This is a genomic window from Mesorhizobium sp. 113-3-9 (assembly GCF_016756515.1).
Lineage (GTDB): Bacteria > Pseudomonadota > Alphaproteobacteria > Rhizobiales > Rhizobiaceae > Mesorhizobium.
In genome coordinates, this window is record NZ_AP023246.1 from 5,153,012 (window position 1) to 5,380,193 (window position 227,182).

At 63.1% G+C, this 227,182-nt stretch carries 217 protein-coding genes, 1 tRNA gene, 1 pseudogene and 1 riboswitch (2 of these 220 cut by a window edge); of the genes and pseudogenes, 94 read left to right on the plus strand and 125 right to left on the minus strand.

Annotation, left to right across the window (positions count from 1 at the left end; all coding sequences use genetic code 11):
- On the minus strand, positions 1-286 hold the 5' portion of the coding sequence (locus tag MesoLj_RS25315; RefSeq protein WP_202322956.1) for a hypothetical protein. It extends 134 nt beyond the left edge of the window; only the first 286 of its 420 coding nucleotides appear in the window; its start codon is at positions 284-286; its stop codon lies beyond the left edge, outside the window.
- 61 nt (positions 287-347) lie between these two features.
- Between MesoLj_RS25315 and MesoLj_RS25320 the strand changes: the two genes are divergently transcribed.
- Positions 348-1,349, plus strand: coding sequence for an ATP-grasp fold amidoligase family protein (locus tag MesoLj_RS25320; protein WP_202322957.1), 1,002 nt, complete (start codon positions 348-350; stop codon positions 1,347-1,349).
- An 89-nt stretch (positions 1,350-1,438) separates the two neighbouring features.
- Here MesoLj_RS25320 and MesoLj_RS25325 read toward each other — a convergent pair whose 3' ends face one another.
- The 7 genes from MesoLj_RS25325 to MesoLj_RS25355 all read right to left on the minus strand — a co-directional run bounded on the left by MesoLj_RS25325 (position 1,439) and on the right by MesoLj_RS25355 (position 6,279).
- The gene (locus tag MesoLj_RS25325) at positions 1,439-1,741 is read right to left on the minus strand and encodes a hypothetical protein (protein WP_202322958.1); all 303 of its coding nucleotides are present in this window, start codon (positions 1,739-1,741) and stop codon (positions 1,439-1,441) included.
- 102 nt (positions 1,742-1,843) lie between these two features.
- On the minus strand, positions 1,844-2,383 hold the full coding sequence (locus MesoLj_RS25330; RefSeq protein ID WP_027042329.1) for a MerR family transcriptional regulator: 540 nt from the start codon (positions 2,381-2,383) through the stop codon (positions 1,844-1,846).
- Between the two features lie 212 nt (positions 2,384-2,595).
- Positions 2,596-2,919, minus strand: a complete 324-nt coding sequence (locus MesoLj_RS25335) for an integration host factor subunit alpha (RefSeq protein ID WP_010915609.1) — start codon at positions 2,917-2,919, stop codon at positions 2,596-2,598.
- A 101-nt stretch (positions 2,920-3,020) separates the two neighbouring features.
- Positions 3,021-3,992 carry a beta-ketoacyl-ACP synthase III gene (locus MesoLj_RS25340; protein WP_202322959.1) on the minus strand — a complete coding sequence of 324 codons (972 nt, stop codon included), beginning with the start codon at positions 3,990-3,992 and terminating at the stop codon, positions 3,021-3,023.
- Between the two features lie 9 nt (positions 3,993-4,001).
- Entirely contained in the window at positions 4,002-5,072 is a 1,071-nt protein-coding gene (gene plsX / locus MesoLj_RS25345; protein ID WP_202322960.1) for a phosphate acyltransferase PlsX, read from the minus strand.
- A 113-nt stretch (positions 5,073-5,185) separates the two neighbouring features.
- Entirely contained in the window at positions 5,186-5,734 is a 549-nt protein-coding gene (locus MesoLj_RS25350; RefSeq protein ID WP_202322961.1) for a YceD family protein, read from the minus strand.
- Positions 5,734-6,279, minus strand: a complete 546-nt coding sequence (locus MesoLj_RS25355; protein ID WP_140767912.1) for a ubiquinol-cytochrome C chaperone family protein — start codon at positions 6,277-6,279, stop codon at positions 5,734-5,736. Before MesoLj_RS25355 ends, MesoLj_RS25350 begins: the two co-directional genes overlap by 1 nt.
- Positions 6,280-6,393: 114 nt before the next feature.
- Here MesoLj_RS25355 and MesoLj_RS25360 point away from each other — a divergent pair, with 114 nt between their 5' ends.
- From MesoLj_RS25360 to MesoLj_RS25370, 3 genes are all read left to right on the plus strand, one after another.
- Entirely contained in the window at positions 6,394-6,909 is a 516-nt protein-coding gene (locus MesoLj_RS25360; RefSeq protein ID WP_140767913.1) for an outer membrane protein assembly factor BamE, read from the plus strand.
- Positions 6,910-7,068: 159 nt separating this feature from the next.
- Positions 7,069-7,614, plus strand: coding sequence for a dTDP-4-dehydrorhamnose 3,5-epimerase family protein (locus MesoLj_RS25365; protein ID WP_202322962.1), 546 nt, complete (start codon positions 7,069-7,071; stop codon positions 7,612-7,614).
- On the plus strand, positions 7,550-8,614 hold the full coding sequence (locus MesoLj_RS25370; RefSeq protein WP_244735159.1) for a glycosyltransferase family 2 protein: 1,065 nt from the start codon (positions 7,550-7,552) through the stop codon (positions 8,612-8,614). The genes MesoLj_RS25365 and MesoLj_RS25370 overlap by 65 nt, the downstream gene beginning before the upstream one ends.
- An 83-nt stretch (positions 8,615-8,697) precedes the next feature.
- Here MesoLj_RS25370 and MesoLj_RS25375 read toward each other — a convergent pair whose 3' ends face one another.
- The 16 genes from MesoLj_RS25375 to MesoLj_RS25450 all read right to left on the minus strand — a co-directional run bounded on the left by MesoLj_RS25375 (position 8,698) and on the right by MesoLj_RS25450 (position 24,245).
- A complete protein-coding gene (locus tag MesoLj_RS25375) occupies positions 8,698-10,839 on the minus strand; it encodes a sodium-translocating pyrophosphatase (RefSeq protein ID WP_056562478.1) in 2,142 nt (713 codons plus the stop codon).
- A 263-nt stretch (positions 10,840-11,102) separates the two neighbouring features.
- Positions 11,103-11,852, minus strand: a complete 750-nt coding sequence (locus tag MesoLj_RS25380) for an ABC transporter permease (RefSeq protein ID WP_202322963.1) — start codon at positions 11,850-11,852, stop codon at positions 11,103-11,105.
- Positions 11,849-12,787, minus strand: coding sequence for an ABC transporter ATP-binding protein (locus tag MesoLj_RS25385; protein ID WP_140767916.1), 939 nt, complete (start codon positions 12,785-12,787; stop codon positions 11,849-11,851). The genes MesoLj_RS25380 and MesoLj_RS25385 overlap by 4 nt, the downstream gene beginning before the upstream one ends.
- Positions 12,784-13,947: an ABC transporter permease gene (locus MesoLj_RS25390; RefSeq protein WP_202322964.1), complete on the minus strand. Its 1,164-nt coding sequence runs from the start codon at positions 13,945-13,947 to the stop codon at positions 12,784-12,786. The genes MesoLj_RS25385 and MesoLj_RS25390 overlap by 4 nt, the downstream gene beginning before the upstream one ends.
- 55 nt (positions 13,948-14,002) lie before the next feature.
- A complete protein-coding gene (gene osmF, locus MesoLj_RS25395) occupies positions 14,003-14,914 on the minus strand; it encodes a glycine betaine ABC transporter substrate-binding protein OsmF (protein ID WP_140767918.1) in 912 nt (303 codons plus the stop codon).
- 174 nt (positions 14,915-15,088) lie between these two features.
- Complete coding sequence (locus tag MesoLj_RS25400) at positions 15,089-16,306, minus strand: MFS transporter (RefSeq protein WP_202322965.1); 1,218 nt, start codon at positions 16,304-16,306, stop codon at positions 15,089-15,091.
- A complete protein-coding gene (gene nusB, locus MesoLj_RS25405) occupies positions 16,303-16,803 on the minus strand; it encodes a transcription antitermination factor NusB (RefSeq protein ID WP_056562492.1) in 501 nt (166 codons plus the stop codon). Before nusB ends, MesoLj_RS25400 begins: the two co-directional genes overlap by 4 nt.
- Positions 16,800-17,294, minus strand: coding sequence for a 6,7-dimethyl-8-ribityllumazine synthase (gene ribH, locus MesoLj_RS25410; protein ID WP_202322966.1), 495 nt, complete (start codon positions 17,292-17,294; stop codon positions 16,800-16,802). Before ribH ends, nusB begins: the two co-directional genes overlap by 4 nt.
- A gap of 81 nt (positions 17,295-17,375) precedes the next feature.
- A complete protein-coding gene (locus MesoLj_RS25415) occupies positions 17,376-17,651 on the minus strand; it encodes a type II toxin-antitoxin system RelE/ParE family toxin (RefSeq protein ID WP_140767920.1) in 276 nt (91 codons plus the stop codon).
- Positions 17,651-17,911, minus strand: coding sequence for a CopG family ribbon-helix-helix protein (locus MesoLj_RS25420; protein ID WP_140767921.1), 261 nt, complete (start codon positions 17,909-17,911; stop codon positions 17,651-17,653). The genes MesoLj_RS25415 and MesoLj_RS25420 overlap by 1 nt, the downstream gene beginning before the upstream one ends.
- Before the next feature lie 75 nt (positions 17,912-17,986).
- Complete coding sequence (locus MesoLj_RS25425; RefSeq protein ID WP_140767922.1) at positions 17,987-18,604, minus strand: riboflavin synthase; 618 nt, start codon at positions 18,602-18,604, stop codon at positions 17,987-17,989.
- A gap of 10 nt (positions 18,605-18,614) precedes the next feature.
- On the minus strand, positions 18,615-19,745 hold the full coding sequence (ribD, locus tag MesoLj_RS25430; RefSeq protein ID WP_202322967.1) for a bifunctional diaminohydroxyphosphoribosylaminopyrimidine deaminase/5-amino-6-(5-phosphoribosylamino)uracil reductase RibD: 1,131 nt from the start codon (positions 19,743-19,745) through the stop codon (positions 18,615-18,617).
- Positions 19,746-19,747: 2 nt separating this feature from the next.
- Positions 19,748-20,227, minus strand: a complete 480-nt coding sequence (gene nrdR, locus MesoLj_RS25435; RefSeq protein ID WP_056562515.1) for a transcriptional regulator NrdR — start codon at positions 20,225-20,227, stop codon at positions 19,748-19,750.
- Positions 20,228-20,416: 189 nt separating this feature from the next.
- A complete protein-coding gene (locus tag MesoLj_RS25440; protein ID WP_202327451.1) occupies positions 20,417-20,995 on the minus strand; it encodes a hypothetical protein in 579 nt (192 codons plus the stop codon).
- A 99-nt stretch (positions 20,996-21,094) separates the two neighbouring features.
- Positions 21,095-22,408 (minus strand): serine hydroxymethyltransferase, encoded by a 1,314-nt coding sequence (gene glyA, locus MesoLj_RS25445; protein WP_015318249.1) that lies wholly within the window; start codon positions 22,406-22,408, stop codon positions 21,095-21,097.
- A 193-nt stretch (positions 22,409-22,601) separates the two neighbouring features.
- Positions 22,602-24,245, minus strand: a complete 1,644-nt coding sequence (locus MesoLj_RS25450) for a Na+/H+ antiporter (protein ID WP_202322968.1) — start codon at positions 24,243-24,245, stop codon at positions 22,602-22,604.
- Between the two features lie 434 nt (positions 24,246-24,679).
- Here MesoLj_RS25450 and MesoLj_RS36665 point away from each other — a divergent pair, with 434 nt between their 5' ends.
- The gene (locus MesoLj_RS36665) at positions 24,680-25,405 is read left to right on the plus strand and encodes a helix-turn-helix transcriptional regulator (RefSeq protein WP_274609134.1); all 726 of its coding nucleotides are present in this window, start codon (positions 24,680-24,682) and stop codon (positions 25,403-25,405) included.
- 62 nt (positions 25,406-25,467) lie between these two features.
- Here MesoLj_RS36665 and MesoLj_RS25460 read toward each other — a convergent pair whose 3' ends face one another.
- From MesoLj_RS25460 to MesoLj_RS25475, 4 genes are all read right to left on the minus strand, one after another.
- The gene (locus MesoLj_RS25460) at positions 25,468-26,721 is read right to left on the minus strand and encodes a L,D-transpeptidase family protein (protein WP_140767927.1); all 1,254 of its coding nucleotides are present in this window, start codon (positions 26,719-26,721) and stop codon (positions 25,468-25,470) included.
- A gap of 350 nt (positions 26,722-27,071) precedes the next feature.
- Positions 27,072-27,587: a transcriptional regulator LdtR gene (gene ldtR / locus MesoLj_RS25465; RefSeq protein ID WP_013896002.1), complete on the minus strand. Its 516-nt coding sequence runs from the start codon at positions 27,585-27,587 to the stop codon at positions 27,072-27,074.
- Positions 27,588-27,825: 238 nt separating this feature from the next.
- Positions 27,826-28,248 (minus strand): DUF6163 family protein, encoded by a 423-nt coding sequence (locus MesoLj_RS25470; protein ID WP_056562528.1) that lies wholly within the window; start codon positions 28,246-28,248, stop codon positions 27,826-27,828.
- Positions 28,245-29,288 carry an enoyl-CoA hydratase/isomerase family protein gene (locus tag MesoLj_RS25475; protein ID WP_202322969.1) on the minus strand — a complete coding sequence of 348 codons (1,044 nt, stop codon included), beginning with the start codon at positions 29,286-29,288 and terminating at the stop codon, positions 28,245-28,247. The genes MesoLj_RS25470 and MesoLj_RS25475 overlap by 4 nt, the downstream gene beginning before the upstream one ends.
- 184 nt (positions 29,289-29,472) lie before the next feature.
- On the opposite strand from MesoLj_RS25475, the gene MesoLj_RS25480 reads away from it, so the two are divergent.
- The 4 genes from MesoLj_RS25480 (at position 29,473) to MesoLj_RS25495 (ending at position 33,201) form a co-directional block, all read left to right on the plus strand.
- Positions 29,473-30,294: a DUF2066 domain-containing protein gene (locus MesoLj_RS25480; protein ID WP_202322970.1), complete on the plus strand. Its 822-nt coding sequence runs from the start codon at positions 29,473-29,475 to the stop codon at positions 30,292-30,294.
- A gap of 110 nt (positions 30,295-30,404) precedes the next feature.
- Complete coding sequence (gene hemB / locus MesoLj_RS25485) at positions 30,405-31,436, plus strand: porphobilinogen synthase (RefSeq protein WP_202322971.1); 1,032 nt, start codon at positions 30,405-30,407, stop codon at positions 31,434-31,436.
- Between the two features lie 6 nt (positions 31,437-31,442).
- Positions 31,443-32,390 (plus strand): cobaltochelatase CobT-related protein, encoded by a 948-nt coding sequence (locus MesoLj_RS25490; protein WP_202322972.1) that lies wholly within the window; start codon positions 31,443-31,445, stop codon positions 32,388-32,390.
- A gap of 163 nt (positions 32,391-32,553) precedes the next feature.
- On the plus strand, positions 32,554-33,201 hold the full coding sequence (locus tag MesoLj_RS25495; protein ID WP_202322973.1) for a dihydrofolate reductase family protein: 648 nt from the start codon (positions 32,554-32,556) through the stop codon (positions 33,199-33,201).
- Between the two features lie 191 nt (positions 33,202-33,392).
- Here MesoLj_RS25495 and ppk2 read toward each other — a convergent pair whose 3' ends face one another.
- A complete protein-coding gene (gene ppk2 / locus MesoLj_RS25500) occupies positions 33,393-34,313 on the minus strand; it encodes a polyphosphate kinase 2 (RefSeq protein WP_140767937.1) in 921 nt (306 codons plus the stop codon).
- Between the two features lie 281 nt (positions 34,314-34,594).
- Here ppk2 and MesoLj_RS25505 point away from each other — a divergent pair, with 281 nt between their 5' ends.
- The gene (locus tag MesoLj_RS25505; protein WP_202322974.1) at positions 34,595-35,638 is read left to right on the plus strand and encodes an aldo/keto reductase; all 1,044 of its coding nucleotides are present in this window, start codon (positions 34,595-34,597) and stop codon (positions 35,636-35,638) included.
- A gap of 93 nt (positions 35,639-35,731) precedes the next feature.
- On the opposite strand, the gene MesoLj_RS25510 is transcribed toward MesoLj_RS25505, so the two are convergent.
- Together MesoLj_RS25510 and MesoLj_RS25515 are read right to left on the minus strand one after the other, a co-directional pair.
- Positions 35,732-35,899 (minus strand): hypothetical protein, encoded by a 168-nt coding sequence (locus MesoLj_RS25510; RefSeq protein WP_446720259.1) that lies wholly within the window; start codon positions 35,897-35,899, stop codon positions 35,732-35,734.
- A gap of 60 nt (positions 35,900-35,959) precedes the next feature.
- Positions 35,960-36,931: a glycosyl transferase family 90 gene (locus tag MesoLj_RS25515; protein ID WP_202322975.1), complete on the minus strand. Its 972-nt coding sequence runs from the start codon at positions 36,929-36,931 to the stop codon at positions 35,960-35,962.
- A gap of 199 nt (positions 36,932-37,130) precedes the next feature.
- Between MesoLj_RS25515 and MesoLj_RS25520 the strand changes: the two genes are divergently transcribed.
- Positions 37,131-37,277 carry a hypothetical protein gene (locus tag MesoLj_RS25520; protein WP_081294707.1) on the plus strand — a complete coding sequence of 49 codons (147 nt, stop codon included), beginning with the start codon at positions 37,131-37,133 and terminating at the stop codon, positions 37,275-37,277.
- Between the two features lie 54 nt (positions 37,278-37,331).
- On the opposite strand, the gene MesoLj_RS25525 is transcribed toward MesoLj_RS25520, so the two are convergent.
- Both MesoLj_RS25525 and MesoLj_RS25530 read right to left on the minus strand, forming a co-directional pair.
- Positions 37,332-37,592: a DUF982 domain-containing protein gene (locus MesoLj_RS25525; RefSeq protein ID WP_056562552.1), complete on the minus strand. Its 261-nt coding sequence runs from the start codon at positions 37,590-37,592 to the stop codon at positions 37,332-37,334.
- 193 nt (positions 37,593-37,785) lie between these two features.
- A complete protein-coding gene (locus tag MesoLj_RS25530) occupies positions 37,786-38,451 on the minus strand; it encodes a GntR family transcriptional regulator (protein WP_202322976.1) in 666 nt (221 codons plus the stop codon).
- A 116-nt stretch (positions 38,452-38,567) separates the two neighbouring features.
- Between MesoLj_RS25530 and MesoLj_RS25535 the strand changes: the two genes are divergently transcribed.
- Positions 38,568-39,815, plus strand: a complete 1,248-nt coding sequence (locus tag MesoLj_RS25535; protein WP_202322977.1) for a multidrug efflux MFS transporter — start codon at positions 38,568-38,570, stop codon at positions 39,813-39,815.
- Between the two features lie 34 nt (positions 39,816-39,849).
- A complete protein-coding gene (locus MesoLj_RS25540; protein WP_202322978.1) occupies positions 39,850-40,215 on the plus strand; it encodes a DUF423 domain-containing protein in 366 nt (121 codons plus the stop codon).
- A 17-nt stretch (positions 40,216-40,232) separates the two neighbouring features.
- Here MesoLj_RS25540 and MesoLj_RS25545 read toward each other — a convergent pair whose 3' ends face one another.
- On the minus strand, positions 40,233-40,382 hold the full coding sequence (locus tag MesoLj_RS25545) for a hypothetical protein (RefSeq protein ID WP_202322979.1): 150 nt from the start codon (positions 40,380-40,382) through the stop codon (positions 40,233-40,235).
- A gap of 362 nt (positions 40,383-40,744) precedes the next feature.
- Here MesoLj_RS25545 and MesoLj_RS25550 point away from each other — a divergent pair, with 362 nt between their 5' ends.
- Positions 40,745-41,821: a LacI family DNA-binding transcriptional regulator gene (locus MesoLj_RS25550; protein WP_202322980.1), complete on the plus strand. Its 1,077-nt coding sequence runs from the start codon at positions 40,745-40,747 to the stop codon at positions 41,819-41,821.
- A gap of 12 nt (positions 41,822-41,833) precedes the next feature.
- Here the strand turns inward: MesoLj_RS25550 and MesoLj_RS25555 are convergent, their stop codons facing one another.
- Positions 41,834-43,033, minus strand: a complete 1,200-nt coding sequence (locus MesoLj_RS25555; RefSeq protein ID WP_202322981.1) for an OpgC family protein — start codon at positions 43,031-43,033, stop codon at positions 41,834-41,836.
- A 201-nt stretch (positions 43,034-43,234) separates the two neighbouring features.
- Between MesoLj_RS25555 and MesoLj_RS25560 the strand changes: the two genes are divergently transcribed.
- The 5 genes from MesoLj_RS25560 (at position 43,235) to MesoLj_RS25580 (ending at position 48,459) form a co-directional block, all read left to right on the plus strand.
- Positions 43,235-43,894: an alpha/beta hydrolase gene (locus MesoLj_RS25560; protein ID WP_202322982.1), complete on the plus strand. Its 660-nt coding sequence runs from the start codon at positions 43,235-43,237 to the stop codon at positions 43,892-43,894.
- 164 nt (positions 43,895-44,058) lie between these two features.
- On the plus strand, positions 44,059-45,138 hold the full coding sequence (locus MesoLj_RS25565) for a toxic anion resistance protein (RefSeq protein WP_202322983.1): 1,080 nt from the start codon (positions 44,059-44,061) through the stop codon (positions 45,136-45,138).
- An 11-nt stretch (positions 45,139-45,149) separates the two neighbouring features.
- Positions 45,150-46,721, plus strand: a complete 1,572-nt coding sequence (locus MesoLj_RS25570) for a substrate-binding domain-containing protein (protein WP_202322984.1) — start codon at positions 45,150-45,152, stop codon at positions 46,719-46,721.
- A 14-nt stretch (positions 46,722-46,735) separates the two neighbouring features.
- The gene (locus MesoLj_RS25575) at positions 46,736-47,353 is read left to right on the plus strand and encodes a 5-bromo-4-chloroindolyl phosphate hydrolysis family protein (protein WP_202322985.1); all 618 of its coding nucleotides are present in this window, start codon (positions 46,736-46,738) and stop codon (positions 47,351-47,353) included.
- Positions 47,353-48,459 carry a substrate-binding domain-containing protein gene (locus MesoLj_RS25580; RefSeq protein ID WP_202322986.1) on the plus strand — a complete coding sequence of 369 codons (1,107 nt, stop codon included), beginning with the start codon at positions 47,353-47,355 and terminating at the stop codon, positions 48,457-48,459. The genes MesoLj_RS25575 and MesoLj_RS25580 overlap by 1 nt, the downstream gene beginning before the upstream one ends.
- Positions 48,460-48,462: 3 nt before the next feature.
- Here the strand turns inward: MesoLj_RS25580 and sthA are convergent, their stop codons facing one another.
- Entirely contained in the window at positions 48,463-49,851 is a 1,389-nt protein-coding gene (gene sthA / locus MesoLj_RS25585; protein WP_202322987.1) for a Si-specific NAD(P)(+) transhydrogenase, read from the minus strand.
- A gap of 215 nt (positions 49,852-50,066) precedes the next feature.
- Here sthA and MesoLj_RS25590 point away from each other — a divergent pair, with 215 nt between their 5' ends.
- From MesoLj_RS25590 to MesoLj_RS25600, 3 genes are all read left to right on the plus strand, one after another.
- Complete coding sequence (locus tag MesoLj_RS25590) at positions 50,067-50,537, plus strand: RDD family protein (protein ID WP_056562574.1); 471 nt, start codon at positions 50,067-50,069, stop codon at positions 50,535-50,537.
- Positions 50,538-50,676: 139 nt separating this feature from the next.
- Positions 50,677-51,441, plus strand: a complete 765-nt coding sequence (locus MesoLj_RS25595) for an arginyltransferase (RefSeq protein WP_010915563.1) — start codon at positions 50,677-50,679, stop codon at positions 51,439-51,441.
- A 128-nt stretch (positions 51,442-51,569) separates the two neighbouring features.
- On the plus strand, positions 51,570-52,466 hold the full coding sequence (locus MesoLj_RS25600; protein ID WP_140767965.1) for a DMT family transporter: 897 nt from the start codon (positions 51,570-51,572) through the stop codon (positions 52,464-52,466).
- Between the two features lie 39 nt (positions 52,467-52,505).
- Here MesoLj_RS25600 and MesoLj_RS25605 read toward each other — a convergent pair whose 3' ends face one another.
- The gene (locus MesoLj_RS25605) at positions 52,506-53,720 is read right to left on the minus strand and encodes an AI-2E family transporter (RefSeq protein WP_140767967.1); all 1,215 of its coding nucleotides are present in this window, start codon (positions 53,718-53,720) and stop codon (positions 52,506-52,508) included.
- A 252-nt stretch (positions 53,721-53,972) separates the two neighbouring features.
- Positions 53,973-56,225: a DNA topoisomerase IV subunit A gene (gene parC / locus MesoLj_RS25610; RefSeq protein WP_140767969.1), complete on the minus strand. Its 2,253-nt coding sequence runs from the start codon at positions 56,223-56,225 to the stop codon at positions 53,973-53,975.
- A 338-nt stretch (positions 56,226-56,563) separates the two neighbouring features.
- Between parC and MesoLj_RS25615 the strand changes: the two genes are divergently transcribed.
- Positions 56,564-57,754 carry a hypothetical protein gene (locus tag MesoLj_RS25615; protein WP_202322988.1) on the plus strand — a complete coding sequence of 397 codons (1,191 nt, stop codon included), beginning with the start codon at positions 56,564-56,566 and terminating at the stop codon, positions 57,752-57,754.
- Between the two features lie 117 nt (positions 57,755-57,871).
- Here MesoLj_RS25615 and aspS read toward each other — a convergent pair whose 3' ends face one another.
- The gene (gene aspS / locus MesoLj_RS25620; protein WP_244735567.1) at positions 57,872-59,773 is read right to left on the minus strand and encodes an aspartate--tRNA ligase; all 1,902 of its coding nucleotides are present in this window, start codon (positions 59,771-59,773) and stop codon (positions 57,872-57,874) included.
- A gap of 198 nt (positions 59,774-59,971) precedes the next feature.
- On the minus strand, positions 59,972-60,625 hold the full coding sequence (locus tag MesoLj_RS25625; protein ID WP_140767976.1) for an invasion associated locus B family protein: 654 nt from the start codon (positions 60,623-60,625) through the stop codon (positions 59,972-59,974).
- A gap of 185 nt (positions 60,626-60,810) precedes the next feature.
- Here MesoLj_RS25625 and MesoLj_RS25630 point away from each other — a divergent pair, with 185 nt between their 5' ends.
- The 6 genes from MesoLj_RS25630 (at position 60,811) to MesoLj_RS25655 (ending at position 68,737) form a co-directional block, all read left to right on the plus strand.
- Entirely contained in the window at positions 60,811-61,173 is a 363-nt protein-coding gene (locus MesoLj_RS25630; RefSeq protein WP_202322990.1) for a hypothetical protein, read from the plus strand.
- Between the two features lie 220 nt (positions 61,174-61,393).
- Positions 61,394-62,248, plus strand: coding sequence for a CsgG/HfaB family protein (locus MesoLj_RS25635; protein ID WP_140767980.1), 855 nt, complete (start codon positions 61,394-61,396; stop codon positions 62,246-62,248).
- A gap of 303 nt (positions 62,249-62,551) precedes the next feature.
- Entirely contained in the window at positions 62,552-67,321 is a 4,770-nt protein-coding gene (locus tag MesoLj_RS25640; protein WP_202322991.1) for a beta strand repeat-containing protein, read from the plus strand.
- 65 nt (positions 67,322-67,386) lie between these two features.
- Positions 67,387-67,779 carry a hypothetical protein gene (locus MesoLj_RS25645; protein WP_202322992.1) on the plus strand — a complete coding sequence of 131 codons (393 nt, stop codon included), beginning with the start codon at positions 67,387-67,389 and terminating at the stop codon, positions 67,777-67,779.
- A gap of 44 nt (positions 67,780-67,823) precedes the next feature.
- Positions 67,824-68,429, plus strand: coding sequence for a hypothetical protein (locus tag MesoLj_RS25650; protein ID WP_202322993.1), 606 nt, complete (start codon positions 67,824-67,826; stop codon positions 68,427-68,429).
- A 44-nt stretch (positions 68,430-68,473) separates the two neighbouring features.
- Positions 68,474-68,737 carry a curli assembly protein CsgF gene (locus tag MesoLj_RS25655; protein WP_202322994.1) on the plus strand — a complete coding sequence of 88 codons (264 nt, stop codon included), beginning with the start codon at positions 68,474-68,476 and terminating at the stop codon, positions 68,735-68,737.
- A 59-nt stretch (positions 68,738-68,796) separates the two neighbouring features.
- On the opposite strand, the gene MesoLj_RS25660 is transcribed toward MesoLj_RS25655, so the two are convergent.
- Positions 68,797-69,198, minus strand: a complete 402-nt coding sequence (locus MesoLj_RS25660; RefSeq protein ID WP_202322995.1) for a hypothetical protein — start codon at positions 69,196-69,198, stop codon at positions 68,797-68,799.
- A 449-nt stretch (positions 69,199-69,647) separates the two neighbouring features.
- Here MesoLj_RS25660 and MesoLj_RS25665 point away from each other — a divergent pair, with 449 nt between their 5' ends.
- The 3 genes from MesoLj_RS25665 (at position 69,648) to MesoLj_RS25675 (ending at position 73,168) form a co-directional block, all read left to right on the plus strand.
- Positions 69,648-70,892, plus strand: a complete 1,245-nt coding sequence (locus tag MesoLj_RS25665; protein WP_140767991.1) for an MFS transporter — start codon at positions 69,648-69,650, stop codon at positions 70,890-70,892.
- 75 nt (positions 70,893-70,967) lie between these two features.
- Entirely contained in the window at positions 70,968-72,119 is a 1,152-nt protein-coding gene (gene rnd / locus MesoLj_RS25670; protein ID WP_202322996.1) for a ribonuclease D, read from the plus strand.
- Between the two features lie 14 nt (positions 72,120-72,133).
- On the plus strand, positions 72,134-73,168 hold the full coding sequence (locus MesoLj_RS25675) for an acyltransferase family protein (protein ID WP_202322997.1): 1,035 nt from the start codon (positions 72,134-72,136) through the stop codon (positions 73,166-73,168).
- Positions 73,169-73,175: 7 nt separating this feature from the next.
- Here MesoLj_RS25675 and MesoLj_RS25680 read toward each other — a convergent pair whose 3' ends face one another.
- From MesoLj_RS25680 to guaB, 3 genes are read right to left on the minus strand one after another with little or no spacing between them, the layout of a single operon-like run.
- Complete coding sequence (locus tag MesoLj_RS25680; protein ID WP_140767997.1) at positions 73,176-73,595, minus strand: MAPEG family protein; 420 nt, start codon at positions 73,593-73,595, stop codon at positions 73,176-73,178.
- A gap of 25 nt (positions 73,596-73,620) precedes the next feature.
- Entirely contained in the window at positions 73,621-74,244 is a 624-nt protein-coding gene (locus MesoLj_RS25685; protein WP_244735160.1) for a hypothetical protein, read from the minus strand.
- Entirely contained in the window at positions 74,195-75,697 is a 1,503-nt protein-coding gene (gene guaB / locus MesoLj_RS25690) for an IMP dehydrogenase (protein WP_202322998.1), read from the minus strand. Before guaB ends, MesoLj_RS25685 begins: the two co-directional genes overlap by 50 nt.
- 300 nt (positions 75,698-75,997) lie before the next feature.
- Here guaB and MesoLj_RS25695 point away from each other — a divergent pair, with 300 nt between their 5' ends.
- Positions 75,998-77,419: an MFS transporter gene (locus tag MesoLj_RS25695; protein ID WP_202322999.1), complete on the plus strand. Its 1,422-nt coding sequence runs from the start codon at positions 75,998-76,000 to the stop codon at positions 77,417-77,419.
- 176 nt (positions 77,420-77,595) lie between these two features.
- On the opposite strand, the gene MesoLj_RS25700 is transcribed toward MesoLj_RS25695, so the two are convergent.
- Together MesoLj_RS25700 and MesoLj_RS25705 are read right to left on the minus strand one after the other, a co-directional pair.
- Positions 77,596-78,309, minus strand: coding sequence for an RlmE family RNA methyltransferase (locus MesoLj_RS25700; RefSeq protein WP_202323000.1), 714 nt, complete (start codon positions 78,307-78,309; stop codon positions 77,596-77,598).
- The gene (locus MesoLj_RS25705) at positions 78,306-79,727 is read right to left on the minus strand and encodes a Ppx/GppA phosphatase family protein (protein WP_446720260.1); all 1,422 of its coding nucleotides are present in this window, start codon (positions 79,725-79,727) and stop codon (positions 78,306-78,308) included. Before MesoLj_RS25705 ends, MesoLj_RS25700 begins: the two co-directional genes overlap by 4 nt.
- 360 nt (positions 79,728-80,087) lie before the next feature.
- Between MesoLj_RS25705 and MesoLj_RS25710 the strand changes: the two genes are divergently transcribed.
- Entirely contained in the window at positions 80,088-81,020 is a 933-nt protein-coding gene (locus MesoLj_RS25710; RefSeq protein ID WP_202323001.1) for a lysylphosphatidylglycerol synthase domain-containing protein, read from the plus strand.
- Between the two features lie 242 nt (positions 81,021-81,262).
- Positions 81,263-81,336 (plus strand) — tRNA-Gln (locus tag MesoLj_RS25715).
- A gap of 903 nt (positions 81,337-82,239) precedes the next feature.
- Here the strand turns inward: MesoLj_RS25715 and MesoLj_RS25720 are convergent.
- Positions 82,240-82,662: a hypothetical protein gene (locus MesoLj_RS25720; protein WP_244735161.1), complete on the minus strand. Its 423-nt coding sequence runs from the start codon at positions 82,660-82,662 to the stop codon at positions 82,240-82,242.
- A gap of 247 nt (positions 82,663-82,909) precedes the next feature.
- Between MesoLj_RS25720 and MesoLj_RS25725 the strand changes: the two genes are divergently transcribed.
- Complete coding sequence (locus tag MesoLj_RS25725) at positions 82,910-83,530, plus strand: hypothetical protein (protein WP_202323002.1); 621 nt, start codon at positions 82,910-82,912, stop codon at positions 83,528-83,530.
- A 118-nt stretch (positions 83,531-83,648) separates the two neighbouring features.
- Entirely contained in the window at positions 83,649-85,334 is a 1,686-nt protein-coding gene (locus tag MesoLj_RS25730) for a hypothetical protein (RefSeq protein WP_202327460.1), read from the plus strand.
- Positions 85,335-85,997: 663 nt separating this feature from the next.
- Here the strand turns inward: MesoLj_RS25730 and MesoLj_RS25735 are convergent.
- Positions 85,998-86,684 carry a D-lyxose/D-mannose family sugar isomerase gene (locus MesoLj_RS25735; protein WP_202323003.1) on the minus strand — a complete coding sequence of 229 codons (687 nt, stop codon included), beginning with the start codon at positions 86,682-86,684 and terminating at the stop codon, positions 85,998-86,000.
- Positions 86,685-86,929: 245 nt separating this feature from the next.
- Here MesoLj_RS25735 and MesoLj_RS25740 point away from each other — a divergent pair, with 245 nt between their 5' ends.
- On the plus strand, positions 86,930-87,988 hold the full coding sequence (locus MesoLj_RS25740) for a D-TA family PLP-dependent enzyme (RefSeq protein WP_202323004.1): 1,059 nt from the start codon (positions 86,930-86,932) through the stop codon (positions 87,986-87,988).
- Positions 87,989-88,013: 25 nt separating this feature from the next.
- Here the strand turns inward: MesoLj_RS25740 and MesoLj_RS25745 are convergent, their stop codons facing one another.
- The 8 genes from MesoLj_RS25745 to hutI all read right to left on the minus strand — a co-directional run bounded on the left by MesoLj_RS25745 (position 88,014) and on the right by hutI (position 105,904).
- A complete protein-coding gene (locus MesoLj_RS25745) occupies positions 88,014-88,778 on the minus strand; it encodes a heme ABC transporter permease (RefSeq protein ID WP_202323005.1) in 765 nt (254 codons plus the stop codon).
- 236 nt (positions 88,779-89,014) lie between these two features.
- A complete protein-coding gene (locus MesoLj_RS25750) occupies positions 89,015-90,787 on the minus strand; it encodes a glucan ABC transporter ATP-binding protein/ permease (protein WP_140768018.1) in 1,773 nt (590 codons plus the stop codon).
- Positions 90,788-91,159: 372 nt separating this feature from the next.
- Positions 91,160-99,742, minus strand: coding sequence for a GH36-type glycosyl hydrolase domain-containing protein (locus MesoLj_RS25755; RefSeq protein WP_202323006.1), 8,583 nt, complete (start codon positions 99,740-99,742; stop codon positions 91,160-91,162).
- A 287-nt stretch (positions 99,743-100,029) separates the two neighbouring features.
- Positions 100,030-100,608: a HutD/Ves family protein gene (locus MesoLj_RS25760; RefSeq protein ID WP_202323007.1), complete on the minus strand. Its 579-nt coding sequence runs from the start codon at positions 100,606-100,608 to the stop codon at positions 100,030-100,032.
- A gap of 4 nt (positions 100,609-100,612) precedes the next feature.
- Positions 100,613-102,283, minus strand: coding sequence for a urocanate hydratase (gene hutU / locus MesoLj_RS25765; RefSeq protein WP_202327462.1), 1,671 nt, complete (start codon positions 102,281-102,283; stop codon positions 100,613-100,615).
- 32 nt (positions 102,284-102,315) lie between these two features.
- The gene (gene hutG, locus MesoLj_RS25770) at positions 102,316-103,134 is read right to left on the minus strand and encodes an N-formylglutamate deformylase (protein WP_202323008.1); all 819 of its coding nucleotides are present in this window, start codon (positions 103,132-103,134) and stop codon (positions 102,316-102,318) included.
- A complete protein-coding gene (gene hutH, locus MesoLj_RS25775) occupies positions 103,134-104,675 on the minus strand; it encodes a histidine ammonia-lyase (RefSeq protein ID WP_202323009.1) in 1,542 nt (513 codons plus the stop codon). Before hutH ends, hutG begins: the two co-directional genes overlap by 1 nt.
- Entirely contained in the window at positions 104,672-105,904 is a 1,233-nt protein-coding gene (hutI, locus tag MesoLj_RS25780) for an imidazolonepropionase (RefSeq protein WP_202323010.1), read from the minus strand. The genes hutH and hutI overlap by 4 nt, the downstream gene beginning before the upstream one ends.
- Positions 105,905-106,002: 98 nt before the next feature.
- Here hutI and MesoLj_RS25785 point away from each other — a divergent pair, with 98 nt between their 5' ends.
- Entirely contained in the window at positions 106,003-107,358 is a 1,356-nt protein-coding gene (locus MesoLj_RS25785; protein ID WP_202323011.1) for a formimidoylglutamate deiminase, read from the plus strand.
- 6 nt (positions 107,359-107,364) lie between these two features.
- On the plus strand, positions 107,365-108,111 hold the full coding sequence (gene hutC, locus MesoLj_RS25790; protein ID WP_202323012.1) for a histidine utilization repressor: 747 nt from the start codon (positions 107,365-107,367) through the stop codon (positions 108,109-108,111).
- Positions 108,112-108,238: 127 nt separating this feature from the next.
- Here the strand turns inward: hutC and MesoLj_RS25795 are convergent, their stop codons facing one another.
- A complete protein-coding gene (locus MesoLj_RS25795; protein ID WP_202323013.1) occupies positions 108,239-108,583 on the minus strand; it encodes a RidA family protein in 345 nt (114 codons plus the stop codon).
- Positions 108,584-108,800: 217 nt separating this feature from the next.
- On the opposite strand from MesoLj_RS25795, the gene aztA reads away from it, so the two are divergent.
- The 6 genes from aztA (at position 108,801) to MesoLj_RS25825 (ending at position 113,549) form a co-directional block, all read left to right on the plus strand.
- On the plus strand, positions 108,801-109,622 hold the full coding sequence (aztA, locus tag MesoLj_RS25800; protein ID WP_140768034.1) for a zinc ABC transporter ATP-binding protein AztA: 822 nt from the start codon (positions 108,801-108,803) through the stop codon (positions 109,620-109,622).
- Positions 109,622-110,497, plus strand: a complete 876-nt coding sequence (gene aztB, locus MesoLj_RS25805; RefSeq protein WP_202323014.1) for a zinc ABC transporter permease AztB — start codon at positions 109,622-109,624, stop codon at positions 110,495-110,497. The genes aztA and aztB overlap by 1 nt, the downstream gene beginning before the upstream one ends.
- A gap of 28 nt (positions 110,498-110,525) precedes the next feature.
- Positions 110,526-111,467: a zinc ABC transporter substrate-binding protein AztC gene (gene aztC, locus MesoLj_RS25810; RefSeq protein WP_202323015.1), complete on the plus strand. Its 942-nt coding sequence runs from the start codon at positions 110,526-110,528 to the stop codon at positions 111,465-111,467.
- A 102-nt stretch (positions 111,468-111,569) separates the two neighbouring features.
- Complete coding sequence (zigA, locus tag MesoLj_RS25815; protein ID WP_244735162.1) at positions 111,570-112,778, plus strand: zinc metallochaperone GTPase ZigA; 1,209 nt, start codon at positions 111,570-111,572, stop codon at positions 112,776-112,778.
- A 117-nt stretch (positions 112,779-112,895) separates the two neighbouring features.
- Positions 112,896-113,234, plus strand: a complete 339-nt coding sequence (locus MesoLj_RS25820) for a TIGR01244 family sulfur transferase (RefSeq protein ID WP_056562770.1) — start codon at positions 112,896-112,898, stop codon at positions 113,232-113,234.
- Between the two features lie 21 nt (positions 113,235-113,255).
- Positions 113,256-113,549, plus strand: a complete 294-nt coding sequence (locus MesoLj_RS25825; protein WP_202323016.1) for a hypothetical protein — start codon at positions 113,256-113,258, stop codon at positions 113,547-113,549.
- Between the two features lie 34 nt (positions 113,550-113,583).
- Here MesoLj_RS25825 and MesoLj_RS25830 read toward each other — a convergent pair whose 3' ends face one another.
- On the minus strand, positions 113,584-114,051 hold the full coding sequence (locus MesoLj_RS25830; protein ID WP_202323017.1) for an Lrp/AsnC family transcriptional regulator: 468 nt from the start codon (positions 114,049-114,051) through the stop codon (positions 113,584-113,586).
- A 138-nt stretch (positions 114,052-114,189) separates the two neighbouring features.
- Here MesoLj_RS25830 and hppD point away from each other — a divergent pair, with 138 nt between their 5' ends.
- The 3 genes from hppD to MesoLj_RS25845 all read left to right on the plus strand — a co-directional run bounded on the left by hppD (position 114,190) and on the right by MesoLj_RS25845 (position 115,974).
- A complete protein-coding gene (gene hppD / locus MesoLj_RS25835; RefSeq protein WP_202323018.1) occupies positions 114,190-115,305 on the plus strand; it encodes a 4-hydroxyphenylpyruvate dioxygenase in 1,116 nt (371 codons plus the stop codon).
- A gap of 70 nt (positions 115,306-115,375) precedes the next feature.
- Positions 115,376-115,600 carry a type II toxin-antitoxin system Phd/YefM family antitoxin gene (locus MesoLj_RS25840; protein ID WP_202323019.1) on the plus strand — a complete coding sequence of 75 codons (225 nt, stop codon included), beginning with the start codon at positions 115,376-115,378 and terminating at the stop codon, positions 115,598-115,600.
- On the plus strand, positions 115,597-115,974 hold the full coding sequence (locus MesoLj_RS25845) for a type II toxin-antitoxin system VapC family toxin (RefSeq protein WP_202323020.1): 378 nt from the start codon (positions 115,597-115,599) through the stop codon (positions 115,972-115,974). The genes MesoLj_RS25840 and MesoLj_RS25845 overlap by 4 nt, the downstream gene beginning before the upstream one ends.
- Before the next feature lie 17 nt (positions 115,975-115,991).
- Here the strand turns inward: MesoLj_RS25845 and MesoLj_RS25850 are convergent, their stop codons facing one another.
- From MesoLj_RS25850 to hmgA, 5 genes are read right to left on the minus strand one after another with little or no spacing between them, the layout of a single operon-like run.
- The gene (locus tag MesoLj_RS25850) at positions 115,992-116,528 is read right to left on the minus strand and encodes a DinB family protein (RefSeq protein ID WP_202323021.1); all 537 of its coding nucleotides are present in this window, start codon (positions 116,526-116,528) and stop codon (positions 115,992-115,994) included.
- Between the two features lie 4 nt (positions 116,529-116,532).
- Entirely contained in the window at positions 116,533-116,826 is a 294-nt protein-coding gene (locus MesoLj_RS25855) for a hypothetical protein (protein WP_202323022.1), read from the minus strand.
- Positions 116,827-116,837: 11 nt separating this feature from the next.
- Positions 116,838-117,851, minus strand: coding sequence for a fumarylacetoacetate hydrolase family protein (locus tag MesoLj_RS25860; protein WP_202323023.1), 1,014 nt, complete (start codon positions 117,849-117,851; stop codon positions 116,838-116,840).
- Positions 117,848-118,735 carry an MBL fold metallo-hydrolase gene (locus MesoLj_RS25865; RefSeq protein WP_202327467.1) on the minus strand — a complete coding sequence of 296 codons (888 nt, stop codon included), beginning with the start codon at positions 118,733-118,735 and terminating at the stop codon, positions 117,848-117,850. Before MesoLj_RS25865 ends, MesoLj_RS25860 begins: the two co-directional genes overlap by 4 nt.
- Positions 118,736-118,746: 11 nt before the next feature.
- On the minus strand, positions 118,747-120,060 hold the full coding sequence (gene hmgA / locus MesoLj_RS25870) for a homogentisate 1,2-dioxygenase (protein ID WP_202323024.1): 1,314 nt from the start codon (positions 120,058-120,060) through the stop codon (positions 118,747-118,749).
- A 115-nt stretch (positions 120,061-120,175) separates the two neighbouring features.
- On the opposite strand from hmgA, the gene MesoLj_RS25875 reads away from it, so the two are divergent.
- The 4 genes from MesoLj_RS25875 (at position 120,176) to MesoLj_RS25890 (ending at position 123,023) form a co-directional block, all read left to right on the plus strand.
- On the plus strand, positions 120,176-120,619 hold the full coding sequence (locus MesoLj_RS25875; protein WP_140768058.1) for a MarR family winged helix-turn-helix transcriptional regulator: 444 nt from the start codon (positions 120,176-120,178) through the stop codon (positions 120,617-120,619).
- A gap of 151 nt (positions 120,620-120,770) precedes the next feature.
- On the plus strand, positions 120,771-121,424 hold the full coding sequence (locus MesoLj_RS25880) for a lysophospholipid acyltransferase family protein (RefSeq protein WP_202323025.1): 654 nt from the start codon (positions 120,771-120,773) through the stop codon (positions 121,422-121,424).
- On the plus strand, positions 121,421-122,371 hold the full coding sequence (locus MesoLj_RS25885; RefSeq protein ID WP_202323026.1) for a phosphatidate cytidylyltransferase: 951 nt from the start codon (positions 121,421-121,423) through the stop codon (positions 122,369-122,371). The genes MesoLj_RS25880 and MesoLj_RS25885 overlap by 4 nt, the downstream gene beginning before the upstream one ends.
- A 7-nt stretch (positions 122,372-122,378) precedes the next feature.
- The gene (locus MesoLj_RS25890) at positions 122,379-123,023 is read left to right on the plus strand and encodes a CDP-alcohol phosphatidyltransferase family protein (RefSeq protein ID WP_202323027.1); all 645 of its coding nucleotides are present in this window, start codon (positions 122,379-122,381) and stop codon (positions 123,021-123,023) included.
- Between the two features lie 32 nt (positions 123,024-123,055).
- Here MesoLj_RS25890 and tdh read toward each other — a convergent pair whose 3' ends face one another.
- Both tdh and MesoLj_RS25900 read right to left on the minus strand, forming a co-directional pair.
- Positions 123,056-124,090 (minus strand): L-threonine 3-dehydrogenase, encoded by a 1,035-nt coding sequence (gene tdh, locus MesoLj_RS25895; RefSeq protein WP_140768066.1) that lies wholly within the window; start codon positions 124,088-124,090, stop codon positions 123,056-123,058.
- A gap of 52 nt (positions 124,091-124,142) precedes the next feature.
- Entirely contained in the window at positions 124,143-125,330 is a 1,188-nt protein-coding gene (locus MesoLj_RS25900) for a glycine C-acetyltransferase (protein ID WP_202323028.1), read from the minus strand.
- 308 nt (positions 125,331-125,638) lie between these two features.
- Between MesoLj_RS25900 and MesoLj_RS25905 the strand changes: the two genes are divergently transcribed.
- A complete protein-coding gene (locus MesoLj_RS25905) occupies positions 125,639-127,708 on the plus strand; it encodes a putative bifunctional diguanylate cyclase/phosphodiesterase (protein WP_202323029.1) in 2,070 nt (689 codons plus the stop codon).
- A 75-nt stretch (positions 127,709-127,783) separates the two neighbouring features.
- Positions 127,784-128,521, plus strand: a complete 738-nt coding sequence (locus MesoLj_RS25910) for a polysaccharide deacetylase family protein (RefSeq protein WP_140768072.1) — start codon at positions 127,784-127,786, stop codon at positions 128,519-128,521.
- Between the two features lie 8 nt (positions 128,522-128,529).
- On the opposite strand, the gene MesoLj_RS25915 is transcribed toward MesoLj_RS25910, so the two are convergent.
- Positions 128,530-129,018, minus strand: a complete 489-nt coding sequence (locus tag MesoLj_RS25915) for a MarR family winged helix-turn-helix transcriptional regulator (protein ID WP_244735164.1) — start codon at positions 129,016-129,018, stop codon at positions 128,530-128,532.
- A 202-nt stretch (positions 129,019-129,220) separates the two neighbouring features.
- Here MesoLj_RS25915 and MesoLj_RS25920 point away from each other — a divergent pair, with 202 nt between their 5' ends.
- On the plus strand, positions 129,221-129,628 hold the full coding sequence (locus MesoLj_RS25920; RefSeq protein ID WP_140768076.1) for a hypothetical protein: 408 nt from the start codon (positions 129,221-129,223) through the stop codon (positions 129,626-129,628).
- A gap of 148 nt (positions 129,629-129,776) precedes the next feature.
- On the opposite strand, the gene MesoLj_RS25925 is transcribed toward MesoLj_RS25920, so the two are convergent.
- On the minus strand, positions 129,777-130,970 hold the full coding sequence (locus MesoLj_RS25925) for a phytanoyl-CoA dioxygenase family protein (RefSeq protein WP_202323031.1): 1,194 nt from the start codon (positions 130,968-130,970) through the stop codon (positions 129,777-129,779).
- 113 nt (positions 130,971-131,083) lie between these two features.
- Here MesoLj_RS25925 and MesoLj_RS25930 point away from each other — a divergent pair, with 113 nt between their 5' ends.
- Positions 131,084-132,103, plus strand: a complete 1,020-nt coding sequence (locus MesoLj_RS25930; protein ID WP_202323032.1) for a LacI family DNA-binding transcriptional regulator — start codon at positions 131,084-131,086, stop codon at positions 132,101-132,103.
- A gap of 12 nt (positions 132,104-132,115) precedes the next feature.
- Here MesoLj_RS25930 and MesoLj_RS25935 read toward each other — a convergent pair whose 3' ends face one another.
- Positions 132,116-134,158, minus strand: a complete 2,043-nt coding sequence (locus MesoLj_RS25935) for an oxidoreductase (RefSeq protein WP_202323033.1) — start codon at positions 134,156-134,158, stop codon at positions 132,116-132,118.
- A 140-nt stretch (positions 134,159-134,298) separates the two neighbouring features.
- Between MesoLj_RS25935 and queF the strand changes: the two genes are divergently transcribed.
- Entirely contained in the window at positions 134,299-134,760 is a 462-nt protein-coding gene (queF, locus tag MesoLj_RS25940) for a preQ(1) synthase (RefSeq protein ID WP_140768082.1), read from the plus strand.
- An 8-nt stretch (positions 134,761-134,768) separates the two neighbouring features.
- On the opposite strand, the gene MesoLj_RS25945 is transcribed toward queF, so the two are convergent.
- The 4 genes from MesoLj_RS25945 to MesoLj_RS25960 form a co-directional block, all read right to left on the minus strand.
- Positions 134,769-135,377 (minus strand): hypothetical protein, encoded by a 609-nt coding sequence (locus MesoLj_RS25945; RefSeq protein ID WP_202323034.1) that lies wholly within the window; start codon positions 135,375-135,377, stop codon positions 134,769-134,771.
- Between the two features lie 4 nt (positions 135,378-135,381).
- The gene (locus MesoLj_RS25950; protein ID WP_202323035.1) at positions 135,382-135,861 is read right to left on the minus strand and encodes a DUF3828 domain-containing protein; all 480 of its coding nucleotides are present in this window, start codon (positions 135,859-135,861) and stop codon (positions 135,382-135,384) included.
- Between the two features lie 97 nt (positions 135,862-135,958).
- Positions 135,959-137,608, minus strand: coding sequence for an ABC transporter substrate-binding protein (locus MesoLj_RS25955; protein ID WP_202323036.1), 1,650 nt, complete (start codon positions 137,606-137,608; stop codon positions 135,959-135,961).
- 43 nt (positions 137,609-137,651) lie between these two features.
- Complete coding sequence (locus MesoLj_RS25960; protein WP_202323037.1) at positions 137,652-139,202, minus strand: trimethylamine methyltransferase family protein; 1,551 nt, start codon at positions 139,200-139,202, stop codon at positions 137,652-137,654.
- Positions 139,203-139,291: 89 nt separating this feature from the next.
- Here MesoLj_RS25960 and MesoLj_RS25965 point away from each other — a divergent pair, with 89 nt between their 5' ends.
- Positions 139,292-140,194 carry a LysR substrate-binding domain-containing protein gene (locus MesoLj_RS25965; protein ID WP_140768092.1) on the plus strand — a complete coding sequence of 301 codons (903 nt, stop codon included), beginning with the start codon at positions 139,292-139,294 and terminating at the stop codon, positions 140,192-140,194.
- 50 nt (positions 140,195-140,244) lie between these two features.
- On the opposite strand, the gene MesoLj_RS25970 is transcribed toward MesoLj_RS25965, so the two are convergent.
- A complete protein-coding gene (locus tag MesoLj_RS25970; RefSeq protein ID WP_202323038.1) occupies positions 140,245-140,553 on the minus strand; it encodes a putative quinol monooxygenase in 309 nt (102 codons plus the stop codon).
- A gap of 164 nt (positions 140,554-140,717) precedes the next feature.
- Between MesoLj_RS25970 and MesoLj_RS36405 the strand changes: the two are divergent.
- From MesoLj_RS36405 to mutL, 3 genes and pseudogenes are all read left to right on the plus strand, one after another.
- A pseudogene (locus MesoLj_RS36405) lies at positions 140,718-141,149 on the plus strand (AraC family transcriptional regulator); the annotation flags it as partial.
- Positions 141,150-141,432: 283 nt separating this feature from the next.
- On the plus strand, positions 141,433-141,624 hold the full coding sequence (locus tag MesoLj_RS36410) for a helix-turn-helix domain-containing protein (protein WP_244735165.1): 192 nt from the start codon (positions 141,433-141,435) through the stop codon (positions 141,622-141,624).
- A 58-nt stretch (positions 141,625-141,682) separates the two neighbouring features.
- Positions 141,683-143,572 (plus strand): DNA mismatch repair endonuclease MutL, encoded by a 1,890-nt coding sequence (gene mutL, locus MesoLj_RS25980; RefSeq protein WP_202323039.1) that lies wholly within the window; start codon positions 141,683-141,685, stop codon positions 143,570-143,572.
- A 45-nt stretch (positions 143,573-143,617) separates the two neighbouring features.
- On the opposite strand, the gene MesoLj_RS25985 is transcribed toward mutL, so the two are convergent.
- Positions 143,618-144,370 carry a hypothetical protein gene (locus tag MesoLj_RS25985; RefSeq protein ID WP_202323040.1) on the minus strand — a complete coding sequence of 251 codons (753 nt, stop codon included), beginning with the start codon at positions 144,368-144,370 and terminating at the stop codon, positions 143,618-143,620.
- Between the two features lie 110 nt (positions 144,371-144,480).
- The gene (locus MesoLj_RS25990; RefSeq protein ID WP_202323041.1) at positions 144,481-145,374 is read right to left on the minus strand and encodes a DMT family transporter; all 894 of its coding nucleotides are present in this window, start codon (positions 145,372-145,374) and stop codon (positions 144,481-144,483) included.
- 90 nt (positions 145,375-145,464) lie between these two features.
- Here MesoLj_RS25990 and MesoLj_RS25995 point away from each other — a divergent pair, with 90 nt between their 5' ends.
- Entirely contained in the window at positions 145,465-146,391 is a 927-nt protein-coding gene (locus MesoLj_RS25995; protein WP_202323042.1) for a LysR substrate-binding domain-containing protein, read from the plus strand.
- A 36-nt stretch (positions 146,392-146,427) separates the two neighbouring features.
- On the opposite strand, the gene MesoLj_RS26000 is transcribed toward MesoLj_RS25995, so the two are convergent.
- Entirely contained in the window at positions 146,428-147,063 is a 636-nt protein-coding gene (locus tag MesoLj_RS26000) for a hypothetical protein (protein ID WP_244735166.1), read from the minus strand.
- Positions 147,064-147,140: 77 nt separating this feature from the next.
- On the opposite strand from MesoLj_RS26000, the gene MesoLj_RS26005 reads away from it, so the two are divergent.
- Positions 147,141-147,374 (plus strand): DUF2093 domain-containing protein, encoded by a 234-nt coding sequence (locus tag MesoLj_RS26005; RefSeq protein ID WP_140768105.1) that lies wholly within the window; start codon positions 147,141-147,143, stop codon positions 147,372-147,374.
- Positions 147,375-147,422: 48 nt separating this feature from the next.
- Here the strand turns inward: MesoLj_RS26005 and lpxK are convergent, their stop codons facing one another.
- The 7 genes from lpxK to epmA all read right to left on the minus strand — a co-directional run bounded on the left by lpxK (position 147,423) and on the right by epmA (position 154,237).
- Complete coding sequence (lpxK, locus tag MesoLj_RS26010; RefSeq protein ID WP_202323043.1) at positions 147,423-148,448, minus strand: tetraacyldisaccharide 4'-kinase; 1,026 nt, start codon at positions 148,446-148,448, stop codon at positions 147,423-147,425.
- A 1-nt stretch (position 148,449) separates the two neighbouring features.
- Positions 148,450-149,766: a lipid IV(A) 3-deoxy-D-manno-octulosonic acid transferase gene (waaA, locus tag MesoLj_RS26015; RefSeq protein WP_140768109.1), complete on the minus strand. Its 1,317-nt coding sequence runs from the start codon at positions 149,764-149,766 to the stop codon at positions 148,450-148,452.
- Positions 149,763-150,554, minus strand: a complete 792-nt coding sequence (locus tag MesoLj_RS26020) for a lysophospholipid acyltransferase family protein (protein WP_140768111.1) — start codon at positions 150,552-150,554, stop codon at positions 149,763-149,765. Before MesoLj_RS26020 ends, waaA begins: the two co-directional genes overlap by 4 nt.
- 5 nt (positions 150,555-150,559) lie before the next feature.
- Positions 150,560-150,805: a DUF4170 domain-containing protein gene (locus tag MesoLj_RS26025; protein WP_056562882.1), complete on the minus strand. Its 246-nt coding sequence runs from the start codon at positions 150,803-150,805 to the stop codon at positions 150,560-150,562.
- A 76-nt stretch (positions 150,806-150,881) separates the two neighbouring features.
- Positions 150,882-151,697 carry a 3'(2'),5'-bisphosphate nucleotidase CysQ gene (locus MesoLj_RS26030; RefSeq protein WP_202323044.1) on the minus strand — a complete coding sequence of 272 codons (816 nt, stop codon included), beginning with the start codon at positions 151,695-151,697 and terminating at the stop codon, positions 150,882-150,884.
- Positions 151,684-153,027 carry a TldD/PmbA family protein gene (locus tag MesoLj_RS26035; protein WP_202323045.1) on the minus strand — a complete coding sequence of 448 codons (1,344 nt, stop codon included), beginning with the start codon at positions 153,025-153,027 and terminating at the stop codon, positions 151,684-151,686. The genes MesoLj_RS26030 and MesoLj_RS26035 overlap by 14 nt, the downstream gene beginning before the upstream one ends.
- Before the next feature lie 163 nt (positions 153,028-153,190).
- Complete coding sequence (gene epmA, locus MesoLj_RS26040; protein ID WP_202323046.1) at positions 153,191-154,237, minus strand: EF-P lysine aminoacylase EpmA; 1,047 nt, start codon at positions 154,235-154,237, stop codon at positions 153,191-153,193.
- A 129-nt stretch (positions 154,238-154,366) separates the two neighbouring features.
- Here epmA and efp point away from each other — a divergent pair, with 129 nt between their 5' ends.
- From efp to MesoLj_RS26085, 9 genes are all read left to right on the plus strand, one after another.
- Positions 154,367-154,936: an elongation factor P gene (gene efp, locus MesoLj_RS26045; protein WP_140768118.1), complete on the plus strand. Its 570-nt coding sequence runs from the start codon at positions 154,367-154,369 to the stop codon at positions 154,934-154,936.
- A gap of 309 nt (positions 154,937-155,245) precedes the next feature.
- A complete protein-coding gene (locus MesoLj_RS26050) occupies positions 155,246-156,451 on the plus strand; it encodes an MHYT domain-containing protein (protein ID WP_202327471.1) in 1,206 nt (401 codons plus the stop codon).
- Positions 156,452-156,646: 195 nt separating this feature from the next.
- Positions 156,647-157,510 (plus strand): FAD binding domain-containing protein, encoded by an 864-nt coding sequence (locus MesoLj_RS26055; protein WP_140768120.1) that lies wholly within the window; start codon positions 156,647-156,649, stop codon positions 157,508-157,510.
- A 14-nt stretch (positions 157,511-157,524) separates the two neighbouring features.
- Positions 157,525-158,037 carry a (2Fe-2S)-binding protein gene (locus MesoLj_RS26060; RefSeq protein WP_202323047.1) on the plus strand — a complete coding sequence of 171 codons (513 nt, stop codon included), beginning with the start codon at positions 157,525-157,527 and terminating at the stop codon, positions 158,035-158,037.
- A complete protein-coding gene (locus MesoLj_RS26065; RefSeq protein WP_202323048.1) occupies positions 158,034-160,454 on the plus strand; it encodes an aerobic carbon-monoxide dehydrogenase large subunit in 2,421 nt (806 codons plus the stop codon). Before MesoLj_RS26060 ends, MesoLj_RS26065 begins: the two co-directional genes overlap by 4 nt.
- A gap of 8 nt (positions 160,455-160,462) precedes the next feature.
- Entirely contained in the window at positions 160,463-161,347 is an 885-nt protein-coding gene (locus MesoLj_RS26070; RefSeq protein WP_140768126.1) for an AAA family ATPase, read from the plus strand.
- Entirely contained in the window at positions 161,344-162,552 is a 1,209-nt protein-coding gene (locus tag MesoLj_RS26075; protein WP_202323049.1) for a vWA domain-containing protein, read from the plus strand. The genes MesoLj_RS26070 and MesoLj_RS26075 overlap by 4 nt, the downstream gene beginning before the upstream one ends.
- 20 nt (positions 162,553-162,572) lie before the next feature.
- The gene (locus MesoLj_RS26080; protein WP_202323050.1) at positions 162,573-163,421 is read left to right on the plus strand and encodes an XdhC family protein; all 849 of its coding nucleotides are present in this window, start codon (positions 162,573-162,575) and stop codon (positions 163,419-163,421) included.
- A 3-nt stretch (positions 163,422-163,424) separates the two neighbouring features.
- Positions 163,425-163,883 carry an SRPBCC family protein gene (locus MesoLj_RS26085; protein ID WP_202323051.1) on the plus strand — a complete coding sequence of 153 codons (459 nt, stop codon included), beginning with the start codon at positions 163,425-163,427 and terminating at the stop codon, positions 163,881-163,883.
- Between the two features lie 53 nt (positions 163,884-163,936).
- Here MesoLj_RS26085 and MesoLj_RS26090 read toward each other — a convergent pair whose 3' ends face one another.
- The 5 genes from MesoLj_RS26090 to MesoLj_RS26110 form a co-directional block, all read right to left on the minus strand.
- A complete protein-coding gene (locus MesoLj_RS26090) occupies positions 163,937-164,821 on the minus strand; it encodes a patatin-like phospholipase family protein (RefSeq protein WP_202323052.1) in 885 nt (294 codons plus the stop codon).
- Positions 164,818-166,140: a M16 family metallopeptidase gene (locus MesoLj_RS26095; protein ID WP_202323053.1), complete on the minus strand. Its 1,323-nt coding sequence runs from the start codon at positions 166,138-166,140 to the stop codon at positions 164,818-164,820. Before MesoLj_RS26095 ends, MesoLj_RS26090 begins: the two co-directional genes overlap by 4 nt.
- A gap of 200 nt (positions 166,141-166,340) precedes the next feature.
- The gene (locus MesoLj_RS26100) at positions 166,341-167,693 is read right to left on the minus strand and encodes a M16 family metallopeptidase (protein ID WP_202323054.1); all 1,353 of its coding nucleotides are present in this window, start codon (positions 167,691-167,693) and stop codon (positions 166,341-166,343) included.
- A 129-nt stretch (positions 167,694-167,822) separates the two neighbouring features.
- A complete protein-coding gene (rsmD, locus tag MesoLj_RS26105) occupies positions 167,823-168,377 on the minus strand; it encodes a 16S rRNA (guanine(966)-N(2))-methyltransferase RsmD (RefSeq protein WP_202323055.1) in 555 nt (184 codons plus the stop codon).
- A complete protein-coding gene (locus MesoLj_RS26110) occupies positions 168,374-170,434 on the minus strand; it encodes a pseudouridine synthase (protein WP_202323056.1) in 2,061 nt (686 codons plus the stop codon). Before MesoLj_RS26110 ends, rsmD begins: the two co-directional genes overlap by 4 nt.
- 241 nt (positions 170,435-170,675) lie before the next feature.
- On the opposite strand from MesoLj_RS26110, the gene MesoLj_RS26115 reads away from it, so the two are divergent.
- Positions 170,676-171,125, plus strand: coding sequence for a nucleoside deaminase (locus tag MesoLj_RS26115; protein WP_202323057.1), 450 nt, complete (start codon positions 170,676-170,678; stop codon positions 171,123-171,125).
- 164 nt (positions 171,126-171,289) lie between these two features.
- On the opposite strand, the gene MesoLj_RS26120 is transcribed toward MesoLj_RS26115, so the two are convergent.
- From MesoLj_RS26120 to MesoLj_RS26130, 3 genes are all read right to left on the minus strand, one after another.
- Positions 171,290-171,964 carry a hypothetical protein gene (locus MesoLj_RS26120; protein WP_140769676.1) on the minus strand — a complete coding sequence of 225 codons (675 nt, stop codon included), beginning with the start codon at positions 171,962-171,964 and terminating at the stop codon, positions 171,290-171,292.
- A gap of 283 nt (positions 171,965-172,247) precedes the next feature.
- Complete coding sequence (gene ileS, locus MesoLj_RS26125; RefSeq protein ID WP_202323058.1) at positions 172,248-175,244, minus strand: isoleucine--tRNA ligase; 2,997 nt, start codon at positions 175,242-175,244, stop codon at positions 172,248-172,250.
- Positions 175,245-175,533: 289 nt separating this feature from the next.
- Positions 175,534-176,346, minus strand: coding sequence for a MipA/OmpV family protein (locus tag MesoLj_RS26130; RefSeq protein WP_172351041.1), 813 nt, complete (start codon positions 176,344-176,346; stop codon positions 175,534-175,536).
- A gap of 188 nt (positions 176,347-176,534) precedes the next feature.
- Between MesoLj_RS26130 and MesoLj_RS26135 the strand changes: the two genes are divergently transcribed.
- Entirely contained in the window at positions 176,535-177,089 is a 555-nt protein-coding gene (locus MesoLj_RS26135; protein WP_140768150.1) for an HdeD family acid-resistance protein, read from the plus strand.
- 75 nt (positions 177,090-177,164) lie between these two features.
- On the opposite strand, the gene MesoLj_RS26140 is transcribed toward MesoLj_RS26135, so the two are convergent.
- Complete coding sequence (locus tag MesoLj_RS26140; RefSeq protein WP_202323059.1) at positions 177,165-178,145, minus strand: bifunctional riboflavin kinase/FAD synthetase; 981 nt, start codon at positions 178,143-178,145, stop codon at positions 177,165-177,167.
- A 6-nt stretch (positions 178,146-178,151) separates the two neighbouring features.
- The gene (locus MesoLj_RS26145; protein ID WP_202323060.1) at positions 178,152-179,012 is read right to left on the minus strand and encodes a TIGR01459 family HAD-type hydrolase; all 861 of its coding nucleotides are present in this window, start codon (positions 179,010-179,012) and stop codon (positions 178,152-178,154) included.
- Positions 179,013-179,376: 364 nt separating this feature from the next.
- Here MesoLj_RS26145 and MesoLj_RS26150 point away from each other — a divergent pair, with 364 nt between their 5' ends.
- Complete coding sequence (locus tag MesoLj_RS26150; RefSeq protein ID WP_202323061.1) at positions 179,377-181,362, plus strand: TadE/TadG family type IV pilus assembly protein; 1,986 nt, start codon at positions 179,377-179,379, stop codon at positions 181,360-181,362.
- Between the two features lie 141 nt (positions 181,363-181,503).
- Complete coding sequence (locus MesoLj_RS26155) at positions 181,504-182,136, plus strand: LysE family translocator (RefSeq protein WP_140768156.1); 633 nt, start codon at positions 181,504-181,506, stop codon at positions 182,134-182,136.
- A gap of 114 nt (positions 182,137-182,250) precedes the next feature.
- Here the strand turns inward: MesoLj_RS26155 and MesoLj_RS26160 are convergent, their stop codons facing one another.
- Both MesoLj_RS26160 and MesoLj_RS26165 read right to left on the minus strand, forming a co-directional pair.
- Positions 182,251-183,075, minus strand: a complete 825-nt coding sequence (locus tag MesoLj_RS26160; RefSeq protein WP_140768158.1) for a DUF2189 domain-containing protein — start codon at positions 183,073-183,075, stop codon at positions 182,251-182,253.
- A gap of 178 nt (positions 183,076-183,253) precedes the next feature.
- Positions 183,254-183,649, minus strand: a complete 396-nt coding sequence (locus MesoLj_RS26165; protein WP_140768160.1) for a VOC family protein — start codon at positions 183,647-183,649, stop codon at positions 183,254-183,256.
- Between the two features lie 97 nt (positions 183,650-183,746).
- Here MesoLj_RS26165 and MesoLj_RS26170 point away from each other — a divergent pair, with 97 nt between their 5' ends.
- Entirely contained in the window at positions 183,747-184,259 is a 513-nt protein-coding gene (locus tag MesoLj_RS26170; protein ID WP_140768162.1) for a CAP domain-containing protein, read from the plus strand.
- A gap of 16 nt (positions 184,260-184,275) precedes the next feature.
- Here MesoLj_RS26170 and MesoLj_RS26175 read toward each other — a convergent pair whose 3' ends face one another.
- The 8 genes from MesoLj_RS26175 to MesoLj_RS26210 form a co-directional block, all read right to left on the minus strand.
- Entirely contained in the window at positions 184,276-185,259 is a 984-nt protein-coding gene (locus tag MesoLj_RS26175) for an isopenicillin N synthase family dioxygenase (protein ID WP_202323062.1), read from the minus strand.
- Positions 185,260-185,419: 160 nt separating this feature from the next.
- Positions 185,420-186,955, minus strand: a complete 1,536-nt coding sequence (locus MesoLj_RS26180; RefSeq protein WP_202323063.1) for a DHA2 family efflux MFS transporter permease subunit — start codon at positions 186,953-186,955, stop codon at positions 185,420-185,422.
- Positions 186,956-187,261: 306 nt separating this feature from the next.
- Positions 187,262-188,443 carry an HlyD family secretion protein gene (locus tag MesoLj_RS26185; RefSeq protein WP_202323064.1) on the minus strand — a complete coding sequence of 394 codons (1,182 nt, stop codon included), beginning with the start codon at positions 188,441-188,443 and terminating at the stop codon, positions 187,262-187,264.
- Positions 188,440-188,919, minus strand: coding sequence for a MarR family winged helix-turn-helix transcriptional regulator (locus MesoLj_RS26190; protein ID WP_140768170.1), 480 nt, complete (start codon positions 188,917-188,919; stop codon positions 188,440-188,442). The genes MesoLj_RS26185 and MesoLj_RS26190 overlap by 4 nt, the downstream gene beginning before the upstream one ends.
- Positions 188,920-189,066: 147 nt before the next feature.
- Positions 189,067-190,116 (minus strand): FecCD family ABC transporter permease, encoded by a 1,050-nt coding sequence (locus tag MesoLj_RS26195; RefSeq protein WP_202323065.1) that lies wholly within the window; start codon positions 190,114-190,116, stop codon positions 189,067-189,069.
- Complete coding sequence (locus tag MesoLj_RS26200) at positions 190,116-191,063, minus strand: ABC transporter substrate-binding protein (protein WP_202323066.1); 948 nt, start codon at positions 191,061-191,063, stop codon at positions 190,116-190,118. Before MesoLj_RS26200 ends, MesoLj_RS26195 begins: the two co-directional genes overlap by 1 nt.
- A 45-nt stretch (positions 191,064-191,108) precedes the next feature.
- Positions 191,109-191,897, minus strand: coding sequence for an ABC transporter ATP-binding protein (locus MesoLj_RS26205; protein ID WP_202323067.1), 789 nt, complete (start codon positions 191,895-191,897; stop codon positions 191,109-191,111).
- On the minus strand, positions 191,894-192,292 hold the full coding sequence (locus MesoLj_RS26210; RefSeq protein WP_202323068.1) for a DUF1636 family protein: 399 nt from the start codon (positions 192,290-192,292) through the stop codon (positions 191,894-191,896). The genes MesoLj_RS26205 and MesoLj_RS26210 overlap by 4 nt, the downstream gene beginning before the upstream one ends.
- Before the next feature lie 90 nt (positions 192,293-192,382).
- A riboswitch (cobalamin riboswitch) is annotated at positions 192,383-192,587 on the minus strand.
- Between the two features lie 278 nt (positions 192,588-192,865).
- Here MesoLj_RS26210 and MesoLj_RS26215 point away from each other — a divergent pair.
- A complete protein-coding gene (locus MesoLj_RS26215) occupies positions 192,866-193,699 on the plus strand; it encodes an AraC family transcriptional regulator (protein WP_202323069.1) in 834 nt (277 codons plus the stop codon).
- A 6-nt stretch (positions 193,700-193,705) separates the two neighbouring features.
- On the opposite strand, the gene MesoLj_RS26220 is transcribed toward MesoLj_RS26215, so the two are convergent.
- From MesoLj_RS26220 to MesoLj_RS26235, 4 genes are all read right to left on the minus strand, one after another.
- Positions 193,706-194,656, minus strand: coding sequence for a bifunctional helix-turn-helix transcriptional regulator/GNAT family N-acetyltransferase (locus MesoLj_RS26220; RefSeq protein ID WP_202323070.1), 951 nt, complete (start codon positions 194,654-194,656; stop codon positions 193,706-193,708).
- 333 nt (positions 194,657-194,989) lie between these two features.
- Positions 194,990-196,123 (minus strand): alanine racemase, encoded by a 1,134-nt coding sequence (locus MesoLj_RS26225; RefSeq protein ID WP_202323071.1) that lies wholly within the window; start codon positions 196,121-196,123, stop codon positions 194,990-194,992.
- Entirely contained in the window at positions 196,120-197,397 is a 1,278-nt protein-coding gene (locus tag MesoLj_RS26230; RefSeq protein ID WP_202323072.1) for a D-arabinono-1,4-lactone oxidase, read from the minus strand. Before MesoLj_RS26230 ends, MesoLj_RS26225 begins: the two co-directional genes overlap by 4 nt.
- 12 nt (positions 197,398-197,409) lie before the next feature.
- A complete protein-coding gene (locus tag MesoLj_RS26235; RefSeq protein ID WP_202323073.1) occupies positions 197,410-198,594 on the minus strand; it encodes an MFS transporter in 1,185 nt (394 codons plus the stop codon).
- Positions 198,595-198,719: 125 nt separating this feature from the next.
- Between MesoLj_RS26235 and MesoLj_RS26240 the strand changes: the two genes are divergently transcribed.
- Positions 198,720-199,346, plus strand: coding sequence for a TetR/AcrR family transcriptional regulator (locus tag MesoLj_RS26240; RefSeq protein WP_202323074.1), 627 nt, complete (start codon positions 198,720-198,722; stop codon positions 199,344-199,346).
- Between the two features lie 30 nt (positions 199,347-199,376).
- On the opposite strand, the gene MesoLj_RS26245 is transcribed toward MesoLj_RS26240, so the two are convergent.
- Positions 199,377-200,228: a hypothetical protein gene (locus tag MesoLj_RS26245; RefSeq protein WP_202323075.1), complete on the minus strand. Its 852-nt coding sequence runs from the start codon at positions 200,226-200,228 to the stop codon at positions 199,377-199,379.
- Between the two features lie 87 nt (positions 200,229-200,315).
- Between MesoLj_RS26245 and MesoLj_RS26250 the strand changes: the two genes are divergently transcribed.
- The 3 genes from MesoLj_RS26250 to groL all read left to right on the plus strand — a co-directional run bounded on the left by MesoLj_RS26250 (position 200,316) and on the right by groL (position 203,430).
- Positions 200,316-201,140, plus strand: coding sequence for a class I SAM-dependent methyltransferase (locus MesoLj_RS26250; protein ID WP_202323076.1), 825 nt, complete (start codon positions 200,316-200,318; stop codon positions 201,138-201,140).
- 275 nt (positions 201,141-201,415) lie between these two features.
- Complete coding sequence (gene groES / locus MesoLj_RS26255; RefSeq protein ID WP_202323077.1) at positions 201,416-201,712, plus strand: co-chaperone GroES; 297 nt, start codon at positions 201,416-201,418, stop codon at positions 201,710-201,712.
- 62 nt (positions 201,713-201,774) lie between these two features.
- A complete protein-coding gene (gene groL, locus MesoLj_RS26260) occupies positions 201,775-203,430 on the plus strand; it encodes a chaperonin GroEL (RefSeq protein ID WP_065004977.1) in 1,656 nt (551 codons plus the stop codon).
- A 165-nt stretch (positions 203,431-203,595) separates the two neighbouring features.
- On the opposite strand, the gene MesoLj_RS26265 is transcribed toward groL, so the two are convergent.
- On the minus strand, positions 203,596-204,204 hold the full coding sequence (locus MesoLj_RS26265) for a TetR/AcrR family transcriptional regulator (RefSeq protein WP_202323078.1): 609 nt from the start codon (positions 204,202-204,204) through the stop codon (positions 203,596-203,598).
- Positions 204,205-204,303: 99 nt separating this feature from the next.
- Between MesoLj_RS26265 and MesoLj_RS26270 the strand changes: the two genes are divergently transcribed.
- The 6 genes from MesoLj_RS26270 (at position 204,304) to MesoLj_RS26295 (ending at position 209,665) form a co-directional block, all read left to right on the plus strand.
- Positions 204,304-205,314 carry a zinc-dependent alcohol dehydrogenase family protein gene (locus MesoLj_RS26270; protein WP_202323079.1) on the plus strand — a complete coding sequence of 337 codons (1,011 nt, stop codon included), beginning with the start codon at positions 204,304-204,306 and terminating at the stop codon, positions 205,312-205,314.
- A 36-nt stretch (positions 205,315-205,350) separates the two neighbouring features.
- On the plus strand, positions 205,351-205,818 hold the full coding sequence (locus tag MesoLj_RS26275) for an OsmC family protein (RefSeq protein ID WP_140768200.1): 468 nt from the start codon (positions 205,351-205,353) through the stop codon (positions 205,816-205,818).
- Positions 205,815-206,201 carry a nuclear transport factor 2 family protein gene (locus MesoLj_RS26280; RefSeq protein ID WP_202323080.1) on the plus strand — a complete coding sequence of 129 codons (387 nt, stop codon included), beginning with the start codon at positions 205,815-205,817 and terminating at the stop codon, positions 206,199-206,201. The genes MesoLj_RS26275 and MesoLj_RS26280 overlap by 4 nt, the downstream gene beginning before the upstream one ends.
- A gap of 352 nt (positions 206,202-206,553) precedes the next feature.
- Complete coding sequence (locus tag MesoLj_RS26285; RefSeq protein WP_244735168.1) at positions 206,554-208,626, plus strand: TadE/TadG family type IV pilus assembly protein; 2,073 nt, start codon at positions 206,554-206,556, stop codon at positions 208,624-208,626.
- Entirely contained in the window at positions 208,623-209,228 is a 606-nt protein-coding gene (locus tag MesoLj_RS26290) for a TadE/TadG family type IV pilus assembly protein (protein ID WP_202323081.1), read from the plus strand. The genes MesoLj_RS26285 and MesoLj_RS26290 overlap by 4 nt, the downstream gene beginning before the upstream one ends.
- On the plus strand, positions 209,225-209,665 hold the full coding sequence (locus MesoLj_RS26295) for a TadE/TadG family type IV pilus assembly protein (protein ID WP_140768207.1): 441 nt from the start codon (positions 209,225-209,227) through the stop codon (positions 209,663-209,665). Before MesoLj_RS26290 ends, MesoLj_RS26295 begins: the two co-directional genes overlap by 4 nt.
- Positions 209,666-209,730: 65 nt before the next feature.
- On the opposite strand, the gene MesoLj_RS26300 is transcribed toward MesoLj_RS26295, so the two are convergent.
- The 9 genes from MesoLj_RS26300 to MesoLj_RS26340 all read right to left on the minus strand — a co-directional run bounded on the left by MesoLj_RS26300 (position 209,731) and on the right by MesoLj_RS26340 (position 215,358).
- Entirely contained in the window at positions 209,731-210,342 is a 612-nt protein-coding gene (locus MesoLj_RS26300) for a LysE family translocator (RefSeq protein ID WP_023766446.1), read from the minus strand.
- A gap of 211 nt (positions 210,343-210,553) precedes the next feature.
- A complete protein-coding gene (locus MesoLj_RS26305) occupies positions 210,554-210,949 on the minus strand; it encodes a YkgJ family cysteine cluster protein (protein WP_244735169.1) in 396 nt (131 codons plus the stop codon).
- 4 nt (positions 210,950-210,953) lie between these two features.
- On the minus strand, positions 210,954-211,118 hold the full coding sequence (locus MesoLj_RS26310; RefSeq protein WP_202323082.1) for a hypothetical protein: 165 nt from the start codon (positions 211,116-211,118) through the stop codon (positions 210,954-210,956).
- Position 211,119: 1 nt separating this feature from the next.
- Positions 211,120-211,527, minus strand: coding sequence for a hypothetical protein (locus MesoLj_RS26315; protein WP_140768211.1), 408 nt, complete (start codon positions 211,525-211,527; stop codon positions 211,120-211,122).
- A complete protein-coding gene (locus MesoLj_RS26320; protein WP_140768213.1) occupies positions 211,527-211,751 on the minus strand; it encodes a hypothetical protein in 225 nt (74 codons plus the stop codon). Before MesoLj_RS26320 ends, MesoLj_RS26315 begins: the two co-directional genes overlap by 1 nt.
- Before the next feature lie 359 nt (positions 211,752-212,110).
- Positions 212,111-212,320 (minus strand): cold-shock protein, encoded by a 210-nt coding sequence (locus MesoLj_RS26325; RefSeq protein ID WP_010915421.1) that lies wholly within the window; start codon positions 212,318-212,320, stop codon positions 212,111-212,113.
- 326 nt (positions 212,321-212,646) lie between these two features.
- Positions 212,647-212,970, minus strand: a complete 324-nt coding sequence (locus MesoLj_RS26330; RefSeq protein WP_202323083.1) for a YciI family protein — start codon at positions 212,968-212,970, stop codon at positions 212,647-212,649.
- 54 nt (positions 212,971-213,024) lie between these two features.
- Complete coding sequence (locus MesoLj_RS26335) at positions 213,025-213,693, minus strand: glutathione S-transferase family protein (protein ID WP_202323084.1); 669 nt, start codon at positions 213,691-213,693, stop codon at positions 213,025-213,027.
- Between the two features lie 219 nt (positions 213,694-213,912).
- Positions 213,913-215,358 carry a patatin-like phospholipase family protein gene (locus MesoLj_RS26340; RefSeq protein WP_202323085.1) on the minus strand — a complete coding sequence of 482 codons (1,446 nt, stop codon included), beginning with the start codon at positions 215,356-215,358 and terminating at the stop codon, positions 213,913-213,915.
- Between the two features lie 166 nt (positions 215,359-215,524).
- Here MesoLj_RS26340 and MesoLj_RS26345 point away from each other — a divergent pair, with 166 nt between their 5' ends.
- Positions 215,525-215,704: a CsbD family protein gene (locus tag MesoLj_RS26345; RefSeq protein WP_140768220.1), complete on the plus strand. Its 180-nt coding sequence runs from the start codon at positions 215,525-215,527 to the stop codon at positions 215,702-215,704.
- Between the two features lie 48 nt (positions 215,705-215,752).
- Here the strand turns inward: MesoLj_RS26345 and MesoLj_RS26350 are convergent, their stop codons facing one another.
- The 4 genes from MesoLj_RS26350 to MesoLj_RS26365 form a co-directional block, all read right to left on the minus strand.
- Positions 215,753-216,886: a metallophosphoesterase gene (locus tag MesoLj_RS26350; RefSeq protein ID WP_202323086.1), complete on the minus strand. Its 1,134-nt coding sequence runs from the start codon at positions 216,884-216,886 to the stop codon at positions 215,753-215,755.
- Between the two features lie 126 nt (positions 216,887-217,012).
- A complete protein-coding gene (locus tag MesoLj_RS26355; RefSeq protein ID WP_202323087.1) occupies positions 217,013-218,134 on the minus strand; it encodes an NAD(P)/FAD-dependent oxidoreductase in 1,122 nt (373 codons plus the stop codon).
- A 63-nt stretch (positions 218,135-218,197) separates the two neighbouring features.
- Positions 218,198-219,739, minus strand: a complete 1,542-nt coding sequence (locus MesoLj_RS36670) for an amino acid ABC transporter permease/ATP-binding protein (protein WP_140768226.1) — start codon at positions 219,737-219,739, stop codon at positions 218,198-218,200.
- Between the two features lie 96 nt (positions 219,740-219,835).
- Positions 219,836-220,678 (minus strand): ABC transporter substrate-binding protein, encoded by an 843-nt coding sequence (locus MesoLj_RS26365; RefSeq protein WP_140768228.1) that lies wholly within the window; start codon positions 220,676-220,678, stop codon positions 219,836-219,838.
- Between the two features lie 224 nt (positions 220,679-220,902).
- Between MesoLj_RS26365 and MesoLj_RS26370 the strand changes: the two genes are divergently transcribed.
- Positions 220,903-221,997 carry a LacI family DNA-binding transcriptional regulator gene (locus MesoLj_RS26370; protein ID WP_202327478.1) on the plus strand — a complete coding sequence of 365 codons (1,095 nt, stop codon included), beginning with the start codon at positions 220,903-220,905 and terminating at the stop codon, positions 221,995-221,997.
- Here the strand turns inward: MesoLj_RS26370 and MesoLj_RS26375 are convergent.
- Together MesoLj_RS26375 and choX are read right to left on the minus strand one after the other, a co-directional pair.
- Positions 221,994-222,824, minus strand: coding sequence for an alpha/beta fold hydrolase (locus MesoLj_RS26375; RefSeq protein ID WP_202323088.1), 831 nt, complete (start codon positions 222,822-222,824; stop codon positions 221,994-221,996). The genes MesoLj_RS26370 and MesoLj_RS26375 overlap by 4 nt on opposite strands.
- Positions 222,821-223,759, minus strand: coding sequence for a choline ABC transporter substrate-binding protein (choX, locus tag MesoLj_RS26380; protein ID WP_202323089.1), 939 nt, complete (start codon positions 223,757-223,759; stop codon positions 222,821-222,823). The genes MesoLj_RS26375 and choX overlap by 4 nt, the downstream gene beginning before the upstream one ends.
- 81 nt (positions 223,760-223,840) lie before the next feature.
- Here choX and betI point away from each other — a divergent pair, with 81 nt between their 5' ends.
- The gene (betI, locus tag MesoLj_RS26385) at positions 223,841-224,479 is read left to right on the plus strand and encodes a choline-binding transcriptional repressor BetI (RefSeq protein WP_202323090.1); all 639 of its coding nucleotides are present in this window, start codon (positions 223,841-223,843) and stop codon (positions 224,477-224,479) included.
- A 54-nt stretch (positions 224,480-224,533) separates the two neighbouring features.
- On the opposite strand, the gene MesoLj_RS26390 is transcribed toward betI, so the two are convergent.
- The gene (locus MesoLj_RS26390) at positions 224,534-225,541 is read right to left on the minus strand and encodes a glycosyl transferase family 90 (protein WP_202323091.1); all 1,008 of its coding nucleotides are present in this window, start codon (positions 225,539-225,541) and stop codon (positions 224,534-224,536) included.
- 150 nt (positions 225,542-225,691) lie between these two features.
- Between MesoLj_RS26390 and MesoLj_RS26395 the strand changes: the two genes are divergently transcribed.
- Positions 225,692-226,465 carry an SDR family NAD(P)-dependent oxidoreductase gene (locus MesoLj_RS26395; protein WP_202323092.1) on the plus strand — a complete coding sequence of 258 codons (774 nt, stop codon included), beginning with the start codon at positions 225,692-225,694 and terminating at the stop codon, positions 226,463-226,465.
- Positions 226,466-226,583: 118 nt separating this feature from the next.
- Positions 226,584-227,182: the 5' portion of a glycosyltransferase family 10 domain-containing protein gene (locus MesoLj_RS26400; RefSeq protein ID WP_202323093.1), read on the plus strand. Its footprint extends 388 nt past the window's final position; only the first 599 of its 987 coding nucleotides appear in the window; it begins with the start codon at positions 226,584-226,586; its stop codon lies off the right edge, out of view.

A 227,182-nucleotide genomic window follows, 5' to 3' on the forward strand; every position in this document is an offset into this window, starting at 1 on the left:
GCATCATCGTCATCATCACCACCATCGTCATCATCACCGCCATCACCACCACCATCATCACCACCACCACATGAAGACGATGAAGAAGGCCTGACACCACACTGCCAACGAGAAGACCGGCCTTGGCTTCTTGTTCAAGGCTGGTCTTCTTGGTTGCGCCGCCAGACCCGACATGAACCGGGCCTATCGAATTTCGCCTGACGACACTGCTGGCCAGGATTTCGGCGCCAATTCCAATACTTCGAGAAGCGAGACTTTCACGCCGCGCCAAATCGCGATACGGCAAGGGATGCTTCTGACCGGCAACTGTACCGGATCAGGCTTTCGCGAACAGGCCAGGTATCCCGATGACGGCCAAGGCCGACCTCTCCCGGACAGACCGCCTTGTCCTGTCGGTTGCCCGATTGTGGCTCACACTTCGCCACCCTGCCCTTGTCGTGCGGTTCTTCATGAAACTGGGCTATCTGCCCAATCCGGCGGCGCCCGTGCGCTACCATGAATTGTTGCTTTGGCGAAAGATTCTCGATCGCAACCCGCTGTTCGTGACGCTGACCGACAAGCTGGCGGCCAAGGCTCATATCCGTGAAGTGTGCCCCGGGATCCCCATACCGAAGACGCTCTGGCGCGGGCGCGACGCCATCGACATCCCGCCGGGTCTGCTGGCCGGCGCCGTGGTGGTCAAGACAAACCATGGCTGCGCGATGAACATATTCGTCGCCGATGGCGACCCCAGTCGCGGCCTCATCATCGCCAAGACGAGGCACTGGCTGAGAAAACGCTATGGCCGCCGCAATGGCGAATGGGCTTATTGGCCGATCGTTCCCACCGTTTTCGTGGAAGAGCGGCTGGCGCTCTCCGGGGCAAGGGTCGCAACCGACATCAAGGTGCATGTCTGCGGCAGCGTGGTAACGCATGCCTGGGTCGAGGATAAGGCCGCCGGCCGTTCGCTGCTTTTTGACCGGGACGCCAATCCATTGCCCGGGCGCGATCCAGACTATCCCCGCGAGGATCAGGCGGTGCCCGTCAATACGCAGCTTCTCGACTATGTCCGTCAGGCGGTATCCATCGCCCCCGCCATCGCCGGCAACCTCGACTACATCCGCGTCGACTTCCTTGTCACCGACCTTTGTCTCTATGCCGGCGAGATCGTCGTCTATCCCGGTGCTGGCTATGGCACCACCACCAATCCGGCGTTCGCCAGCGAAATCGAGCGGCTCTGGCGGCTCGACCAATCAGCCTTCCTGCGCCGGCCTCACAAGGGGGCTGTGCGCCTCTATGCCGACGCGCTTCGCGCCAGATGCCGGAGCAACATTGCGAATGGCCAGGCCGACGCCGCGCAGCACTCCTGATGAAGCCGCCGGGATCAATGGCGGCTCGCCCTTCGGGGTCGGCCGCCATTTTCTTGGCTGAATCCCTTGTCTTATGACCAGAGTACTCCTCAGCGTCGGCTGAAAAGCAGGCTGGCGACCAGGCCGAGTACCACAAGGCCGACCGCGGCGGCGGCCGCCGGATGGTCGCGGGCCGATTTCTCGATCACCCTGCCCTGTTTGCGGATTGCCGGCATGGCATCCCGCAGACGTCCGGCAAGATCCGAATATGTATCAAGAGCGGCATCGCGGCCGTCTTCATAGTAAGCCCCGCCCCGTTTTGACATTGCCTTGCGCAACGCCGCGAGTTCCCTCGAGAGGGCCGCGACCTGCTTTTCGAGGTCGATGTCCGAAAGGGTCGAAAATGATGCCATCATGCGTTTCCTTGTCTTGCTGAGCGTCTTGCAGAAGGAAACGTAACGCCTCACCCGAAGGCGAGTTCCGGCCCAAAGGCTTCAAAACGCGTCGTGCGGCGGTCAGCGCACCTGGTCAAGCAGACGCTTGCATTCGAGCAGGTCGAACAGCGCCTCCTGCAGCAGCGCGCGGTTGTCGCGCGAGAGTTTCGACGCATCCGGCTGAACCGGACCTTCCTCGTCGCTCTTGCCCAGGCCAAAAAAGCGGCGGCTGGGCTTGACCCTTGGCTGGCCAACCAGCTCATCATCTCCGCCACGCGGCTGCGCCGCCGGTGTCAGCGGCACCTGATCGGCCTGCTTCCGTTGCGAGATCGCCTCGACTGCAGCCATGTCACCATTGCCGATGGCGACGAGGAAGTGATTGCCGTTTTCGCGCAGAAGCTTCTGAACGCCCTTGATCGTGTAGCCCTGGTCGTAGAGCATGTGGCGAATGCCCTTGATCAGTTCGACGTCCTGCGGCCGGTAGTAGCGACGGCCGCCGCCGCGCTTCATCGGCTTGATCTGGTTGAAGCGCGTCTCCCAGAAGCGCAGAACATGCTGGGGCAGGTCGAGATCTTCAGCGACCTCGCTGATGGTGCGGAAGGCGTCAGGGCTCTTGTCCATGGGCGAAATCCTCACGCTGGAGCGTGATCCGGAACGGTATTCAGCGAGATCACGCTCACCAAAGAGAAAAGCTCATTCCAGTTGCGCGGAATGGACCATACGCGGAACACCAATCCGGCCATGCTGCCGAATCGGACCTTATTTCAGCGGTTTGTGAAGCAATATTCAAGCCCGGCGTCATGGCGGCGCCGTTTTTCAACCGCCAATGGAGGCTATTTGCCGCCCTTGGCCTTGCTGTTCTGATGCGAGCGCAGGATGCGGTTCTTCAGCACGTTGGACGATTTGAAGGTCATCACCCGACGCGGCAGGATCGGCACCTCTTCACCGGTCTTGGGATTGCGCCCGATGCGCTCGTTCTTGGAGCGGACGTGAAACGTCGCGAAGGACGACAGCTTGACCGTCTCGCCACGCACGATGGCTTCGCAGATTTCGTCCAGCACAGCTTCGACGAGTTCGGCGGATTCAGTGCGCGACAAGCCGACCTTTCGATAGACGGCCTCCGCAAGGTCGGCACGCGTAAGTGTCTTTCCCCCCATGCGACCGTCCCATCAGCTCAAACATAAAATCGGCACAACAACGGCTGAGCCTAAGTAATTGATCCGGCAAGGTCAAGGACCGAAACCGACCCGTTCGGCACTTACCAGCGAACCAGAACAGCACCCCAGGTGAAGCCGCCGCCCATCGCTTCCAGGAGGACGAGGTCTCCCTTCTTGATGCGACCATCGGCAACGGCCACCGACAGTGCCAGCGGCACGGAAGCAGCCGAGGTGTTACCGTGCAAATCGACCGTAACCACCACCTTTTGCTCGGCTATCCCGAGCTTCTTGGCGGAAGCGTCAATAATTCGTTTATTGGCCTGGTGCGGCACGAACCAGTCGAGATCGTCAGCGGTGATGCCCGCGGCCGCGAAGGTCGCCTCGATAACGTCGGTGATCATGCCGACCGCGTGCTTGAAGACCTCGCGGCCTTCCATCCTGAGGTGCCCGACCGTTCCCGTTGTCGACGGTCCGCCGTCGACGAAAAGCTTGTCCTTGTGCGCGCCGTCAGAGCGCAGGCTGGCCGCCAGAACGCCATGGTCGGCAATCGTGCCGGCCCCCTCGCCCGCTTCCAGGACCAGCGCGCCGGCGCCGTCGCCGAACAAGACGCAGGTCGAGCGGTCATTCCAGTCGAGGATGCGCGAGAATGTTTCCGAGCCGATGACCAGTACGCGCTTGGCGAGGCCGCCACGGATATAGAGATCGGCTGTCGTCACCGCATAGACGAAGCCGGAGCACACTGCCTGCATGTCGAAGGCAAAGCCGTGATGCATGCCGAGCCTGTTCTGGATCTCGACCGCGGTGGCCGGGAATGTGTTGTTGGGCGTCGACGTCGCCAGCACGATCAGGTCGATGTCGTCCGGCATCAGCCCGGCATTTGCAAGGGCGGCACGGGCCGCGGCCTCGCCCAGGGAAGCCGTCGTCTCGTCGTCGGCCGCGATATGACGCTGGCGGATTCCGGTGCGCTGGGCGATCCACTCGTCCGAGGTTTCGACCATGCCCTCGAAATCGGCATTCTTCATGATGCGGCGGGGCAGCGCGGCGCCCGTGCCGCGCACGACTGATCTGATCAAAGTTCTTTCCTATTCCTTCGCGTCGGTAACGACGTCGGATTTCCGAGATGACAGGGCACGCGGGTTGCGCGCATGAAACAGGTCCAGGTCGGCCTCGATCCGGTCAAGCAGATTGTTGCGAACCATGTCGTAGCCGAGTTCGATCGCGGCGGCGAACCCGTCCGAATCGGCACCACCATGGCTTTTGACGACGATGCCGCTCAGCCCCAGGAACACGCCGCCATTGGAGCGGCCGACATCCATCTTTTCGCGCAGGCGATCGAAGGCGCCCTTGGCGAAGACATAGCCTATCTTGGCCATCAGGGTGCGGCTCATGGCGGCGCGCAGATAACCTGCGATCTGGCGCGCGGTGCCTTCCGCCGTCTTCAGCGCGATATTGCCGGCGAAGCCTTCCGTCACCACCACGTCGACCGTGCCCTTGCCGATATCGTCGCCTTCGACAAAGCCATGATAGTTCATCGAGGCCATGTTGGCCTCGCGCAGCATGCGTCCTGCTTCCTTGACCTCTTCCTGGCCCTTGATCTCTTCCACGCCGACATTGAGCAGGCCAACCGTCGGTCGGGCGATGCCGAACACGGAGCGCGCCATGCCGGTGCCGAGAATGGCAAAATCGATGAGCTGTTGGGCATCGGCGCCGATGGTGGCGCCGACGTCCAGAACCACGCTTTCGCCGCGCAATGTAGGCCACAATGCCGCGATCGCCGGGCGATCGATCGTGGCCATGGTGCGCAGGCAGAATTTCGACATCGCCATCAACGCGCCTGTGTTGCCGGCGGAGATGCAGGCGTCCGCGGCACCCGACTTGACCGCTTCGACCGCCTTCCACATCGACGACTTCCAACGGCCATGGCGCAGCGCCTGGCTGGGCTTGTCGTCCATCCTTACCGCGATCTCGCAGTGGAAGAACTCGCTCACCTCGGCCAATTTGGGGAACTTGGCCAGTTCGGGGCGCACCAGTTCCTCACGCCCATAGATGACGAAGCGGATGTCGGGACGGCGGGTCGCGACCGTCATGAGCGCCGGAATGACCACGGCTGGTCCGTGATCGCCGCCCATGGCATCGATGGAAATCCTGATCACGCGGTATTTATCTCACGGTTATGCGGCAGGTCGCTTTAGTGATCGCGAAGGTTCGGCGAAAATAGCGGTTTTGGGTTTTCACACAACCGACTTTTCCATCGCGGGCGAGGTTTTCAGGATTTTCCCAGTAAGGATCGCAGTTTTTGCTGAAATTCATTCTCAGCCGCTTCGGTCCTGCCGCCGGCGTCCAGCGAGGCGCCTGGCTTGCGCGGATAAGGGTCGATCGCCAATCCGAAGAACTGTTCGGCGAGTGCCCCGACATCGATGGTGTCGCCGGAAAATGTTTCGGGACTGTCGGGCCCGTCCGCATCGAGAAGTATCTCGCCGCCGCCTTCGAATCCCTGCCGTCCAAGCTTGGAGTCCTCGGGCAACAGCAGCGCCTCGACCGGCTCGTCGATATGCGCCTGGACCGGATCGAGCGTGACGATGCAGGCCTGGGTGATGTCGGCCTCGACACGGCCGCTGACCTTCACGCCATTGCGCTTCCAGGACACCACCAGGAGCTCCGCACGATAGGCTTCCACCGAAAGCAGCCCATGCTCCCCGGCGAGCGCCGCGCGCTGGGCGGCATCGGCCTCGATCACCACGGGCAGGCCCTTCTGCGGCAGGCGGGCGACATTGGCGAAAAACGATACCGGGCTTCGCGTATCAGCGTGTTTCATCAAGCACCTCCCTTGGCGAGCGGAAACGTCGCCGTACCGGAAACGATTGATTCGGACGGCTGAGCGGCCAGTTGCCGGCAAGCGTCGGCGACATAGTCGGCCAATTGCGATGCCTCCGGCCACGCGCCGGTGTCGGGCCGGACATTGCGGGCAAGTGCCGCGGTCAGCCCGTCCTGGTCGTTTCTTTCCAGCGCATCATCATAGGCGGCGGTACGGCCATAAAACATCTTCGCCAGCTTCTTCATGCGTTTGGGCACGCCCACATCGCCAATGCCCAACTCCCGCAGCGAATGATCGACGTCGAGGAAGAACTCGTCGATCAGCACCTGGGCGATCTCCTGCGCCACGCCGTCTTCACCGCGCAAGCGATGCTGGAACAGGAACATATGCAGAGAAAGCATCTCAAAACGGCCGAGCGGCGTGTCCGGTACATTCCAATGGGAATAAAATACAGTCTGCCGCGCCGCTGCCACGATTTGTGCGTAGAGCGCGTCGGTGATGGCGCGGTTGGCGTGGCGTTCGCGACCAAAAAGGCGCTGGAACATGGGGATGGTCTCCGGGGACCGTTTGTTGAATTGGCCTTGTTGCATCGGCAGGCAAGCTGGTTTACCGGTTTTGCGGCCCAGCGCAAGTTGCGGCGATATAATGGAGAATTGTTGTTGCGCGCGCTGAATTTCAAGTCGACCTTCTCGTCCAGGCCTGCTGGCGCGATCTCACTGCTGCTCGTCGTATCGGCGCTCTCGGCGTGCCACACCAACAAGATGATCGGCGACCTCAATCCAAGCGAGACGTTTACGCAAGGGTATGTCTACGATCAGCAGGCCGTCGATTCGGTGCCTGTCGGCTCCAGCCGCGAGCAGGTGCTTCTGGCGCTTGGCACGCCATCGACGACGGCGACGTTCGACAACGAGGCGTTTTATTACATTTCGCAAACCCGCAAACGCTATGTCGCCTTCGACAAGCCCAGGCTCGTCGACCAGAAAGTGCTCGCGGTCTATTTCGGGGCCGACGGCCGCGTCAGCCAGATCGCCAATTACGGCTTGAAGGACGGCAAGATTTTCGACTTCATTTCGCGCACCACGCCGACTGGCGGCAAGGACCAGAACTTCCTCAGCCAGATCATCAACGGCGCCAGCAAGCTGGCGCCCAGCATTCCCGGCGGCGGAACTCCGTGATCATCAGAACCCTGCTTCCTTTCGGAAAGCAGCAACATCTCAGGCGACCGAAAACCCGTGGGAGCGATCTCACGGGTTTTTGTTTGGCCAAGGCAAGGCCAGCTTGCCAGCAATGGGGCAAGCCCGTATCAAATCCCCCGGGCTTTGGGGTTTTTGAAAATGAGCACTGGCGAACGCGTAGCGCCGGACGGCTGGATGGCCACCGGCACGTCTGACAGGCAAACCGTCACCTCCGACTGGCTTGCCATCGATCCTCCGGCAATCGACGGCGTCAGGGTCAAGGAAATCAGGCCTGTCGCGACGTCCAACGGCTATCTCACCGAGGTATTCCGGGACGAGTGGAATCTCGATCAGTCGCCGGTCGGCCAGGTCTTCCAGCGCACGATGTATCCAGGTGCGGTAACCGGCTGGCATGCGCATGAGGCGACGCTGGATCGGCTCTTCTGCTGTGTCGGGAGCGTGCGCATATCGCTCTATGACGGCCGAAAGGCCTCGCCCAGCTTCGGCACTGTCTGGCACAAGATCGTCGGCGCGTTGCGACCGGCGATCGTCATCATCCCGCCCGGCGTGTGGCACGGTGTGACGGCGCTCGGGCCGGAGATCGCCCTGCTGCTCAATCTCGTCGACAAGGCCTATGCGTATGACGCGCCTGACCATTGGCGCCTGCCGCCGGACACCGATCACATCCCCTATAAGCTGGTGTAGCGTGGTGCGCCCCGGCCAGTCCGATGCAGCCGGGCAGAAGTCGCCGCTCGTCTCGGTGGTGATCGCAACCCACGACCGCCCGGCCGCCTTGCGGCAAGCATTGCGCAGCGTCCTGGGCCAGACCCTGCAGGACTTTGAAATTCTGGTGATTGGCGACGCCTGCCGCCCCGACACGGCGGGGGTCATCGCCGAATTCGCCGATCCGCGCATCGTCTATATCAACCTCCCGGTCAATTTCGGCGAGCAGTCCGGCCCCAACAATATCGGCTTTGCCAGGGCACGCGGCCGGTTCGTCGCCTTGCTCAACCATGACGACCTCTGGTTTCCGGACCATCTCGCGGCGACCACGGGATGGATCGATGCGACCGGCGCCGACGTGGTGATCGCAAGGGGCGTCGTTGTCGAGCCACCGCTGGTCGATGGCAAGCCTGTCAAGAACTCGATATTCGGGATCGGCAAGGGCGGCTTCTACGATCCCGCGTCAACGACCGGGTTCGGATCGGCCCAGATTGTGCGGCGGACGGCGTTGGACTGGTTGGGGGCCTGGCGTCCGGCCAGTCAGTGCTTCTGCGAGTCATCGCAGGACTGGTTGTTCCGAGCCTGGCGAAAGGGTGCGGTCATCGCGACGATGCCGCATCTGACCGTGCTCAAGCTGCATTCCGGCAACCGCCGGGGCAGCTATGTCGAAGACCTGGCGACGGAACAGGAAGAGCTCGTCGCGGCAATGGAGACGCCCAACACCTTGCGTGTCAGAGTTCTTGCCGGTGCCGACGGACCGCCTCGCTCGACAAGAGCCACCTATCTCAGGCGCAGATTGCTCGCGGCTTGCGGCATCCACCCCAGGGCGCGGTCCTTCCGTCATCGACACAAACGTGGCGCATTCGTCGCTCTGCTGCGCGAGATTCGCGGCCTCCCGCCAATGCCCGAGCGCGAGCCGGGTGTGCGGGAACTGTCGGAGATCTACGGCAGCCGCCCGGATACGGACGCCAGCGGCGGTTGAGATCACGTCGAAGCCGACGCATTAAATGAAAAGCCCGCGGGGATCGCTCCCCGCGGGCTTTTTCGGACCACCGGCCCGGCCGGTTAGCCGTGCGCGAGCACGGCCAGCAGCAGGAGGGCCACGATGTTGGTGATCTTGATCGCCGGGTTGACCGCCGGGCCCGCGGTGTCCTTGTAGGGATCGCCGACCGTATCGCCGGTCACCGAAGCCTTGTGCGCCTCGGAGCCCTTGAGGTGCTTGACGCCGTCCTTGTCGGTGAACCCATCCTCGAACGATTTCTTCGCATTGTCCCAGGCGCCACCGCCCGAGGTCATCGAGATGGCGACGAACAGTCCGTTGACGATAACGCCGAGCAGCGAAGCTCCGAGGGCCGCGAAGGCCGATGCTTTCGAACCGGAGATCAGCAGCACACCGAAATAGACGACGAGCGGCGCCAGCACCGGCAGCAGCGACGGGATAATCATCTCCCGGATCGCCGCCTTGGTCAGAAGATCGACCGCACGCGCATAGTTCGGCTTGGACGTGCCTGCCATGATGCCCGGATCTTCGCGGAACTGCTTGCGAACCTCCTCGACGATAGCGCCCGCCGCGCGGCCAACGGCCGTCATGGCGATGCCACCGAACAGATACGGGATCAGGCCGCCGAAGATCAGGCCGGCGACGACGTAAGGGTTGGAGAGATCGAAGGAGATTTCACCCATGCCCTGGAAGTAGGGGTATTTGTCGCCATTGGCGGCAAAGAACTTCAGGTCGTTCGAATAGGCGGCAAACAGCACCAATGCGCCGAGGCCGGCCGAGCCGATGGCATAACCCTTGGTCACGGCCTTGGTGGTGTTGCCGACCGCGTCGAGCGCGTCAGTGGAGTGGCGCACTTCCTTGGGCAGGCCCGCCATTTCGGCGATGCCGCCGGCATTGTCGGTGACCGGGCCGAAGGCGTCGAGCGCCACGATCATGCCGGCAAGGCCGAGCATGGTGGTGACCGCGATCGCCGTGCCGTAGAGGCCGGCGAGCTGGTAGGTCGAGATGATGCCGCCGACGATGACGATGGCCGGCAACGCCGTCGATTCCAGCGAAACCGCGAGGCCCTGGATGACGTTGGTGCCGTGGCCGGTGACCGAAGCCTGGGCGATCGAGTTGACCGGGCGCTTGTTGGTGCCGGTGTAGTACTCGGTGATCACCACGATCAAACCCGTCACCACGAGGCCGATAAGGCCGCAGATGAACAGGTTCTTGCCGGTGATGACGATGCCGGCGACAGTGCCGACCTCGCCCCAGCCGAGCGTTGCCGAAGTGGCGATGGCGAGGCCGACGATCGACAGCAGGCCGGTGACAATGAGCCCCTTGTAGAGGGCGCCCATGATCGAGCCGTTGGAGCCGAGCTTGACGAAGAAGGTGCCGACGATCGAGGTCAGAATGCAGGCGCCGCAGATGGCGAGCGGATAGAGCATCGCAGTCTGGAGAACGGCGGTACCGCCAAAGAAGATGGCGCCGAGAACCATGGTGGCGACGACCGTCACCGCATAGGTCTCGAACAGGTCGGCGGCCATGCCGGCGCAGTCGCCGACATTGTCACCGACATTGTCGGCGATGGTGGCCGGGTTACGCGGATCGTCTTCCGGGATGCCGGCTTCGACCTTGCCGACCAGATCGCCGCCCACGTCGGCGCCCTTGGTGAAGATGCCGCCGCCGAGACGGGCGAAGATCGAGATCAGCGAGGCGCCGAAGCCGAGCGAGACCAGCGAGTCGATGACGATACGGTCATTGGGCTGCAGGCCCATGGGACCGGTCAGGATCAGGTAGTAGATCGAGACGCCAAGCAATGCCAGGCCCGCCACCAGCATGCCGGTGATGGCGCCCGACTTGAAGGCGATGTCGAGACCAGCGGCGAGGCTGTTGGAGGCCGCCTGCGCGGTGCGCACATTGGCACGCACCGAAACATGCATGCCGATGAAGCCGGCGGCGCCCGACAGGACGGCGCCGATCAGGAAGCCGATCGCGGCGGTGATAGAAAGCAGCCACCAGGCGAGCAAAAGCACGACCACGCCGACGATGGCGATGGTGGTGTACTGGCGCGCCAGATAGGCTTGCGCGCCTTCGCGGATGGCGGCGGAGATTTCCTGCATGCGTGCATTGCCCTGATCGGACGCGAGAACCGATCGTGTCGCCCAGATAGCGTAAAGGACAGAAAGCAGACCGCAGGCGATGACGGCGTAAAGTATGGTCATTGCCAAATTTTCCTCGATTGTTGGCCCAAATGAACCCCTCCCTGGGCCGTTGAGACAAAGACCGGAATCCGCGCACGGAATCCACCTCTTCGCATCGGTGTATGCGAAACAGGGCTCGGAACGTCAAGATATTGTTCAGTTTTTGCCCGGCTTTCGCCCAAAAGACAAAGCCGCGACCACAATGCCCGCATGGGCCTTTCATTTAGATCGATTGAAATGACGCTAAGGAATCATTGCGACAGGACCGCCGGCTCCCCTAAGGACTATTCCGCCTCGCGGCCCATCCGGCGTGCGGTGTAGCGTTCGACCGCCGACAGACCGTCATAGATCAGCACGGCAAGGGCCGCCACGATCAGGCCACCCTGCAGGATGAAGGCGAGGTTGTTGGACAACAACCCGGCGATGATCACCTCGCCCAGCGTCTTGGCGGCCACGGTCGAGCCGATGGTGGCCGTGGCCAGGCTGATCACCACCGACAGCCTGATGCCGCCCAGGATGATCGGCGCGCTCAGCGGCAGTTCGACCTTGGTGAGCCTTTGCCAGCCGGTCATGCCGGCACCACGCGCCGCCTCCATGACATTGGCCGGCAGCGTCGTCAGTCCGGTCAGGGCATTCTCGAAGATCGGCAGCAGACCATAGAGAAACAGCGCGATCAGCGTCGGCTTCTCGCCAAAACCGACAGCCGGCACGGCGAGCGCCAGCACCGCCACCGGCGGAAAGGTCTGGCCGATGTTGACCAGGCTGCGCGACAGCGGCAGGAATTCGACGCCGGCTGGCCGGGTGACGAGGATGGCCAGAGCCACGGCAACGATGGTCGCGGCGACGGTGGCGATCAGCACGGTGCGCAAATGCAGCAGCGTCAGCGTCAGCAGGCTGCCTTGATTGTAGATCGCGGGAGCGTTGTTTTCGGTCAGCGGCTTGAGCAGTGGCTCGAACCAGCCTGGACTGGTGACAAAGGCCACGAGCAACACCACTAGGGCAAGCCTCAGCAGCAGAGGCAGCCAGGCTTTCATGCCGGCCTCGCCGCGCGCTTGACCAGCCCGTCCACCGTGACGCGGCCGAGCGGTTTGCCGTCGGCGCCTTTTACCGGCAGCGCCGGCCGGCCCGACCACAGGAGTTCGGCCAGCGCATCGCGCTGGCTGGCATCACCGGGGATCGCCTCGCCATCGGCGGTGCCCTTTTCCACCGCGTCGCGCACCCGTCCGAGCGAGAGCAGCCTGAATGGCCTCTCGCTGGCGCCGACCAGGGTCTCGACAAAGCTGCTGGCCGGGTTTGCCAGGATCTCGGCGGGCTTGGCGTATTGCACGAGCTTGCCGGCATCCATGACAGCGATCTTGTCTCCCAGATGCACGGCCTCTTCCATGTCGTGGGTGACGAGAATGATGGTGGTGCCGAAACGCTTCTGGATCGCCAGCAGATCTTCCTGCGCCTTGGTGCGGATGATCGGGTCGAGTGCGCCGAACGGTTCGTCCATCAGGAGCACGTTGGGCTCGGCGGCGAGCGCCCGGGCGACACCGACACGCTGCTGCTGGCCGCCCGACAATTCATGCGGATAGCGCGGCCCGAACGCCTCGGGATCAAGCTGGTAGAGCGTCATCAGTTCATCGACGCGGGCCTTGATACGGGCCTTGTCCCAGCCGAGCAGCACCGGCACGGTGGCGATGTTCTGGGCCACGGTGCGATGCGGAAACAGGCCATGGCCCTGGATGGCATAGCCGATGCTGCGGCGCAGTTCGTAGCCGGGCACCGAGCGATTGTCGGCGCCGTCGAGCTTGATGATGCCGGCGGTTGGCTCGACCAACCGGTTGATCATGCGCAGCAACGTCGTCTTGCCGGAGCCGGAGGTGCCGACGATGACGCAAACCGTGCGTGGCTCGATGACCATCGACACGTCGTCGACAACGGTGGTCGCATCATAGCGCTTGGTAATGCCTTCGATCTCGATCATGCCGTTTCAACCCTGCGCCTGGTGGCGGTCATTTCGATCACCGCATCGAGGATGATGGCGGCGGCGAAGGCGAGCGCGACCGTCGGCACCGCGCCAAGCAGCACCAGGTCCATCGCCGTCTGGCCAACGCCCTGGAAGACGAACACGCCAAAGCCGCCGCCACCGATAAGCGCGGCGATGGTGGCAAGGCCGATATTCTGCACCAGCACGATGCGGATGCCGGTGAGGATCACCGGAAAGGCCAGCGGAAATTCGACATCGAACAGGCGCTGGCGGTCCGTCATGCCCATGCCGCGCGCGGCGTCGTTGGCGGCACGCGGCACGCCGGCGAGACCGACAACCGTGTTGGCCACCACCGGGAGCAGCGAATAGAGGAACAGGGCGACGAAGGCAGGTGCGGTGCCGATGCCGCGGATGCCGAGCGCGGCCGCTCCCGGCACATGTATGGCGACCCAGCCGAGCGGCGCGATCAGCAGGCCAAACAGCGCGATCGAAGGAATGGTCTGGATGATGTTGAGCACGTTGAGCACGCCGGCGCGCAGCTTTTCGACGCGGTGGCAGAGGATGCCGAGCGGCAGCCCGACGATCACTGCCGCGGCCAGCGAGCCAAGCGCCAGCGTCACGTGCTTGGAGCCTTCGGCCCAGAAACTGTCGGCACGGTTGGCGTATTCCTTGAGGATGGAAAGGTCGTTCCAGGCCCCCGACACCAGAAGCAGGCCGATCGCCACCACGGCTGCGACCAGCACGCCGACGCGCGCCGACGGCGACAAATTCAGGCGCGTCAGCACGTCGGCCAGCAAGAGCGTGAAGGCAAAGACGAGAATCCAGAAACCGGAGGCCGGAGACACCCTGGCGAAAGTGTTGCCGGCCGGCGTCAAGAACGTGCCGGCGACGCCAACGAGCAGCGCCAGCGCGGCAAGCGCGACCACACCGGCGGCAAGGCGTAGCACAAGCGGTGTCCTGAAAAGTGCTATGAGCGCGGCGACGACCACGATAGCCAAAAGCAATGGCCCGGCGGTTGCCGGCAGCGCCTCGAGAATCGAACGCGCCTGGCCCGGAACGATCCGGTTGGCGCGAAAGGTGGCGAAGGGGGCGAGGAACGCCGCATAGGCGGCGATCGCGGCGATGACCACGCCGAGCTTGTCGAAACGGATATTCACGCCCTCCCCCGCCGGTCGTTCCGGCGCGCCACGGATGCAGCGCGCCGGAATCGCCCTACTTCAGAAAGCCGTTCTTCTTCAGGAAGTCCTCGGCGACGCCCTTGACCGGCTCACCGCCGACCTGCACGCGGCCGTTCAGCTCCTGCAGCGTGACGAGATCGAGCTTGGCGAAGACCGGCTTCAGCAGCGTCTCGATCTCGGGATGTTCCTTGAGCACGGATTCGCGGATGATCGGGGCCGGTTGGTAGACCGGCTGCACGCCTTTGTCGTCCTCGAGCACAACCAGGCCGGACGGCGCGATGCCGCCGTCGGTGCCATAGACCATGGCAGCGTTGGCACCGCTGGTCTGGTTGGCCGCCGCGGCGATGGTCGCCGCCGTGTCGCCGCCCGAGAGCGTGATCAGCTGGTCCGGCTTCAGCGTGAAGCCGTAGGTGGTCTGGAAGGCCGGAAGGGCCGCCGCCGAATTGACGAACTCGGAGGAAGCCGCCAGCACCACCTTGCCGCCGCCGGCGACGTATTTGCCGAAGTCCGACAGGGTGACGAGCTTGTTCTCGTCCGTCACTTCCTTGCGCAGCGCGATCGCCCAGGTGTTGTTGGCCGGCGCCGGCGATAGCCAGACGATCTTGTTGGCGTCATAGTCTAGCTTCTTGGCCGTCTCATAGGCCTTGGCGGCATCCTTCCAGACCGGATCATCGGCCTTTTCGAAGAAGAAGGCGGCGTTTCCGGTGTATTCGGGATAGATGTCGATCTCGCCGGCTGTGATCGCCTTGCGCACCACCGGCGTGCCGCCGAGCTGGATGCGGTCCGTGGTCTTGATGTTGTTGGCGTTGAGAACGAGCTGGATGATGTTGCCGAGCACGCCGCCCTCGGTATCGATCTTCGAGGAGACGACCACCTGGGCACTGGCGGAAGCCGCCGTGATGCCGAGCGCGAGCGCCGCGCCAGCCAGAGCCTTGATTGAAAACATTGTGAAAATCCCTTGCTATGAACCGAAATACGGTGGCCGCATATGAGCATGGCCCAAACGCGGCGTCGGGGCATACGGTTTCATAAGAGTGGGTATCAGCGCAATAATTTTGTTCTGAAGCGGCGACTTCGACCGAAGCTATCCTGACAGCATCATGTCACGTCAGGGCGAGGCTCAGGCGTCGGATTTGCGCGGGCCCGTCAGCTTCAACGTACCAAGTGCCAAAAAGCACAGAACGGCGACCGGAAAGATCATCCAGTTCAGCATCTCCCAGCCCCAGGCGTTGTAGACCATGCCCGAAAGCAGCGACGCGCAGGCGACGGAGCCGAACAGGGCGAAGTCGTGAAAACCCTGCACCTTGCCCTTTTCCGACGGCCGGTAGCTGGCAGCGACCATGGCGGTGGCGCCTATGAAGCCGAAATTCCAGCCGAGACCGAGCAGGATAAGCGACGTCCAGAATTGCCACAGCGCCAGGCCCGACAAGGCTACCGCAGCGCAACCGATCAGCAGCAGCAAGCCAGTGGCGACGATGCGCTCGGCGCCAAACCGATGGATCAGCGAGCCGGTGAAGAAGCTCGGCGCGAACATCGCCATGACGTGCCAGGAAATGCCCAGCGTCGCATCATTCTCCGACAGGCCGCACCCGACCATGGCCAGCGGCGCGCCGGTCATGACGAAGCTCATCAGCGCATAGCAGCCGACGGCGCAGAACAGTGCGGCGACGAAGCGCGGCCTGGTGACGATTTCGGCCAGGGGCCTGGCATCGCCGCCGGCAACATCAACCTTGCTGGCGGCCTTTGCCGGAAGGCGCAGAAACGACAGGATAACGGCTCCGACCGCGGCAAGCGGCAAGATAGCGGCGAATGACCCGGCAAACATCACCGGCGCGAACAGTTCACGGGTGAAGATGACGATCTGCGGCCCAAGGATGGCGGTGACGATGCCGCCGGCCAGCACGAAGGAGATGGCGCGCGCCTTGAATTCCGGCGGCGCGTTGTCGGCGGCGGCGAAGCGGAACTGCTGGACGAAGGCACCGCCGACGCCGATCACGAGCAGCGCGAACGCGAACAGCCAGAAACTGCCGTGGAAAAGCGCCAGAGTGGCGATCAGGCCGCCAAGCGCGGTGACGACGGTTCCGGTCATGAAGCCGCCGCGCTGGCCCAGCCGGCGGATGATGGCCGCGGCAGGCAAAGCGCCGAGCGCCACGCCAAGGTTGAAGCCGGTGACCGGTGCCGTCGCCAACGATTTGTCGGCGCCGAGCAGATATTGCCCGGCCAGTGCGCCCATGGAGATGGCTATCGGTGCCGCCGAGCCGATAATCGCCTGCGAGGCAGCGAGGATCAAAGCGGTGTGCCGCGCGTCCTTGCCCACCTCGACGGTGATGGCTGTCACGATGCGTCCTTGCCGCGCCCCTCGCCGCGCACCCGGCGTGACACGCGGTCGAGCACGGCATTGACCAGCTTCGGCTCGTCTTCCTCGTAAAAGGCCTTGGCGATGTCGACATATTCCGAGACGATGACCGCCACAGGCACGTCTTCGCGCTTCATCAATTCATAGACGCCGGCGCGCATAATCGCGCGCAGCGTCGAATCGAGCCGAGACAGCGGCCAATCATCGGTCAGCGCCTGGCGGATGATTGGATCGATGGTCTTCTGGTTCTCGACGACGCCGGTCAGGATGGCGCGGAACCATTGCGCATCCGCCTCGCGGTAGAGCGCGCCGTCAACTTCCTTGCCAAGCCGGAACGCCTCGTACTCGGCGGTGATCTCGAAGACACCGCTGCCGGCGACATCCATCTGGTAGAGCGCCTGCACGGCGGCCAGACGGGCGGCACCGCGCTTGTTGGCGTGGCGTATCGCGGGCTGTCCGGGCGAAGCGGGTTCGCTCACGATCGCGCTCCCAATTGTTCCTTCAGCGCGATCATGGTCAGCGCCGCACGCGCGGCAAAGCCGCCCTTGTCGCCCTCCGAGCGCTTGGCCCGCGTCCATGCCTGTGCATCGTTCTCGGTGGTCAGGATGCCATTGCCGATGCAGACCGAGTCCTGCACGGACAGATCCATCAGCGCGCGGCTGGATTCATTGGCGACGATGTCGAAATGATAGGTGTCGCCGCGAATGACGGTGCCGAGCGCAACGAAGCCGTCGTAATTCGTGCCGCCTTCCGCCGCGCCATCCAGCGCGAAGGTGATGACCGCGGGAATCTCGAGCGAACCTGGAACAGTGATGACGTCATAGGTCGCGCCCGCTTCATCGAGCGCGCCTGTCGCGCCTTCGAGCAGCGCGTCGGCAAGGTCGTCGTGGAAGCGCGCTTCGACAATCAGCAGATGCGCCTTCGCCTTCGGACGAATGAAGGCTTTGCCGTGTTGGGATGTGCCTGCCATAAAAATCTCCGGGGGGTTGCCGGTGACTTAGGCCGAAGCCGGATTGATCGCAAGCGGAAGATTGTGGGATGGACGTCGGTCCTATCGATCCTCTCGCGTATGCCACAGGCGCAACACAGAAATTGTCGTGTCCTGTATTTCGTAGCGAATTTCGTAGCTGCCTACCAAAATGCGTCGCACCTCTCGTGGCTCGAACTCTTCCAGTTTCTCGCCGATACGCGGATACTCGAGCAACCGTGTCGGTGCCGCAGCAAGCGCCTGCACGGCGCGAGCGGCTGCCGGGCCATTTGCCGGCGCGAGAAAATCATAGAGCCGGACCAAGTCGGACAAAGCCTTGTTGGTCCATTTCAACTCCATCAACGAGGCACCGGCAGCGGCTTGTCGGTGCCAAGACTCTCAGCCCACGCCTGAACGGCCTGGTGGTCAATAACCCGTCCTGCATCCACATCGGCCAATGCTTCAAGCGTGAGCCGCCGGCGCTCCTCCTCCAAATCCACCCACGCGGAAAGAGCCTGTTTGACGATCCAACCGCGCGGGCGCTCGAGGCGAGCAGCTAGCTGATCTACCTTTTCGGCTAGCGGCAGCGGAACGTGAGCGGTGATTACTTTTGTATCCATCTGAGCCTCACAATCAGATTTAATCATAGCGATTAAAACTGATTAAGTCGAGGTCGAGGCTGAGGCCGGTAGCACTCAAAGCCCCTCTTTCGCCGCCTCCGCCAGCCGCGCGGCGTAGCGGGCCATGGTGTCGATCTCGAGATTGACGCGGTCGCCGGCCTTGCGCTCACCCCAGGTGGTCACGGTCAGCGAGTGGTGGATCAACAACACGTCGAAGCGGGTGCCCTCGACCTTGTTGACGGTGAGCGAGGTGCCGTCGAGCGCGACGGAGCCTTTTGGGGCGATGAATTTCGCCAGATGGCGCGGTGCCTCCAGCGTGAAGCGCACCGCGTCGCCCTCGTCCTTGCGTTCGACAATCTCGGCAGTCCCGTCGACATGGCCCGACACGATGTGGCCGCCGAGTTCGTCGCCGATCTTCAGCGCCCGCTCGAGATTGACCTTGGTGCCGGATTTCCAGCCCGAGGCCGTGGTCAGCCGCAAGGCCTCTTCCCAGGCTTCGACCTCGAACCAGCGCGCGTTCGAGCCATGTTCGGGCAAAGCCGTGACCGTCAGGCAGACGCCGCCGCAGGAGATCGAGGCGCCTATGGCGATGGTCTCGGGATCATAGGCGGTATCGATGCGCAGGCCGACGCCTTCGCTGAGCGGCTTGACGGCCGCAACGGTGCCGATATCGGTGACAATTCCGGTAAACATCGATTGATCCCTAAATGTCTCTTACCCATTCGGCGTAGCTGTCTTCGCCGAAGCGCATCTCGCGCAGCTTGCGAAAGCCAGCCGGGATATGGTCGGCATCGACCGGCGATGCAATGCCATCCTCGCCAATCGCCTCCGGTCCCTGGAACAACACGATGCGGTCGACCAGGCCCTCGTCCAGGAATGCCTTGGCGACCTGAGCGCCGCCTTCGACCAGCACGCTTGCCATGCCGAGCGCCGCCAGGTCTTCGAGCAGTTCCGGCAAGGCGACGACGCCGTCATGGGTTTCAGTGCCGATGAAGCGTACGCCCGCGCGTTCGAGCGCGGCGCGAAGATGCGGATCCGCCTCAAGGCAGGCAGCGACATAAAGCGGCACGCGGTCGACACCGGAAACCAGCTTCGAGGCTTCCGGGAGCCGGATCTGACGATCGAGGATGATGCGCGCCGGCGAACGGTTTTCCAAACCCGGCAGACGCACGGTCAGAGCCGGATCGTCTTCCAGCGCCGTGCCGATGCCGATCAGGATGGCGTCCGACTCCGCGCGCATCAGATAGACGTCGCGACGCGCGATCTCGCCGGTGATCGCAACCTGGCCAGCGCCTTTCCTGCCGATCTTGCCGTCGCTCGAAAGCGCAAGCTTCAGCGTCACTTCCGGGCGTTTTCGCAGAGATCGAATCAAATAGCCCGCCATCTGCTCGGCGGCTTCCGCGGCCAGCACCTTCTCCACCACCTCGATGCCGGCGGCGCGCAAAATGGCATAGCCCTTGCCGGAGACGCGCGTGTCCGGATCGCTGGCGGCACCCACGACGCGCGCAATGCCGGCATTGACCAGCGCATTGGCGCAAGGCGGTGTGCGGCCGTGGTGGGCGCAGGGCTCCAAAGTGACGTAAGCCGTGGCACCCCGCGCGAGCTCGCCGGCCTCGGCCAGCGCCTCGGTCTCGGCATGCGGACGGCCACCGACCGCGGTGACGCCGGTGCCGACAATCATCGGCCCCGCGCCATCGTCACGCACGATGATCGTGCCGACCGACGGATTGGTCGAAGTCCTGCCCGCATTCCTGCGCGAAAGCCGCAGGGCCGCGGCCATGAAACGGCGATCAAGGGCCGCTTGTCCGGCCTCGCTCAGTTGCGGTGCTGCCATGCTCAGCCGGCGTCCTCTTCAGTCTTGTCTTCGTCGCCCTTCAGTTCGCCCAGCAACTCGTGAAAGTCCTTGGCCTCGCGGAAATTGCGGTAGACCGAGGCAAAGCGCACATAGGCGACGTCATCGAGCGATTTCAACGCCTCCATGACCAGCCGGCCGACCTCGCCGGACGCCACTTCCGTCTCGCCGGAACTTTCGAGCTGGCGCACGATGCCGGTCACCGCGCGGTCGATGCGTTCGGGATCGACATTGCGTTTGCGTACCGCGATCTCGACCGAGCGCAGCAGCTTGTCGCGGTCGAACGGCACTTTCCGGCCCGACTTCTTGACCACGACCAGATCGCGCAACTGCACGCGCTCGAAAGTGGTGAAGCGGCCGCCGCAATCGGGGCAGACACGCCGCCTGCGGATCGCCGCGCCATCCTCGGCGGGGCGCGAATCCTTCACCTGCGTATCTTCGGACTGGCAATAGGGACAGCGCATGAAAAGCCTTGGGTTCGCGAATCTGGTGAGGCGAAAGGCTTAGAGCCTTTCCGACCGGGATTGAAGCAGTTCCGTTTCTTCAGAGATAGCGAGGCGCGAGGAAGATTGCCAGCGCGGCAACCAGCCGGACGGCGATGCCGCCGGCGACGGCCAGGCGACAATCGACCTATTGCGGATCCGGCCGTCCGGTCACGGCGCGACGTCCTTGGTCGGAAAGCCGCAGGACGTGCCCAGGTTGCGGTAGGCCTTGGTGAAGCCGTCCATCGGGATACTGGCGAAAGCCTGCTTGCCGAAAGTCACGTCGAGCGAGACAACCTGGCGCATGGCACGCAGCAGCGCGAGACTGGTCTTGGCCTGGTTGTCGACCGTCCAGCTCGGGCGGCCGATGACGGCATCGTTGGAATAGACCGTAGCCGAAACCTTGACGCCGGGATCGCCAAACGTCGCCGCGATCTTCTTGCCGGTCGGCAACTCCTTGTTGTCGACAGTGAGCATGATGGCTGGATAGGCATCGGGCGGCAGCGCATCGCCGGTCGAGATCGACAAGGTCAGCGTGCCCGAATTGCCGTTCGCATCGAAGAACGCCGTCGAAGCCGCACAGGTCTTGCTCGCATCCTGGCCGGTGTCGAGCACATCGACGATGGTCGTCCATTTGCCGAAGGTGTTGGTAACCGGCGTCTCCGGAGCGGGCTGTGTCTGCGCGAAGGCGGACCCGCCAACGGCCAGCCAGCCGACAACGCCGAGCGGGGCGAGACGAAAATTGGGCATCATCAGGTCTCCAATTCCATGCGTCACCCGATCAGGGGTGACGCACCGCCGGCGAATAAGAGATGACGCTTCGCGCCCGGTCAATCGAGATAAGGATGATCAACCGAGATAAGGATAGAGCGGAAAACGATCGGTCAGCGCCACGACCTTGGCCTTGACCGCCGCCTCGACCGCGGCATTGCCCTCGTCGGAATTGGCGACCTTGAGACCATCCAGCACTTCGGCGATCAGCTTGCCGATCTCGCGGAATTCGGCCTGGCCAAAGCCGCGCGTTGTGCCGGCAGGGGTGCCGAGGCGCACGCCCGAGGTGACGAAGGGCTTTTCCGGATCGAAGGGAATGCCGTTCTTGTTGCAGGTGATGTTGGCGCGGCCAAGGGCTGCCTCGGCGCGCTTGCCGGTGGCGTTCTTGGGACGCAAATCGACCAGCATCAGATGGTTATCGGTGCCGCCTGAGACGATGTCGAGCCCGGTCTCCTTGAGGCTCGAAGCCAGCGCCTTGGCATTGGCGGCCACGCTCTCGGCATAGACCTTGAAGCTCGGCTTCAGCGCCTCGCCAAAGGCCACCGCCTTGGCGGCGATGACATGCATCAGCGGGCCGCCCTGCAGGCCGGGGAACACCGCCGAGTTCATCTTCTTGGCAATGTCCTCGTCGTTGCACAGGATCATGCCGCCGCGCGGGCCGCGCAGCGACTTGTGCGTGGTGGTCGTCACCACATGCGCGTGCGGCAGCGGCGACGGATGCACGCCGCCGGCGACGAGACCGGCAATGTGCGCCATGTCGACCATCAGATAGGCGCCGACCGCGTCAGCGATCTCGCGGAAACGCTTCCAGTCCCAGATGCGCGAATAGGCGGTGCCGCCGGCCAGGATCAGCTTCGGCTTGGTCTCATGCGCGGTCTTCTCGATCGCGTCCATGTCGAGCAGATGGTCGTCCTTGCGCACGCCATAGGAGACGACCTTGAACCATTTGCCGCTCATGTTCACAGGCGAGCCATGGGTAAGATGGCCACCGGAATTGAGATCGAGGCCCATAAAAGTGTCGCCGGGCTGCAGCAGCGCCAGGAACACCGCCTGGTTCATCTGGCTGCCGGAATTCGGCTGGACGTTGGCGAAATTGCATCCGAACAGCTTCTTCGCCCGCTCGATGGCCAGTTCCTCGGCCACGTCGACGAACTGGCAGCCGCCGTAATAGCGCTTGCCCGGATAGCCTTCGGCATATTTGTTGGTCATGATCGACCCTTGCGCCTCAAGCACCGCGCGCGAGACGATGTTTTCCGAAGCGATCAGTTCGATCTCGTGGCGCTGGCGACCGAGCTCGTTGCGGATGGCGCCGAAAATCTCCGGATCGGCGTCTTCCAGCGTGGTTTCGAAGAAGGATTCGAATTTATTCGACGCTGCCGCTGCTGTTGCCATGGCCTGAAATCCTCGGTTCGGGGGCAATTTGTTTATGCCTGCCGTTGCCCCAAAACCGCTGCGCACTTTTGGGCGACACGCATTGCCGCGCCATTAACACAGTTGTTTTCGACCCGCCACGTTTGCGGCGCGAAATTTGCTGGCCGGTTTGCGGCAGAGGTTGCAAATCCATGCGCCTTGGGCATCGCAGGCCCTATTTTCGTGCCTGCCTGCCGTCCAGAAGAGCCTCGGTAAGCGTGATCTCGGTGAACAACGCCCGCGCGGTGTGATCGTTGATCTCGCCACGGCGAAGCATGGCGCGCAAGGCGTCGCGCTCGGCGGCGATGCCGGCGAGCCTCAGATCGATCTCCAGCCTCCCCGCCTCGCGCATCTCGGCGCGCGCTTCATCGGCCTCGTCGGCCGCCGCGATGCGCCGCCGGTAGGCAGCGACAATCCCGTTGGCGGCGGCGAGCCTGACGCCGGGCACATCGCCCTCCTCCTCATCGGTCTGTGCGATGCTTTCAAGGTGGGCGATCGCGGCCTTCGCCGCGCCGACACGCGCCATGCGTTCCTCGGCGGCGCCTGCGTCTTCACCTGGCTCGACCAGGCCGCGCGCGATGACGGGCAAGGCCAGGCTTGCGATCGCCAGGGAGCAGATGATGACGCCGGCAGCGAGAAAGATGACAAGGTCCCGCGCGGGAAACGGCGAACCGTCCTGCAGGATTAGCGGCAGCGACAATATGCCGGCCAGCGTGATGGCGCCACGCACGCCGGCCACCGATCCGGCGAGCCGCACGCGCAGGCCGAATGGCTCGGCCTTGCGTTTGCCAAGCCGAGCCGCAAGCCCCGCCATGATGTCGCCAATCCAGATCCAGACGAAACGGAGCGCGATCAGGCACAAGGTCAGCGCCATAACGGTCAGCACCGGCTGAATGAGTGGATAGTTGCCGGTGAGCTCCGGTGGCACCTTGCGGATGATTTCGGGAAGCTGCAGGCCGAGCACGATGAACAGCGCGCCGTTGAAGACGAAGGAAAACGTCGTCCAGAGCGAGATCGTCTGCATGCGGGCCGAAACACCAAGGAAGCGGAATATGCCGGTGCTCCCGGTCAACAGACCGGCGGTGACCGCGGCCAGGATGCCCGAAGCCTCGAAGTGCTCGGCGCCGAGATAGGCGACGAAGGGAAGCAGGATGGTGATCAGCACCTGCGCCTCGGCCGGCACGCCGCCGATGCGGCTCAGGAGTTGCAGCGCCTTGGCGGCGACGAACAATGCCGCCACCCCGGCCAGGATGCCGACCGCCACGGCGTAGAGGAAACTCAGCGAGGCCTCGGCGAAGGAAAAGCTGCCGGTCAATGCCGCCGCGACGGCAAAGCGGAACATGACCAGCCCCGACGCATCGTTGAGCAGCGACTCGCCTTCCAGAATGTGCATCAGCCGCGCCGGGACCACGCTCTTGTCGACGATCGAGGAGACGGCCACCGCATCGGTCGGCGACAGCACCGCCGCGAGCGCGAAGGCAACGACCAGCGGAATGCTCGGCACCAGCCAGTGCAAGGCATAGCCGAAGCCGACAATGGTGAAGAAGACGAGGCCGATGGCAAGGTCGAGGATGGGTCTGCGCAATGCCATCAGCTCGCGCTTGGGCGCGCCAAAGGCATCACTGAACAGCAGCGGTGGAATGAACACCAGCAGGAACAGCTCCGGATCGATCTCGATATGGATGCCGCGCACCGGCCATGCGAGCGCGGCGCCCATCGCAATCTGCAGGATCGGCAGCGGCACCCGCACCAGCCGCACCAGCGCGCCGGAAACGGCGACGAAAACGAGCACGGCGAGGACAAAGATGGCGGCTTGCATGGAGCGATTCCGGCTGTTTCGCGAACCATGCGCAATCGTCGACCTCGCGTCCAGACAGCGCCGGCGCGACGACGGCCGAAGGCCGGGCCGGGTTCCGGGCATGAACGAACCGACCGCATGGCAAAGCATGCCGTTAATGTCAGAAAGAGAGCCGGCACCTGGCGTCAACGCGAGGCTGCCTAGGGGCACCAGGTGGCCGGCCGCACGCCAGCCCCCCGCGGTCGACGTGCGTATGCTGGGGCGCGCCGATGTCCAGACATTCAGACGTGGATGCCGAAAGCGAGCGCCGCTCCCTTCCTGGATACGCTGGTATATTCCCGCATCAACCTCCCGATAGCGCGAGGTTGACAGGTGGCTTTCGCCAGGTAGCAGCCTTGCGGGTCATATGCGGTTGTGCCACCGTGCACCACGGCTGGCGAGCGGGGGTTCGATCTATGCTGTCGCGGATCATGGCACATGCCGAACCGGCCCTGGCGTCGGAAACGGCCGAGGATGCAAGCATTGCTTATTTCGCGGCGATGGAAACCTTTGGCGCTTCCTATCTGCAGACCCGCCTCTATCGAAGGCCGGCGGCGACGCTGACGTCCGCCAGCCATTGGGCGGCCGGCGGCTTCATCACCCGGCTGGCACCGGCGGACTGGCCAGGCAGCCCTGCGTTCGACTATGTGTGCTTCGAGTGCAACCCGCTGCTGGGCGCGATCCGCGAAAGCCGCACGCGCTACCGGTTCTCCGACTTTGCTCCGCGCGACCGCCCTCAGTTCGGCGTCTATTGGGAAGCGCTCGGCGAGGCTGGGATCAATGATGCGCTGTGTTCCACCTCTTACGGCGCCGATGGCGCCATAGCCTCGCTGCATCTCGGCTTCCACGAGCGTGAATTCACGGCAGAAGAGAGTTTTGCCATTCAGATGGCCGGTCTCGTGCTGACGGAACGGCTGATGAACCTGACGATGCCACCACCCGCCGCCATCGTTCGGCTGACGGTGCGCGAGCGTGATGCCCTGGCGCTTGTCGCCGAAGGCAAGACGGATTGGGAAATCTCGGTCATTCTCGGCATTGCCGAAGCGACCGTGCGCTTCCATGTCGACAATGCCAGGCGCAAGCTCGGCGCCGTCAATCGCGCGCAAGCGGTGGCGCGGCTGGTGAACCAGCGCTTGATTTAACGACGCTCCCGCCAAACAAAAAAGCCGCCTCACGGCGGCCTTTCGTTATGAATGTCAAAGCCTTACAGCGAAGATGTAATCTGCAGCTCGCTGGCGCCGTCCAGCGCGTAGACGTCGTCGCGGAACTGGACCACGCCAGGTCCCGTCGACCAGGCCGAGAGATAGAGAAAGTGCACCGGCACCGGGTTGGTGACCTGGATCGGCGTGTTCTGGCCGGTCTTGATCGCCGCCTCGAAATGCTGACGGTCCCAGCCGGGGGTGTCGCGCAAGATCCAGGTTACGAGATCGCGGACGTTCTGGACGCGCACGCAGCCCGAGGAGTCGAAGCGCATCATCTTGCCGAACAGGCTCTGCTGGGGCGTGTCGTGCATGTAGACGCCGTCCGGGCTCGGGAAGTTGATCTTGACCGAGGCCATGGCGTTTTCCGAACCGGGATCCTGGCGGAACCGGTATTTGGCGGCATCATCGGTCGACCAGTCGACGTTCATCGGATCGACTTCGCTGCCGTCCGGCGCGAACAGGCGGATATGGCTGTTCTTCAAATAGTCGGGATCCTTCCGCATCAGCGGAATGATGTCCTTGCGCACGATCGAGACCGGCGCGTTCCAGTACGGGTTGACGATGATCTCGTTGATCTTGGAATTGACGATCGGCGTCTGGCGATCGATCTTGCCGACGATTGCTGTGTGGCGAAGCACGACGCGGTCGTTCTCGACCGCTTCGACCTGCGCCGCCGGAATGTCGACCAGCACATAGCGGCTGCCCAGCGTGCCGGCCTTCTCCTTCAGCCGCTGCAGATTGGTTTGCAGCTGGCCAAGCCGGACCTGCGCCGAAACGTTCATCGCCGCATAGGTGTATTTGCCCATCGAGCCGTCGGCGGGCAGGCCATGACGCAGCTGGAAGCGCTTGACCGCCGAGTCGACATAGGAATCGAAGGCCGTCGAAATGCCGGCGCTCTGCGAAAGGTCGCCAGCGACCATGAGCCGCTTGCGCAGCGGCACGACATCGGGATCATCGACGCCGAGTTGCAGCTTCTTGGTCGCGGGGACTTCCACCCAGCCGCCCTGCCCGACAATATTCTGATATTGCGCGACCGCCTGCTCCGTGAACGCAACGGTCTGCGGGCTGAAGATCGGCAGCGTCGAAGCCACTTTGCCACCTTCGCTGGCGCGAGCGTCGAACTGGTCGTCCCAATTGCCGCGTGCGGAGGATTTCAGGATATCCCCGATCACATCCTGCGCGCTCGCACGGCCGGCCACCATGGCGGCGGCGAGCAACGAGGCTCCGGAAAGGAAAAAGCGGCGGCTGGTTTTCATGGACGTTCCAGACATAGGTAGCGGTTCGATCACTTGCTGCGTCGATCATCGGGCGATCTCGCCCGCACTCTAAAATTGGCAATCTTAACAATTAGCCAACCATGGCCCGTATCACGTTGGCGAGAAACGCCCGAGGCGCGATACGGTTGCGGGTGGACGCATGGTCTTCACGACAGCATCACTGCCACCCTCGGTTCCACTGGAATATGGCGGCAACGTGGCTTTGTGCCTAAATCGGCCGGGCCGGTGCTCCGAAAAGAAAGGGACCGATGCTTTTCGGCACCGGCCCTGACTGAAGGTCGCTATTTCGGCCGCGCTTCTGTGGCGCGGGCCAGATCTGATGCGGCGCCTTACATCCGGTAGGCGATGGTGTCGTTCCAGAAGCGGTCGAGCCGCTGCAACGCGCGGTTCATCTGCTTGAACTCGTCGGTGTTGATGCCGCCGACCTGCTCGATCGAGCCGACATGGCGCTCATAGAGACCGGCGACGACGTCCGCCACCTCGTTGCCCTTCGGGGTCAGCGAGACGCGGACCGAACGGCGGTCGATGCGCGAACGCTGGTGGTTGATGAAGCCGAGATCGACCAGCTTCTTCAGATTGTAGGACACGTTCGAGCCGAGATAGTAGCCACGCGAGCGAAGCTCGCCGGCGGTTAGCTCGGAATTGCCGATATTGAACAGCAGCAGCGCCTGGATGGCATTGATGTCGGACCGGCCGTTGCGGTCGAATTCGTCCTTGATCACGTCAAGCAGACGGCGGTGCAGCCGCTCGACGAGCTGCAGCGATTCCATGTAAAGCGAACGGATAGCCTCGCGGCGATCGTCGGAAACGTTGGCGGTCTTCGCCGCCGGACGCGAATTGATCATTGTCTTTGCCTCTCGTTTGTCGCCCTGGTGATTTTTTGTTTTTCACCTTGATCGCGACACTATCGAATACTCATAAAATTCGACTTAAACGCTAGGGCTAACAAGAGCTTACCGGTAACAGGTTTCGAAAGAGGCTTAACGAACGGTCACCCGAGCAAGGATAATTAACCTAAAGGCTTAGGCAATGATCGGGAGGCCGGATCGAGGTGGCCGCGAAGTCGTCAATGGCGGCAAGAGCTTAGTGCCGCGCGGGGCGTTTCTGCAGGTAGATGACGACGCGAAAGACGATGTAGAGCAGCGCCACCGCCGCATGCGAGACGACGATCAGCAGCCGATGGCCGAAAAGCTCGGGAAAGCCGGCGTACATGACGGTTTCGGTGACCGCGCAGATGAACCAGATCACCGGGCCCCAGGAGGCCAGCATCCAAAGCCCCGCCGCGGCGAAGGGGAAGAACACGGCGAGCATCACCGCCGCCACCTGCCAGTGCACCGGCATCAGGTCGAAGCGCCAGAGCGATCCAGGGTAAAAGCCGATCAGCTTGATCCAGTACAGGATGCCGAACAGCAGGCAGTAGCCGGCGATGACGCGCTGGAACCAGGCGAAGATGACCTCGACCGTCGACGGCTGGAGTACGACGCGTCGCGACGTCACCTCGCTCATAGCGGGAGTTCCCGTTCACCGAGCGGGGCGAAATAGGCCTCGACATCCGCTTCGCCGACCGCATCGAGGCTTGCTGGCCGCCATTGCGGCTTCGACCCCTTGTCGATGATGGCGGCGCGGATGCCTTCGTAGAAATCGTGGCCGGCAAGCATGCGGTTGAGGATGCGGAATTCCATCTTCATGCACTCGTCCATCGACAAGGTCTGCCCGGCGCTGATCTGCCGCCAGGCGACGCGAAGGCTGGTCGGAGAGCGCATGCGGATCGTCGCCAGCGTCTTGGCCGCGAATTCATCGGCGCCCGACGCGCGGTCCAGGCTGTTGAGAACATCCTGCAGCGACGGTTGGTTGAAATGGCGCGATATCGCTTCGAGCGTCGGCCTGTCGGTCTCCCGCTTTGCCTGGACAAAGAAACCGCGCAGCACCGATTCCGGATCGCCGGTCAGCACCAGCCGATCAAGGAAGCTGGCCTGGTCTTCGGCCTTGATCGCGTGGGTGGCGAGCCCCGACCACAGCGCGTCGCCATAGCGGATGCGGTTGCCGGTTAGGGCCAGATACATGCCGAAGGAGCCGCCAAGGTCGGGCAGCAGATGGCTGGCGCCGACATCGGGGAAGAAGCCGATACCGACCTCCGGCATGGCGAACTGGGCATTCTCGGTCATCACCCGGTGCGAACCGTGAAAGGAAATGCCGACACCGCCGCCCATGACGATGCCGTCGATGAGGGCGACATAGGGTTTCTTGAAGCTGTTGATGCGGGCGTTCAGCCGATACTCATCGGCAAAGAACTCGACCGGCGGCTTTCCGGCCCGGCCGGCCTCGTAGATATGCAGGATGTCGCCACCGGCAGAAAACGCCCTGCCCTCGGCCTTGACAAGGACGACGTCCACGCCGTCATCGCGCTCCCAGGCATGCAAGGCCTTGCCCAGCGCCTTGACCATGCGATGGGTGACGGCATTGAGCGCCTGCGGCCGGGTCAGCGTCACGAGACCGGCCCTGCCCAACCGTTCGAAGCGAATTTCGTCGCCCCCACCAAAATCCATCGCCAGAGAATCCTTCCCCCGCGCCTGCGGGACTGAAGTGCTAAAGGCGGCGAATGGGTGCGTCAATGGCGGCAGCCTCTCCACCACAGCCTTGGCGGCCAGCGGTGAGCAATGCTACGAAGATCGCTGCCGTTGCAAGCGACGCGCCGATACTGCGCGCAGGCGGATTTGGGGACAGTTGGCCATGTCCGGATTTCTTCGTCCCGCACTGTTGACGATCGGGCTCATGATCGCAGGCCTTGCACCGCGCGCCGCGTTCGCCGTCACGACCGACGATCTCTACCAGTCGCGGACCATCGTCACCGGCCAGGGCGAAGAGAACCGCCAGATAGGCTTCAGGGATTGCCTGGACCGGGTCCTGGTCAGGGTTTCAGGCGATCAGCGGCTGCCGAAAAAGCCGGAAATGCTGGCACTACGCGACAAGGCCGGCGATTTCATCGACAGCTTCCGCTACCATGACCGGCTGGAAGGCATTCCGATCCATGACGAGCAAGGCACGCATGACCGGCCGCACGATCTGATTTGTCTCTACAAGCCGGCCACGGTCAACAAGCTGCTGGCACAGCTCGGCAGCAGGCCTTGGCTTGGCGAGCGACCGACGCTTACCGTCTTTCTCACCGCCGAACAGGGCGCTCGGTATTTCATGCTCAGTGCCGAAGAGAAGCGTGGCGAGACGATGCGCGAGTCTTTCGCCAATGCCGCCGATCCGCTGTTGATGCATGTCGCGTTTCCGAAGGCGGCGCAGTTGGCAGAGCTCGGCAAAAAAGGGCTAAGCACCGACGACATGGCAAGGCTGGATCCGCTGGCCAAACAGACCGGTGGCGCGCAAGCGCTCTCCGGCAGCATCGTATGGAGCGACAAGGAGCTCGGCTGGATCGCCGATTGGCGACTGGCCGATCACGGCAAGACCTATCGCTGGCAGATCCGCGGCGTCAGCTTCGACGAGGCGTTCCGTGTGGCAATCGGGGGTGCCGCACAGATTCTCTCCGGCAATGGGCAGCCCTGACCGGATAGGCATGGCGGGACGGTGTCCCTTCCGCCGGCTTGGCACAATCGTGTCGCATTGGTCAGCGACAAGGGCTCGTGGTAAAAGCCGCCGAAAAGAGAGTTTTGGCCATGAACAAATTCACCCCGACAAAGCCAGCCGGCGCGCGCAGCGTCGACGACATCACCGGCAGCCGCCGCCTGCGCCGCATGCGCAAGGCCGACTGGTCGCGCCGCCTGGTGCAGGAGAACCGGCTTACGGTCGACGATCTGATCTGGCCGATCTTCGTCGTCGAGGGCAGGGATGTGCGCGAGCCGATCGCGGCCATGCCCGGCGTCTTCCGCCTGTCGGTCGACCTTGCCGTCAAGGAGGCCGAACGGGCGGCAAAGCTCGGCATTCCGGCTCTCGCCACCTTCCCCAATGTCGACCTGGCCTTACGCGACCAGACCGGCTCGCACATCCTCGACCCGGAAAACATCATCAATCGCGCCAGCCGCGCGATAAAGGACGCGGTGCCCGGAATCGGCATCATCACCGACGCCGCGCTCGACCCGTTCACCAGCCATGGGCATGACGGCATCCTGCGCGACGGCATCATCGTCAACGACGAGACGGTCGAGCAGGTCGCGGCTGCGGCCGTCATCCAGGCGGCGGCCGGCGCCGACATCATCGCGCCTTCCGACATGATGGACGGCCGGATCGGTGCCATCCGCGACGCGCTCGACGCCAACGGTTTTCAGGACGTGGCGATCATGTCTTACGCGACGAAGTTCGCCTCGGCCTTCTATGGCCCCTATCGCGAGGCGGTCGGCACCGCCGGACTGCTCAAGGGCGACAAGAAGACCTATTACATCGACCACGCCAATTCCGACGAGGCGGTGCGCGAAGCCGAGCAGGACATCGCCGAAGGCGCCGACATGCTGATGGTCAAACCAGGCCTGCCCTATCTCGACATCATCCGCCGGCTGAAGGACGAATTCCAGATGCCGACCTTCGCCTACCAGGTGTCGGGCGAATATTCGATGATCAAGGCCGCGGGCGCCAATGGCTGGATCGACGGCGAAAAGGCGATGCTGGAGAGCTTGCTCGCCTTCAAGCGCGCCGGCTGTGATGGGATCCTGACCTATTTCGCGCCTGAGGTGGCGGAGATGCTGAAGGGATAACCGAAAGTGCTGCGGGGGCTGAGCAAGCGTTTCACGTCATTGTTTGTCTCCGCTCCGCGCGGCGACGCTACAACGCCTGGCTATCATGCCTACGTCACGATCCATGACAGGACTGTGCCGAGTTCAAGGCTGTCCAGCGCCATCGGGCGGCTCTCGGAAAAACATGAATCCGCGCTCGATGCGGCATGGGCCGAGTTGGAAAGCGGTTTGGTTGCCTGGAGGACAAAACACCTGATTCTGGCGGCCGAAGCCGCGTCGGAAATCCGCGCCGGCCTATCGGCGGCCGACCTCACCAACACGGTGGTCTCCATTCTCGTTGACCAGTCCGGATCGATGCGCGGTCAAAAAATGCTCTATGCGACCGCTTCCATCGACATTGCCCAGGAGTTCTTGAGAGCGCTCGGCACAAAGGTCGAAGTGCTGGGCTTCACCACACGCGCCTGGCGCGGTGGGGAATCGCGGCGTATCTGGGACGCAGATGACCGGCCCAAAAATCCCGGTAGACTGAACGACTTGCTGCATATCATCTACCGGGAGGCCGGCGACATGCGTCAAAGCAGTCTTGGCCATGCGCTCAAGCCGATGCTGCGGCCGGACCTGCCCAAGGAGAATATCGATGGCGAAGCCATCGAATGGGCCGCCGGGCGGCTGCAGCACAGTGCCGAAGCTCGCAAAATTCTGCTTGTCGTGTCGGACGGGGCGCCGGTCGACGACTCGACGCTTGCGGCCAATGGCCCAAATTACCTCCACGACCATCTGGTGCACGTGGTTCAGCAAATGGAAATGGCCAAGGACGTCGAGCTGTTGGCAATCGGATTGGGCTTTGACGTCGATAACTATTACCGAGTTTGGGCAAAGTCCGAGACGATCGATGAGCTCGGCAAAGTCATGCTGACAACGTTGCAGCGCCAGCTCGTCAACGGCAGAGGCGCATCTGACGCCGACGTTCATTGATCGGCGGACCATCGTCGCCAACGTCCTCTTTTGTGATCCCATCGAGCTGGGTGTCAGGAGCTTTCCGTAGCCCGCTGCGCGCCCAAGAAAACCAATTGCTTTTTGCAAGCAGTTAAGTTAAACGGCCACTGGTTGCAAATTACATGCGGTTCAGGAGGCAATGGTGTCAAAACTTCGTGTCAATGCATTCACCCTCTCGCTCGACGGTTACGGCGCCGGTCCGGATCAGACTCTTGAACATCCTCTCGGCGTCGGCGGCGAAAATCTGCACAAATGGATGATCGGCACCAGCACGTTCCGCCAGATGGTGCTCGGCAAGAACGACGGGACCACCGACACCGATGACAGCTTCGCGGCACGCAGTTTCGAGAATGTCGGCGCCTGGATCCTCGGCCGCAACATGTTCGGGCCGATCCGAGGCGATTGGCCTGACGACAGCTGGAAAGGCTGGTGGGGCCCCAGCCCGCCCTATCACGTGCCGACTTTCGTGCTGACGCGCTACAAACGCGATCCGATCGTCATGGAAGGCGGCACGACCTTCTACTTCGTCACCGACGGCATCCATTCCGCGCTCGAGCAGGCAAAGGTCGCGGCTGGCGGCAAGGATGTGCGGGTTGGTGGCGGCGTTTCGACAATCCGGCAATACCTTCAGGAGAAGCTCATCGACGAGATGCACCTGGCGATCTCGCCGATCCTGCTTGGCACAGGTGAGAATCTGTTCGGCGGCCTCGACATGCTGAAGCTCGGCTACCAGTGCACCGAGCAGGTTGCGACGGCGCTTGCCACGCATGTGATGATCGGGCGGGCGTGACTACAGCTCTTTCTCCCCGTCACTATACGGGGAGAAATGCCCGGCAGGGCAATGAGGGGCGGCGCGGCCTTTGGAGACTAGCGGCAAGCTACCAATAGCAGCGAATTGGGGCTCAATCGCCAACGCTGGCGCCGCCCCTCATCCGCCCTTCGGGCACCTTCTCCCCGTGAACGGGGAGAAGGACAAGGTGCTCAATACTTCTCCGGCACGTAGAGTTCGCGCGGCAATGTCTGGCGCTCGTATTCGGGATTGAAGACGCGCTCGGGTAGCGTGATCTCCTCGTGCGGCACCTCTTCGTAAGGCATCTGCTTGAGCAGATGGTCGATGCAGTTCAGCCGCGCGCGCTTCTTGTCGTTGCCCTCGACGATGAACCAGGGCGCCTCCGGAATGTTGGTGCGGGCGAAGGTTTCTTCCTTGGCCTTGGTGTACTGCTCCCAGCGCACGCGCGATTGCAGATCCATCGGCGACAGCTTCCACTGCTTCATCGGATCATGGATGCGCATCAGGAAGCGCATCTGCTGTTCCTCATCGGTGATCGAGAACCAGTATTTGACCACGGTGATACCCGAGCGCACCAGCATGCGCTCGAACTCCGGCACGTCGTGGAAGAACTCCTCGACCTGGTCGTGCGAGGCAAAGCCCATCACCCGTTCGACGCCGGAGCGATTGTACCAGGAGCGGTCGAACAGCACGATCTCGCCGCCAGCCGGCAGATGCGGGACATAGCGCTGGAAATACCATTGCGACTTCTCGCGTTCGGTCGGCGCCGGAAGTGCCACGACGCGGCAGATGCGCGGATTGAGCCGCTGCGTGATGCGCTTGATGACGCCGCCCTTGCCGGCAGAGTCACGGCCCTCGAAAACCACCACCAGCTTCTTCTTGTGATAGGCGACCCAGGACTGCAGCTTGATCAATTCGGACTGCAAGGTGATAAGGTCGCGAAAATATTGCATGCGATCGATCGAAGGCGGATGCGAGTTCTTGTAGATCTTGGCGATCTCCATCGACAGCGCCGGCTCCGACATTTCGAGCTCATAGTCTTCGTCGAGCGTGTCGGCGAGCTCGGCTTCAAGCCAATCCTTGGCGGGAGAATTCTGTCTTAGCTCGGTCATATCAGTCGCTCCGCTTGCAAGCCCTGTCGGTTCATGTCCGGCACCCCAAACTGCAGGCCCGTGGCCTGGAATGGAAACACCTTAGCCGAATTCAATATAGGCCGGCGGTGACGGTTTTATTGCAGTCCGGAACGCGACCGCGGCCTTTAAAAGCTCCGCCATGCGTGATCGATCCATCATCATTGCATGGCGACAAGCCGGGCAAATTGTCCTACAAATCCCCGGTCGCATTCCGGGCTGCCCTTCGCGGCACCCAATTCAACACAATCGCGAGGACTGACATGGAATACCGCACCCTTGGCCGTTCCGGCCTGAAGGTTTCGACACTGACTTTGGGCACCATGACGTTCGGCGGCACCGGGCCCTTCGCCGCGGTGGGCAACAGCGATCTTACCGAAGCGAAGCGGATGATCGACATGTGCATCGACGCCGGCATCAACCTCATCGACACCGCCAATGTCTATTCGAACGGCCTGTCGGAAGAGATCATCGGCGAGGCACTCGGCGGCAAGCGCAAGAACGACGTGCTGATCGCGTCCAAGGCGCGCATGCGGATCGGCAGCGGGCCGAACGACGAAGGCCTGTCGCGCCACCATCTGATCCGTGAATGCGAAAAGAGCCTGAAGCGGCTGAAGACCGACGTCATCGACATCTATTTCGTCCACCAGTGGGACGGTCTTACCCCGGTCGAGGAAACGGTGGCCGCGCTCGACACTTTGGTCGGCCAGGGCAAGGTGCGCTATATCGGCTGCTCCAACTGGTCCGGCTGGCAGGTGATGAAGGCGCTCTCCATCAGCGACAGCCGTCACCAGCAACGCTTCGTCACCCAGCAGATCCACTATACGCTGGAGGCACGCGAGGCCGAATATGAACTGCTGCCGATCTCGGTCGACCAGGGGCTGGGCGTGCTGGTCTGGAGTCCGCTCGCCGGCGGCTTGCTGTCCGGCAAATACCGCCGCGACAGCCCGACCGCGCGCCAGCTCGCGGGCTGGTCCGAGCCGCCGATCCGGGACGAGGATCGACTGTGGCGGATCGTGGACGTGCTGGTGGAGATCGGCAAGGCCCGCAGCGTCTCGGCGGCGCAGGTGGCACTTGCCTGGCTGCTCGGACGCCCCGCCGTCTCCTCGCTGGTGATCGGCGCCCGCAACGATGCCCAGCTCAAGGACAATCTCGCCGCGGCGGCCCTGGAGCTCAACCCTGAAGAACGCCAGCGCCTCGACGCCGTCAGCCGCCCGCCTCTGCTCTACCCCTACTGGCACCAGCAATTGACGGCAAAGGATCGCTTCGGCCCCGCCGACATGGTTCTCGACCGCAGCGTCATCTGACCGTTAGAGCGGCTCCCTGAGGGAAAGCGCTACGCGCTTTTCCCGGGAAAACCGTTTCACACTTTTCCTGGAATTGCTCTAGGCCGAGCCGCGCTAGCCCTCGATGAAGTGCCAGAGTTGGCGATCGGGTTCGAGCTGGCCGCTGAGCACGAAATATTTATAGAGCACGGGCAGGGAGACAGCCTGCTCGTCCCGCTCATTGGAGAATGTCCGGCAATAGGCATTGGCCGCGTCACGCTTACGCGTCGTTGTGCCAGGCATTTACCGAGGGCGGCGGTCGTCCAGCGCGTGCCGACCGGCTTCGACGAGAGACCCTGGGCACTAGCCCGTTATGCAGCGCCAGACCTCGGTATCCGGCTTGATCTGGCCGCTGAGCACGAAATATTTGTAGAGCACCAGCAGGGAGATCGCCTGTTCGGTCTGTTCGTGCCCAAAGGTCCGGCAATAGGCGTTCGCTGCCGCGGTGATACGCTCCGCCTTCTCCGGGTTCCGTTCGAAATAGGCCACATGCTCGGCAAGGTCCGAGAAATCAGCTTCGAGCGGCACATAGTGGACATTGGCCTCGAGCTGCCGCTCGGCGAACCATGTCTCGTATGTCGGCGGCGGCATCAGGCAGAGCGACTTCGAGCTCAATATCCATTTGAGGTTGGTCGCCACGTCGTTGCCCTCGAGCGAGACGATGTAGCGATAGCGCTGGTGCTGGCTGATGCTGAGAAACGGCTTGGCGTATTCGGCCGGAGCGTTCGGCTTGTGCGAGCCGGCATCGCAGAACGGCAGGTCGCGCACCGCCTTCAGAAATCTCGTCCTGATCGGATTGTTGAGATCGCCGCGCCAGACCACGGCAGGCAGCTTGTCGGCGAACGAGATGGCATCAGCCGGCATCTGGAAGTGACGAAACTTGTCGAGCTTCATGATGACCGCGTTCTGGTCGTCATCACGGATCGGCCGGTCCTTCACGATCGTCGGCACCTTCGGCAGCCTCCTGACGTCGCCGAATTCGAGGTCGATGAGCAATCCGGGGTCGAAGTAGCGGGCGAATTCCTTCAGGTCGTAATAGTACATGGTCGGCGTGAAGGGCAGCTTGCTGATGCGCATGGCATTGGCGCTGGGGGCGAAGCCATCCTGCAGCTTGTTGTAGTAATTCACCCGCCGGCGCGCCGCCTCATCGGAAAGCCTGGCCTTTTCGAGGCGAGCGGCCAGTCTGTGGCGAAACAAGGCTTGCGGAATGACATCGCGCGCGACGTTTCGCGCATAGTAGAAAACCTTTGCCGACGTCCGCGCAATTGTGGCCATGGTCCACTTGATCAAAACAAACGGGCAGCTCTCAATACGCTGGCGCCCCGCGTTTTCTACATCATTATGGCGCCCGTCTGGCAAGCCCCCCTGCGGATCCGCGACGCCGCGCCCGTGCAGAACCGCTTCAGCTGTTGTGTTTGACGGCTAATGCTCCTAGGCAGGGTCAGAGCCGCAAGGCAGGTCAAAAGGAACCGATATGGCGCGAGCACCCAACTACGATCAGGAACGCAAGGAACGTGACCGGCAGAAGGCGGCGAAGAAGGCCGAAAAGCTGGCGGCCAAGGTTGCCGCGCGGGAACGTTCAAAGCCCGAGACCGAGATCGAAAACGAAACAGCGGAATGACGGCAAAAGGCCCGCAAATGCGGGCCTTGCCTCAATCCAGTTCGTCGCCCTGCGTCAGGCGGGCGCCTTGTCGCTGATAAAGACGTCCACTTCCCGCGCCGCGGCGATAAAGGCGCGCCTGGCATTCATGGCCGGCTTGTCGCCGGCCAGCGCATCGTGGCAGGCCTGCAGCGCCGCGCGATGCTTGGGACTGCGCTTGCCGGGCCAGCTGTTGAGGAGGTAATCGGAAGCCTCGCGGGCCGTGCGCAAGAGCTGAGTGCTTCCCGCCGTGACGGACTTGACGGTCACGGGTGTTTCAAATCGGTTGTTTTCCATCGCCGCTCTTACGCCATCGGCGCCCGTGAAGCGAGGCCGAAAGTGTGCTTCGCCTGCGGACGTCGCTTTTGCCCGGCAGCGCCCTGCCCGTACAGAACGGTTCGCGACTTCACGGAAACGCCGAACCGCCTTTGTCTCTCTATGCTGACGCAATTCCGGACGGGAACCGCTTCACTCTTTTCTCGGAATTGCTTCAAGCGGCAACGACGGCAAATCCCCTGGCGCGAAGACCGCGTCGATCGTTGGCGAGCGACGTTACCAGCCGGTCGCGGCTGCCGACGATATGGGCCGAAAGCAGGCGGGCCGCTTCATCGGCCTCGCCAAGGCGGGCCGCCGCCAGAATGGCACGGTGTTCGGCCCAGGCGCGACCCAGAGCCGCCTCGTCACGCACCTCCAGCCAGCGGGCCCGCGACAGGCGCGTCATGGCATCGCGCACAGCCCGGAACAGGAATTCGTTGCCTGACAGGCGCGCCAGCTCGATGTGAAAATCCATGCCGACACGATGCCATTCCTCGCGCGGCGTGTTTTCGTCGCATGAATCGAGCATCGCCTCGATGATATCGATGGCGCTGCTTTCGGCGTGGATGCATGTCAGCCTCACGGCCGCGACCTCGACGGCTTCGCGATAGACGGCGATCTGCTCGAGCTCGGCGAGGTTGATCGGCGACACAGTCCAGCCGCGGCCATCCCTGCCAACCAGCCCCTCGGTCTCCAGCCGCAGAAGTGCCGCCCTTACCGGTGTGCGCGAGGCGCCGAAGCGGCCTTCGATCCAACGCTCGGTCAATTTCTCGCCTGGACCGATTTCGAGCCCCAGGATCATCTCCCGCAACTGTCGTTCGACATTCTGCATCTGTGACATCGCGCTGGCCTCTTCGAAGCCGCATTGACAGCAGCCGGGTTGAAGTTCATGACGTATACCGGTTTGGTATCCCAAAATGGTATCCGCAACAAGCGTTGATATCGAGCAGGCAGGACATGGCACAGGAAGATACGCAACAAGGCGGCTACAACATTCACTGGCGCCGCAATCTCGCCGTCTGTTTCGCGGGCTCGTTCAGCACGCTCATCGCCATGACGCTGCTGCTGCCTTTCCTGCCGCTCTATGTCGAACAGCTTGGCGCGCAAGGCCATGCGGCGATCGTGCAGTGGTCCGGCATCGCCTACGGTGCCACCTTCTTCGCCGCGGCCCTGGTCGCGCCGTTGTGGGGACGGCTGGGCGACCGCTACGGCCGCAAGGTGATGCTGGTGCGCGCCTCCTTCGGCATGGCGATCTGCATGTCGCTGACGGGTATGGTCGAGACGGTCTGGCAACTGGTGCTGCTGCGCCTGCTGATCGGGTTTGCCGGCGGCTATTCCTCGGGTTCGACCATATTGGTGGCCATGCAGACGCCCAAGGACCGCTCCGGCTGGGCGCTCGGCGTCCTGTCGGCAGGCATCACGGCGGGTTCGCTTGTCGGCCCCCTGCTCGGCGGAGCGCTGCCGCCAGTCATCGGCATTCGCGCCACGTTCCTGTTGTCCGGCGGCGTCATCTTCCTTGCCTTCCTGGCAACGACGTTCCTCATCAAGGAGACCCAGCGCCCGAAGCCGGCAGCGTCGGCGGCAAAGCCGAAAAGCGGCTGGTCGCAGATCCCGGACAAGCGCCCCGTCGTGGCCATGCTGACAACCGGCATGCTGCTCGCCTTCGCCACAATGTCGATCGAGCCGATCATCACCGTCTACGTACAGCAGCTCATAGAGGACCAGAGGCGGGTGACGATGATCGCCGGCGTGGTGATGTCGGCGACGGCGCTGGGCACCATCCTGTCGGCATCATGGCTCGGCAAGCTTGCGGATCGTGCCGGCCACTGGAATGTCGTCGTCGGAGCGCTGGCCGTATCGGCCCTGCTGCTTATCCCGCAGGCCTTCGTCAGCAATGGCTGGCAACTGATCGGCCTGCGCTTTCTGATGGGACTGGCGCTGGGTGGCCTGCTGCCCTGCATCACCAGCGTCATCCGCCACAATATCCCCGACGGCGTCGGCGGCAATGTGCTTGGGCTGGCCATCTCGGCGCAGTATGTCGGGCAGGTTGCGGGACCCTTATCGGGTGGCTTCGTCGGTGGTCACTTCGGCATGCGCTCGGTGTTTCTCGCCACATCGGTGCTGATGGCCGGCGGTGCCGTCTACAACTGGATTGTCCAGTCGCGGCGCACACGGCATATGGCGTTGGAAGCGAGCGAGTCCTGAGGGCTCAGGTCGTAAAAACAGGGAACCAGCCGACATGAACTCCTCCGAACCAACCGCCAGCCCTACCCTCGTGTTCGCCGGCGGTCTCGTCGGCGCGGCAGGCGTGGCGCTGTCAGCCGCCGCCGCGCATCTCGGCGGCGCCTTCACCGGCACGGCCGCGTCGTTCCTCTTGATGCACGCGCCTGTCTTGCTCGCCGTCGGCCTCACCGGCGCGAATCGCTTTCTGCGGATCGCCAGCATCGCCTTGCTTGCCGGGCTGCTGCTTTTCGCGGGCGATCTTCTTGCCCGCGATTTCCTGGGATCGAGACTGTTCCCGATGTCGGCGCCGATCGGGGGCACCTTGCTCATCGCCGGCTGGCTGGGGATAGCGATCTCTGCCCTGGTAAGTCGGCGTTCCTAAGGCCGAATCGGTCGCGATCAATCCCCGGGACGTCCGGTGCGGACCCACAGATCGCGGTTGCGCGAGGCCCGCTTCGCCAGGCGTCGCGCTTCCGGTCGCTCGGCGGCCGGAGCGATGCCCCAGTAGTTGCGGTAAATGTCTTCAAACAGATGCTTGATGGGATGCATGATTTTTCTCCCTTCGGGTTGAATCGATCCAATGCATAGGCAAAAAAGCGTGCCGATCAGCTTCGCGTACGCCCCACCAGGAAGCGAAGGTCGCGAATCCACGGGCTTGCCTTGCCCCGACGCCTGAAACTGTTGGCAGCCGACCCAATACTCCAGTCGTTGCGATAGATGTCTTCAAACAGGTAATTGACGGGATGCATGGCGCACCTCCCTGGAAACACAGGCGGGCCAAACCCACCAACTTGGATCGATTCAATAATAGGCCTCCGACTGTTCTCGGTCAAGCAAGATTTGAATCGATCCAACGAAAGTGCTAGATGCAAATCCGGAACATGCTAAATGCATGTCAGGAGGCACGCACAATGGGGTCACTCACCGCAGGCAATCGAAGACCCGTCCGGCTGGCCGATATCGCCAAGGCCGCCGGTGTTTCGCACGGCACCGCATCCAATGTCTTCAGCCGCCCCGAGATCGTGCGCGAGGAAGTCCGCCAGCGGGTCAAGGCGGCGGCCGAGGCGATGGGTTATGGCGGGCCGGATCCCAAGGGCCGCCTGTTGCGGGCAGGCAAGGTCAACGCCATCGGCGTCGCCACCGCCGAACCCCTCTCCTACTTCTTCGACGATCCCTTTGCGCGGGTCATGATGGCGAGCATCTCGCAGGCCTGCGATGCAACAGGAGCCGGCATTTCCCTGGTATCGGCAGCCAACAACGAACAACTGGCCTGGAACATCCAGAGTGCGCTGGTCGACGGCTTCATCGTGTTCTGCATCGAAGGCGGTTCGCGGCTGGTGGAACTGGCACGCGAGCGCAAACTGCCCTTCGTGGCGCTCGACCTGGACTCCGAGGATGGGGCGGTCGCGGCGATCGGCGTCGACAACATAGCCGGCGCCAGCCTGGCGGCGCGCCATCTCACGGATCTCGGACATCGCCGCTTTGCCGTTCTGGCGCTGCCTTTCGTCGACGGCAGGACGGGTCTCGTTTCACCCGAGCAGGTTCGCTCAGCGACCTATGCCGGCACGCGCGACCGGCTCACCGGCTATCTCCAGGAGCTTTCGCGGGTTGGCGTCGACACATCCACGGTGCCCGTCTACGAAACCGCCAACGACGCGACCAGCACGAGAGCGGCGCTCGAAACCATCTTCGCGGCCAAGGAGCCACCCACGGCCATCCTGGCGATGTCGGACAAAATAGCCCTGGTGACGCTTGAATGGCTGAGCGCGCGCAAGCTCAGCGTCCCCGACGATGTTTCCGTCATCGGGTTCGACGGTGTTCCGGAGTCTGCCGTGTCCGAGCCGCCCTTGACCACGATCGCCCAGCCGATAGCCGAAATGGGCCGCCTTGCCGTCAAGGCGATCCTGGAGAGCGACGGCAAGGTCAGCCGGCAGCTGCTGCCGGTCAAACTGGTTGTGCGGGCCTCGTCGGCTCCGCCGCGCGGCTGAACGGCGCGCCGCTCAGCGATTGGCTCTTGCCATGGCGGAGATGCCGAAAGACGCACGCGCCGGCGTGACATCCTTTTGCGTCGTACCGACCTTGCCCGAAGCGCTGATGGTCGACAGCCATTCGAGATAGAAGGCGAGCGCGAACTGCATGGCGATGCCGGCCGACAGCAGCAGGCTGTCATAGGCAAGCCCGCCCGGATTGATCAGTTTCATCACCTGCGCGACCATGGCGATCACCGTGCCGGCGATGAAGACCGGCAGCGAGCGCTTGCCGAGTATCGCCAGCGGATGGTCAGGACTGGTGCGGAACAGGTTCGACAGCGCCGGCAAGGCGACGATCAGATAGCTTACAGCCAGGATATGCAGCAGCCTTGGCAGCGACAGGAAGGTCTTGTCAAAACCGCCGATGACCACCGGCAGCTTGAACCACGTTATCTGGCCCCAGAGCGGACTGTGCACCCATATCAGCGCCGTCAGCACATAGGCCGCGGCCGCGCCAACCAGCCAGCGGTTGATCGGAATGACACCGCCGCGCCTGACATGCAGCATGGCGGCGAGGCCGATGTTGAACAGGAACTGCCAGGAGAGAGGGTTCAGGAACCAGAAGCCGGGCTCAGGGTAATTTGGCGGGGCGATCTGCCAGATGCCGGCGACCAGCCACAGCGCGCCGGACACGACAAGCGCCGCGACAGGCCTGTAGCTGATGAACAAGACGAAGGCCGGCGCCATCAGAAGCAGCGCGGCATAGACCGGCAGGATATTGTTGTAGCCAAGCTGATGGCCGAGCGTGACGATGCCGACCAGCACTTCCGGCGTGTTCTTCATCAAGGGCTCGATGTTGATCAGTTTCAGCAATTCCGGCCGCCTTGTGAACACGGCCACGGTACAGAACAAGGCGATCACAACCATGGTCGTGACGATATGGGCGACATAGAGCATGCCTGCCCGCCGCCACATCTTCAATGTGGCCAGAAGCCGGCCACCCGAGCGGAACTTCGTGCCGTAGGCCAGCGCCACCGAGATGCCGGAAATCAGCACGAACGCCTCTGCCGCGTCCGAGAAACCGAAATTCTTGTAGGTCATGACCTCGAAGGCCGTGCCCGGCACATGGTCGATGAAAATGGTAAGCAGCGCCAATGCGCGCAGCACATCGATGCGCGTATCGCGTTCGGGGATACGCAAATTGCGATCCGGCAAGACAGGGGCAGTCATCGACAAAAGGCCTCAAAGCTGGTTGTTCATGTCCAGCAATGCGACCCCCGGCGCACCGCTTCGATTCCTCCCACGCGGAGTATATCGGCGCATAAACGGGCTGGAATGAGCCTGGTTCAATCAACTTTCGCGGAGCATGAAAATATTGCGTTTTGAAGCCGGCAAATTGAGCGAAGCCTCATATAATCAAGAGGATGCGGGATGACCGGCGACAGCACCGAAAACAGCCCGCTGCTCACGGATCTGGCCTTTCCCTATCGGCTCCTGGGCGCCGGTGGAAACAGCCGCGAATGCCTTTTCCTGCTGCATGGATCGGGTGTCGACGAGACCACCCTGGTGCCGCTGGCAAGACGCATCGCTCCCGACGCCATGCTGATCGCGGCGCGGGGCCGTATCCCCCAGGAGGACGGTTTTCGCTGGTTCGAGCGTATAACCCCGACGCGCTTCGAACAGAAAAACATCCTGGCCGAAACGGCCGCCTTCGCGGCATTCGCAAACGAGGCCGCGACGCGCCATGGGCTTGATCTCGGTCACGCGACATTCCTCGGCTATTCGAACGGAGCCAATCTGGTTTCCAGCCTGATGCTGCTCCATCCGGGCATCGTCCGCAGGGCGGTGCTGCTGAGGCCAATGCCTGTACTCGACCACGTACCGGCGACGGACCTCGCGGGAATACGGACGCTGATCATCGCCGGCGCCGCCGACGAGACCTACGGGCCCTTCGCGCCGGCACTGGTGACGCTGCTCAGCCAGCACGGCTCCGCGATCGACGCCCGCATCATTCCCTCGGGCCATGAAATCGGTGATCCGGACGCAGCGATCATCAAGGATTGGTTGGCGAGATCGGCTGCCATTGGGTAGGTGGAGCCGCGTGTAAGCGCCGGGCAGCCCGTTTCGCAGCAGAATAAGTGCGAAAAAACAACTATTCGCCATCGAAACGGCCCGTCGCTCCCATTATCCACAGCGGCGACATATGTCTGTTACATCCGGTCTATCGAGATACTGTTCACTGATGGGAGGTCTGTATGGCCGACAAGAACAGCGTCACTCTGCTCGACGACACTTCGCAATTGCCTGTCATCGCGGCCAATCCCGCTGAAATTGCCAAGATTGAAAACAGCATCGACGTGCGCGACCGCGCTGCGATTTCGGTCTTTGGCGACCGCGCCCAGCAAGCCGTCAGCGATTATGCGGACAGGATCCTGTCCCAGTTGCGCAACCGTGATCTTGGCGACACCGGAGAGCTCCTGACCGATATCATCATGAAGGCCAAGAACCTCGATCCAGCCTCGCTCAAGGACCAGGGTTTTTTGAGCAATCTGTTTTCCTCGTTCAAGGCCCGGCTGGAACGCTTCAAGGAAAAATACGAGGACGTGGCGGGGCAGATCGACCGCATCGGCCTGGAACTCGACCGTCACAAGGATACGCTGCGGCGCGACATCGCCGTGCTCGACGACCTGCATGAGCAGACCAAGGACTCCATCCTCAAGCTCGATGCCTATGTGCAGGCCGGCAAGAAATTCGTCGACGATTATCGCACCAACGAATTGCCGAAACTGAAGGCCGCGGCGGATTCGACCGGCGGCGATGTCGGCGGCACGCTGGAAGCACAGACCTATCAGGACGCGGTGCAGGCACTGGATCGTCTGGAAAAGCGCGTCTTCTACCTGGTGCAGGCGCGCCAGCTCGGTATCCAGCAATTGCCGCAGATCCGCATCGTCCAGTCCGGCGACGAGACGCTGATCGAGAATCTGCAAGCGACATCGGCGCTGACCGTGCCGGCCTGGAAGCAGAAAATGGTCATCCTGCTTGGCCTGACCAACCAGAAATCGGCGCTCGAACTGCAAAAGACGGTGACCGACGCCACCAACGAGATGATCCGCCAGACCTCCAAGATGATGAAGGACCAGGCTATCTCGATCGAGGAGCAGGCGCAGCGCGGCATCGTCGATGTCGAGACGCTGGCGCAGGCCAACCGCGACCTCATCGACACGGTGCAAGGCGTGCTGAAGGTCCAACAGGAGGGCCGCCAGAAGCGGGCCGACGCCGAAAAGCAGATGGACCAGATGACGCTCGATCTGAAGAAAGCGCTGACTCAAGGCTGATCGGAACCGCCATGCCGAAGACGCTGACGTCCGTTCTGCTGCTGGCCTTCGCCGTGCTGTTGGCGGCCTGCAATTCGAACAACGTCAAATTCTCGATCGTCTCCGGGTCCGAAAACACGGTGCTGGAGCCGATCGTGCAGGAATTCTGCGCCAAGCAAGGCGCCACCTGCACCTTCGCTTATGAAGGCTCGCTCGACATCGGCCTTGGCCTGCAACGGCCCGCCGGCCTCGACCAGGACGCCGTCTGGCCGGCCTCCAGTGTATGGGTGGATCTGTTCGATTCCGGCCGCAAGGTTCGCAACCTGACCTCGATCGCGCAGATGCCCGTCATTCTGGGCGTGCGCAAATCGAAGGCCGCGGAACTGGGCTGGGTCGGCAAGCCGGTCTTCATGAAAGACATCCTGGCCGCTGTGAAGGACGGCAAGCTCAAATTCCTGATGACGTCGGCAACGCAGTCCAATTCGGGCGCCAGCGCCTATCTCGCCATGCTGTCCAGCGCGCTCGGCAGCAAGGAGGTCATCGAGCCCGGCGATCTCGACAATCCCAACGTGCGCGACACGGTGAGCGCCCTGCTGCAAGGCGTCGAGCGCTCTTCCGGTTCGTCGGGCTGGCTCGCCGATCTCTATGTCGACAGTGCCGGCAAGGGCACCGTCTACGACGCGATGTGGAACTACGAGGCGACGCTGAAGGAGACCAACGACAAACTCAAGCAGATGGGCAAGGAGCCGCTCTATGCCGTCTATCCGGCTGACGGCGTCGCGGTCGGCGATTCCCCACTCGGCTTCATCGACCACGGCCGCGGCGCCGACGTCGAAAAATTCTTCACCGACCTGCTCGCCTACCTGCAGTCGGACGCGGTGCGCAAACGCATCGCCGATACCGGCCGGCGGCTGCCGCTTGGCGGCTCGGCGATCCAGGCCGCGGCCGAGCCCGACTGGAATTTCGACCCGAGCAAATTGGTGACGTCGATCCGCATGCCGGAGCCGATGGTGATCCGCAAGGCGCTCGACCTCTATCAGGAGGCGCTGCGCAAGCCGTCGCTGACGGCGCTGTGCTTCGACTTCTCCGGCTCGATGGAAGACCAGGGCGAAAAGCAGTTGCAGGCCGCGACGCAATTCCTGTTCACACCGGAAAAGGCCAGTGAGGTGCTGGTGCAGTGGACACCATCCGACCATATCTTCGTGCTGCCGTTCGACAGCGTCGTGCGCGCCAGTTTCGATGCGACCGGCGATGCGGCAGGGCAAGCCCAGTTGCTCTCTGCCGTCGCCGACCAGCACGCCGGCGGCGGCACGGACATGTATGCCTGCGCCCAGCAGGCGCTGCAAAAAATCACCGCGACACCGGATCTGTCGAAATACCTGCCCGCCATCATCATCATGACGGATGGCAGGACGGATGGCAGCGCCGATCTCTTCCTCCAGCAGTGGCGCGACGCGCCGGTGCGCGTGCCGGTGTTCGGCATCACCTTCGGCGATGCCGACAAGAGCCAGCTCGACAGCCTTGCCAAGGCGACTTCGGCACGCGTATTCGATGGCAGCGGCGATCTGGCGGGCGCCTTCCGCGCTGCCCGCGGCTACAATTGAGATGCGCGGCTAGGATGCGTGGCTTGTTCGGCAACGACTGGAACTGGATCGTGGCGGGCCTCGTCTCGGCGGCGTTGCTGATCGGGCTGAGCCTGCTTACCCATTTTCCGTTCCTGGTGTCGGCAATCGTCGCAGCACTTGTCTTTGCCGGACTGGTGTTCGTGCTGGCACCGCGCCAGTTGTTCGAAGGCCTCGATCTGAATTCGTTCTCCGGCAGCCGGGTGGCGTTCGCCCGCGAGCTTCTGGCACAGGCGCAGCCGGCCGCGGATCGGCTTGCCGCGGCGGCAGGCACGATCACCGACAAGGAGATGAAGGCGAAGGTGAAGAACCTCTCCGACATCGCCGCCGATGTGATTTCCAGGGTCGAGGCCAAGCCCGACAGCGCGCCTTCGGTGCGGCGGTTCCTCACCTATTACGTGCCGCAGGCGGCAGAGGTGGCGGAGGGCTATGCGACGCTGGCAAATCGACGCGCGCCCAGTCAGGCACGACTGGCGAATGTCGGCGCGGTGATCACCAAGCTTCAGGACGGGTTCGTGCACTATGCCGACAGCCTGGCCGACTCCGAACTCGGCACGCTCGACGTGGACCTGCGACTCATTCAGGAGTCGCTGAAAGAGGATATTGGTCGCTGATGGCCATTTCGCGCCGCGCTTTCGGACTGGGTCTGCTAGGTGCCGCCGCCGCCGGCACCGGCGGTTACCTGACGCTCAAGGATCGCCCCGAATTCCGTGGCTATCTCGGCAACAAGGCGCATCTGTTCGGCTTTATCGGTGGTGAAAAGCAGGCGTTCCTGGCCGATCCGGATGTCGTCCATGCACTCGCCGGCTATGGGCTGGAGCTCGACGCGCGTGTCGCGGGTTCTGTCGAGATGGTGCGGGAAGCAGCACTTTTGTCGCAGAAACCGCAATTCCTGTGGCCATCCTCCTCGATCATGGTCGATCTCGCCCGCAAGAGCGGCGTGGCGATCCGCAACGACCAGGTGGTGCTGAACTCGCCGATCGTCGTCTACACCTGGGGGCCGGTGGTCGAAGGGCTGAAGAAGAGTGGGCTGGTCACGGTCGCCGCCAAGGGCGGCTATAATCAGCTCGATCTCAAGGCCCTGCTCGACGCCATTCTTGCCGGCAAGAACTGGTCGGATCTCGGCATCGGCGAGCTTTATGGTCGGGCGCGCATCGTCTCCACGGATCCCAACCGCTCCAATTCCGGCTTCATGTTCGCCGGACTGGTGCTGAGTCTGATGAGCGGTGACGTGGCGACGCAGGAGCTGCTTGCCCAGCACGGCGACCAGGCCAAGGCGATCTTCCGCAGCATGGGCCTGAAGTCGTCGTCCTCGGGAAAACTGTTCGACCAGTACATCGCCGGCGGCCTTGGCGCCGAGCCGATGGTGATCGGCTACGAAAACCAGCTGGTCGAATGGGCGCTCGCCGATCCGGCGCGCTGGCAAAGGGTGCAGGCCGGGACCGGCGCCAAACCGGAAATCCTCTACCCCAGACCAACCGTCTACTCGGCGCATCCGCTGATCGTCGTCGATCCCGCGGTCGACCGCCTGCTGGAGGCGCTGACCAGCCCGAAGCTGCAGCAACTCGCCTGGTCCAAGCACGGGTTCCGCGGGCCGCTGGGCACCGTAGCAGGTGATGCCGACGCCATAGCCGGCGTGAGGCCGGCGGAAATCGAGGCGGTGCTGCCGATGCCATCAGCCGACGTGATGCTCGCGCTGCTTGACCAGATGGACGGTTAAAATTCAGCCTCGCCCCATCCTGTTCCAGGCATCGAGCCCGGCGATCTTGTAGGCTTCGGCAAGCGTCGGATAGTTGAAAGTGTTGTTGACGAAGAAGTCGACCGTACCGCCCAGATTGATGACCGCCTGACCGATATGGATGAGTTCGGTGGCGCCCTCGCCGACGATATGCGCGCCGAGCAGGCGCCGCGTCTCGATCGAGAACAGCAGTTTCAGGAAGCCGGTGTCGACCCCCATGATGTGGCCGCGCGAGGTCTCGCGGAAGCGGGCGACACCGACCTCATAGGCGCCGCCGCTCTGACGCACCTGTTCCTCGGACTGGCCAACCGTCGAGATCTCCGGCACCGCATAGATGCCGTACGGGAATGTTTCCGGCGGCGGCGGCAACGTCACGCCGAAGGCGTGGCAGGCGGCCACCCTGCCCTGCTCCATCGAGGTCGAGGCAAGGCTCGGAAAGCCGATGACATCGCCGGCGGCGTAGATGTTGGGCACGCTGGTCTGGAACGTCTGCGGATCGACCTTGATGCGGCCTCGGGAGTCGGCCTCGATGCCGACCAGGTCGAGGCCCAGGCTGCCGACATTGCCGGTGCGGCCGGCGGCATAAAGCACGACCTCGGAGCGGATGGTGCGGCCATCGGCCAGCTCCACCTCGGCGGTCTCGGGCTTGGAGCGGATTTCCTTCACCGCGCTGCCCAGCCTTATCGTCATGCCGCGATCGCGCATCTGGTGGATGAAATCATCAACGATCTCGCGGTCGACGAAATCGAGGATGGAATTGCGCGGCTCGACCAGTGTCACCGGCACATCGAGCGCCGAAAAGATCGTGGCGTATTCGACGCCGATGACGCCGCCACCGATCACCGTCAGCGTGCGCGGCAGGCGGTCGAGCTCGAGCATCTCGTCGCTGTCGAAGACACGGGTCTTGTCGAAAGGCACGTCGCGCGGCCGGTGCGGCCTGGTGCCGACCGCGATCAGCGCGTTGGCGAAGCCGACCTCGCTGTAATCGCCATTGTCCGATGTCAGGCTGACCTTGTTGGGGCCGAGGAATTTCACCGCAGCGCGGGCGCTTTTGACGGTGTTGCGCATGAACTGGTGCTGCAGCACCTCGACCTCGTGATCGAGCGTCTTGTGCAGGCGCTCGATCAGGTCGCCGACGGAAATGTCCTGCTTGACCCTGTAGCCGCGTCCATAAAAGCCGCGCTCGCGCCAACCCGAGAGATTTAGCACCGTTTCGCGCAGCGTTTTCGAGGGAATGGTGCCGGTGTGCACCGAGACGCCGCCGAGACGCCGGCCGCGATCGACCACCAGCACCGATTTGCCGAGTTTGGCCGACTGCACCGCGGCGCGGCGTCCGGAGGGGCCGCTGCCGATGACCAACATGTCGTAGTCCATAGTGCCCGTCCCCTCACTTCTGCCCCAGCACGCTTTGTTGCGCCGCAACAAGCTAATGCCATCCACGCGGCAAATTCAACCGATTCAGATCGTGGAGCACGGCTTTCAGACTTCGCGTTCCTCGAAGCGCTCGACCTTGATTCCGCCGCAAGCCTTCACCATTTCATCATCGAGCGGTCCGCACCCTATGTCGGGCCTTGTTACGAGGAAATGACATGAACGCGCGCGTTCTCGATGGCGAAATCATCAACACCCGGCTTGACGACGTCAGGGCCTATGAGGGCGTGCGCACAAGGCGCATCCTGGCCTTCGTGCTCGACTACATCATCGTCGCCCTACTCACCATTCCCTTCGCCATTCTGGTGTTTTTCCTCGGGCTTCTGACGCTTGGCGTTGGCTGGATGCTGTTCGGCGTCCTGGTGCCGGCCGTCGCCATCCTCTACATCTGGAACACGCTGGGCAGCGCCGACCAGGCGACCACCGGCATGAAGATGATGGGCATCCGCCTCGACCGTCTCGACGGCCGGCCGATCGACGGCCTGACCGCGGTCGTCCACTCAGTGCTGTTCTGGGCTGGCAACGTCATCCTGTCACCGCTGGTCCTGCTGGTGACCTTGTTTTCCGACCGCAAGCGCACGCTGCACGACCTTCTGCTCGGCACGGTGGTCAGCCGTACCGGCCGTTGAGGCGTTTTCCGGAAGCGTTCCCCGCCTTGTCGGCGCAAATGTGAAGGCATCAGCTTGCACGTGCCTTCACAATCCTGTTGAATTTTTCGCTTTCCGCGCCAAAGGTAGAGCGACTCGAAGGAGCGTTTCCAAGACTTAGATGACGCAGCATCCGACCCAGTCGCCACAGTTCTTCCTGACCGCGCCGTCGCCGTGCCCCTATCTCGACGGCCAGTTCGAGCGCAAGGTGTTCACGCATCTGGTCGGGGACAAGGCGTCGGAGATGAACGACCTCCTCACGCAAGGCGGCTTCAGGCGTTCGCAGAACATTGCCTACAGGCCGGCCTGCGAGACCTGCCGCGCCTGTGTTTCCGTGCGCATCCTCGCCCAGGAATTCACCGCCAGCCGCAACATGAAGCGCGTGCTGCAGCACAATTCCGACCTTGTCGGCGCCATGCACAATGCCGAGCCCTCGACCGAACAATATTCGCTGTTCCGCAGCTATCTCGATGCCCGCCACCGCCGCGGCGGCATGTCGGACATGACGGTGCTTGACTACGCAATGATGGTCGAGGACACCCATGTCGACACCAAGGTGATCGAATACCGGCGGCGCGGACCCGACACCTTCATCACCGGCAAGGGCCAGGGCGAGCTCATCGCGGTGGCGCTCACCGACAAGATGGCCGACGGCCTGTCCATGGTCTATTCCTACTTCAATCCCGAATTCGAAGAGCGTTCGCTCGGCACGTTCATGATCCTCGACCACATCGCCCGCGCCAGGGCGATGGGCCTGCCCCATGTCTACCTCGGCTACTGGGTCAACGGCTCGCGCAAGATGAATTATAAGATGCGCTTCATGCCGCAGGAGCATCTCGGCCCCAAGGGCTGGGAGCGCTACACCAACGAAGCGGTTTCACGCTGAGTCTTTCCACGATCCGCGCTTAAACAGTTTCAAGGCAGGGGATGCTGGTCTTTCAGCCGGTTGGCTGGAGAGAGTGCGCTACTGCACCGGTCAGCCGCCAGCCTGCATTTCATTGCGAAAGTTCCTGCATGCCTTCCCACCATGACCACCAGAAGGGTCTTTTGATCACCGCCATCGGCGGACTGACGCTGACTGTCGACATACCGTTGATCCGTCTCGCCGACGGCGGCGCATGGACGATCATGCTGCTGCGCACTGGCACCACATTCGTCGCCGCCATGGTCATCTGGTCGGTCTGGCGGGCTTTGAGCCGTAACGCCCCGCCGCTCATTCCCGGCTGGTCCGGCCTGATCGTTGCGATATGCTACGGGTTGACAGGGATCACCTTCGTCACCGCCGTCTATCACACCTCGACCGCCGATCTCGTCTTCATCCTGGCCTTCAACACCGTGTTCTCAGGGCTATTGTCCTGGATATTCCTGCGGGAAAGGCCACGGCTGGTGACCATCGTGGCGATGCTGGTCATGATCCTCGGCGTGCTGGTCATCGTCGGTGGGTCGGTCGGCACCGGCAAGCTGTTCGGCGATTTCATGGCGCTGTGCTCGGCTTTCTTCATCGCGGTGGCCATCACCATCTCACGTGCCAGCGGCAAGGACATGGGCTTCACCTCACTTGTCGGCGTGCTTCTGCCGATGGCGCTGGCAGCCTTCATGGTATCGGGCGAAGGCTTCCACGTGAACGCGCCGTGGTGGATCATCTTCAACGGCGCCGTCATCATGCCGATCTCGTTCTTCTGTCTTGCCGCCGGGCCGAAATACATTTCTGGGCCGGAAGTGGCGATGTTCTACGTTCTCGAAACGGTGCTGGCGCCCGTCTGGGTGTGGATGATCTTTGCCGAGGCACCGACCCGCAACAGCCTGATCGGCGGCGCGATCCTGATCGTCACGCTGGTCGCCCATTCGCTCTGGCAATTGCATGATGGTCGTAGGCAACGGGGTGACCTTGCGGTGCACCATCCAGCCTAAATTGTAATTGATGGGCCTGGCGCAAGTCGCGTTTCGGGATCAGGCGCTGGCCTTCTTTGCCGCGCCAGGTTCCGGCAGGACCTCGATCTGTGGGCTGGCCTCGATCTCGGTCGCCGAGCCGGCGGCCAACTCGTCGACCAGTTCCACCTCGCGCAGCCACTCGCGCCAGATGGCGACCAGCAGCGCCATCAGCACCGGACCGATGAACAGGCCGAGGAAGCCCATGGTCTTGACGCCGCCGATCAGGCCGAAAAAGGTCGGCAGGAAAGGCAGTTTTATCGGTCCGCCGACAAGCTTCGGGCGCAGCGTCTTGTCGACGATGAACAGTTCGACCGCACCCCATAGGAACAGCGCCAGACCGGCCATGGGCGAGCCGCTGGCCGCGAGGTAGATCGAGACAAGGGTGAAGGACAAAGGTGCGCCGCCGGGGATGAGCGCCATGACGCCGGTCAGGGCACCGAGCGTCACCGGCGACGGCACGCCGGCCAGCCAGTAGGCAATGCCCAGCACCAGCCCCTCGCCGATGGCGATGACGGTCATGCCGGTCACGGTCGAGGAGATCGTCGCCGGCACGACGCGCGAAATCCGCTCCCATCTGGTCGGCAGGATGCGCTCGCCAAGGCGGTCGACCTGGCCGGCAAAATGCTCGCCATCGCGGTAGGCGAAGAACAGGGCGATCATCATGAACAGCAACGTCAGGAGCAGACCAAAGGCACTGCCGCCGGCGGCGAGCGCGCCACGATAGATGCTGCCGATATTGGCGCCGCTGACCAGCTGGATCAGTTCACCAATGCCGCCGGGATGCCCGAAATTGGTCGTCCATTGCTCGTTCAGCCAGTCGCCGATGACAGGCATGGTCGCGATCCAGTGTGGCGTGGTCGCACCATGCCGGTTGGTCTCGATCGCCCAGGCCACCCACTCGCGCACCTCGTTGATCGCATAGGTGCCGGCAAGCGCGATCGGTATCACCAGGAAGGCAAGGATGAACAGGATGGCAAAGGTGGCGGCGACGGTGCGGTTACCGCCAACGCCGGCAAGCAGCCGCTGGTAGAGCGGCCAGCTGGCGAAAGCGATGACAAGCGCGGCCAGCACCGGGAACAGGAAGCCGTGGAAGAAGTAGACGCCCGCGGCGACGATCAGCACCAGCAGCCAGCGCGCCGCCGACAGCGGCGGAATGACAGCCGACCGCAACGGCGTCGACAGGCCGAACAGGCGCTGCTGCCGTTCCGGTTTCTGGATCCTGGATTCCTTCAAACGCCCGTGTCTCCCAAACACCCTTCTCCGTTATGCACTGATATAGTGCAGCAATCGTGACGATAGTCCAAATGATTGGGTGGCGTCTCTTCCTCCTCCCCTTGTGGGAGAAGGTGGATCGGCGCGTAGCGCCGAGACGGTTGAGGGGTGTTCCAGCGGAGTGAGACGTTGGTGCCAAGCTGGAGCACCCCTCATCCGACCTCGCTTCGCGAGGCCACCTTCTCCCACAGGGGGAGAAGGAAGAAGGCTCAGCTACCCAAACTTGCCTGTCCTCGGGAAACCCTTTGGCACCATACGCCCTGCCGATGCCCGGGCGCCGATCCATTCGGCCAGTTCCTCGCGCGACCTTGTGAAGGTGCGGTCGGCCGAATCCTGCCAGGACAAGCCCGTCTCCAATGTGAACGGCTTGAGATCAAGCAGGCCGCCATCCTTGTATTTCTGCAGCCGCACGCCCTTGCCGCGGCCCATTTCCGGAATTTCGGAGAGCGCGAACACCAGCATCTTGCGGTTCTCGCCGACGATGGCGAGATGATCGCCGGTGACCGGCACGCAGCGCTTGGCTTCGTCCGGCGCCTTGACGTTCATCACCTGCTTGCCCTTGCGGGTGTTGGCGACCACTTCCTCCTCCGGCACGATGAAGCCGTTGGCGTCATGCGAGGCCAGCAAGAGCTTGCGCTTGGGATCGTGGACGAAGGCGGTGACGATGTCCTGGTCATTGTCCATGTCGACGATGATGCGGATCGGCTCGCCATGGCCGCGTCCGCCTGGCAGCCGATCGGCGCCGATGGTGTAGAACTTGCCGCCAGTGGTGAAGACCAGCACCTTGTCGGTGGTCTGGGCATGGAAGGCGAGCTTCAGGCTGTCACCTTCCTTGAAGGTGAGTGTCGAAAGGTCGGCCAGATGACCCTTCATGGCCCTGAGCCAGCCCTTCTCCGAAACCACCACGGTGACCGGCTCGCGCTCGATCATGGCATGGGCGATATCGGTCAGGTCGTGCTCGGGCGCATCGGCGAACTGGGTGCGGCGCTTGCCGATTTCCGTCTCCGGGCCGAACTTTTCACGCAGATTGGCGACTTCCCACTTGATCGTCGACCATTGCTTGGCATCGGACGCCAGCAGCGCCTCGATCTGCTTCTTCTCCGCGCTCAGGCCATCGAATTCCTTGCGGATCTCGAATTCTTCCAGCTTGCGCAATGCCCGCAGGCGCATGTTGAGGATGGCTTCAGCCTGGGTGTCGGTGAGCGACCAGCGGGCCATCATCACCTGCTTGGGCTCGTCCTCCTCGCGGATGATCTTGATCACCTCGTCGATGTTGAGATAGGCGATCAGGTAGCCGGCAAGGATTTCCAGCCGCCGTTCGATCTCGCCGAGGCGATGTTTCGAGCGGCGGATCAGAACGTCGCGGCGGTGGTCGAGCCATTCCTGCAGCACGCCCTTGAGGGACAGGACATTGGGCACCTTGCCGCGCGACAGCACATTCATGTTGAGCGGGAAGCGGCTTTCAAGCTCGGTCAGCTTGAACAGCGATTCCATCAGGATGCCCGGATCGACAGAACGGCTCTTGGGGACCAGCACGACGCGGATATCCTCCGCGCTTTCGTCCCTGACGTCCTCGAGCAGCGGCAGTTTGCGCGCCATCAGAAGCTCGGCGATCTTTTCGATCAGCCGCGCCTTCTGCACGCCATAAGGGATTTCGGTGACGACGATGCTCCAGGTGCCCCTGCCCTGGTCCTCCTGGCTCCATTTCGAACGCACGCGAAAACCACCACGGCCGGTCTCGTAGGCTTCGAGTATGGAGGCACGGCTGTCGACGATGATGCCGCCGGTCGGGAAATCCGGGCCCTGGACGAAATCCATCAACTTCGCCACCGACGCATCCCGATGCTCGATCAGATGCAATGCCGCGTCGCAGAGCTCGGCCGCATTGTGCGGCGGGATCGATGTCGCCATGCCGACCGCGATGCCGGATGAGCCATTGGCCAGGAGGTTCGGGAAGGCGCCGGGGAGCACCACCGGCTCCTCGTCCTCTTCATTGTAGGTCGGCCGGTAGTCGACGGCGTCCTCGGTGATGCCGGCGAGCAATTCGGTCGCCACGTCGGTCATGCGCGCTTCGGTGTAGCGCATGGCGGCGGCGTTATCGCCGTCGATGTTGCCGAAATTGCCCTGACCGTCGACCAGGGGGTAGCGCATCGAAAAATCCTGCGCCAACCGCACCAGCGCGTCATAGATCGACTGGTCGCCATGCGGGTGGAACTTGCCCATCACCTCGCCGACGATACGCGCGCATTTGGCGAAGCCCTGGTCGGGGTTGAGACGCAGCAGGCGCATGGCGTGCATGATGCGGCGGTGGACCGGCTTCAGTCCGTCGCGAACGTCGGGCAGCGCCCGGTGCATGATGGTCGACAGCGCATAGGCAAGATAGCGCTCTTCCAGCGCCTTCTTCAGATCGACCGGTTCGATGTGATCGCCACCGCCATCTTGAGGCGGCAAAAGCCTTTTTCCCATGGGCTGGGACTAGCCGAGCGGGTGATTCGCGGCAAGAGGCGCGCGCCCGGCCGGTCGACTTGCGTGCCTTTCTGCAACAGGAAACCGCAAGGTCGCACTTGCCGGCCAACATCAATCTGTTACACGCCGCATCTATTGCGAAGCACGATAACGCTCGACGGCCCGACCTTCATGCCAAATTCACCGCATTCTCAAATGGCGTTCGGATCGGGTTTGCCTTTCACCGCGATTTTTGACCATTGTGCCGGGACATGCCTTTTTCCCGTCCAGTTCGTCACGGAATGGTGATGGCGCGAAGAATTGAAAAACAATTTCAGGACACTCTCAGGGACCTTGCGATGACAATCAAACGCTCAACTCTCCGGAAATTCGCTCTTTCGACCTTCCTGTTCACACTGCCGCTGAATGCGGCCCTTGCCCAGGACGCGGCCGTTGCCGATCGGCTGAAGGCGGCGCTGGCGGCCCAGGGCGTGAACATTTCCTGGACCGGCGTGACCGGCGACAACACCAGCATGGTGCTGCAGGGCGTGTCCATCAAACCGGCGGCGGAAAAGGAAGCCCTGCCGATCGGCGACGTCAAGCTCGAGGGCGTGACCGAGGCCAATGGCGGCTACGACATCGGCACCGTCTCGACCTCCCCCTTCGAACACAGCAAGGATGGCGTCACCCTCAACCTGAGCCCCTTCGTCATCCACGACATGACGGTTCCGGCCGAAGGCGCCACCGGCCCGCTGGGCTCGCTGCTGATGTACAAGTCGGCCGAACTCTCCAACATGACGGTCAAGGTTGCCGACAAGACCGCCTTCTCGATGGACGGGCTTGCCATCCAGATCACACCGCCCGCGGACGGCAAGGAGATGGAATTCACCGGCAATACGGAAAAGTTCACGGCCGATCTCTCGCTGGTCGAGGATCCCAAGTCCAAGGAAGTCATCGACGCGCTCGGCTACCAGAACATCTCCGGCAATCTCGCAATGGCCGGCACCTGGCAGCCCTCGGACGGCAAGATGGAACTGTCGAAATATGACATCTCCGTCGAAAATGCGGGCACGCTCGGCATGACCTTCGATCTCGGCGGCTATACGTTGGACTTCGTCAAGTCGCTGCAGGAGATGCAGAAGAAGATGGCGGCGCAGCCCGAAGGCGCCGACAATTCGGCGCAAGGCATGGCCATGCTCGGCCTGTTGCAGCAGCTTTCCTTCAACAGCGCCTCGATCCGCTTCGACGACGATTCGCTGACCGGCAAGGTGCTGGAATATGTCGGCAAGCAGCAAGGCATGTCGGCCAAGGACATCGCCAACCAGGCCAAGGCGATCGTGCCGTTCGGCATGGCGCAGCTCAACAATCCCGAGCTGACGGCGCAGGTGACGGCAGCGGTCAGCAAATATCTGGACGACCCGAAGAGTCTCGAAATCTCGGCCGAGCCGCCGGCATCGGTGCCGTTCGCGCTGATCATGGCGGGCGCCATGTCCAACCCGCTCGATCTGCCGAAGACGCTCGGCGTGGCCGTAAAGGCCAACGAAGACTGATCGAACGGCCTCAAGATACGAAAATAGCCCGGCAGCGATGCCGGGCTATTTTTTTGGATTAGTGAATCGAAAGAATCGGTTCGGACGGTTCTTTAAAGTGCCGTCCGAAGCTTGCGATCAGGCGTCCTTCTTGGTCGGCGCGACACGCAGGGCCAGTTCGCGAAGCTGCTGCGGCGAGGCTTCCGACGGTGCATTCATCAACAGATCATAGGCCTGCTGGTTCATCGGGAACATGGTGATCTCGCGCAGGTTCTTGGCGCCAACCAGCAACATGACGACGCGGTCGACACCCGCCGCCATGCCGCCATGCGGCGGCGCGCCGTACTGGAAGGCACGGTAGAGGCCGCCGAAACGCTCCTCCACCGTGGCGCGGTCCAGCCCGACCGTCTCGAACGCCTTGACCATGGTTTCGGGCAGATGGTTGCGGATGCCACCGCTGGCGATCTCGAAGCCATTGCAGACCATGTCGTACTGGAACGCCTTGATGCCGAGCAGATCCTCGCCGTTCAGCGCGTCGATGCCGCCCTGCGGCATCGAGAACGGGTTGTGGGCGAAGTCGATCTTCTTCTCCTCCTCGTTCCATTCGAAGAACGGGAAGTCGACGATCCAGCACAATTCGAAGCGCTCGCGGTCGACGAGGTTCAGTTCCTCGCCGGCGCGCGTGCGCGCCGCTCCCGCGAAGGAGACGAACTTCTTCGGGTCGCCGGCGACGAAGAAGGCGGCGTCCCCAGCTCCAAGGCCAAGCTGCTTACGGATTGCTTCTGTACGCTCCTGGCCAATATTTTTGGCTAGCGGGCCTGCGCCTTCATATCCAGACGGATTATCTTTACGCCATTGTTCAATTTTCGCCGTAGCTTGAGCAAACTTAGCATTCTCAACCGCGTCTCCCCGATCATCAAACTGCTCGTATCCAAGGTCTTCGAGTGTCGGTTGACCGCGCCAGAAGATGTAACCCAACCCCGGCTGGCCCTCGCCTTGTGCCCAGGAGTTCATGCGGTCGCAGAAGGCGCGGCTGCCGCCGGTCTTGGCGGGAATGCCCCACACCTCGGCCTTCGGGTCGTTGGCCAGGATGTTGGCGAACACCTTGAAGCCGGAATCGCGGAAATGATCGGAGACGGCCTGCATCTCGATCGGGTTGCGCAGGTCCGGCTTGTCGGAGCCGTATTTGCGCATGGCGACATCATAGGGAATGCGCTGGAACTTCTGCGTCACCGGCTTGCCGTTGGCGAAGGTCTCGAAGACCGCGCGGAGGACGGGCTCCATCGTATTGAGCACGTCGTCCTGCTCGACGAAACTCATTTCGAGGTCGAGCTGGTAGAATTCGCCGGGCAGACGGTCGGCGCGCGGATCCTCGTCGCGGAAACAGGGCGCGATCTGGAAATAGCGGTCGAAGCCCGACACCATGATCAGCTGCTTGTACTGCTGCGGCGCCTGCGGCAGCGCGTAGAAGGTGCCGGGATGGATGCGCGACGGGACGAGGAAGTCGCGCGCGCCTTCCGGCGACGAGGCAGTCAGGATCGGCGTCGAGAATTCGGTGAAGCCGACATCGTTCATGCGCTTGCGCATCTCGGCGATGATTTTCGTGCGCGCCACGATGTTCCTGTGCAGCGTGTCGCGGCGCAGGTCGAGGAAGCGGTACTTCAGCCTGATGTCCTCGGGATAATCCGGCTCGCCGAACACCGGCAGCGGCAATTCCTTGGCCGCCGACAGCACCTCGATCTCGCGGGCGAAAATCTCGATCTCGCCGGTTGGCAGGTTGGCGTTGACCGTCTCCGGCAGGCGCGCCTTGACCTCGCCGTCGACGCGGATGACCCATTCGCCGCGCACGGTCTCGGCGACCTTGAAAGCAGGCGAATCGGGATCGGCGACGATCTGGGTCAGGCCGTAGTGGTCACGCAGGTCGATGAAGAGCAGGCCGCCATGGTCGCGCACGCGATGCACCCAGCCCGACAGACGAACGGATGAGCCGACATCGCTCTTTCTCAACTGGGCACAGGTATGGCTGCGGTAACGGTGCATGGTCATTGGTAAAGTCCGGGGTGCTGGGTGGCAGGCCGAAGCATCAAAGCCCGGCCCAAAATTTGCGCGAAAAGCGCATGGGAGGCCGGATTTGTCAAGGCGAGCACCCGCGCGCGCCCTCACCCACCCGAGCCTCTGGCATCATGGAGCCAAGGCGGGTTCGTCAGTCACGCAACGTTATGCGCCACCACCGTCCGATCAGTTGGTGGTGCTGATCGATGCGTAGGCTTCGGCAAAGGATTTTGCCGGCAATGGCAGCTTGATAGCCTGGCCATCCGACGAATAGATGAGTGCGGCGCCATCGGTGCCTTTCTGCAAGGCCTCTATGAGCGGTTGCGGCACCTCCCCCTCGACAAGACATCCTTGCGCCGTGCAGCGGCTGATCGGGAAGGCGTTGCTATAAGCGCCGACCTTGATCGTCACGCCCTTCTCGATGGCGAGACCGAGCGGCACGGCCATTTGCATCCGGGCGCCGCCTTTCGCCGGCCTGGCAATCCCCAACACCAGCGCGATCTGATCGCCGACGGCGGAACGCACGATGACCTGGCAATTCGGCTTGGCCGCTTTTTCTAAGCATTCTGTCTTCCATGTCCCAAAAACCGACGCGGCCTTGGCCGGCTGAGCCTCGCGAGCGGCAGGAGCTTCGGCTTTTCGCGCGCGCGGTGCGGCCAAGGGAGCATTCAAAACGGGCTGTTGATCGGATGGTGCCTTGTCGGGCAGGCCAATTTGCCGTTCCGGTACGATCGGCTCGACGATCGTGTCCAGGCCCTGGCGGCCTTGGGATTGTGCAAAGGCCGGAACGGACATCGCGGTAAGGAAAAGAGCGGACAAGACATAAATCGGGCGCATCATCGTCAGATCCTGCTTTAGTATGAGTGAGTTGTTTAGGCCACTCTAATGCCAAACAAGCAGAACAGCCAGCCGCTTCGACAGCCAGCTTGACAGGGTGTCATCGAGGGACGACTTTCTGGGCAGGACAATAGAATTTCGTCCAGCTACAACACTTGTAGAGCAAGAACCGAGGGGAGAGTTTCAGCTTGGATCGATTTTTCGGGAAGGCGTTCATGCTCGCCATGTCAAGTATCATGGCCGTATCCGCAGCTTCGGCCGATGCCTATGTCAACCAGCTTGACCAGAGCACAGGCGGCCAGGGGCTACAACAAATGAGCACGGGCACCGGGCCGGCCTATATCCGGCAACTGCCCGCGGATTCGCGCCCCGCGGTCGTTCGCTCGCAGAAAAACCGACCGAACGCAGCCGCCCAAAGCCGGGCGCACGAACTGGCGGCCAGGAAACGGTTTGCCTATCCCAATGTCGGCCCTGGTGTTTCGTTGGCACTGGCGGCCGCAAACGCCGACAAGCAGATGCCGACAGTCGGTCGTGGTGTCGTGAAGCGTTGATCAAATAAAAGGTGAATTACAGCTAATTTAATTGTTGCTAATATATGTTTTATAGCCTCGAAAACCGCCAATTTCAAAAAAAGTCAGCCACAAATTAACGTTAAATCGCGCTAAAGTAGCAAATACTCTTGTAACCCCCCAGGCGAAACGCTAATGCTTAATAGGGCGTTAACGCAGGAGTGGCCGGATTTAGTCGGTCACGTGCGTGGGGGGAATATAAATGCATTCATTCAAGGTTGCGGGCCTTTTGGCCCTCACTGGCCTTGTGTTGTCAGGTTGCCAAACCGGCCAACAACTGCCGACACCTCCCGCTCATCTCGAATCCCTGACCAAGACAACCCATAGATTGTCCGATGTTCCCGCACCGGCCGTGCCTGTGGATGTTGCCGTCTACGATTTCCCGGACTTGACCGGGCAAGCAAAGCCTAACGAGAACTTCGCAGAGTACAGTCGCGCGGTGACGCAAGGCGGCGCCAACATCCTCATCGATGTGTTGAAATCCGCTGGTCGCGGTAACTGGTTCCGGGTGGTCGAGCGCGGCGGGTTGAAGAACCTGGTCCAGGAACGGACCCTGATTGAGAACACACAGCGTGCTTACGGGAAGGGACTGCCCAACCTTCCCCCTGTTCGCTTTGCCGGCCTGATCCTGGAAGGTGGCATTGTCGGCTATGACTCGAACGAGCAAACCGGAGGTGCGGGAGCGCGCTATCTCGGTATTGGTGGCGATGTAACCTACCGGTCCGACCTGGTGACCATATCACTGCGGGCCGTGAGCGTGCAGACCGGCGAAATACTTGTCTCCACGACAACGTCCAAGCAGATCTATTCCTTCGAGGTTCGCGGTGGCGCCTATACATTTGCCGCGCCGACGGAGTTGCTCGAGGCCGAGATCGGAACGTCCTACAACGACCCGGGCCACCTGGCGGTGCGTGAAGGAATGGAACTCGCTGTCTATTCCCTCATCGTACAGGGAGTGAAGCAAGGCCTCTGGAAACTGAGTGACCAAAGCCGAGCCCCAGCACTCATCGGCGAATTCGCAAAGACCTATGCGAAAACAGAGCGACCCGGATCCTGAGGTCGTCACCACTCGGATCCCACACAATCTCTTCAAATTGACAATCGCAAGTACAGACAAATCAGAAGTATTGTTAAAATTTTAAATTCTAATTCCGGCGAGATACCTGGATTAAATCCACGATTCGCGCGGTTGATTCGCCAATTCCTCTTCCTGCCATTTACCTATTAACGAATTTTTAACAAATTAGACTTGCGCTTCTCTGAAAATGCGTATTAGCTGACGCTTGGGAACCTGACCGTTCGGACGGTCAGGTTGGGTCTATGGTTTGCTTCTAGAGCTCCATCAAAGGGGGATTATCGAATGACACGTTCCAAACTTTTCCGCGCCGGTCTCTTGGCCAGTGCCGCGATCATGCCGATGGCGGGAGCCGCCATGGCCGGCAACACCGCCTTCATCGGCCAGCTCAACAACAGCAATTTCGCCTACCTGTCGCAGGAAGGCTTGCCCTCTCAGGAAGGCGCAAATCAAGGCTTCATCTACCAGCATGGCACGGGCAACTTCTTCCTGCCGCTCGATGGTTCCAACAACCCGACGGTAGCTCAGACCGGCACGAACAGCCTCGGCGTGGAGCAGCTCGGCAATGCCAATTTCATTGGCGGCGTGTTCCATCAGACCGGCAACAACGTCGCCGGCCTCGCCCAGTTCGGCGAGCACAACCTGGTCAACCGGTTCCTGCAGACCGGCGACAACCGCGGCGCCATCTTCCAGGGCGGATATTCGAACCTGGCCCAGAACGAACAGCAGGGCAGCAACAACGACACCGGCATCATCCAGCTCAATCTGGATTCGAGCAAGGTCGGCAACTATGCCTTCAGCACGCAGCTGTCGGGGCCGAACGTCACCGCCTCCGATTCTTTCTCCGGCATTCTGCAGGGCGGTTCCAACAACGTTGCGTCGAACGCGCAGAGCCAACAGAAAGGCTCCACCGCGACCATCGCGCAGGGTGGCGAGAACAACCAGGCCTACAACAGCCAGTTCATCGACGCCTACAACACTGGTCCGTTGATCACTCAATATGATATCGGCCATGGCAACGAGGCCGGCATCGTGCAGGTCGGCAAAGACAATCTCGGCATCAACAGCCAGGATTCGAGCACCAGTGGGCTGGTCGCCATTGTCCAGGGCGGCGAAGGCAACAAGGGCTACAACCTGCACACCGGCGGCACCGACAACGACGCGGCCATCGCCCAGTTCGGCGACAACAACACGGCGACGAACCTTAGCCGTGACGGCGGCCACCTCGGCACCGGCAACAAGGCCGGCATCCTGCAGGTCGGCAACAGCAACAACGCGGTGAACAATTCGAAGAACGGCTTCGGTGACGTCGCCGGCATCGTCCAGGATGGCGATGGCAACACCGCCTTCAACAGCCAGGTCGGCGCAGCGAACGACGTTTCGACGAGCGGCGGCACCACTGGCGCGACCGCGCTGATCCTGCAGAACGGCAATGGCAACGGCGCCACCAACCTGCAGACGGCGCAGATCGAGGGCGGCAACAACAAGGCCGGCATCATTCAGAATGGTGGCGGCAACGCGGCCCTCAATTCCCAGGACGCGGGCAAGAGCAATGTCGCCGGCATCCTGCAGCAAGGCGATAGCAACCAGGCCACCAACCTGCAGGACGGCGGGTCTGTCGCGGCTTCGGCAGGCGTGGTTCAGATCGGCAGTGGCAATGTGGCCCTCAACGATCAGACGAATGTCGATCCGACCTCGGCCTTCATCATCCAGGGCGGCACCGGCAATACCGGCGCGAACGTCCAGACCAACGTCGTCGATTCGGATGCGCTGATCGCCCAATATGGCAGCAATCCGAACGCCAACCTCGCCGGGAACTCACAGACCGGCGTGAAGAACAATTCGGCGAACATCCTTCAGGTCGGCACAGGTCCCGGCCTCAACACGGCAACAAACGCCCAGAGCGGCAACTCGGCCAATTTCGGCATCGACAACGTCGCCGGTATTGCGCAATTCGGCACCGGCAACACGGCCGGAAACGTGCAGATCGACCCGAACTACAGCAATGCGGCAATCCTGCAGGTCGGCAGCGGAAACACCGGGCTCAATGTCCAGAACAACCCGTCCACGGCGTCCGCGGCCATCGTCCAGGGTGGTACGGGCAACAGTGCCGGGAATGCCCAGACCTACGGCACTGGCAACGCTGCCGGCATCGTACAGGGCGGCTCGACCAACGTCGCGGGCAACACCCAGTTGCACGGCTGGTACAATGACTCGCTGATCATCCAGGGCGGCACCGGCAATGGCGCCGTCAATTCGCAGACCGGCGGCAACGAGAACCAGGCCGGCATCGCACAGTTCGGCGATGGCAATCAGGCTATCAACACGCAGAACGACACCGTCGGCGACACCAGCGGTGGGGTCGACGTGGCGGGCATCCTCCAGGTCGGCAATGGCAATGGTGGCGTCAATCTGCAGACAGGCGGCCAGGGTAACACAGCCGGCATCGTTCAAGTCGGCGCCACCAACTCGGCCGCGAACACGCAGACCGGGGGCTCTGATGCGACGGCTCTGATCGTGCAGGGCGGCACAGGCAATGTGGCGGCCAACGTGCAGACCAACGTCGATCCGACGTCCGCCGCGATCATCCAGGCCGGCGTCGGCAACGGCGCGGTCAACACGCAGGATACCGTCAACAACTCGAACGCCCTGATCGCTCAGGCCGGTGACGGCAATTATGCCAGCAATACGCAGTCGGTCTACACGGATGGCGGCGCATTCATTCCGGGTAAGACACTGAATGCCGCAACGATCCAGGCCGGCGATGGCAATATCGCCATCAACTTCCAGCAAGGCGGCAACAACAATGCCGGCATTGCACAGGGCGGCACAACCAACGTTGCATCCAACGTACAGGTCGGAGGTGACTTGAATGCCGGGATCGTGCAGGTCGGTACCTCGAACATAGCGACGAACACGCAGAACCTCACAGGTAAAGACAACGCGGCTATCGCCCAATTCGGCACGTCGAATGCTGCCGCCAATCTGCAGACCGGAGCATCGCCGGTGGCCGGCACATTCGCCAACGCTGCCATCGTGCAGGGCGGCGACCACAACACGGCTTCAAACACCCAGGTGAATGGCGGCCTCGTATCGGCGGGCTTGCCTAACCAGGCGGGTATCGCACAGTTCGGCTCGACCAACACTGCCGCCAACTACCAGAAGGACGGGTACAACAACCAGGCCGGCATCATCCAGGTCGGCTCCAACAACATCGCCGGCAATGTGCAGACGGGCCTGACCACCGAGCATGCCGACGACACCGGCAACACGGCTGTCGTTGCCCAGTTCGGCGACGGCAACACCGGGTCGAACATCCAGGCCGCCGATGCGACCCACGCCGGCCTGTCGGCAGGCATCCTCCAGGCCGGAAACGGCAATGAGGGCTACAACGTCCAGACCGGTGGCCAGGACAATTCGGCTGGCATCGTGCAGGCCGGCAACAACAACAAGGGCACCAACCTGCAGTATGGCGGTTCGACGGAAGCATCCGCGGCCATCGTCCAGCTCGGCAGCGGCAACGTCGCGCTCAACGACCAGAACGGTGTCGATCCGACCTCGGCCCTGATCGTCCAGGGCGGCACCGGCAACGTTGGTGCGAACACCCAGACCGGCGTTACCAACTCCAGCGCTGCCATCGTGCAGTTCGGCACGTCGGCCGGCGCCAACCTTGCCGCCAACACCCAGACCAACGTCGACGGCAGCTCCGCGCTTATCCTGCAGGGCAGTGACGGGGGCGCCACCAATCTCGCCTTCAACGTCCAGAATGGCGTTCAGGACTCGAGTGCCTTCATCGCGCAGTACGGTCACGGCAATGGCGCCGTCAACACCCAGCAGAACGGCAGCTCGAGCGTCACTGCGGCAGTCGTTCAGGTCGGTAACAACAACCAGGCGTTCAACACCCAGGGTAATTCTCAGACGGTCACCCTGGGCCTGCCAGATGGCAAGCAGAAGCTTGGAGAGTTCAAACAGTTTGTGTTCTTTGGAGATACTTATGAGTACGGATTGCAGTGGTCGAATGCCGGCCTGACCGGAACCGACGATGCACCTGCTCAAGATTCGGTTGCAGCGGTCATCCAGAACGGCAACGGCAACTTTGGCTCCAACAGTCAGGTCGGCAAGGTCATTATTCCGGAAAACGTGACGGCTCATGCAACTGTGTCGGTCTGGGCCTGGAAGAAGTCCAACCACGCTCCAGCAAGCCCAGATCTTCTGCACGCCGCCAACGCGCTAGTCGGCCCCTCGCTCTCCGCGGCTGCGGTGGCTGGGCTGCAATCGGTTGGCAACGCGCTTCCCGAGGTCGTCGTCCCGACCATCGCGTCGGCAGCGGCCATCGTCCAGGACGGTAACGGCAACTTCGCGACCAACTCTCAGGTTGGCGCGGCGGCTTCGCTGGCGGCCAGCATTCAGGTTGGCGACGGCAATGCTTCCATCAACTCGCAGGAGCTGACGGCGGGCGTGCTTGCCGGCACCTTCCAGCAGGGCAATGGCAACCTGGCGGTGACCACCCAGCAAGCCGCATTGGCTTCTGCGGCCGGCACGATCCAGAGTGGCAACCACAATCAGGCCTTCACCACCCAGTCCGGCGATCTCGATCTGACAAATATCGACTCGCTTGACGACGTGGCGAACCTGCAGGTGGCCTCGACCGACTTGTCGCTGACCACCCAGATCGGTGACAGCAACCTCGCCATCACCTCGCAAAAGGGGTCGAACAACCAGTCGGCGACAATCCAGCACGGTAGCCAGGATTGGGCGGTCACCGCCCAGTCGGGAACCGGCAGTTCGTCGCTGATCGTGCAGGATGCGAACAACTCCGGTGCCTCGGTGCTGCAGTCGGGCTCCTCGCAGACCTCGCTGGTCGCTCAGGCTGGTGATTACAGCTTCGCCTACATCATCCAGGACGGCAGCTCGAACAGTTCGACAGTGCTGCAGAACGGCATCGGTGGCGGGTCGAACCCGAACATCGCCTCCGTCACCCAGCACAACAGCGGCAACAACTCGCTGGTCTTCCAGTCCGGTCGCGGCAACGTCGCCGCGGTCGTACAGAACTAGGCTTGCAACGATGTGGGGCGCTTCGGGCGCCCCACATCCCTTTCAACCCGACAGGGAGGCTGCGGATGGCTTGGAAAACCGGCTTTCTGGCAAGTGCCCTTGTTCTCGGCGGCAACACCGGTGCTTTTTCCATGGATAGCCAGACCCTTGACGCCAGGATCCTCGACAGTCGCGTCGTGAAGTGCGGCGTCACGATCGAAAGCGGCGCCATGACCAGGATCAGGCCGTTTATCGAAACGAGCGAGAGCCTCGCCGGCAAGTTCGCCATCACGGTGCATGGCCGATCGGGGACGAACACGAATTTCACCAGCCAGACCGTCAGTTTCCCGGGCAACAACCTGATCGCCATCGGACAGCCGAGCAGCATCAGCATCGAGATGGTCGCCACATCCGGGGGCACGGAACTATGCCGGCTCTCGGAAAATATCGACTTCGACGCGCCGGGCATCCGGACCTGACAAGCTTGCAACCGCGCGCCTTCCGGCAGCGCAAGGAGAGACAGATGGGTAGACTGGGCAGATGGAGCAAGGCGCTTGGGCGCGCCGCGGCCGTTTCGGTCCTTGCGCTGGTTGCAGCGTCTGCGTCAGCCGAGGACCTGCTGGTTGAGAATTCGCCGGACGCCAAGGCCACGCTCAATGTGCTGATGCAGCCAATCGGCCCGTTCATCCTGGGCCAGGCGCAGACCACGACATCGATCGCGCAGATCGGCGATACCAACCACGCCATGTCTTCAATCGACGGCGCCAGCAACCTGTCCTCGATCAATCAGGCCGGCAGCAACAACCGCGCGGTCCAGTCGATCCAGGGCAGCAATTCCGCGCTTCTGCTGGTGCAGGGCGGCACCAACAACAATGTGCTGCAGGCCAGCCAGGGCGACCGGAACTTCCAGCTTGTCGGCGTGTCTGGCAACAATAACAGCGTTGCGTACCTGCAGAAGGGAAACGACCTCGCAGGCGCTCTCGATGTGACCAATGCCAGCAATTCTACCGTCCTGGCAATTCAGACGCCACAATCCGGAAACTACCTGATGCCCACCGGCCTTCGCGGCTTGCAAAATGCGGTCGTCGTCATCGTTCCGGGCCGCATGTATGTCATTCCCAAGAAGTGATGCGGTTGGCTGCTGATTGATCCTAGTGAAGAAGGAGATTGACTATGTTACGCACCATCGTGCTCGCCGCTGGCATCGCGGCAATCGCCGCGATCGGAACCTCCACGGCGTCGGAACTCGTCTACAAGCCGGTCAATCCGACCTTCGGCGGCGATCCGCTAAACGGTAACTGGCTGCTTTCGCAGGCGACGGCGCAGACCGCGGGTGGCGGGTCTCCGGGATTCTCCATCGATTTCCCCGATTTCGGCGGCATCCCGCAGCCCGATCCGGATCCGACGGATCTGCCTCCTGTCAACACGAACCCGTGACGCTGCACTGGAATCGAAAAGGCCGGGAAGACCCGGCCTTTTGCTTCAAGTTGGCGAATTCAGCGCTGGTGGATGATCGCCACGTTGCCGCGGCCCTGCTGGAAAATCAGCGCCTGATGGCCTGAGCCGCTCTGCGTGATGGAGGCGGTGTTTTCCAAGCCGATCTGGCGGATGAGCCCGACATTGCCGACGCCATCCTGGGCGATCGAGGCATTGTTGGTATCGCCATCCTGCCATACCAATCCGAGATTGCCTTGGCTCGGCCGCAAGGCAGACATCGCCGTAGCCACCTGGAACATCGGCTTCACGATGTCTTCCGTGCTCATTGTTGCGAATGAGCGCGAATACGAACCGGATCCGATCTGATTTACGTAAGCCGGAGAATAAAAGTCCGACGCCTGTACATTTCCAGACAGCAATGCTGCCATGGCAACCGCATATATTGTTGTTTTTATTTTCATGTCCCTGCCCTCTGTTATGAAGCAGACGATACATGACATGCGATAATTTAGCGTTTAGCGCCATGATGTGTAATTCGTTAAAATTTCGAGGTGAATTTTATGTAGTGTCCAGCGATAGCGATGTCGGCTTGAGCCACGCAGTTCGGTCCGCCCAAGGCTTTCGAGCGAGGTGCCGTTGAAGATCGCATGCCTATCCTCAGCGACGTTTAGCAGGATGTTGTGGATACGGTTGCCATACGGCGGCTGAAGACCGTCGACACCCCCGGGCGCAGAACGTTCATTCCCCGCAGGCACTGTCCGGGAGCGGACTGAATGGAAAGGCATCTGTCAAATCGCATCCGGCGATTCTCTAAATCCGTGGGCTCGCATCCTGAACAGCGCGGGAATTGCCGCTGGCATTGATGGAGGCAATGGTTCAAGAAGGGATCACTGATACGTGATCGCCTTTCATGTCCTCCATCCGCCCGCTGATCCCGCTTCTTCTCGCCGCAGGCATCCTGCTCGGCGGCAATGGGCTGCAGAGCACGCTGATCGCGCTGCGCGGCGCGCAGGAGGGGTTTTCCGCTTCCGACATTGGCCTGATGGGCACTTTCTATTTCGCCGGCTTCCTGCTCGGCTGCCTGGCCATCACCCGCATCATGAAGGCGGTCGGCCATATCAGGGCGTTTTCGGCGCTGGCCGCGATCGCCTCGGCCGGCACCCTGCTGCTGGTGCTGGTTCTCGATCCGGTGATGTGGTGCGCGGTGCGCTTTGCCGGCGGCTTCTGTTTCGCCGGTTTGTTCACCATCGTTGAAAGCTGGCTGAATTCCGGCGTCAGCAATCACGACCGCGCACGCGTGCTGGCGATCTACCGGATGGTCGACACCGGTTCCGTAACCGGCGCTCAGTTCCTGATTCCGATCTTCGGCGCCGGCGGCTTCACCATCTTCGCCATCATGTCGATCATGATCACGCTGTCGCTGGTGCCGGTGTCACTCGGCGACCGCTCCAACCCGACACCGCCGGAGGAGGTCAAGCTCGACCTGGCGCGCGTCTGGCGCATTTCGCCGCTGGGTTGCTTCGGCTGCATTGCCGTCGGCGTCACCAACAGCGCCTTTCGCACCCTGTCACCGGTCTATGCCGAGCAGATCGGCATGTCGGTCGCCGATGTCGTTACTTTCGTCAGCGTCGGCATCTTCGGCGGCGCCATCATCCAGTATCCGCTGGGCTATCTGTCCGACCGCTGGGACCGACGCCGGGTGCTGTTGATAACGACCTGCTGCGCGATGCTTTCGGCATTGGCGCTGGTGTTCATCGCCGGCAGCAATCCGCTGCTCAACTTCGTCATCATCTTCATCTTCGGCTGTTTCGCCATGCCGCTCTATTCGCTGTCGGCCGCGCATTCCAACGACCGCGCCGACACAGGCGAGTTCGTGCTGATCAATGCGGCGCTGATGCTGTTCTACTCCTTCGGCGCCATTGGCGGTCCGTTCGCGGCCTCCACGGCGATGCAGTATTTCGGGCCGAGCGCGCTGTTCGTGTTCAGCGCCATCGTCTATGCGATCTTCATCGCCGTCATCCTCTATCGCATGCAGGCCCGGTCCGGCGTGCCCCTTGGCAAACGCAGCCGCTTCACCGCTCTGTTGCGCACCTCCACCATTTTCGCGCGGCTGGCCAGACGGAATGGTGATTCAGACGACCCGGGAAGCCCATGATGGAGGCGCCAAAGCTTGACGAAAGCCTTTCCGGCTGAAATCTAGGAAGACCTTACTCCTGCCAAAAGCGATTTGATGCACGTCATCACCACCCAGAAAGAACTCGAGACTGTTCTCGCCGCTTTCGAAAAGTCGGATTTCGTCACCGTCGACACCGAATTCATCCGCGAAACGACGTTCTGGCCCATCCTGTGCCTGATCCAGATGGCGGCCCCAGGCGTGACGGCGCTGATCGATCCGCTGTCGCCTGACATCGACCTGGCGCCCTTCTTCAGGCTGATGGCCAACGAGGCGGTGGTGAAGGTCTTCCATGCCGCCCGGCAGGACATCGAAATCATCGTCCATCTCGGCGATCTGGTGCCGCATCCGGTGTTCGATACACAGGTCGCCGCGATGGTCTGCGGCTTTGGCGACAGCGTTTCCTACGACCAGCTCGTGCAGCGCATCACCGGTGCGCGGCTCGACAAATCTTCGCGCTTCACCGACTGGCGCCACCGGCCGCTGTCCGACAAGCAGCTCGATTACGCGCTGGCCGACGTCACCCATCTGATCGAGGTCTATCAGCACCTGAGCGCCGAATTGACCCGGGAAAACCGCGCTCACTGGCTGAACGAAGAGATGGATGTACTGACCTCGCGCGAGACCTACGATCCGCATCCCGAGGACGCCTGGAAGCGGCTGAAGATGCGGCTGCGCAAGCCCCAGGAACTGGCGATCGTGCAGGCCGTGGCGGCATGGCGCGAGCGCGAGGCCAGGGAACGCGACGTACCGCGCGGCCGCGTGCTCAAGGACGACGCGATCTACGAGGTGGCGCAGCAGGCGCCGCGTGACGCGGCGGCGCTTGCCAAGCTGCGCACCACGCCCAAGGGCTGGGAGCGCTCCTCGACGGCGACAGCCCTGCTTGGGGCAGTCAATGCCGCACTGGCCTTGCCCAAGGAGCAGATGCCGAAACTGCCGAAGAACTTTCAGCCGCCGGAAGGCTCAAATGCCGCGGCGGAACTGTTGAAAGTGCTGCTCAAGATCATTGCCGAGAAGCAGGGCGTGGCCTCGAAAGTATTGGCATCCAGCGACGACATCGATCACATCGCGGCCGAGGGCGAGGACGCCGATGTGCCGGCGCTGCAAGGATGGCGGCGTGCCGTGTTCGGCGAACAGGCGCTGAAGCTGGTGCGCGGCGAGATCGGCATCAAGTTCGACAAACGCAAGATCGCGGTGTTCGACCTTTAGAGGCTTTCCGGCCGATGGGTTCGGATCAGGATGAGAACCGACGATACGAGGTGATCGACGCATTGCGCGCAATCGCCGTGATGCTGGTTTTGATCTTCCACTACACGTCCCGCTTCCCCGCCGACTACATCCGGTTCGATCACCAGATGGAACTGCCGTGGCAAGGGGTGGTTGGTGTCTACCTCTTTTTCATCATCAGCGGCTACTGCATCGCGATGACAGCCGAGCGGGCTGGAACCGTGTGGATGTTCTGGCTGCAGAGATTTACGCGGCTGGAGCCCGCGCTCATCGCCTGCATCGCGGTTACGCTGGTCGTGGTTGCGGCTTTGGGGCTTCCGGGCAGAGACGTTTCAGCGCTCGACGGCCTGGAAAACGCAAGTTGGGTACCCTTGTTTGTTCCAACGCCGCTTGTCGACGGCGCCTATTGGTCGCTGCTTGAGGAAGCAAAATTCTACTTTGTGTTCGGCCTGATCTTCCATCTCTGGCCAGATCGTGTTCTCGCACTCTTCACCGGCTTTACCGTTCTGGGTGCGATTGCACAGTTTTCAGGGTTGTGGAGTGACCATCAGGCCTTGATCTATCCCTTCAAGGGCATCGCCACGTCATATTTTTTCTTCCCCTACAGCCTCTTCTTTTTGATGGGCATCGCGGCGAGGCGATCGACCCGGGCTGTCCAGACGGTCGTGACGGCCGGGTGCCTGGTGGTCGTCATCAAGCTGTGGGGCGGCTCATCATTCAGTGCCTGGGTCATCGCGCTTTCAATTCTTGGTGTCATCGGGGTTCAGTTGCGCGATATCAAGATCTGGCGAGGCGTGAGCTACATCGGGTTGATCAGCTATCCCCTGTATCTTCTGCACCAGAATGTCGGTGTCGCAATCATACGATGGCTGGCTCCGTGGATCGGCTCCCCGTATGTCCGGATAGGCATAGCGTTCTGCACCGTGGTGGCCATTGCCGCGTTCATCGCATGGGCGGTCGAGCATAGATTTCGACGGAGGATCGAAATCCATGCGGCACGCTTGATGTCGAGGACCGCGACCTCGGCGTGACTCTATCTCAGGCCACACCCAGCAGATGCAGGGCGAACCAGATCCAGCCCAACAAGATGATCACTGCTCCAAAAGAGAAAGAGCGGCTGCGCAGCAGCAGATTGTTGCTGGTCAGATGAACCCAGGCGTGGAAGCATCGCGAGGCGACAAAAATCCACATCAGTGCCAGGGTCAGATAGTTGACGCCGTTGGTGACATGCAGCGTCAGGCACAACACATAGAAAAGCACCGGCAGTTCGAACTGGTTGCTGAGATTGGCGGCAACGGTGACGCTGGAAGCCGGCTCGGTCGAGCGGACCTTGTATTGACCAACCTTGGCCTCGCCTGACTTGACTGCGCCATATCTGCGACGACCCAACACGCCGTAGACGATGTAGATCAGCAGCACATGCGCCAGAACCGGCCAGAAGATCGCGGTCTGGTTCATGACGTTTCCCCTGCCCTGTCCAGCATCAAGCCTGGGGTCTCTGGCCCATAAGCCAGAAAGCGGCGATGACGACCACCGGTATGGCAAGAAGCGCGAATTTGGTGACGATCAGCGACGAGGCGAAAGACAGCGAATCCGGGTTGGCCGACAGGAAATCGGACAGAAGGCGCGCCACGGCGATATTCTGGGCATAGTCGGCAAGCGTATAGGGCAGCACCAGCACCAGCGCGAAGATCGACTGCACCTGCGGCGGCAGCACGCGGAAATTCTTCAGGCGCCGGCCGGAGGCCAGGATCAGGCTCACCAAGGTCAGCGACAGCAGCGCCGGGAACAAGAGATCGAAGGTAAGGTAGTGCCAGACGAGAATGATCTCGCCGCCGCGCCGGCCGAGCGCCGTCAGCCAGGCCATGCCTTCGTCGGGCGTGAAGCCAAAATAACGCATGTCTAGCGACGGCAGCCCGCCGCTCAACTGACGGAAATAGAAGAATTCCATCAGCGTCATGGTGATGAAAACCGACGCCGACAGGAAACAAAGCGCTGCCGCGTGACGAGACAGCCGCAGGACCGTCGCGGTCAGGCTTCGCCCGAGCCCGTATTGCTCAGGCTCCGCCGGGATAGTTCGGGCTTTCGCGGGTAATCGTGACGTCATGGGCGTGGCTTTCACGAAGTCCGGCGTTGGATATGCGCACAAAGGTGGCGCGCTCGCGGAAATCGGCAAGGTCGCGGCCACCAACATAACCCATAGCGGCTTTTAGCCCGCCTGCAAGCTGGTGCAGCACGCCAGACACAGGTCCTTTGTAAGGGACCTGGCCTTCAATGCCTTCCGGCACCAGTTTCAGCGTGTCGCGGACCTCGGCCTGGAAGTAGCGATCGGCCGAGCCGCGCGCCATGGCGCCGACCGAACCCATGCCGCGATAGGCCTTGAAGGAGCGGCCCTGGTGCAGATAGACCTCGCCCGGGCTTTCGTCGGTACCGGCCAGCAGCGAACCGATCATGGCGGCGCTGGCGCCCGCGGCGAGCGCCTTGGCAAGGTCGCCGGAATATTTGATGCCGCCATCGGCAATCACCGACACACCTGATTTGTGCGCCGTCTCGACGGCCGACATGATGGCTGAAAGTTGCGGCACGCCGACGCCGGCAACGATGCGGGTGGTGCAGATGGAGCCGGGGCCGATGCCAACCTTGACGGCGTCGGCGCCGGCATCGATCAGCGCCTGCGTGCCTTCGGCGGTGGCGACGTTGCCGGCCAGGATGCGAACCGAGTTGGAAAGCTTCTTGGCACGCGTCACCGCGTCCAGCACGCGCTGCGAGTGGCCGTGCGCGGTGTCGATGACCAGAAGGTCGACACCGGCGTCGATCAGGCGCTCGGCGCGCTCGAAGCCATCGTCGCCGACACTGGTGGCAGCCGCCGCGCGCAGGCGTCCCTGCGCATCCTTTGTGGCGTGCGGGTTGAGCTGCGACTTCTCGATGTCCTTGACGGTGATCAGGCCAACGCAGTTGCCTTTCTTGTCGACGACGACGAGCTTTTCGATGCGGTGCTGATGCAGGAGCCGCTTGGCCTCGTCCTGGTCGACATTCTCCTTGACCGTGATCAGGTTCTCACGGGTCATCAATTCGTAGACCTTCTGCGCCGGATCGGAGGCGAAGCGCACGTCGCGATTGGTCAGGATGCCGACCAGCCGGCCGGTCTTGTGGCCGCCGGTGCCGCCGTTCTCGACCACCGGAATGCCCGAGATCGAATAGGTGCGCATCAGAGACAGCGCGTCGGCCAGCGTGGCGTCGGGGCCGATGGTGACCGGGTTGACCACCATGCCGGATTCGAATTTCTTCACCTGCCGCACCTGTTCGGCCTGTTCGGCCGGCGAGAAATTGCGGTGGATGACGCCGATGCCGCCGGCCTGGGCCATGGCGATGGCAAGACGCGCCTCGGTGACGGTATCCATCGCGGCGGACAGGATCGGCACGTTGAGGTCGATGTCGCCGGCAATGCGGGTGCGGACATCGGTTTCGCCGGGCATCACCTCGGAATGACCCGGCTGCAAAAGCACGTCGTCAAAAGTCAGCGCCAGTGCGCCGGTGGACGTTTCGATGATTTTTGCCATGGCCAGCCCTTTAGAATGCGGAAAAAGCGCTGGACCGGGATGGACAGCGCCGACTCGTTCTTCCCTTTCAGGATTGGCGCTGGCTGGTAACACGTCGCGCCGCGGATGAAAAGCCGATCGTTGCATCGCACAACAGCGTTATCGCGTGATCCGGCGCCACCACTGGTTGCAGTCGCACAAAAGTGACAGCAAATTAACACGACATTGGTGTCCAGCCGTGATAACCGCGCCCCTGTATCGGCTCCCTCCCTTTCTTGAACGAGAATTGGGCCGGAAACAGAATTTGAAACGGTCACGCTCGTGAATCGCACCATTCCGCTCATCCTGGCGGTCGCACTTTTCATGGAGAACATGGATTCGACCGTCATCGCGACATCGTTGCCGGCGATCGCCGTCGACATCCATACCAGCCCTATCGCGCTCAAGCTGGCGTTGACGGCCTATCTGGTGTCGCTGGCGATCTTCATTCCGATCAGCGGCTGGATGGCCGACCGTTTCGGCGCCAAGAATATTTTTCGCGCCGCGATCGCGGTGTTTATCGTCGGTTCGGTCGCCTGCGCCTTGTCAGGTTCGCTGCCGGCCTTCGTGGTGTCGCGCTTCCTGCAAGGCATCGGCGGCGCCATGATGACGCCGGTCGGGCGCCTGGTGCTGGTGCGGGCCACGCCCAAGAGCGACCTGGTCGCCGCCATGTCCTGGCTGACCGTTCCCGCCCTGGTCGGACCGCTGGTCGGCCCGCCGATCGGCGGCTTCATCACCACCTACTTCACCTGGCACTGGATATTCCTGATCAATGTGCCGATCGGCCTGATCGGTATCTGGCTGGCCACGCGCTTCCTGCCGGAGACCGAATCGATGGAGACGCCGCCGCTCGATTTCGTCGGCTTCGTGCTGAGCGGGGTGGCGGCCTCCGGTGTGGTGTTCGGCCTGTCGGTGGTCAGCCTGCCCTATCTGCCGCCGGCGACCGGCTTCATCACCGTGGCCGTCGGGCTGCTGTCGGGCGCGCTTTACCTGATGCACGCGCGCCACGCCAGGAATCCACTGCTGGCACTCGAACTGTTCCGCAACCAGGTGTTCCGCTCGTCGGTGCTTGGCGGCTCGCTGTTCCGCATCGGCATCGGGGCGGTGCCGTTCCTGCTGCCGCTGATGTTCCAGATCGGCTTCGGGCTGACGCCGTTCCAGTCCGGCATGATCACCTTCGTCTCGGCGATCGGCGCCATCGGCATGAAATTCGTCACCGCGCTGATTTTTCGCGTTGCCGGTTTCCGCCGCGTGCTCATCGTCGGCTCGCTGGTCGCCGCCGCATCGATCGCCATCTACGGCCTCTTCACCCCCGAAACACCTTACGTGCTGATGCTGGCCATATTGCTGGTCGGCGGCTTCATCCGCTCGATGTTCTTCACCGGCGTCAACGCGCTCTCCTATGCCGAGGTGTCGGCCGAAGACACCAGCAAGGCAACGCCGATCACGGCGGTGTTCCAGCAGCTGTCGATCGCGCTCGGCGTGGCGCTCGCCGGCGGCATTCTGGAGGTCTCGACCTCGATCCATGGCGGCCCGCTGACGCTGGGCGATTTCCATATCGCCTTCTTCATCGTGGCGGCGGTGTCCGCGGCGGCATCGCTGTCGTTCATGCGGCTGGCGCCCGATGCGGGCAACGCCGTCTCCGGCCATGGCCGGCTGACAACGCCCAAGACGCTGGAACCGGTGAGATCACCTGGGGAATGAGGCTCCTTCCCTTCTCCCCTTGTGGGAGACGGTGGATCGGCGCGCAGCGCCGAGACTGTTGAGGGGTGCGTGACGGATTGAGGCGCTGATCGCAAGCGTATTGCCAAGCTGGAACACCCCTCATCCGACCTCGCTTCGCGAGGCCACCTTCTCCCACAAGGGGAGAAGGGAAGGCGCTACTCGCCGGCTGTTTCTCGCCCTTTAAAGTCTTTCGCTAACAAATACAGCTCCACCGATTCATCGCGCGAGGCCGGCGGCTTGACGTGATGCACAGAGCGGAAATTCTTCTTCAGCATCGAAAGCAGCTCGTTTTCGGCGCCGCCCTGGAAGGTCTTGGCCAGGAAATGCCCGCCCGGCTTCAGCACGGACAGCGCAAAATCGGCGGCCACCTCGCAAAGATGCATGGTGCGGATGTGGTCGGTCCGCTTGTGGCCGGTGGTGGGTGCGGCCATATCGGACAGCACGACATCGGGATCGCCGCCCAGCGCCTCGGACAGCTTGCGCGGTGCATCCGGATCGAGAAAATCCATCAACAGCACCGGGGCGCCGGGCACGGCATCCATCTCCAGGTAGTCGATGCCGACGACATGCGGATTTTCCGCCGTCGATTTCGTGCGCGTGGCCGCGACCTGGCACCAGCCGCCGGGGGCAGCGCCCAGATCGATCACCTTCATGCCGGGTTTCAGGAGATGGTGCTTGTCGTCGATTTCGATCAGCTTGTAGGCGGCGCGCGAGCGGTAGCCGTCGGCCTTCGACCGCTGGACATAGGGATCGTTGATGTGGCGCTGCAGCCAGCGGCGCGACGATTCCTTCAGGCCGCTCTTTTTCTTGATCCGCGTCTTCAGCACACGAATGCCGGCGGACCCTGGGTTTTCCGGTTTCTTGGTCATTGCCGGCCACCACGCCCATCGTTGCGCCAGACGCCGTCATCGGCCATCAGCTCGCTCAATATACCTTCGCGCAGGCCACGGTCGGCGACGCGCAGCCGTTCCGACGGCCAGACGGCGCGTATCGCCTCCAGGATAGCACAGCCGGCCAGCACCAGATCGGCGCGGTCCGCACCGATGCAAGGGTTGGCGCAGCGTTGCTGGAAATCCCAGCCCACCAGTCTCTCCACCATGCGGTCGACGCTGTCGCGGTCCATCCACAATCCGTCGACCCGACGCCGGTCGTAACGCTCGAGATCGAGGTGAACACCGGCCAGCGTCGTGACCGTGCCGGAGGTGCCGAGCAGGTGGAAGTTGGGGCTGGCCTTGAGATGGCTCAGCCGGTCGCGGCCATCGAAAGTGGCCAGCCGGCCGGCGACGTCGTCGACCATGGCGGTGAAGATTTCGCGCGTCACGGTGCGGCCGCCAAAGCGCTCCGCCAGGGAGACGACGCCGACCGGCAGCGACGTCCACGAGACGATGTGGTTGGCCAGACGTGGGGAACGGCGGCCGGTGAGATCGATCAGCGCGATTTCGGAAGAGCCGCCGCCGATGTCGAACAGGACGACGCCCTGCGTGTCACGCTCGACCAGCGAGCCGCAGCCGGAAACCGCCAACCGCGCTTCGGTCTGGCGGTCGATGATCTCGAGCTTCAACCCGGCCTCGCGCTCGACGCGTTCAAGAAACTCGACGCCGTTCTCGGCCGAGCGGCAGGCTTCCGTGGCGATCAGCCTGGCCTTCCTGATCTTGCGGCTGCGCAATTTGTCGCCGCAGACCTTCAGCGCCTCGACGGCGCGGTCCATCGCCGGCTTGCCGAGCCGGCCATTGGCGGTGAGCCCCTCACCCAGCCTGACGATGCGCGAAAAGGCATCGATGACGCGGAACTGGCCGTGCCGCGTGGGAACAGCGACCAGCAGCCGGCAATTGTTGGTGCCGAGGTCGAGGGCGGCGAATACGGGAAGCTCATGCAGCGGCGGCCGGCGGGTGCCCTGCTCGTGGCGCGGCGCTTGGAGAACGGGCGAGATCGCTGGGCCGGCCAGCTGCTGCTTCGGCTCCACGGCCGAAGCGGCAGCCTTGCCTGGCACCGGCGATCGATTGTCCTGCGCTTCGTCGCGCGCGAAAACCTTGCGCCCGCGCCTTCGCTTGCGCCGCTTCTTGGGTTTGCCCTTCTGGTGATGGGTCGCGTCGCCCGCCTGCCCGTCGGCGGAGCGCGGCTCCGTCGGGCGGCGTTGCTGCCAACCGGCTGTCCCCGAGCCCGATGGCCCTGGGGAAGCGCTGGACGCGCCCACCTCCGACGCGCCTGCGCCGGTGTCGCGGTCTTCCACTGTCGTTCCTTCCGGCGCCGCGCGAACCGGTGACGGACGCAGCAGGCGCTTTGGCATGTTTCAAGTTGCCGCCAGACTAACAGTGCCGTGCCCGATCACCAAGAGCCGCACGCCGAATTTTGCCGGCTGGACGCGAACCGCCTTTCGCTCCGCCGCCAAATGTGCCCGCGAGGCTGCGGTTGGCACGCGATGCCGGCGAAGACAATCTCCTGTCAAAGCCGATGTTGTCACCGCATGCCGGCGCCTTCGCGCCATCTTCGCTGCGGGCGAATCTTTGCCGGCTGCGGCGCGACAAGTGTTCGCGGTTGAATAGCCGGCTTCAATGAGGCATTTCTGAAATGTACGGAAGTCGCGGGCAACCGGCCTTCCACCACCAGGCGAAAAGGAAGCGGACACGCAGCGCATGGCAGTCAGGCAATGAACTGGAGACGTTATTTCTGGCCGGTCGTCGGCATCGCCGCGGTGATCTTCTCGCTGCTGCTGCTCTGGCACGAACTGCGCGGCATTTCGCTCGACGATGTCTGGGACGGGCTCGCCGCCATTCCAACCCGCGGCTGGATCCTGGCAGCGCTGAGTTCGGTCATCGCCTATGCCGCGCTTGCCGGCTACGACCACATCGCACTGCTCCATATCGGCAAGCGTGTGTCTTGGCTGTTCGTGACGCTATGCTCCTTCACTACCTACGCGCTGTCGCACAATATCGGCGGCTCGGTGTTCTCCGGCGCCGTCATCCGCTACCGCGCCTATGGCACAAGGGGCCTGACCGGCCAGGATGTCGGCGTGCTGGTGGCGATCTGCTGGATCACCTTCGTGCTGTCGACGATTCTGGCCTCCGGCCTCGTGCTGGTGTTCGAACCTCAGATCATCGACCGCTTTTCGGGCATCGCCCATCACGGCCTGTCGGAAGCGGCTGGCATCGCCATGCTGCTTCTGGTCGCCGCCTACATATTCGGCAGTTGGCTGCACCTGCGCCCACTGAAGATCGCCAGCTTCCAGTTGCACTACCCAGCGCTGCCGATCGTCGCCAGGCAATTGCTGATCGGCCCGGTCGAATTGCTTGCCGCGGCCGCCATCATCTTCTTCGCCCTGCCCGAGGCCCACAATCCCGGCTATTTCGTCGTGCTCGGCGTCTTCCTCGTCTCCTTCTCCGTCGCCCAGATCTCGCACGCGCCGGGCGGGCTGGGCGTGTTCGAGGTGGTGTTCCTAGCCGGGCTTTCGGACATGGACCCGGTCGGCGTGCTGGCGGCGCTGCTGGTGTTCCGGCTGTTTTATCTCATCATCCCGCTGTTTCTGGGCCTGGGCATTGTGCTGTTCTTCGAGCGCTCGCAGTTCAGCCGGACGGAGAGTTGACGCACGGCCAGAAGACGTAGCCCCGTTCACGGGGAGTTGAGACGTGGTCGGCACAGCGGACGGAAAGCCAACTGCTAGGCTTTCGAACGACGAACGCCGGCAGGCTGATGAGGGGCAGCGCAAACTTGTGCCAATGCCGAAATTGAAGCGCAAAGCAGGCTTGACTATTTTCCGCTGGCGGCTACAAGGCAGCGCTCAAGCGGCTCAGCCGTTCGGCCCGCGCGGTTCATGACCACGCCTGCTGGGGAATAGGTTAACGGTAGACCCACGGACTCTGACTCCGTTAGTCCTGGTTCGAATCCAGGTTCCCCAGCCAAACAATTTCAAGTACTTAGCGTATATCGAATAGACCTACCGACCCTCCATGTCGCGTTTATGTCGCGTTCAGCTTCCGAGCAGCGGACTGGCTTGACCACTATCGAGCCGCCAAGGGCTCTGAATACCGTTCCTAACCAAGGTTTGGCCCGCTGCTTCGGTGGCGGGCCTTTCTTATTTGGCAGTCGACTGAACGAGCACTGTGACTTGCTTTCGTGCATCGACCCTCACGAGACAATGCTCGGGGATTTCCGGCCAAGTTGCCTTGGAGCATTCCTCATCAGTGGCGACTGGGGCAACGGGTGTCACTACCAGTTGTTGCGGGCTTGCTGCCTGGGTGGGCGAGGAAGCAAAAAGCAGCGTCTGAGTAATGAGACCCGACACTAGGGCGATTTGGACGAGGAAGGCAGCAAAGGCTATGTTCTTGACCATGTCCGACAACGCAGCGATCTGCAGCGGGTTCCTGGTGCCCTAAAATTTCGCGGTGGCAGCCCGCTGCCTCACGGTGGCGGGCCTTTTGCATTACTCGTCGACCTCTGGCGCATAGTCGTCAGGCCGCATCAACTTCGGCGAGGAAAACCACAGATCCTTGAAAGCGAGCATCGGCGGCGTCCAGTGGTTATCCCACTTATTAGTCCTGGTTCGAATCCAGGTTCCCCAGCCACTCTTTGTTTTTCGTGTGAAATCAGCCATTTACGCAAGATTCAATGTCCTGATTCAGACCATCCCGGGCCACCCGTTTGGAACGCCGAGCAATACGCCAAGCCGGTGTAGGCAGGCTGCAGACCTGCCGGCTAGAAGCTTCGCTTCGGGCGGCGAGGCTGCTGCCGCGACATGAATATACAGTCCACAACCGCCGCGCACATCAGCGCGATGACATTGTTGCGGTTGCGTGCCGGTCGCCTCATCCCTTCCACATCGTCGATCGAAGAACGGCCTGCATATGCTCCGGGAGGTCGAGTTCGCCGCGCGCCTCGATATCCAAAAGATACCGGGCCTTGGCCAGGCGATCGCCTTCCTCGACCGCAGCATAGCCACAGATGGCGAGCAGCGCCCTCTCCTCTTCCCGGCTGGCTCTGTCGGAGTCGCCGCCTATGCCGTGCAGCGCCTTGCCGAACGCCGCATATGCCGTCCTGTGCGCCTCAATCAGTTCTCGCAGTCTATCGGACGGTTCCTGGTCTCGGCCCGGCGCCCCTGTGCCCCGTGCTGTTGCCGCAACCGTCGAGGCGACGGCTGCGCTGCCGGAATGGAAAAGCAAGGCGCGGCGGTTGATCCCGGACGTGGCGAACTCTCCCATTTGATTCGATGGCCATCCGATCGATGACATGACACCATCGGACGGTAACACGACGGTTTGCACATTCGTGTCAGGATGGAAGGCCTGAGGCAGCCGACAGCAAGCGCGGCTGGGTGATGCGCTGCACCTGAATCAAGCTTCCCGCCCCCCGAGAAGAGGCACGGTGTGTCATTTTGAGCGGCTTGAGGCAGTGAGATTTGCAAGGCAAAAAGATCGGTGGCCGCTGGCGCGCTCCAATGGCTAAGTTGCGTAGAAATCTTGTGCAAGAGGCGGCGTATTGCCCACTGACAGCCAGTTCATTCTTGAAAACATCCGCCAAGGCTGCGTGATGCTTCCCGATGGCGAATTCGTCATCGACAGGCTGGTGAAGTATGTCGGCAACGGAAGGATCCGTTGGCATGTCGAGTTTCGTGGGCATCGCGTCGAGTTCACAACCGGCCAGTTGAAGAAGCAGCCTACCTTCCGAAGGAAGATACTCGAACAGGCCGGTGTGCTGCCGCCGCAGCGTGCCGGTGCCGACTACAGGCGATGGGCTCTTGATCTGAGAAAGAACGCCATCGAGCTTCCCTGGCGGGATAGACCGGTCGATGCCGGTTTTACCATCGACAGCCTGGTCAGTCTTGGAGGCGACCGCTGGACGGTTGACTATCAAGGCAAGGTCATCAAGTTCACGACGACCAAACTCCGCCGGCAGACCAGCTTCCGCAAGCGGATGCTGCTGAAGGCCAAGGTGCTGCCGCCCCAACTGGATGCGGTTGCCTATCGGAAGTGGATGGACTGGCTCATTCAAAACGCCACGGAGGCTGCACCACAGGCCAGCGATGCCTTGATGAGTGAGAAAAGTTGGCTTGACGACCTGCCCGACCTGGCCGGCTGGCAAAACGAAGGAACCAATTAAGGCGGCTGGTGTGCCGGCGGTGCGGCTCATGGCGTTTGCCATGGCTGGAGATTTCGGCACACATTGATGGCTCTGGCCACGGCCTGGCTCGCAGCCGACAAGACTTTGAATGGAACACATGGACCGCTTCGACCTCGGCACCTATCGCCGTCCCATCTCCACCCGCTCCACCGAGACCCAGCGCTGGTTCGATATCGGGCTCAACTGGTGCTACGGCTTCAACCATGAGGAAGGCATCAAGTGCTTCGAGAAGGCGCTGGAGACGGATCCCGGCTGCGCCTTCGTGCATTGGGGCATCGCCTATGCGGCCGGGCCTTTCTATAACCTGACCTGGAAGGAGCATGGCGAGGCCGAGGCCGACAGCGCGACGAAGCGGTGCTTCGAGCATGTCCAGCTGGCGCGCGCCAATGCGGCTGGTGCCAGCGAGGTCGAAAGGCGGTTGATCGAGGCGCTTGCCAGCCGCTTTCAGAAGCCGCACCGGGTGAGTTCTCAGGAATTCGAACAGTGGGATGACGCCTACGCCGCCGCGATGCGGCGGGTCTATGAAAAGTTTCCCGACGACCATGATGTGATGGCGCTGCTGGTCGAGGCGCTGATGATGCGCACGGTGCGGCGGCTTTGGAACCTCAAGACCGGTGAACCGGCGCCGAATTCCGATGTCGTCGAGGCGCTTGAGGTTTGCGAGCGGTCAATCCGGCTCGCCGACGAGGCCGGCGCGGCACAGCATCCGGCGATCCTGCACCTGCATATCCATCTCCTGGAAATGTCCACCATGCCGGAACGCGGCATTAGCTCGGCCGACCGGCTCGGCGAGATGTGCCCCGATGCCGGGCACATGAACCACATGCCGGGACATATCTATGTGTTGTGCGGCGACTATGAGAAGGCGAGGATCGCCAGCGAAAAGGCGGTCCGCGCCAACGACCTCTATCTCGCCTATGCCGACGAGCCGACCTATTATCTGCTCGGCTGCTGCCACGACCTGCATCTGATGATGTTCACCTGCATGTTCCTCGGCCAGTACCGGCCGGCCCTGTGGGCCGCCGACAAGGTGCGCAGCCTGGTGACGCGAGACGTGGTCGCCATCCAGGACCGGCCCAAGCTCACGCAAACGGTGGAAGGCTATCATGCGATGAAATCGCATGTGCAGGTGCGCTTCGGTCGCTGGCAGGAGATCATCGACGAACCGGTGGTTGAAGAGCCCGGCCTCTATGTACTGACGGCGGCCATGCAGCACTACGCCAAGGGTGTCGCGCATGCGACGCTCAGGCAATTCATGGAGGCCGAGCGCGAGCGTGAGCGGTTCCACCGGCATGTGGAGAACATACCGGCCGAGCGGCGTTTCCTCAGCAACCCGACCCGCGCCTCGCTGGCCGTCGGTGCCGCCTTGCTGGATGGCGAGCTCGCCTACCATCAGGGCCGGCACGAGGAGGCCTATGCCCAGTTGCGGCAGGCGGTCGAGCTGGACGACAACCTTTCCTACACCGAGCCATGGGCGTGGATGCACCCGCCGCGCCATGCGCTGGCGGCGCTGCTGCTCGACCAGGGCCATGCGCAGGAGGCCGAGCAGGTCTATCGCGACGATCTCGGCCTGAGCGCCAAGGTGCAGCGCTGCGCCCAGCATCCGGACAATGTCTGGGCGCTGCACGGGCTGGTGGAATGCTTGAGGCGCCGCGGCGAAAGCGAAGAACTGCCGGCCCTGCAGGCAAGGCTCGCCAAGGCGATGGCCAAGGCGGATGTGGCGATCAGCTCGTCATGCCTGTGCCGGACGAGCGTGCAATCGGCGGCAAGCTGCTGTCATTGAGGCTACGGCAGGCGTACCCCCCTCGCCTCGCCACGTCTCATGGCCGACCACCGGTAGGTGTACCGAAGCGACTCCGTCGTCGACATTGGAAAAACGGCCCATCGGCTCGCGAAACGCGCTGTCGTTGATCAGGCCAGACCTGACCGGTTTTCCTCAATTAGCACAGAGCAGTCTATCTCATCATGAAGTTGAGCGTGTGGGTCAGGCGCCAGCCAGGAAGCGTAAGAGCGAAGCCGCTTGAGCCTGGCTGTTTTCTCGAGCCGCGCCTGACGCTCATCTTCTGGCTGAGCACGAGGCAGCCTTTTGTTCCACTCGCCAGGATACTGCATTCTCTGCTCTCCTCGGCCGGAGCGCGCAAAGAGGCCCACTCAATGAGGGAGTTGGCCCCTTACCGGAGGACCACCTGTCGCTCCGGGTCTCCGCTCTCCACCTGGGCTGGATGCCACCACAGGCGCCGACGAGAGTCGCCATCCATTTTGATGAGGCTGCCGCAATTACCCTCGGGCCTCGGCAAAGTTATCCTTCACACCTCAAGCCTCGGCTTCATCGAGCGCCGTGGCTCAAACTGGCGACCAGCCTTGGTCATACCTGTGCCGGACGAGCGCGCTGCCGGCGCCAGGCTGCCATTAAAGCTGCCGATAGGCGACCGCCGCCGCCCTGCCCTCAGCCCAGCCATTTCTCATAGTCGGCCACCAGCAGATGCACTGGAGCAACATCCTCGTCGATGTTGGAGAAGCGGCCGATCGGCTCGCGGAACACGTTGTCGGTCAGATCGTCGTTGACGGTCGACACCTCACCGATCAGCACGTCCTTGCCCTCGGCCCAGAAGGCGTGCCAGACGCCGGGCAGCAAAGTGACGCTCTGACCCGGGTCGAGCTTCAGGAGGCCGCCCGCCGGCAGCCTGTGGATGGTTCCGTCGACCGGCACCGACACCTCCGCCTTGGGGTCGATACCGCCGTCGCGATCGTGCATGAACAGTTCCAGCACCAGCTTGCCGCCGCCGCGGTTGATGATGTCCTCGGCCTTGATGTTGTGGCGGTGCATGGGCGATAGCTGGTCCTTGCGCGAGATCATGATCTTCTCGGCATAGAGCATGCCCATGCCCTTCTTCATGTCCTCGTAGCGGCCATTGCGCACGGTGAACAGGAACAGGCCGAGTTCCTTGAATTTCTCCTGGCCGTAATCGGTGATGTCCCAGCCGAGCCGCGAGGTATAGATGGCCGAAGAATCGACCTGGCGCGTCTTCATCTCCTCGGGCGACCAATAGGCGAAGGGCGGCATGATGTAGCCGAACGAGCGGATGAAAGCGTCGGCTTCGCGGATGATGTCATTGATGGCGGAGCGTTTCATGATCGTAACCCTTCGTGTCGACACGCTTTAGGTTGTTGCATGTCGTCATCCCAAAACCGCTGGGCACCTTTGGGCGACATGCATTGCAAATCGCATAGCCGAACGCCGATGCGGTGTCGATCCATCTCGCGCGTGCCCGGCGCTGCGCCAGGCGCGTATGGCCCACCGATCCGGTTCGCTGGCCGCGTGACATCACCCGCTTTCAGGCTCATAACCCCTCGCGAATTCTCACAGAGTGATAGACTATGCCGACCGTTCACGACCTCGATACGCCGTCGATCCTGATCGACGCGGCGCGCGCCGAAGCCAACATTGCCCGCGCACAGGCCCATGCCGACAGAAACGGGCTGAAGCTCAGGCCGCATATCAAGACGCACAAGCTTCCTTACTGGGCGAAAAAGCAGGTGGCGGCGGGTGCTGTCGGCATCACCTGCCAGAAGATCGGCGAGGCCGAGGTCATGGCCGATGCCGGGCTGTCCGACATTTTTCTTCCCTACAACATCCTCGGACGCGCCAAGCTGGAGCGGCTGAAGGCGCTGCACGGTCGCGTCACCCTGTCGGTCACGGCGGACAGCATGGAAACGCTGGAAGGACTGGCCGCCACTTTCACCGATGCCGGCCATCGTCTCGCGGTGCTGGTCGAATGCGACACCGGTATGGGCCGCTGCGGCGTGCAGACGGCTGATGAGGCGGTTGCGCTGGCACGTGTGATCGACAAGGCCGGCGGCCTCACCTTTGGCGGGCTGATGACCTATCCGGCGGCTGGCCGCGCGGCGGAGGCCGAAGCGTGGCTCGCCGACGCCAGGCAGGCGCTGACCGCTTCGGGTCTCGCCTGCGAACGCATCTCCAGCGGCGGCACGCCGGACATGTGGCGCTCCGGCGATACATCTGTCGTCACCGAATATCGCCCCGGCACTTACATCTATCTCGACCGCTATCAGGTCGCCAAAGGTGTCGGTACCTTGGACAATTGCGCGCTGACGGTGCTGTCGACGGTGGTCAGCCACCCGACGCCGACGCGTGCCATACTCGATGCGGGCAGCAAGGCGCTGTCCAGCGACACGCTCGGGCTAAAGGATTTTGGCGAGTTGCTTGGTGCTGCCGACGCAAGGGTGACCGGGCTTAGCGAAGAGCATGGCACCGTCACGCTTTCCGGTGGCGCGAAACTGCGCATCGGCGCTCGCGTGCGCGTGGTGCCCGATCATTGCTGTGTCGTCACCAATCTGTTCAACCAGGTCAACCTGATCGACGGCGAGAATGTGCTGGAAACGCTGCCGGTGGCGGCACGCGGGCTGATGGGGTGAGGTCTTTCGGCGGGCAACGGGTAAACTAGCCCGGTTGCCTCTCGGCCTGCCGTGCGGCGACCCTGCGCATGGCGATGACCCTGCGGCGGCGTATTTCCGTACGCATTGCCATCAAGTGCAGCGCGAAGAACAGCACCGTGAAGCCGATAGCCATGACCAGCAGCGGCCAGAGCAGGCTGGGATCGATGGTCGGGCCATCCATCCGGAACACCGAGGCCGGCTGGTGCAGCGTATTCCACCAGTCGACCGAGAACTTGATGATCGGGATGTTGATGAAGCCGACCAGCGTGATGATGGCGGCGGCCCAGGCTGCGCGGCTGGCATCGTCGAGCGCGCGGGTCAGCGCGATGATGCCGAGATACATCAGGAACAGCACGAAGACCGAGGTCAGGCGGGCATCCCACACCCACCAGGTGCCCCACATCGGCTTGCCCCAGATCGAACCGGTGATCAGCGCAAGTGCCGTGAAGACCGCGCCGATGGGTGCCGCCGATTTAAGCGCGACATCGGCCAGCGGATGGCGCCAGACCAGCGTGCCGAGGGCGGAAACCGCCATCAGCGTGTAGCACATCATGGCGAGCCAGGCGAAAGGCACGTGGATGTACATGATGCGGACGGTGATGCCTTGCTGGAAATCCTCGGGCGCGGTGAAGCTCATGTAGACGCCGACGGCAAGGATGAGTGCGGCGATCGCCGCCAGCCACGGCACGACCCTGTCCACCAGCGCGACGAAGCGCGTCGGGTTGGCAAGGTCCATCCAGCCGCTCAGGCGTGAAGTCGTGTCGCTCATGTGACTTTACATAGACCGCCGCCGCGATTGGGGCAATCGAGCGGTGGTGTCGCAGGCGTGGAAGCGCCTTCCCTTCTCCCCTTGCGGGAGAAGGTGGATCGGCGCGTCAGCGCCGAGACGGTTGAGGGGTGATCCAGCGGAGTGAGAGGTTGGCGTTCCCTGGAACACCCCTCATCCGACCTCGCTTCGCGAGGCCACCTTCTCCCACAAGGGGAGAAGGAAGAAGCGTCATCCGCTCAGGCGGCCTCGCCCTGCACGGAGCGGCTGAGGCGGCGGACTTCTTCGTCGTTGAGCAGGCCGCCGGCGCGCAGCAGGCTGGCGAAGCGGCCGTTGCGCAGCGACAGTTCGGCGAAGCCGCCCATTTCGACCACCCTGCCCTTGTCCATGAACACGACCAGATCGGCGTCGCGAACGGTGGTCAGGCGGTGCGCGATGATGAAGGTGGTGCGGTCGCGCCGCAGTTCGTCGATCGCTTCCTTGACGCGGTCCTCGGTCTCGACGTCGAGCGCGCTGGTCGCCTCGTCGAGCACCAGGATCGGAGCATCCTTCAGCACGGCACGGGCAATGGCGATGCGCTGGCGCTCGCCACCCGACAGCTGGCCGCCACGCTCGCCGACCACCGTGTCGTAGCCATTGCTCTTGGCCAGGATGAAGTCCTGCGCGGCAGCCGCGACGGCGGCTGCATGGATCTCGTCATTGCTCGCATCGGCGCGGCCGACACGGATATTGTCCTCGATCGAGCGGTTGAGAAGCCCGGCGTCCTGGAACACGGTGGCGATGGAATGGCGCAGCGACTTGCGGGTCACCGTGCGGGTATCGATGCCATCGATCAGGATACGGCCGCTGGACGGCGAGAAGACGCGCTGCAGCAGATTGATCAGCGTGGTCTTGCCGGCACCCGTCGGTCCGACGATGGCGACCGTCTGGCCGGCCTGGACCTCGAAGGACACGTCGCTGACGCCTTGCCCCGAATTGGCGAATTCGAAGCTGACATCCTCGAAACGGACATGGCCGGTGACGTTGGTGAGATCGCGCAGGCCATCGGGCTCCGCGGCATCGGCGGCCGAATCCTCGAGTTTGTAGAAGTCCTCAAGCTTGGCGCGGGCCTCGGAGATCTGGTTGGCGAAAGCCGACATCTGGTCGAGCCGCGAGATCAGCAGCGTGGCGAAGCCGGTGAAGGCGATCACGTCGCCGACGCGCAACTGGCCATGCGTGACCAGATAGGCGCCGATCAGAAGCACCACCATCATCGAGATCGTCGACGACAGGCGATTGAGCGCATTGGCGATGGCCCACCAGTCGAGCACTGGGTTTTGCGCGTCGAGCAGGTTCTTGACGTAGCGGCGCAGCGTCTCGGCCTCATGGCCCAGACGGTTGTAGCTCTGCAGAACGGCGACATTGCTCACCGAGTCTGTCACATGCGCGAACACCTTGTGGTAGTGACGCTCGACGGCGGCCTGGCCTGCCTTGGTGCGCTTCATGACCAGCCGGCCGATGCAGACATAGAGCACGCCGAGCCCGAGCAGCACCATCGACATGCGCACATCCATGCTGAGCGCCGTGGGCACCAGCAGCACGAGTGCAACGGCGGTGGACAGATGCTGGCGCATGAATTCGAGCCACAGGCTGAACAGCGTCTCGACGGCGCGCAATAACGTGTGCAGCGCGTTGGAAGTGCCACGCTGATGATGCCAGGCGAGCGGCATGGTGATGACGCGTTCGAAGGACTGGCACAGCACTTCGCTACGCCGGGCGTGGGCAAAGCGGTCGGCGCCGCGCGCCACCAGGACGAAAGCGATGACATTGAAGGCGCCCAGGCCGGCCCATACTGCAAGCGTGGAGAATACCGAGCCGTGCTCGGAAATCGCATCGATGACGCGGCCAAACATGATCGGCTCGAGAATGGCGATGGCGGCAAGGGCGACGTTGGCCGAACAGATCAGCGCCACACGCTTCTTGTCGGCGGCCAGATAGCCCAGCGCTCTCCAATAGATCTGCAGAAGTGACACTTCAGCTACTCCGCCAACTCTCTATTGTGCCCAATACCAGTATTGTGCACTGCACCATTCCCTGACACGTAACGGTTGATGCGTCGCAAAACAATGCCCGTCTATCGCTTCCGTTCCCATTTAGCGAACAAAAGATGACGACGATACGAAATCTGACGTGATCACCTAACGGTTTGAGATAAAAGGTGAAATGCCAGCCTTGCGGCAAAATCATGGCAGCGGCGGAGCACTGCCACATTTTTAATCACAACAGGCTCGCATGGCCTGGTTCGGGAGCGTCTGGCGGACGCCTTCACGGGTCGTGTGCAAGTAACGAGGGACCGCGTCGCGCGTCCCGAAGGACGCGCGATCTGTCGATTTAAGCTACTGATTTTACGCCGGTATCTTGACCACGACCTCGGTCCGAGTGCCGGCTTTGGGCTCGAACGAAGCGGACTTTGTTTTCGAACCATCGACTTCAAGCGAGATCGTCTTGGTCTTTTTGTCGCGAATGACATCAACCTTGATCTCGGCGCCAAGCATCTTGAGCGTGGCCTGATAGCCATCCCAATGGCTGGGCAGTTTCGGCCGGAACGTGATCTGCTTCCCGCGCCGTTCGATGCCGAGGATGCCCTCAACCGCCGCCCGGTAGAGCCAGCCCGCCGAGCCGGTGTACCAGGTCCAGCCGCCGCGGCCGCCCTTGTCCTCTCCGGCATAGATATCGGCCGCGACCACATAGGGTTCGACGCGATAGTGTTCGGTCGAGGCCTCGTCGATTGCGTGGTTGACAGGGTTCAGCATCGAGAAGCAGCGATAGGCTTCGTCGGTCTGTCCCATCTCGGCGAGCGCGATGACGAACCACGTCGCAGCGTGGGTGTACTGGCCGCCATTCTCGCGCACACCCGGCGGATAGCTCTTGATGTAGCCGGGGTCTTTCTGTGTCTTCGAGAAGGGCGGCGTGAACAGTTTGACGATCTTGAGCTTGTCGTCCACGAGCAGGCTGGTTGCCTGCTGCATTGCCGTCGTCGACCGCGCCGGGTCGCCCTCACCCGAAAGCACACTCCAGGACTGGGCGATGGAGTCGATCCTGCACTCTTCGGACGTGCGTGAGCCCAAGGGCGTGCCGTCATCGAAGCTGCCGCGCCGGTACCATTCGCCGTCCCATGCCGTGCTTTCAAGCGCCCGCTTCAGCGCATCGGCATGCTTTGCCCAGGCCTGCGCGCGCTTGCTGTCGCCCTCGGCCTTGGCGACGGTGGCGAAGTCGCCCAGCGTCTTCAGCAGGAACCAGCCCAGCCACACGCTCTCGCCCTTGCCGTGTTCACCGACACGGTTCATGCCGTCGTTCCAGTCGCCGCCAAGGATCAGCGGCAGGCCGGCAGGACTGCTGCGCTTGATGGCAAGGTCGAGCGCCCGCGCGCAATGGTCGTAGAGCGACACCGTCTTTTTCGAGATTTCCGGGGTGAAGAAGGCATCGTGCTCGCCCTCGCCCAGCGCCTGCCCATCGATGAATGGCAGCTGCTCCTTCAGGATCGCGGCGTCGCCGGTTACCGTCAGGTAGCGCGCCGTCGCATGGGCCAGCCACACCACGTCGTCGGAGATCATCGTGCGCACACCGGCTCCGGTGCGGGGCAGCCACCAATGCTGCACATCGCCCTCCGGGAACTGACGCCTCGCGGCGTTGAGGATCTGGTCGCGCGCCAGCGTCGGATCATGCGCCAGCAGCGCCAGCGTGTCCTGCAGCTGGTCGCGGAACCCGAAGGCGCCACTTGCCTGATAGAAGGCCGAGCGGGCGCGGATGCGGCAGGCAAGGCTCTGATAGGGCAGCCAGTGATTGACCATGGCGTCGAGCCCCTTGTCCGGCGTCTCGACCTGGATGGTGTCGAGGAAGCCGCGCCACTCGCGCTCGTTGTCGGCCAAGCGCTGGTCGAAATCCTTGTCCCGATGCCTTTGCACCAGCGCGCTCGCCTGCGCCGCGGAATCGGCATCGCCGAGCAGCCAGAGCAGCGTGACGTCGCCGCCGGCCGGGATCTCGATGTCGCGGGCGATCGCCGCGCAGGGATCGTCTCCGGCCTCGACGCGACCCGACAGCGCCGCGCCGCTCAGCACCGCCTGCGGCAGCTCGCTGGACCCGTGCCGGCCGAGGAACTCGGAACGATCCGCCGTCACCGAATGAACAGCGGCATCAGCGGCGAGGAAGGCCACGCGCTCGCTGAAATCGAGCCCGTAGGGGTTTTGCGCCAGCAACGCGCCGGTCGCGCTGTCACGGGAGGGAACGATGGTCGCCGCGGTGCGTGACCGGTGCCCGCCAAGCACCCATTCGGCATAGGCATAGACGCGCAGCCGCGCCGGTACCGAGCCGGAATTCTGGATGCGCAGCCGCGTGATCTTCACCGGATCAATGGGGTCCACGACATGGGTCAGGTCCATCGACAACGGCCCGCGCTTCGAGCGGAACGTCGAGAAGCCCTGCCCGTGCCAGGCCTCGTAGGTCATCGAGGGATCGCGCACCATGGCGGCGAGCGGCGAGAACGCCCTGCCGCTGGCCTGATCGTAGATATAAATGCCCTCGCCCGGTCGGTTCGAGACCGGATCATTCGACCACGGCGTCAACTGGTAGTCGCGGCTGTTGCGGCTCCAGCTGAAGGCGGCACCCTCGGCTGAGGTGTGGAAGCCGAACGAGGCGTTGGAGACGACGTTGATCCAAGGCTGCGGCGTGCTGCGCCGGCCAGCCAGGCGCACCACATAGTGCCGTCCGTCGCCGTCGAAGCCGCCAAAGCCGTTCCATTGATTGAGGCCAGTGCCATCGGCGCTGACATCCGCCACGGCCTGCGAGGCGAATGCATGCGCCGCTGGCGCCGGAATCTCGCGCAGCGTCGGCAACCCGGCCGGCACAAGCGCGTCGCGCGCCTGCAAGGCGGCCGCCTCGGCCCGCTCTATTTGATCGAAGATGGTGCCGTTGCGCGTATGCAGCACCACCCGGGCGACGGCGAGCAGCGTCTTGTAGGTGGTCTCTTCCATCAGGTCGCGGCGCACCGCGAAAATGTGCTGGCGGGGGCCTAGTTCCTTGCCGCGCAGACGGCTGTTTTCGCACAGCGTCTCGACTGCCCGCTGCAGGTCCTGGACATAGGACGAGGCCTGCTCGTTGACGACGACGAAGTCGATCATCATGCCGCGGGTGCGCATATATTCCTGGAAGCGCAGCGCCTGGGCTACGATTTCCAGGTCGGCTACGTCGCCGATCCTGACCAGGAAGATCGGAAAATCGCCCGAAATGCTGGTCGGCCACAGGCTCGACTGCTTGCCCAGGCCCGAAGCGATGGATTCGGCCGGCAGTCGCAGGAACGCATCGGGATAGATCAGATAGCGTGCCAGTTTCTGCACATTGGCGGCATCAGTCAGGCTGAGGCCCATATGGCGGGTCTGCACCTGGCTGCGGGTCCAGGCAAGCATCGCCTGGCGGGCAAAGCTCTCCTGATGGTCGAGCCGATTGATGGCCTCGTCCAGCTCGGCGCGATTGGCCCCGACCACGGTCCAGAAGGTCAGCGATATCTTCTTGTTGGCGGGCACGCGCACCTGGCGGCGGAGCGAGGCGATGGGATCGAGTGTGAAACCGGAATGGCCGCCAAGTCTTGCGCCTGGATCGAAAGCGGCGGCATCGACGATGGAGCGGCCACGGCCGATGAAGGCGCGTCTGTCGGTCTCGGCCTCCGCATCGCGCGCCGGTCCGGACGGATCGGTGACGAAATGCGCCAGGGTGATATCAGGCTCGCTGGTTTCGCGCTTGCGGCGCGTGGCGAAGATCGCGCCGTTGTTGGCCGCGATTTCGGTCTCCACGAACATCTTCGAGAAGGCCGGATGGGCGTTGTCGGAAGCCTCCGAACCCAGGACCAATTCGGCGAAGGACGTCACCTCGATGTGACGATCGGATGTGCTTTCATTGTAGAGCGTTATGCGACGGCCTTCGCCATTGCCTTCGGAAACGACGATGCATTCGACTTCGGAGCGCAACGTGCCGACCGATTTGACGAAGCTCGCCTTGTCGTCGGAGAACAGGGTCTGCACCTTCTCCTCGGCCGCGCGCTTGGGCTCCGCCGTTGCCGACCACCAGTCTCCAGTGCTGACGTCACGCAGGAAGATGTAGGAGCCCAGACGGTCCTCGACCGGATCCGGCTGCCAGCGGGTCACGGACAGATCGCCCCAGCGGCTGTAGCCGGAACCGGTCGCCGTCACCATCACCGAATAACGGCCGTTCGACATAACATTGGTCGATCGCAGCGCCCGCAAGGGATCGAGCACGATGCGGGTGTCGGGGCTCTCGGTCTCGGTCTCGTCCTTGGCTCGCTCGTCCGCTTCGGTCCTGACGGTGGCGGTCGGGATGTCGCGCGGCGCCCTTTCCTGCAGCAGCAATTCAGCCGATTCAATAACCGGATCGCTGTGGAAACGGTCGCGCAGGCGACCCTCGAAGATCGCGTCGGCGACCGCCGCGATCGACATGCCCGAATGGTGCGCATAGTAATTCAGCACGACCGCGTGGTTGGTACCTTCAGGCACGCGCTGCGGCGTGAAATCGACCGCATCGTAATAGCCATGAGGGCCAAGCGCACCGATCTCGCGCAGCCGGGACAGGTTCTGCACGGCTTCGCGCGGGTTGAACTGCGCCGCCAGGATGGTGGCGTAGGGCGCGATCACCGTGTTCTGGCCAAGTCCGCGCTTCAGCCCAAGCCCGGGCACGCCGAAATTGGTGTACTGATAGGTCAGTTCCCGGTCACGGGCATTGTAGGCAGCTTCCGAAATGCCCCACGGCACGTTCTTCTGGCGGCCGTACTGCATCTGGCGCTTGATGATCAGCTTGCTGGTCTGGTTGAGGATCGAGCCTTGCGGCTCCTTCATCACCAGCGGCGGCATCAGATACTCGAACATCGAGCCCGACCAGGACATCAGCGCGCCCTGGAAGCCGATCTCGACGATTGGGCGGCCGAGCCGGAACCAATGCTCGGTAGGCAGGTCGCCCTTCGCGATGGCGAACAGGCTGGTCAGCCGCGCCTCGGAGGCGAGAAGGTCGTAGCAGCTTTCGTCGAGCTGGTGCTCCTCGACCCGGTAGCCGATCGACAGCAGCTTGCGTTCCGGCCGCATCAGGAAGGCGAATTCCATCTCGAAGGCGAAGCGACGCGTACGCTCGCGTAAGGTCAGGAGCTTGGCGCGCAGCGCTTCGACGGCGTTGTCGTCGCTGTGGGCGTCGTGGACGTGCGCCTCGCAGGTCGCTTCCAGCCTTGCCGCCCAATCGACGATGACGTCGCTCTGTGCCGACACTGCCTCGGTGTGGATGGCGGTGGCCAGCTTGCGGATCTCGCCCGCCAGCACGGCAAGGTTGATGGTGCGGATCGAGGCCATTTCCGGCTGCGCCTTGATCGTCTCCACGGCACGCCGCATGCCGTCCAGGCGGTCAACGAGGCGCTGTCGCAAGGGCCGCAACTGGCGGCGATCGTCAGGCAACTCATCGAGGCTTTCGCTCAGAATGGTCACCGTGTCGAGAATGCCTTCGAAATCGCCCTGGAGGTGAACGGAAGGGGCTTCCGCCCACTCGGCACAGGCGGCTGCCACCGCCACCAGGTGGCCGGCGAGATTGCCGCTGTCGACAGCCGAGATATAAAGCGGGTAGAGCGGCTTCAGCGTCGTGGTGTCGTACCAGTTGAAGAGATGGCCACGGTGGCGCGGCATGCTCTCGATGGTCGTCATCGTGGCGTCGATGCGGGTGATGGCATCGGACAGGCTGATCCAGCCGAAATCGCGCGCCGAGACGACCGACAGCAGGTAGACACCGACATTGGTGGGCGAAGTGCGCGGTGCCACGACCGGTGCCGGGCTTTCCTGGAAATTGTCCGGCGGCAGATTGTGATGCTCCGCCGTGACGAAGCTTTCGAAATAATGCCAGGTGCGCCGCGCCACGGTGCGCAGCGCATGGATGTCGGCCTGCGATATGCGCAGGCGATCCTCGGTTTCGGCCGAGCGGCTGATCCAGCTGGCGATCGCCGGCGAACCAATCCAGAACAGGGCGAAGAAGAAGGCGACGAAGGCGCCGGTGGAATCGGCCAGCACCGGAATGGCTAGGCCGACGAAGCCGATGATCACGGCGCCGTACATCATGCCGTAGTAGGAGCCGACATCATTGTCGCCGGCCTTGTGCGCCTGCGAGGCGGTGCGCCATTCCAGAAGGTTCTGGCGGCTGACGAACAGCCGGTAGAGCGTACGCACGATGGCATCGCCCATCATCCAGGCATTGTGCGCCATCAGCACGATCTTCAGCGCCACCATGGCGGTGCCGAAGGCGACGTCGCGCGCCAGCGCCGAGAAATGGCCGCGCGGCGTCTGGTCGCCGCTCTTGGGCAGGATGGCGTTGACGACGTCGAAGGTCGGCGCCATGAACAGGCTGAGGATCAGCAGCGCCTGCCACTGCGCGGCCTGCGTGAAGGGCAGCAGGGTCCAGCCGGCGATCGCAGCCATCACCCAGAAGATCGGCGTCAGCGAGCGGCGCAGGTTGTCGACCATCTTCCAGCGCGACAGGGCCGGAACGCCGGAGCGCGGATCGAGGATATAGCCCAGAAGCTGCCAGTCGCCGCGTGCCCAGCGATGATGGCGCGAGGCGTCGACCGAGTAGCGGGTCGGATAATCCTCGACCAGTTCGACGTCCGTGACGAGCGCCGCGCGCGCCAGCGCGCCTTCGAGCAGATCGTGGCTGAGGATGGTGTTTTCCTCGATGCGGCCCTGCAGGGCGGCCTCGAAGGCATCGACGTGATAGAGGCCCTTGCCGGTGAAGGAGCCGTCACTGAACACGTCTTGATAAAGATCCGAGACGGCGAAGACATAGGGGTCAAGGCCGCGATTGGCCGAGAACACGCGCTGGAAGAACGAGGCCTCGTCGCCTGACGTCAGCGAAGCGGTGATGCGCGGCTGCAGGATCGTGTAGCCGGCGGTGACGACGCGCCTGGTGGCGTCGAAATGTGGGCGGTTGAGCGGATGACAGAGCTTGCCGACGAGGCTCGCCACCGCATCGCGGGTCGTGCGCGTGTCGGCGTCGAGCGTCATCACATGGACGACTTTCTCCGGCAGCGGAACATCCAGCGGCAGGAAGGTCGTGTCGCTGTCACCACGCAGCAAGAGGTCGAGCTCATGCAGCTTGCCTCGCTTGCGCTCCCAGCCCATCCAGGACCCTTGAGCCGCGTTGAAGAGCCGGCGGCGGTGCAGGATGTAGAAACGCGGCGCGCCTTCCGAGGGATAGCGGGCGTTGAGACGGGCGATCTCGGCACGGGCGTATTCGAGGATCTCGGTGTCGGCCGCATCGATCTCGATCTTGCTGTCGGGCCAGTCCGACAGCAGCGCGAAATGGATCTCGTCCACCAGATTGGCCAGGTAATGCACTTCGATGTTGCGGATGTTCTCCTCGACATCGTCACGCGAGCCGATCAGCGAGGGGACGACCACAAGGGTGCGCGCCTCGGGCGGCACGCCGTGCCTGTAGTCATAGCCGATCAGGCGTGTCGGCTTGAGGAACAGCGAGACCACGGTGTTGAAGAAGGCGAGCGCGCCCTCGCTCGCCGGCACGGCAAACAGCGCCAGCATCAGGACGATCGAGGTTACCGAGAGGCCGAGATTGGCCAAGGCATTGCCGGTGAGGACAAGAAGCAGGGCGGTCAGCGCGAAGACCGGCAGGACGATACCAAGCCATCCGGTCTTGGCGAAGGCCCGCTTGACTGTCTGGCTGATCGTCGGCCGATAGCCGATCGCCTTTTCCAACTCCAGACGGCGCGGACCGACGAGATAGAAACCGACATCGGTGTGAGTGGATGCCGGCGGCGTATCACCCTCTTCAATGCTGCCCGATCCTGTCTCACCGGTGGCGTGGCCGGCCAGTTCGATCGCCTTTTCGGCGACGCGGTATTCCGACAGGTTGGAGCGGCGCGCCAGTTCCTCGATCGCGGTCCGGTATTGGTCGCGGGAGAAGAAGTCGAGCGCGGCGAAATCGGTGCGTTCGCGCAACACGGTATCGATGCGGCTGACGCCCTCGAACCATACCGTCCAGTCGACGTCGTTGATGAGGCGCAGGCCGCGGATGATGTTGCCGGTCGTCACATTGCCGCTGGACAGCGTGTGATGCTCGGAGATGATGATCTCCTCGGCATCTGAGCCGGTCTTTTCAAGCTCGCCTTCCAGCCATTCCAGGGCCTTGCCGGCATTCTGCGACCCATCGCGCAGGCGATAGAGAAGCTGGGTGGCAAAGGTGGTGTCCTGCGCGTGGGCACTGAAATTGGCCAGGATCGCCTGCCGGTCGGCGCTGTCGTCGGTCGCCAGCACTTTGTCGGCCACATCGTTGGCGATCTGGCGCATCTGGCGGGTGCGATTGACCCTGACCGCCAGCCGGCGGAGATTCTCGATCAGCACGAAGCGCAGAAGCGACGGCAGCGCCCAGAGTTCGCCGATCTTCAGCGGCTCGACCGACTGAAAGCCTTGGACGATGGACTTGAACATGGTCGCGGAGACGGAACTGTCCGAATGCGCGACATAGGTCCAGGCCAGCGCCAGCGCACGCGGCACGGTGCCGCCGTCAGGTAGTTTCAGAGTCGGCAATTGCCGGTAGAAGCGGCGCGGCAGGTCGCGCTTGACCTGGAAAATGGTTTCTTCGACGAGGTAATTGTTGTCGAGCAGCCATTGCGCGGCCGGGGTGATCGTTTCGCCCTTGGCCTGCGCCGCATTGGTCGAGCGATAGACTTCGAGGATCTTCTTGGCGCTGTCGCGGATACGCGCCTGGAAGTCGAACGGAATAAGCCCGAACAGGTCGGTGAGATCGCCTTTTGCCAGGCTTTCGCCGAGCAGCCGGAGCCGCTCCTCCGGCAGGAATGTCGACCTTATCGGCTCTTCCGTAATGGCCGGGAAGCTGGCGCTGGTCTTCTCGATCTGGGCTGGGTTCGTCTGAATATTCATTGAAAATTCCGTAAGCGGGCACTCAGCGGCGTCACCGCCACGGCAATGGCCCTAAAACCGGTTCAAATGCAATTGGTTGCATAATCCCACTTGCCGAAAGTTTGTTTCCGCACCGCGACAGGGCGTCATCTCTCGGCAAAATTCCAAGACGAGCGCCCCTCTTCCCGTCGAGTTCGATCGGCGGAGAGGATTCGGGCTTTTTCGTGATGCCGGCAAGAGCTTACGCTATATTTCGCCGGCAGCACGATCATGTTTGGAAACAGGCGGTAACCGTTGGCGCGAAGGCGTCAGGCAGCGATGGTTATACGGATCACGAACAGCGTCGTATCCCGAGCAGCCTCAATCCGCAGCGCGGGGGCATCCGGCCCGAGCAGCAGCGTGTCGAGCGGCCCGAGGCGAATTGACCCAGCCCCGGCGAAAGCGGCTTCGCCCTTGTGACAAAGGATGAGAGTCGAAGCGGCTTGGGTCGCGATTTCCGCAGGCCGCGAAATCACCAGACGCTCAACCGAATGCAGCGTGCGGCCACGGCGGGTCATGACGTTGAGATCGGTGATCGGGCCGGCGATCAGGGCGGCGCTGGTCGGCTGGTCGGCTGGAAAGGAAAAAGGCCGGGAAGCCGGTGTCAGCCGCGCCGCCGGCAGGCCGGCGATATCAAGCACGATGCCCTCGCCCTCCAGCACCGACAGTGTGCGGTCGATGCCGGCAAAGGTGGAGAATGGCCCGCTGCCCTCGACACGGGCCATCGAGACGCGCCAGTCGAAGTCATCGAGGCCCGCCCCGTCGGGTGAAACGGCGATCTCGGTCGTCGTGCCGCCGCCGTTCTTCCACGGCATGACGCGGTAGTCGGCGGCACGAAGAATGCGCATGATCTCAGCCGAGAATGCCGGGCAAATTGAGCTGATGCTCCTTGGCGCACTCAATGGCGATGTCGTAGCCGGCATCGGCATGACGCATGACGCCGGTCGCCGGGTCGTTCCACAGTACGCGCTCCAGGCGCCTGGCGGCGTCGGGCGTGCCGTCGGCGACGATGACCATGCCGGCATGCTGCGAAAAACCCATGCCGACGCCGCCGCCATGGTGCAGCGACACCCAGGTAGCGCCGGACGCGGTGTTGAGCAGTGCGTTGAGCAGCGGCCAGTCGGACACGGCATCGGTGCCGTCCTTCATCGCTTCGGTCTCGCGGTTCGGCGAAGCGACCGAGCCGGAATCGAGGTGATCGCGGCCGATGACGACCGGCGCCTTGAGTTCGCCCTTGGCGACCATCTCGTTGAAGGCGAGGCCGAGCCGGTGGCGGTCACCCAGGCCAACCCAGCAGATGCGGGCCGGCAGGCCCTGGAAGGAAATGCGCTCGCGCGCCATGTCCAGCCAGTTGTGCAGATGGGTGTTGCCAGGCGTCAGTTCGCGCACCTTGGCGTCGGTCTTGTAGATATCTTCCGGATCGCCGGAGAGTGCCGCCCAACGGAACGGGCCGATGCCACGACAGAAGAGAGGGCGGATATAGGCCGGCACGAAGCCAGGAAAGGCGAAAGCGTTCTCGAACCCTTCGTCCTTGGCGACCTGCCGGATGTTGTTGCCGTAGTCCAGCGTCGGCACGCCGGCGTTCCAGAACGCCACCATCGCCTCGACATGCTCGCGCATGGAAGCGCGCGCCGCCTTCTCGACCGCCTTCGGGTCGCTGACGCGCTTCTCGCGCCACTCGGCCATGGTCCAGCCCTTCGGCAGATAGCCGTTGATCGGGTCGTGGGCCGAGGTCTGGTCGGTGACCATATCGGGGCGGATGCCGCGCCTGAACATTTCCGGCACGATCTCGGCGGCATTGCCGAGCAGCCCAACCGACTTCGCCTCGCCGGCCTTGGTCCAGCGCTCGATCATCTCCATCGCTTCATCGAGCGTCTCGGCCTTCTCGTCGACATAGCGGGTGCGCAGGCGGAAATCGATCGAGTCCGGATTGCATTCGATCGCCAGGCAGCAGGCGCCGGCCATGACGGCGGCGAGCGGCTGGGCGCCACCCATGCCACCAAGGCCGCCGGTCAGGATCCATCTGCCCTTGAGATTGCCGCCATAATGCTGGCGGCCGGCTTCCACGAAGGTCTCGTAGGTGCCCTGCACAATGCCCTGCGTGCCGATGTAGATCCAGGAGCCGGCCGTCATCTGGCCGTACATCATCAGACCTTTCTTATCGAGCTCGTTGAATTTCTCCCAGGTCGCCCAGTGCGGCACGAGGTTCGAGTTGGCGATCAGCACGCGGGGCGCATCGGCATGGGTGCGGAACACGCCGACCGGCTTGCCGGATTGCACCAAAAGTGTCTCGTCTTCACCAAGCGTCTTCAGCGAGGCAACGATGCGGTCGAAATCATTCCAGGTGCGCGCCGCCCGGCCGATGCCGCCATAGACGACCAGCTCGTTAGGATTTTCGGCGACGTCGGGGTCGAGATTGTTCATCAGCATGCGCAGCGGCGCTTCGGTCGTCCAATACCTGGCGTTGAGCTTGTCGCCGCGCGGCGCACGGACTTCACGGATGTTGTGGCGGGGATTGTTCATCATTGTCCCTTTCAAGCAAGACGGGCGGCGCGTCAGCGCCTTGCCCAGTCGATCGCGGTTTCGAGGATGGTCTTCAGCGTCGCGCGGATCGGCGCCGCATAGGTGGCGTCGTAAGGGACCGGCCAGTTCTCCGGCGACCCCTTCTCCGACGGCTCGCGCATATAGCCACGGTTGGAGAGCTCCATCTGCAGTGCATGAACACCGTTATGCGGCTGGCCGAAGCCGCGGGTGATAGAGCCGCCCTTGAAGCGACCGTTGACCACCCAGGTATCGCCGGTCGCAGCGAGGATGGCGGCGACCTTATCCTGAAGAATGGGGTCGGTGCTCTTGCCGTCATTGGTGCCGAGATTGAAGACCGGCAGCGTGCCTTCGAACAGTCGCGGCAGCACCGAGCGGATCGAATGGCAGTCGTAGAGTACGATCTTTTCATGCATGCCGCGCAGCCGGCCGATCTCGGCCTGCAACGCGGCATGATAGGGCTTGAAATAGGTTTCGCGGCGCTGATCAATCTCGGACGGGGTCGGCTCCTCGCCCATGCGATAGAGAGGATCGCCGTCAAATGTGTCGGTCGGGCAAAGTGTGGTGGTGGTCTGTCCGGGATAAAGCGAAACGCCTGAGGGGTCGCGGTTGACGTCGATCACGGTGCGCGAAATGGCGGTGTGCACAACGGTTGCACCGAGGTCGTTGGCGAAGTCATAGAGCTTGTCGATCCACCAATCGCAGTCGCGGCGGCCGAGCCAGGGCGACACCAGCCGGCTTTCGATGCCGGCAAGGTCGATGCCGGTGTGCGGGATCGACACCAGCAGCGGCGCGGTGCCTTGGCTGACTGTTAGCCAGGGTGTGGCGGCCATCATGCAGCTCCCGCAATCGACGGCAGCGCCACCGCGCCGGCGGCCTTCACGGTCGCGCCAGTGCGCACCATGGCGATTGCCTTCTCCATGTCAGGGTGGAAATGCCGGTCATTGTCGAGATGCGGCACTTCGGCCCGGACCAGTTTGCGCACCGCTTCGAGCGCGGCGCTCGACGCCAGGGGCGCATGGAAATCGCAGCCTTGCGCGGCGGCCAGCAACTCGATGCCGATCACCGCCGTGGCATTCTCGACCATCCCGATCAGACGGCGCGCGCCGTGCGCGGCCATCGAGACATGGTCTTCCTGGTTGGCCGAGGTGGGGATGGAATCGACTGATGCCGGATAGGCCTTCTGCTTGTTTTCCGAAACAAGCGCGGCCGCCGTCACCTGCGGGATCATGAAACCGGAGTTCAGGCCGGGCTTCGGTGTCAGGAAGGCCGGCATGCCGGACAGTGCCGGGTCGACCAGCATGGCGATACGGCGTTCCGACAGCGAGCCGATCTCGCAAACGGCAAGCGCGATCATGTCGGCGGCAAAGGCCACCGGCTCGGCGTGGAAATTGCCGCCGGAGAGCGCGGTGTCGTCCTCGGCGAAGATCAGCGGGTTGTCGGTGACGCCGTTGGCCTCGGTTTCGAGCGTATCGGCGGCCTTGCGCAGCACGTCGAGCGCGGCGCCCATCACCTGCGGCTGGCAGCGCAGGCAATAGGGATCCTGCACACGCTCGTCGCCGACGCGGTGCGACTCGCGGATGGCACTGCCGGCCATCAGATTGCGCAGCGCGTCCGCCGTCTCGATCTGGCCACGGTGCTTTCTCAAGAGATGAATGCGCGGATCGAACGGCGCGTCGGACCCCTTGGCGGCATCGGTCGACAGCGCGCCGGCGACCAGCGCCGATTGGTAGAGAACCTCAGCGTCGAACAGAGCGGCCAGCGCATAGGCGGTCGAGAACTGCGTGCCGTTGAGCAGCGCCAGACCTTCCTTGGCGCCAAGCGTCACCGGCTCGAGGCCGTGCGAGACAAAGGCGACCTTGGCAGGGAAGCGGCCATGCGGGGTAAAGCACTCCCCGACGCCGATCATCACCGCCGTCATATGCGACAGCGGCGCGAGGTCGCCGGACGCGCCGACGGAGCCTTGCGCCGGCACCACGGGGATGACGTCGTTGGCGAGCATCGCTTCCAGCAACTCGATGGTTTCGGGGCGAACGCCAGAGGCGCCCTGCGCCAGGCTGGCAAGTTTCAGCGCCATCATCAGCCGGGCAACGGCAACCGGCATCGGTTCGCCGACGCCGGCGGCATGCGACAGAACGATGTTGCGCTGCAAGGTCTCGAGATCGCCGGCGGGGATACGCACGCTGGCCAATTTGCCGAAGCCGGTGTTGATGCCATAGACCGGCTCGCCCTTGGCGACGATCCTGGCGACAGCCTCAGCGCTCGCCTTGATCTTCGGGCGGCACGCATCGTCCAGCCTCAATGCGGCGCCACGGTAGATGGCTCGCCAGTCGGCCAGCGTCGCATTGCCGGGCTTCAAGGTCAGTTCGGTCATTGTCCTCTCCAGATGCGGGCATGAAGCGGGTTGAAGCCCATGCGGTAAACGAGTTCGGCTGGGCGCTCGATGTCCCAGATCGCCAGGTCGGCGGATTTTCCCGCTTCCAGCGTGCCGGTTTCTCCCAACAGGCCCAGCGCGCGGGCGGCCTCGCGGGTAACGCCCGCCAGACATTCATCGACGGTCAATGCAAACAAGGTCGCAGCCATGTTCATGGTCAGAAGCAGCGAGGTCAGCGGCGAGGTGCCGGGATTATTGTCGGTGGCGACAGCCATCCTGACACCATGCTGGCGGAACAGGCCGATCGGCGGCTTCTTCGTCTCGCGAATGAAGTAATAGGCGCCCGGCAGGATCGTCGCCACGGTCCCTGATCTGGCCATCGCCATGGCACCGGCCTCATCGGTGTATTCGAGATGATCGGCCGACAGCGCGCCATAGCGCGCGGCGAGTTCAGCGCCATGCAGGTTGGACAATTGGTCGGCGTGGAGTTTTACGGGAAGACCGGCTGCCTTTGCCGCATCGAACACCCGTGCCATCTGTTCCGGCGAGAACGCTATGCCTTCACAAAAACCGTCAACCGCGTCCGCCAGACCTTCGGCGGCAACCGCCGGTACGATGGTTCCGGCAACAAGGTCGATGAAGGCGTCCTTGTCGCCCTTGGCTTCGGGCGGCAGCGCATGGGCGGCCAGACAGGTCGTGCGGATCGTCACCGCCCGTTCGCCGCCCAGCCGGCGGGCGGCGCGCAGCGACTTCTTCTCATTGTCGACATCGAGCCCGTAGCCCGATTTGACCTCGACCGATGTGACCCCCTCGGCGATCAGCGCATCGAGGCGGGGCAGCGTCTGGGCGACCAGTTCGTCCTCGGTGGCGGCGCGCAAGGACTTGACCGAGGACACGATGCCGCCGCCGGCCCTGGCGACTTCCTCATAGGTGGCGCCAGCCAGCCGCATCTCGAACTCGTTGGCACGATTGCCGGCATGGACCAGATGGGTGTGGCAGTCGATCAGGCCGGGCGTGATCCAGCGGCCCTCGCAATCGACCCTGTCGCCCCGGGCAAGCGCCGAGGGCATCTCGGATTCCGGCCCGGCGTAGACAATGCGGCCATCCCGCGCGGCGACGACGCCATGCTCGACAATACCGAGACCGGCGGAACTTTCGGCCAAGGTCGCCAGGCGCGCATTGCGCCAAACACGAAGATCCCCTGCCCGGCTTTTGCTCTCTGCAGCCATCATCTTTTCCGTTTCAATCGGTGGCGATTATGTATATACATATTGAAACGCACTGCAAGTGCCATCATCGCATGAGAGACGGGAAAGCGGAGAGAAAAGTGACTGACATCTTTGCGGAACAGGCGCTTCTTCCCAATGGCTGGCACAACAATGTGCGGATCACCTGCGCCAACGGACGCATCACGGCCGTTGCGTCCGGGGCCACCGCGTCAGCCGGAGACGAGCGCCATTCCGTCCTGTTGCCCGGCATGCCCAATCTGCACAGCCACGCATTCCAGCGCGGCATGGCTGGTCTTGCCGAGCTTCGCGGCCCCTCCGCCGACAGTTTCTGGAGCTGGCGCGAGGTGATGTACCGTTTCGCACTGTCAATGACGCCGGACCAGGTCGAGGCGGTTGCGGCCCAGCTTTATGTCGAGATGCTGGAAGCCGGTTTTTCACGCGTCGGCGAATTCCACTACCTGCACCACGACCGCGACGGAAACCCGTATGCCAATCTCGCCGAGATGGCCGAGCGCATCGCGGCCGCGGCTGGCGAAACCGGCATCGGCCTGACGCTGCTGCCGGTGTTTTACGCGCACTCCTCCTTCGGCGGCGCAGCGCCAAATGAAGGCCAGCGCCGATTCATCAACGATGTGAATCGGTTCTCCCGGCTTGTTGAGAAGGCTGGCGAGTCGGTTCGCGCGTTGAATCAAGCCGTCGTCGGTGTCGCGCCGCACAGCCTGCGCGCCGCGACGCCGGAAGAACTGGCCCAGGTTGCTGCCTTGGCTCCAAATGGACCGATCCACATTCATGTCGCCGAACAGGTCAAGGAAGTGGAGGACTGCTTGGCCTGGTCCGGTGCGCGGCCAGTCGAATTCCTGCTTGGCCATGCCGATGTCGACCAGCGCTGGTGCCTGATCCATGCCACCCACATGACCGACACCGAAACCACAGGCATGGCCAGGAGCGGCGCCATCGCCGGTCTTTGCCCGATCACCGAGGCCAATCTCGGCGACGGGACGTTCGCGGCGCCGCTGTTCAGGGAGCATGGCGGCCGCTTCGGTGTCGGCTCCGATTCCAACGTGCTGATCGGCCTGCCCGACGAATTGCGGCAGCTCGAATATTCACAGCGCCTGGCGCACCGCGCCCGCAACGTGCTGGCGGTGGCCGGCGGTTCGACCGGACGGGCGCTGTTCGACGCGGCGCTTGAGGGCGGCGGCGTCGCGCTCGGTGCTGGTGCCTCGCGGATCGCCGTCGGCGCGGCCGCCGATCTCGTCTCGCTCGATGCCAAGACCCCCTCGCTGGCCGGCAAGTCCGGCGACGCCATCCTCGACGCCTGGATCTTCGCCAATGGCAGCAAGGTCGACTGCGTCTGGGTGCATGGGCAGAAACAGGTCAGCGGCGGCAGGCACCTGAAGCGAGACGCGGTAGGCGAGCGATTCCGGAAAGTGATGACGGCGCTGTCCGAAGGCTGATCCCAGATGAGCATGGCCGAAACGACCGAGATCGAGGACAGCGAGACCGTCTCGCTGCACCAGCGCATCCTCTCCGATATCCGCGAAAAAATCCTGTCCGGGGCCTGGGCGCCCGGTCACCGCATCCCGTTCGAGCACGAGCTGACCGCCGAATACAAATGCTCGCGCATGACGGTGAACAAGGCGCTGTCGCAACTGGCGAAGGCCGGCTTGATCGAGCGCCGTCGCCGTTCCGGCAGTTTTGTACGCCAGCCGCAGTCGCAGGCGGCGGTGCTGGAACTTCACGACATCAGGATCGAGGTCGAAGCGCTCGGCCTGCCCTATCGCTACGAACGGCTGGAGCGCCTGAAGCGGCGCGGCAGCGCGGAGGACAGAGCGCTGCTGGGGCTGTCCGCGGCAGGGCCATTGCTGTGGGTCGAAGGCCTGCATTTTGCCGGCGAGCGGCCGTTCGCACTCGAGCAGCGCCTGATCAATCTTTCGGCTGTTCCGGAAGCGGGGGACGAAGAGTTCCTGGACATCGCCGCCGGGCCTTGGCTGATCGGCCGCGTGCCCTGGAGCGAGGCCGAGCACCGCATCCGCGCCATGGCCGCGGATGAGACCGTTGCCGACGCGCTCGACATCGATCCCGGCGCGCCCTGCCTTGTGGTCGAGCGCCGCACCTGGAGCGCGGAACATCCAGTCACCCATGTCCGGTTTGTCTATCCCGCGGAGAGCCACACACTGGTGGCGAGGTTTACGCCGTCGCAGGGGTAGCGCCTCTTCACCCTCCCCCTCGTGGGGAGGGTCGCTGCGAAGCAGCGGGGTGGGGGCGGCGCCAGCCCCCCCACCCGGACCTGCGGTCCGACCTCCCCACAAGGGGGAGGTAGAAGGCGGCCGTGCCTTAAATCGCCGCCGTAATAATGATCTCGACCAGATATTCCGGGCCTGCGAGCTTGGCTTCGCCGGTGGCGCGGGCGGGAGTGTGGCCCTGCGGCACCCACTTGTCCCATTCCGAATTCATCTCGGCGAAGGTGCCCATGTCGGCCAGCCAGATGATCGCCTGAACGATCTTGGTCTTGTCGGTGCCGGCCTTGGCCAGCAATTCGTCGATGGCCGCCAGAATGTCACGGGTCTGCGAGGCGACGTTGCCGCCGGGCTCGCCGACCTGGCCGGCCAGATAGACCGTGTTGCCGTGAATGACGATCTGGCTCATGCGCGGGCCAACATCGATGCGACGAATGCTCATGGGAGGTTCCTTCCTGTTATGGGTGGCGACTGTTTAGAGTTGCGGTTCGCTTCGGGCAAGGCCGCCGGGGCCAAATCCCCTTGGACCAGCAAGAGTGAGATTCACGGCAAGTTGAGCCGCCGTTCGCAATTCCGCCCGATTGGCTTGTTGACTAATGTAATAACATCACATATCCAAACCGCCACCCCTGCCGGACATGGCATCGCCACGGAACGACATGACCCAGACCTGCCTGACATTCCGTGATCTGACGCTGGGCTACAACAGTCACCCGGCGATCCATCACCTCGACGGCGCGATCCGCAAGGGCTCGCTGACGGCCGTGGTCGGCGCCAACGGGTCCGGCAAATCGACGCTGATGAAAGGTATTGTCGGCGTGCTGAAGCCGATGGCCGGCGAGGTTGTTCGCGCACCCGGCGTGCGTGCCGCCTACCTTCCCCAGCAATCGGAACTCGACCGCTCTTTCCCGGCGCGCGTTGTCGACCTTGTCTCGCTGGGGCTCTGGCCGAAGCGCGGCATGCTCGGCCGCTACACATCGGAGGATCGCGCGGCGGTCAGTCAGGCGCTGATGGCGGTCGGCCTTGGCGGCTTCGAAAAGCGCCCGATCGACACGCTGTCGGGTGGCCAGTTGCAGCGCACGCTGTTCGCCCGTGTGCTGTTGCAGGATGCCGACCTCATCCTGCTCGACGAACCGTTCAACGCCGTCGATGCCAAGACTGTCGGTGACCTGATCGCCCTGATCAAGCGCTGGCATGGCGAAGAACGCACCATAATGGTCGTTGTCCATGATCTCGATCTGGTCCGTCAGAATTTCCCGGAAACCCTGCTTTTGGCCCGCCAGCCGATCGCCTGGGGCGAAACGCGCGAGACGCTGAAGCCGGAAAATCTGCTACGCGCGCGCCGCTTCCATGAAGCCTGGGAAGAAAACGCGCCCTGGTGTGAACCGAACGAGCACACCGACGATGATGCGCATGGCCACGATCATCACGGCCACGATCACGACCACCATCATCATGGCGCCGGACCGAGGGCTGCCTGATGGACACGCTCTATGGTCTTTTCATCGCGCCCTTCGCCGATTTCGCCTTCATGCAGCGGGCGCTGTTCGGCTCGCTGATGCTGTCGCTCGGCGCGTGTCCGATCGGCGTCTTCCTTATGCTGCGGCGCATGAGCCTGTCGGGTGACGCCATGGCGCACGCCATCCTGCCGGGTGCGGCCGCCGGCTTCCTGTTCTATGGCCTCGAAATCCTGCCGATGACCATTGGCGGCCTGATCGCAGGCGTCATCGTCGCGCTCGGCGCCGGCGCGGTCTCGCGCTTCACCATCCAGCGCGAGGACGCCTCGATGGCGGCCTTCTACCTGATCTCGCTCGCCATCGGCGTGTTGATGGTCTCGATCCGCGGCTCCAGCGTCGACCTCATGCATGTGCTGTTCGGCACCGTGCTGGCGCTCAACAACGAAGCGCTGACGCTGATCGGCGGCATCGTCGTGGTAACCTTGGCCAGCCTCGCCGTCTTCTGGCGGGCACTGGTCGCCGAATGCCTCGATCCGCTGTTCCTGCGTTCGGTCAGCCGCATGGGCAGCCCTGTGCATTTCATCTTCCTTGGCCTGGTCGTGCTCAACCTCGTCGGCGGCTTCCAGGCGCTGGGCACCTTGTTGTCCGTCGGGTTGATGATGCTGCCGGCGGCCGCCGCCCGCTTCTGGACGGTGCGCGTCGAGCCGATGTGCGTGCTGGCCGTGCTGATCGGCTTTGCCTCCTGCATCGCCGGGCTGCTTTTGTCCTATCACGCCTCGCTGCCGTCCGGCCCGGCCATCATCCTGTCGGCCGGCGTCGTCTATTTCGCCTCGATCCTGTTCGGCACGCGCGGCATTCTGCGCGCGCGCATCATCCATCACCGTCACAGAACGGCCTGATCCCCGCCCCTCGAAAGGAGACCCGCTTATGCTGAAATCAATCCGTGCCGCCCTGGCGATGAGCGTTATAACATTAACTGCTTTTGGCGCTTCCTCGGCCTTCGCGGCACCGCTGAAAGTGGTCGCCAGCTTCACCGTCATCGCCGATTTCGCCAGGAATGTCGGCGGCGACCGTGTCGACATCACCACCATCGTCGGGCCGGATGGCGACGCCCATGTCTATGAGCCGAGCCCGGCCGACGCGGTCGCCATGGCCAAGGCCGACATCGTGCTGGTCAACGGCCTGCACTTCGAAGGCTTCTTGCAACGGCTGGTCGATGCCAGCGCCACCAAAGCCTCTATCGTCACCTTGACCAAGGGCGTGACGCCGATCGACTTCAAGCCTGAATTCGCCGACGCCGACGCGGCCGAAGGCGCCGGCACCGGCGGCGGCAAGACGGTCACCGATCCGCACGCCTTCCAGTCGATCGCCAATGCCAAGATCTATGTGAAGAACATCGCCGAGGCCTTCTGCGCGGCCGACAGCGAGGACTGCGTCAGCTACCAGACCAATGCCGCCGCCTACACCAAGAAGCTCGATGCGCTGGAAGGCGAAGTGAAGGCGGCGATCCAGTCGATTCCTGAAGCCAAGCGCGTCGTCATCACTTCGCATGACGCCTTCGGCTATTTCGAACACGAATACGGCCTGACCTTCCTCGCCCCGCAAGGCATCTCGACCGACTCTGAACCGTCTGCCGCCGATGTCGCCAAACTGGTCGAGCAGGTGAAGCAGGACAAGGCCGCGGCCATCTTCGTCGAGAACATCACCAACCCGCGCCTGATCGAGCAGATCGCCAGCGAGACCGGCATCAAGGTGGGCGGCACGCTCTATTCGGATGCGCTGTCGCAGCCCGATGGCCCGGGCTCGACCTATATCGACATGATGCACAACAACATCCGCCAGATCAAAGGCGCCATCCTCGGCAGTTGAGGAGCGCCGTGCTCGGAAAGGCGGAGCCAGTCTCCGCCTTTTTTAGCAGTCAATACGTAATAAAATAACATAACAGATCGACTAAAATCCCGGAACCCAATCATGGATAAAATGCCCGGTCTCAAACGCCTTCCCGTCACCGTGCTTTCCGGCTTCCTCGGCGCCGGCAAGACCACGCTGCTCAATCACATATTGTCGAACCGCGAGGGCCGCCGCGTCGCCGTCATCGTCAACGACATGAGCGAGATCAATATCGATGCCGAACTTGTGCGCGATGGCGCCGACCTGTCGCGCACCGACGAGAAACTGGTGGAGATGTCGAATGGATGCATCTGCTGCACGTTGCGTGACGACCTGTTGAAGGAGGTCCGCGCACTCGCCGAACAAGATCGCTTCGACTATCTGCTGATCGAATCGACCGGCATTTCCGAACCCCTGCCCGTCGCCGCGACCTTCGATTTCCGCGACCAGCATGGGAATAGCCTGTCCGACGTCGCCCGCCTCGACACGATGGTGACCGTGGTCGACGCGCTCAATCTGCTCAAGGATTATTCGTCGTCGGATTTCCTCAAGCAGCGTGGCCAGTCGCTTGGCGAGCAGGACGGCCGGGCGCTCGTCGACCTTCTTGTCGAGCAGATCGAGTTCGCCGACATCGTGGTGCTGAACAAGATCGGCGTGGCGAGCCCGCACCAGCGCGACATGGCAAGGCTGATCGTGCGGGCGCTCAACCCCGGTGCCGAGATCGTCGAAGCCGATTTCGGCAAGGTGCCGCTCGACAAGGTGCTCGCCACAGGCCGCTTCGATTTCGACAAAGCGCAGCAGAATCCGCTCTGGTTCAAGGAACTAAACGGTTTTCGCGACCATGTTCCCGAGACCGAGGAATACGGCATCCGTTCCTTCGTCTATCGGGCGCGAAAACCGTTCGAGCCGGCGAGGTTCCAGACCTTCATCGGCCGCGCATGGCCGGGCGTGGTGCGGGCCAAAGGCTTCTTCTGGTTGGCGACACGGCCGCGCCATGTCGGCGAAATGAGCCAGGCGGGCGCACTGGTGCGGACCGAAAAGCGCGGCCTGTGGTGGGCTGCCGTGCCGCAAAGCCGCTGGCCCGACCATGCCGAATGGCGTCAAAGCATGGCCCCCTATTTCGACCCTGTCTGGGGCGATCGCCGCCAGGAACTGGTCTTCATCGGCTGCGAACCGATGGATGAGGCGCAAATCCGCGCCGAACTGGACGATTGCCTGGTCGACGCCGAGGATTTTCGGCCTGAACAGTGGCGAGCGCTGCCCGATCCGTTCCCGGCCTGGGCAGCCTGAGTTGGATTCTCGGCGGGAAACGTCTATCTGCGCTGAATGATTTCTGTCGGCGCGGATTGCCGGCCACGTCGGGGAGTGGCAAGACTCCTCGACAAACCAGATTGCGAGGATGCTGCCATGGAATACCGCGAGATCAGCGAAGACTATTCGGTCTCGGGCCAGATCCAGCCCGAAGACGTCGCGGCCATCAAGGCCGCCGGCTTCAAGAGCGTCATCTGCAACCGGCCGGATGACGAACAGCCCGGCCAGCCTTCGGCCGATACGCTCAAGGCGGCGGTGGAAGCCGCAGGCCTCGCCTTCCGCTACATCCCGGTCATCAGCGGCCAGATCACCGCCGAGAATGTCGAGGATCAGGCCGAGGCGCTGGACGAATTGGAAGGGCCGGTCTTCGCCTATTGCCGCTCCGGCGCGCGCTGCACGAATTTGTATGGGTTGATCCAGCAGTCGAAGGGCTGATCCTTTGGCGCCAGCAGTGCAATGACCGATCGGATCTACGCCGCACTTACCTTAGCTGCGCTTTTTGCTGCAGTGCTCCCAATCCATTGGTTATCATATCAGCGCTACAAAATCGTGAAGCGGCATGGTGGCTTGGGGAAATTCGCCAGAGTTGGACACGCATGGGTTGTTTCCGTCGACTGGGAAAGCAACCAACTGACCCGGGATTTCGTGATCGACTGGAAGCTGCACATTCCGGGATACAGCATCATTGCATATGGACTCGCCTTAGTGTTCGGAACCATCTTCGCGGCAATGGCCTATTACCGGCACTAGCCCAAGGAAATTACTTTCGTGGCAGGCCGCGACGTCACAAAGGTAGACTACTCGTCTCCTTCAGCGTCTCCAGCACAATCGCTGTCTTTACATGCTGCACCGATTCATGTGGCAAGAGCACAGCGTTGACGAATTCCGACAGTGATTTGAGATCGGGCGTCACCACCTTCAGGATGTAATCCATCTCGCCAGTCAGCGCGTGCGCTTCCTGCACTTCGGGCAGCCGCGCCACCAATTCACCGAAGCGCCGGGCGTTGTCGCGGTTGTGGGTGGCCAAGGTCACCGAGATGACGTTGACCAGCGAGAAGCCGAGCTTGTCGCGGTCGAGCACCGCCCGATAGCCCTTGATATAACCGTCTTCCTCCAGCCGCTGGCGGCGGCGCGAGCATTGCGATGCCGACAGGTTCACCCGCTCCGAGAGATCATTGTTGGTCAGCCGCGCGTCACCCTGCAGGAGCGCCATTATCTTGCGGTCAAACTGATCAATGCGCGTCTCATCCATGATTTTTTCTCTCAACATGCATGCTTCGCGCATGAGATGATCATTTCAAGCGTTTGAATGCAAGCACCATGCGCCGACTGCGCGCTATGATGGCGTCAAATGGCCGTTTCAGGCCGAGCCAGCTTCCGGAGGAATACCATGGGTCCCTTCCCGCACGACGCCCCGCCCGCCAAGATCAGCAAGGACAACCCTGCCGGCACCGATGGTTTCGAGTTCGTCGAATTCGCGCATCCGGAACCGCAGAAGCTGGCCGAGCTGTTCACCCGCATGGGCTATGTGGCGGTGGCCAAGCATCGCACGAAAGACATCACCGTCTGGCGTCAGGGCGACATCAACTATGTCATCAATGCCGAGCCAGGCTCGCATGCGATGAAATTCGCCGACAAGCATGGTCCGTGCGCCGCCTCGATGGCCTGGCGCGTGGTCGACGCCAAGCACGCTTTCGACCACGCCGTCTCGAAGGGCGCCACGCCTTACGAAGGCGACGACAAGGCGCTCGACGTTCCGGCGATCGTGGGCATCGGCGGCTCGCTGCTCTATTTCATCGACGCTTACGACAAGAAGGGCTCGGCCTACGACGCCGAGTTTGAATGGCTCGGTGCGCGCGATCCGCGGCCGCAAGGCGTCGGCTTCTATTTCCTCGATCACCTGACCCACAATGTGTATCGCGGCCAGATGGACAAATGGTGGGATTTCTACCGCAATCTGTTCGGCTTCAAGCAGATCCATTTCTTCGATATTGACGGCAAGATCACCGGCCTGGTCAGCCGGGCGATTACCTCGCCCTGCGGCAAGATCCGCATACCGCTCAACGAATCCAAGGACGAGACCAGCCAGATCGCCGAGTATCTGAAGAAGTACAATGGCGAAGGCATCCAGCACATCGCGGTCGGCACCGACGAGATCTACGCCGCCACCGACAAACTCGCCGCCAACGGGCTGAAGTTCATGCCGGGCCCGCCGGAAACCTATTACGACATGTCGTATGCCAGGGTGAACGGCCATGACGAGCCGATCGAGCGGATGAAGAAGCACGGTATCCTGATCGACGGCGAAGGCGTGGTCGACGGCGGCATGACCAAGATCCTGCTGCAGATATTCTCGAAAACCGTGATCGGGCCGATCTTCTTCGAGTTCATCCAGCGCAAGGGCGACGAAGGCTTTGGCGAAGGCAATTTCCGCGCGCTGTTCGAATCGATCGAGCAGGACCAGATCAAGCGCGGTGTGATCAGGGTGGACGGCAAGGCAGCGTAGGCTGCCCCGAACCGAACTTCCTGCGGCGCGATCAATTATGACCTAAATTATGGTCATAAAGGATCGCGCTATGAATGTTTCCATCGCCGAGGCCAAGGCTAAATTTTCTGAACTCGTCAGCCGTGCTGAAGCCGGCGAGGAGATCATACTTACACGCCACGGCAAAGTGGCCGCTCGCATTGTACCGCCGGCGGCCGCCGAAACGCTGCCGCGTATCGGCGCCTTGAAGGGCAAGATCTGGATTGCTGACGATTTTGACGAACTCGGTCCCGAATGGGACGAGTACGTGAAATGACGGTCGGCCAGTATCTCGCCGACACCCGTATCATCCTCTGGTCGATTTCGGACGACCGACGTCTCAGCGAACAGCACCGCGCTATCCTGGCTTCGGACGCGGTGGTGTTCGCCAGCGCGGCAAGCGTGTGGGAAATGGCCATCAAACGTTCGATCGGAAAACTCGATGCGCCGGACGATCTGCCAACGCTGCTTCCAAGGATGCGATTTCAGCCGCTCGCCGTAACTTTACATCATGCGAATACCGTCAGCGGCCTACCCCACCACCATGGTGATCCGTTCGACAGACTGCTGATCGCGCAGGCGCAGGTGGAGAACCTGACCATCCTAACATCTGACCCGCATTTCGCCCGCTACGGCGTCGCTCTGGCCTGATAGGCGAAAAAACCGGCTCACAATCCCAGCTTCTCGACCTCTGCCTCCCTCAGCTTAATGTCATAATCGAGCAGGAACTCATCGAGTTGCGGCGGCGCCACCGAGGTGCCGGACAGCATGGCGTGCACCTGACCGCGATGGTGGATGTCGTGCAGGAAGACATGGGCGAGGATATCGCCGATGCGTTCGGGGATCATGCCGTCCTCGCGCCGGTCGGTGATGACGCGGCGGTCGAGATCGGCCTCCGACAGGCCATCGCAGAAGGCGATCAGTCGCCGGTCGGCCGCGATCTGCGCGGCAAACAGCGCATGGGGCTCGTCGAAAGGCACAAAGTCATCATGGGCTGCGGCGCCGATGCCGCCCTCCTCGAGAAAATCGAGATAGAGATAATCGACGGCGAGGATGTGGTTGAGCGTTGCCTTGATCGACGGGAAAAAGCTGGTGCGCTCGGCTTCGAACTCACCGGGCTTGAGCGCAAGCACGGCGCGATAGAGCCGGTCGTTCGACCAGAGATTGTTACCGGCCATGCGGCGCAGATGATCAAGCAGGGTCATGACGTCATCCTGCGGACCGAACCAGATGCAAACTCGCCCCCATAACCACGAATCCGGCGAGCACAATCAGCAGCAACCCGTTCATGCGCCGCCGCATGGCTTGCGTTTCCTCGTCCCGCGCGACATTCATGTTGGTGATGGTGTGGAACATCATCGCCTTGCGCGGAAGGCCGCTGCGGTTGGTCAGGTCCGGCGAGCGCGCCTCGATGCGATAGCTCAGCCGGATCGCCAGGATGAAGACAGCCAGAATAGCCAGCGCCCAGACACCGGTCATCAGATAGAATATCTCTCCCGTCATTCCATCCCCCGCTATCGTTCGTATTTCTCGACCTTCTGCTCGATAGCGCCGAAGATCGAATGTCCGGCCTTGTCCTTCATCTCGATGCGTACCGTGTCGCCGAAGCGCAGGAACGGCGTCTTGGGCTCGCCTGATGCAATGGTCTCGATCATGCGCAGTTCGGCGATGCAGGAATAGCCCGCGCCGCCGGCCGAGACAGGTTTTCCCGGGCCGCCATCGAGCTTGTTGGAAACCGTGCCCGAACCAATGATCGTGCCGGCGACAAGCGGTCGCGTCTTCGCGGCGTGCGCGATAAGGGCCGGGAAATCGAAGGTCATGTCGACACCGGCATTGGCGCGGCCGAAAGGCTTGCCGTTGAGATCGGCAAGCAGTGGCAGGCTGACCTTGCCGCCATCCCAGGCATCGCCCAGTTCGTCCGGCGTCACCGCCACGGGTGAAAAGGCCGAGGACGGTTTCGACTGGAAGAAGCCGAAACCCTTGGCCAGTTCCGGCCCGGTGAGTGCGCGCAGTGTGACATCGTTGACCAGCATGACCAGCCGGATCGCGGCGCGCGCTTCATCAAGGCTCGCCCCCATCGGCACGTCGTCAACGATGACGGCGACTTCCGCCTCCATGTCGATGCCGAAGGCTTCGTCGGTCATGTGGATCGGATCGCGCGGCCCGATGAAGGAGTCCGAGCCGCCCTGGTAGATCAGCGGATCGGTCCAGAAGCTTGCCGGCATCTCGACGCCACGCGCCTTCCGCACCAGTTCGACATGGTTCACATAGGCCGACCCGTCGGCCCATTGATAGGCGCGTGGCAGCGGCGAATGCGCGTCGTGCTCGTGAAAGCGCGCTGATGGCATCGCATTGTTCTCCAGCGATTCCGCTATGGTCGCGAGATGCGGCGAAATCCTGCGCCAGTCGTCCAGTGCCGCCTGCAGCGTGCGCGCCAGGAACGAAGCATCCGTGTACTGCGTCAGGTCGCGCGAGACGACGACGAGTTTTCCGTCGCGCGTCCCGTCCTTCAATGTGGCAAGCTTCATGCGATTTCCTCTCCTGATGCGGCTTTGACACCGCTTAGTTCCACAACAAGGCCGTCACGGGCGATCGTCAAGTCGCCGGCCCATGTTTTCCTGACAGCAGCAAGCCAGTCGGCCTCGGTGATCTCGGGATCGTCGGCGGGAATGAGATGATTGAGCACCAACCTCTTGACGCCGGCATCGCTGGCGATGCGCCCGGCTTCCTCGACAAAGCTGTGGCTGGCGACCAGATGTTCCTTCAGTCGCGCGCCATTGCCGGTTCTGGCGACCAACCGCTCGATCCCTTCCTCCAGCATAGCTTCATGGACGAGAAGGTCGGCACCCTCGGCGAAATCGGCGAGCGGTGGAAAGAAGGCCGTATCGGCGGAAAAGACCACGTTTTTACCGCCATGCTCGAAGCGCAGGGCAAAACAGTCGGTCACAGGCGGATGGTCGACACGCAGCGCCGTGACCTTCAGGCCACCTTGCTCGACCACCTGGCCCTCGCCGAACTCATCGATCGAAACCAGCTCGCGAATGTCAGGCCGGGCCTCGTCGACGATGCGGATCTCGATGTCGAATTCCATCGCCTGGCAAAAGCGCCGCCAGTAGTGGCCGGTGCCGGGCGGGCCGAACACGCGGACCGGCGTCGCCAGCCCCGCCGTCCAGGCGGTGTGGATCAGCGGTCCCAGTTCCAACACATGGTCTGAATGCAGATGCGTGATGAAGATCAGGTCGAGCGCCTTCAGGCTGATGCCGGCATCGACCAGAGCGCGCGTCACGCCAAGCCCGCAATCGACGACGATGGTTCGCCCTCCGATTTCAAGCAGCGACGAACTCGGCCATGGCCCGCCAGGCCGCAGCGCCGGGCCGCCCTTGGAGCCCAGCAGCACCAACCGATCCGGCATTGGCTTGCGGCTCAAGACCAGTCGCCCTCCGGCGTGCCATTAAAACGCTTCTTCAGGTCTGCCCAGCAATCGATGTAGTTGTCCTGGCGGGTCTCCAGTTCGGCGCCGTAGCGGGTCAGCATCTGCGGGAAGCGGGTCTCGAACATGAAGGCCATGGTGTTGTCGAGCTTGACCGGTTTCAGATCCGCGCGCGAGGCTTTTTCGAAGCCAGGGGCATCCGGGCCATGGGCCAGCATCAGATTGTGCAGGCTGATGCCACCGGGAACAAAGCCTTCTTCCTTGGCATCGTACTGGCCATGGATCAGGCCCATGAATTCGCTCATGATGTTGCGGTGGTACCATGGCGGCCGGAACGTATCCTCGGCCACCAGCCATCGCGGCGGGAAGATGACGAAGTCGATATTGGCCGTGCCTTCCTCGCCGCTCGGCGCGGTCAGCACGGTGAAGATCGACGGATCGGGGTGATCGAACAGGATGGCGCCGACCGGCGAAAACGTCGCCAGGTCATATTTGTAAGGCGCGTAATTGCCATGCCAGGCGACGACGTCGAGCGGCGAATGACCGATCTCGGTGACATGGAAATTGCCGCACCATTTCACGATCAGCCGGCATGGCGTCTCCTTCTCCTCGAACCAGGCGCAAGGCGTCTTGAAATCGCGCGGGTTGGCCAGGCAATTGGCGCCGATCGGGCCGCGATCAGGCAAGGTCAGCTTGGCGCCATAGTTCTCGCAGACGTAGCCGCGCACCTGCCTGTCGACCAATTCGACCTTGAAGGCGAGGCCGCGCGGCAAAACGGCGATCTCGCCGGGCCGAAGCTCGATGACGCCCATCTCCGTCACCAGACGCAGGGCGCCGACCTGCGGCACGACCAGCAACTCCCCGTCGGCATTGAAGAAATGATCGTCGACCATCGATGTGTTGGCGACATAGACATGCGCTGCCATGCCGGTCTGCCCGAGCACGTCGCCGGCCGTGGTTATGCTGCGCATGCCCTGGATAAAATCGGTCGGCTCCTTCGGCATCGGCACCGGGTTCCAGCGATACTGTCCAAGCGCCAGTTCGTGGTCACCGACATTGGGAGCGGTCTTCCACAGGGGATATCTCGCCGCCTTGAAGCGGCCGGTGTGCTTGACGCTCGGCCGGATGCGATAGAGCCAGGACCGCTCATTGGTGCCGCGCGGCGCGGTGAAGGGCGAACCGGAAAGCTGTTCGGCGTAAAGGCCGTAGGCCGGCCGTTGCGGCGAGTTCCGCCCCTGCGGCAGCGAGCCGGGCAAGGTTTCGGTCTCGAAATCGTTGCCGAAGCCCGGCATATAGGAAAAGGCCATCGCTTCCTCCCTTGCGCATCCGGCCAGACGCCAGCCAGATTGACCAAACTGGTTTCATTTGTAACCATCGAAAATGTAACTATCAATGCCACCATGGCGCGCAAGGAAATGAACCATGGACCCGGAGATCCTGGAGCTCGAAAGCTTCCTGCCCTACCGGCTGTATCGTCTTGCCGACGCCGTCAGCCGCGAATTCTCGCGGATATACAAGGACAGTCACGGGTTGACGCGGCCGGAATGGCGCACGCTTTCCGGACTTGGCCAGCGCGGGACGATGACCGCGACAGAGCTCGGCGAGCAGTCGGCCATGCACAAGACCAAGGTGTCGCGCGCGGTGGCGGAGCTTGAAAGGCGGCGCTGGCTCATCCGGACTCCCGATGACAACGATCGCCGTGTCGAGCATTTGAGGCTTACCAAAGCGGGCCTTGCCGCCTATCGTGAGATGGTGCCGCTGGCGAAGGCGTTCGAGCAGGCGCTGCTGGCCAAATTGAGCGCCGACGAACGAACTTCCATCGTAAAGGGCGTCTTGTCGCTGGAAACCGCATTGGATAGGAGATAGCCGCCGTCGCCGGAGGGGATATAAGACGGTCGCCGCGAAGGGGTAGCGCGTTCAGGCAGCCACGGGTCTCGCGATCCCTGCTTGTCCGGTAGCGGATTCTCTGCGCCTGCATGTCAGCTGGCGGATGATCCATGAGCGAATTGGGGGATGGATGAAGTCGCTGATTGCCAAGCCGGTGGCGGTGATCGTCTTGCTGTTTGCGCGTGCCATCACCGCTGTGCGGCCGTTCTGGCACGAAGGCAGGCTGCCTCGCCGTCGCTCGATCTTCTTTGCCAACCACTCCAGCCATGGTGATTTCATCCTGATCTGGGCTGTTCTGCCGCCGCGCCTGCGTCGGCGGGTCCGTCCCGTGGCGGGCGCCGACTACTGGCTGAAATCAAAACTCCGAAGCTTCATCGGGCGCGACGTTTTCAATGCCGTCCTGATCGATCGCAATCGCGACGCACGCACGATGGATCCTGTCGAGAGCATGGGGGAAGCGATGAAGGAAGGCTCTTCGCTGATCCTCTTCCCGGAGGGCACGCGCAACCAGTCCGATGCGTCCTTGCAGCCATTCAAATCCGGCCTCTTCCATTTGGCGGCATTGCACCCCGATTTCGAGTTGGTGCCGGTATGGATCGCCAATCTCAACCGAGTGATGCCGAAGGGGGAGTTCGTGCCCATACCGCTGATCTGCACGGTGACGTTCGGCGAGCCAATGCATCTGGCTGATGGCGAGGACAAGGATATGTTTCTCGAGCGAGCACGGGAAGCGCTACTCGCGCTGGCGCCGAAAAAGGCAGCGGCCGAGAGGGTAGAGGAATGAGCTCGACCCAATTCGACATGATGGTTCTCGTGCTCGGCGTCTGCGGGATCCTGCTTACGGCCTCCTTCGTGGGCCAGATCCTGGAGCGACGCTTGTCGCCAGACGGCTCGAACCCGGCCATCGAGAACCTCAACGCCCGCATCAATGCCTGGTGGGTGATGGCGATCCTCATCGCCATCGCATTCGTCGCCGGGCGAATCGGCGTTCTGCTCCTCTTCGGCTTCTGCTCCTTCGCCGCCCTTCGCGAGTTCGTGACGCTGACCAATACGCGGCGTGCCGACCACTGGGCGCTGGCCACCGCGTTTTTCGTCGTGCTGCCGTTGCAGTATGTCCTGCTCTGGATCGAGGACTACGAAATCTTTTCCGTTTTCATTCCGGTCTACGCCTTCCTGTTGATGCCCATCATCTCGGCGGTGCGAGGCGACACGCAGCACTTCCTGGTTCGAATCGCGGAGGTGCAATGGGCGCTGATGATCTGCGTCTTCTGCGCCTCGCACGTGCCGGCTCTCCTGACGTTGCACATTCCCGGCTACGAGGGCCGCAATGTGCTTTTGATAGCCTTCCTTGTCATCGTCGTTCAGTTGAGCGATGTGCTGCAATATATCTGGGGCAAGATGATCGGGCGTACGAAGATCGCACCAAAGCTTTCGCCGTCCAAGACTGTCGAAGGTTTCGTCGGCGGCATCGCCTGCGCCAGCCTCGTCGGCGCTGGCCTGTGGTGGATCACGCCGTTCTCTCCGCTTCAGGCCGGCGCAATGGCCTTCCTGATCACGTTGATGGGCTTTTTCGGCGGCCTCGTGATGTCCGCCATCAAACGCGACCGCGGCGTGAAGGATTGGGGCCATCTGATAGACGGCCATGGCGGCCTGATCGATCGGCTGGATTCAGTGGTGTTCTCCGCTCCGATCTTCTTCCACCTCACGCGTTACTTCTGGTCGCCGGCATGAGGCAGTCATGAACACGGGCGATCGCAGACCCCTTGCAAGCCGCGACACGCGCTGGGCACAGGCGACGGCCAGACGTCTCGCCGCACTCTCGGTGACGCCCAACCAGATTTCGCAGGCCAGCATCCTCGCCGGAGCGCTGGCCGGCGCCGCCTTCTGGCTTGGCGGGCAGAGCGACGGCATGGCGCGTCTGCTGTTGTTGCCGGGAGCCGCGCTGTTCTGCCAACTGCGCCTGCTGTGCAACCTCTTCGATGGCATGGTCGCCGTCGAAGGCGGCAAGGCGTCGGCCGATGGCCCCTTCTGGAACGAGTTCCCGGACAGGATCGCCGACATCGCCATCATGGTGGGAATAGGCTACGGCATCGCCATGCCTGGCCTTGGCTGGGCAGCCGCCTGTTTTTCGGTTCTCACCGCCTATGTGCGGGAACTAGGGCGGGCCAACGAAGCACCGAGCGATTTCTCCGGCCCGATGGCTAAACCGCATCGCATGGCGGTTGCAACCATTGCTGCGCTGCTGTCTTCAGTGGAGTTCCTCTGGCATGGCCGCAATGAGGTCCTGACGCTCGCGCTTGCCGTCATCGCGATCGGCTCCGCCGCAACCGCGCTGCGCCGCGCATGGCGACAAGTGCGATGGTTGAGAACCAGGAGCCCCTGAGGCGTTTTCCTGGCTGGGCTCGCCGGAGGCGTCTACCAGTCCATCACGACCTTGCCCGAACTGCCGCTCCTCATCGCATCGAAGCCTGTCTGGAAATCGTCGATGCCGATGCGGTGCGTGATCAGTCCCGAGACATCGAGCGGACCCTGCACCAGCGCGATCATCTTGTACCAGGTCTCAAACATCTCGCGGCCATAGATGCCCTTGAGGTGCAGCATCTTGAAGATGACCTTGTTCCAGTCGATCTCGAATCCGGTAGGCGCAATGCCCAGAATGGCGATCTTGCCGCCATTGTTCATAGTGTCGATCATGTCGCGGAAGGCGGGGGCGGCGCCAGACATTTCGAGGCCGACGTCAAAACCCTCGGTCATGCCGAGCGCCGGCATGACGTCGCGCAGCTTTTGCTTCGAGGCGTCGACGACATGCTGGACGCCGAGCTTCTTCGCCAGCGCCAGCCGCACCGGGTTGATGTCGGTGATGACCACTTTTCGCGCACCAACGCACTGGGCAACGAGTGCGCCCATGATGCCGATGGGCCCGGCGCCGGTGACCAGCACGTCCTCGCCGACCAGATCGAAGGACAATGCCGTGTGGACGGCATTGCCCAGTGGATCGAAGATCGCCGCGACTTCGTCCGGCACGTCGTCGGGGATCGGAACGACGTTGTGCTGCGGGATAGCGAGATACTCGCCGAAAGCGCCTGGCCGGTTGACGCCGACACCAAGCGTGTTGCGGCACAGATGTCCCCTGCCCGCACGACAGTTGCGGCAATGGCCACAGACGATGTGGCCTTCGCCCGAGACGCGCTGGCCGACCTTGTATTCGGTGACGGCCGCGCCGAAATCTGCGACGGTGCCGACGAATTCATGGCCGGTCACCATCGGCACCGGCACCGTCTTCTGCGCCCACTGATCCCAATTGTAGATATGGACGTCGGTGCCGCAGATCGCTGTCTTCTTGACCTTGATCAGCACATCGTTGGGGCCGATCTCCGGCACCGGCACTTCTTCCATCCAGATGCCCGGTTCGGCCTTGGCCTTCACCAGCGCCTTCATCATGTTCGACATTGTCTTGTCCCTTGAATCTCTTGATCCGGAATCGCTTTTCGGCGCCGGCCGCTCAGGAAATCACGCCCAGTTCCCTGCCGACCGCGCCGAACGCCTCCACCGCTCGGTCGATGTCGGCGCTGGAATGCGCCGCCGACATCTGGGTGCGGATACGCGCCTGGCCCTTAGGCACCACCGGGAACGAGAAGCCTATGACATAGATGCCGCGCTTCAGCATGCGCGTCGCCATTTCCTGCGCCAGCGTCGCCTCGCCAAGCATCACGGGAATGATCGGATGATTGGCACCGGCCAGCGTGAAGCCGAGCTTGCCCATCTGCGACCTGAACCGCGCCGCATTGGCATATAGGCGTTCGCGCAAGGCGTCGCCATTGCGGATCAGGTCGAACACCTTGATCGAGGCGCCGGCGATCGCCGGCATCAGCGTGTTGGAAAAGAGATAGGGCCGCGAGCGCTGGCGCAGCCAGTCGACCACTTGGCTCTTGCCGGAGGTGTAGCCACCGGAAGCGCCGCCAAGCGCCTTGCCCAGCGTGCCGGTGATGATGTCGACCCTGCCCTCGACGCCGCAATGTTCCGCCGAGCCGCGGCCATTTTTGCCGACGAAGCCGACCGCATGGCTGTCGTCGACCATGACCATGGCGTCATATTTGTCCGCAAGGTCGCAGACGCCCTTCAGGTTGGCGATGATGCCGTCCATCGAGAACACACCGTCGGTGGCGATCAGTCGGAAGCGGCAATCCTTCGCCTCCTTCAATCGCGCCTCCAGATCGGCCATGTCGTTGTTGGCGTAGCGGAAGCGCTTGGCCTTGGACAGCCTGACGCCGTCGATGATCGAGGCGTGGTTCAGCGCATCCGAAATGATCGCGTCTTCCTCGCCAAGCAGCGTCTCGAACAGTCCGCCATTGGCGTCGAAACAGGAGCCGTAGAGGATGGTGTCCTCCAGGCCGAGGAAGGAGGAAATCGTCGCCTCGAGCTGCTTGTGCTCCTCCTGCGTGCCGCAGATGAAGCGCACCGAGGCCATGCCGTAGCCGTAGCGATCGAGCGCTTGCGTAGCCGCCTTTCGCAGGTCGGCGCTGTCGGCGAGGCCGAGATAGTTGTTGGCGCAGAAGTTCAGCACTTTCTCACCGCCGACCTCGATCTGCGCCGACTGCATCGAGGAAATCACCCGCTCGGATTTGTAGAGCCCGGCCGATTTGAGCCCTGCAAGCTCGCTGTCGATATGGGAGAGAAATGCTGCGGTCATGATCGGGCCTCGTTTGACGTGGGCAGACTGTCGTCCCGCTTGCGCAAAAAATCCATCGCAAAAGCGACCGGATCGGGTGGCCGGACAGCATCAACCGAGACGCGACGGGCATCGCGCGAGCGGCCACTCGATAACGCACGCGACAAGCAATACTCAAATGCAGGCCGGCGGCGAAAGGAGCCGATAACCATTTAGCGATCTTTGCGGCTCTCCCCTTGCCGGCCGGCTGTCAATTTCCAGTCCTGTTAACGTTTGCGGCTCAATGGTGACCATACAGGAATCCGTTGGCGAGAGGGCCGCCCCCGAAAATGTCGCAGCAGCCGGTGCAAACCGTTTCAGGCAAGCTCATACTGCTGATCAAGGCTGGCTACTGGCTGGCGCTGCTGATCATTGCCACCATGGTGGCAGCCTCTTTCTTCCTGCTGCAGCAGACGATGGCCACGCAGCAACACAACCACACCTTGCTCGATATCGTCGGCACGCAGAAGACATTGTCGCAGCGCATCGTCTTCCTTGCCAGCGCAACGGGTGCCGCGTCGCGCGACAAGCAGCCGGCGCTGGTCAGCGCGCTCAAGCAAGCCACGGCTGAGTTCGAGACCAATTACGATCTGCTGCTCAAGCAGACGGGCGCGGATCCGCAGTCGCCGGCCAAGCTCGATGCGAAATCGATCGAGAGCGTGCTTTTCGCCAAGCCCTTCCATCTCGACTATTTCTCGGTTGGGCTGATCGCCAATGGCGACCGTCTGATCTCCGCCCTTGAATCGAAACTCAATCTCGACAATGACGGCTACAAGGGCGGCGCTGAACGCGTCAACCTCGATACGTCGGTCGCCAACGCAACCTTGTCGGGCTATGCGGCCCTTGGCCAGCGCATCAGCGCCGAGGCCGACGAGCGCTCCGAAAAGCTGCTCGCCCTCCACCGCACGCTGTTCTACGCTACACTCGGCGTTATCCTGCTGGTGGCACTGTTCATCTTCAGGCCGATGTCCAATGCGATCCTGCGCAAGACGCGTGAACTGGTCGATGCTCGCAACTCAATGGCCTTCATCGCGGTTCACGACGGCCTGACCGGCCTGCACAACCGCACTTTCCTGACCGACCATTTCGACACGCTGATCAAGGGTGCGCACCGGCGGCGCGAACGCCTGGCCGTGGTCCAGCTGGACCTCGACCGATTCAAGCAGATCAACGACACGCTCGGCCACGCCGCCGGCGACTATGTCCTGGTTGTGACGGCGCAGCGCATGCGCGATTCGTGCCGGGCGTCGGATCTGTGCGCGCGGCTCGGTGGCGACGAATTCGTGATGATCCTCAATGGCGCGGGCACCACCGAGGACATCAACATGCTGGCACGGCGGATCCTGGCGCATATCAACGAGCCGATCATCTTCCAGGGCACCACGATTCTTCCGGGTGCCAGCGGCGGCATCGCCGTCTATCCGATCGATGCCGACAATGCTCAGGACCTGCTCGTCCATGCCGATCTGGCACTTTACTCCGCCAAGAAGATGGGCGGTGGCAACTTCTCGTTCTTCTCGGAGGAGCTGCGCCGCGAACTCGACTACCGCAAGCAGCTCGAGCACGACATCAAGGTCGCCATTTCAGAAAAAGCGTTTCAGGTCTATTTCCAGCCGCAGGTCTCCCTGACCAACGGCGCCATCAGCGGCATCGAAGCCTTGGTGCGATGGAACCATGCCGAGCGCGGCATGATCTCGCCGGGCGAATTCATTCCGGTCGCCGAGAAATGCGGTTTCATGCCGGAGATCGGCCGCATCGTGATCAGCAAGGCGATCAACGAAGCCGCCGAGTGGAACCGTGCCGGGATTGCCTTCGGCCGGCTTGCCGTTAACGTTTCGGGCACCGAGCTGCGCGAGCACGATTTCGACGCGTTTTTGTTCGAGACACTGGAAAAGGCCGGGCTGCCACCACAGAAACTGTCGCTGGAAATCGTCGAATCCGTCATTCTGGACGACGAGAAGACGGGCATCGCCGCCAAGCTGCGCCACATCAGGGCCGCGGGCGTGCATCTGGAACTCGATGATTTCGGCACCGGTTATGCGTCGCTCAGCCACGTCAATCCCAACGAGATAGATCGGCTCAAGATCGACCGCCGCTTCGTCCAGAACATCCATGAGAATGGCGACAACTCCAAGATCGTGCGCGCCATCACCGAGCTTGCCCGCGGGCTCGGCATCTCGATCGTCGCCGAGGGGGCTGAAACCGAGGCCGAACTCGACTCGCTGATGGCGATCGGCTGCGACCAGGTACAGGGCTATTCCATCGCCTTCCCGATGCCGCACGACAAGGCGCTCGAATGGCTGACAGCGCGCATGCCGAAGAAAGCCAGGCTGACGGTGCTGCAAGGCAGCCTGAAATAGGCGAAACCTGGCCCGCCTTGACAACCGGCCGCCGAGATGGCGGCCTGTGCTGATCGCAAACGGATACAGCGGCCCATGACATTCTTTCGGCTTGTGCTGGCGGCCATGTTGTTGTCCGCGCCGCCGGCTTATGGGGCGGATCGCACCATCTATCTCACCTTCGACGATGGTCCGCTGAACGGCACCAGCAACATCCTCGATGTGTTGGCGGCGGAACAGGTTCCGGCGACGCTGTTCATGGTCGGCATGCACGCCGAGGCCAGTGCGTCCAACAAGGCCTTGGTCCGGCGCGCCAAGGCGATGCCGCTGGTGACGATCGGCAACCACAGCTACAGCCACGCCTACAATCACTACCGGCACTTCTACAGCGACACGGAAGGGGTGGTTGCCGACATGCTCATGGCCAATGCCGTGCTGGGCCTTAAGCCCGCGGTGCACGCGCGACTGCCGGGCCGCGATGTATTCCGGCTGCCTTCGATGTCAAAGGACGACAACTCGCTTGGGCCCGCGCAAGCCGGCCGCGAGGATCCCGACTACGAATTCGTCGCGGCTTCCGGCTTTTATCTCTACGGCTGGGACCACGAGTGGGTGCACAAGGACAATGGCGAGCCGGTCCAGAGCGTCGACCATCTGGTCAGCGAGATCGATCACCTGTTCGGCTATGGCCGCTTCGCCAAGCCGGGCAAGCTGATCCTCTTGATGCATGACGAGATGTTCCAGGACAGTTTCGACGGCAAGACGAAACTGACCAACCTGATCACCGCACTGAAACTGCGCCGCTACGCCTTTGGAACGATCCCGACCTATGACTGAGCGGGCCGTTATGATTTGATTTTGCGAGCCGGTTTGCGGGAACGAGGCGGTAAATCGTTCTTGTCACCGGGAAAAGCCGTCAGCAATTGTCCGAAGCTTGGCGCTTCGACATTGTCGCGCAATGCCGCCAATACCTGCGCGAACTCCGCCAGACGCTCGTCGGGCAATCCTTTGCGGAGCCGCTTGTCGAAGGCGAGCGCGGCCTGCCGCAATGTCTCGAACAGCTCTTCTCCCGCTTCTGTCAATTCGACCAGATGGACCCTCCGGTTGACGGGATCGCGGCGGCGCGTCAGCAGGCCCTGCGCCTCCATCGCGTTGAGATGGTGGGTCAGCGTCGCGCCCTGGATGCCGATCATGCCGGCGAGTTCGCGCTGATTGGCAAGCTTGCTCGACTTGACCGACAGCAGGGTGAGCCAGACCGGCAATGTGCCGCCCGCTTCAACCAAAGCGGCGTCGAAGGCCTGCGCAACGAGCTTGGCGGTGCGGCCGAGATTCATGCCGACTGGCGGGCGTTCAAAGGGCGTCATCGCGGGACACTAGAGCAATTCCAGGAAAAGTGTGAAGCGGTTTTCCGCCCGGAATTGCCTCCGACAAAGACGGTGTTTTCCGCAGATGGAACAGGTTCGCGTTTATACATTGACATCTAACTGTTAGATATCTAACTATCAGTGCGGTGGCGAGCGAGAGAGGAGAGCCGGCATGCAATATGTCTATATCGTGGTTATCGGTCTTCACGTGATGGCCGGCGTGTTCTGGGCTGGCACCACCATCACCCTCGCCCGCGATCCCGAGATCAAGGCGGAGCGCTTCATCCAGCCGCAGATGGGCGCGGCCGGCATGGTTTTCCTGACCGGGGCGCTGCTGTGGTATTTCTTCCACGGCGCTTATTTCGGCTCGATGGAAATGGTGCTGGCGCTCGGCATCCTGGCCGCGTTTGCCGCGGCCGGCGTGCTCGGCGCCATGGTCAGGGCGCCGAGCAGGCGGCTTACCGGCGCCAATGCGGAAATCGAAACGCAGCTGCGCGCCAGAATGGCGATCGGCGAACGCATTGCCGCATGGCTTCTGGTGGTCACCGTGCTTTGCATGGCAATCGCCAGGATGGTCTGAGCGTCGTCCGCACCGCAGCTCACAAGATCGCACGTTATCAGGCGATGAGCCAACGGCGTGCGGGCGCGCGGCCAGGCCGGCATACATGGGCTCTCGTATGCAGGTCTGACCGCGCGCCACCAACCCCGACAGCCGCGGCAGCCGCTTCTCAGGTCAGTTTTTTACGCGCCTGTTTCTCGAGTTCGCCCACGAAGACGGCCGGGCTCCATCCTGCATCCAGAGCACGATGGACAAGCGCCTGTTGTGTCTCCGGCGCGAGCCCGCCGAGCGGCGGGTCGCGATCGAGATTCGTCGGAAAGGAATAACCTTCCGCCGACGACGCGATGGCATTGCCAGCCGCCTGCCTGGTCAGGCTGCCATCGCCCAGCATACGCTGCAGAATGGGGTAGAGGGCCGCGCTCATGCGGGTCCGGTCCACGCTCTCCATGGCGCGGCCATAGGCCGATGAGACCTGCAAGAGATTCGCCATACGCTGGATATCGGCTGACCGGTTGGTGCCGGCGGCGTGGAACAGCGCCGGATTGAAGAAGGCCGCATCGCCCTTTTTCAGGGGCAGTTGAACATGATGCTCGGCGAAATAGGCTTGGAATTCGGGGCGGTTCATCGCCAGGTACCCAGGCAGGTAGGTCTGCGAATAGGGCAAATAAAGCGTAGGGCCGCTTTCCACCGGCATGTCGCAATGAGCGACGGCGCCCTGCAGCGTCAGCACCGGCGATATCCGATGGACGTGCACCGGATAGCGTTCGATGATGGACGAGGTCTGGAAACCAAGATGATAGTCCCGGTGCGCCGACTGCGACGCGCCACCCGGCCTGACATTGTTCACCTGCGACGTCACCTGATAGGCCGGGCCGAGCCAGGCTTCCGATATCAGCGCGATGATATCGTTGCCGTAATAGGCGGCGAAGGTCGCGGGATCGCGCAGGCACAGCTTCTCCAGCGCATTCCACACCCGGTCGTTGGCGCCGGGCTTGGCAAAATGATCGCCGCCGCCTGCTCCGGCCGCACCCTCCTCGGCGATGATGGCATTGAACGCTTCAGTGGCTGCGTCGACTGGCGCCACATCCTCGAAGGCACCGCGAAACACGACGACACCGGGACCGTCGGTCATCGCCTCGACCCATTCGGCAAGAAGCGCCTTACGCCGAGCCGGATCGCCGGCGGCCGCGCGAACCGGCGCACCATCGTAGATCAGGATGTCCTTCTGGACCTCGGACGCGAACGGATAGTCTGCTGGATTTGTCGTCCTTCGCGTCGACGCGGCAAAATCGTCGATGCTGCACACATCGGCGGTAAGCCAGACACGATCGGATCTGAGCTTGGCATAATTGTCGGCCTTCACGGCATCCTCCCCTTGGTCTTGTTTCGACTGGATGGCGGAAGTATAGCTCTGGTTGAGAGGTGGCCTACAGCTGAAACACCTCAAAAACACCTCAAGATTGATCGAGGCGGCCGATGTCGCATCCGTTCCTGGTGAAGGACATCGCCCTGCAGGCCGGCGTCAGCATCGCCACGGTCGACCGCGTCCTGCATGGGCGCGGCAGCGTGCGTCAGCACACCATACGCCGCATAGAGCAGGCGATCCGGGAACTGGAAACGCAACGCTCCCAACTCGGCCTGTCGGGCCGCAAGTTCATTCTCGATCTCGTCATGGAAGCCCCTTTGCGCTTCACCGAGGCGGTACGCGCCGCGCTGGAGGCCGAGATGCCGGGCCTCCATCCGGCGGTGTTCCGCGCGCGCCACCACCTTGCCGAAGTGCGCGTGGCGGCGAACACCGTCGCGCTGCTCGACGCGATCGCCCGTCGCGGCAGCAACGGGATTTTCCTCAAGGCGCCTGATATTCCGGAGATAGCGGCCGCGGTGGACCGGGTCGTCCGGTCGGGAATACCGGTCGTGACGCTGGTCACCGATCTGCCGAACAGCCGGAGGCTGGCCTATGTCGGCATCGGCAACCGCGCCGCCGGCGAAACGGCTGCCTATCTGATCGGCGCATGGCTTGGCGGACGTCGTGCCGATGTCCTGGTCACCTTGAGCAGCAACCGGTTCCGGGGCGAGGAGGAGCGCGAAATCGGCTTTCGCCGCGCCTTGCGCGAAAACTTCCCCGACCTTGGGATCGTCGACATCAGCGAAGGCCACGGCATCGATCGCGCGACGGGCAAGTTGGTCCGCACCGCGCTGACACATCATCCCGATGTTGCGGCCGTGTATTCGATCGGCGGCGGAAACGCCTCCATCGTGCAGGCATTCGCCGAGATGAAGCGGCCCTGCCTTGTTTTCATCGGCCACGATCTCGACGCCGACAATATCGACTTGCTGCGAAGCCGGCACATCTCGGCCGTGCTGCATCACGATCTCAGGCAAGACATGCGTTCGGCCTGCATCCACATCATGCGGGCACAGGGCGCGTTGCCGAAATCGGTCGCGCCGGGCGCGTCCAACATCCAGATCATCACGCCGTTCAACATGCCGGCCTGAGCAGACGGTGCATCAGATCCGCAGGCCGAACCTGATCCCGTCATAGATGGCGGCATGGATGTTGCGTGAGGCGACCGCGTCGCCGATGCGGAACAGCACGAAGCCCCCTGGATTGCGCGCCGGGAAAATGTCGCCGCCGCCGACCAGACGTTCGTAGTCGACCGCCCCGCCATTCTTCGACAGCGGCTTCAGGCTGAGATAGAGATCGTCGAGCGGCGCCGTGCCGTGCTCGACCACCACCTGGTCGACCCTGCGCTCCCCGCGCCAGCCATCGGCAAAGTCCGAAGCGAGTTCCGCGACCAGTTGATTGCCCTCGCGGCGCACCGAGCGCAGGCGCGTGTTGATGGTGATGGTGACGCCCTTTTCCTGGAAGGCGCGCATATAAGGCACGTGGTTCATGCCGCCCATTTCAGGAGCGAAGAAACGCTCCGGCGAAACCAGTTCCAGCCTCGCGCCGCTGTTGGCGATCAACTCGGCCGCACCCATGCCTTGATGGCCGCCATTGTCGTCATAGATGAGCACGTTCTCGGCCGGCTTGACGCTGCCGGCCATGATGTCCCAGCTCGAAGTGACGAGATTGTCGCCCGCTGTCAGCGGTGGGTTTTGCGGCAGGCCGCCGGTGGCGACGACGACCACATCGGGCGCTAGCGCCAGGACATCATCCTGCTCCGCCCAGGTGTCGTAACGGATTTCGACACCGAGCCGGTCGAGTTCGGCCAGCCGCCAGTCGATGATGCCGATCAGTTCCTTGCGGCGCGGGTTCTGCGTCGCCAGACGCACCTGGCCGCCGGCCTGGCTCGATGCTTCAAGCACCGTGACCTGGTGGCCGCGCTCGGCCGCTACACGCGCCGCCTCCAGTCCGCCGGCCCCGGCGCCGACGACAACGACCTTTCTTCTCGGCCCTTCGGTCTTGACGATGATGTGCGGAATCTCGGCCTCGCGGCCGGTCGCCGCGTTGTGCACGCACAGCGCCTCGCCGCCCTCATAGATGCGGTCGAGACAATAGGTGGCGCCGACACAAGGACGGATCTCATGCTCGCGGCCCTCCATCACCTTCCTGATGATGTGCGGATCGGCGATGTGCGCACGGGTCATGCCGACCATATCGAGCTTGCCGGTGGCGATCGCATGGCGCGCGGTGGCGACATCGGAAATGCGCGCCGCGTGGAAGGTCGGGAACTTTGTCGCCGCCCTCACCTCGCCGGCGAAATCGAGATGCGGCGAAGATCGCATGCCGGCCACCGGAATGACCTTGGTCAATGCCGCGTCGCTTTCAATCGAACCACGGATGATATTGAGGAAATCGACCTTGCCGGAGCCGGCCAGCCGCCTGGCGATCTCGACGCCTTCCTCCTTCGACAGGCCTTTCTCGAAATCCTCGTCGGCGACCATGCGGATGCCGACGACGAATTTTTCGCCGACCGCCGCGCGCACCGCGTCCAGCACCATGTTGGTGAAACGCAGCCGGTTGTCGAGCGAGCCGCCATACTCGTCATCGCGATGATTTGTGGCCGGCGACCAGAAGCCATCCATCAGATGGCCGTAGGACTCGAACTCGATGCCGTCGAGGCCGGCTGCCTGGCAGCGCTGCGCGGCCGACGCATAGTCGGCAACAATGCGTTCGATGTCCCAGTCCTCTATAATCTTGGGAAAAGCGCGATGCGCCGGCTCGCGCACCGGCGAAGCCGAGAGCACCGGCAGCCAGTCGGCCTTGTTCCAGCCGGTGCGGCGGCCAAGATGGGTGATCTGGATCATCACCTTGCAGTCATGCTCGTGGCAGGCGTCGGCGAGTTCGGCCAGCCAGGGCACGATGCGGTCATCATAGACATGCAAATTGCCGAAGGCGGCCGGGCTGTCGCGCGAGACGATCGCCGAGCCCGCGGTCATCGTCAGCGCCATGCCGCCCCTCGCCTTTTCGGCATGGTAGAGCCGGTAGCGTTGTTTCGGCATGCCGTCCTCGGAATAGGCCGGCTCGTGGCTGGTCGACATCACCCGGTTCTTCAGCGTCAGATGCTTGAGCTGGTAGGGTTGGAGAAGCGGGTCGCTGCTGGTCATCGTCTTCCTGCCGTTTCAAATTGTGTTGGAGCAACATGTGCCGCTCCAGTTCCTATTTAAGCATCGGATTTATCCGAAAACCGCTGCGCACTTTCCGGTCCGATGCTAAGGAGCGGCGAAAATCGAAAGAGATCCCGCCCATGATCGATACCAAGACCCTTACCCAGCTCGGCGCCCACGTCGAGACGCCACAGAGCCCCGAACAGGCGGTCCTGGAGACCGTGCCGTTTTCGCGCGGCGACGGTCCGCCGGCGATCGTGCGTTTCACCTGCCCGGAATTCACCTCGCTGTGCCCGGTGACCGGCCAGCCGGATTTCGCCCATATCGTCATCGACTACGCACCCGATGCGGCTCTGGTGGAATCGAAATCGCTGAAGCTGTTCATGACCTCGTTTCGCAACCATGGCGCCTTCCATGAAGACTGTACCGTCATGATCGGCCGCCGCATCGTGGCGGCCACCAAGCCGCTGTGGTTGCGCATAGGCGGCTATTGGTATCCGCGCGGCGGCATTCCGATCGACGTTTTCTGGCAGACCGGCGCACCACCCGAAGGCGCCTGGCTGCCGGACACCGGAGTGGCCCCCTATCGCGGGCGCGGCTAGTTCAGCCATCATTCGCACTGATACTGGCTGAGCGCCCATTCGCCCGTCACCGACAGCAGGTCCGATATCTTCCAGTCGCCGTCGACCTTCTTGAACTTCCATTCGAGGCGGTGCTGATGGCCTTCGACGACGAAGGCGACCACCACCTTGGCTTGATCGCCGTTCACGGCCTCGATGCTCTTCAGGCTCTTGTCGATTGCGAGCTTGTCGTAGTCGGCATTGTCGAGCGCCATGTTGGGGTCCAGGCATTCGCCCTGCCCCGAAGCCCGCAGCGCATCGCTCTTGTCGAGCACTGTCTTGGCCGGATCGACAAAATTCTTGCGCTGGGTCGGATCGAGCTCCAGCCCGGGATGGTCGTAGAACGGCTTGACCACAGCCGTCGGCGAGCCCGGCAACACGGGCGCGGCCGGCTCGGATGGCGGCCATGCCAGAGGTGGCGTTGCCGGTTCCACCGCGTTGCCGGGTGGGTTTGCAGGCGGCGCATCGCCGACGCCCGGCGTGGCCTGCGCCGGGGCGTTTGCCGGCGGGGCGCCGAACAGTCCCTGGGCAACAGCGCCGCTCAAACCCGCCGCCAGCAGGCACATTGCCGACAGAGCCAAGAATACGCGACGGGCCATCGCATCACTCCGGATCTTGACCCGCCATGCATTCGAGCTGGCTCAGCGTCCAGTCGCTGGTCTTCGAGGCAATGTCCGAAACCTTCCACTTTCCGCCGACCTTCTTCAGCGACCAGTTCATCTCGCGTTTTGAATCGTCTCCGTCCGAAAAAAGGCTGAAGCTCGCCACCACTTGCGCCGTATCGCCATCCACCGTCTCGGACAGTTTCAACGTCTTGGAGACGGTCTTCTGGTCGAAATCCTGCGCATCCAGGCCAGGATCGAAGTCGATACAGGCGACCTGGTCGGGGTTTTTCCTGGTCGCCTGGTCGTTGAGATCGAACAGTTTCGTCACCGGCTCGGTGAAGCGGTCCCGGTATTGTGCGTCGGCCTCGAACCTGACCGCCGGGACATAGAAGAACTTCACGGCGTCGGACGCCGGCCCCGCCAAGGCGGCCGCGGGCAAGGCTGTCGTAAGGGCGGCAAGAAGCACTGTCCGTCTCATGCAGAATCTCCGGCTTTTGATGGCTTGAAGCTATCAACACCACGCATCCTGCATATCGGCTTTTTTGCGGCTCATGAAGTCCCTGCCCGGCCTCCTTTCAGCCGTCGAGCCAGACGTTCTGGAGATCCATTTCGAAGGTCTGGTGGACCCCGTAATTCCTGACCTTCTTGTTGGTGTGGCTGAAGAGCTTCTGCCAGAACGGCTGAATGATGACGCCCGAATCCTGCAGGATCTGCTCGACGTCCTTCATCACCTCCTTGCGCTTGGCCACGTCGATCAGCGACAGCGCCTGTTTGAGCTTGGCGTCGAAGTCGGGATTGGAAAAGGCGGATTCATTCCACGCCTCGCCGGTGCGATATCCCAGCGCCAGCACCTGAACGCCGAGTGGGCGCATGTACCAGATGGTCATCGAATAGGGATATTTCGTCCAGTCGTTCCAGAAGGTCGAACCCGGCAGCACCGTGCGCTTTACCTTGATGCCGGCGTCGCGCAGCTGACCGGCGATCGCGTCGCCGGTGTTCTTCTGCCAATCGTCCTCGATGGTGATCAGCTCGTGCTCGAAGTCGGCCTGGCCGGCTTCCGCCATCAGCTTCTTGGCGCCGGCGGCGTCGCGCTCCTTCTTCGGCAGGGGATAATATTCAGGATGGATCGGGCTGACGTGGTGGTTCTCGCCGACCGTGCCGCGCCCGTTATAGCCGAGTTGCAGCACGGCGTTGTTGTCGACGGCCATCTGCAGCGCGTTGCGCACCCGTTTGTCGTCATAGGGTTTATGGGTGACATTGGTGCGGGCAACGAGTGTCGTCGCGGTCGCGACCTCGGATTTCTGCAGACCCATCTTGTCGAGAATGTCGATGAAGTCGGCGGGCGATTCGAAATTGAGGTCGATCTCGCCGGAGTCGAACGCGTTGACCGTGGCGTTGAAATCGGTGCCGTAGTCGATGAACTCGACGCCATCGAGCGGCGCCTCGCCGCCCCACCATTTGCCGTTCTCGCGGCGCTTCACCACCGCCTTCTGGCCGACATCGTAGGAGACCAGTTCGAATGGTCCCGTGCCGACCGGCTTCTTGATCGGATCGGCGCCGTCGGCGTCGAAGTTGCGGTGCACGACAAGCGCGGGATAGTCGGTGAAGTTCGGGATCAGCGAGATGTCGGGTTCGCTGAGCTTCAGCTTGACCGTGCTGTCATCGACCTTGGTGATCGCGCCATCCCTCGCCTTTCCGGTTTTTGCGTCGATCAGCGCGCCGACGCGGGCGGCCATCGAATTGCCGGCGACGCCTTTCTCGCACCAGCGCGTGACGTTGTGAACCACGTCATCGGCGTTGAAAGCATCGCCATTGTTCCAGGTGATGCCCTTGCGCACATGCAGGACGTATTCGGTGGCGTCGTCGTTGATGTCCCAGCTTTCAAGCAGCACCGGCTCGAAGGTGAACTGTCTGGTATAGCGCACCAGCGGCTCCAGCCAGCTGCGCGAGATATTGGCAAGCTCCACCCAGTCATAGGTGCGCGGGTCCTTCTGCGCCTTTACCGACATCGAGACGTGCAGCGTGCCGCCCTTCTTCGGCTCCTCGGCCAGAGCCTGCTGCGGGGCGGCAAGACCGATCATGCCGTAGGCCAAGGCCGTCGATGCGCCGAAGGCGCTTGCCAGGGCCAGGAACTCACGCCGGTCCATGCGGCCCGCGCGCGCATCTTCCGCCATCGCCTCGATAGCGCTTGGGACACGATCGCCATTGCTTCTGAAGAATGTCATTTCTCTCTCCCATTGGTTCCGTCGGGTCGTTGCCCGTTCTTTCTCAACTGACGGTGTCCGGCAGCTTCTCCTCCCGCCGCGCGATCAAATCCCTGAGACCCTCGGCGATCCCCTCATCCAGCTTCGGCTCCTCATAATCGGCCAGCATGTTGCGCGCTTTCTCGCGGCCGCGCGTATCGTGATCCTTCGCCCCTTCGGCATTCCACTGCTCGTAGGAATTGAAGTCCATGATCGAGGGCATGAAGAAGGCGGACTCGAAGTGTTCGAGCGTGTGCTGGGTGCCGAGGAAATGGCCTTGCGGCCCGACCTCGCGGATCGCCGCCATCGCTTCCTTGAAATCGTCGAAGGAGAGCCCGCCCGCGTATTTGTACCAGCCGACAAGCTGCTCGCAGTCCGTGGCGAATTTCGAATAGCCGCAGGTCAGGCCAGCTTCCAGCCAGCCGGCGGAATGCCAGATATAGTTGGCGCCGGCGAGAATGGCGGCATGCATCAGCATGTTCGATTCGTAGCCAGCCTGGGCGTCGTTCAGCTTCGACCCGACATGGAAACCCGACGTGCGCCATGGCAGGCGATATTTCCGTGCCAAGGCGCCCATCAGGTACATCATCTGGGCGGCTTCCGGCGTGCCTCCCATCGGCGCGCCGGTCTTCATATCGACCGTGACCATGAACTGGCCATAGATCTGCGGCGAGCCCGGGCGGATGAGCTGGGTCAGCGCCACGCCGGCAAGCGCCTCGGCGTTGACCTGCGCCACCGCGCCGACGGCGGAAGCCGAGGTCGAAGCGCCGCACAGCGCGAAAGGCGCCAGGATCAGCGGCTGATTGTGGCTCGCGTAGACCCGCATGGCGTCGATCATGGTGGCGTCCCATACCAACGGCGAATTGCAGTTGGTGATCGCCACCAGCACAGGGTTGTCGCGTACGAACTCCTCGCCGAAGACGATGCCAGCCATCGCCATCGTGTCCTCGGCGCGCTCTTTCGACGTCACTATGCCCATGAACGGCTTGTCGGAATGCTTCAGCGCCGAGTGGATGATGTGCAGATGCCGTTTCGGCACCGCTATCTCCATCGGCTCGCAGATGACCGAGCTCGAGGAGTGCAGCGCCGGCGCCATGTAGGCCATTTTGTGGAAATTGTTGAGGTCGGCGAGCGTGCCGTAACGCCTGACATTGTCGAGGTCGCGCACGTAGGGCGCGCCATACATCGGCACGAAAATCGAGTTCGTGCCGCCGACGCGCACCGTGCGCTCGGGGTTGCGCGCATGGAGCGTGAACTCCGATGGAACCTTCGAGACGAGCTCCATCAGCAGCGCACGGTCGATGCGGACACGCGTCTCCCTGACGTCGGCGCCGGCCGCCTTCCAGAGCTCGATCGCGCCGTCGTCGCGGAATTCGCAGCCCACTTCCTCGAGGATCTTGAGCGATTCCTCGTGGATCAATTCCACCGCCTCGTCAGGCACGATCTCATAGGCGGGGATCTTGCGCACCAAGGTCGGAAAGGAAGCGATCGGCGCGCTTCTGAGCGCCTTGCGGCCAAGACGGCCACCGCCGCGGCGATGGGTCTGTTCGGTCAATTCGACGGCCGGTGCGTTCATGGAGCCTCCTTCTTCCCGCCACACACGTTAGCGACCCGAAATATGGCTGTGACGCTGGAAAATCCTGATCTTCTGTATAAGCTGTGCTTATGCGAAGCCTGCGCCACCTCCTGCCCTCCGCCGGCAGCCTGATCGTCTTCGAGGCAGCCGGCCGGCTGTCGAGCTTCACCGCCGCGGGACGCGAGCTCGGCATGACGCAGGCAGCCGTCTCCTATGCGGTGCGCGGGCTGGAAGAGCAGCTCGGCGCCAAGCTGTTCCAGCGCCGTCATCGGCAGGTCAGCCTGACGGAAGCCGGCGAACGCTTCCACGCCGATGTCTCGCTGGGCCTGTCGCACATCCGCAAGTCGGCCGAGGATCTGCGCCTGCAGGCAACCGGCGGCCATGTGACGCTCGCCGCATCGACCGCTTTCGGCTCCTTCTGGATGATGCCGCGCCTGCAGCAGTTCCGCGACGAATTGCCGGGCATCGATCTGCGCATCCAGACCGCCGACCGCGACCTCAACATCATCGCCGAGGGTATCCCGCTCGGCGTGCGCGGAGGCGTGCCCGGACAATGGCCGGACTATCATTCGATGCCGCTCTCCGACGAGGAGATCTTTCCGGTCGCGGGCCCCAGCTATCTCGCCAAGTTCGGCCTGCCCAGGACGGTCGCTGAACTGGCCGCGCACCGTCTCATCCATCTTGAGGAGCCCTATCGAGAGGCCCCCAATTGGGACGAATGGTTTGCATCCGCCGGAACCAGCCTGCGCAATGCCGAGCGCGGACTGCGCATCAATGACTATGCCCTGGTGATCCAGGCGGTGATGGAGGGGCAAGGCATCGCGCTCGGCTGGCGGCATCTCGTCGAGCGGCTTGTGGCATCCGGCCTGCTGGTGCCGGTCACCGACCATGTGATGAGGACCGGCATCGCTTTCTACGTCATCTGGCCGAAGAACCGCGACCTCAGCGAGAATGCCCGCAAGGTAAGGGATTGGCTGGTGGCGCAGGCGTGAGTTCAATGCAATCCGGCGCGTGGCCGGATTGCATTCGCAGGCTGGAGCGATCAGACCGAACCGTCATTCTTGAGGCCCAGCACATCCACCTTGTCGATGGTCGGCGGGCCAACGAACAGCGTTTCGGCATTGGCAATCAGCGCCTTTGCAATCTCGCCAGTGAGATGGGCCTGCCGCCCTGCCTCGTCGTGAAAGGCATCGAACACACCGAAGACGCTTGGCGAAAGCTGCAAGGCAAACCAGATCGGTGTTCCTGCTTCCCGATTGGCCAGCTGCAGTCCGGTTTCGAGGAACGCGGCGACGTCCTTCTCCTTGCCCGGCTTGGCTTCGAAGCGTGCGAACAATGCGAGTTTGATCATTTGTCTTCTCCTCGTCGTTTGTGCGGCCGAGGCGGCCGTCGAAACAACAGTTGCAGCATCAAGTCGCAAAGCGTATTGGCAAAAATGACATCTTTGATACCATTATCGCCATGAACATTTCCGTCCTTGCGCTTGATGGCGTCTTCGACACCGGACTGGCCACGATGCTCGACGTGTTCGGCACCGCCAACGAACTGGTCGGGATGCTGGTGTCGCCGCCCGGCCGCTTCACAACGACTATCGTCGGGGTGAGCGCCTCGGTCCGCACGGCACAGGGCCTTCAAGTGCCGGTCGTCGCGATGGGCAGCCAGCCAGATCCCGATTGGCTGGTGATCCCGGCGATCGGCCAGAAGATGCCGGGCCCGCTTGCCGATGCCCTGAAACGCAGCGATATCGCCGACGCAACCAAGGCGTTGCGCGCTGCCGCCGAAACAGGCACACGCATCGGAGCTGCCTGTATCGGCACTTTCATCCTGGCGGAAACCGGCCTGCTCGACCACAGGCCGTCAACGACGACCTGGTGGCTGGCGCCGATGTTCCGGCAACTTTATCCGCGAGTGCGGCTCGATGCCGCGCGCATGCTGATCAATGACGGGCAGTTCGCAACTGCCGGAGCCGCGCTCGGCCACATCGATCTCGCTTTGATGATCATTCGCCAGACAAGCCCGGAACTCGCTGCGCTGACGGCGAAATACCTCATCGTCGACAGCCGGCCGTTGCAATCGGCCTACGCGATCTCCGACCACCTTGCCCATTCCAACCCGCTGGTCGAGCGCTTCGAACGCTGGGCGCGCGACCATCGCCGCCGGGTTCAATCTCGACGAAGCAGCCACTGCACTCGGCGCCAGCAAGCGCACGCTGTCGCGACGGGTCAACGAAGTGCTCGGCAAGACGCCGCTATCCTATTTTCAGGATCTGCGCGTCGAGCAGGCTGTGCATTTGTTGAAAACCACATCCGACCGCGTCGACGAGATCGCCGCGAAGGTCGGCTATAGCGAGGGGGTGACGTTGCGCAATTTGCTGCGCCGGCGGCTGCGCAAGGGTGTGCGCGAAATCCGTACCGCCAACTGATCCACTGCCAACGCAATTCTGCCTCTCCCGCGAAGCCCGAATCCGCCTATAGTGCCCCATGCCCATTCGTCAGCTTTCCGAAACGATGATCAACCAGATCGCCGCAGGCGAAGTCATCGAGCGTCCGGCAAGCGTGGTCAAGGAGCTGGTCGAGAACGCGCTCGATGCCGGTGCTTCGCGCGTCGAAGTCGTCACGGCAGGCGGCGGGCTGAACCTGATCCGCGTCACCGATGACGGTTCCGGCATCCCCCAGCGGGAGCTGGCGCTGGCGATTGCCCGCCACTGCACCTCCAAGCTCGCCGAGGATATCAACGACATCCGCTCGCTCGGCTTTCGCGGCGAAGCGCTGCCGTCGATCGGCTCGGTGTCGCGGCTGTCGATCCGCTCGCGCACGGCATTGAGTGACAGCGCCGCCGAAATCGGCATCGAGGGCGGCCGCGTCCTGCCCGTCAAGCCGGCGGCGGCCAATCGGGGAACCACGGTCGAGGTGCGCGACCTGTTCTTCGCCACGCCGGCGAGGCTGAAATTCATGAAAGGCGAGCGCGCCGAAAGCTCGGCGACCAGCGATGTCGTCAAGCGCATCGCCATCGCCTTCCCGGCCGTGCGGTTCACGCTGGCCGGTTCCGACCGCTCGACGCTGGAACTGCCGGCGACCGATGACAGTCCGGAAGGCAGTCTGCGCCGCGTCGCCCAGGTGATGGGGAGCGAATTTCCCGACAATTCCATTGCCATCGACGCGATGCGCGAAGGCGTGCATCTGACCGGCCATGTGTCGATCCCGTCCTTCACCCGCGCCAATGCGCTGCAGCAATATGCCTATGTCAACGGCAGGCCGGTGCGCGACAAGCTGATCGCCGGCGCCATCCGCGGCGCCTTCGCCGATGTGCTGCCGCGCGACCGCCACGCCGTGACGGTGCTGTTCCTTTCGCTCGATCCGGCCATCGTCGACGTCAATGTCCACCCGGCCAAGGCCGATGTGCGCTTCCGCGATCCGGGCCTGGTTCGCGGGCTGATCGTGGGCGCCATCCGCCAGGCCCTGGCGGACGCCGGCATCCGCTCAGCCACGACCGGAGCCGCCGGCATGATGGCGGCGTTCCGGCCAAGCGCCGCTCCCTACAATCATGGCGGCCCGGCCAACGGCCATCGCTCCTACGAAGCGGCATTCCACGCATCCGGCTCCACCGGTTTCGACCCCTCGCGCTCGTCACAGCGGCCGCTCGACATGCAATTCGAAGGCTCTGGCTTTGAACGCGCCGGCGCAAGGCATGGCGGCTTTGGGGAACCCGGCCAGGCCGCGTTCGATACCGGCCCGCTTGCCAGCGCCGATGCGCGCGCCGGGCAGAGCGAGGCGGCGGAGACGCTGCTTGGCGCGGTGCTGGGTGCCGCACGCGCCCAGGTGCACGAGAACTACATCGTTGCCCAGACCAGGGATTCGCTCGTCATCGTCGACCAGCATGCGGCGCATGAGCGGCTGGTTTACGAAGCGCTGAAGAACGCCCTGCATTCGCGCCCCGTGCCTTCGCAGATGCTGCTCCTGCCAGAAATCATCGATCTGCCGGAAGAGGATGCTGAACGGCTCGCCACGCATGCTGAAACATTGGCTCGCTTCGGCCTTGGCATCGAGCGTTTCGGCCCGGGCGCCGTCGCCGTGCGCGAGACCCCATCGATGCTGGGCGAAACCAATGTCCCGCAATTGGTGCGCGATCTCGCCGACGAGATCGCCGATAATGACACGGTCGAAACGCTAAAAGAACGGCTGGACAAGATCGCCGCCACCATGGCCTGCCACGGCTCGGTGCGTTCCGGCCGGCTGCTCAAGGCCGAGGAGATGAACGCGCTGCTGCGCCAGATGGAGGCGACGCCGGGTTCGGGCACGTGCAACCATGGCCGCCCGACCTATATCGAGCTCAAGCTGGCGGATATCGAGCGGTTGTTCGGGCGGCGGTGAGCAGTTCGCCCGGGCACAGAAGCCGGAGCGAATAAAGCGGGCCACTCAGTGCACCAAGCGGTGATACTTCCCGGTTTTGAAAGAGAGGCCATACTCTGCCGTATAGCCCCCGTTTCCGCCGCGAAAATTCACGAAAATGATCTCTTCATCCTGCTTTTGAACGTTCATATAGATGGGCGTCATCAACATGCCTGCATTGCAGTCATCGTCGTCGAACCGGATGCTCTGAACGGCTTTCCTTGTCTTCTTGCTGATAACCTGCAGTTTGGTCATGCAGATGCCGGCGTCGGTTTTGGTGAAGATACCGGCAAATCGATGGGCGGCCGTCTGCGTCCAAAAGGGAATCTCGACGATTCCGTTGATCTTGCCCTCGGCCGTATCGTCGAGGCCCGCAACCTGCTTAAGCACGATCGGGAACTTCTCCGGTCCCTTGACCCAGATCCCCGTCGCGCCACTTTCGCTGATGTCGAGCGAAAGCGGGCATCCCGTGGTGTCGACGGGCGTCTTTGATCCCACCACCAGCACGCGATCCAATTCCTTGTCGTCCGCGATCTCACAAAGCGTGAGTTTGGTTCCTTCGGCTTTGCCGTAGAGCGCGATCGGGCTCTGCTTGGCATCATAGAAGTAGCTTCCCTCGACCGTGATCCCGCTGCCGAAGCCGTCATATCTCTGCAGCGACAGATGAACCGGGTTCGGTCCGATAGAGCCTTCGAAATTCTTTATCTGATACCAACCCGCGGCAGCTTGCCCGGTCAGCGCCAACAGGCAGAAAACCACCGATATGAAAAGTCTTCCCATTCCGTCCCCCAGCCAAGGCAGCTCACCATAGCTGCGCTTCCGCGGGGTGTCTGCATGCTGGCGAAAAAGGGTTTTTGGTTTGAATCCGCAAACGCCTCCAACCTTCTGTTTTACCTCTTCAAATTCACCACGATGACGCCGCCGAGCGCCAGCACGCCGCCGAGGATGCCGAGCAGCGTCGGCACTTCGCCCAACCAGAAGAAACCGATCAGGGCGGACATGGGCGAGACCAGGTAGAGAAAGTTCGATGCACGCGCCGCCGGCAGGCGCGACAGGGCCGTCGCCCAGGCCGCATAGGCGATCAGGCTCGGCACGATGCCGAGATAGATGACGGCGCCGAGGCCGGCTGTGTTGGCGACAGCCGCCTGCTGGAAAGCGGCGGGCAGGAAAGGTGCCAGGCAGAGCGCGCCGAGCACCATGTTTGACGCAGCGATGGTCAGCGGATGGTGGCGGGCAAACAGCGGCTTCTGGACGATGGTGTTGACCGCCGAGCAGAGCGCGGAGCCGAGCACCAGCAGTGCGCCGGCATTGAAGTGCAAGCCATGGCCGTCGGCCACGGCGATGATGCCGATGCCGGCGAAGGAGATGGCCGTGCCAAGCCAGGCCAGACGCGAGAAACGCTCGCCGAGAAGCGCCATCGCCATGATGGCGGTGAAGATCGGGCTGACATTGATGATGAAGCCGGCGGCTCCCGCCGAAACGGTCAGTTCGCCGAAATTGAGCATGGCCGTATAGAGCGCGACGAAAATGGCGCCGCCAAAGGCGAAGCGCCACAATTCGCCAACTCTGGGCAGCGCCGGGCGCTTGACCGCAAGGAAGATCGCCGCCGGCACCGCGGCGATGGCAAAGCGCAGGGCGCCAAGCTCCAGCGGCTGGAAGGCGGCAAGGCCGGCACGGATCGCCGGAAAGGCCGACGCCCAGCCGACAACCGTCAACGCCACGGCGACGGCGGCCGTGGTGTCCATCCGCTGTGTCTGATTCAACGTGCCCGTCATTGCGCTCATCTCACTGTCCTCGTGTCCTTCGTCCTGAAAGCCACAAAACGCCCTTTCCCGCTTGTTGACAAACGACCAAATCGAGGATCACCTGTGACTATGGATCACAGCTCAGACGCAATGGTGCCGCTCGAAACCCTGCGAGCCTTCGATGCGGCGGCGCGGACAGGAAGCTTTTCGGCGGCGGCCGAAAGGCTCAACATCACCCATGGCGCGGTCAGCCGGCAGATCGCCAAGCTCGAGGACTGGCTGGGGCTGAAGGTGTTCGATCGCGGCGCGCGCGGGGTGACGCTGACGATCGAAGGCAACCGGCTGCATCTGCGCACGTCCGAAGCTTTCGCGCTGATATCGACCCATTCCGACCGCTGGGTCGAGCCGCGCGGCACGGCGGTGGTGCGGCTGACCTCGATCCCCTCGGTGAGCGGGCTGTGGCTGATGCCACGCATGGCGGCCCTGGAGAACAATCCCACCAAGCTGCGCATCGTGCTCGATGTCGACATCCGCCAGGCCGACCTCGCCGATGAAGGCATCGATCTATCGATCCGTTGCGGCCGCGGTGGCATTCCGGGCCGCGTCTCGGTGAAACTTTTCGAGGAGCATGTCTTCCCTGTCGCCTCGCCGGAACTTGCACGCGAGATCGGCCGCGGCGACCCGGCCCGGCTGCTCAAATTCCCTCTGATCAACGATTCCGACGCCTCAGGCTGGCGCGCCTGGTTCGCGGCACAAGGCATGGACTACCGTCCGCGTCCGCAGGACCGGCGTTTCGAGGACTATAATCTGGTGCTGGATGCCGCCGCCTATGGGCTGGGCATCGCATTGGCACGTCCGCCGCTGACCGGGCATCAGCTGAAATCGGGCCGCATCACCGCGGTTGAAGAGCGCACCGCGCTCAATCCGGTGTCCTACTGGCTCGACCGGCCAATGGGAAGGCCACGCACGGCCGCGGCCGATCTTGCCCGCCGCATCGCGCAGCAGGCTGGATTGGCGCCCGAGAAGATCGAAGCGTTTATCGAGGCGGAACGATAGGCCTCTAGACCGGCCGACCCGTCAACCGGTTCACACTCAGCGAAGCAGCAACAGAACGAACCCGAAAATCACGGTTGCCAATAGACCTGTCATGATCGAAACAAAACCGATCCTCACCAGCATGCGCTCGGGGTTCGGCGCCGCACCACGGGATTGACTGCCCGCTCTTCGCTGTCCCGCCGATGTACCCAGGGCGGCTGCGTTTTTCGGGACCGGAACCTGCGGTGGGATAAACGACAGCAAGGACACTCCCGCAGCCCTGACGGGAGCGTTGTCATTGGCCGTTGCCGTGGGTGGCAAGGCACCTCGCTGCGTTTCGGTTTGCGGCGCCGCTTTCCTGGCCGCGACGGTTGCCAACGCCGCCTCGTCCCTCGTCTCGATCTGGGCCTGATAGGCCTCGACGATACCGGCTGACGCAATCTGCTGCGATTTGACGGCCATTGGCGCCGCGGGCATTGCCAACAGGGCCGGCGCCGTACGTTCCGCGAACAGGGAAGGCGCCGGGGGCTGGACCAGTTCCCTGACCAGGGCCGTCCTGACCGGATCTGCCTTTGCCAACGGCACGGGTTGCGGCGTCATCGCTTCCTTGAGCAAGGAAGCCAGGCGGGCGGAAGAAATATCCATCATGCCCCCGATAAAAGCGCTTTTCAGCCTCTCGTAGCGCCTCAGCATTGTCCGAGGCTTGTCGCGAGCTTGACCTGGCCGGAGATTTGTGGCGATGAAATCTCCATGAACCTCGGCACCACCGCATGATGAACCGTTTCGAAGGCCCGGGCGGCAAGGAAGCCCGCATCCGCTACCTCGATGGCGATTTCCAGGTCACCAGCCCCGGCTCGTTCGTGCGCTGCGCCGTGACCGGGGAAAACATACCATTGGATGAACTGAAATACTGGAGCGTCGCCAGGCAGGAGCCCTACGTCAGCGCCGCCGCCTCGCTGCGCCGCGAAATCGAAGCGCATCCGGAGTTGCGCAGCCGGCGCTGAGCAGGTGGAAGCACCTCTGAGTTCGTCATGGGCGACGCCAATCGCGCCTTACCCTCTCAGCTTGCGCTGCCGCCAGGCATCGAGCGTTTCCTCGATGATGCGTTCAGGCACGTGGTCAAGCTCGAAAACCGTGTCGATTTCCAGCACGTCGAGACCATCGAGAAAGCCCTGCGGGGCGCCGTGACGCAATCGGGCGGCGTCCTTGGCGGTGGTGATGAGGCCGAGGCCTTCGGTGCGTGCCGTCGCCGCCAGTTCGGCAAGCTCGTCTTCAGCGTAGAAATGATGGTCGGGAAAGGGCTTTGAAAGAACCACCTCGCCGCCGGCCTCGCGTACCGTGTCGAAGAATTTGTCGGGATGGCCGATGCCGGCGAAGGCCAGGAAGCGCTTGCCGGCAAGCCCTGTCTTGCTGCTGGGCTCCGTATGGGCCTCGAAGATAGGCCGGCCGGCGCGGGCCGCCTGGCGCACCACGGCGTCGGCGGCGGTGCCCTCGCCCATCTTCAACAGCCCGCTGGTGAAGACCAGCTGGTCGACGATTTTGGCCCGGAGCGGGCCGCCAGGAATGACGCGGCCATTGCCGATGCCGTAGCGGGCATCGACGACGACCAGCGCGTAGTCGATATGGATGCGCGCGCTTTGAAAGCCGTCGTCCATGATCAGGAAATCGCAGCCGTGCCTTTCCAGCAGCAGCCGGGCGCCGGCGGCGCGGTTCGGCGTCACGGCCACCGGCGCGTGTTCGGCCAATAGCAGCGGCTCGTCGCCAACATGCCTGGCGCTGTCATGACTGATATCAACGACATGCGGTTCGGCGAAGGAGCCGCCATGGCCGCGCGACAGGAAACCGGGCTTCAGCCGCATGCGCCTGGCCTGTTCGGCGAGCGCGATGGCGACCGGCGTCTTGCCGGTGCCGCCGACTGTGAAATTGCCGACGCACAGAACCGGCGCCTCGATCTTCTCGCGGCGGGCCCGCCGCATGCCGCGGCCGGCGACGAGCGCATAGACAGCCGACAGCGGCGACAGCGCCAGGACTTTCCAGTCCGGCTCTTCCCACCAGAATGGTGGTGCTTCGGAGGCCACCTTAACGCCCGTTCGCGCCCTTCAGGCGCGACTTGACGACCAGCGGCTGGATGTAGGGTTCGAGCGATTTCAGTGTGCGCGCCAGCGCGCCGCGCATCTCATCGACGGTCGCCACCCCTGCCGCCATCATCTCATGGCGCGCCACTTCGTTGGTCAAAAGGAAATTTACGGCGCCGGCCAGCATGTCGCGATCGCGCACCAGCTTGGCGCCGCCGCTGTCGATCAGGCGCTGATAGGCTTCGCGAAAATTCTGTACATTGCGGCCGGCAAGAACCGCGGTGTCGAGCATGGCCGGTTCGAGCGGATTCTGGCCGCCCTCGGAGGTCAGCGAACGGCCGACGAAGGCGATTTCGGTCAACCGGAGATAGAGCCCCATCTCGCCGATCGTATCGCCGAGCAGGATGTCGGTGTCGGGTCCGATACGATCGCCCTTGCTGCGCCGCGCGACCTTCAGCCCCATGCCCGAAATCTGCGCGGCAAGGGCCTCGGCACGATCGGGATGGCGCGGCACGACGATGGTCAGCAGGCCGTGGTGGCGCTTGTGCAGCGTGGCGTGGACCTCCGCCGCGACCACTTCCTCGCCATCATGTGTCGAGATCGCCGCCCAGGTCGGACGGCCGCCGATCTGCCGCTGCAAGGTGGCCAGCGCGCGTTGGTCAACCGGGGGCGGATTGGTGTCGACCTTGAGGTTGCCCGATACCGTGACCGGCCGGGCACCAAGCGCGCGGAAACGCTCGCCGTCGACATCCGACTGGGCAACGACATGGGCAAGGTTCTCAAACAGCGCCTCGGCGATGTTTGCGCGCTTTTTCCAGGAGCTGAACGAGCGGTCGGAAAGCCTGCCATTGACCAGCACCTGCGGCACATGGCGCGCGCCAAGCTCGAGGATGGTCATCGGCCAGATCTCGGATTCGGCGATGATCGCCAGGTCCGGCCGCCAGTGATCGAGGAAGCGGCTGACCGCCGGCTTCAGGTCGAGCGGTACATATTGGTGGATGATGCGGTCGCCTAGCCGCTCGTCGGCAACCTGGGCCGATGTCACGGTGCCGGTCGTCAGCACGATGTTGACGCCATAGTCGAGAATGCTTTCGACCAGGGGCACGACGGCTATGGTTTCGCCGACGCTCGCGGCATGGATCCAGATAACAGGCCCTTCGGGGCGAGGACGCCCGGCGACGCCGTAACGCTCGCGGCGGCGGTTGCGGTCTTCCTTGCCGCGCGAGGTGCGCCAGGCGACATACGGTCCGACCAGCGGATAGGCCGCGGCACCTGCGAAACGGTATGCCCCCAGCATGGCGCGCGCCCAGCGGCCACTCATCGCCGGCCATCCACGAGACGGTAGGCCTCGGCGGTGGCGGCGTTGAGCGCGGTCGTGACTTCCTGGCGCTTGCGCTCCATTTCGGCGTCATCGGCGTCAGCCGCCACAAAGATCGGCTCGCCGATGGTCACCGCGGAACGGCCGAACGGCAGGTTGATGGTGGTCTTGTCCCAGCTTCTTTCCAGCACCTTGCGGCGGCTGGTGGCAATGGCGACAGGCAGGAGTGGCCGGCCCGAGAGGCGCGCCAGGAGAACGATGCCGAGCCCTGCGTCGCGCGGCGTGCCGTGGGGGATGTCTGCAATCATGGCGACGTTCTTGCCAGCCGTGAGCGACTTTTTGAGGGCGATCAAGGCCTTGGCCCCGCCCTTGTCGAGATGCCTTGCATTGTCACGGCCGCCCGAACCGCGCACCGCCTCGATGCCGAATTTCTCCAGCATCAGCGCGTTGAGCTCGGCATCGGCGCTGCGCGACACCATGGCGACCAGCGGCTTGCGCTTCGGATAATAGGCCGGCGTCAAAAGATGCTGGCCGTGCCACAAAGCGATGATGCCGGGCTCGAATTCAGCGTAGGCGCCGCCCGAAAAGCGCGCCGATCCGGCGACCAGCGGGCTGGTCAGGCGAACAAGGCGCACGAACTGGGCGAGCAGGCTGGCAATGGCGTTCTTGACGAATCGCGATTGCGCGAGCGGTTCGCGTATCTTGCGCCAGAAGGTCTTGGTCGTGCGGCTGCCGCCCCTGCCCTTGGGCGCGGCGTCGCTGGCTGGCCCTTTCGCCAGGTCCTGCTCCATCGAAGTCAACCGGCGTCCTTGCTGTCGGGATCCAGCAGGCGGTGCAGATGAACGACGAAATAACGCATATGGGCATTGTCCACGCTGGCTTGCGCCTTGGCTTTCCACGCTGTGTGCGCGGATTGATAGTCTGGATAGATGCCGACAATGTCGAGCCCATCGAGATCGCGGAACTCGGTACCCCCAAGTTTCTTCAGTTCGCCGCCGAACACCAGATGCAAAAGCTGTTTCTTACCGTCTTCCGCGGTCATGTCGGTCCTTCACATATTGTGAGTTTGTGACAGGTCTAGACCAAAGCCGCCGACTTTGGAACCTTCGAAAATGCTTTCACGCATCCAGCCCGGCGATGACATCGACGAGCACCGCCAGCAATTCACCGCTGCCGGCGGCGAGCGCGCCATGGCGGGTCACCTCGCCGGCATAGAACGGCGCGCGGCCATTCGGGTCGAGCAAGCGGCCGCCGGCCTCGCGCAGGATGAGATCGGCGGCGGCAATGTCCCAGTCATACGCGTTCGGCTTGACGAAGGTGGCGTCGAGCGTGCCGTTGGCGATCATCGCCAGGCGATAGGCAAGCGATGGGCTGTAGGGCGCCCGTGTCAGCCGCTTCTGCCAGCCGGCCGGCACCAGGTCGATCAACTGCTTCAACCCTGATATCTCGGCCTTGTCGCCAAGCGCGCGCACGGCGATGCGCTTGCCGTTGCGGAACGCGCCTTGGCCGGGCAGCGCCCAGTAGGTCTCGTCCATTGCCGGGCATTCGAGCACGCCGGCGAGCGTGCGGCCCTGCTCGACGACGGCGACGCTGACGCACCAGGTGCGCTGGCCCTCCAGGAAGCCGCGCGTGCCGTCGATCGGATCGACGACGAAGGTGCGGCGCGCCGAAAGCCGTGCCGGATCGTCAACCGTCTCTTCCGACAGCCAGCCATAATCCGGCCGCGCCGCCAGCAGGGTGCGGCGCAGATAGGCATCGGCCGCATGATCGGCTTCGCTGACCGGCGAGGTGCCGCCCTTCATCCAGACTTGCGGGCTGTTGCCGAAATAGCGCATGGCGATGAGGCCCGCTTCGCGGGCGGCATCCTGCAGCAGCGGCAGATCCCCAGCGGCGTCAGAAGGGGCACCGGCGGTGGTCAGCTCAGGCTCCGGCAAGGGTCATGCCTTCGATCAGGAGCGTCGGCGCCGCGGTGCCGAAATTGCGGTCGAGGTCGCTTGCCGGCACCATGTTGAGGAACATCGTCTTCAGGTTGGAGGCGATGGTGACTTCGGCGACCGGATAGGCCAGTTCGCCATTCTCGATCCAGAAACCGGAAGCGCCGCGGCTGTATTCGCCGGTGATCATGTCGACACCCTGGCCAAACACTTCGTTGACATAGAAACCGGTCTTGAGCGACTTGATCAGATCCTCGGGTGAGCGCTCGCCCGGCTCGATGGCGAGATTGGTTGAGGACGGCGAAACGGAAGAGCCGCTGCGCGATCCGCGCCCGTTGGTGATCAGTCCCAGTTCGCGCGCCGCCGAAGTCGACAGGAACCAGTGGTTGAGCACGCCCTTCTCGATCATGAGAAGCTTTTCGCCCTCGACGCCTTCGCCGTCGAAGGGACGCGAGGCCTGGCCACGCGGCCTGAGCGGCTCGTCGGTGACCGTGATCGCGGATGCGGCAACCTGCTTGCCCATCATATCACGCAGGAACGAGGTCTTGCGCGCGACGGAGGCGCCATTGATGGCACCGGCAATATGGCCGGCGATGCCGCGCGCCACGCGCGGATCGAACACCACGTCGACCGGCCCGGTCGCCGCCTTGCGCGCCCCAAGCCGGCGTACCGCGCGCTCGCCGGCCTTGCGGCCGATATCCGCCGGCGCATCGAGATCGGCAAAATGCTGGCGCGAGGAGAATTCATAGTCGCGCTCCATGCCGGTGCCTTCGCCGGCGATGACGCTGGCCGAGCGCGAGAAACGCGAGCCGACATAGTGGCCAAGGAACCCGTGCGAGGTGGCCAGCACCAGGCCGCCAAGACCCGCGCCGGCGCTGGCGCCGGCCGAATTGGTCACGCCCTTGACGGCAAGCGCTGCCTCTTCCGCCGCAAGGGCCGCTTCCTTCAACTGGTCGGCGGACACTTCGGTGGCATCGAACAGGTCGAGATCGCGCGTTTGCCTTGCCAGCAGCGCCGGATCGGCCAGCCCCTGATAGGGGTCCTCGGGCGAGACCTTCGCCATGGCCACAGCGCGCTCGGCAAGCGCTGCCGGGTCGGACGCAGCGGTGGCCGAGACACTCGCCACCCGCTGACCGACGAAGACGCGCAACGCGACATCCTCGGCCTCAGACGATTCGGTGGCCTCGACCTTGCCGAGCCGCACCGACACGCCGGTGGATCGGCCGCGCACGGCCACAGCGTCGGCTGCATCGGCGCCTGCCTTCTTGGCGGCCTCGACTAGCGCCGCGACGCGGTCGGTCAGTTTTGCTGCATCTGATGTATCGGCCATGCCCAGGATCCTGCTGCTACGGCCAGCCCATGGCCGCCGCCCACCATCTATTGTTCCAATCCGGCTTGTGCAATGGCGAAGGCCGGAATCAGTGGATCGATTGCAGGTGTCGGCGCCGGCTTCCTGGCGGGCAGATCAAGGGCGAAGCCGGTGGCTGACCGGTTCACGGCTCCGCCACGGGCGTCCAGATCACATCCTCGATCTTCCGGGCACCGGTCGCCAGCATCGCCAGCCGGTCGAAGCCGAGCGCGATGCCGCTGGCCTGCGGCATGATGGCAAGGGCGGCGAGAAAATCCTCGTCCAGTGGGTAACGTTCGCCATAGATGCGCTCCTTCTCGTCCATCTCGAGGACAAAGCGCCGACGCTGCTCTTCGGCATCGGTCAGTTCGCCAAAGCCGTTGGCGAGCTCGACGCCGCAACAGTAGAGCTCGAAGCGCTCGGCGACGCGGGCGTCGCGCGGGCTTGGCCGCGCCAGCGCCGCCTCGGCGACTGGATACTCGCACAGGATGGTGGCGGAGCCGATGCCCAGGTTGGGCTCGATCTTTTCCACCATCACCCGACTGAACAGGTCGGCCCAGCTGTCGTCAGGCGCGGTTCGCAGGCCGGCCTTGATCAAGGCGGCGTGAAGTGCTTGCCGCTCCGTGCCGCCATCGGCGGCGACGGTGGCCAGCAAATCGATGCCGGCATGGCGGGTGAAGGCATCCGCCACCGTCAGCCGTTCGGGCTCGGCGAACGGATCGCAGTCACGGCCCCGGAAGGAAAAGCGCGTCGCCCCTGTCCTCGTCGCGGCCAGCGCCAGCAGATCGGCGCAATCGCGCATCAGGCTCTCATAGGTCTCGCCCACCCGGTACCATTCGAGCATGGTGAATTCGGGATGGTGCAAGGGGCCGCGTTCGCGATTGCGGTAGACCGGACCCAGGCTGAAAATCCTGACCTCACCGGCGGCGAGCAGCTTCTTGCAGGCGAATTCCGGCGAGGTGTGGAGATAAAGCGGCGAGCGCGCGCTATCCGGGCCGACCGCTTCCGTGGCGAAAGCCGCCAGATGCGCCTCGTTGCCGGGCGAGACCTGCAGGGCCGATGTTTCCACCTCGATGAAATCGTTGCGGGCAAACCAGTCGCGCAGGGCAGCCGTCAGGCCATTGCGCAGCAGCAGGCGCGGGCGGCGGTCCGCGTGAACATCAGGCGCCCACCAGGGTGAAGCGGCGGTCATGAGCGGACTGAAGGCGTGCTGGTGCGGGCCATGTCAGTTTGCAGCGGGGGCTGGCGGTTCGCGCCAAGATGCGCTACCAGCGCCGCACAAGCCGGCAAACGCCCGTCAACTCTCGCAGGATTTAAAACCGTGGTGAAAGTCATCGCCAGTTCGCTCCGCAAAGGCAATGTCGTCGACAAGGACGGCAAGCTTTATGTGATCCTCTTTGCCGAAAACATCCACCCAGGCAAGGGCACGCCCGTGACGCAGCTCGACATGCGCCGCATCGGCGACGGGGTGAAGGTTTCGGAGCGCTACCGCACCACCGAACAGGTGGAGCGCGCCTATGTCGAGGAGCGCGAGCACACCTTCCTCTATGCCGACGGCGAAGGCTATCACTTCATGAACCCGGAGACCTACGACCAGGTGGCGGTGACGGAAGCCGTGGTCGGCGACGCCGCCCCCTATCTGCAGGAAGGCATGCCGGTACAGGTCTCGCAGTTCAACGGCATCGCGATCGCCCTGGTGCTGCCGCAGCGCGCCACCTTCGAAGTGGTCGAGACGGAGCCGACGACCAAGGGCCAGACGGCGTCGTCCTCCTACAAGCCCGCCGTGCTCTCCAACGGCGTGCGCACCACCGTGCCGCCGCACATCGCGCCCGGCACCCGCGTGGTGGTGATGACGGCGGATGGGGCTTATGTGGAGCGGGCGAAGGACTAGAGCCTTTCACGGAAACGGCGAAACGATCTATCTCTTTGTTTTGACGCATTTCCCAAGGGAAAGCGCTACGCGCTTTTGCCGGGAAAACCGCTCACACTTTTCCTGGAATTGCTCTAGGCCCGCGCCAGAGCACGTCTTGTGATGGCTTGGCGCCCTATGGCGCAGGGCTTGGCAATTCGTTGCGCTCACTGACGCGGCGACTGCTGGAATCCGGCCGACAGCCGCATTGCAAATAGGGCCTTCGGATGTAAACTATCACTCGGGAGAAGGTGCGCGGACAGGTGGATGTCTCGCGGGCCCAGTACCGAGATGTTCGTAGGGCATAACCTCTACCTGGTCGCGCTCTCGGTGGTGATCGCGATCCTGGGAGGATACACAGGTTTCGGGCTCGCAGCCCGCGTGCGCGGTACCGCCGGTGCCGGGCGTAGGCTTTTGCTTGCCGGCGCGGCCTTTTTCCTGGCGGTCGGTATCTGGACCATGCACTTCGTCGGTGTGCTGGCGGCACCGCTCCCGAGCGACGCCGTCTATCTCGTCCTGCCGACCATCGTCTCCTTCCTGATCTGCGCCCTCGTCGTCGGCGTGTCGCTGTTCTTCGTCTCGGTGGGCGAGCCCTCGGACGGCCGTGTCATGGCGTCTGCACTGTTGCTTGGGGCCGGTATCGTGTCGATGCATTATGTCGGCATCCACGGGCTGGCCGGCGCCTTCCGCGTCGAGCACGAGCGCGCCATGGTGCTGATGGCGGTGCTGATCGCTGTCGGCACGGCGTATGGCGGCCTGCGCGTGTTCCTTGCGCGTCATGTCGGCAGGCGCCTGGCGCTCAGCGCGGCGGCTTTCGGGGTTGCGGTTTCCGGCATGCATTACACCGCCATGTACGGTATGCGCTTCGTGCCGGCGCCGGCTCTCGACCACGGCTCCGACGGACTCATCGCCTCGCCGCAGGTCCTGTCCTTGATCGTCTCGCTCCTGTGCTTCCTGATCGTCGCCGGCTTTCTGCTGTTCCTGGTTCCCGAGCCGCGCCCTCGCGTTTCGGTTGCGTCCGGGGCGACCGATGGGCAGGACTTCGATGCCGAGGAAAGCACGAGGCCGGATGGAAGCGGTTTCGACCTGACGGGCCTGCAGGCGCAACGGCATTTGCCGCTGCGAGGACTTGGACAACCGCGTATCGCCGCCGCGACACGATTGCCCGTCGAGGGCAGCGACGGCACACATTTCATCGACGTGGGAGAGATCCGCAGCGTCAAGGCGGACGCCCATTACACGCTTGTCCATGACGGCAATCGCGAACGCATGTGTCCATGGGCGATCTCCCAGGCCGAAACGCAGCTCGATCCCGCGACCTTTATCCGCGTCCACCGCAGTCATATCGTCTCGATCCCGCACGTCACGATGATCCGCAAGGAGGGAGACGGCGCCGTGGTGGAACTCGACGGCGTCGTACCGCATCTTGTGCCGGTGAGCCGTGCCAAGATCGCCGAACTCAGGGCGCGGCTGGGCCTGATCCGACGCGCCACCTGACCACCTCCCCGGCATAGGTCATGATGACTGACGCAATTCGTGCGGAATTTACCGCATTTCGTGCCTTTCCGCGCTCTTCGTGACGCCTGAAGCCCGCACGTCTTGCGCATGCCGGACAGCGGGAACAGCCTCCCCACCAGATTATTCGTGAACGGAACCGCGTCCGAGTTCCGGCTCGAGGGAGGATAGACCGACATGATTCCAGGACCTTTCAGCTATCACCGCCCGGCGAGCGTCGCCGATGCGATCAAGCTGCTCGCCGACCTTGGCGAGGAGGCGCGGCCGCTGGCGGGCGGCCACAGTCTGATCCCGATGATGAAACTCAGGCTCGCGACGCCCGACCATCTGATCGACCTCCACGGTATAGATGGCCTCAAGGGTATCAGACGCGATGGCGACCGCATCGTCATCGGCGCCATGACCACCCAGCACGACCTGCTCGCCTCGGACGTGATCGCATCCTCCCTGCCGGTCCTGCACGAGACGGCACTGCTGATCGCCGACCCGCAGGTGCGCTATCGCGGCACCATCGGCGGCAATGTCGCCAATGGCGATCCCGGCAACGACATGCCGGCGCTGATGATGGCGCTCGGCGCCGACTACCTATTGGAAGGTCCCGACGGCATCCGCACTGTAGCCGCGCGGGAATTCTACCAGGGCGCCTATTTCACCGCGCTCGAACCCGGCGAGATATTGACCTCGGTGTCGGTCCCCGTACCGCCGGTCGGCCATGGCTACGCCTACGAGAAGCTGAAACGCAAGATCGGCGACTATGCGACCGCCGCTGCCGCCGTGATGCTGACCATGAGCGGCGGCAAGGTCGCGACCTGCGTGATCGGGCTCACCAACCTGTCGGAGACTCCGCTGCTGGCCGAGGACGCCGCACAAGCGGTCATCGGCACCAGCCTCGACGACGCTGCCTTGAAGAGATCGGCCGAGGCGGCGGAGGCGGTGATGGAGCCTGCCGGCGACGGCAGGGGGCCGGCCGAATACAGGAAACATGTCGGCGGCATCATGGTCCAGCGGGCGTTGAAACGCGCCGCGGCCAAGGCGGCCTGAGGAGGAGACCGGAGATGGCAACCCAGGCAAGGAAAACCCAGGTCAGCATGAAGGTGAACGGTGTCGAGGTCGACGGCCTCGTCGAGCCACGTACCCTGCTCGTTCACTTCATCCGCGAAAACCTGCAACTCACCGGAACCCATATCGGCTGCGAAACGACGCATTGCGGCGCCTGCACCGTCGATCTCAACTGCATGTCGGTGAAGAGCTGCACGATCTTTGCCGTGCAAGCCGACGGCGCCGAGATCACCACGGTGGAGGGCATCGCCAACGCGGACGGCACGCTGGCGGCATTGCAGGAAGGCTTCAGGCAGATGCACGGACTGCAATGCGGCTTCTGCACTCCGGGTATGATCGTGCGCGCGCACCGGCTTCTGCAGGAGAACCCGAACCCCACTGAAGAAGAAATCCGTTTCGGCATCGCGGGCAATCTGTGCCGCTGCACCGGCTACCAGAACATCGTCAGGGCAATCCAGTACGCAGCCGCCAAGATCAACGGCACGGAATTCCAGGAGGCAGCGGAATGAACGACATGACCCCCACGCGCGAACAGCGCGAAGCGAAACTGGAAGGCATGGGCTGCAAGAGGAAGCGGGTCGAGGATATCCGCTTCACGCAAGGCCGGGGCAATTATGTCGACGACATCAAGCTGCCCGGCATGCTGCATGGCGACTTCGTGCGCTCGCCGCACGCCCATGCCCGCGTCAAGTCGATCAACGCCGAGAAGGCGCTCAAAATCCCCGGCGTGCTCGCCGTGATCACGGCGGAGACGCTGAAGACCGTGAATCTAGCCTGGATGCCGACGCTGGCGGGCGATGTGCAGATGGTGCTGGCCGACGGCAAGGTCCTGTTCCAGAACCAGGAAGTCGCTTTCGTCGTCGCCACCGACCGCTACACCGCAGACGACGGCATCAATGCCGTGGAGGTCGAGTATGAGGCGTTGCCGCCGCTGGTTGATCCGTTCAAGGCGATGGACACCGATGCGCCCGTGCTGCGCGAGGATCTTGCCGGCAAGACGACCGGTGCGCATGGCCCGCGCAAGCACCACAACCATATCTTCGAATGGACGGTGGGCGACAAGGATCTCACCGACGCCGCCTTCCGCAAGGCGGAGGTGACGATCAAGGAGATGATCTCCTACCATCGCACCCACCCGTCGCCGCTCGAAACCTGCCAGTGCCTCTGCTCCTTCGACAAGGTGAAGGGCGAACTGACCATTTACGGCACGTTCCAGGCGCCACACGTCATCCGCACCGTGGTGGCGCTGATCGCCAAGATTCCGGAACACAAGATCCATGTCATCGCGCCCGACATCGGCGGCGGCTTCGGCAACAAGGTCGGCGCCTATCCCGGCTATATCTGCGCGGCGGTGGCATCGATCGTGACGGGCAAACCTGTCAAATGGGTCGAGGACCGTATCGAGAACCTGACCGCCACCTCCTTTGCCCGCGACTACCACATGACGACGGAGATCGCGGCGACCAAGGAAGGCAAGGTCACCGGGCTGCGCGTCCACGTGCTGGCCGATCACGGCGCCTTCGACGCCTGCGCCGATCCGTCGAAATGGCCCGCCGGCTTCTTCAACATCGTCACCGGTTCCTACGACTTCCCGGTGGCGCATCTGGCAGTCGACGGCGTCTACACCAACAAGGCGCCGGGCGGTGTCGCCTATCGCTGCTCGTTCCGGGTGACGGAAGCCGCCTACTGCATCGAGCGGGGCATGGATATCCTTGCCCAGAAGCTCGGCATGGACCCGGCGGAGCTGCGGCTCAAGAACTTCATCAAGCCGGAGCAGTTCCCATACCATTCCGCGCTCGGCTGGGAATATGATTCCGGCGACTACCACACCGCCATGAAGAAGATGATGGAGACGGTCGACTACGCCGGGCTGCGCAAGGAACAGGCCGCCAGGCGCGAAGCGTTCAAGCGCGGCGAGACGCGCGAGATCATGGGCCTCGGCGTCTCCTTCTTCACCGAGATCGTCGGCGCCGGCCCGTCGAAGAACTGCGACATCCTCGGCATCGCCATGTTCGATTCCTGCGAGATCAGGCTGCACCCGACCGGCGCCGGCATCGCGCGGGTCGGGACCAAGAGCCAAGGCCAGGGTCACGAGACGACGTGGGCGCAGATCATCGCGACAGAGATCGGCATTCCGGCCGACGACATCATGGTCGAGGAAGGCAATACCGACACCGCGCCTTACGGACTGGGCACCTACGGCTCGCGCTCGACGCCGGTGGCGGGCGCCGCCATCGCCATGGCCGCGCGCAAGATCAAGGCCAAGGCACAGATGATCGCCGCCTACAAGCTGGAGGTCCATGAAGACGATCTCGAATGGGACATCGACGGCTTCCGGGTAAAGGGACTGCCGGAGAAATTCCTCGGCATGAAGGACATCTGCTGGATCGCCTACAATTCCCCACCGCCCGGCATGGAGCCGGGCCTGGAAGCGGTGAGCTATTACGATCCGCCCAACATGACCTATCCGTTCGGGGCCTATATCTGCGTCATGGATATCGACGTCGACACGGGAGTCTACAAAGTCCGCCGCTTCTACGCTCTTGACGATTGCGGCACGCGCATCAACCCGATGATCATCGAGGGCCAGGTGCATGGCGGACTGACCGAGGCCTTCGCCATCGCCATGGGCCAGGAGATCGCCTATGACGAGGCCGGCAACGTCACCACCGGCTCGTTCATGGATTTCTTCATTCCGACCGCGGTCGAAACGCCGCGCTGGGAAACCGACTTCACCGTGACGCCGTCGCCGCATCATCCGATCGGCGCCAAGGGCGTCGGCGAAAGCCCCAATGTCGGCGGCGTGCCGGCCTTTTCCAACGCCGTCAACGACGCTTTCTCGTTCCTCGGCTCCACGCACATCCAGATGCCGCATGACTACTGGCGCAACTGGCGGGTGGCGAAGCAGCTGGGGGCGGTGGGGTAGTCCTTCCCATGGCCCTCCCCCGCGACGAGATCGCCGGCCGCCTTGCCGCGGCAGGCTACATTGCCGACGCCGAACTGGCGACCGCCATCGGCATCATGCAGTTGCTCAAACGGCCGCTGCTGCTGGAGGGCGAGGCGGGCGTCGGCAAGACCGAGGTCGCCAAGGCGCTGGCCTTCGTGCACGACACGGAACTGATCCGCCTGCAGTGCTACGAGGGCCTCGACCAATCGGCGGCGCTCTACGAATGGAACTATCAGCGCCAGTTGCTTGCCATCGAGGCGCACAAGGCCGGCACCGACCGCAACGCCGACACGATCGAGGACAGGATATTCTCCGAAAAATACCTGCTCGAGCGGCCGCTGCTGGCCGCCATACGGAGGAAAAAGCCGCCGGTACTGCTGATCGACGAGGTCGATCGCGCCGACGAGGAATTCGAAGCTTTTCTTCTCGAACTGCTTTCCGATTTTCAGGTCTCGATCCCTGAACTCGGCACCATCACGGCCATATCCGTTCCGCACGTCGTGCTGACCTCGAACGGCACCCGCGAACTGTCCGATGCACTGCGCCGGCGCTGCCTCTACCACTATGTCGACTATCCCGACGTCGATCGCGAGGCACGCATCATCATGGCGAGAATCCCGCAGGCAGGCGCCGCGCTCTCGCTGCAGATCGCCCGCATGGTCGAAAGCATCCGCAAGGAGGAATTGCGCAAGGTGCCGGGCATCGCGGAAACGCTCGACTGGGCCGCGGCGCTTGTCGGCCTCGATGTGACGGACTTGCACGAGAAGCCCGAAAACGTGCACGAGACGCTGATCTGCCTGATGAAAACCCGGGAGGACAGCGCGCGCATGACGCGTGAGGTCACGCAGCGCATATTGGGGAGAGTGGCATGAGTTGCTGCGGCACCCCTCCGACCCTCGACGAGATGGACGAGGTCTCGCGCCTCGTCTCGCGCAAACTCTCGGCCTTCCTTGCCACGCTGCGTGGCGCCGCCTTCGCGGTGGGGGCGCGTGAAGGCCAGGATGCCGCGGCGCTGCTTGCCGCTGGCTACGGGAAAAAACCCGGCCTGCTGCGCTCGGCCTTCAAGCATCTGTTCTCGGCCCGCAAGGCCGACTGGGAGAAATTCGACGGCATCTTCGATGCGTTCTGGCTGAAGAAGCGTGTGCGTTCGCGCATTGCCGCTTCAGGCAGGCCCGCCAACGCCAACAATCCGTCGGTGAAGTCGCTTCAGGACGGCCAGGACAAGCAGAAGGGTGGCGAGGCATTCGACCAGATTGCCTCCGGCGGCGAGGCGGGCGCCGAGGAACGATCCGGCGAAGGACGCGCCGAGGGCGCCTCGCGGACGGAAACCATCGCCGAAACCGATTTCCGCAAACTCTCCGACCCCGCCGACATCGCCGAGGCGCATGCCATCGCCGAACGGTTGGCGCGTGTCATGCGCACAAGGCTGACGCGGCGCGACCTCGCGCGTCGGCGCGGCTACCGGCTCGACCTCCGGCGCACCATCCATCGCAACATCAGCCATGGCGGCGTACCGGTCAGCCTGGTCAGGCGGCAGCGCAAGCAAAAGCCGCTGCGGCTGGTGATCCTGCTCGACGCGTCGGGTTCGATGAGCATGTATACCGGCGCCTTCCTGCGGTTCATCCACGGCGTCCTCGACGCCTTTCGCGAAGCCGAGGCCTTCCTGTTCCACACCAGGCTTGCCCATGTCTCCGACGCCATGAAGGAGAAGGATGCGGCACGCGCGCTCGACCGTCTGTCGATGATGGCCCAGGGCGCTGGTGGCGGCACGAGGATCGGAGAGAGCCTGCAGACCTTCAACCGCTGGCACGCCGCCCGCGTCATCCATTCACGCACCTGCGTGATGATCGTCTCGGACGGCTACGAGACCGGCGACGCAGCCCTGCTCGGCCGCGAGATGGAGCAGCTTGGGAGGCGTTGCCGGCGCATCGTCTGGCTGAACCCGATGATGGGCTGGGACGGCTACGCGCCGGAGGCCGCCGGCATCAAGGCAGCGCTGCCGCATGTCGATCTGTTCGCGCCGGCGCATACGCTGAAGAGCCTGGCCGCGCTCGAACCCTATTTGAGCAAACTGTGACGGAGACGGGAGGTTTTGCCATGAACGCCCATGTCGATGTGCTCGATATCGTATCGCGCCTGAAGGCGGCCGAAGAGCCCTTTGTGCTCGCCACCGTGGTGCGCACCGTGTCGGTGACGGCGGCCAAGGCGGGCGCCAAGGCCGTGATCCGTCCGGACGGCCGCATCGAGGCCGGCTGGATCGGTGGCGGCTGCGCACGCGGGGCCACGCTCAAGGCGGCGCGCGAGGCGCTGGCCGACGGGCAGTCGCGGCTGATCTCGATTCAACCGGAAAATCTTCTGGAGGAACTGGGCGTGCACGCGGGCGACGATCGTGACGGGATAAAATTCGCCAGGAACATGTGCCCGTCCAAGGGCACGATGGACATCTTCGTGGAGCCGGTGCTGCCGCGCCCGTCGCTTGTCGTGCTGGGTTCCAGCCCGGTGGCGCTGGCACTGATCGAGCAGGCGAGGCCTCTCGGCTACCACGTCACGCTGGCATCGCCGATGGCGGACCTGTCCGCCATGCCCGACGCGGATCTGCTCGTCGACGGATTTCGGGCCGAAGTACATCATGGCGCCAGACGCTTCGTCGTCGTTTCCACGCAAGGCAAAGGCGATGAGGCGGCACTGAAAGCGGCGCTCGGCATGGATGCCGACTATCGCGGCTTCGTCGGCAGCCGCCGCAAGATCGCGGCGTTGCGCGAAAAACTGATAGCAGACGGCGTCTCGCCTGTGGCGCTGGACGGCATCAAGGCGCCGGCCGGACTCGACCTCGGCGCCATCACACCCGAGGAGATCGCCTTGTCGATCCTCGCCGAAATCACACAACGCCGCCGCGAAGGACAGCGCTCTACGGCGGCACATCAATCCGCAGCAGAAAAGGCATAGACGATGGATATGAACGGGCAAGAGCGCATCGAGGCGCCAATCGACGCGGTATGGCGAGCGCTGAACGATCCGGAGACGCTGCGTGCCTGCATTCCGGGCTGCGAGACGCTGGAGAAGACGTCGGATACCGACATGACCGCGACCGTCGTGCTGCGGGTCGGACCGATCAAGGCGCGTTTCGAAGGCACGGTGGAACTGACCAATCTCAACCCGCCGCGCTCTTACACAATCTCCGGAGAGGGCAAGGGCGGCATTGCCGGCTTCGCCAAGGGCGGGGCCGATGTCTCGCTGGCCGAGGATGGGCCAAATGCCACGATCCTCTCCTACACGGTCAAGGCCGATGTCGGCGGCAAGATCGCCCAACTCGGTAGCCGGCTGATCGATTCGACCTCGCGCAAGCTTGCCGGCCAGTTTTTCACCAATCTCGGCAGCCAGATGACCGGGCAATCGATCTCGGCCTGACAGGGCAGAAGGAAAAACTGCCGGTTCGGCACCCGCCGGTGCACGCGACTATTTCACGGGGCAAGGCGTCGGCTTGAAGACGGTTGTCGTTTCGGGCGGATGACACGCTTCTCACGCGCCTCCACCACCCTCTCCAGCTCCCGCTTGAGCTGATCCTTGATATCAGCCGTCTCGCTCATCAGGGCGTCGATCTTCAGGAAATCGAGCACGCGGTATTTTGATACTGCCGGGCGGACCAGTATGTCGGGGCGGCATTGTTGCAGCTTGTTGGCGATGATCGACTGCATCATCAGCTGCGTGGCGCCGAACATCAGGTCGACGGAGGTGGGCTGCTTGCGGTCGACCTCTTCGGGCGCGCCGACGACGTCGACGCCGATGATGATGTCGGCGTCGTTCTCGATCAGGTCGAATGGCACGGGATTGTAGATGCCGCCGTCGATCAGCAGCCTGCCGTCGCGCATCACCGGGCGGAACACGGCGGGAATGGCCGCCGAAGCGGCCAGCGCGGAATGCAGGTCGCCATCCGCGAACACCGCCAGCTTGTGGCCGAAGTAATCGGTCGCCGTCACCTTCAACGGGATTTTCAACTCGGCGAAGGTTTCGGGGATGGCCTCGGGCAGAAACGCCTTCAGGATTCGCTCGACATTGAACTGGCTGACACGGATGCCGTTCTGCATGGCTTCGGCGATCGTGCCCGGACGAGCGCGCCACATGCGGCTCGCCACCTCGGCGCGCCGGCCGAGGATCGAGCGGGCATAGTCGCGGATATCCTTGCCGGTCATGCCCGCGGCCATGCCGGCGCCCATGATGGCACCGATCGACGAACCGGCGATCGCCACCGGCCTGATGCCGAGTTCGTCCAGCACCTCGATGACATGGATATGCGCCAGCCCGCGCGCGCCGCCGCCGCCGAAAGCTATGCCGAAGGTCAGGCTCATCCCTTGCCGGCCCCCGCCAGCGGCGGTCCGACCACCATGATGGTCGGCTCGGCCGTCAGCAGCTTCTTCGCAGCCGCCTTGACCTGGTCGAGCGTCACCGCGTTGATGTAGCCGGCGCGGCGCTGCATATAGTCGATGCCGAGATCGTCGAGCTGCAATTCGACCAGCGTCGCGGCGATGGAACTCGATGAGTCCAGATTGTTGATGGCATAGGCGCCGATGAGATATTTCTTGGTCGCCGCGAGTTCTGCCTCGGTCGGACCGTTCTCGGCCAGCTGCTTGACGACATCGCGCACGATACCGAGCGTCTCGGCCGCGCGGTCGGAGCGCGTTCCGGTGGTGACAATCAGTGCGTTGGCGTGGTCCTGGTTGACCAGCGAAGAGTTGACGCCATAGGCCAGCCCGCGCTTTTCGCGCACCTCCTGGAACAGGCGCGAGGTGAAGGTGCCGCCGCCGAGGATCTCGTTCATCAGCACCGCCGGGAAGAAATCCGCCGACTTGCGCTTCACGCCGGGCCAGGCGAGCTGCAGCGAGGTCTGCGGCAAGTCGTAATTGACTTCCAGATGCTGCGCCAATTTGGGCTCGATATCGGCGACAGGCGCGAGCGCCTGGTTCTGCGGCAGGTCGCCGAACACCATGTCGAGCTTCTTCTTCAGCGTCTCGGCGTCGATGGCGCCGACCACGGCGATATGCAGGCCGCTGCGCGCGAACACCGCTTTGTGCAGGGCCTTCAGATCATCCCGCGTGATGGCCGCGATGCTCTGCCTGGTGCCCTGGTCCGAGCGCGAATAGGGATGGTCGCCATAGATAGCGCGCGCCCATTTGTTCTGCGCCACCGTGTCGGGGTCGTTCTCGTTGGCGATGATGCCGGACAGGATCTGGGCGCGGATGCGATCGATCGGCGCCTGGTCGAAGCGCGGCTCGTTGACCGCCAGCCGCAACAGGTCGAACGCCTCGTCGCGCTGCTCGGCCAGCATGCGCATCGAACCATAGACGCCGTCGCGGCTCTCGTCGAAGCTCATCTCGGCTCCGGCATCGTCGAGCTTGATCTGGAAGGCTTCCGAATCGAGAGGCCCGGCACCCTCGTCGAACAGGCCGGTCATCAGATTGGCCAATCCTTCCTTGCCCACCGGATCCTGCGTCGAGCCGCCGCCGAAGACGAAACGAACGGCGACGACCGGTACGGAATAATCCTCCACCAGCCAGGCCGTGACGCCCTTCGACGAGGTGACGGACTGGATTTCCATGGCGCGGGCGGCAAGCGCCGGCAGGACCAGGAAGAGGATGGTGAGGAAGAGGGTTGCGAGCGCGGTGGCCACGCGCGGTCTTCCCTTCTCGCCTTGTGGGAGAAGGTGGCCTCGCGAAGCGAGGTCGGATGAGGGGTGTTCCAGCTTGGCGAGGACGGCACTCCGTGGCGCACCCCTCATCCGTCTCGGCGCTACGCGCCGATCCACCTTCTCCCACAAGGGGAGAAGGGAAGGCGCTTTCACCGCCTCGCGCATATGCATAGAGTTCATCATCAATTCCCCGCCTGTTGCTGCGGCAAGAGATAGCCGGTGGTCGAGCGAGCCAGCACCAGATAGCGTGCGGCGACGGCCTTGACCTCGTCGGCCGTGACCTTTCGGATACGGTCCGGCCATTGCTGGACATCCTGCACATTGCCGCCGGTGGCGAGCGTCGAGCCATACATTTCGGCCATGGAGTCCTGTTTGTCGCGGGTAAAGACCATCGACCTGATATAGCGGTCCTTGGCCTTTTCAAGCTCGTCGGATGTGACGCCATCGCTGATGATACGCGCCACCTCGGCATCGACCGCGGCCTCGACGTCGGCCAGCTTGGCGTCGCCGCGCGGCGCGCCATAGACGGTGAAATTGGTATCGTCGAGCATGGTGCCCTGGAAATACGCACCGGCATTGGACGCGATGCCCTGCTTGACCACAAGCGCCTGGTAGAGCCGGCTGCGGTTGCCGCCGCCAAGGATTTCGGCAAGCAGGTCAAGCGCCTCGGCCTCGCCCGCCTTGGCGGTGTGGTAGGACGGCACCACCCATTGCGTCGAGAAACTCGGCACGCTGACGCGGGCGTCGGAGAGTGTGACGGTGCGCTTGGTGTTCTGCTCCGGCTCGACCGGGCGCACGCGCGGCGGCAGGTCCGGGCCGCGCGCCACCTTGCCATAGGTCTTCTCAGCCAGCGCCCTCACCGTCTCCGGTTCGACATCGCCGGCCACGATCAGCACGGCATTGTTGGGCCGGTAGTATTTGTCATAGAAGGCGGTGGCGTCGGTGCGGTTCAGCTGTTCCATCTCCTGCATCCAGCCGATGACCGGAATGCGATAGGGCTGGTTCTGCCACAGCGTGGCATCGACTTCCTCGTCGAGCACCGCCTGCGGATTGTTGTCGATGCGCGAACGGCGTTCCTCGAGGATGACATCGCGCTCGGTCTTGATGACATCATCTGTGAGGATGAGGTTGCGCATCCGGTCCGCCTCGAAGCCCATCATCTGCTCGAGCGCCGACGGCGCCACCGTCTCGTGGAACGCGGTGTAGTCGTAGGAAGTGAAGGCGTTGTTGGAGCCGCCAATGTCGGAGACGGCGCGGTCGAACTCGCCGGCCGCGTGATTTGTCGTCGCCTTGAACATCAGATGCTCGAAGAAATGGGCGATGCCGGATTTGCCTGGCGGCTCGTCGGCGCTGCCGATCTTGTACCACACCATGTGAGTGACGATCGGCGCGCGATGGTCGGGAATGACGACCACTTCCATGCCGTTGTCGAGCAGGAAGTTGGTGACCGTGCCATCATCGGCTGCAACGGCGGGGCTGATCAGTGCCAGAGCGGTCGTCAGCAGCATTGCGCGCAGCCATTCAGGACGTTTCATCGATGGCTCCGGTTGTCATGGCGGGGACGATAGGCGGGGTTGCCAGTCGAGGCAAAGCGAATTTGTTCGTCATTTTGAAGGCACTCGGCCTACCCGTTGCCTTCGGAAGAGATCACAAACGCAGGTGTATCAGGCAGCCTCGATGAAACGGATGACGGTTTCGCCGTAATTGCGCTCATCCAGCACGGAAAAGCCCGGGCCTGGTTCGAAGGGAACCACCGCCGTCTCCTCGACCACGCACAGCGCGCCGGGGCGCAGCCAGCCGCCGGCTTTCGCCGACCGCAAGGCAAGCTCGCCAAGGCCCTTGCCGTAGGGCGGATCGGCGAAGACGAGGCCAAACGGCGCCAGCGTGCCTGCCTCGCCAAGGCCTGTCGCATCGCGACGAAAAATCTTGGTGCGGCCGGTCAGGCCGAACGCCTCGACATTGTCGCGGATCAGGCCACGGCCTTCGGCCGATTCCTCGATGAAGACACCATAGGATGCCCCGCGCGATAGCGCCTCCAGACCCAGCGCGCCGGTTCCAGCGAACAGGTCGAGCACGCGCGCGCCGTTCAACTGTTCGGCAAAACGATGCGCCAGCACGTTGAAGACGGCCTCGCGGGTGCGGTCGGTCGTCGGACGGATGGCGCTGCTGCGAGGCGTCGCCAGCGGACGCCCGCGAAACTCACCGCCGACGATTCTCATCTTGTCCGGGGACCCTTGGGGCCGCCGCGCGGCCGCTCACCGCCGCCGCCAGGACGCTCGCCACGCGGCTTGCCGAACGGCTTTGCGCCTGCCGGTTTGCCGCCGGGTTTGCCATAGGACGGTTTGAACGATGCCTTGCGCGCCTTGGCGTCGGCCGCCTTGGCGGCATCGGCTTCCGCCCTGCCCTTGCCGATCGGCCGGGCACCAGGCGCCATCCAGACATTGGCCTTGCGCTGGCCGGGCGGCTCGATCGGCCGCTGCTCGCGCTCGGATTTCTTGCCGCCACGAGGTTTGTCGCCGAAGCCACCGCGCGGCTTGTCGCCAAAACTGCCGCGTGGCTTGTCACCAAAGCCACCACGCTCTGGCCTCGGACCACGCTCGCCAAAGCTCTTTTCCGGCCTCTCGCTTCTGTCGGGGCTTGTCGACAGTTTGCCGAGCGCCTCGTCGCGGCTGCCTTCCCGGCGCTTGCGGTTCTTGATCAGCCCGCCCTCGCCGATCGGCCGGCGCTCGCCATCACGAGTGAATTTCGGCCGTTCGGGTTCCGGCTCGCGAACTTCAGTGCGCCGCACCGGCTTGTTGGAAAAGGGTTTTGCTATCTCGGCGTCGAAATTGGCGCCGGATTCCTCCACCAGCCGTTCGCCAAGCTGGTCGCGCAGCACGCGGCCCTTGATCTCCAGCACGTGACCTTCGGCAAGGTCCTCGAGCTGGAACGGACCGTAGGAGATGCGGATCAGCCGCGTCACGTCGAGGCCGAGCGCGCCGAGGATGTTCTTCACTTCCCGGTTCTTGCCTTCGCGCAGGCCGATCGTCAGCCAGGCATTGGAGCCCTGCTCGCGGTCGAGGCTGGCTTCGATGGCGCCATAGAACACGCCGTCGACGGCAATGCCTTCGCGCAGGCCGGCAAGCGCGCTTTCCTCGACCTTGCCGTGGACGCGCACGCGGTAGCGGCGCAGCCAGCCGGTGGCCGGCAGTTCGAGCACGCGCGACAGGCCACCATCATTGGTGAGCAGCAGCAGGCCTTCAGTGTTGATGTCGAGCCGGCCAATGGTCATCAGCCGCGGCAATTCGGCCGGCAGCACGTCGAAGACGGTCTTGCGGCCCTCGGGATCGCGGTTGGTGGTGACGACGCCGGCCGGCTTGTGAAACAGGAACAGGCGTGTGCGTTCGATCGGCGGGATTTCCATGCCGTCGAGATGGATGATGTCGCCAGGCATGACATTGAAAGCCGGCGACGACAGCGCCCGGCCATTGACCTTGACGCGGCCGGCGGCGATCAGCTCTTCGGCATCGCGGCGCGAGGCAAGTCCGGCGCGCGCCAGCCGCTTGGCGATGCGTTCGCCGGCCTCTTCCGTGGCCTCGGCGGGACGCGGTCGCGGCTTGAAGCCGCCTGAAGCCCCTTGCGGCCGATCACTGAAGTCGCGCTTGGGACGATCGCTGAAGTCGCGCTTCGGACGGTCAGAAAAGTCACGCTTCGGACGATCGCCGAAATCACGCTTGGGGCGGTCGAAACGCTTTTCGCCACCCTCTGCCGAAGCCGCAACCGGACGGTCGCCACGCGGCGCGTAGGGTTTGCGTGGCCCTTCACGTTTTTCATACGGCTTGCGTTCGCCTTCGGCCGCCATCGGACGGTCGCCGCGTGGCGCATAAGGCTTGCGCGGTCCTTCACGCTTCTCGTAGGGCTTGCGTTCGCCTTCAGCCGCCATCGGACGGTCGCCGCGCGGGGCGTAAGGCTTGCGCGGTCCTTCACGCTTCTCATACGGCTTGCGTTCGCCTTCAGCCGCCATCGGACGGTCGCCGCGCGGCGCGTAGGGCTTGCGCGGTCCTTCGCGCTTCTCATACGGCTTGCCCGCGGGGCGCGGCCCCTTGCTGAACGGCTTGTCGCCGCCCTTGAAGTCACGCTTCGGGCGCTCGCCCTCGGCGGCCATCGGACGATCGCCGCGCGGCGCGTAGGGTTTCTTGTCGCCAAAGGATGGCTTGCCGCCCCTGTCGCCTCGCGGAGCCGCGGGTTTCTTGCCCGGACCTTTTTGGCGCGGAGATTTCCTGTCGTTGTCGTCCATGTGGCCTTTGTCCGTTTGCGCTGCTACAGCGTGGCGCATCCTTTCGGGCGCGCAACGAACGCTGTAGCACTTTGATTTGGCGCATGATCTTTTCTGAAAATCGAGTCCGATTTTCAGGCTGATGCGCTCAATAACAGGATCATCAGAGTTTGTCAGGGAAAAGTGGCGACCGGTTTTTCCGGCAAGACGAACGAAAATCAAAAGTCTGGAGTGGCGAGGAGATAATCGGAATGGAAACCGCGTGAAGCGGCCGGATTTCATGGCGGCGGCGCTTAAGGAGGCCGAAGCGGCAGCCTTGCGCGGCGAAGTGCCGGTCGGCGCCGTCATCGCCACGGGCAACACAATCGTGGCCAGTGCCGGCAACCGTACCCGCGAACTGGCGGACCCGACTGCGCATGCCGAGATGCTGGTTATCCGCGAAGCCTGCGGGAAACTCTCAAGCGAGCGGCTTACCGGCCACGATCTCTATGTGACGATGGAACCTTGCGCCATGTGCGCCGGCGCCATTTCCTTCGCCAGGTTGCGCCGTCTCTATTTCGGTGCCGCGGACGAAAAGGGCGGTGCGGTCGTGAACGGCGTGCGCTTCTTCGCCTCGCCGACCTGTCATCACACGCCCGACATCTATCCGGGCATGGGAGAGACCGAAGCGGCCCTGCTGCTCAAGGAATTTTTCAGGGAGCGTCGCGACTGATCCCACGCCATGCCGTCCGAAAAGGCAGCGCGGGCGTTCCTAGAGCATTTCACCGTTTCACGGAAACGGCGAACCACTCCAACTCTTTGTTCTGACGCAATCCCCTAGGGAAAGCGCTACGCGCTTTTCCCGGGAAAACCGTTCACACTTTTCCTGGAATTGCTTTAGAGCGACGGCAGCCAGTCGAACCAGCCGCCCTTCTTGCCTTCCGCCTGTTTCTTCAAACGGCGTTCCTTCTTGTACTCGTCCTCGCCGAGTTCGTTCTGTGGCGCGGTGTCCGATGCGACACGGTAGGCCAAGGGCGGCTCGCTCAAATACTTGCGCGTGTTCGGATCGCCCTGCTTGCTCTCGGCGAGACGGCGCTGGATTTCAGCGGCGCGACCCTTGTCGGAATCAGCAGGCGACCAAGCCGGCGGGTGGCTGGAGCCAGACTCTTCCATGGCCTTTTTCACCGCGGCCGGATCCGTCTGCACATCGTCAACGATCTCCGCCTGGTAGTTCGGATCGTTCTGGTGGGCGGTGGCGTCGGCGCGCAAGCGCGCGCGGCGCTGCTCGGGCGATTCGGGCCATTCGGCGCTTGCCGTCATGCTGTCCTGCGGTGCAGGCAGGGCTTCCTTCTGTCCGGGAGCGGGCTTTACCAAGGTGGGGCGCGGCTTGTAGTCGATCGGGTCCTTGCGCTTCGGCGCGAAGGAAACGGCGCCGGTGAGATCGCCGGCCAGCTGTTCGGCGGCGGTCTTGTCGGTGCCATAGGTCGGAGAGCCCATGCAGCCGGACAAAGCGAGGCCCGATGCGACAAGCGGCGCCAGCAGCGCAAGGCGCGCATTATATCTCTCGGTCATGCCAAAAAGTCCCACTCTAGACAGCCTCTCGATCGCCACCGGTCTTGATGTCCGGCCCCCATCGTCCAAGCACTTGCGACGGAAATCCGGCGACAATTTGTCTTCCGGAGTTTCGCGTGTTTACCTCAACCGCTCGTTAAGGGCAACGCACGGGCGGATCCGCGCCGCCCGGCGTGGCATTTGTGCACCGATATGCCTCGCATTCCGGCCACGCGCGCCGTGACCCCAAAACCGCCGCACACCTTCGGGTCAGACCCGAGGGTGTGGTTTTGGGCGACATGCATCAAAGCCGGCCGAGCGCCTGCAACTCATGCAGCACGGCAGCGTCGCGCGCCGAGACATCGGGGAATGCAGCATCCTGGCCGACATCGGCCGTGTAGCGCCAGGAACGCGCGCATTTGACCAGACCGCGATCCTCGGCCTTCTCGACCACCACGGCAACGCCCTTGACGTCGTCGAGCGTGAAGGCACCGTCCGGCGCCTGGCCATGGGCAATGACGAGATCGCTGGTGATCGCCATCTCTGCCATGTCGACGTCCGATATGGCAGCCTCAAGCGCAGCGTCGTTGATCGTGACCACCGGCACCGCCTCGAGCGAGGAGCCGATCACCTTCTGCGCCCGCGCAATCTCCAGCGCGCCGGTGACGACACGGCGGACCTGCCGCACCTTGCGCCATTTTTCCGCCAGCGCGTCATTCTTCCAATCCGCCGGGATTTCCGGGAACTGGTCGAGATGCAACGAAACGGCATCGGGATGCCGGTCGAGCCAGGCCTCTTCCATGGTGAAGGGCAGCATCGGCGCCAGCCATTTCACCAGGCAGTCGAAGAGATGGCGCACCACCTGCACCGAGGCCTTGCGCTTCACGCTCGACGGCGCGTCGCAGTAGAGCGCGTCCTTGCGGATGTCGAAATAGAAGGCCGACAGTTCGACCACCATGAAATCGAGCAATGCACGGGTGATGCGCTTGAATTCGAAGGCGTCGTAGCCCTGGCGCACCACCTCGTCCAGTTCGGCCAGCCGATGCAGCATCAGCCGTTCGAGCTCCGGCATTTCTTCCAGCGGCACCGCCTCGCCATCGTCATGGGCGAGCGTGCCCAGCATCCAGCGAATGGTGTTGCGCAGTTTGCGGTAGGCGTCGATGTTGGTCTGCAGCACGTTCTTGCCGAGCCGCTGGTCTTCCCAATAATCCGTCGTCACCACCCACAGGCGCAGAATGTCGGCGCCGGATTGCTTGATCACGTCCTGCGGCACCACGGTGTTGCCGAGCGATTTCGACATCTTGCGCCCGTCCTCGTCCATGGTGAAGCCATGGGTGACGACGGTGTCGTAAGGCGCCCTGCCCCTGGTGCCGCAGCTTTCGAGCAGCGAGGAGTGGAACCAGCCGCGATGCTGGTCGGAACCTTCGAGATAGACGTCGGCCGGCCATTTCAGGTCAGGACGGTCCTCCAGCGTGAAGACGTGCGTCGAGCCCGAATCGAACCAGACATCGAGGATGTCCATCACCTGCTTCCAACGGGAGGCGTCGTGATTGCCGAGGAAACGCTCCTTGGCGCCGGCGGCGAACCAGGCGTCGGCGCCTTCCTTCTCGAAGGCATCCATGATGCGCTGGTTGACGGCCTCGTCCTTCAGCACATTGCCGTCCTCGTCGGCGAATACGGCTATCGGCACGCCCCAGGCGCGCTGGCGCGACAGCACCCAGTCGGGGCGCTCCTCGACCATGGCACGGATGCGGTTCTGGCCGGCAGCCGGCACGAAGCGCGTGTCGTCGATGGCCTTCAACGCGCGGCTGCGCAGCGTCGTGCCGTCGCCGAGGTCCTTGTCCATGTAGACGAACCATTGCGGTGTGTTGCGGAAGATGACCGGCTTCTTCGACCGCCAGGAATGCGGATACGAGTGCTTCAGCCGGCCGCGCGCGAACAAAGCGTTGCGCTTGATCAGCTCGTCGATGACCGCCTGGTTGGCGTTGCCCTTCTTGCCATTGTCGTCGATGACGCGCGCCGGTCCGCCTTCGCGATCCGGGCCAAAGCCCGGCGCGTCCTTGGTCAGGAAGCCGGCGTCGTCGACGGTAAACGGGATCGCTGTATCGACGCCGCGCGCGCGCAGTCCGGGCGCCGCATCCATCCAGGCGTCGAAATCCTCGCGACCATGGCCGGGCGCCGTGTGGACGAAACCGGTGCCGGCATCGTCGGTGACATGGTCGCCGGCAAGTATCGGCACGGGGAATTCGTAGCCGCCGCCGAGGCCCTTGAGGGGGTGCGAAAGCACAAGATTTCCAAGCTGTTCGGTGCTGATGCCGTGAAGGCGCTTCAAGGTCACCTTGGCCTTGGCCTGGCTTTCCTCGGCCAGGGCGTCGGCAAAGATCAGCTTCTCACCCGGTTGCGGACCAAACGCATTCTCGGCCGCGGTCACCTCGTAGAGCCCGTAGGCGACGCGCGGCGAATAGTTGACGGCGCGATTGCCCGGGATGGTCCAAGGCGTCGTCGTCCAGATGACGACATGGGCATCCAGCAAATCCAGCGACCGCCCGCTCAGATCCGGATTGAGTTCCGCCGGCTGCCCGTCCACGACACTGGCAACGACAAGATTGGCGACAGGAAACTTCACCCAGATCGTATCGGACTCGTAGTCCTGGTATTCGATCTCTGCCTCGGCCAATGCGGTGCGCTCGACGACGCTCCACATCACCGGCTTCGAGCCACGATAGAGCTGGCCCGACATGGCGAATTTCAACAGCTCGCCGGCGATGCGCGACTCGGCGTGGAAGGCCATCGTCGTATAGGGATTCTTGAAGTCGCCGACGACGCCGAGCCGCTGGAACTCGCCACCCTGCACAGAGATCCAGTGCGCGGCGAATTCACGGCATTCCTGACGGAATTCGTTGACCGGCACCTCGTCCTTGTTCTTGCCCTTGGCGCGGTACTGCTCCTCGATCTTCCACTCGATGGGAAGGCCGTGGCAGTCCCAGCCGGGCACGTAGTTCGAGTCATAGCCGCGCATCTGGAACGAGCGGGTGATGACATCCTTGAGGATCTTGTTCAGCGCGTGCCCGATATGGATGTTGCCGTTGGCGTAGGGCGGGCCGTCATGCAGCACGTATTTCGTGCGGCCGGCGGCACTCTCGCGCAGCTTGGCGTAGAGGTCCATGTCCTGCCAGCGCTTGACCAGCACCGGCTCCTTCTCGGGCAAGCCGGCGCGCATCGGGAAATCCGTCTGCGGCAAGTAAAGCGTCTTGGAATAGTCGATCGTCTCGGCCTTGTCGGCGGTAGGGGTATCGGTCATTGATCTGCCATCTCAATTGCCCGGCGGCGGGAAAGCCCCGGGGCTTGAAGTCTTGGGTTGATGCATATCGTTTTCCCAAAACCGGACCCACTTTTGGGCGATATGCGTCGATGTTCTGGAAAAAGCGCGAGGGTGCGCGCAAAAGTCCCGGCGGCTCCGGCGGCGCTCAGGCCGCCCGGAACACCGGGCCGGTAATTCGTATCGTCAGCACACGAAAGCGCGAAAAGCTCATCATTGGTGGGCTTTTAGCGGAGATAGGCGCAGGAATAAAGCGTCTCGTTCGATTCGCCTACATCTTGAAGTCGAAGCGGTAGGTGGTCGACACACCGACCATGAACTGGTTGCGATCGCCGCGCTCCCTGACCAGGCTGGAATCGGCCGCCGGACCCTCCAGGCGCGAATATTCGCCGAACAGGCTGGCGGTCATCGGATCGGTCACCTTCCAGGTCACCGCACCGCCGAGGCCGACGGATTTCAGGCCGCCACCAGGATTATACTGGCTCAGGCCCGAGGCCACGGCTTCCTGTGCGTTGACGCCATAATAGGCGTCGAAATAGTTGGCCGAGGCAAAAGACACGCGCGGGCCACCCGAAATCCTGACGGTTGGCGTCACATCGTAGAAGGCGTCGGCGGCGATATCGGCGACAAAGCCATTATGGGCACGGATGCCGTGCCGTAATTCGGCGCGCGCGCGCATCCAGTCCGTCGGATAGAATTCGAAAAAGCCGCCGACTTCACCACCCCAACGGACCGGATCGAGGCCCTTGAGCTCGTCGGCATCGCCGTCGTCGCGCGAGAACAGGAACTTGCCGGTCAAACCGGCGCGAACGCCGCCGTCGTCGACAAGCGCCAGCGAGATGTTGTCGTTGCGCGAGGTGAAGCGTGCCTGGGGACCGGCCTTGCCCAAAGAGATGATGGGCTGGGCGCTAAGCATGTATTTCTTGCCGCCCTCGAAATTCGGCGCAACCAGGCCAGTGGCGCCAACCGTCAGATACCAGTCGCCGGACAGCCAGCCGAAAGCGCCGTCGCCGGCCTCGGCCGCGCCCGATGTGGCCAGCATGACGGTAGCCAAGGCTGCAGAAATCTTTCCGAACGGACTCATGGCTACTCCACTAACACGATACAACTGCCCTTCGGCGACAGCTTTGACGAGGCTTTGGTAAAATTTGATTTAAAGCAGAGACATAAGCCTCGCATTGCTTGCATCATCCGATCCGCCCTCGGCTGGACGCCGGTCGGCCCCAAGGGTAACTTCGTTTTATTCTGGCAGTCCTCAAGGGAGGTGGCGACATGACACTGCACGGCGATACACTGAAGAACGCGATCGGCCAGACGCGAGCAAAGTGGGGATGGTTTGTCGGTCTGGGCGTATTGCTGTTGATCCTCGGCGGCATTGCCTTCGGCAATTTGTTCATCGCCACTGTGGCTTCCGTCTACGTCGTCGGCTGGCTGATGCTGGTGGCCGGCATCATCGAGATCATGCATGCTTTCGGGGTCAAGACCTGGGGGCGCTTCTTCTACTGGCTGCTCAGCGGCCTGCTTTACGCGGTCGCCGGGTTTTTCGCTTTCGACAATCCGCTGCTGGCCTCGGCGGTGCTGACCTTCCTGCTGGCCGTCGCGCTCGTCGCGTCCGGCGCGCTGCGGGCATGGGTCGGCTTCAGTCACCGTCCGGAACAAGGCTGGGGCTGGATTGTCGCGGCAGGCGCCATCAGCGTGCTTGCCGGCCTGATCATCGCCATGGGTTGGCCGGTCAACAGCGTGTGGGTGCTCGGACTGTTCCTGGCGATCGACCTGATCTTCCAGGGCTGGACCTTCATCGCCGTCGGCCTGGCGCTGAAAAAGTAAAGTAGAGCCTTCCCGGGCACGGTCTTGCGCGAAAACCGGTCCGCCGGCGCGGATATCCGGTCCGGGATAGCGCTTTTAAAAGGCGATGGCAGCGTCGAGTTGTGAAAGCGGCTTGACGCCTGCAAGCAGCGCCCTCGCCTCGGCTTCGTCCCTCTTCATCTGCATGACCAGCGCGTCGAGCCCGTCGAATTTGATCTCGCTGCGCAGGAAGCCGAAGAACGAGACCTGGCAGATGTCGCCATAGAGATCGCCGGAAAAATCGAAGACAAAGGTCTCCAGAAGCGGCGCGCCATTGTCGTCGACGGTCGGGCGGCGGCCGAAGCTGGCGACGCCATCATGCAACGTGCCGTCGGCGCGCCGAAAGCGGACGGCATAAATTCCTTCCTTGAGGGTGGCTTCCGCGGGAAGCCGCATATTCGCGGTCGGAAAGCCGAGCGTTCGGCCGAGCCGCTGGCCACCGACCACCTCGCTTTCCACAGTGAAGCGATAGCCGAGCAGACCGGCGGCCTCGGCCACCTCGCCATCGCAGAGCAAGCCCCGGATCCGGCTTGACGAGACCACCTCGGCGCCCTCGTCGCGAAAAGCGTCGACGAGCGTGACGCCAAAGCCATGGCGTTCGCCGGCTGCCATCAGATAGGCCGGTCCACCCTGGCGGTCCTTGCCGAAATGGAAATCGAAACCGGTCACGGCATGGGTGATGCCGAGCGTCCTCTCCAGCACGTCGGTGACGAAAGCTTCCGCCGACAGCGAGGCGAAGTCACGCGTGAACGGCTGGTCGACGAGCGCGGCAAAACCGAGCAACGACAGAAGCTGCGCCTTCATCGGCGGCGGGGTCAGCACGAACAACGGAATGTCGGGCCTGAAGACCTTGCGCGGGTGCGGTTCGAAGGTCAGCACCAGGGCCGGCACGTCGCGCCGCCCAGCCTCGGCCAACGCCCGCTCGAGCACCGCCTGATGGCCACGGTGGACACCATCGAAATTGCCGATCGCGACAACGCCACCCCGCAGATCGGCTGGCAGCGGCGCGGTTGCCGAGAGATGCTGGAAGGCCACCATTGTCACCTACTGCAGTCTGGCTATGACGGCCACCGGACGATAGCCGTGCCGCTCCAGGAAGAGACCGAGCTTTGCCGGATCCGGCCGGGACGCTTCGCCGTAGTCGCGGGCATGGATGCCGCCGGAGACATAGAGAACGTCGAAACCATTGTCGGCCGCGCCCTTCACATCGGTCATCACCCCGTCGCCGATGGCCAGCACCTGCGAACGCTCAACCGGCCGCCCAAGCACCTCCGCCACTTCTTTCATCGCGACGTCGTAGATCGGCGTGTAAGGCTTTCCCGCGATCAGCGTGCGGCCGCCGAGCTGGGCATAGTCGCGCGCCAGGGCACCCGCACACCAGATGATCCGTTCGCCGCGCTCCACCATGATATCGGGATTGGCGCAGATGAACGGCAGGTTCCTGGCACGCAATCGGCGCAAAAGATCCGTATAATCCTCAGGCTTCTCGATCTCGTCGTTGAACAGCCCGGTGCAAACAACACCGGCGGCCTCGAATTCCTCGACGAGATCGACATCGAGGCCGTCATAAAGGGTCAGATCGCGTTCGGCGCCGATGTGGAAGATCTTGCGCGGGCCCTCCGCGATCAGGTCGCGGGTCACATCACCCGAGGTCACCACACGGTCGTAGGCCGATGGCGGAACGCCGATCACGCTCATCTGAGCCACGACGTCGGCGCTGCGGCGAGGCGAATTGGTGATAAGGACAACCGGGATACCGGCTGTCCTGGCCTCGGCAAGCGCCGCCGCGGCCGCCGGAAAATGCCATTCGCCATTGTGCACCACGCCCCAGACATCGCAAAGGATTGCCGAATAGGCTTTCGAGACGTCTTCGAGCGAGCCGACGATTTCAGGCGAATTCGCCATGCCGTTTCCTTCAATATGAGCGTTGCGAGTACCGCGGCCGACGGGCCGCCGCAGCGGGTTCGAATTATCCGAACCGCTCCATGCTGTCACCAGCTTTCGCCTGGCAGCCTCGTCAATTGATCAATGAGAGTTGGACTGGACGACCATGAGCGCCGTCTTATCCCTGTTATTTGTCAGCCCGATATGCCCACGTCCTGCCTCGGCAGGCGTTTTTCTGGGCGGCGTCAGGGCTGTGGCCCTTTGATTGGTTAGCGGTTGGTGAAGCGCCAACCAAGCAATAGAGCGGTTTCCCAAACCCATCTTTCAGCGTTTTGTGAAAAGCTGGCGCAGACCGAGAATCCGCCGGCGGGGGCCGCTGCAAGACATGCATGAAATCTGGCGTCAGTTTCGCCGCGACCGGCGCGGCAACTATGCTCTTATGACAGTCGTGGCGATGGTACCGCTGATGGGCGGCCTGGCGATCGCGGTCGACTTCACGGAAATGAACCGTGAAAAACAGATGGTGACGAATGCGCTCGATGCCGCCAACTTCGCCACGGCGCGCCGGCTGACGGAAGGCGCGACCGACGACCAGCTGAGGGCCTACGCGCTCGACTTCTTCAACGCCAACCTGAACGATGTCGATCCCGCCAGCACGACGCTCAACGTCATCTTGCCGAGCAACACCAGCGGTGGCGGCCTGCTCACCATGACGGCGCAGCTTGCCTACAAGCCCTATTTCTACCCGGCCTTCGCGCAGCTTGTCGGTAAATCCGCAATCGACGCGAACCAAAGGATCAGCTTCAACGTCAGCTCCCAGGTGCGGCTGAAGAACACGCTGGAAGTTGCCCTGGTGCTCGACAATTCCGGGTCAATGACCACACTCGGCACCGGCTCCGGACAAAAGCGCATCGATCTTCTCAAGACCGCGTCCAAGCAACTGGTCGACACGCTGGCCCAGCAGGCGGCCATGATCAAGCAGGTCGACAAGCCGGTGCAGTTCAGCCTCGTGCCCTTTGCCGCTTCGGTCAATGTCGGTCCCGGCAACGGCAACGCGTCGTGGATGGACACGGAGGGCCTGTCGCCGGTGTCGAACGAGAATTTCGACTGGTCGACGCTGAATGCGGCCAACAAATACGCCCAGCAGACCAACGGCATCTGGTACAAGCGCGGCACCGGCTGGGGCAGCGAGGAAGGCCAGATGCTGACCCGGTTTTCGCTCTACCGGGACATGCAGGTCGTCACCAACCACGAGCGCGTCGTCAACAGCAAGCGGGTGGTTTGCGACGCATACAATTCGAACAACACCTGCAAGCGCAGCCACGACGAATATGACTACATCGACTCCTACGGGCCGTTCGCCAGTTGGCAAGGCTGCGTGGAGGCCCGGCCCTACCCCTACAATATCAACGACACGCCGCCATCCGGCGGCACCGCCAACACCGGCATAGGCGTCGGCGATCCGGCAACGATGTTCGTGCCCATGTTCGCCCCGGACGAGCCCGGCAACCACTGGAAGCTCACCCAGGATCCCGACGAGGCCGCACCGGTGACCTATGGCGCGGTGAACAGCTGGTGGAATGACGATCCTTCGAGCAGCACCGGCCAATCGCGGCTGCGCAACATGGCCAAGTATTTCCAGCCGCGGCCGATCAATGCGCCGGCGCTGCCTGCCGGCAACGGCCCGAACTACAGCTGCACCACCAATCCAATCACGCCGCTGACCGATGTCAGCGTCACCGATGGGCTCACCTCGATCAAGGCCGCCATCGACCTGATGCAGCCGAATGGCGGCACCAATGTTCCCGAGGGCATGGCGTGGGGTTGGCGCGTGGTTTCGAGTGGCGAGCCGTTCACGCAAGGGCGGGCGGAAACCGAGAAAGGCAATGACAAGGTAGTGATCGTGCTGACCGACGGCGCCAACACCTATTATACGCCGTCCTCGCTGAGCTATTCCGATCCCGCGAACTCGAAATCGACCTATGCGTCCTATGGCTATCTCAACCCCGGCTACAACGGCACTTCGGTCGGCCGCCTGTTCATGGGCACATCGAGCGCCATCGGTCAGTTCGACTATTCGAACGGCAACTACACCAACGCGCTCAACGAGCAGATGGCAGCGCTTTGCAACAACGCCAAGGCGGCCAACATCATGGTGATGACGGTGGCGCTCGACCTGTCGACGACCAAGGCCAGCGACAAGCTGGCGATCGATGCGCTGAAATCCTGCTCCTCTGACTCGCGCTTCCGCAAGGATCCGACGAACCCGAGCAAACCGGCGAAGCTGTTCTGGAATGCGACCGGCGCCAGCCTGTCGAACGATTTCAAGGAAATCGGCAATGAACTGTCGAACCTGCGGGTGGTCGGCTAGAGCGCGTCGCGTCGAACGGAATCATGCACCCGCTGGCGCAATGCCTGCGCCCCCCAAGCCCTTGCGGGCGCCCGCCGCGACAGGCAGATATTGGCCGCTCGCGGGATCGCGCATCCATCGCGGCACGCTTGGGGACAAACAATGCCCGATACCGCCAACCATCTCGCCTTCGCGCTGGTCTGCCTCGGCATGGTGCTGACGCCAGGCCCGAACATGATCTACCTGATCTCACGCTCGCTGTCGCAAGGGCCGAAGGCCGGACTGATCTCGCTTGGCGGGGTTGCGGTCGGCTTCCTGTTCTATGTGCTTTCGGCGGCGTTCGGGATCACCGCACTGCTGCTCGCCGTGCCCTATGCCTACGATGCGTTGCGCTTTGCCGGCGTGCTCTACCTCTTGTGGTTGGCCTGGCAAGCAGTGAAGCCTGGCGGACGTTCGCCCTTCCAGGTGCGCGACCTGCCGAAAGACGGGCCGCGCAAGCTGTTCGCCATGGGGCTGATGACCAATCTGCTCAATCCGAAAGTGGCCGTTCTCTATCTGTCGCTGCTGCCGCAATTCATCAGCATCGGCAAAGGCCATGTCCTGTCACAGCTGCTGGTTCTGGGCGCGACGCAGATCACGATCAGCCTGACCGTCAATGCCATCATCGCGGTGACGGCCGGTTCTATCGCCACATTCCTTGCCGGACGGCCGCTGTGGCTGGTCATCCAACGCTGGATGATGGGAACCGTGCTGACGGCACTGGCGCTGAAGATGGCGACCGACGCGCAACGCTGAGTCCCTCCAGCAAGATCTTTTCCCAAAACCAGTTCCCACTTTTGGGGATCATGCCCTATCCAAGCATGATCTTTTCCCAATACCGGTTCCCACTTTTGAGGATCATGCCTTAGCCTACATCGGCCGGCGGATCGGCCGGATCTGCGCCGGCTCGATCACCTTGCGGTAGAGGTGCCAGGTGGCGTGACCCAGGATCGGCATGACCACGGCCAGCCCGGCAAACAGCGGGATCGAGCCGATCACCAGAAGCACGGCGACCAGCAGCCCCCACAGCGCCATCTGCAGCGGGTTGGCCATCACCGCCCGGGCCGAGGTCTCGATCGCCGAGACGGCACCGACATCACGGTCGAGCAGCAGCGGAAAGGCGATCACCGTCGTGGCCAGCACCACCACCGCAAAGACAAAACCGGCCGCGTTGCCAAGCAGAATCAACGTCCAGCCCTTGCTGGTCGTCAGCACATCGCGGACAAAGGCGCCGATCGAAGCCGGCGGCTGGTCGCCGAACAGGCTGGTGTAGATCGATTGAGCGGTGAACAGCCACAACAGGAACAGCGCAAACAACATGATGCCGATGACCGCGATCGACGGCAGCGCCGGGGAGCGGCGCACATCGAGCGCATGGCGCCAATCCGTGTTCATGCCAAGTTCGCGCCGGCGGCTGATCTCATAAAGCCCGATCGCGGCGAAAGGCCCGACCAGCGCAAAGCCCGACATCAAGGGATAGACAAGCTGGATGGCGTTGGAGCCCGATGTCCACTGCGTCAGGATCAGGCCGACGACCGGGTAGATCAGGCACAGGAACACGTAGTGCGAGGGTTTGGCCCAGAAATCCTCGGCACCGAGCCTGAGCGCGTCCCAGAGATCCGCCGTAGTGATGCGGCGCACCGTGGGCTGCACATGCATCCCGTAAGCGTCCGCCATGACATGAAAGCCGGCCATAACCATCCTCCGTTTTTCTTCGGGGGGCGGTCACCGCCTGGGGTGGCCGCCCGTAGCTGCCACTTCATGAACGAAGGCATCATAGCCGATCTTCCCGGGATTGTCGCTGCGTGGACGGCGTTTCGGCTCTCCTCACGGGATTTCGTCTCCGGCCCGGCAGAACTCAATCCGGCCGCTATCAGGGCGAATTGAAAACCGCCTCTAGGTGATGGCCATCCGGATCGATGACAAACGCGGCATGGTAGTGCGGGCCATAGTCGGGCCGCGGGCCTGGCGCGCCGTTGTCGCGCCCGCCGTGAGCAAGCGCGGCCGCATGGAACCGCGCGATGCTCTGACGATCCGGCGCGGCGAAAGCCAGATGGAAACCCGGACCGGGCGGGCGCTGTCCTTTCGGGCGAAGTTTCAGCGCCAGCTTGTCGCCGCCACCGGCAATCCCGTAGCCGACGGCCTGATCGGGCTCGCCGGGTCTGAGATCGTCCCAGACCCTGACATAGCCGAGCGGCGCCAGCACGGCATCATAGAAGGCAGCAGAGCGCTCGATGTTGGAAACGCCAAAGGAGATGTGATGCAGCATGTCTTGGATCTCCTTTTCGAGTCGGCTCGTGGCCTGTGGTAGCGATTTTCACCGCCCTGCCCGGCAAAAGCCATGATCGCGACTATGTCAGACGGGCATGACAGCTGAAAAAGTCGAAATCCGTCAAAAAGGCCTGAACAGGCGCACATGGCTCAAGGCAGCCGGCCTCGCGGCCTTGGCCGGGCTCGCCGCCTGCGGCACCGTCTCGCTGCCGACCGGGCAAGGCGCCGGGGTTTCCTCTTCCGCGACCGGCACGCTGGCAAGCCTGCGCGCCTCGGCGGGGCTGGGGCCGCTCGTTCCCGACGCCCAGCTCGAACAGGCGGCGCTTCAGCAGGCCGGCTACATGGCATCGCGGGAGCGCATGAGCCACACCACGGGCTGGGGCAAGGACTTTGCCTCGCGCGTCAAGGACAATGGCATTGCCGGTGCCGCCGCCGAAAACATCGCCGAGGGCCGCTTCGACCAGCAGAAGCTGTTCGACATCTGGGCGCATTCGCCCGGCCATCGCCGTAACATGCTCGACCCGCGCTTCACCCGCTTCGGCCTTGCCTATGTGCGCGACGGCCGCGACTCCAGCCTGCGCTACTGGGCTCTCGTGCTCGGAAAATAGAACTTCCCTGCCCGGCCTACTTGGTCGTCGCCTTGAATTTTCCCATCAGATAGGGGCCGGAGCGCACAGGCTCGTATTTCGGCGCTTCGCCGTCGGCGAGGCAGGCGTGCAGCACCTTGATCTCCGCGTCCCAGTTCGGCTGGTGGAAGAAGGCCATGGACTGGCGCCGGTCCTTGCCACCCTCATCCGCCGGCGGATTGACCACGCGATGCACGGTGGAGACCCAACGATCGTTGGTCCAGCGCGCCATCAGGTCGCCGATATTGATAACGAAGGCTCCCGGGATCGGCGGCACCTCGGTCCATTCTCCATCCGGCGTGATGATCTGAAGGCCGCGTGATCCGGCCTGCGGCAGGAGGATGGTCAGGCTGCCATAGTCAGTGTGGGCGCCGGCGCGGATCTGGCCGGGTTTAGGCGCGACATGCTGTTCGGGATAGTTGAGCGCCCGAAGCGCGCTGATCGGCGCATCGAGATAGCTGTCGAAATGATTTTCGGGCAGACCAAGCGCGGTGGCGAAGACACGCATGACGCGCAGCGCCAGATCCTCGAGCGCCGCATAGTAGGCTTTCCAGGCGTCGACGAACCCCTCCGGTTCTCCGGGCCAGATCGTCTCGGCATAGCAGAAGGCGAGCGCCTCGGGATCGGACATGCCTTGCGGCACGCCGAGGGGGCCGCCGTTGAAACTCTCCTTGAGGTCGGGCGGCGTGTCGACGTTGCGGGATTTGGCCAATGCTTCGAGTTCAGGGCCAAGATAGCCGTAGGGATAGCCCTTGTAGGGCGCCTTCGAGCGCTGCTTTTGCTCCGGCGCCAGATCGAAAAAGGCCCGTGCCTTCGACCATGCCGCATCGATCACCGCCTGTGGAATGCCGTGGTTGGTCACAGCCAGGAACCCGGTGTCGCGGCAGATGCGGTCGACCTCGGCGCCGAGCGCCTGCTTCTCCTCGGCGCCGGCGTTTTCGAACCGCCCGAGATCGAATACCGGAAATGTCTGGTGCCGCATCGTTCCTGCGCCCCGCTGGGTCAACGGCCAAACGATGCAGGCCGCTTCCGCAATGAGCTAGCACCAACCGACGCGGCAATCCTAGTCCATATCGGCGGCAGGCATATGCCTGCCGCGGCCTAGTCCATATCGGCGGCAGACAGATTGCCTGCCGCGGGGCCTAGTCCATATGCGCGGCGGGTGCGCCGCCGCCGGCCGGGCCCGCTTTCGGCTTGCGCAGCAGGAAGACGAACGGGATGGCGAGCAGCGTCATCATCATCAGTATTTTGAAGTCGTTCACGTAGGAGATCATCATCGCCTGGATATTGACCATGCGATCGACCTCCGACAGCGCCGTGGGGTCGCCGCCGGCGGCCGCGGGCGAGACTGCCCAGAGGTTGGGATTGAACGGGTTGATGAAGGCAGAAAGCTCGGCGTGGTTGATCTGCGTGTTGCGCACCAGCAGCACCGTCACGACCGAAACGCCGATCGACGAGCCAAGATTGCGCACCAGGCTGAACAACGCGGTCGCATCGGTGCGGAAGCGTACGTCGAGCGTGGCGAACGTAACCGTCGACAGCGGTACGAACACCATGCCCATGCCCAGGCCCTGGATCACCCCGGAGCTGATGATCAGCCAGTTGTCCATCTGTGGCGTGAAACTGGCCATGGTGTAGAGCGACTGCGCGGTCAGCAGAAAACCGATGACGACGAGAATTCTGGCGTCGATCTTTCCCATGATGCGCCCCACGACGAGCATCGAGATCATCGTGCCGACACCGCGCGGACCGATGACGATGCCGATGGTGATGGTCGGATAGCCGAATATGGTCGAGAGCATCGGCGGCAGCAGCGACATCGAGGCCAGGATGAGCACACCCATGACGAAGATGAACGCCAGGCCGGTCACGAAATTGCGATCGAGGAAGATCTTGGGGTCGATAAAGGGATGTTCTGCCGTCATGGTGTGGATGATGAACACCCAGAAGCCAGTGATGGCCAAACCGAGTTCGATCCATATCTCGACCGAGGAAAACCAGTCGACCTCACCGCCGCGATCGAGCATCAGTTGCAGCGCGCCGACGCCGAGCGATATCATGGCAAAGCCGAAGAAATCGAAGCTGCGCACCCGCCGGGCAACGGCCGGCAGATAGGCGGCCATGCCAAGGAAGGCGACGATGCCGACCGGCAGGTTGATGAAGAACACCCAGCGCCAGTTGAAATTCTCGGTCAGCCAGCCGCCCAGCGTCGGGCCCAGGATCGGTCCCAGCATGATGCCGGCGCCCCAGATGGCCATGGCCTGGCCGTGACGCTCCTTGGGGTTGATGTCGAGCAGGAAGGTCTGCGACAGCGGCACGATGGCGGCGCCGAACACGCCCTGCATCAGCCGGAACAGCACAATGGTTTCGAGGCTCCATGCCAGGCCGCACAGCATGGAGAAGATGGTGAAGCCGACCACGGCCGTCAGGAACAGCTCCTTGCGGCCGAAGCGGTCGGAGAGCCAGCCGGTGACCGGCGTCATGATGGCGGCGGCCACGATGTAGGAAGTCAGCACCCAGTTGATGTTGTCCGGAGAGGCGCCGAGATCGCCGGTCATGGTCGGCAGGGCGACGTTGGCAATCGTGGTGTCGAGCGCCTGCATGACGGTCGCCAGCATGAGCGCGACCGTGATCAGGCCGCGATGCGGCACTTCTTTGAAGGATTCGGGCGTGCTCATCCGCGGAACTTCCAGCCGGTAACAAAAACGTGTACATAGGGTTTCCGGGCGGCAAAGCCTTCCGTTGAGAGAGCCTCATCGCGGTGGGACGCGATTATCGATGTGGGGGTTACATCGACCGAGACTCTCTGATGAGCGGATGCCTGCCGCCCGGAAACATGAGGACCGACGGGTCCGTGTCGAAGATTTCAGATTCGGCCAAGCCGCAACGCGGCTCGAACCAGGCGCTGATCCTTCCCACTCCTCCCATCAGACCAATCCTTTTATCCACGTCCACCCGCCTGGTCCGCGCGGGCTTCCGCTGACTTATTGCGCGGCCTCGCCAGCCTTGGCGTGACCGAATATCGCGGGGAAACCGCGGGCAACGCCGGTGTCGACGGTGACAGAGGCGCTCATGCCCGTCCGCAGCGCCATCCTGGCGTCGGGATCGGTAAGCTCCAGGCGCACCGGGATGCGCTGCGTGACCTTGACCCAGTTGCCGGTGGCGTTCTGTGCGGGCAGCAGCGAGAATTCAGCACCCGTTCCCGCACCGATCGCCTTGACCGTCGCCTCGAAGGTCTTGCCCGGATAGGTATCGACCACGATCTCGGCCTTCTGGCCCGGCTTCATGTTGGTGAGCTGGGTTTCCTTGAAATTGGCATCGATCCAGGTGTCGCCGGTCTCGACCAGCGAAAACAGCGGCGTGCCGGAGCCGACAAACTGGCCGACCTTGAACGACGAGGCTTGCGAGATGACGCCATCGGCGGGCGCCTTGACCGTGGTCTGCGCTAGGTCGTAGGCGGCCTTGTCACGCGCGGCGAGCGCCGACATCACGGTTGGATGCTTGTCGGTTTCGATGTCGGGGTTGCCGCCAAGTGCTGCCTTGGCGCTGACGATGCCTTGCTGGGCGACGGCGACCTGCTGCTTTGCCTTGTCGAGGTCGTTGCGGGCCTGATCCAGCGACGACTTGGCGTTGATGCCCTTCTGCGCGAGATCGGCGGCGCGGTCATATTGCGACTGGGCGTAGTCGACCTCGCTGCTGGCGGACTTCTCCTGCGCCATCGACTGGCTGTAGGCGGCACGCAGTTGCTCGACATTGAGGCGTGCCGCGGCAACCGCGGCGTCGGCCTGGGCGAGCGCGATCCGGTAAGGCTCGGGGTCGATTGCGAACAGGAGATCCCCCTGCTTGACCAACTGATGGTCCGATATGGCGACCTGGACGATGCGGCCTGCCGTGTCCGAGGCGATCGACACCTTGGCCTGCTGCAGATTGGCGTTCTCCGTCTCCTGATAGCGCCCACCGGTCACCCAGACATAGCCGCCGCCGATGATCAGCGCGGCCGGCAAGGCGAACATCAAAAAGAAGCGGCCCATGCGGCGCTTCTTCTTCGGCGCCGCCGGCACCGGCACTACGGGCGGGGCGACCGCGACAGGGGCGGCAACCGGCTGGGCCGGTGCTTCCATCTCGACCTTGGGGGCGTTTTCGTCGACCTTGGCTACCGCATTCATGCTGCTGCGCCTTCCGCACTCTTTACCTTTTCAAGCGACGAAGCCTCGCCGTCCGTCAGATTCTGCACGATTACATCGAGCGCCCTGATCAGGACGCGGCGGTCCTCGGGCGAAACGCCGACAAGCGATTCCTCATAGACTTCGCCGGCGAGGCTCTTGACCTCGGCATAGGCGGCGCTCGCCTTGGCTGTCGGGAAAATCATGCGCACGCGACGGTCGGCGGCGTCGGCGCGGCGTTCGATCCAGCCGCCCTCCTCCATCCGGTCGACGAGGCGCGAGACGCTGATCGGCTCGATTTCGAGCAGTTCCGCGAGCCGCGCCTGGGTAACGCCTGCCTCCTTGGCGACACGCACCATGAGGCGCCATTGCGCCGACGAAAGGCCAAGCCCGCTGGCACGCGTCTCGAAGCGCTTGCGCAGCAGACGTTGCACGTCGTGGATCAAAAAGCCCAGTCTATCTATGCCATCAGAAACCATGAGCGATACATATAATAAGCGTGCTTACTATTCAAGATGTCACGTGACGGCCGAAGCCGGCAAATGTGCATGGCGGTCTTGCAACGCGATCGCGGCTGGCAATCAGTGAACCGCTGGAGACAGCCGGCCAGGCAGGAATCGGCCTTTTCACAGGCGGTTTCGGACGACCAGCGTGACGACGAAGAAGGCACCGAGCGAGCTGGTTATGATGCCTATCGGCAGTTCCTGCGGCGGCAGCAGCGTCCGGGCGAGAAGATCGCTTGCCAGCAAGAGCACAGCCCCGAACAATGCACAGCTTGCGATCAGGCGCAGATGCAAGGGACCGGCCAGCGGCCGCGACAGATGCGGGATCATCAATCCGACAAAGCCGATGACGCCGGCGACCGAGACGAGAATTGCCGTCGAGAAGGCCGCAACGAGAAACGTCGCCCTGCGCATGCGCGCCACCGGCACGCCAAGGCTTTCGGCAGCACTTTCACCGGCCAGGAAGGCGTCCAGCCTGCGGTGGTTCCACAGCCCGTAGGCCGCGATCGTGCCGGCTCCCAAGGCGCCCAGCCAGACATTGTCCCAGCGCGCCAGTCCGAGCCCGCCCATCGTCCAGAACAGCACCGAATGGGCCGCACGCTGGTCTCCGGCAAAGACCAGATAGTTGGTCAAGGCGGTGAACAGGAAGGAGACGGCAAGGCCGGCGAGGATCAGCCGCTCCGGCCCCTGCCCCCTGACCCGTGCGACCAGCAGCAGGACGATGCAGGCGGCCAGTATGCCGCCGGTGAAGGCGGCGACCGGCAAGGTCCAGATGCCAAAACTGTCGCCGAAGACGGTGATGACGGAAACAGCGCCGGCGGCGGCCCCCGACGACAGGCCGAACAGGAAAGGATCGGCGAGACCGTTGCGGGTCACCGTCTGCAGCAAAGCACCTGTTATACCGAGGCCGGCACCGACACAGACCGCCAGGATCGTGCGCGGCAGCCTGAGATCGACGACGATCTTGCCTACCGGGCCCGACACCTGGTGTTCATGCATCCCGACGGCATGGCCAAGCGAGGCGATGACGTCGGTCAGCGGGATCAGCGTCGAACCATAGGCTATCGACAGCAGCACGAGGGCGACGACCGCCACCGTGCCCGCCACCATGGCCAGCGCGAATGCCTTGTGCCCCGAAAGCGCGCCGGATTTTTGCCCTGGGGCAAGAAGCATCAGAACGCTTCCGGATGCATCGCCTTGGCGATCTTGGCGATCGCCTCGATGTTTGCCGGTCCAGGCGTCAGTTCGGCATAGCGAAGGGCCACGAAACGCTCGTTCTTGACCGCGTCCGTCTCCTTCATCGCCGGATGCGCCTTCAGGAAATCGAGCAGTTTCCTGTAGCCGCCGCCATCCTGGTAGTCGAGCAGGATGAGGAATTGCGGATTGCGCGAGGCCACGGTTTCCCAGTCCGTGTTGCCCCAGCTGGTGTCCATGTCGGCCATGATGTTGTCACCGCCGGCGGCTGATATCATGGCGCTAGGGATGGCGAATTTTCCGGCGGTGAACGGCTTGTCCTCGCCGGAATCATAGAGGAACACGCGGGTTCCCTTGGCGTCGCCGACCTTCGCGGTGATGTCGGCGAGTTGCGCCTTCCAGCCGGCGACAAGCTTCTGCGCCTCGGTCTCCTTGCCAAAGATCTTGCCCAGCTTTTCAACATCGCCATAGAGCAGGTCCATGGAAGCCGCCGGGCGGTTCTTGTCGAGATGGACGCAGCTCTCGGTCAGCACCAGTGTCTTGATGCCATGTGGGGCGAGCGTGTCGGGCGTCACGTCGCCGCCCGGCTTCATGCCATAGTACCAGCCGGCGAAGAAGAAATCGGGCTCGACGGCGACCAGGTTCTCGAGCGTCGGGTATTTGGGCGCGAGTTCCGGGATGGAGCCCTGCTCGGCCTTGAATTCGGGGCCGACCTTGTACCATCCGGTGATGCCGGTCAGGCCGACGATCGACGGCTGCAGCTTCAGCGCGAAGGCCATCTCGGCCATGTTGAGGTCATGGATGACGGCGCGCTTGGGCGGCGCGTCGAAGGTCAGCGGCTTGCCGCAACTGTCGACGGTGACGGGGAAAGCGAAGGCGGTAGAGGCCAGCAAGGAAAAGACGAGCGACAAGGCGAGACGTTTCACGGATTTTGCTCCTTGGTTGAACAGTGTTGATGAGGGATGGTTCGATCAGGATGGCGGCACGGCGCGGTTCGGAACATCGAACACAGTCAGTTCACGGTCCTCGGTGGGGTGACGCAGGCGAAACACGTCGACGCCGAAAATCTCGCGGATCAGCTGTTGCGTCAGCGCTTCGCGCGGTGCGGCCAGCGCGTGCAGCCGGGCTTCGTTCATCACCGCGACCCTGGTTGCGAAAGGCGCCACAAGGGCCAGGTCATGCAGCACCGCGATCACCGTCATGCCGAAGCCCGCGACGAGTTCGAGAAGCTCGCCGCGAGCACGCGGGTCGAGATGGTTGGTCGGCTCGTCGAGGAACAACACTTTCGGTTGCTGTGCGATGGCGCGCGCCAGCTGGGCGCGTTGGCGCTCCCCGCCAGACAGCGAGCCAATGGTGCGGCCGAGCAACGGCAAAAGGCCGGTCCGGCGCAGGGCGTCGACGACAATGTCGCGCTCGTCGCTCCTGCGCCTCAGGCCGGCATGCGGAACACGGCCAAGTTCGACATAGTCGATCACCGCCAGCCGCGGATCCGGCTGGTCGGTCTGGCCGACGACGGCCATGTGCAAGGCCCGCTCGGCTGTCGAGATCCTGTCCAGGCGTCGCCCGCCAAGCTTCACCTCGCCCGAACTTGGCCTGAGCATGCCCGACAGCATGTGCAGCAGTGTCGTCTTGCCAGCGCCATTGGGGCCGATGATGGCGAGACGATCGCCGGTGGCGATAGAAAGGCTGACCGCATGGACCAGATTCCGGCCATTCGCCACGGCACCCAGGTCGCGCGCTTCGAGGAGTGGCATTGTCATCGGCTATCACCCGCCAGCTTGCCCGGCGCCGGGATGCGGGCCAGCGTCTTGCCGGCTAGTCGCGGCGGACGTTGGCCGGAATTGCACCAGCCGTCGGCGAGCGAGGCGTAAAGCCTGGCAAATCGCACGAGATCACCGGCGTCGGCCTCGGCATCGACGGAGCCGAAGAGATAGGTAGCCTTGCCCGGCGCCTGGAAGGCTACCGTCAGCGGCCGTGCGCAGCCCGCCATGCATTCGACGCCCTCGATCGTGAAGCCATGCGCCACGGCGGGTTCATCATGGGCCGAGAGCCGGGAGCGCAAATCGGCGCACAGGCTTTCGCCCGACCTGATGCCGGTCGGAACGTCACGGCAAAGCGTGCACACGATGATGCGGTGATCGATAGCGCCGTCCAACTTCCGTCACTTTCCAAAACTGGCGACGGAAGGATGTTGGCGAGACGGCCGACAAGACCGACGTCCACGTTTCCTCCCGGCACACCCCGTCCGGTCAACTCAGTGATGGCAGGTCTCCTGGCTCGCGGGTCGTTGCGCAATCCTGCCTTCCCAGCCTTGCCGGCCAGTGGCATTTCGGATCTTGCTCACCGCTTACAGTTGCGGGGGCAGCCACGGCTTCGACCTATTGGGTCTCACCGTGTTCCCTTTTCACCCCTCGCCTTTCGACTCGGGGACCATCACCACTCGATCGTAGTTTTCCCCCAATTGCTTCGCAACGGATTTCTCGGTGCATTGTCGATCCCGCGGCGGCGCTGAACTTACAGACGTAATGTAATTACATTACGATTTAAATCGTACCGCTCGGCTAAGTCAAGTGAGGCTTTCTGCCCGAAAGAAGACATCTAGCCAGTCTCGCTCCTGGAGATGCGGCTGGCCGCGGAGCGTTGCCGTCCGGATTGCACGGCAAGCGCAATTTCGATCAAACTGCCGCGCGCGAAGGCGGCAAGATGATCCGCTCAATGCGAGGAACCCATGAACCCGACCGAGAAAGCGCTGTGGTTTGTCGAGAGCCATCTGCCGGAGGCGATCTCGCTCGACGATGTCGCCCAAAGCAGCGGCGTGTCGCGCTTTCATGTGACGCGCGCCTTCGGCGCTGCCACCGGCCGCTCGGTCATGGGCTACATGCGCGCACGCAGGCTGACCGAGGCGGCGCGCAGGCTGGCCGGCGGAGCCCCCGACATCCTCTCGGTGGCGCTCGATGCCGGCTACAGCTCGCATGAGGCTTTCACCCGCGCCTTCCGCGACCAGTTCGGCACCACGCCCGAGATGGTGCGCGCGCAAGGCTCGACCAAGACCCTCGACCTCGTGGAGCCGATCCTGATGGACCAATCCTTTCTTTCGGCCCTCGAACCATCGCGCTTCGAGACCAGCCGGCCGTTGCTGATCGCTGGGCTCGGCGAACGCTACACCTGTGAAACCAGCGCCGCCATTCCGATGCAGTGGCAACGCTTTGGTCCCTATATCGGCAACATTCCAGGCGAGACCGGCGACGTCGCCTACGGCGTCTGCGCCAACGGCGACGATGCCGGCAATTTCGACTACGTCGCCGGTGTCGAGGTCACCGATTTTTCCGACCTTCCAAGGGAACTCAGCCGCGTGCGCATACCCGCCCAGAAATATGCGGTGTTTGCGCATCGCGAGCACATCTCGACCATCCGCCGCACCGTCAACACGATCTGGAACAAATGGCTGCCGGCCTCCGGGCACGAGATAGCGGACGCGCCGGAATTCGAACGCTACGGTCCGGAGTTCGATCCGCGCAGCGGCAATGGCGGACTAGAGATCTGGGTGCCGATCAAGGATTGACCGGCACTACAATTCCAAGTCCCAGGTCTGGCCAACCAGATCCTTGCCGAAGGAGTGGTGAGGCTCTTCCTCGGTCAGTGTGAAGCCGACCGCCTGGTAGATGTGCCGGGCGGCGGTCAGGATGTCGTTGGTCCACAAGGTCAGCGTCTTGTAGCCCTTGGCACGGGCAAAGCCGATGCATTCCTCGACCAGCCGCCTGCCGATGCCGAGGCCACGCGCCGAAGGTTCGACATAGAGCAGGCGCAGCTTCGCCACCTCGGGCGATTTGCGCACGACGAAGACCGAGCCGACGACCTCGCCATCACGCTCGGCGATCCAGCTTCGTTCCCATTTCGGGTCGAAGGATTTGACGAATGCCGCAAGGATTTCGGCAACCAGCGCCTCATAGGTTTCGTCCCAGCCATAGTCCTGCGCGTAGAGCATGCCTTGCCGGCGGATGATCCAGCCGATGTCGCCGACCTGCAGCGGCCGCAACAGATAGGGGATCCTTGGCTCGGCGCTTTCACCCAGCAGAGCCTGGACCGTCCGCATGGATTTCACCAGCCGGTCCTGCTCCGACGCAGGCAGCCGATCGAGGAGCGCCGCGACCTGGTCGTGCGAATCCTTGTTCAGCGGCGCGAAGGCATTCCTGCCCGCCAGCGTCAGCGCAATCGACGATTGCCTGGCGTCCGAAACCACCGTCGACCTGGAGATGAGGTGAAGGCGCTCGAACTTCTTCAGCAGACGGCTGACATAGCCGGCGTCGAGACCGAGGTCGCGCCCGAGGTCCGTCGCGGTCAGACCGTCGCGGTGCGCCAGTTCGTAGAGCACGCGCGCCTCGGTCAGCGAGAAGGCGCTTTTCAGCAGCCCTTCGTCGAGCAGCCCGATCTGGCGGGTGTAGAAGCGGTTGAAAGCCCGCACCGCGTCGATCAGGTCTTTGTTGGGCGCTTCGTTACCGGGCTGATGGTGAATTGTCATGGGCATCTCCTGTCCGCACAGGATTGATCATTTGGTTGACTTAGTCAATAAAATGGTTGACCCGACGCACCTCACAACTTCGTCATTCTAGGGCGGAGCAAGGAGCGAAGCGACGCGCGCAGACCCTGGAATCCATTCCGTGACGGTGGCCGAAGCGCGCCACGCCGCAGAACGGGCTTCATGGGTCTGCATTAGGCGCCAAGAATCCATTTCGTTGCATAGCGGAAGGGTAACGGCATGGATTCTAGGGTCTGCGCTCCGCTTCGCGTCGCTCCGCCCTAGAATGACGACATCGCGGGGTCGGTGCGCCAATCACGACCGCAGTGGCGCCCCTCAACCCATCGGCAACACCGGCCAACGATCAACGATCTTGCCGCCAGAAAATACCGCGATCGGCCCGAATTGCTGCAGCACAGCCTCGCTCTGCGTCGGCCTCAGAAAGGCATAATCCCCCGGCTTCACCTGCGCTGTTGCCGGCAGGCTCATGAATTGCTGGTTGGAGGAAAACCCCATCAGACCGTTTGGTTTCATGCCTTCCGGGAACACCGCTTCGGCCATCCACTTGCCGCCATAGAGATAGCAGCCTTTGCGCGGGAAGAGGCCGAGCGCCTGCAAGGCCTTCGAGAACCAGACCGGGCCTGGCAGCGCCGCATCGGCCGCCTTGAGGATCGGGGTGGCGATGAAGGCGGCCGGCTGGAATCCGTTGAGCCCCGGCTTGTCGAAATCGCTGGGCAGGACGAAAGCCGAGCCGATCGAGACTTCGTTGGCAACGCCCGCGCCATGCAGCAGCGCCGTCTTCGAGCCGCCGATGTTGAGGATGCGGCGCTGATCCGGTTCGAGTGCCACGACGAAATCTGCCGCCAGCGCCGAGGCTTTCATCAACGCCTTGGCAGCACCGCCAAACAGCCCGGGGATTTCCGGCGCATGCGCCTCATAGGCCATGATGCCTTCGCAACACAGGCCCTTCGGCACCGTCAGCGCCTTGATCTCGGCCGGGCGGGCAAACCCGCCGCGATGCAGGCCGACATCGACCTCGAAGGCGATACGCAGTTCGATAGCGAGCTCGGCGGCCAGAGCGCCATATTCCGCCAGTCTTTCGTCGCTGTCGACCAGCCAGCAGACACGCGACCAGTCGGCGTCGCCCTTCACCAGCACCGCTCTTGCCGCGCTGACCGGCATTGGTTTGCCGTATAGCAGATCCGCATGCGGGAACGCCTTCAGCACCGCCGCGCTGATCGGCGGATGGAAAGTCATGAAGCGATCGCTTCCAAGCGTCTTGCCGATATGCGAAAGCAGCGGCAGGCAAGCGAGCGACTTGTCGACCAGCCGCACGGCAAGGCTGGGATCAAGCCTGTCCTTCACCAGGGCGATGTTGCTGTCCAGCCGGTCGCGGTCCAGCACCAGACAGGGCTGGAAGATACCGGCCTGCTTCAGCGCCTGCGATAGAGTGGCGAAATAGGCGCTCATGGTTCGATGCCGAACAAGCCAGCCATGTAGGGCGAGACGAAACGGTTTCGCGGATCGATGTCGCGGCGCACCGCCATGGCATCGTCCCAGCGCGGATAGAGCTTCTTGAAGTCCGCCGCCTTCAGGCTGTGCATCTTGCCCCAATGCGGCCTGCCGCCATATCTGCGAAAGACCGGCTCGGCCGCCTGCATGAACGGCAACGGATCGTTCGCCGCATCGTGGTGGATGGCGATCGAACAGGTCGGCCTGTTGTAGAAGGGCGAGAGCCAGAACTGATCGGCCGCGACGCTGCGCACCTCCATTGGGAAATAGACTTCGGGAAAGCGCTTTTCGGTCAGCTCGATGATTTCGGCCAGCGCCTTCGGTCCTTCCTCGAACGGAAGGTGATATTCCATCTCGTTGAATTTGGTCTGTCGGTCGCTGGCATAGACATTGAGCCAGTCCTGCACATAGTCCTCGGCCGGCACCTTGGCGACGGCACCCTGGATCAGCCGGCGGCGCAGTGACGGCAGCCAGGCGAGCCCGGTGCGCAGCCGGCGCAGTGTCCGCAGTCCGGCCTCGTCATTCTCGGTAGGACGCGCGGTGGTCGCCGCGTCGCTCAAGTCGCTGGCGATGAACTGCGCATGGCCGGAGAACGGGATGTAGTAGAATTCGGCCGACCGGTGCGCGCTCATCATCGTTTCGAAATCGCGCAGCATGTCGGCGATCGGCAGCACCCATTTGCGGCGGCGCAGCCTGTACGTCGCAATGTTGTTCAGCGTCACTTCGCTCATGACGCCGAAGGCACCGAGCGCGACGCCTATGGCGTGGATCGTGTCCTGATCCCCTGCCCTGGTGAAGTCGCGAACCTTGCCAAACCCGTCGACGATCTGCACCGTCTCCAATTGCGTGTGATAGGCGCCGAGCGTCGGTCCCGAGCCATGGGTCGCGGTGCCCAATGCGCCGCCGATCGCCTGGCGGTCGATGTCGCCCATATTGGGCAGGCCCTGGCCGATATCCTGCAGGATGTGCATGAGCGAACCAAGCCGCGTGCCCGCCCGCACGCGCGCCTGATGCTTTTCAGCGTCATGCGAGACCAGCCCCTCCAGTTTCTCCAGGGACAGGATGGTGCCTTGCGATTTCACCAGCGGCGTGAAGGAGTGACCGGCACCGACGACGCGGATCGGGCCGGGTGCGGTGCGAATGAGATCACCTACTTCACCGGCATCGGCGGGGCTGGCGATCAGCCGCGGCTCGGCCGTGACATAGCCCGACCAGTTGCTCCAGCTGGACATATTACCCCCCGGTCAGGCAACGGCGCGGCGGTGCCGCGAGACGAGGACGAACAGGCCGAGCAGCAGCACACTGGCCAAGGCACTGCCGACAGCGAATTCCGGAACCGGGCGAAAATCCTTGCCGTCAATGAGCAGCGACGCCGCGACCGGCCCGACCGCCAGGCCAAGGAGCTGCGCGGCCGGCACCAAGAGCACGGCCGTGCGGGTCTCGTCCGCCGTGATCGTCAGCCGGATCTGATAGGGCACGATGAACAGGAGAATAAAACCCATGACCAGGGCGGCGACCCAGAACGTGGTAAGGCCGGGTCCGCTGGCGAGGATGAGCGAGGCGACAAGTGCGACGGTGCCAATTCCGGCTATGGCAAGGCGATAGTCGATGCGCGCCTCGAACACAGTCGCGGTCATCGCGCCCAGAACCTGCATCGCCAGGCTGGCCGATACGATCAGGCCAACGGTGCGGCCGTCGATGCCGAATTGGGCGCCAAGCGGCTCCAGAAAGGCCCAGATCGAGCCAAAGAACATGAAGTAGCAGAAGATGCACAACAACGCCGTGATCGAAGGAACCGTGAGCACATTGGCCAGATCCTCGTCCTTGGGCAGATCAGCGTAGGCGGCGGGGACAGTGAAGGCGACCCCCAGCGACAGGATGCAGACGACCGCCAGAACCAGGAAGCCGCCGGCCGACCCGGCCGCTGGAATGACATAGAGCGCCAGCAGCAGGGCCAGAGGGCACTGCGCCAGCGTCTGCATGGTGACGAAATAACCGCCGATGCGCTCGGCCCGGCGCGAGCGGGCGATCAGTTCGGTGGCGACCGCGACAAGGCCGCCTTCGGCAAGGCCGGCCACGGAGCGGGCCGCCATCAACATGTTGGCGCCGGCGGCATAGGCAGTCCAGACATTCGCCAGTGCCAGCAGGAGCAGGAGGGCCGCACTTTTCCAGCGCATGTTGCGGGCCGAGAGCAGCGTCGCGATGATCGCCGAACCGATCGCGATGGCGATCAGCTCGGCGGTGGCGACCAGTGCCAGTTCATCGCCGCTGACATGGCCCTCAGTATAAAGGGCGCCGAGCAAAACCGGCTGCATACCGAGAATGAGCAGACCGACCGATCCGATCCACAGGGCGGAGGCAAGCTGGCCGCCGGTCGGGTTGCCGACCAGCCAGTCGCCGCTTCCGGTATGCGAGTCACCAGATGTCAAAGGCGCCTCCCAACATCCTTGCCGCACGGCAGAAAAGCTGACAATCTGTCAGCATTTTCAGGACCTGATACTTGATCATATTTCTTGTCAACCAGAATTTGGCAGTTCGAGCGAAAGACCGGTGCATGACACAAGCAAGGCGAACAGCGACCGAACCGAGGCGCATGCCGAAGCAGGAGCGCAGCCGCGAGCGCATCGACGCCATCCTGTCGACGACCATGAAGCTGATCGGCGAGAAGGGCATCGACGCCGTCACCATGAAGGAGGTCGGCATGCTGGCGGGCGGGCCGATCGCCACCGTCTATCACTACTTCCCCAACAAGTCGGCGATCCTGGCGATGCTCTATGAGCGGTTTTCGGAGGTCAGCCGCGCGCGACTGACTGATATCATCGCCGATGTCCGCGAAGCCAAGGACGTCATCGTCGCGGCCGACCGGCTGCTTGACGATTACCTCAGCCGCGTCGCCGGCGATCCGGCCATCCAGGATCTGCAGAACGCCATCCAGGCCGACAAGGCGCTCAAGAATCTCGACATCGCCGAAACCCGGCACCAGGCCAGGATGTTCTGCGACCACGTCATCGGCCTGATCGAGCCGCCGAAGCACGAGCAGTTCGAACGCATCGTTCTGCTGATCTTCCAGCTCGCCGGCGGCGTGGTGCGCCTGGCACTCGCGGAGGGCGAAGCGGAAAGCCGCCGCACCATCGAGGATTACCGGTCGATCATCCACACCCAGTTACGGCTGTTTCTTTAGACGGAGCGTCGGCCTCAGCCGCTTGTTAGCCTATCTTGCCTGACGGATGAGGCCTTCGAAGCCGTCGGCCAGATCGGCGGCGCCGGCCGCGAACATCTTCGCGAGATTCTGGGGACGGCCGGGGGTCTTGTTGGCATCAAGCAGAATGGCCCTGCCCTCATGCAGGACGAAATCGAACTTTCCGTAGTCGAAGCCGAGTTCGCGCCGCCGCTCACGCATTTCGTCGGGAACCGGGACGGGCTCACGCCGGATCGTTTCGGATGCCTTGACCAGGCTGTTTGGCGAGACGTAGCGGGTACAGCGCTCGCGCTCTCCGCAAAACACCCAGAAACGCGCCGCAAAACCGTCGGGTTCTCTTTCCGGGATGAACTTTTCCACGACCAGATCGTCGTTCCCGAAGATGCCGTCCGGAACCTCACCGAGAGATCCATAGACCTCATAGGGTTGCAAGGTTGGCAGATGCGGAAAAGGCGGCGGCTTCCCGGCGCGCCTCGATCGCCGGTTGAGGAGTGTCTCCGGAATACCCCGATTGTTGAGGTCACTCTTGACGATGACCGGGCCCTGCCAGGCGTCGCCTTCCGATATCAGAGCCCCGCTGATCCGCCGTTTCGAGATATCGGACGCCCCGACATTGAGGCAGAACGCAAAACCCTTGGCGTAGTCGACATGGTCCGCGGGCGTTACGGTCGCATCGACATGCAGAACCGCGATATCAGCATTGTATGTCTTTGATGGGCCTTGCTGGATCCGGACCGAATGGCCGCGCCGCTTCAGTTGTTCCAGAACATCGAAAAGCAGATAGGGGCTGCCCCTCCGCAACATAAGATTGCGCTTGCCCAGGAACCGGTCATGCTCATGCGTTATGACGACGATATGCGACACAGCAATTCCCCTTGGCTTCCATGCCCGCTTCCATTAAGCGGCTCTCATCGCTCGATGCCAGACCTTCCTGGGCTCCAACGGGTTTGAATGCCAAATCATTGGGATAATTATCATCGGCACTGGAAGCTCCTGGATGCGCCGCTCCGGCCGACCGCGGAAACCGTCGACATATTCGATCGCGAACTTGATCTCGGGAATGCCGATGTCCTTCTGCTCGGCGTGACACCCGAACTGGCAATCCTGGGCAGGTCGATGCTGGCGATCGATCAATCGGCAACCATGATTTCCGGCGTGTGGGCGGGCGACAACGCCTCGCGAAGGGCGATGGCCGGCAATTGGCTAAGCCTCCCCCTGGAACAAGCCAGTTTCGACGCCGTCATCGGCGACGGCTGCCTGTCGGCAGTCGATTCCAAAGCCGCCCGCCATGCGCTGCTGGGCGAAATCGCAAGAGTGCTGAAGCCCGGCAAGCGTGCGGCGATCCGGGTCTTCGCCCGGCCGGACGCGGCGGACGATCTGCTCGACATCGAAGCTTCGGTGCTGGCTGGTGGGGTCGAGAATTTTCACGCGCTCAAATGGCGCATCGCGATGGCGTGCACGACGGACGACGGCGACAATACCGTCAAAGTACAGGCAATCCGTGCAACATTCGACAGGCTGTTTCCGGATCGCGAAGCCCTTGCCGCACGGACGGGATGGAGCATGGCGTCCATCAACACGATCGACGTCTATGCAGGTTCCGAAACCAGGTACAGTTTTGCGACGCTTTCCACGCTGTTGGATGAGGCAAGCGCCTGGTTCGACCAGGTGCGCGTCGTGCCGAGCGGCTCTTACCCGCTGGCCGAACGCTGTCCGCTTCTGGTGCTTGAATCGCCGAGGCGCCGGCAGGAAGAACAGCCCGTGGTTCGATCTTGATACTCCAGAAAATGGCTTGTGCCTCGGATACCGGGTTCCGATTGACAGGACTGCATTCGAACGGGAGTTCGCGCGGCAACCGGGATTTTTCGGCACCGCCGGTCAGCGCGAGAAAAATTTCCCATGACTGCCCCTTCCCGTGCGCCTTGACTCTCGCAGGTCGGCGGCCTATTTCAGCGCCACGTTAGCACTCGCCCTTGGTGAGTGCTAACCATATGTCCGGCTTCGCCGGACGGAGGAACTGTTTCTCACCGTTCTCATTCGAGGAAGAAAAAATGGCAAAGTCGAAGTTCCGCCCGCTTCATGACCGCGTGGTCGTTCGCCGGGTCGAATCCGAATCCAAGACCGCCGGCGGGATCATCATCCCGGATACGGCGAAGGAAAAGCCGCAGGAAGGCGAGATCATCGCCGTCGGCTCCGGCGCCCGCGACGAAAGCGGCAAGCTCTTGCCCCTGGACGTCAAGGCTGGCGACCGCATCCTGTTCGGCAAGTGGTCGGGCACCGAAGTCAAGCTCAATGGCGAAGACCTTCTGATCATGAAGGAATCCGACATCATGGGCATCATCGGCTGATTATCGGCCTCACCGTCAACTGAATTCCGGGCTTACCCCAAGCCCCTGCCAGGAGCTTAAAAATGGCTGCCAAAGACGTAAAATTCTCCCGTGATGCCCGCGAGCGCATGCTGCGCGGCGTCAACATCCTCGCCGACGCGGTGAAGGTGACCCTCGGCCCCAAGGGCCGCAACGTCGTCATCGACAAGTCGTTCGGCGCCCCGCGCATTACCAAGGACGGCGTCACCGTCGCCAAGGAAATCGAGCTTGAGGACAAGTTCGAGAACATGGGCGCGCAGATGGTCCGCGAAGTCGCTTCGAAGACCAATGACATCGCCGGCGACGGCACCACGACCGCGACCGTTCTGGCGCAGTCGATCGTCCAGGAAGGCCACAAGGCGGTTGCCGCCGGCATGAACCCGATGGACCTGAAGCGCGGTATCGATCTGGCCGTCACCGAAGTCGTCGCGGCTCTCGGCAAGGCTGCCAAGAAGATCAAGACCTCCGAGGAAGTTGCCCAGGTCGGCACGATCTCGGCCAATGGCGACGAGTCGGTCGGCAAGATGATCGCGGAAGCGATGCAGAAGGTCGGCAACGAAGGCGTCATCACCGTCGAGGAAGCCAAGACCGCCGAGACCGAACTCGAAGTCGTCGAAGGCATGCAGTTCGACCGCGGCTATCTCTCGCCCTACTTCGTCACCAACGCCGACAAGATGGTTGCCGATCTCGAGGACGCCTACATCCTGCTCCACGAGAAGAAGCTCTCCAACCTGCAGGCCATGCTGCCGGTTCTCGAAGCCGTCGTGCAGACCTCGAAGCCGCTGCTCATCATCTCGGAAGACGTCGAAGGCGAGGCTCTGGCCACGCTCGTCGTCAACAAGCTGCGTGGCGGCCTGAAGATCGCCGCCGTCAAGGCGCCGGGCTTCGGCGATCGCCGCAAGGCCATGCTGGAAGACATCGCCATCCTCACCGGTGGCCAGGTCATCTCGGAAGACCTCGGCATCAAGCTCGAGAATGTCGGCCTCAACATGCTCGGCCGCGCAAAGAAGGTGTCGATCTCCAAGGAGAACACCACCATCGTCGACGGCGCCGGCAAGAAGGCCGAGATCCAGGGCCGCGTTGCCCAGATCAAGCAGCAGATCGAAGAGACCACCTCGGACTACGACAAGGAGAAGCTGCAGGAACGTCTCGCCAAGCTGGCGGGCGGCGTTGCGGTGATCCGCGTCGGCGGTGCGACGGAAGTCGAAGTCAAGGAAAAGAAGGACCGCGTCGATGACGCCCTGAACGCGACCCGCGCGGCAGTGGAAGAAGGCATCGTCGCCGGCGGTGGCGTGGCCCTGCTGCGCGCTTCGGCCAACATCAAGGCCACCGGCGCCAATGCCGACCAGGCTGCTGGCATCAACATCGTGCGTCGCGCGCTGCAGGCTCCGGCCCGCCAGATCGCGTCGAACGCCGGTGCGGAAGCTTCGATCGTTGCCGGCAAGATCCTTGAGAACAAGGGCGCGACCTTCGGCTACAACGCCCAGTCGGGCGAGTATGGCGACATGATCGCGATGGGCATCGTCGACCCGGTCAAGGTCGTGCGCACCGCTCTCCAGGACGCGGCCTCGGTCGCCGGCCTGCTCGTCACCACCGAAGCCATGATCGCGGAGGCTCCGAAGAAGGAGTCGGCTGGCGGCGGCATGCCTGGCGGCATGGGCGGCGGCGGCATGGGCGGCATGGGCGGCATGGACTTCTAAGAAGTCCATAAAGCACGCCCATGAGCTAGCGTTGCTCAAGCCCGCAAGCGGGCTTGAGTGGCGGCATGGACTTCTAATCCAAGCCACTTGGCTTATGCATACGGAAAGGGCGGCAGCGATGCCGCCCTTTTTACTGTGCGGTTGGCCCGGCCGGCAATAGCTCTCTTATGCGGCGGTCTCTGCTTGCTGCGCCACCTCTCCAGCCAGCACCGCGCCTTCAATCAGCGCCGCCACCTCATCAGCGACCGCGTGTAACGGGGCGCGGTCGCGCGTGGCACGGGCGATCACCATAAGCCCTTCCAGCGACGATTCGACCAGCAATGCCAAAGCGTGGGCGCGGCGCTCGGGCACCCCTGCCCTGACGAAGGCCTCCCGCAGAAGGCCTATCCACTGCTCGAAGGCCGAGCGGCACAAATCCGCCAGCTCAGGCACGTCGGTCGGCGAGTCCAGCACCACCGGTGCGATCGGACAGCCAAGCGAAAACTGGTTGTCCTCCAGCATGCGCGCCACCGACTGGTAGATATGATGGACGGCCACCGCCGGATCCCTTTCAGCGGCCAGCGCCTCGCCCAGCCTCTCCGTCACCTTGGCGACACTGTCACGCGTCACTTCGATGACCAGCTGATCCTTGCCGCCGGGAAAATGGAAATAGAGCGAGCCGCGCGGCGCGCCGCTGGCGCTCAATATGTCGTTGAGCGAGGTGCCGTGATAGCCGCGCTTCCGGAGCAGCAGCGCCGTCGTGTCGAGTATGCGGGTGCGAGTGTCGTTCGCCATGTCAACCTCTGTCAGCAGCGGTCATTATAGGCCTTGCACCTAATATGACAATCGGTCTACATAATATGTAGATCAGTCTACATATTAGAGGAAGCCGACATGCGAACTTATCGTCTTGAAGGGTCCGGTGGCACCGAATGCCTGGTGATGCGCGACGGGGCGCAGCCGCGGCCGAACTCGCATGAGATCGTGGTGCGCGTTCACGCCACTTCGCTCAACCGGCGCGACACGATGATCCTCAACGGCACCTATCCGCTGACGCCGCGCCAGGGCGTCGTTCCGCTGAGCGACGGGGCCGGTGAAGTTGTCGCCATCGGCGATGCCGTCACCCGCTTTGCCGTCGGCGATCGCGTGACCGGCAGCTATTTCGCGCGCTGGATCGACGGCCGCATGCATCCGGGCGTGGTCGACCAGCTCGGCTGCACGCTGGACGGCATGCTAAGCGAATTCGCCCTGCTCGACGAGCAATGGGCGGTCCGCTTGCCCGATCATCTCGACTGGCATGAGGCAGCGACACTCACCTGCGCCGGGCTGACGGCCTGGAGCGCGTTGACGGGCGCGGAGACTCCAAGGCCCGGACAATGGGTTCTGACCATCGGCTCGGGCGGTGTCGCGCTTTTTGCCTTGCAGTTCGCCAAACTCATGGGCTGCCGTGTCGCCGCCATCACCTCGCGCACCGAGAAGGCCGACAGGCTCCGCGCGCTCGGCGCCGATCTCGTCATCGCCACCGCCAACGCGCCGCAATGGGGCATGAAACTGCGCGAGCAGACCGGCGGAATCGATCTGGTCGTCGAGACCGGCGGCCCGGCGACCTTTGGTCAATCGCTGATCGCCAGCACTCTCTACGGGCGTATCGTGCTGCTCACCGTGCAGGACCAGAAGGGCAGATCGGTGGAGATTCCAGCCGCCGTCTACCAACGCAGCCTTGCCACCATCGGCCGCGTGTTCGTGGGCAGCCGCAACGGGCTGGAAACGATGCTCGCCGCCGTCGCCGCGCATCGGCTGAAGCCGATCATCGACAGGATCTTCCCGTTCACCGATGCGCGCGAGGCCTACCGCCATTTCCGGCAGGGCGACGTCTTCGGCAAGGTCGTCATCGACGGCGCGTGACAGCAGCATTCCCCAAACCAGAGAGGAGTATCAGCCATGACAATCCGCGAAGCATCAGCCCAATGGCAGGGCACGCTAAAGGAAGGAGCCGGCCGGCTGCGGCTGGGCAGCGGCGTGTTCGAGGGCGCCTATTCCTTCCCCTCGCGTTTCGACAATGGTCCGGGCACCAATCCGGAGGAACTGATCGCGGCCGCGCACGCCGGCTGTTTCTCGATGGCGCTTGCCGCCGTCCTCGACAGCGAAGGCCGCACGCCCGGCAGCATCCATACGATCGCACAGGTGCATCTCCGCGCCACGACAGCCGGCCCGACCATCACCCGTATCGAACTGAAGACGCAGGCAAGCGTCGCCGGCCTGGCGGCTGAGGACTTCGAGCGGCTGGCGCAATCGGCCAAGGCGGGCTGCCTCGTCTCACGGGCGTTGGCCGGCGTCGCCACGATCTCGCTGAAGGCCGACCTCGTCGACGCCGCCATTGACCACGAAAGGAAGGAACCCATCCAATGACCAGGGAAGTCATCATCGACATCGCCACCGCAAAGCGCTCCAGCGAAACGGCCGAAATCATGCAGCGCTACAACGACGTGTTCCAGCGCCACGATCCGTCCGCGCTCCACGAACTGGTGGCGGAGGACTGCGTGATCGAGAACACCACGCCGGCGCCGGACGGTGCCCGTCGCGCCGGCAAGGCCGCCTGCGTCGAACTGTGGTCGGCGATCGCCACCGGGCCGGGCACGCGCTTCGACATCGAAGAGACTTTCGTCGCCGGCGACCGCGCGACCATCCGCTGGCGCTACTGGATGGCCGACGGCAACTCACTGCGCGGCGTCAACCTGATGCGCGTCGCGCACGGACGGATCGTCGAGGCGATGGGCTATGTGAAGGGGTAGAGCGTCGGGCCACCCCACAGAAGATTTCCTGCCGGCTTTGCATCAGGAACCGGATGACGACAAATACGGGAGAGCGGATCGGCTAAACCGCGCGGCTCCCCGCACCAGGCGTGCGACACGACAATTCGTGGCACGGCGCGATGGCGAAGATGCGCCGCCTTGCGCGCCTCCCTGCCATCAAGGAGAACGGCCGACTATTCCTCGGTCGGTTTCGTCAATAAAATCAGATACTTCCATCAATTCTCAGTGATCCTGCAAAAGCTGCCGGACAATATTTCTTAACACATTCGCCATTACTAAAGGGTGAGAGCAAGGCGAGTTTGCTCGAGCGTGTGGTGTCGGGTAACCAGCGATGCAATTTTTCCGGCGATTTTTGCGGAACCGCGACGGCAACATCCTGATCATCTCGGCACTGGTGATGCCGGTCCTGATCGGCATGGCCGCCCTGGTCACCGAATATGGCGCCGCGCTGGTCCAGCAGGCCGACAATCAGCGCGTTGCCGACCTGTCGGCCTATGCAGGCGCGCTCGCCTACAATGCCAACAAGTCCACCGACCAGATGACTGCCACAGCTGTCGGCGTCGCGGTGCTTAACGGCGTCGCCGCCGCCAATGTCCAGGTCAGCCTGGTTGCCTCCCCCAGGACAGCCGGCGTCAACGCCGTTTCGGTGTCGGTCAACACCTACAGGACCCTGTTCCTGGCCCGCATCCTGAACGATCGCCAGCAGTTGCAGATCTACGCCAATTCGGTGGCCGAGGTCGGCGCGCAACCACAGACGCCCGGATGCATGCTCGCGCTCGACGGCACGCAGACCGGCGTGACGCTGAGCGGCGGCACCTCGATCTCGGCGCCGAAATGCACCGTCTCTTCCAATAACACCGTGACCGTCCCTTGCGGCACCAGCATTTCGGCGATCGGCGTCAAGTATAATTCCGCCGCGGCTCCAAGCCAGCCCTGCAATGGCATCACCGGCCCAGGCGGGGCGGCTGCGGTGATCACCAAGAAATCGACCCCTGACCCGCTGGCCGGCAATGCCGCGGTCACGGCCGCCGTGGCCCGCTTTTCAACCGTGGCCGCCCTGTCGGCGACGACCGCCCCTTCCGCTCCGACCAATACGACCGGCACCAACATCGACTTCGCGTGGGACCAGACCGCGACAATGAACGCAGCTGCGGCCGCTGGCTGTACAGCGTCCTGGTCGCAGCCGACCTGGACGTTCAGCTGTGGCAGCAAGACGACCGTCAATCTGGGGACCGTCACTATCGGCGGCGGCATCAACCTGAATTTCGCCCTGAACGGTGCGGCAACGACCACCTACAATTTCGCCGGCGATTTCACCACCAGCGCCACGACGAGTTTCGGTCCCGGAATCTATAATTTCGCCAAGACCCTGACGACGGCGGGAACGACCACTTTCAAGGCCGGTACCTATAATTTCGGCAAGCAGGTGACCACCGCCGGGACCACCACCTTTGGCGCCGGCACTTTCAACTTCACCAAGGGTTTGACCACCGGCGGCGGTGCCACCACAACCTTTGGAGCCGGCACCTTCAAGATTGGCCGCAGCGACACCGCCTGCAGCGGCTCGGGGCAGGTCAGCATCTGCAATACCTCCACCTTGACCTTTGGCGGACCCAGCGTTTTCGAGCTGCCCGGCGGCTATACCAACACCGGCGGTTCGACACTCACCTTCGGCTCGGGCACGACCAATTCCTACAAGATCGGCCCCGGCAGCAACGGCGATGCCATCACGATCGGCGGCGGGTCCACGACCATCATGGCCGATGCGACCGGCGCGAGCAGCGTCTTCCAGGTCGTCGGCAATGTGAATGGCGGCGGCGGCGGCAGCTGCTTTGTCGTCAGCGCCGCGGCACAACACGACATCTCCGGCAACTTCATCGGCTCGGGCGCCATCCTGCTCGGCGCCGGCGTCTATACAGTGGACGGCTATTTCGCGCTTGGCGGCAATGGCGGCGGCAGCGCCAACTGCAACGGCAGCACGATCAGCGTCAGCGGCGCCAATGTTACGCTTGTGCTGTCAGGCAAGGCCAAGTCCAGTTCGGGAAGTTGCAACGGCTATGTCTTCTGCGTCGCCGCCGGCTACAGCAACATCGTGCTCACCGCACCGCAGGCTGGAGCAACGGCGAAGCTGGCGGTTATCGGTCCGACGGCGATCACAAACACCGGCGGCGCGACATTCGCCGAGGGCGGCTCCAACGCCCAGATATCAGGTGCATTCTACTTTCCCTATGGCCCGATCGTGATGAATGGCGGCTCGAGCGTGCTGGGATCGAAAACGGACTCGACCAAGTGCCTGCAGATGATCGGCTCGCGCATCACGCTATCGGGCGGGACCGCGGCCGCTTCGGAATGCATCGCCGCCCCGAGCACCGGCGCCAGCAGCAAGGTGAGCCTCGTGCAATGAGAAATCCGTCACGCCTCGGCCTCAGCCTGCTCGCCGGCGGGGCTCTTTCATTCACGGACTTCCTTCGGCGTCAGAAAGCAGGCGTGTCGGCGGTCGAGTTCGCGCTCGTCACTCCGGTGCTGCTCGTCATCCTGGCCGGAACCGTCGACATAGGCGGCTCACTGAAGGCCAAGTTCGAACTGAGCTCGGCGGTCTCGGCCGGTTCGAACTATGCGCTGCTCAATGGCGACAAGGTCAACTCTTCCGGCGGCAGCGCACTGGCCGGCAACATCGCCACGGTGGTGACGAGCGGCCTGAGCGGCAATGCCGGCAACATTCAGGTCGTCATCAACAACGGCCCGACGATTGCGTATGACGCCAGCACGTCCAAGGCGACCCAGAGCGGCACGGCAGCGAATGCGGACCTCTGCTACTGCCCGGGCAATTCCGGGACCGTCGCCTGGAGCACCCCGGTCGCATGCGCCAGCATCTGCAGTGCCGGCGGGATCGCCGGAAAATTCGTGACGATCGCGGCCAGCAAGCCCTACACGCCGCTTTTCGGCGGCTTCGGCATCGTCACCAACGGCAATATCACCGTCAACTCGGTGGTGCAGCCGCAATGAGCCGTTGCCGGTCGTTCCTCCGCGACAGATCCGGCGCCAACGCCGTCGAGTTCGCGCTGCTGTCGGTGCCGTTGCTGATGGTGTTGATGGGCACGTTCGAGTTCGGTCGCATGTACTGGGCGCAGCACGTGCTGAATGAAATCGCCGCCGCGGGGGCTCGTTGCGTCGGCGTGCTGCAGAGCGGATGCACGCAGAACGGCGCCTACAACGCCGCCAGCGCCATCAGCTATATCAGCAACAGGGCGGCAACCGACGGCATTGTCCTGAGCACGACCAACATCACCGTCAGCAACAATACCACCTGCTCGGGCCTGTCCGGCTTTTCGAGCGTCCAGGTCTCCTACACGTTCGCGACCGTGCTGCCGGCCTTCCTGACCTCGCTGGCGAATGGCCCCAACCTCAGCGCCAAGGCTTGCTTCCCAAATCAGGGTGCCTGATGCAGTTCGCCCATAAGCGATCTCGGTTTTGAGAGAGCGACACGCATCGAAACAAGGGCGTGGAGCTACCGATCGGCAAGTGCCAGCTTGGCGCCGAGCATGACAAAGGCGCCCGCGAACGTCCTGCGCATCCAGGTCAGCACCATCGGCCGCGACACGACATGACTGCGGATCGAGGCGGCGAAGATGCCGTAGCCGACGAAAACCACGAAGGTCAAAAGCATGAAGACGGAGCTGAGTTCCAGCATCTTCGACAGCGCGTTTGGCTCGGTGGTGCTGACGAACTGCGGCAGGAAGGCGAAGAAGAAGATCGACAGTTTCGGATTGAGCACGTTGACGAGGATGCCGGTGGCTATCACCTTGCCGGCCGAGCGCGGCGCGACATTGTCCTCGACGCTCAAGCCGCCCTTCTCCTTCAGCGTGTTCCAGGCCATGTAGAGGAGATAGGCGACGCCGAGATATTTCAGCGTCTCGAAAGCAACCGCGCTGGTGTGCAGCAGTGCCGCAAGGCCGGTGATGGCGGCCGCCATGTGCGGGATGATGCCGAGCGTGCAGCCGAAGGCCGCAATGATCGAGGCCCGCGCACCGCGCGAAAGTCCGGCGCTCAGCGTGTAGAGAACGCCGGTGCCGGGCGAAGCCACGACGATCAGCGACGTCAACAGGAATTCGATGCTCACGACGGTTCCTCCACGGCCCTGCCCGGCCGGGAAGGTACCGGGCCAACGGGCGCCGCACAAGCGCAACGCAATCTTCCCCCTCGAGGGGGAGATGTCGCCGAAGGCGACAGAGGGGGGTCACCGCGCGCGGAACGCCCACCTCCTTCTTGTCACGAAGAACGTCGAGCCCGGTCGTACGCCCCTCTGGCCGCTTTCGCGGCTATCTCCCCCCTCAAGGGGACAGATTGGTCAGCGACATCCCGTGCGCGGCTCTTGCCATCAGGCATTCCGCGTCGCCAGGCATGCAGGCGCGACAGACATCCGGACGCAGTTCGTAGATGCCGCATGCGGTCGCCTTGCCGATTTCGCCCGACAAGGCCGAACAGCGCACGCCCTCGCAGCGCATGCCCGACAGGTCGGCGGCTACATATTTCTCAGGGATGCGGTCGAGCTGCGCGTCATCCTCGGTCGAGAAGCGCGGCCATTCGGCTGAATAGGAACAGCACGCGCCGCAGCTCTGACAGTCGAAGGCAGAAGCGGTGTCACGTTGCGACGACGAAAGGCTTGCGGCAGCTACCAGGGCGAGCAGCCCTGGCGTGGCAGAATTGCGATCGGCGTCCTGCGGCAAGGCGCTATTTCTTCTTAGCCGTCTTGCGCGCCGGCGCTTCAACGGGCGACTTGAACAGATCGGTCGCGGCGTCGGCAGCTTCGCTGGCCTTCGCGGCAACCGGCTTGGCTGGCTTTGCAGCGGGAGCCGGCGTTGCCGGCTGGTCCTTGGCGGAGAATTTAATGGCCATGTCAGTCCTCGTCGGCGAAACGCGATGATGGTGCGCGCGGATTGCGCAAGCGGCCGATCAGCGCCGAAACCGCCGTGATGTTCATTTCCTCGGGCGACCAGTTCCTGGCTTCCGCGATGTGATGCGGCGCCAGTTCACGATGCGTGCTGCCGCTATAGGCGGCATCCTGGTAGGTCACCCGCTCCTGGGTCTTTTTGTCCTCGCGGACATATTCGATCAGGTAGTTCGGGGCTTCGGCACGGCCACGCACGCCAACGCGCACCTGGGCATCGCCGTGGGCGCGCTTGCAGCGTTCGAGTTTTTCCAGCACGCGCCGGACGTATTCGACCGGCTTGTCCAGGGTTTCGACCATGTCGGCAATGGTCGCATCGGCCGCGATCGGCGTCTGTGGTACGCGCTTGGTGGCCATCAGCGTTTTCCGGCTCGTTTCGGCTGCACCGCAAGTGCTGCCGCCGCCGCCATCTCGTCGGCTTCCTTTTCCAGGCGCAGTTCGCGCAAACGGGCGGTCTTGGCTTCCCGCGCCTCGCTTACGGCATCGCGCTCGGATATAATGCGGTTGAGCGACATTGACTGGGTTTGCGTCCTGCTGAACAGCGACGCCGCCGGATCGGCGGTCTTCGAATGGGCGGTCAAAATCTTTCTCCTGTCAGGAGCCTGGTGCCGATAGGACGAGACCGGCTCTTCGGTCAGGACCACGCACGAAGCAACACGGCATTGGGGCAATAGGGCAGCGGATTCAAATTGCTGAGGCGTTCCTTAGCACGTTCAGCCCGACGCGCAGCGCATTTTCGGCGGCAACAAGCGTAAAATGAAAAAGGCCAGGCACCGCCTGACCTCCGTAGGAGTACCGCACATCCAGATGGATGCACAGGAACACTCCGTTCATGCGCATGATGTGCCTTGGAAACTCAGGTTTCCGAGGCCATGCGCCCGAATTCGCCCATCACCGGTGCCAGTACATCCGTGGTCACCGGGAGGGCTGAATTCTTTCTTCAGGCCGCCTTCAACTGGTCGGCGGACATCTTGCCCGACTTGTTGTCGCGGACCATCTCGTAGCCGAGCTTCTGGCCCTCGACGATGTCGCGCATGCCGGCGCGCTCTACGGCCGAGATGTGGACGAAAACGTCGGCCGAGCCGTCGTCAGGCTGAATAAAACCAAAACCTTTGGTGGCGTTGAACCATTTAACTGTGCCGGTGCTCATAAACGAACCCTTTCCATGGCAAATATTCGTTAATCGCGGTGCGAATGCACAACGATTTTTGTCTCGATTTTTGATGGGGAAGTTCGTCAAAGGCGCGCATGCGTGCGCGGATAACAAAAGTCAGTCAAACAAATATCGACATATTTCTTGTAGGCTTCTTTTGCCGTTGAGTCAATTTCTGGTTTTCCATCGGCCTGAATTCAATCTATGGTTGCTTTGACATGAGCCCTCAACTGGCGAAACGGCCGAAAGACAAGGTCAAAACACGCACCACACCGCCACCAACTTGTATGTGCCAGGAGGCCGAAGCCGGGCCGCGAGCCTGGCTATATAATGGCGCTGATCAGCGGCAGGATCTCGTAGTGGAAACCGCGGCCGGAACGCGACACTGGATCGCCATCGATCACGGCCCTTGCCTCGGCTTCGCTCCCGACACGCAGGATCAATAGGCCCCAGGGGCCGGCCGGGTCGGCGACCGGGCCAGCCACGATCATGCTACCCTCGCGAAGCTTGCCGCGCAGGTAGTCGGCATGCCGCCCCATCAGTTCCTTTTCTTCCTCGGTCATTGTGAAGGCGAAATCCGGTCGAGGCGGGATCAGCCGGCAATGAAATATCAATGGCGCTGTGGGCGGTCCGTCGTTGCTGGCCATCGGCCCTTCTCCAAAACCCCGTCAATCGGCCATCGGTATTCCGCCTCGATTGACCTATTCGTCCGGCCCCGGTTCCGGCCAGGGCTCCTTCGCCGCTTCCGCGTACCAGTGCCGCATCGCCGGCGTGGCCAGCACGGCGTCGACATAGGCCCTGGTGTCGGGCGCGAGTTCGCCGCCATAGGTGTCGAAGCGGGTGACGACCGGCGCGTACATGGCATCGGCCGCGGTGAAATGGCCGAACAGGAAGGGGCCGCCCTTGCCGTATTTTTCGCGACACGCGCGCCAGATGGCCTCGATGCGAGCGCGCTGCACTTCGCCTTCGGCGTCGAGCGGCTTGTGGCCCTTGGGCCGGCGCAGATTCATCGGCCAGCCATAACGGACCTCGCGAAAGCCGGAATGCATTTCGGTGGCCACCGAGCGGGCCAAGGCCCGGGCGCCGATATCGTCGGGCCAGAGCCCTCTGTCCGGAAACAGGTCGGCAAGATATTCAAGGATGGCAAGGGTTTCCCAGACGACCCTGCCCCCGCCCTGCGACGGCTTGTGATCCAAGACGGGTACCTGTCCGGTCGGCGAAACCTTGGCAAGATTGGCAAAGGTCTCGGGCGTCCGCAGGCGCACGAAGCTTTCCTCGAACGGGATCTCCAGATGCTTCATCGCCACCCATGGCCTGAGCGACCAGGAGGAGAAACATTTGTTGCCGATGTAGAGCGTGAATTCAGCCAAGGCGATTTCCCCCAAATTTTCGTCACACTAGAGCAATTCCAGGAAAAGTGTGTAGCGGTTTTGCCGGGAAAAGCGCGTAGCGCTTTCCCTTGGGAATTGAGTCCAAACAAAGAGTTAGGGCAGTTCGGTGTTTCCGTGAAACGATGAACTGTTCCAGCCACGCAACGCAATGGCAGCAAAGCGTTTCGGCCGCCTTGCAGCTTTCACCCGGCGATGAACTCAGTTTGCCTGTGCAGCCAATTGCGCCCCAGGAGAAACACCGGCGCGGGCGCGGATCGCGGCGACCGCGCTGGCAATATCGGCATTGACGCGCAGCGCCTCGCGTCCGGCTTCTATGGTGAGGTCGACCTCTTCGACCGGCAGCTTCAGCCGGGTCGGTATGGCGTTGAGCCTGATTTGCACCGCCGGATCGAGGTCGGCGAAAGACAGGTGCTGCACCACGAGCCGGACGTCGCGGCAATTCCAGCCGCCCGTCGAGCCTCGATAGGCGGCCACCGTCGGGGTCGGCAAGGCGCAGCGGTAGCGCACCAACTCCTCCTTCCACTGCGAGACGGCCAGGGTCAGGGCATCGAATTCGTCGCGCACCGAGGAAGAAAGCGTGGTGCTGGTCACGGCGTCGAGCAGTTCCGAGGCCTTTGGCCCATGGAGTGATTTCGCCCAACTCACATCCCTGTTGCTGCCCGCATCGGCGACGATGAAGATCAGCGTCGTCAGGCGAACGGCCGCCGAAGGCGACAGCGGCCCGTAGGGCGTGCCGGCGGCCGAGCGCTCGAGCGAAAAGCCGGTGACGCCGATATTGTCGGTCAAGCCGCCGTCGAGCAGCTTCACATAATCGAGCGGATCGGCGTTCTGGTAGGAATCGAGCGCGCTGGCGTAGGCCTTCAGCCTGAGCGAGGCGTTGCGGTCGGCAAGCGCCCGGCTCAGCCACAATGGCTTGCGGTAACCGCAATCCGGCTTGGTGGCGGCGACCACGATCGGGGCGAAGACGATGGGCACGGCGGCGGAGGCGGCAACCGCATCGGCCAGCCGCACCTTGTCGAGGTCACTGCACAGAGCCGCGAAGGTGTCGTAGGTGAACATGAACGGCGTGCGGTTGTAGATATCGGACGCGTTAACCCAGACGATCGGCCGGTCCGGCTTGCGGAACGCCTCGAAGGTCGCGCCGTCGAAAAGATGGTCGTTCAGCCATTTGGCGAAGCCGCTGCGGTCATTGACGCCGCCATAATAGGCGCGCACGAGATTGAGCGGCGACACCGATGTCCTGAGATCGGCTTCCGCGTCCTGGATCAGGAAACGCTTGCGAAAATCCTGGTAGCCGTCCTTGCCCTTGTAGCCGAAATAAGCCGCCGCGATGGCGCCGCCGGACGCGCCGGAAATCATCCTGATGTCGTCGACCAGCGTGCGGCGGTACGGCCGCTCGTCGATGACGATGTCGTCCAGGGCCTGCAGCACGCCATAGGAGAAGGCAGCCGCCCTGGTGCCCCCGCCGGAAAAGGCGAGGCCGACCACGGTCGAACCATCGTCACCCGGATCGGGGATGAAGGTCGGTGAAGGGTGGCCTGCTTCGGATGTCAGGACGTTGATCGGTCCGACATCGTCGGCGATGCAACCTGCCGTCAGCACGCAGACAGCGACCGCCAAGGCAAGGCGAAACAGAAAACGCATAGAACTCCCCCGGCCACCCGTAGGCTGGTCCCGCGCAGACCCTAGCCGCATTGCCTCGCCAGAGGCAACCAGTTGTCTGGCGGCACCCTGCAGCCTGCGGAACCTAAGCAAGGCTGGACCGTTTGCCTTTCGCGAGTGAAAATCCCGAAATCCCAGGAGATGCGAAATGGTGAACAAGGATCAGGTCGCCGGCGTGGCCAAGCAGGTCAAGGGCTCCATCAAGCAAGCAGCCGGCAAGGCCACCGGCAACCGGCGGACCCAGGCCGAAGGCATGGCCGACAAGGTCGCGGGCAAGGTGCAGAGGGCCTATGGCGACGTGAAGGACAAGGTCAGGAAGGCGTTCTGATCCAGCATCGGGAAGATCGGAAAAGGCGGCTGCCCGAGGCCGCCTTTTTCATGTGCTCCAGCCCTTGCTGAAAGCGTTGGTGAAAGCGATCTCGCCGTGGTCGTCGGTCGCCTCGCCCAGCACCACGTCCATGCCGTCGCTGGTCACCCTGGCCAGAGCGAAACCTCCCATATAGGCAGCCTTCGGCTTGAACAGGTCGAGCCCGTCACGACGGTAGATCAGCGAGGTTTCGTGCTGATGGCCGTGGAAGACGGCAATGACATTGTAACCCTTCAGCGCCGCCACCAGCGCCTGCCTGTCGGCCTCGCCCCACCAGTGCGGCGCACCGGCGCCGCCATCGTCATAGGTCCGCTTGGCGGGATCCCACCGCTCCGTCGAAAATGTGTCCCAGCCATAGTGCTGGAACAGGATGACAGGACGGCCATCCGACGCATAGGTCGCCAGGTCCTGCTTGAGCCATGGCAGGCTCGAATCGGCGCCATGGCCGGTATCGCCGGCGAAACGATGCGTCTGGACGAGATGCAGGCCACCCCAATCCCATGAATAGCAGTCGGTCTCGACATCGTAGTCGGTGGCCGGCACGGGCGGCTTGAAGAACACGCCGGCGCGATGGTTGACTTCGACATAGTCACGCAGTTCGCGCCGGTACCAGTCGACATGATGCGGCGGGCCGTTCTGGTCGAGATCGTGGTTGCCAAGCCCGATATAGACCGGCATGTGGACGCGATCCGGGCCGACGCCCTGGCTGTAGCGCTGGCTGAATTGAAGCAGCTGCGTACCCTCGCTCGGCTGGGTGATCTGGCCGCCGCCGTCGTCGGTGATGTCACCGCCGATGACAAGGCCGAGCGGCATGCCGATCCGGCGGCCCGCTGAACGCAACCGGGTGGCGACGCCATTGATCTCGGCAGGCCAGTCCTTGTCGCCGATGGCATTCAGTGCCGCCACATTGCGCAGCAGTGCGGCATCGGTCTTGCCCTCTTGCTGGCAGTTGGGACTCAAGCCACTCGCCATGCGGCAGGCATGGATATCGGCGATGAACAGGAAGGTGGCGTCGATGGGCTGGATGCGCTGCCCTGTCTGGCTGAACGCCGGGCGTGAAACCGCACCAGCCGTGGCAAGACCGGCGGCCTGCATCAGAAAGCTGCGTCGTGAAAGCAATTTTGGCCGCCGGTGATTCATCATCGGCGGAATTTCAGCACAAGCGGCGTCCGTCCGTCCAGTTTCGGCGATGTCGTCAGTCGATGTGCGTGCCCCTGACGCATGAGTGGAAATTGAAATGAAGCGCAGGAAGCGTTTGAACTAGTCTGATCAAAAGCGGCTTGGACGGAAGTTCGCAAGCAGCGGATGCTCAGTGCCGCTGGCGATCTCGCCGGCGAGCAGTTCGCCCGCAATCAGGCCAAGCGTTGCGCCGCTGTGGCTGAAGGCGACGTAATATCCCTGAATGTCCTTCAGTTGGCCGAAGACCGGCTCGCCGTCGCCGGGGATCGGCTTGGGGCCGACGCCGTAGCTTTCCAGTTCCAGTTTCGGATGGCCTTCGAGAACCTTCGAGGCTTCATCGAGAAGCCCCTGGACGGTCGAACCCTTCACGCCATAGGTGCCGTCGGAATTGACGGTCACCTCTTCTTCCGACCAGGCGGAATCGAGCACGAGGGCTCCGTCCGGCGTCGGGCGGATGGCGACGCGCGGTGTGTTGAGCACGGCCCGGAGGGGCAAGTCGACCGACCTGGTCCTGACCAGCAGCGCGATCGGCGTTCCGTCGGCGATATGCTTGCCGGTGACCGCAACCATTCGCGGCACGTCGCCGCCGGTCGCCAGCAGTACCGCATCGGCAGCGAAGCTGGCGCCGCTTGTCGTGGTGACGCCAGTGGCGCGGCCGTCGATGACCGTGACCGCGGCGCTTCCGGCGTCGGTGACCAGCTGCCCGCCGCGCTGCAGGAATTCCGCGATCAATATCTCGATCAGCGACGGCAGGTCGACCCAACCCTCGCCCGGATTGAAGATCGCGCCTTGAGGCGTGACGGCGCTTGCAGCGATGCCGGGCGTGGCTGAAGCTATCGCGCCCGCGGACAGATGTTGCGCGTCATAGCCGAGGCCCTTTTCATGGGCGAAGACATCCGCGATCTCGTTCGAGGCGTCATCGGCATCCCATGTCAGGCCGCCGTCAAAGCGCAGCCAGGCAGCATCCGGATATCTTGCCGACAGCGTGCGGTAGCGGTCGATACCGATCATGCGCAGGCGATGATACTCCGCCGATCGCCTGCGCGCGGAATTCAGCCAGGCGAGCGAGCGGCCGGAAGCTCCCTTGGCGAGCGGTCCATCATTGACCAGAACGGTTTCGATCCCGAGCCTCGCAAGATGAACGGCCGAGGAGACACCGAAAATGCCGCCCCCGACAACAACGACCTTTGAGACCGAACGTGATGTAGCCATGGGATATTCTTTCACTGGTGGAGGTTGGATCGGGCGACCGTCTCAGGGGCTGCGATCGTGGGATCAAAGCACTTCGGCAAGGAAGTGCTTCAGACGCGTGCTCTTCGGAGTGTCGAAGATCGCGGCGGGCGTGCCGGCCTCGATGACGCGGCCTTCATCCATGAAGACGACCTGATCGGCGACCTTGCGGGCAAAGCCCATTTCATGCGTCACCACGACCATTGTCATGCCGCGCCGGCCGAGGTCCGCCATCAGGTTGAGAACGCCCTTCACCAGTTCAGGATCGAGAGCGCTCGTCACCTCGTCGAACAGGATAACCTCCGGGTCCATCGCAAGCGCGCGGGCGATCGCCACGCGCTGCTGCTGTCCACCGGAAAGACCGCCGGGACGATGGTGTTTGCGGGCGGCGAGCCCGACATCGGCAAGGCGCGCCTCGGCGATGCGCTCGGCCTCCTGCACCGGAATGCCCTTGACCTTGGTCAGCGACAGCATGACGTTTTCCAGGGCTGTATGGTCCGGAAACAGGTTGAAATGCTGGAAAACCATGCCGACACGCCGGCGCAGTTTTTCAGGCTTCATCGCCAGGATGCTCGCGCCATCGAGCAGCACGTCACCACCCTTGGGTTCGACCAAGCGGTTGAGACAGCGCAACAAGGTCGACTTGCCCGACCCTGACGGGCCGATGACGCAGGTGACCGTCCCTGGCTTGACCGCCAGGCTGACGCCCTTGAGGACATCGAGATTGCCATAGGCCATGTCGAGATCGGTGATGGTGAGACTGCCGCCCTTGAAGCGGGGAAGCGCGGAATTGTCCTCAAGACCGCTCTGCGCAGGTGGATTGCTGACGGCGTTTTCCAGTTCATCGACCTCGGCAAGACCGCTGGTGACGTGGCCGGCCTTCTGCTTTCCAGCCCGCAGCGAGTTGTCGATGTAGTTGACCATGTGGGTCAATGGCACAGTGATGACGAGATAGAACACGCCGGCCAGAAGCAATGGCGAGAGGTTTCCGGTGACCACCGCCTGGTCCTGGCCGACACGGAAAATCTCGCGCTCCGATGCGAGTAGGCCGAGGAAGTAGACGAGGCTCGAATCCTTGACGTTGCCGATGAACTGGTTGACCAGGGCCGGCAAGACACGGCGGACGCCTTGCGGTATCACGATCAGGCGCATGCCTTGGCCGTAGCTCATGCTGAGCGCCCGGCAGGCCTCCATCTGCCCGCGCTCGACGCTCTGGATACCCGAGCGGAAGATTTCGCCGATGTAGGCGCCGGCGATCAGACTGAGGGCGAGAATGCCGAGCGGATAAGGCGAAGGCCCAAAGATTTCACGGCCGATGCGGGCAAAGCCCTGGCCGATCAGCAGGATGGTGACGATCGCCGGAAGGCCACGGAAAATATCGGTGTAGACCCGGGCGGGAAGGCGCAGCCAGCGCGATTGCGAGATGCCCATGACTGCCAGGATCATGCCGAGAACGACACCCAGTACCGTGGACGCGGCCGCGAGGATCAACGTGTTCTTCAATCCGATGGTGATCATGCTGGGCAGCACGTCCGCCATGGCCTGCCAGTCGAGGAAACTGCGCCGCAGGTTTTCAAGCCAGTCCATTCGCACCCCTTTCGGTTGCGCTGTCCGCATCGTCCGCCATCGAGTGCGGCAGCATAAGGCCCGGCCGCCGGTGTGAAAGCCGGCGGCCGGGTGCGATTACTTCTTGGGGAGATACTGGTCGGGCATCGGCGAACCGGGGAACCACTTCTCGTAGAGCGTCTTCCAGGTGCCGTCCTGCATGGCCGCATGAAGGGCGGTGTTCAATGCCTCGCGAAACTTGTCGTTGCCCTTGCGCACCACGAAGCCGGCGGGTGCGTCAAAGGAAGGAATATTGACCGCGATCTTCAGGTTCGGATAGCGAACGCCATAGTCCTTGGCGGCCTCGTAATCGAGGAAATGCGCGTCGACGGTTCCGTTGTTGAGTGCTGAAACGGCAGAATTGTTGTCGGGGAATTTGACGAGATCGGTTCCGACAAAATTCTTCGCCGCGTAGATTTCCTGGAGCGTCCCCTGCACGACGCCGAGGCGCTTGCCCTTGAGCCCTTCCGCCGACGTGATCGCCTTGTCGGCGGTCAGCACGGAGAGATAGCCTGCAAGATACCCGTCGGAAAAGTCGACGGTCTTCTTGCGCGCTTCCGTCGTGCCGATTGCCGCGACCGCGACATCGAAGCGCTCGTTCGCAACCGAAGGCATCAACGCCGAGAATTCCTGGCCGGTGAAGATCACCTGGTCCGGCTTGAATCCCAAGCGGCTCGCGACGTTGCGGAACAGTTCGATGTCGAAACCGGTGAAGGTGCCATCCGCCTGGGTGAAAGCGTAGGGTTTGGCATCGCCCATGGTCCCAACGCTGATGACTTTCGCATCAATAAGACCGTAGGGATTGTCATCCGCGGCGGCGGCTGTCGAAAGCAAGCCGGCGCCGATGCACACGGCCATAAGAGCCATTGCGCCGGTCCGCACCGGTGACATCAACGACTTGAGAATTCCTATCCTGCTCATGTCTTCTCTCCACTCTGAAGGTCTGTTCTTCTTGGTATTTGTGTCGAGCCCGCACTCTCGCGCCTGACATCGCCCGCCACCGCAATCGCGGGACGTTCCGTCACAGCCTCCTGGCTCGCAATTCTCTAAAAGAGACCGGTCTCTTGTTGATTGAGACCGGTCTCTTTGATAATCGTTATCGCCAGATTGACCTTCCGTCAACAACTCTTGTAGTCGTTCATCCGATGAAAAGAACCGCGCCCAAGACCCCGTCGATAACGGTCAGCGATGTCGCCCGCGCGGCAAACGTCTCGAAGGCTACAGCCGCGCGCGTGCTCGGCGGATACGGCGTCGTCAGCGACACGATCCGCGCTGATGTCGTGGCCGCGGCCAAGGCACTGGACTACCGTCCGAACGAGCTGGCTCGCAGCATGACGACCGGCCGGTCCGGCATCATCGGGGTGGTTGTCGGCGACATCGAGAACCCGTTCTTCAGCCTCGCGGTGCGTGGCATCAGCGACGCCGCAAGGGCAGCCGGGTTCAACGTCATTCTGGCTAATTCCGGCGAGCGGATCGAGGTTGAAAAGGCAGCTGTGCGGCTATTGATCGGCAAGCGCGTCGACGGGCTGATCGTCACGCCATCGGAATCGCGTGACATCTCACACCTGCGCGACATCCATCGTTCAGGCCGGCCGCTTGCCCTGCTCGACAGGGCGCTGCCCGATCTGGATGTCGATACAGTCACGGTCGACGATCGCGGCATCGCCATGCGAGCGACCCGCATTCTTGTGGATGCCGGACACCGCAAGATCGCCTATGTGACCGCGGTCGACGCCGAAGGGCACGAGTACCGCGATCTCGGGCAAATCTATACCTCGTCGGTTCGCGAGCGCATCGACGGTTTCCTCACCGTGTGCCGAGATGCCGGAATTGATCGGCCAGAACGTTATGTCCGCCTTGGTGCAACAAGCCCCGCCGAAACGCGCAGGGCTGCCGACGAGATGCTGTCCGGGCCGGATCGGCCGACGGCGGTCCTTGCCTCCGACAGCGTCATAGCACTGGAGATATTCAGGGTGATCCGCGAGCGCGGCTTGCGGGTTCCCGAGGACATTTCGCTGATCACCTTCCATGATGCGGACTGGACGAGCGTGACAACGCCACCCATCACCGTCATCGACCAGCCCGTCTACGCGCTTGGGAAGAGTGTCGCGGAATTGCTTATCCGGCGATTGAAGGGAGAGCCACGCCCGGCGGAAAGACTCATTCTGCCAACATCGATCTTTGAGCGCGGGTCCGTTGGCCCGCCCTCGTCAACTTCGCGATCATTGGTCCGGCGTTAGGCTCCCAATGCCTCGATGATGGCCCCGGCGACAAAGGCCGGATCCTCCCAATGCGGGTTGTGGCCACAGGCTTCGGCGCGCACAAGTCTCGCCCCCGCCAGGCTGCGCAACAGCGCCTCCTGGTGCGCCTCGCCAAACAGCGGGTCGCACGCGCCGGCGATGATCAGCGTCGGGGTCCGCACTGCCTGTGCCGCACTGGTCAGGTCGGCCGGGCATATCTCTTCCAGAATGGCGCGCCAGCGCGCCGCGGGCATGGCCGATGCGTCTTTCGCCAGGCCGGCTAGAAACGGCTGGGGCACATCGGACCGGCAGGCATGCCACCAGTCATAGAACGGGTCGGCTGGCGATATCGGGTCACGCAGGGCCTGGACACACGTCACGAGTGGATGGTTGCGTGCGAAATCGGGCTTCAACGTGCCGGCCATGACCACCAGCCCCCCGAGGAGTTCCGCGTATCGCGCGGCCAGAGCGATGGCCACCATGGCGCCCAGCGAATGGCCCACGACAACAGGCCGATCGAGTTGGAGATGCCGGATCAGCCCGGCAATGTCATCGGCGAAGTCGGTAATGCCGCAACCTTTGCCCGCCGGCGAGGCGCCATGGCCGCGCAGGTCGGGCATGATCAGCCGGCGGCCGGCCAGGTGCGGCGCCAGCAGCGAAAAGCTGCGGCTGGTGTCGGTGAAGCCGTGCACCAGAACCAGCGCCGGCTCGGCGCCCGATATCTCGACATAGGCGATCTCGAGGCCGCCGGGATTGACGAATTGCTTACGGCCGGCCCATGCGTCCTGCTCCGCAGCCGATGCCGCCTTCAGTTCGACCGCCGTCACAGGCCGAGCTTCTCCTTGACCGCGGCAAGGCCGGGCTTGCCGTCGAAGGTGGTGACGCCGGCGAGCCAGGCGTCAAGGCGGCCCTTGTTCAGCGTGATCGCCTTCAGGGCCCCGTCCTCCGGCTTCATGCCGTCATTGATCAGGTAGCCCATGCCGACATTCTCGAAATCGATGTCGAAGGCGAGATTTTTCAGGAACTGCGCGACATTGGGACATTGCTGCAGATAGCCCTTGCGGACCTGCGTCGTCACCGTCGCGGCGCCGAAGTTCGGGCCAAAGAACTTGTCGCCACCAGTCAGATATTTGAAATCGTACATGGTGTTCATCGGATGCGGGGCCCAGCCCTGAAAGACGATGAACTGCTTCTCCTTGATCTCATAGCCGACCTCCGAGAGCATGCCCGCTTCGCTCGACTCGACCACGTGCCAGCCGTCAAGGCCGAAGGCCGGATCGGCGATGGCGTCCATCATCAATTGATTGGAACCGGGTTCGATGCCGTACATTTTCTTGCCGAACTTGTCGGCGAATTTGTGCAGGTCGGAAACGTCCTTGACCCCGGCCTCCCAGACATAGGTCGGTACGGCGAAGGTGTATTTGGCCCCGACGAGATTGACGCGGACATTCTCGATCGAGCCGTCCTTCTTGTAGGGCTCGTAGTAGGTGACCATTGCTGGATCCCAGTAACCCAGGAACAGGTCGAGATCCCTGTTTTTCATGCCCTCGTAGATGACGTTGATGCCGAGCACTTCGCTCTGCGACTGATAGCCGAGCGCTTGCAGCAGGATGTTGGCCACACCAGTGGTGAAGGCGAGATCGTTCCAGCCAGGCTCGGCCATGCGAACGGTCCTGCACTCTTCGGCCTCTGCCGCCTGGGCCGCGTGAGACACCAGCACCAAAGCGGCAAGGCACACGCCATTTGCAAGGATGCGCAACATTTCGGTTCTCCTCTTGTCCTCAATTGACCAATTGGTCTTTTTATTGTCCCACTGGTCAATAGTTGATCTAGGCGGACGAAGATGTCAACGTGGATTCGCAATGCCTGGATCGAACCCGTGAAACTCAAGCGTCTCGGTGACATACGCCGCAAGGAGTTGCGGCAAGCGGCTTTCGCGGTGCTGGAGCGCGAAGGCATTGCCGGCGCGACCCTGGAAAAGGTTGCCGCCCATGCCGGCGCCTCCAAGGGCATCGTGCTGCACTATTTTCGCAACAAGCAGGAATTGTTCGAACATGCGATGCGCGAAGCCAACGCCGTGCTGCGCGACGCCGTGGTCGCCCGGCTTCGTCGGGCGCGCTCGCCAAGGGAACGCCTCGATGCGGTGATCGATGGCAATTTCGAGGAGCATCTGTTCCAGCCATCGCTTTGCCATGCCTGGCTTTCGCTCTGCGCCGAGGTGCCGCGCGACGAGAAGCTGGCGCGGATCCAGAAGGTGCTTCACGCGCGCATGCGCTCGAACCTGTTGTCCGGTCTGCACGGCCTCACCTCGCCCAACGTTGCCGATGACATCGCGCTTGGCGTCACCGCGCTGATCGACGGGCTTTGGTTGCGGCTCGGCCTGGAGCCGGGCAGCGTGTCGCGCGAGCAGGCCATCCGCCAGGTCAAGGATTTCGTTGCCGCGCGGCTGGCCATGCACCAGCCTGCTACCGTCAGCGCATAGGCCGGCCCCGGCCTTTGGGTAGGCCGAATTCCATGCCAAGCGAAGGGCGCGCCGTCAGGGCGGCCAGCCGGTCGCGCGCTTGCGCCGCTCAAGGCCGGATTTCAGGTTGCCGCCGGCGGCGGCATGATCCTTCAGGAGCCTCGCCCATGCCGCCACCGCTGCCGCGCGTGTCAGGCGGGTCCTGGCGAAATCCTGCGCCTCAGCGGCTATCTCGGCCTCCAGTTTCGGATTGGCGCGCAGCCACTCTATGCGTTCGGCCAGATCGGACAGGTCGCGCGCCACCGGGACATAGTGGCGAAACGGCTCGATATCGTCGAAGAACCACTCGCGCCACGGCCGATCCTGCAACAGCACGACCCGTTTGGTGTGGAGCAGCATCTTGAAGCGGCCACTGTAGCCCGCACCCTCGACGTCGATCATGTACCTGTAGGTGGCGACCTGGTCTTCCATTGTCTTGAAGGTCGCGGAATACCGATTGATGTCGGTGTTGTAGTTCGGCTCGGTGTTGTAGGCCTCAATCAGATCCGGCCGCGCCTTTGCAATCTCGACTATCGCCTGGCGAGCATGGTTCATGCAGCGCCCCGCCCAGAACAATCTGTCATCGCGCGGCGGCTCTTCGGAGGCGGCAGCCATCGCCCGCGTTTTCTGGTCGTAATCGTCGAACTTCGCGTCCGGCCAGCCACCGAAAACGAAATCCGGCGCGGCTACCTCGCCATAGCCGTCGGCTTGAGAGAAGGCAAAGCGCGTGCGGAAATAGCGATACCTTCTGCGCGACGGCGTATCGCCGAGCAGCATATAGAAGGGCGGCAGGCTTTCGACGCCCAGGGACGCCAATGCCTCGGCGATCAAGGTCAGGACCTGCACGTGCCGCTCAAGCCAGGCAGCGCGGGAGCGCACCTTGAGCGTCCCGCCTTCGAAACGGCAATGGATCTCGCCGCGATTGAGCCCAGGCAGAAAGCGCCTGCCAACCTCGACGACATCGACAGCCATGGGAAGCGCTTTCGGTCCGTTCTTGAGTGGTGCCATTTTCAAAAGACGCTCGCCGCGGCCCGTTTCGATCAAACGCGGCTATCCCGTTGGCGCGGCGGATGCAAGGGCAGACAATCCCGGCGTCGGCACCTGACGAAGTTCATACCGTGGGATAGGCCCGCGGCTTGACCCGGGCCGCGACCATGCGGTGCTCTGGCCTGACCCAAAACTTCGGAGCGCCAAATGAGGCTTCAAGACAAGCATGCGCTGGTGACCGGCGGCTCGGACGGCATCGGCCTGGCAATCGCCGAGGCGTTCCTGCGCGAGGGCGCCGATGTCATGATCGTCGGCCGCGACGCCGGCAAGCTCGAAGCCGCGCGCGAGAAACTGGCGGCTGCCGGCCCAGGAGGAACCGTGGAGACATTGTCGGCCGACCTTGCCACAAGCCCCGGCATCGCAGCGGTTGCCGAACACGTGAAAGGCTCCGGCCGGCCGCTCGACGTTCTCGTCAACAATGCCGGTGTGGCCTATCTCGTGCCATTCGAGACCGTAAGCGAGGCACAATTCCAGCACTCCTTCGCGCTCAATGTGACAGCCGCGTTCTTCCTCACCCAGGGACTGCTGCGGCATTTTGGTGCTGGCGCCTCCGTCATCAACATCTCCTCCTATTTCGCCAACAAGATGATCCCGAAGCGGCCGTCCAGCCTTTACTCCCTGTCCAAGGGCGCGTTGAACTCGCTGACCAAATCGCTGGCCTTCGAGCTCGGCCCGCGCGGCATCCGTGTCAACGCCATCGCGCCCGGCACGGTCGACACAGCCATGCGGCGCCGGTCGATCGAGAACCTGCCGGCGGCCGCGCAGGCCGATCTCAAGGCCTATGTCGAGCGAAGTTATCCCCTCGGCCGCATCGGCCAGACGAGCGATCTGGCCGGCATCGCGATCTATCTGGCGAGCGATGAGGCGGCGTGGACCAGCGGCGGCATCTTCTCCATCGACGGCGGCTACACCGCGGGGTGAGCTGCGGGCTGGCGTCTTGCGCCGTGGACAAGCCGGTGTAACAAGCCGGTGTACTTGACCGACGTCCGATTCCGCGTCTGTCACGAAGAGCGAGAATATCCCGGACACGCGTGCCGCCATGTCGTCAGACGATCCGCTGATCCTCTTCTACACGACGTTCTTCGGCAAGCCCGTCGACATTGGGTCCATCCATTGCGAATTGCCGGGGCGGTGGACGCTGGACAAACGCCGGATTTCCGAGGCGGCGGCAGTTGTTTGCCACATTCCGAACTTCCGCGAAATCGGCGACGCCTGCAAGTACCCTGGCCAATACTGGGTGGCCTGGTCCATGGAGAGCCGCCAAAACCACAGCCGCATCGCCGATCCCAAGATCATGCAGCACTTCGACCTCACGATGACGCATGAATCCGGGTCGGACGTCTGGGTGCCCTACCTTCCGCCCAAGCAATGGTGGGAAGAAATATTGGCCAAACCAATCGGGCCGAAGACGGAAGAGGCACCGGTCGCACTCTTTCAATCGGCCGGGCTGAACCACAGCGGTCGCGTCGATCTGGCGACCGAACTGTCACGCCACATCAAGATCGATTCCTATGGCCGACACTTCAACAACCGGTCGATCATCGGCCCCGATCTCGGTCAGAAGACCAAGATCGAAACCATTGCGCGGCACAAATTCTGCTTTGCCACGGAGAACTCGATAGAGCCCGACTATGTCAC

Coding starts and splice junctions, on each gene's coding strand:
- MesoLj_RS25320 (WP_202322957.1), top strand. CDS start 348: ATGACGGCCAAGGCCGACCTCTCCCGGACAGACCGCCTTGTCCTGTCG.
- MesoLj_RS25325 (WP_202322958.1), bottom strand. CDS start 1,741: ATGGCATCATTTTCGACCCTTTCGGACATCGACCTCGAAAAGCAGGTC.
- MesoLj_RS25330 (WP_027042329.1), bottom strand. CDS start 2,383: ATGGACAAGAGCCCTGACGCCTTCCGCACCATCAGCGAGGTCGCTGAA.
- MesoLj_RS25335 (WP_010915609.1), bottom strand. CDS start 2,919: ATGGGGGGAAAGACACTTACGCGTGCCGACCTTGCGGAGGCCGTCTAT.
- MesoLj_RS25350 (WP_202322961.1), bottom strand. CDS start 5,734: ATGAAACACGCTGATACGCGAAGCCCGGTATCGTTTTTCGCCAATGTC.
- MesoLj_RS25355 (WP_140767912.1), bottom strand. CDS start 6,279: ATGTTCCAGCGCCTTTTTGGTCGCGAACGCCACGCCAACCGCGCCATC.
- MesoLj_RS25365 (WP_202322962.1), top strand. CDS start 7,069: ATGAGCACTGGCGAACGCGTAGCGCCGGACGGCTGGATGGCCACCGGC.
- MesoLj_RS25370 (WP_244735159.1), top strand. CDS start 7,550: ATGACGCGCCTGACCATTGGCGCCTGCCGCCGGACACCGATCACATCC.
- MesoLj_RS25375 (WP_056562478.1), bottom strand. CDS start 10,839: ATGACCATACTTTACGCCGTCATCGCCTGCGGTCTGCTTTCTGTCCTT.
- MesoLj_RS25380 (WP_202322963.1), bottom strand. CDS start 11,852: ATGAAAGCCTGGCTGCCTCTGCTGCTGAGGCTTGCCCTAGTGGTGTTG.
- MesoLj_RS25385 (WP_140767916.1), bottom strand. CDS start 12,787: ATGATCGAGATCGAAGGCATTACCAAGCGCTATGATGCGACCACCGTT.
- osmF (WP_140767918.1), bottom strand. CDS start 14,914: ATGTTTTCAATCAAGGCTCTGGCTGGCGCGGCGCTCGCGCTCGGCATC.
- ribH (WP_202322966.1), bottom strand. CDS start 17,294: ATGGCAGGCACATCCCAACACGGCAAAGCCTTCATTCGTCCGAAGGCG.
- MesoLj_RS25415 (WP_140767920.1), bottom strand. CDS start 17,651: ATGGAGTTGAAATGGACCAACAAGGCTTTGTCCGACTTGGTCCGGCTC.
- MesoLj_RS25420 (WP_140767921.1), bottom strand. CDS start 17,911: ATGGATACAAAAGTAATCACCGCTCACGTTCCGCTGCCGCTAGCCGAA.
- MesoLj_RS25425 (WP_140767922.1), bottom strand. CDS start 18,604: ATGTTTACCGGAATTGTCACCGATATCGGCACCGTTGCGGCCGTCAAG.
- ribD (WP_202322967.1), bottom strand. CDS start 19,745: ATGGCAGCACCGCAACTGAGCGAGGCCGGACAAGCGGCCCTTGATCGC.
- nrdR (WP_056562515.1), bottom strand. CDS start 20,227: ATGCGCTGTCCCTATTGCCAGTCCGAAGATACGCAGGTGAAGGATTCG.
- MesoLj_RS25440 (WP_202327451.1), bottom strand. CDS start 20,995: ATGCCCAATTTTCGTCTCGCCCCGCTCGGCGTTGTCGGCTGGCTGGCC.
- glyA (WP_015318249.1), bottom strand. CDS start 22,408: ATGGCAACAGCAGCGGCAGCGTCGAATAAATTCGAATCCTTCTTCGAA.
- MesoLj_RS25450 (WP_202322968.1), bottom strand. CDS start 24,245: ATGCAAGCCGCCATCTTTGTCCTCGCCGTGCTCGTTTTCGTCGCCGTT.
- MesoLj_RS36665 (WP_274609134.1), top strand. CDS start 24,680: ATGCTGTCGCGGATCATGGCACATGCCGAACCGGCCCTGGCGTCGGAA.
- MesoLj_RS25460 (WP_140767927.1), bottom strand. CDS start 26,721: ATGAAAACCAGCCGCCGCTTTTTCCTTTCCGGAGCCTCGTTGCTCGCC.
- ldtR (WP_013896002.1), bottom strand. CDS start 27,587: ATGATCAATTCGCGTCCGGCGGCGAAGACCGCCAACGTTTCCGACGAT.
- MesoLj_RS25470 (WP_056562528.1), bottom strand. CDS start 28,248: ATGAGCGAGGTGACGTCGCGACGCGTCGTACTCCAGCCGTCGACGGTC.
- MesoLj_RS25475 (WP_202322969.1), bottom strand. CDS start 29,288: ATGGATTTTGGTGGGGGCGACGAAATTCGCTTCGAACGGTTGGGCAGG.
- MesoLj_RS25480 (WP_202322970.1), top strand. CDS start 29,473: ATGTCCGGATTTCTTCGTCCCGCACTGTTGACGATCGGGCTCATGATC.
- hemB (WP_202322971.1), top strand. CDS start 30,405: ATGAACAAATTCACCCCGACAAAGCCAGCCGGCGCGCGCAGCGTCGAC.
- ppk2 (WP_140767937.1), bottom strand. CDS start 34,313: ATGACCGAGCTAAGACAGAATTCTCCCGCCAAGGATTGGCTTGAAGCC.
- MesoLj_RS25505 (WP_202322974.1), top strand. CDS start 34,595: ATGGAATACCGCACCCTTGGCCGTTCCGGCCTGAAGGTTTCGACACTG.
- MesoLj_RS25510 (WP_446720259.1), bottom strand. CDS start 35,899: ATGCCTGGCACAACGACGCGTAAGCGTGACGCGGCCAATGCCTATTGC.
- MesoLj_RS25515 (WP_202322975.1), bottom strand. CDS start 36,931: ATGGCCACAATTGCGCGGACGTCGGCAAAGGTTTTCTACTATGCGCGA.
- MesoLj_RS25520 (WP_081294707.1), top strand. CDS start 37,131: ATGGCGCGAGCACCCAACTACGATCAGGAACGCAAGGAACGTGACCGG.
- MesoLj_RS25525 (WP_056562552.1), bottom strand. CDS start 37,592: ATGGAAAACAACCGATTTGAAACACCCGTGACCGTCAAGTCCGTCACG.
- MesoLj_RS25530 (WP_202322976.1), bottom strand. CDS start 38,451: ATGTCACAGATGCAGAATGTCGAACGACAGTTGCGGGAGATGATCCTG.
- MesoLj_RS25535 (WP_202322977.1), top strand. CDS start 38,568: ATGGCACAGGAAGATACGCAACAAGGCGGCTACAACATTCACTGGCGC.
- MesoLj_RS25540 (WP_202322978.1), top strand. CDS start 39,850: ATGAACTCCTCCGAACCAACCGCCAGCCCTACCCTCGTGTTCGCCGGC.
- MesoLj_RS25545 (WP_202322979.1), bottom strand. CDS start 40,382: ATGCATCCCATCAAGCATCTGTTTGAAGACATTTACCGCAACTACTGG.
- MesoLj_RS25550 (WP_202322980.1), top strand. CDS start 40,745: ATGGGGTCACTCACCGCAGGCAATCGAAGACCCGTCCGGCTGGCCGAT.
- MesoLj_RS25555 (WP_202322981.1), bottom strand. CDS start 43,033: ATGACTGCCCCTGTCTTGCCGGATCGCAATTTGCGTATCCCCGAACGC.
- MesoLj_RS25560 (WP_202322982.1), top strand. CDS start 43,235: ATGACCGGCGACAGCACCGAAAACAGCCCGCTGCTCACGGATCTGGCC.
- MesoLj_RS25565 (WP_202322983.1), top strand. CDS start 44,059: ATGGCCGACAAGAACAGCGTCACTCTGCTCGACGACACTTCGCAATTG.
- MesoLj_RS25570 (WP_202322984.1), top strand. CDS start 45,150: ATGCCGAAGACGCTGACGTCCGTTCTGCTGCTGGCCTTCGCCGTGCTG.
- MesoLj_RS25575 (WP_202322985.1), top strand. CDS start 46,736: ATGCGTGGCTTGTTCGGCAACGACTGGAACTGGATCGTGGCGGGCCTC.
- MesoLj_RS25580 (WP_202322986.1), top strand. CDS start 47,353: ATGGCCATTTCGCGCCGCGCTTTCGGACTGGGTCTGCTAGGTGCCGCC.
- sthA (WP_202322987.1), bottom strand. CDS start 49,851: ATGGACTACGACATGTTGGTCATCGGCAGCGGCCCCTCCGGACGCCGC.
- MesoLj_RS25590 (WP_056562574.1), top strand. CDS start 50,067: ATGAACGCGCGCGTTCTCGATGGCGAAATCATCAACACCCGGCTTGAC.
- MesoLj_RS25595 (WP_010915563.1), top strand. CDS start 50,677: ATGACGCAGCATCCGACCCAGTCGCCACAGTTCTTCCTGACCGCGCCG.
- MesoLj_RS25600 (WP_140767965.1), top strand. CDS start 51,570: ATGCCTTCCCACCATGACCACCAGAAGGGTCTTTTGATCACCGCCATC.
- parC (WP_140767969.1), bottom strand. CDS start 56,225: ATGGGAAAAAGGCTTTTGCCGCCTCAAGATGGCGGTGGCGATCACATC.
- MesoLj_RS25615 (WP_202322988.1), top strand. CDS start 56,564: ATGACAATCAAACGCTCAACTCTCCGGAAATTCGCTCTTTCGACCTTC.
- aspS (WP_244735567.1), bottom strand. CDS start 59,773: ATGCACCGTTACCGCAGCCATACCTGTGCCCAGTTGAGAAAGAGCGAT.
- MesoLj_RS25625 (WP_140767976.1), bottom strand. CDS start 60,625: ATGATGCGCCCGATTTATGTCTTGTCCGCTCTTTTCCTTACCGCGATG.
- MesoLj_RS25635 (WP_140767980.1), top strand. CDS start 61,394: ATGCATTCATTCAAGGTTGCGGGCCTTTTGGCCCTCACTGGCCTTGTG.
- MesoLj_RS25640 (WP_202322991.1), top strand. CDS start 62,552: ATGACACGTTCCAAACTTTTCCGCGCCGGTCTCTTGGCCAGTGCCGCG.
- MesoLj_RS25645 (WP_202322992.1), top strand. CDS start 67,387: ATGGCTTGGAAAACCGGCTTTCTGGCAAGTGCCCTTGTTCTCGGCGGC.
- MesoLj_RS25650 (WP_202322993.1), top strand. CDS start 67,824: ATGGGTAGACTGGGCAGATGGAGCAAGGCGCTTGGGCGCGCCGCGGCC.
- MesoLj_RS25655 (WP_202322994.1), top strand. CDS start 68,474: ATGTTACGCACCATCGTGCTCGCCGCTGGCATCGCGGCAATCGCCGCG.
- MesoLj_RS25660 (WP_202322995.1), bottom strand. CDS start 69,198: ATGAAAATAAAAACAACAATATATGCGGTTGCCATGGCAGCATTGCTG.
- MesoLj_RS25665 (WP_140767991.1), top strand. CDS start 69,648: ATGTCCTCCATCCGCCCGCTGATCCCGCTTCTTCTCGCCGCAGGCATC.
- rnd (WP_202322996.1), top strand. CDS start 70,968: ATGCACGTCATCACCACCCAGAAAGAACTCGAGACTGTTCTCGCCGCT.
- MesoLj_RS25675 (WP_202322997.1), top strand. CDS start 72,134: ATGGGTTCGGATCAGGATGAGAACCGACGATACGAGGTGATCGACGCA.
- MesoLj_RS25680 (WP_140767997.1), bottom strand. CDS start 73,595: ATGAACCAGACCGCGATCTTCTGGCCGGTTCTGGCGCATGTGCTGCTG.
- MesoLj_RS25685 (WP_244735160.1), bottom strand. CDS start 74,244: ATGACGTCACGATTACCCGCGAAAGCCCGAACTATCCCGGCGGAGCCT.
- guaB (WP_202322998.1), bottom strand. CDS start 75,697: ATGGCAAAAATCATCGAAACGTCCACCGGCGCACTGGCGCTGACTTTT.
- MesoLj_RS25700 (WP_202323000.1), bottom strand. CDS start 78,309: ATGACCAAGAAACCGGAAAACCCAGGGTCCGCCGGCATTCGTGTGCTG.
- MesoLj_RS25705 (WP_446720260.1), bottom strand. CDS start 79,727: ATGCCAAAGCGCCTGCTGCGTCCGTCACCGGTTCGCGCGGCGCCGGAA.
- MesoLj_RS25710 (WP_202323001.1), top strand. CDS start 80,088: ATGAACTGGAGACGTTATTTCTGGCCGGTCGTCGGCATCGCCGCGGTG.
- MesoLj_RS25720 (WP_244735161.1), bottom strand. CDS start 82,662: ATGTCATCGATCGGATGGCCATCGAATCAAATGGGAGAGTTCGCCACG.
- MesoLj_RS25730 (WP_202327460.1), top strand. CDS start 83,649: ATGGACCGCTTCGACCTCGGCACCTATCGCCGTCCCATCTCCACCCGC.
- MesoLj_RS25735 (WP_202323003.1), bottom strand. CDS start 86,684: ATGAAACGCTCCGCCATCAATGACATCATCCGCGAAGCCGACGCTTTC.
- MesoLj_RS25740 (WP_202323004.1), top strand. CDS start 86,930: ATGCCGACCGTTCACGACCTCGATACGCCGTCGATCCTGATCGACGCG.
- MesoLj_RS25745 (WP_202323005.1), bottom strand. CDS start 88,778: ATGAGCGACACGACTTCACGCCTGAGCGGCTGGATGGACCTTGCCAAC.
- MesoLj_RS25755 (WP_202323006.1), bottom strand. CDS start 99,742: ATGAATATTCAGACGAACCCAGCCCAGATCGAGAAGACCAGCGCCAGC.
- MesoLj_RS25760 (WP_202323007.1), bottom strand. CDS start 100,608: ATGCGCATTCTTCGTGCCGCCGACTACCGCGTCATGCCGTGGAAGAAC.
- hutU (WP_202327462.1), bottom strand. CDS start 102,283: ATGAACAATCCCCGCCACAACATCCGTGAAGTCCGTGCGCCGCGCGGC.
- hutG (WP_202323008.1), bottom strand. CDS start 103,134: ATGGCCGCCACACCCTGGCTAACAGTCAGCCAAGGCACCGCGCCGCTG.
- hutH (WP_202323009.1), bottom strand. CDS start 104,675: ATGACCGAACTGACCTTGAAGCCCGGCAATGCGACGCTGGCCGACTGG.
- hutI (WP_202323010.1), bottom strand. CDS start 105,904: ATGGCTGCAGAGAGCAAAAGCCGGGCAGGGGATCTTCGTGTTTGGCGC.
- hutC (WP_202323012.1), top strand. CDS start 107,365: ATGAGCATGGCCGAAACGACCGAGATCGAGGACAGCGAGACCGTCTCG.
- MesoLj_RS25795 (WP_202323013.1), bottom strand. CDS start 108,583: ATGAGCATTCGTCGCATCGATGTTGGCCCGCGCATGAGCCAGATCGTC.
- aztA (WP_140768034.1), top strand. CDS start 108,801: ATGACCCAGACCTGCCTGACATTCCGTGATCTGACGCTGGGCTACAAC.
- aztB (WP_202323014.1), top strand. CDS start 109,622: ATGGACACGCTCTATGGTCTTTTCATCGCGCCCTTCGCCGATTTCGCC.
- aztC (WP_202323015.1), top strand. CDS start 110,526: ATGCTGAAATCAATCCGTGCCGCCCTGGCGATGAGCGTTATAACATTA.
- zigA (WP_244735162.1), top strand. CDS start 111,570: ATGGATAAAATGCCCGGTCTCAAACGCCTTCCCGTCACCGTGCTTTCC.
- MesoLj_RS25820 (WP_056562770.1), top strand. CDS start 112,896: ATGGAATACCGCGAGATCAGCGAAGACTATTCGGTCTCGGGCCAGATC.
- MesoLj_RS25825 (WP_202323016.1), top strand. CDS start 113,256: ATGACCGATCGGATCTACGCCGCACTTACCTTAGCTGCGCTTTTTGCT.
- MesoLj_RS25830 (WP_202323017.1), bottom strand. CDS start 114,051: ATGGATGAGACGCGCATTGATCAGTTTGACCGCAAGATAATGGCGCTC.
- hppD (WP_202323018.1), top strand. CDS start 114,190: ATGGGTCCCTTCCCGCACGACGCCCCGCCCGCCAAGATCAGCAAGGAC.
- MesoLj_RS25840 (WP_202323019.1), top strand. CDS start 115,376: ATGAATGTTTCCATCGCCGAGGCCAAGGCTAAATTTTCTGAACTCGTC.
- MesoLj_RS25845 (WP_202323020.1), top strand. CDS start 115,597: ATGACGGTCGGCCAGTATCTCGCCGACACCCGTATCATCCTCTGGTCG.
- MesoLj_RS25850 (WP_202323021.1), bottom strand. CDS start 116,528: ATGACCCTGCTTGATCATCTGCGCCGCATGGCCGGTAACAATCTCTGG.
- MesoLj_RS25855 (WP_202323022.1), bottom strand. CDS start 116,826: ATGACGGGAGAGATATTCTATCTGATGACCGGTGTCTGGGCGCTGGCT.
- MesoLj_RS25860 (WP_202323023.1), bottom strand. CDS start 117,851: ATGAAGCTTGCCACATTGAAGGACGGGACGCGCGACGGAAAACTCGTC.
- MesoLj_RS25865 (WP_202327467.1), bottom strand. CDS start 118,735: ATGCCGGATCGGTTGGTGCTGCTGGGCTCCAAGGGCGGCCCGGCGCTG.
- hmgA (WP_202323024.1), bottom strand. CDS start 120,060: ATGGCCTTTTCCTATATGCCGGGCTTCGGCAACGATTTCGAGACCGAA.
- MesoLj_RS25875 (WP_140768058.1), top strand. CDS start 120,176: ATGGACCCGGAGATCCTGGAGCTCGAAAGCTTCCTGCCCTACCGGCTG.
- MesoLj_RS25880 (WP_202323025.1), top strand. CDS start 120,771: ATGAAGTCGCTGATTGCCAAGCCGGTGGCGGTGATCGTCTTGCTGTTT.
- MesoLj_RS25885 (WP_202323026.1), top strand. CDS start 121,421: ATGAGCTCGACCCAATTCGACATGATGGTTCTCGTGCTCGGCGTCTGC.
- MesoLj_RS25890 (WP_202323027.1), top strand. CDS start 122,379: ATGAACACGGGCGATCGCAGACCCCTTGCAAGCCGCGACACGCGCTGG.
- tdh (WP_140768066.1), bottom strand. CDS start 124,090: ATGTCGAACATGATGAAGGCGCTGGTGAAGGCCAAGGCCGAACCGGGC.
- MesoLj_RS25900 (WP_202323028.1), bottom strand. CDS start 125,330: ATGACCGCAGCATTTCTCTCCCATATCGACAGCGAGCTTGCAGGGCTC.
- MesoLj_RS25905 (WP_202323029.1), top strand. CDS start 125,639: ATGTCGCAGCAGCCGGTGCAAACCGTTTCAGGCAAGCTCATACTGCTG.
- MesoLj_RS25910 (WP_140768072.1), top strand. CDS start 127,784: ATGACATTCTTTCGGCTTGTGCTGGCGGCCATGTTGTTGTCCGCGCCG.
- MesoLj_RS25915 (WP_244735164.1), bottom strand. CDS start 129,018: ATGAATCTCGGCCGCACCGCCAAGCTCGTTGCGCAGGCCTTCGACGCC.
- MesoLj_RS25920 (WP_140768076.1), top strand. CDS start 129,221: ATGCAATATGTCTATATCGTGGTTATCGGTCTTCACGTGATGGCCGGC.
- MesoLj_RS25930 (WP_202323032.1), top strand. CDS start 131,084: ATGTCGCATCCGTTCCTGGTGAAGGACATCGCCCTGCAGGCCGGCGTC.
- MesoLj_RS25935 (WP_202323033.1), bottom strand. CDS start 134,158: ATGACCAGCAGCGACCCGCTTCTCCAACCCTACCAGCTCAAGCATCTG.
- queF (WP_140768082.1), top strand. CDS start 134,299: ATGATCGATACCAAGACCCTTACCCAGCTCGGCGCCCACGTCGAGACG.
- MesoLj_RS25945 (WP_202323034.1), bottom strand. CDS start 135,377: ATGGCCCGTCGCGTATTCTTGGCTCTGTCGGCAATGTGCCTGCTGGCG.
- MesoLj_RS25950 (WP_202323035.1), bottom strand. CDS start 135,861: ATGAGACGGACAGTGCTTCTTGCCGCCCTTACGACAGCCTTGCCCGCG.
- MesoLj_RS25955 (WP_202323036.1), bottom strand. CDS start 137,608: ATGACATTCTTCAGAAGCAATGGCGATCGTGTCCCAAGCGCTATCGAG.
- MesoLj_RS25960 (WP_202323037.1), bottom strand. CDS start 139,202: ATGAACGCACCGGCCGTCGAATTGACCGAACAGACCCATCGCCGCGGC.
- MesoLj_RS25965 (WP_140768092.1), top strand. CDS start 139,292: ATGCGAAGCCTGCGCCACCTCCTGCCCTCCGCCGGCAGCCTGATCGTC.
- MesoLj_RS25970 (WP_202323038.1), bottom strand. CDS start 140,553: ATGATCAAACTCGCATTGTTCGCACGCTTCGAAGCCAAGCCGGGCAAG.
- mutL (WP_202323039.1), top strand. CDS start 141,683: ATGCCCATTCGTCAGCTTTCCGAAACGATGATCAACCAGATCGCCGCA.
- MesoLj_RS25985 (WP_202323040.1), bottom strand. CDS start 144,370: ATGGGAAGACTTTTCATATCGGTGGTTTTCTGCCTGTTGGCGCTGACC.
- MesoLj_RS25990 (WP_202323041.1), bottom strand. CDS start 145,374: ATGAGCGCAATGACGGGCACGTTGAATCAGACACAGCGGATGGACACC.
- MesoLj_RS25995 (WP_202323042.1), top strand. CDS start 145,465: ATGGATCACAGCTCAGACGCAATGGTGCCGCTCGAAACCCTGCGAGCC.
- MesoLj_RS26000 (WP_244735166.1), bottom strand. CDS start 147,063: ATGCTGAGGCGCTACGAGAGGCTGAAAAGCGCTTTTATCGGGGGCATG.
- MesoLj_RS26005 (WP_140768105.1), top strand. CDS start 147,141: ATGATGAACCGTTTCGAAGGCCCGGGCGGCAAGGAAGCCCGCATCCGC.
- waaA (WP_140768109.1), bottom strand. CDS start 149,766: ATGAGTGGCCGCTGGGCGCGCGCCATGCTGGGGGCATACCGTTTCGCA.
- MesoLj_RS26020 (WP_140768111.1), bottom strand. CDS start 150,554: ATGGAGCAGGACCTGGCGAAAGGGCCAGCCAGCGACGCCGCGCCCAAG.
- MesoLj_RS26025 (WP_056562882.1), bottom strand. CDS start 150,805: ATGACCGCGGAAGACGGTAAGAAACAGCTTTTGCATCTGGTGTTCGGC.
- MesoLj_RS26035 (WP_202323045.1), bottom strand. CDS start 153,027: ATGGCCGATACATCAGATGCAGCAAAACTGACCGACCGCGTCGCGGCG.
- epmA (WP_202323046.1), bottom strand. CDS start 154,237: ATGACCGCCGCTTCACCCTGGTGGGCGCCTGATGTTCACGCGGACCGC.
- MesoLj_RS26050 (WP_202327471.1), top strand. CDS start 155,246: ATGTTCGTAGGGCATAACCTCTACCTGGTCGCGCTCTCGGTGGTGATC.
- MesoLj_RS26055 (WP_140768120.1), top strand. CDS start 156,647: ATGATTCCAGGACCTTTCAGCTATCACCGCCCGGCGAGCGTCGCCGAT.
- MesoLj_RS26060 (WP_202323047.1), top strand. CDS start 157,525: ATGGCAACCCAGGCAAGGAAAACCCAGGTCAGCATGAAGGTGAACGGT.
- MesoLj_RS26065 (WP_202323048.1), top strand. CDS start 158,034: ATGAACGACATGACCCCCACGCGCGAACAGCGCGAAGCGAAACTGGAA.
- MesoLj_RS26070 (WP_140768126.1), top strand. CDS start 160,463: ATGGCCCTCCCCCGCGACGAGATCGCCGGCCGCCTTGCCGCGGCAGGC.
- MesoLj_RS26075 (WP_202323049.1), top strand. CDS start 161,344: ATGAGTTGCTGCGGCACCCCTCCGACCCTCGACGAGATGGACGAGGTC.
- MesoLj_RS26080 (WP_202323050.1), top strand. CDS start 162,573: ATGAACGCCCATGTCGATGTGCTCGATATCGTATCGCGCCTGAAGGCG.
- MesoLj_RS26085 (WP_202323051.1), top strand. CDS start 163,425: ATGGATATGAACGGGCAAGAGCGCATCGAGGCGCCAATCGACGCGGTA.
- MesoLj_RS26090 (WP_202323052.1), bottom strand. CDS start 164,821: ATGAGCCTGACCTTCGGCATAGCTTTCGGCGGCGGCGGCGCGCGCGGG.
- MesoLj_RS26100 (WP_202323054.1), bottom strand. CDS start 167,693: ATGAAACGTCCTGAATGGCTGCGCGCAATGCTGCTGACGACCGCTCTG.
- rsmD (WP_202323055.1), bottom strand. CDS start 168,377: ATGAGAATCGTCGGCGGTGAGTTTCGCGGGCGTCCGCTGGCGACGCCT.
- MesoLj_RS26110 (WP_202323056.1), bottom strand. CDS start 170,434: ATGGACGACAACGACAGGAAATCTCCGCGCCAAAAAGGTCCGGGCAAG.
- MesoLj_RS26120 (WP_140769676.1), bottom strand. CDS start 171,964: ATGACCGAGAGATATAATGCGCGCCTTGCGCTGCTGGCGCCGCTTGTC.
- ileS (WP_202323058.1), bottom strand. CDS start 175,244: ATGACCGATACCCCTACCGCCGACAAGGCCGAGACGATCGACTATTCC.
- MesoLj_RS26130 (WP_172351041.1), bottom strand. CDS start 176,346: ATGAGTCCGTTCGGAAAGATTTCTGCAGCCTTGGCTACCGTCATGCTG.
- MesoLj_RS26135 (WP_140768150.1), top strand. CDS start 176,535: ATGACACTGCACGGCGATACACTGAAGAACGCGATCGGCCAGACGCGA.
- MesoLj_RS26140 (WP_202323059.1), bottom strand. CDS start 178,145: ATGGTGGCCTTCCAGCATCTCTCGGCAACCGCGCCGCTGCCAGCCGAT.
- MesoLj_RS26145 (WP_202323060.1), bottom strand. CDS start 179,012: ATGGCGAATTCGCCTGAAATCGTCGGCTCGCTCGAAGACGTCTCGAAA.
- MesoLj_RS26150 (WP_202323061.1), top strand. CDS start 179,377: ATGCATGAAATCTGGCGTCAGTTTCGCCGCGACCGGCGCGGCAACTAT.
- MesoLj_RS26155 (WP_140768156.1), top strand. CDS start 181,504: ATGCCCGATACCGCCAACCATCTCGCCTTCGCGCTGGTCTGCCTCGGC.
- MesoLj_RS26160 (WP_140768158.1), bottom strand. CDS start 183,075: ATGGCCGGCTTTCATGTCATGGCGGACGCTTACGGGATGCATGTGCAG.
- MesoLj_RS26165 (WP_140768160.1), bottom strand. CDS start 183,649: ATGCTGCATCACATCTCCTTTGGCGTTTCCAACATCGAGCGCTCTGCT.
- MesoLj_RS26170 (WP_140768162.1), top strand. CDS start 183,747: ATGACAGCTGAAAAAGTCGAAATCCGTCAAAAAGGCCTGAACAGGCGC.
- MesoLj_RS26175 (WP_202323062.1), bottom strand. CDS start 185,259: ATGCGGCACCAGACATTTCCGGTATTCGATCTCGGGCGGTTCGAAAAC.
- MesoLj_RS26180 (WP_202323063.1), bottom strand. CDS start 186,955: ATGAGCACGCCCGAATCCTTCAAAGAAGTGCCGCATCGCGGCCTGATC.
- MesoLj_RS26185 (WP_202323064.1), bottom strand. CDS start 188,443: ATGAATGCGGTAGCCAAGGTCGACGAAAACGCCCCCAAGGTCGAGATG.
- MesoLj_RS26190 (WP_140768170.1), bottom strand. CDS start 188,919: ATGGTTTCTGATGGCATAGATAGACTGGGCTTTTTGATCCACGACGTG.
- MesoLj_RS26195 (WP_202323065.1), bottom strand. CDS start 190,116: ATGCTTCTTGCCCCAGGGCAAAAATCCGGCGCGCTTTCGGGGCACAAG.
- MesoLj_RS26205 (WP_202323067.1), bottom strand. CDS start 191,897: ATGACAATGCCACTCCTCGAAGCGCGCGACCTGGGTGCCGTGGCGAAT.
- MesoLj_RS26215 (WP_202323069.1), top strand. CDS start 192,866: ATGAACCCGACCGAGAAAGCGCTGTGGTTTGTCGAGAGCCATCTGCCG.
- MesoLj_RS26220 (WP_202323070.1), bottom strand. CDS start 194,656: ATGACAATTCACCATCAGCCCGGTAACGAAGCGCCCAACAAAGACCTG.
- MesoLj_RS26225 (WP_202323071.1), bottom strand. CDS start 196,123: ATGAGCGCCTATTTCGCCACTCTATCGCAGGCGCTGAAGCAGGCCGGT.
- MesoLj_RS26230 (WP_202323072.1), bottom strand. CDS start 197,397: ATGTCCAGCTGGAGCAACTGGTCGGGCTATGTCACGGCCGAGCCGCGG.
- MesoLj_RS26240 (WP_202323074.1), top strand. CDS start 198,720: ATGACACAAGCAAGGCGAACAGCGACCGAACCGAGGCGCATGCCGAAG.
- MesoLj_RS26250 (WP_202323076.1), top strand. CDS start 200,316: ATGCCAAATCATTGGGATAATTATCATCGGCACTGGAAGCTCCTGGAT.
- groES (WP_202323077.1), top strand. CDS start 201,416: ATGGCAAAGTCGAAGTTCCGCCCGCTTCATGACCGCGTGGTCGTTCGC.
- groL (WP_065004977.1), top strand. CDS start 201,775: ATGGCTGCCAAAGACGTAAAATTCTCCCGTGATGCCCGCGAGCGCATG.
- MesoLj_RS26265 (WP_202323078.1), bottom strand. CDS start 204,204: ATGGCGAACGACACTCGCACCCGCATACTCGACACGACGGCGCTGCTG.
- MesoLj_RS26270 (WP_202323079.1), top strand. CDS start 204,304: ATGCGAACTTATCGTCTTGAAGGGTCCGGTGGCACCGAATGCCTGGTG.
- MesoLj_RS26275 (WP_140768200.1), top strand. CDS start 205,351: ATGACAATCCGCGAAGCATCAGCCCAATGGCAGGGCACGCTAAAGGAA.
- MesoLj_RS26280 (WP_202323080.1), top strand. CDS start 205,815: ATGACCAGGGAAGTCATCATCGACATCGCCACCGCAAAGCGCTCCAGC.
- MesoLj_RS26285 (WP_244735168.1), top strand. CDS start 206,554: ATGCAATTTTTCCGGCGATTTTTGCGGAACCGCGACGGCAACATCCTG.
- MesoLj_RS26290 (WP_202323081.1), top strand. CDS start 208,623: ATGAGAAATCCGTCACGCCTCGGCCTCAGCCTGCTCGCCGGCGGGGCT.
- MesoLj_RS26295 (WP_140768207.1), top strand. CDS start 209,225: ATGAGCCGTTGCCGGTCGTTCCTCCGCGACAGATCCGGCGCCAACGCC.
- MesoLj_RS26310 (WP_202323082.1), bottom strand. CDS start 211,118: ATGGCCATTAAATTCTCCGCCAAGGACCAGCCGGCAACGCCGGCTCCC.
- MesoLj_RS26315 (WP_140768211.1), bottom strand. CDS start 211,527: ATGGCCACCAAGCGCGTACCACAGACGCCGATCGCGGCCGATGCGACC.
- MesoLj_RS26325 (WP_010915421.1), bottom strand. CDS start 212,320: ATGAGCACCGGCACAGTTAAATGGTTCAACGCCACCAAAGGTTTTGGT.
- MesoLj_RS26330 (WP_202323083.1), bottom strand. CDS start 212,970: ATGGCCAGCAACGACGGACCGCCCACAGCGCCATTGATATTTCATTGC.
- MesoLj_RS26340 (WP_202323085.1), bottom strand. CDS start 215,358: ATGCGTTTTCTGTTTCGCCTTGCCTTGGCGGTCGCTGTCTGCGTGCTG.
- MesoLj_RS26345 (WP_140768220.1), top strand. CDS start 215,525: ATGGTGAACAAGGATCAGGTCGCCGGCGTGGCCAAGCAGGTCAAGGGC.
- MesoLj_RS26350 (WP_202323086.1), bottom strand. CDS start 216,886: ATGATGAATCACCGGCGGCCAAAATTGCTTTCACGACGCAGCTTTCTG.
- MesoLj_RS26355 (WP_202323087.1), bottom strand. CDS start 218,134: ATGGCTACATCACGTTCGGTCTCAAAGGTCGTTGTTGTCGGGGGCGGC.
- MesoLj_RS36670 (WP_140768226.1), bottom strand. CDS start 219,739: ATGGACTGGCTTGAAAACCTGCGGCGCAGTTTCCTCGACTGGCAGGCC.
- MesoLj_RS26365 (WP_140768228.1), bottom strand. CDS start 220,678: ATGAGCAGGATAGGAATTCTCAAGTCGTTGATGTCACCGGTGCGGACC.
- MesoLj_RS26370 (WP_202327478.1), top strand. CDS start 220,903: ATGAAAAGAACCGCGCCCAAGACCCCGTCGATAACGGTCAGCGATGTC.
- choX (WP_202323089.1), bottom strand. CDS start 223,759: ATGTTGCGCATCCTTGCAAATGGCGTGTGCCTTGCCGCTTTGGTGCTG.
- betI (WP_202323090.1), top strand. CDS start 223,841: ATGTCAACGTGGATTCGCAATGCCTGGATCGAACCCGTGAAACTCAAG.
- MesoLj_RS26395 (WP_202323092.1), top strand. CDS start 225,692: ATGAGGCTTCAAGACAAGCATGCGCTGGTGACCGGCGGCTCGGACGGC.